This is a genomic window from Sporosarcina sp. ACRSM, from assembly GCF_022346545.1.
GTDB lineage: Bacteria > Bacillota > Bacilli > Bacillales_A > Planococcaceae > Sporosarcina.
The window spans coordinates 1-174,155 of sequence record NZ_JAKRNU010000010.1 but is presented as its reverse complement, the minus strand read 5'-3'; the positions used below and the strand labels follow the sequence as shown (position 1 = coordinate 174,155).

Here is a 174,155-nt window from a genome sequence, read left to right as displayed (position 1 = left end):
AATAGCTCATTTCTTGCTGACTTTGAATCCGAAGATTCGTTTGTGTTTGTGTCCCCAACAGAGTTGGTTCAACAAACTGTATTTGTTAACGTTTTGCTGTTCAGTTTTCAAGGTTCATATCGCCGCATTCGGCAACAACTTTTCCAGTATAACATTTCCATTCCTGGTTGTCAATACTTTTTTAAGAAAAGTAATTATGGAGCGGGTGAAGGGAATCGAACCCTCATCATCAGCTTGGAAGGCTGAGGTTTTACCACTAAACTACACCCGCATTAAATTTCGATGTTTTTTAAAAATAATGGCGCGCCCGACAGGAGTCGAACCCATAACCTTCTGATCCGTAGTCAGACGCTCTATCCAATTGAGCTACGGGCGCATTATAATGAAGTATGTTTTGGTGCGGTAAAGAGGACTTGAACCTCCACGGGGTTAACCCCCACTAGGCCCTCAACCTAGCGCGTCTGCCATTCCGCCACTACCGCGTCATTTAACGACAAGATTCATTTTATATCATCTCTGATCATTTGTCAACACTTTTCTTGATGGAAAGTGGTGAGCCATGCAGGATTCGAACCTGCGACCCTCTGATTAAAAGTCAGATGCTCTACCGACTGAGCTAATGGCTCTTTGTTGTATAGAATGAAACGATTTAGTTGCATTCGTTTTTTGCTCAAACTGCCTTCGGCACTTTTTGCTTTTTAAAGATATGGCTGGGGTAGCTGGATTCGAACCAACGAATGACGGAGTCAAAGTCCGTTGCCTTACCGCTTGGCTATACCCCATTATCATGTTATCCAAACTACATTACTTAGAGTAAATGTAAATGGTGACCCCTACGGGATTCGAACCCGTGTTACCGCCGTGAAAGGGCGGTGTCTTAACCGCTTGACCAAGGGGCCGTTTAAAGTAATTCGTTTTGTCGATTGCTGTCATTCCCTAATCGACTTTTCCTATTATAGATCCTCGTTTGTATTTCGTCAACACTTTTCCTTCATTTATTTTAAAAAACATTTAAAACGTTGTCAGACCGCACTTTAGACGGTCTGACCCATCGGCAATCGATTCAATTTTTCATACTTCAGCGATCGAACCTTTACAGATGCCGCATCTATATTTTTGCACATCCATTCGTCTCTTCCGTTTATATTCGACTCCGCATGACGTACATCGGTAAAAACGAAAGACTCGTGGAGATTGATTTTTTTGTGCGAGTGGCCTGCAAAATCTAGGCGATGCTGTTTGTTGCAGCAGCTTTTTAAAATCCGCATCACGGTGACGATACCCTTTTCCTTCTATATGAAGATGATAATGACACAGTTCGTGTTTTATGACACCGACCAACTCTTCCATGCCGTAGATTTCGACCACTAATGGATTAATTTCGATAGAGTGATCAGCGAGCATATAGCGGCCGCCAGTCGTTCTTAATCTTCCATTGAAGCGTGCTTCGTGGAGAAACGGCTTTCCAAAGTACTCAAGCGAAGTCTTTTCAATTAACCTCTTCAATTCTTCATCCGTCAACTTTAGCACCTCTTCACCTGATTCATCATTTGGTGTTAGGCGGTAACATCGTCAGTGAGATCCTACCTTTTTTTCGATCAACACTTTCAACCCAAACCGTTACAATATCTCCGGACGCAACAACATCAAGAGGGTGTTTAACGTATCCTTTTTTCAATTTGGAAATATGGACAAGTCCATCTTCCGAAACTCCAATATCGACAAATGCCCCAAAGTCCACAACGTTCCGGACGGTTCCTTGCATTTCCATTCCTTCATATAAGTCCTTGATATCCAGTACATCCGCCTTTAATAACGGTTGCGGATAATCATCCCGAGGATCTCGATTTGGTCTTTGTAAAGTTTCCACAATATCTTTGAGTGTCACTTCTCCGACATCCCATTTTCCTGAGAGAGCTTTGATGTCTAGCTTCTCTAAAGCTTCCGATGCTTCTTTACTACCGATAGATGTTTTTGCCACTCCAGCTTCACCGAGTAATTGCTTGGCTAATGCATAACTTTCCGGGTGAATCCCCGTAGAATCGAATGGATCCGCTGCATCCGGTACACGAAGGAATCCGATTGCCTGTTCATAAGTCTTCGCTCCAAGGCGCGGCACTTTTTTCAGTTCCGTCCGCTTCGTAAATAGACCGCTCTCTTCACGACTTTTCACGATATTTTCCGCAACCGTTTTCGAAAGTCCCGCGACATACTGAAGGAGAGAGGAGGATGCTGTATTCACGTTTACACCTACTCGGTTTACGGCAGTTTCAACAACAAACGTAAGGGATTCGGACAATCGTTTTTTGGCGACGTCGTGTTGGTATTGACCGACTCCAACCGAACCGGGATCGATTTTTACGAGCTCCGACAAAGGATCCTGTAGTCGTCTAGCAATGGACACCGCGCTCCGCTGCTCAACTTGGAGATCCGGAAATTCCTCTCGCGCCTGTGCAGATGCCGAATAAACACTCGCCCCTGCTTCGTTAACAATGACATATGAAATGCCGCTCGGCGCTTCTTTCAAACAATCCGCGATAAATAGTTCCGTCTCACGGGAGGCCGTCCCATTTCCAATCGCGATAATGGCAATCGGGTACTTTTTCAACAAGTCTAAAATAAGTCGCTTTGATTTCTCTTTTTCAGGTTTGGGCGGATGCGGGTAAATGACAGATATCTCAAGTAATTTTCCCGTCTCATCCACGACCGCTAGCTTACAGCCTGTTCGGAATGCAGGGTCTACCCCCAGGACAACTCTCCCTTTCAAAGGAGGTTGTAACAAAAGACTTTTCAAGTTTTCCGAGAAAACATGGATTGCTTGTTCCTCTGCCTTTTCAGTTAAGGCAGCTCTTATTTCCCGCTCGATTGACGGGGCTAGCAATCGTTTAAACGCATCCTCTATCGCCTCTTTTATATGCGCGGCGGAAGGAGAATGCGGTTTTTGTATCAACTGACGTTCGAGTCCTCCGATAATGCGTTCTGACGGGAAGGAAACCCCCACACGTAGGATCTCTTCTTTTTCGCCGCGGTTCAAGGCAAGCACCCGGTGCGGGACGATTTTTTTTAAAGGCTCTTCATATTCATAGTAATTTCCATACACACTGCGCTCGTCTTCCGCCCCTTTTCGAATTGCCGAAACGACTGTTCCTTCAGCCCACGTTTTTTTCCGGATATCCTCACGAAGTGCAGCGTCATCAGCAAATCGCTCAGCAATGATATCTCGTGCTCCAGCAAGTGCATCTTCCACCGAGTGAACATTGGCTTCTTCATTCACAAAAGGCTTGGCTAATTCTTCAGGTACACTAGGTGAAAACTTTAATAGTTCGTTCGCAAGCGGCTCAAGACCACTTTCAATTGCAACCATAGCTCTCGTCCGCCTTTTTTGTTTAAACGGTCGATAGAGATCTTCAATCCTTTGAAGTACTGTTGCACTTTCAATCGCTTTTTTCAATTCGTCATCGAGCTTTCCTTGCTCGTCAATCAGGCGAATGACTTCTTCTTTCCGCTGTTCTAGACCCTTTACATAACTATACGCATCTTCAACTGCTTTAATTTGCACCTCATCTAGTGAACCTGTCTCTTCTTTTCGATAGCGAGCAATGAAGGGGACCGTGTTCCCCTGATCTAAGAGCGCAATCACTTTTTCTGTTTGCTGTTTGCTAATTTCCGCTCTGCCCGCAACGGCTTCAACGATATGGTCTGTCAATTGAATCACCCTTTCTCTACTGTTTACATTTTAACATAGGCGCAGAAAATGCCTGCTTGCAACAAAAAAATAGTTAATTATGTCCAAATAAAAAAACCCACTTCATTTTACAGAAGTAGGCTACCGGCGATGAAAGTCGCGTCATCGCCGCGTTCTAGCGTTTCCAGTACTTTTTTATATAACTCATATGGACCGCAACTATTCGTCAATGAAGCTTTAGGACTTCTCAATGTAACTCCGTCGGAATGAAGAAAAAACAGATCACCTTTCCGATAAGGATACTCCTGCGTTTTCAATCTCTGTGGTCTACCGGACAGATAACCCATTACTGGTAAGGGATACACCATCTTCCCTCCGTTTTGAAGGAGATAAAAACGGACATTCCCTACGCAGCTATATTGTATCGTTTTTCGCTTGTAATCCACTTTCACAATTGCAACTGCCGCTCCCCGTTTTTGAACCATATGTTCGTTGCAACGACTGAGTAATTCATCGAGCGTTTCATCATGATACTCCGCCAATACTTTCGGGACAATCTGGGCAGATTGCCGTGCAATCGGTCCGTTGCCCAAACCGTCCGCTATGGCGCAGATGAAATAATCTTCTGCAGTATACATGAAATACGTGTCTCCGGACTCTCTATTCCCTTGTTTCGCTTCCTGATGAACGTATACCTCAATATGCTCATTTATGATTGAATTCACTATGATACACCACCGGCCGCCAAAATCACTTGCTGCAATTTCTTAATCGCTTTACGTTGTAATCTTGAAACATGCATTTGAGAGATTCCTAATCTCTCTCCCGCTTCCTTTTGGCTCAACTGTTCGATATATGTATATTGAATGATCTGCTTTTCCCGTTCTGATAGTACGTTGAGCGCTTCCGCCACAAGCATGCGCTGATCAGTCTTCTCAAAGCCATCATCCGTGTTACCGATAATATCAAACAATGTGACCGTTCCACCTTCTGAGTCAGCTTCCAATGTATGATCCATAGATAGGGCTTGGTAACTTCTCCCCATCTCCATCGATTCAAGGACCAGTTCTTCGTCCACTTCCAAGAATTCGGCGATCTCGCTAACCATTGGGGAACGTTCCAACTCGGTCGTCAATGTTTCAACGGCTGTTTTGATTTTTGGTCCCAGTTCTTTAATACGTCTCGGCACATGGACAGCCCATGTTTTATCACGAAGAAAGCGTTTGATTTCCCCGATGATCGTCGGCACAGCAAACGCTTCAAAACTTCTCCCAAATTCGGGATTATAGCGACGGATCGCTCCAAGCAAGCCGAGCATGCCGACTTGCACAATATCTTCATGATATGGTTTGCCGTTTGAATATTTTCTCGCAATCGACTGGACAAGCCGCTCATAGTGGAGCACTAAATTGGTTTGCGCTTCCTCATCATTCGTTTCCTGATACTGCTTAATCCATTGGAGAACTTGTTCTTTCGTCCCCGATTCACGATGAGATTGTTCTCTCGACATCCTCATCCCCTCGCTCTCCGCCGAGATATTTGGTCATAAAGACCGTTACGCCCTCCTCATGATGAACTTTCACATCATCCATCAGTGTCTCCATTAAATAAAGACCTAAACCACCCTCCCTTAGAAAACGAGCTTCTTCTTTTTCGTTATAAGGGCCGACACTCTTCTTCGTCTCCTCAAAATCAAAGCTTTTTCCATGATCTGCAACCATGATTTCCAAGCGATCTTCGTAAAGTGCACAACCGACTATCACTTCACCTTGTTCGTCCTCTTTATAAGCATGTTGGACCGCATTGGTGATCGCTTCACTTGAAGCGATCTTCAAGTCTTCAATTTCATCATAAGTAAACCCGAGACGGCTTGCGAGTCCTGAAATCGTTAGCCGTGCAACGCCAATGTACTGCGCTTTCGCGGGAACCTTGATTTCAATGTAGTCATACAGTTGCATCATTGTCCCCACCTTCACCTGTTTCTATATCCATGACCTCGTCCAAACCTGTGATCTCAAAAAGCCTTTTCAGTCGCTTATTGACTCCTGTAATTTTCAATTGACCTCCATTTGACTTGATCGTTTTGTAAAAGCCGACGAAAATACCAAGCCCTGTACTATCCATATAATCGACTTCCGAGAGATCCAATTCCGCCGTCAAGCCATGCTCCTGTCCCGCAGATGCGAGACGTTCCTTTAAAACCGGTGCCGTAAATGCATCGATTTCTCCGACAATCTTAAAGCGTCTGATGCTATTTTCTTCCAATAACTGTACTTGTATATTCATATTCTCACACCCCGAATTTTTCTAATTTCAAAAACGTGCTAATAGGATATATACCCGCTACTTGAAATGTAAAACCTATTTTTCCTCTTTTTTAAAGATGACGATTGTAAAGTCATCTCGCAGTTGAAAATCTTGCAGTTGAGAAAGTCGATTGTATACCGCTTCTGCAATCGTTTGGGCGGAGCGGTCCTTTACTTCCAGCATGATGGACTGGATGATTTCCTCATCGATGAAACCTTGTTCTGTACGGATTTCCGTGACGCCATCTGTCATCATCGCAATAAAGTCGCCTTCTTCTAGAATGACAGATTTCTCTTCATATTCAACGTCCTTGTGAACACCAAGCAGCAATCCTTTCGCACTCAACTCGACAAACTTGCCTTCTGAAGCTTTATAATGGAGGGCTGGTTCATGCCCTGCAGAAGCATAGGAAAAACTGGCATCTCTTGCATCATACTTCCCATAGAACATAGAAATGAACATCGAATCGTCGACACTTTTCTCTACAATTCTGTTTAGAATAGCTAGCGCATTGCACGGACTTGTATTTTCATTTCGCAAGCTATCCATCCCGTACTTGATCATAGACATGCATAATGCCGCCGGAATCCCCTTGCCCATCACGTCTGCCACAGCTACGCTCGCTTCGCTGCAATTATCATTCAAAAAATAGATATAGTCTCCACTTATTTTTTTAGCTGGCTCGGTGACAAACCCGATATCCAACTCTTTAAAGTCGGGTTTCTTTGTTTTCAATAGCGTATCTTGCACTTTTGCCGCCACATTCATTTCCATTTGCATCTCTTCCTGTTTACGGATTAAGCTTTGATGTTCTCTTAGCGCAAGACCGTAATGGATCATCATCTCGATTAAGAAATCAAATGAATGTAGTACTTTATCGGGCACTTCTGGAAATACGTCAACCAATGCATTTTTATGAATGCTGATCACTTCTTCGGGAGAGATCTCTTTTTCGATGAACTCCCTGCTGAACTGCTGGCCAAAATAAAGATTTTCCTCATTTTGGCTGGTTATATATCTCTTTAATAAATCTCTATACTCTTTGCCCACAATTCGAGGCATCCTCTCACATCCCCTTAACGGAGCCATTTCGTGGCGGTAATGATCGTTCCAACCCCGGCTTCCGTGTCCACTTTGAATTCGTCCATCAACCTTTTTACACCTGGCATCCCAGCACCCAACCCGCCGGACGTCGAAAACCCGTCTTCCATTACTTTACGAATATCCGGGATTCCTGGGCCACTGTCCGATGCGATGATCGTAATTCCTCTTAAGCCATTTCCGGTATGCCTTTCAATCTCTATCTTTCCTTTGCCCGCATATAAGTATATATTACGGGCCAATTCACTGATCGCTGTTGTAATACGTGCCTGATCGACTGTTCCGAAGCCCGATTTCTTCGCTTCGTTCCTCCCAAGTTGTCGCGCAGCAACAATATCCCATTCCGAGTGAATATCTACAGAAGACCGGTACTCCATATTCAGGCCTCCAATTCTTGTTGAAGTTTGTCCAACCCGTTTTCGAGATCGAGCGCTGTCAAAACATCCTCCAGACGGATTCCAAGTTCAATAAGTGTAATTGCAACTGCTGGCTGTATACCGGTAATGACCACTTTCGCCCCCATCAATCGGGACATGCTAATCACATCCCCTAATACTTTGGCAATAAATGAGTCGATGAAATCGATTGGCGTTAAATCAATTAGAACACCTCGCGCATTCGTTTCATGCATTTTCTTCAAAAGATCCTCTTGGAATTGGAGTGCAGTTTGATCATCCAATTCCCACTGAATGGATACGATTAACGTTTCTTTTAGTTTTAAAATTGGAATTCTTAAACTCATTGCTATTCAACCTCCACTATGGTTCGGTTCGTTAGCCCCAGTGCTTCCTGCATTCCCCGTTGCAACGTACTCGTTGTTGTGAAGTCACTTAAGTTGATACCCAATGTAACAATGGTTTGGGCAATTTCCGGACGGATACCGACAAGCATACATTTTGCTCCGACAAGCCGGACTGCATCCGCTGCTTGGATAATATGATGGGCAACCATCGTATCGACGACCGGCACTCCGGTAATATCGAGCAACACGACTTCAGCGCGTTGTTTAACCACACCTTCCAGTAAATTTTCCATGATCAATTTCGCTCGTTCCGTATCGATCGTACCGACAAGCGGCATAATCGAAATCTTATCAACGACGGGGATCAAAGAAGCGGAAAGTTCCTGCAAAGCAATTTTCTGCAAGTTTACCGTCCGATCCCACTCCATCGCGTATGCTTCTATAATACTTTCACGAAGGGGAAGAATCCAATTATCGAAAGCCGTCATATAGCTTCGTAAATTGCTTTGATCAATAAATCCTTTTTCCTCCAGCAATTCAAAAGCGATCTTCGAGAAGTGATCGATCGCCTTATTGACAAATTTAATGGACCAACCGAAGCGGACGACTTTTTCTGCGAAATCATTGAGTTGTGCTGTATTAATATCATCTGTTTCTGAAATGTTCGAGGTCATAAGAGAAGCAAATTCATTGCTTGTCTTTTCCACGAGTGGTTCGGGCATGAATTGAAAAAACTTCTCTCCCTTTTCTTCTTTCATACGGGCTCCCCATCGCTCTATAATTGTAGGAAGATTATTATTTATACTTTCTGCCATTCGAATATTCATGATTGTTCCGATGAGCCTCCTTAAGTATTAATACTTTTCTTGTTCTCATTGTAACGAAAAAAAGGATATTACACACTATTTTTGTCGAATAATTGAAAAACACCACAATACAGGCTGTGGTGTTTTTCGAATATGTATGCTCAGAATTTGACGAGTCCGAAGCTCACTTCAAGTGCTTCGTCGACTTTTTCCATCAAATATTCGTCTAGATGTGTGATTTTATCTGTAAGCCTCGACTTGTCAATCGTGCGGACTTGTTCGAGCAGGATAACCGAATCCCGCTCGAAGCCATAGCGCGCCGCATCAATTTCAACATGTGTAGGCAATTTCGCTTTTTGTATTTGTGCGGTGATTGCCGCAATGATCACTGTTGGGCTAAACCGATTTCCAATATCATTTTGAATGACAAGAACCGGTCTTGTGCCCCCCTGTTCTGAACCGACAACAGGTGACAGATCTGCAAAAAAGACGTCTCCACGTTTTATTGCCAAATTTTCATCCTCCGCTTACGAGACGTTCCACCGTATGCTGGGCTTCAATATCTACATGCAAGCATTCCATGGCGATTTTCAAATTGATTTGCGACATTTCGATATAACCTTTCATCATTTCTTCTCGAATGTTATTCGACTCATAATCGGTTACGTATCGCTTTGTCGAAATGTATACGAATTCGCCACGTTCCGGCTCCTGATGGACGACCGTGTGTTCATTTTCATTCAGCATCCGTTTCGGAATTTTAACAATGACTTCCTTCATATTCTTATTTGCACGCAACGTCAGCACCTCCGACAAACCCGTTCCCTCATTTCAATACATGTTCATCTTACCATTGAATGTGTGCAATGAGAAGACATAGAAGGGATATTATTGACAGGTTTCTGCAATATTGCAACTGTTTTTGTCGAAAGTGCGGATATTATGTGTGCTGTCGTTCTTTTCCCGTATATATTCTCGGAATTCGCCTCCCGATCGAGACGGCAATTTCATATGGAATTGTGTCAAGGCGCTTCGCCCACTCTTCCAAACGTATTTCTTCTTCTCCTTGACGACCGATTAACACCACCTTTTCTCCGATATTCATTTCACGAGGTAGCCTCACCATGCACTGATCCATGCAAATGGTTCCAACGATCGGCATCCTTTCGCCGCCAATAAGCACTTCCTGGCCGCGCAATCCACGTTTCAAACCATCAGCATAGCCGATCGGGATTGTCCCGATCCATTCGGCAGCTTTCGTTTCATACGTCCCGCCATAACTGATTGCAGTATTCGCTTCCACCTTTTTCACAAATGCAAGCTCACTTTCAATCGACATCGCTTTTTCAAGGCGGAGCGGCAACTGCCCTTCTACAAACTCAGAGGGGGCTATGCCATAAAGCCCGATTCCAAACCGGACCGCGTCCAGTTGATACTCCGGGTATAGGAGGGTTGCCGCACTGTTTGATGCATGAACAAGCCTCGGTTTTTCAGGCAACTTCTGAACAAGTTCCATAAACCGCTTGAACTGTTCTTCTGTTTTATCGGGCCTGTCTTCATCTGCGCAAGAGAAATGGGTGAAAATACCATCCAACACGAACTGATCCGAACATTCGACAAGTGAAATGAGGGCTTGAAGTGCGCCTGCATCCCTTAGTCCAATTCTACCCATTCCACTGTCAATCTTTACATGAATTTTCAACTGTTTTTCAAAGTCCGCACTCTCGTCCAGAACGTGTCGGAACCATTCTACATCCGCTACCATGAGCGTAATCCCTAGTTCGGCAGCTTTCTTCGCAAAAGTGATTGGGGATGGCCCCATGACCAGGATATCTCCACTGATCCCATTCGTTCGAAGCCATACTGCCTCGTCCGGTGTCGCAACGGACACCATCATGGCACCCGCTTCTAAAGCGGCGGCGGCTACTTCGACATCTCCATGTCCATAGCCATCCGCCTTCACGACTGCAATCACTCCACCAGAAACGATTCCATATTTTTTTAAATTCCGGACATTACTCCGGATTGCATCCAAATCAATATTTACTTGCGTTGGACGATAATGAGTACTCTGCTCCATATTCACGCCTCATTTGTTAGAGTATTTCCTCTATTATCATTCCCTTCCTACCTTTCGTCAATCCATTTATTTCATTTCCGCTTCTGTCATTGATGCAGCCACTTCGATCATCTCATCTTGCGACAATGTATCGGAAGCGATGAAAAAGGAGACGCCTGCACTTTCCCAACGTAAGGAGTTTTCCGTTAACGCCCCGATTGCAAAGCCAAGGTCAACCGGGTCGCCTTCAACTGAAACCGGTACTTTGTTTTCAGGTCTCACGGCAGGTTCTTGAATGATGACAAATTCCTTTTCCCCATCTCCTACGCTATATGTCATGAATGAACGTGTTCCGTTTTCCGTCGTCATCTCTTGTTCATCCAGCACTGTGAGACCTTCGATTGATGGATAATGTGTGTTCAACCCTGTCTCAGTATCCCCTTCTGTTTTTGGCTCATTCCCTGTATTCGAACCTTCCATTTCCACATTATACTCTGCCGCTTTCCGTTCTTTTCCGAGCGTGATCTGTTTGAATGAAATCCGGATCTTCTCTTCATTATTTTCATCTAGAACAGAAACATGTTTAGGCAACAAGGATTTTTTGTCGATATGAATCCTTTGGGTCGGAAGCACTTTCTTATGATTATTTTGCGTGGCGGTTTCAAAAATATACTCTTTGTCTTCTTCAATCATTGTCGCGTTTTCGTCTGCCTTGATATCGTCATGCAAAGCACCGATCAAATACCCCTGACTGTTTTGTGCAGGCCAATCACTTTGGAACTTATACGTTTTACCGAGCGATGGCGTAATGACAAAAACCCCTTCATCATTGCGTACGATCATCTGTGAATCTTCACTACCCGCTTGCGAAACATTGACGCGATAAAATTGAGGCTTCGTATGCCAGACTTCAACATCGTACATGCGCGGTTCTGCACCTGTCTTGATCTCCATTGTGGCGGTCAGCTCATACCCTTTCGTATCATTCCATTTTCCACTGAGTTTCTTCATGACATCCTCTTTCGTTGGTGCTCCACAAGCTGCGAGGATTACCATGACTGCAACTAACATAAAAGCAATTATCCGGCTACGCATACAGTTCATCCTTTCTCATTTCAATCAGGTAGGTCATCATATGAGAATGGACGAACAATTATGCAAGGAGGATTACTTGAGCTGCCGCAACCGTCCTCGTATGCGTGATGGAGATATGCCCCATTACTTCTACGCCTTTGAAGTAGAGGAGCGGCTTCCCACTCTCCGCCGGCAAAATGCTGATATCTATAAAATTACAATCCGCACCGATGCCTGTTCCTTTCGCTTTGGCGAAAGCCTCTTTCCCCGCGAAACGTCCCGCAAGGAATTCAATCCTGCGCTGTGGTGAAAGTGCGTCATAAATTTTAAGTTCTTCATCAGTGAGCGTTCTGAAACGGAATTTCGGTGATCTACTATCCAATTTGGCGATACGATTCAATTCCACAATATCGAGTCCAATTCCTGCTATCAATTTGCATCTTCCTTTCCAAATAAACAAAAGCGCAAGCGCCTGTTCAGGGGCGACAGGCATAAGGCGGGTGGATGAAGGTAGGCAGTCTAAGATCGCCGCGTCCTGAAAGAAAGTGCCTTAATTTCTGCAAAGGATGCAGAAATACGGCAAATCGAACCCTCCGCTGTTCGATTGGCAACGACTGCATGACCTACATCCTGTAGGCCCAAGTGGCGTTCTTTGCCACATAGTCGACTTGACTTATGACCCGAGCCCCTAGGCGCTGGAGCCTAGACGGAAACTATCCCTGTTATAACCTATCCACAGTTCCGATTTTATAGTTTCCTTAGCCACGAAAAAAAATGTATAATGGGCTTAACAGATTGAGGTGAAAAAATGTTTAGCCGCACAGAAAACTTTTCGCAATATATCCGTCTTTACCCAGTTGTCACATTTTTCCTAGCGTTGAATATTCTCATCTTTGTATTGACCTACATCCCCTTCATCGGAAATCAAATCTATTTTGCCGGTATGGGCATCAACTACTTGATATCGAATGGGGAATGGTGGCGGTTGTTCACGCCGATGTTTTTACATGCTGGGATCATGCATTTACTGTTCAATATGTTCTCCTTATTCCTCTTCGGGCCAGAGCTTGAGAAAATTGCAGGTAAAGCGCGCTTTCTCACCATTTATTTGCTCGCCGGGATTTTCGGCAACATCGCGACGTTTTTCCTACGCGGACCTGAATATGCGAGCGTCGGCGCAAGTGGAGCCATTTTCGGGATTCTAGGGGCATTCGGTGCGCTTGTTTATTACACAAAACATATCCTGCCCCAGCTCAGACAAATCATCGTCCCGATCATCATTGTCAGCATCATTATGACCTACTTACAACCGAACATTAACACGACTGCACACATCGTCGGAATGATTGTCGGATTTCTGATTGGACTTAGCTATTTCCATCCGAAGCGGATTGTCAGTTGGCGTAAACCAAAAGGTACTAAATGAAAAAGGATAGGACAGAAGGGAGAATCCCCTCTGTCCTTTTAAATGTCCTCAAATGTACTGTCGTTCACATTTTTCCCATACCATGTCAAAATCTTTTCAGCTTCCATTTCATCCATATGGGGAATCTGCGCTTCAAATACCCCCATCCCGGATTTAACACTGGCAGCTATTGTTGCAACTTTTTTTCGTTTTTGGAAATAATTCCGTTTCATCTTCATCGATTGAATTCTTTTTTTCGTCAAGTAAGCGGTTTGCAAACTGAACCCCCTAAAACGCATTGTCAATTGGTTCCCACTCAAATCGAATGCGGCGGAGCGATGTTGCCACAACCCAAAAAGGATGATGAACGGGATGATCAATAAAGAAAACAGACCGTATGGGAAGAAAAAGTAAATCAAAGCCCCGATCGCTGGAGTCATCCAAAGGAAATCGATCCGATAGAAGAAATGTTTGCCTCGTGACGGGAGCTTGTTGGTAGGCTTATCTAAAATCAGCTCTGGAAATATCTCTTTCAACGGAGCGTCGATGCGTTTCTTTTTCACAAGCGGAAAAAGAATAATTTTCGCCCCTTCAGCACCTCCACTCCCTGCACTGTCGATGGCCACAGTTGCATAGCCGAACAATTGCCTGAACGGATTTTCGATAATACGTACACTTTGCACCCGGTTCAGCGGTACGGTCATCCGTTTCTTTTCAAGCAGGCCGCGTGTAATAATAATATCTTGTTCGACTAACGAGACGGCGAAGCCATAATAAGAGAGGAACGTCATCGCAACCGACAGTCCCCATACGAGGACGAATCCGAGAAAGACGAATATCGCAATGAGCAATACCCCGAATCGGATGAAGGATGATACTTCTTCATACATCCACTCAAACGGAATCAGCTCCGCAAATTGTGATAAGAAAACCCCTGCCCCCGAAAGGATGATGCCGATCCCTCCCGAAGTTGTCGCTAATAGGATCAAGTCTTTCGGCGTCATTTTAAAAACCGGTTTTGCCTGTGACTCTTCCTCCATCACACCTTCAACGTCGAAAGCCCCTTCCTCAGACGACACAGCTTTTTTTCTATTTTTCGCTTCAGCCAATTCATATTCGATCCGATTTGCAGCTTCTTTTGTAATGGCAGTCAGTTCCGCCTCCGCTTTCTTGGAAGTGGAACCGCCCGCTGTTTCCACTTTCACTTTCACAAGCTTGAAAGGACGATGTAAAATGCCTTCCGTATAATCAAGGCTTTGGATTCGATCGAATGGTATGTAACGTTTCTTTTTCACGAACAAGCCATATTCAATCCGAAGCTCATCTTCTTCAAACCAGTATTCAAAACGTCTCCACTTAATGATGCCTGAGATGAAAAGTACGATCATCAAAATACCAAAAATCATAAATGTCAAATAATCCAAATACCATTTCCCTGTATCATTGAATCCGTTCGCAAATAGAAGAACGACTAGTGGGATAATCGCTTCCTTCGCTGTTTTCAGCACTTCGATCAATGCGGTGATCCAATGCAATTGATAACGCGTCTTAGACATCATCTTCCGCCACCCTTGCAAGTACCGAAATGCGACTTCTCATATTATCCGCTTCCTCCGATACGAGTGCTGGGATCGTATGTGTCGTTGCAGCGGTTGAAATGGTGATTTCAGAAAGATCATATTTGCGAAGGATCGGACCTTGCGCCGTATCAACATGTTGGACACGCACCATCGGAATCAATGTCCGTGTCACGATAAACAGTCCATGTTGCAATTCGATTTCCGATTCGCGCACTTCATAACGCCAGCGCATCCATCTCACTTTTGGAAATAAATAAATGAAAAAATACGCAAATAAAATGACAACTGCCGAAGCAATCGCATAAATCCACCAAGGCCAATCAAAAATATAAGTCAACACACCAGCGCCTATCGCTAACAACAGAATGACAGCCGTTTGTATACTTCCATATAATCTCCAAACCTTCAGTCCTTTTTCCGATATCCGGTTCAATGGTTCCGCTCTCATCCAAACACCTCTTTCCATTTCCTCTATTCTATACGATTCAGCTAAAGAAATGTTTCAACTTTTTTGGACAAAGAAAAAAGTCGGGCACCATCACCCGACTTTTTTGTAATGCTTATTTTTCTGATCTGCTATAGCGTGAACGACCGCCATCTCTTCTTGAACCGTCACGTCCACCGCTGCGGCGTGATCCGCCGCCTCCGTGGCCACGTCCGCCTCCGTAGGAGCGACCGCCGCTACGGTTTCCTTTGTAGCCGCCACCGCTACGTGAAGAACTTCTGCGTGCCGGCAATGGACGCTCTTCCGTAATCGTGACTGGTGTATCATCTGGCTCATGTGTCAATGAACGGATGGCTGCCGCCACCAAGTCCGTCGCCTCATATTTTTCAAGCAATTCACTTGCAAACTGTTTGTAATCGCTCAATTCGTTTTTGCCCATGATTTCCACAAGCTGTTCAACTGCTAAGCGTTGCTGACCTAGCAATGCTTCATCCGAAGATGGTGGATTCATCGGTGTCATGCGCTTTTTCGTTGTTTCTTCAACAATGCGCAAGTATCCCATCTCACGTGGTGTGACAAATGTAACTGCCATACCGCTTTTTCCAGCACGACCAGTTCGACCGATACGGTGAACATAGCTTTCAGGATCTTGCGGAATATCGAAGTTATACACATGTGTGACACCTGAAATATCGAGTCCACGTGCAGCAACGTCTGTTGCAACAAGAATATCGATTTTATTTTCCTTGAACTGGCGAAGTACGGACATCCGTTTCGCTTGTGTCAAGTCACCATGGATTCCTTCTGCAATGTATCCGCGGATGCTGAGTGCATGGGAAAGTTCGTCGACCCGGCGTTTTGTACGACCGAATACGATTGCTAGTTCAGGCTGGTGCACATTCAAAATGCGTGAAAGGATATCGAATTTCTCGCGCTCATGCGCTTTGATGAAATACTGGTCAATATTTTCAACAGTCATTTCTTTTGACTTAATTTTAACGATTTCTGGATTTTGCATGAACGTTTCCGCGATTTTACGGATTGGTCCAGGCATTGTCGCTGAAAATAGAAGTGTTTGACGCTCTGCTGGAACGCTTGCCATGATTGTGTTGATGTCTTCGATGAAGCCCATGTTCAACATTTCATCTGCTTCGTCCAGAACAAGTGTCTGTACGCCATCCAATTTCAGTGTTCTGCGTTTAATATGGTCAAGAATACGTCCCGGTGTTCCGACAACAATTTGCGGGTTGTTACGCAATGCGCGGATCTGACGTCCGATTTCCTGTCCGCCATAAACGGAAAGGATACGTGCGCGTTTATCATAACCGATACGGTAAATCTCTTCTGAAACTTGGATTGCCAATTCGCGCGTCGGTGCAATGATCAGCGCTTGAACCGCTGGATTTTTTGTGTCGATTTTTTCGATGATCGGAATACCGAACGCCGCCGTTTTCCCTGTACCCGTCTGCGCTTGACCGATAATATCACGGCCTTCCATTCCAAACCTAACCGTACCTTCCTGGATAGGTGTCGCTTCCTCAAACCCCATACGGCTTAAAGAACGCTGTGTTGATTCACTGATATTCAATTCTGAAAAATTAGTCAAACTGTTCAATCTCCTTTGTTTTTTCATTTGACAATTGGTTACATTTGCAAATGAAGGCGCGGCAAATTCGAGCCTGTTGTGTAAATGAGGGAACGTTTCCGATATTTTGCATTCTCTAAAAGTAGAGGTTATGGTTGAAAAGGAAAGCCCGGTCTTTGCCGAGCGGTTCGGTCAACGGATCAAATCAGATGATCAAACCGGTAGATTCAAAAAAAAGTACCCTTCAATAATTGAAGAGTTCCCGTGTAAATGTATCCAATGCTCATCACAGTGTACCATGCCCAGAATAAGTCTGCAATCAATCCGCTTAAGTAGTAATAATCAGTTTTCTTGCATAAACGCTAACACTTCATCGAACCAATTGTCACAATCGTCGCTATAACAAATATGATGCTTCCCAAATGGTGATTTTATGAATACCTTTTTTTCGGAACCGAGCTTTTTGTAAAGATATTCGGCTGCGGAAAATGGCACGATGCCGTCCTTCATTCCTTGGACAATACATACGGGCGCTTGAATCCGTTCATAATAGGGTTCTACGGTTTTGACGATGCGCAAAAATTCAAGCGTGGCGCGGAATGGCGTATGGGTCAATTTATAATCATACAAATGATAAAACGTATTCGGAGGATACTTTTTCTGGATTGATCCGGTCCATAGGATGCCAAGATCCCGCAAAAGAATGCGGGGGCTAATGTACTTAGCAGCTGCACTTAACAGGACGAGCTTATCGACTTTATAGCGTAATGCAAGGTACATCGCAATCAGTCCGCCCATCGAAAAGCCGACCACGATGACGCGGTCGACTTGTTGTGCCAGCTTTCGAATAGCAAGTTCTGCCTCCATCAGCCATGTGTTCGCTGAAGCTTTGCGAAGCTCCAGCTTCACACCATGACCTGGAAGCGTCGGAACGGAAACCAACCAATCCGTTTTACTCCTTACATAATTGACAAGCGGGCGTACTTCGAATGGACCGCCTGTAAATCCGTGGATGAACAGCACACCGGTTTTCATCCTTTATCATCCTCGCCTGTGAATGCATGCAACACATGCTCAAGCGCCATCCCTCTGGAACCTTTTAACAAGACAATTGAATCTTCGCCTGCATATGTGTGCAACTCTTTTACAAGCGGGCTATAGTCGTTCTCCGACCAAACCAGACAGGCAACCGTTCCTCGTTTCTGCAGCTCATCATACAGCCATTTCATGCGGGAGCCATAGAGGAGGATCCCCTTCAAGTCCATCGGCAAAATTCGCTCAGCCAGCTCCACATGGTACCGCTGTTCGTCTTCTCCGAGCTCAAGCATATCGCCGAGGACAAGCCATTTTTCCTTGCGCAATTGTGTATGGTCTATGAAATCGAGCGCCGCACGCATCGAAGTCGGTGCCGCGTTGTAGGCATCATTGATAAATAACGAACCATTTGCTGCCACAACCGGTTGCATGCGCATATCCGTCAACCTCGCGCCGCGAAGAGCTGAACAAATCGACTCTTCCGAAATGGCAACTTCCTTTGCCAACAATAGGGCGACGAGCGCATTTTTCACTTGGTGTGTCCCGTATACCGGGATTGAATAGTCCCCTGTCAGCAAGCCGGTCACTGTGAAACGGCTTCCTTCATCGCCTGTTTCGATCGCTTCCAGCACGAGGTCATTCCCTTTGCCATAACCGAATGCGATTGCCTGCAAACCGGGCTTTTGCTCCACAAGTGCACGGAGCAATGGTTCGTCCCCGTCGTAGTACAATTTTCCGCCTTGCTGCAAGCCGTCGATAATTTCAAACTTCGCTTTGGCGATCCCTTCGCGTGATCCGAGGTCTTGCATATGGGCTTCCCCGATATTCGTGATGACAACGTAATGCGGTTTTGCTAATTCGGATAAAAAGGAGATTTCGCCAAAACCGCTCATGCCCATTTCCAGCACAGCAAACTCCGTCTCTTCTTCAAGCGACAATACTGTTAGCGGCAAGCCGAGTTCATTATTAAAGTTCCCTTCCGTTTTCCGCACGTTGAAAGAAGGACCAAGGACACTAGCTACCAAATCCTTCGTTGATGTCTTCCCGTTAGATCCGGTAATCCCGATAATTTTACATTGCAATTCGTCCCGATAGGCACGCGCCATCGACTGGAGAGCCAACTCGGAATCTTCTACAAAAAGAAGCGGCACATCAGCAGGTGGGTTCGGCTCATCTGCCAGCCAAAGGGATGCGACTGCACCATTGGCAATCGCACGTTCCACATACTGATGTCCGTTCACTTGCTCACCTCGAAACGGGATGAACAAGTCGCCATCCTTCACTGTACGGGAATCGATCGACACGCCCGTCACCGTCACATCTTCCATTCGCTGCCCTTTTGCTTGTAGCCACCCGGCGATTTTCGTTAACTTCCGCTTCACTTCAAACCACTCTCAATCCATTGTATATTGTAAACGTTGTTTTTCCGTATGACGCTCCATCGCCAACTCAATCAATTGATCGATCAACTGAGGATACGTCACACCTGTCTTCTGCCAAAGAAGCGGAAACATGCTCACCGGCGTAAAGCCCGGCATCGTATTCACTTCGTTGATCAATACTTCATTGTCGGCGGTCACAAAAAAGTCTGCACGGACCAGTCCTGAACAATCGAGCACTTTGAATGCGCGGATTGCTGCGTCTTCCATCTTTTCCGTCACTTCATCCGTCACCTCTGCTGGAATAACCAGAGCCGTATTGCCGTCTTTATACTTTGCTTCATAATCATAAAATGCAGCGACAGGTTTAATTTCACCTGAGACCGAACATTTCGGCTCATCATTTCCGAGAACGCCCAATTCAATTTCCCGTGCCGTCACGCCTTGTTCTACAATGATTTTCCTGTCAAACTTCAATGCCAGTTCTACCGCTTCGATTAAGCTTTCCCGATCCGTTGCTTGACTGATCCCTACACTCGATCCAAGATTGGCAGGTTTCACGAACATCGGCCAGCCGAGCTCCTGCTCCATCTTCTCCACAAGTTGCACTTTTTCACGTTCCCATGCAGTCCGGATAAAATGCACATACGGCACTTGTTTCAATCCAGCTTGTGCAAACAATTGCTTCATGACCACTTTATCCATCCCTGCAGACGAAGCGAGTACACCGTTTCCGACATAAGGAACATTCATCACTTCAAATAATCCTTGAACGGTACCGTCCTCCCCGTTCGTGCCGTGTAGTAACGGAAATACGATATCAGGGGTCTCGCCGTTCAAAAAACCATGCATACTATCCGGCTGACTCGTACCGTCTCCAGCTAAGCGTAATTCCTCGATCGTTTTTGCGGGATGTTCAAGCGGCTTGCCTTTCCGCCATTCTCCTTCATACGTGATGTATACCGGAATCACTTCATATTTCCCGAAGTCCACCGCTTGTGTCACTGCGCGTGCAGTCGACAAGGAAACTTCATGCTCCGCGGATTTCCCCCCGTATACCAAAGCAAGTTTTTTTCTCATTTTTTCTCCCTCACGATCCATAAGTTTTCGATACCTCAGTTTAGCACGCACAACTTTTCAAGGGCAACCTCACAGTTCACAATGCGTCCAATAGAAGGATATGCAACTATAACTTCTATGCGTTATACTGATAGTGATTGTATTATATGAAACATAGGTGAATGAAAGTGAAATTGACAAATAGGCCTGCCGACCGATTCGATTGGACGCTAGCCTTTATATTATTGCTCTTTTGCATCGTTAGCTTATTTGCAATCGCCTCTGCACAAACATCCGGCCAATATCCGATCAACTTCGTTCCGCTTCAGATCAGATGGTATATCATCGGAGCCTTCATTATTGCGATGACCATGTACTTTGAACCAGAACACTATAAAAAGATGGCTTGGATTTTGTATGGTTTTGGGATTCTACTCCTTTTCTTTCTGATGATCGCGCCCGGCGGCCAGGGACAAATCGCTGAAATCCGCCTAGGTGCCAAAAGATGGCTTAACTTACCTGTGATCGGTCGAATTCAACCTTCCGAGTTCATTAAGACTTTTTTCATCTTAGGCATGGCACGAATGGTAAGCAAACATAATGAGAGGTTCTTCAACCGATCGATAAAGACGGATTTTATCCTTCTTGGGAAAATAATGCTTGTTCTTTTCGTTCCACTTGCTTTCATCGTCAAACAACCAGATCTCGGAACTGCGCTAGTTTTCATTGCGATTACCGCTGCAATCATCGTGGTAGCCGGCATTTCATGGAAAATACTGCTTCCCCTTTTTACAGGGGCGGCTGCACTCGGTGCAACATTATTATCGATGGCTCTCTATGCACAAGATTTCATGGAAGAGAAACTCGGTTTTTCCCGTTACCAGTTTAAAAGGGTCTACTCGTGGCTTGATCCACATTCCTATCCTTCAGACGAAGGATATAACCTTCTGACGTCTATGACGGCAATCGGTTCAGGAGGGATGGCTGGAAAAGGTTTTCAAAGCCGCGAAGTCTATATACCTGAAAATCACACAGACTTTATCTTCAGTGTGATTGGGGAAGAGTACGGCTTTCTAGGTGCAAGCATCGTCATCACCTTATTTTTCATCCTGATTTATCATTTGACGAAAGTGGCACTGGAACTGAAGGATCCATTCAGCATCTATGTATGTACAGGGATTATTGCCATGCTGACATTCCATGTCTTTGAAAATATCGGCATGACAATCCAATTGCTTCCAATCACAGGGATTCCCCTCCCTTTCGTCAGTTACGGAGGCAGTTCTCTCTTCAGTAATATGCTTGCGATCGGACTGGTGTTCAGCATGAGATTTCATCATCGGACCTATTTGTTCGAGGCCGATGAGGACAACGATCTATGATTCTGCAATCCTTTAATGGATGAGGATAATGCCCCTCAACCTTATTTATTCTGGAACAAAGGTGACTATAAATGAAAATAGATAATAAGCAAAAGGAACGCTTCGATTGGACACTTGCTTTCATGTTGTTGCTATTTTGTCTGATCAGCCTGTTTGCAATTGCATCGGCACAGACGACCGGCCAATACAAAGACATGTTCGGAATGCCCATCAACTTCGTTCCATCCCAAATCCAGTGGTATATCGTGGGCGCAATCATCATTGCCATTACGATGTACTTAGAACCCGACCAATATAAAAAAGCCGCTTGGATCATTTACGGCGGCGGAATTTTCCTACTAGCCATGTTGTATATTCTTCCCGATAGTCTAGCGCTAGTCGCAAAAAGAAATGGTGCCAAAAGCTGGTTCCATATCCCTGGACTCGGTAGCATTCAGCCGGCAGAGTTCATGAAAACATTCTTCATCATCGGTATGGCGCGGATGATTACCAAACATCATGAAAAATTCATCGAAAAAACATTGAAAACGGATTTTTTATTGCTCGGGAAAATGATGGGTGTACTATTCATCCCTTTGTTGTTCATCATGCTACAGCCAGACCTTGGGACAGGACTCGTTTTCATGGCGATCACAGCAGCATTGATCGTCGTGGCAGGGATTACATGGCGCATCATTGTCCCGATTTTTGCAGGAACCGCAACTATCGGAGTCACCTTACTGTGGATGGCGTTATACGCCCAGCAATTCCTGCAGGATAAACTCGGCTTTTCGCCTTATCAAGCGGCAAGGATCTACTCTTGGCTCGATCCGTATACGTATTCGTCCGATGAGGGGCGGCATCTGATCACGTCACTCAATGCGATCGGTTCCGGCCAAACATTCGGTAAAGGATACCAAGGACGTGAAGTGTATGTAGCGGAAAGCCATACTGACTTTATCTTTACGACGATCTCTGAAGACTGGGGCTTCATCGGCGCAAGTATTGTTATTTGTATGTATTTCTTTCTAATTTACCATTTGACGAAAATCACGCTGGAATTGAAAGATCCGTTCAGTACGTATATTTGTGCAGGAATCATCGCAATGATCACGTTCCACGTCTTTGAAAATATCGGGATGACCATACAACTCTTGCCGATCACTGGAATTCCACTGCCTTTCATCAGCTACGGAGGCAGTTCTCTCATGGGGAATATGCTTGCCATCGGACTCGTATTCAGCATGAAATTCCATCATCGGACGTACCTATTCAGCTCAGACGAGGAAGACTAACGAAAAGCGGAAGCGGCTGGTCAGCCTCGACAAGCGCTGGAAGGCTTGAAGATCAAGGCACCCTTTGCCTTGATCAGCAAGACTGAAGCGACTCGAGAGGCTAGCCGCTGGAGTCTGGACAAAGAAAAGCGAAGGGCGCCGCTTAGATGCGACAGGCATAAGGCGAGTCGACGGCGTGGCGCTCTTTGCCACAGAGTCGGCTTGACTTATGACCCGAGCATCTGGCGCCCGGAGTCTAGACAAAGAAAAGCGCAGGGCGCCTGAACAGTGAAAAAGCTCCGCTTGGGAACGGTTCCCCAGCGGAGCTTTTCGTATAATTTTATTGTGACTGTGGATGCGGGTCTTGTGCAGGTGGCGCGAGGGCTTTCAGCATTTCCAGACGGGATTTCGTTAGCGTAGCCGAAACACCCAACTTCGCCAAGTTGGAGATGATCTTTTTCAAATCAACTTCTTGAGCCATCTTTTCCACCTCGACCTTTCTACATGGTATGGACGTATTGGAAAACCATAAAGTTTCTTTTGAAAACACTATAGAGATTCTTCTAATGAATGAAAATTGTTCCATTTCGCTGTTACTCCAATCATACCACTCCCGCCCTCATTTGAATCTTTCATTTCTGTTACAATTTCACCGAATTGTAAAGGTTTCATACGTCAAAATAAAAATCAATTTTGTCCCTTGTAGACAAGGTAAATCTTTACTAAATGAAATTAAACAGAAAATTGACGTACCCCTAACAGGTACAATAAGATAAGAATAGTGAGGGAGGCGTAATCTTGACAAATGACCTTATAATGGATGAACATTCGGAAGAGTCATCTGGGCTCTCATGCAGAAAGAGCCATCATCCGGAAAAAGTGAAAACGAATTTAATCCACCGTCTGAACCGGGTGGAAGGACAAATCAGAGGGATTAAAGGCATGATTGAAAAAGATGTCTATTGCGATGATATTATTACACAATTATCGGCTACCCAGTCTGCGCTTAACAGTGTAGCGAAAGTATTGCTCGACGGCCATTTGAAAGGCTGCGTCAAAGAACGACTCGCTGAAGGCGATGATGAGATACTAGACGAACTGCTTGTCACCATTACAAAACTAATGCGAAAATGAACCTCGAATCAAACAATATCGGAATTGCTTATGAATGCGATTGAATCAATGTTCAACAATAATGTAGACTGTCACTGCGGCATGCCGCAGTGCTTTTTTGTGATTATATACCCTCCTAGGTAAAGGATTACTGGTACCCTTATAGAATTAGAGAGTGAGAAGGTTTCCACTCAGTCGATGTCTTTCGTCGAAATGGGACTAGGAGGTGTATTCGAATGAGCGAAAAGAAAACAGACATTGTGATTACCGGCATGACTTGTGCCGCTTGTTCAGCGCGGATCGAAAAAGGTTTAGCCCGTATGGAAGGCGTACATGAGGCAACTGTCAATCTTGCCCTTGAAACGGGAAAAGTGACGTATGATCCAAGCGTCTTAAGTTCGCAAGATCTATTATCCAAAATTAAAAATCTGGGCTATGACGCGGAATTGAGAGGAGAAATTTCAGAAGAGCATGAAGATCACCGTCAAGTGGAAATACGGCATAAGACCCAGCTATTCTTCATTTCTGCACTCTTATCCTTTCCGCTGCTATGGACGATGGTTTCCCATTTTTCCTTCACGGCTTGGATGTATGTGCCGGACTATATTCTCGATCCGTATACACAATGGGCATTGGCGACACCTGTCCAATTTGCGATTGGTTGGACGTTTTACAGAGGAGCCTATTTCTCACTCCGGAACGGCAGTGCCAATATGGACGTACTCGTTGCCCTTGGGACCTCCGCAGCCTATTTCTATTCCGTCTATCTCGTCTTAAGCGGGTCGGATCACGGCCTTTATTTTGAAACGAGTGCAGTGCTCATCACGCTTATCCTTCTTGGCAAAGTGTTTGAAGCGAGAGCGAAAGGACGCTCTTCCAACGCCATTAAAAAGCTGATGGGGCTGCAACCTTCAATGGCGATTGTTGAAAGAGATGGGTTCACCAACGAAATTCCGATTGCAGACGTCCAAGTCGGGGACATTCTTGTCATCCGTCCAGGGGCCTCGGTTCCGGTCGACGCTGAAGTCATCTCGGGTAGATCCGCCGTTGACGAATCGATGTTGACCGGGGAAAGTTTACCGGTCGATAAAAAGCAAGGCGATGCTGTTTATGCAGCGACGGTCAATGCGAATGGCTCATTGCGGGTGCGTGCCCAAAATATCGGAAAAGATACGGTCCTTTCCAACATCATCCAGGTCGTCGAAGAAGCCCAAGGATCGAAAGCACCAATCCAGCGGCTAGCCGATCGGATTTCCGGAATCTTTGTGCCGATCGTCGTCGGCATCGCTGTCGTGACTTTCCTTGCATGGTACTTGATGATCGAGCCCGGCAACTTTGCAGAAGCTCTCGTGAACACGATTGCCGTTCTAGTCATTGCCTGTCCTTGTGCATTAGGTCTTGCCACACCGACTTCGATCATGGCAGGTTCGGGACGCGCCGCGGAGCAAGGGGTTTTATTCAAAACAGCGGAAGCAATGGAAAACACGAAAGCGATCGATACAGTCGTACTCGATAAAACCGGCACGATCACACAAGGTGCCCCCGCAGTGACCGACTTCAAAATCGCTTTCGGCTTTGTGAGAGACCGGGTCATCGCACTGGCAGCAGCCGCTGAAAATAATTCGGAACACCCCGTTGCCAAAGCGATTATTTCTTATGGGCTTGCAGACAATACTACATTACCCAAAGTCGATCATTTTGAAGCCATTCCCGGGCAGGGAATTTCGTGCACCGTTGACGGAAGCACCGTGCTGATGGGGACACGTCAATTGTTGGTCAATCACGCCATCCCGCTCGATCCAATGCTCGCGGATATAGAAATACTGGAAAACGAAGGCAGGACCGTCATGTATATGGCGATCGATCGTACACATGCGGCAACGATTGCCGTTGCCGATACGTTGAAGGTAACATCAAAACAAGCGATTGCGGAACTGCATGAGCTTAGACTCGACGTCATCATGCTCACCGGCGACCAGGAAAGAACAGCCCGTGCCATTGCATATGATGCCGGAATCGACCATGTCATCGCCGGCGTCTTGCCGCAACGAAAAGCGGAAGTGATCGCTTCCCTGCAAGCCGACGGGAAAAAGGTCGCCATGGTCGGTGACGGCATTAACGATGCCCCAGCATTGGCCGTAGCGGATATCGGAATAGCTATGGGCACAGGCACCGCGGTCGCCATGGAAGCCGCCGATGTCACAATCATGCACGGCGACTTGTTACGTGTAACCGACACCATCAAAATGAGCCGATTGACCGTGCAGAATATTAGACAGAATCTGTTTTGGGCCCTGGCCTACAACTCCATCGGCATCCCGATCGCGGCGGCCGGTTTGCTCGCCCCTTGGGTAGCCGGGGCTGCCATGGCCTTTAGCTCCGTATCGGTCGTGTTGAATGCTTTGCGGTTACAGAGGGTGAAATTGAGAGATTAGATTGGTTGGGGAACACCGCGAAATTTTTGCGGTGTTTTTCTTTTGGCGGCATTTTGGTTACTTTACGAAAAATGTTGCCTTGTTCCATAATTCGATGGTTTTCTTTTAGAAATGCGTTGTTTCCTGCCTTATATCGCTTCCTCCCCTTCTTTTCCGTTGTTCGAATGGACTTTGTAAGGTTAGAATGGAGATATCGATTTGGTAGAAAGCAGGTATTTATATGAAAAAAGTGATTCTTCTTCTGATGTCTGTTCAGTTTTTTGTATATCTCGGTTTTGGTATTATTATCCCCATTCTGCCTGAGGTCGTTGTACAACAAGGTTTTTCTGAAGTGCATGTCGGCGGGTTGCTGACAGTCTATGCACTTGCTTCTTTTTTCACCGCGCCACTTTGGGGATCATTGTCAGATCGCACGGGAAGGAAAAAGCTGATTCTGCTAGGACTTGCCGGATTTAGTTTGAGTTTCTTTTTGTTTGCGTTATTCATTGAGAATCTGCCGCTGCTGTATGTATCACGTGTAGTCGGCGGAGTGTTTTCTGGAGCACTCTATACGGCCGTGACCGGTTTTGTTGCGGATCTAACGGATGAAGAAAATCGAAACAAGTATATGGGCCTTCTCGGTATGTCGATCGGGCTCGGTTTCATCTTCGGACCGGCTATCGGGGGCGTGCTCGGTCACTCTAGTCTTCAATTGCCTTTCATCGGTTCAGGTGTATTGACTTTGTTGTTGATCGTCTATGCGTCGATCATTTTGAAAGAACCAGAACGTCGCGGCATGGCGAACAAACGCGCACTGCTTCCAAAAGGCGGGACCGTGCTGTGGCAATATCGAATTCGTTATCTATTCCTGTTTTCATTCATGGTGACCTTCCTACTTGCAGGTCTTGAGTCGACATTTCAACTGTTCCAAATGTCGAAAATTGAAATCACACCCCTCCAGATCGGTTACCTATTCATGGCAAGCGGTTTTGTCGATGCCGTCATTCAAGGCGGTGTCGTCCGACGTGTGAAAAACGGCTCGGAAACGAAGTGGATCATCGGGGCGCAAATCGTCACGGCTTTGGGACTCCTGCTCATTCCATTCACTTCGAGTCTTTTATGGGCCGGATTTGCGTTAAGCGTCTTCACCGCCGGGAATGCACTCGCTCGAACCGTATTGGTTTCATTGACCACAAAAGAATCCGGTGGGAAATACGGAACAGCGGCAGGGATGACTTATTCCATGGATAATATGGGACGCATTATCGGTCCACTACTGTTCACATGGATTTTCACACAACAAGCAGGCAATATGTATTTCATCTCCTCCATCCTTGCAGTCATTTCCATCGGGCTCATCTTGGCGTTCAGGAAAACAGCCAAATCACTCCGCAGTTTGGAGACTGTTTCAGAATGAAAAATGAACCGCTGGGAGCATCTTGCTTCCAGCGGTTCATTTTACACCGTAGAACGAATCTCCGGCGGTATGTTTAAGCTCAAATTCGATTAGACTTCCACCGTCTGCTTTTCGAGTGGTTCGTTGTAGATCTTTTTATCGAGTTCACCCGTCACGCGCGCTGTCGTCACACCCGCTGTCATCGAACCACTGACGTTCAATGCGGTACGACCCATGTCGATCAGCGGTTCGACGGAAATGAGCAACCCTGCCAACACAACGGGTAGGTTCATGGCTGATAGGACGAGGATCGCTGCAAATGTCGCTCCCCCACCAACACCCGCAACACCGAATGAGCTAATCGCTACAATGGCAATCAATGTAAGCAGGAATGTTGGTTCCAACGGATTTTGCCCGACTGAAGGTGCAATCATCACCGCAAGCATCGCAGGGTAAATGCCTGCACAGCCATTTTGGCCAATCGACAGTCCGAATGATCCAGCAAAGTTGGCCACGCCATCAGGTACACCGAGACGCTTTGTCTGCGTATCAATGTTCAGCGGCAATGTACCGGCACTTGACCGTGAAGTGAAAGCGAAAATCAATGCCTCTCCAGCTTTTTTCACGTAGGTGATTGGGTTTAATCCGGATAGGGTAATAATAAGTAGATGCACACCGAACATGACCAAGATCGCCGCATAAGATGCCAACACAAATTTACCGAGACTGTAAATGGCCGCAAAGTCGGATGTTGCGACTGTTCTTGCGATAATTGCCAAGATTCCATAAGGCGTCAGACGCAAGACAATCTTTACTACTCCCATGATCAGTGAATAAATGGCATCGATCCCTTTTTTTACTGTAGCTGCATTTTTCTCATCCCTTTTCGAAAGGGTCAAATACGCAAAACCTAGAAATGCGGCAAATATGACCACGCCGATTGTAGATGTCGGACGTGCCCCTGTGAAATCGAGAAATGGATTCGCGGGCAATAGGTCGATGAGTTGTTCAGGCAATGCGCGGTCCGCAACACCGACAGAGCGCTCTTCAATCGCGGCACCTCGAGCTGTTTCCGCTTCCCCTTGAACAATTTCAGAGGCGTCCAAACCGAACAATAGTGTAGCTGCTATTCCGATGGTTGCGGCAATCGCCGTCGTACCAACAAGTATTCCTAAGATCATTCCCGCCATTTTCCCGAAGTTTTTACCGATTGTCACTTTTGTAAAGGCAGCCAAAATCGAAATGAAAACGAGTGGCATGACAATCATCTGAAGCAACTTGACATATCCAGTACCAATCAAGTTAAACCAAGGCATCGAATCATTCAACACTGCGGAATCCGCCCCGTAAGCGAAGTGTAAAATGAGTCCATAAGCAATTCCAAGACCAAGTCCCGTAAATACGCGTTTCGAAAATGAAACCTTTTTACGGTGCATTCCATATAATATACCGACAAGCAGAAGCAACCCTGCTATATTCAACAAAAGAAAGAATGTATCCAAATTAGTGTTCCTCCCAGCTTCTTAAGTCAACCTAGTATAGATATTATATCTTAAATACCAATCAGTCAAGTAGGCTTTACCATCAATAAATAGATTATCATTTTTTTCCATACAATAATTAGGTATACTAATAGAGAAGTACGTTTTGTAAGGGAGGATGCTTATGACCCCATTGATCAATCTTATTGTGATCGTCATTCTAATTTCGAATATCGGCTTGGCCATCGCACTTATTTTCCTTGAAAGAAGAGACCCTACTGCTACATGGGCTTGGCTCCTCGTACTCTTTTTCATCCCTATATTTGGTTTCTTCATCTACCTTCTTCTCGGCAGGCAGCTTAGAGAAAAACATCTTTTCCGTTGGGAAGGACGACATAAAATCGGTATCGACCAATTGATCGATTACCAGATTGAAGCGATTGAACAAGGTACATTCGATTTCAGATTGGATGACACGGCCCATTACCAAGATATGATTTACCTTCATCTCAGAAATAACCACGCTGTATTGACCCAAGACAATGATATCCAAATTTTCAATGATGGCACAGCGAAGTTTGATGCGCTGATCAATGACCTTGAACAGGCTAAAGATCATATCCATTTCCAATATTATATTTTGCGACTCGATCAGCTCGGAAAAAGAATCTATGAAGTATTAATCCGGAAGGCGAAACAAGGGGTTAAAGTCCGCGTCCTATTTGATGATATCGGTTCCCGCGGCTTACACAAAAGACATTTGAAGGAGCTCGTCGCGCACGGAGGAGAAGTTGAAGCATTTTTCCCGGCCACCCTCCCTCTGATCAATCCGCGCCTGAACTATCGAAATCACCGGAAAATCGTCGTTATCGATGGGCGGATCGGCTATGTCGGAGGCTTTAACGTAGGAGATGAATACCTCGGTCTGAACAGGAGATTCGGCTATTGGCGCGACACACATCTTCGCATCGAAGGGAGTTCGGTGCACCCGTTACAGACCCGGTTCATCCTTGACTGGAACCAGGCATCTGAGAAAAATGATATTGAATACGCAGAACGTTATTTTCCAATTATTCCCCGAAAAGGTTCAGTCGGTGTACAAATCGTTTCCAGCGGGCCTGATGAGCAATGGGAACAAATTAAAGACGGCTATTTAAAAATGATCTTCATCGCGAAGAAATATATCTATATCCAAACACCGTACTTTATTCCAGATGTGAGCTTTTTAGATGCATTGCGTATCGCTTGCCTGTCCGGTATCGATGTGCGCATCATGATTCCAAATAAACCTGATCACATGTTCGTCTATTGGGCGACCTATTCCAACGTCGGCCTCTTATTGAAGGCTGGTGCCAAAGTTTATATTTACGAGAACGGCTTTTTGCACACAAAACAGATTGTCGTCGATGACGAATTGTCCACAGTCGGCACTGCCAATATCGATGTTCGCAGCTTTAAGCTCAACTTTGAAATTAACGCCTTCATCTATGATCGCGAAACATCCCATGAGCTAGCGGAATTATTTGAACAAGATATGCTCTTATCAACGGAGCTGACGTACGACATGTATTTGGAACGTACCCGGATGATCAAAATAAAAGAATCCATCTCACGATTGCTGTCGCCGATTTTATAATGACAAACAAAAGCATAAGCGCCTTGGTCAAGGGCGACAGGCATAAGACGGATTAGGGAAGGCAGTCTAAGTTCGCCGCGTCCTGCGGCAACGACTGCATGACCCACATCCTATGGGCCCAAGAGGCGCTTTTTTCCTCACAGTCAGGCTGGCGAAGCCTAGACGAGGACAAAAGCGCAGGGCGCCTGCCTAGACGCTCGGAGGCTAGACGATGAAAAAGGGACATACCGCTCACCTGGTATGCCCCTTTTTCGTTTTTGCAGTTTGTATCGTTTTACTTGACGTCCAAGTATTCTTCCAATGTAATGTCACGGTTGTAAATGTCAGTCGCCATCTCGACACCTACATATCTGTAATGCCAAGATTCATGCATATAACCGGTAATATCTTCTTTCCCTTCTGGATAGCGCAATATAAAGCCAAAGCGGTGTGCATTGGCAGCTAGCCATTTCCCGGCTTCCGTTTCTCCGAACGAGGAGGAGGCCCAATGCTTTTCGAAATTCACTTCCCCAATATCAAAAGCGAGTCCTGTTTGATGCTCGGAATAGCCCGGACGTGCACTATACGTATCCGCCGCTTCTTTACCATCACGCTCCACATAGCGATCATAAAGCGTCTTTTGATACTCAAACGATCGGTACGTACTAAAAGCGGTAAGATTAAAACCAGAAAGTTTAGCTTCCGCCGCCATTTTGTCAAACGCTTCGCGTGCCGCTGGATCCTCTCCTGGAGCGAACGTCGACGGCAGCGGGTATTTCTTATTGGCGAGTAGAACTTGATTGATATAGGTCGGTTCTTCAGGCAACTGCTGGTCGATTATATAACCGCCGGCATCGACAGTCATCTCCCGCCGCTCACTGCCAGCATCCCCACCTTGTTCTGTAACATCTCCGGAGGTTTTCTCTATCTGCTCATCCGTCTTCCCATCTTCCACATCCAGTTTGCTCCCTGCCTGCTCGCTCGGCGCATGAGATAGACCAAAGAACGTTTGAACCGACTGAGTACTTTTTTCAACATCCCACCCATTGAATCCAAGAATCGCTACCAAACCGCATCCAACCAAAGCCGTCACCAATAAAGTGATGGTCAATCCTTTCCCCGTTTTCTTCTTTTTCACGTATTTGTTTTTACGTTTCATGAATGATCATTCCTTCTCAAAATCTATCTCTAGTCTACCATTATTTCGGCCCAACAGTATTCGTTTATTGGCCAAATAAAAAACAGGATTCTTATCAAAAAGGACGCTCCACGGATTATTCAGTTCCCGCGAACGTCCACCTGTCACATGATTACATTAATGATGAACAACAGGATACAGGCTACTGCGAAAAAGATCGACATCCATCGCATCCATTTCGACTCACGTTCCATCCCCTGCTCTTTAAAAGATTTTGCACGGCTGCCATTCGTCAGGGCGAACAAAGCCGTCAAGGCAATCACCGCATGATTCAAATCCAATTTGATAATGAAATATAGAGAAGCAGCCGCTGCCGCAACCATTCCGATTCCAACTAACCATTTGCCTTGCACGATTGTAGCCTCCTAAGAAAAAGACCGAAGAATGCTCTCCGGTCTACTTTCACTTACCATCTTTTCCTTTTTTGTCGTCTTCTACAATTTCAGCTTTGTCAGCCGGCGCTGCTTCTGGAGCAGGTTTGTAGTAAAGTTTGCGTCCCAAATATGTTTGGAAGATGAGGAGAATCCCACCGACTGCCCAGTAAAGCGGCAATGCTGCCATCGCTTTAAAGGAAATGAACATAATCATGATCGGTGACATATAGATGAACATTTTCATTTGTTGTTGTTGCTGTTCAGGCATCGTCCAAAGCGAAATACGCGCCTGTACAAAATAGACAGCACCCGCTAGAAGCATCATCAGAATATCGGGTTCCCCTAAGTTAAACCAAAGGAACTGGTGTGATTTTACTTCCGGTGAATAGAGAATTGCAAAGTAAAGACCCATAATGATCGGCATTTGAATGATCAGCGGCAGACAACCCATATTGAGCGGGTTCACCCCATGCTTCGAATAAAGACCCATCATCTCTTGCTGAAGCTTCATCTGCTCTTCTTTACTTCCACTTTCCTTTGCTTCTTTCAACCTTTTTTGAATGTCTTCCATTTCAGGACGAAGCGCATCCATTTTCACTTTCATATCCTGCTGTGCCCGATAATTTTTCAACATGAACGGCATGAGAATCAAGCGAATCAATACAGTAATCAGAATAATCGCCAAACCATAACTTCCGTTGAACAGGTCGCTAAAGAACGTCAGTAACCAATCCATCGGCTTAACAAAAACATTGTAAAATGTACCTTCTTTGTTCTCAACACCGGCGCAACCACTTAGAAAGGCAGCGGTTATCAGTAACATCGTCACTAATCCAATTCTTTTTTTCAATAGATTCACCTTCACTAATTCAAACTAATGAAAAGTATACCTCAAACCGTCATTGGATTACAACGAATGTCTGCTTTTGCACTGAAGCTGGTCAGAGGAAACATCCCCTAACTCTCTTTCACCGGAAAACTGAAATGGAAGTAGCTTACAGAAAGATTGCTTCTAAATTCCCTCGGCGTCTGCCCAGCATACTTCTTGAATAAGCGCGTGAAATAACTTTGGTTGCAAAAGTGATACTGATCGGAAATATCGGATATTTTTCGATTTGTAAAACGCAAAGCATACTGGGATTCTTCAACTTTGCGGATATTGATATATTCAACAAGCGTCACACCTGTATGTTCCCGGAATACACGGGAAAGATGACTCGTACTAATATTGAACTCCTTAGCGATCTCCTCCACCGTGATAGGTGACTCCAAGTGACAGGAAATATATAAAATGACATTATTCACGATTTGGTTCGAAAGGGGCGGCAAGTCCTTATTTTTAAGCGTATACATATAAAACTCAAGCAGTTCATCCACGAATTCAAAGGTATTCTCTTCATTCAATTTCGTTTCGATTAAGACCATACATGCGTTATTGAAAGCAAATGCTTTTGCCGGCATATGGGATGTTCTCTCCAATTGTCTCGCAACCATTGAGGAGAGACTGATTAAGTAATATTTGATCGTTTCAAATGGCCTCATCCCCGCATAGCGTATCTTATATTCAAAAAGAAATTTGATCTCTTTTCGTGCTTGCTCTTTTTCCAAGCAAAGAATATGAGTCAACAACTTTCTTTCCGTTATGTAATACGTCTCGATTCCTTTGTAACGCCCATTTGACTCACCCTCATATTCTTGATTCCTTACCAACATAGATCGTCTTATCCTCATCGTCTTCTGCATGTTCACAAGCTCCACTCATTTCACTTTTTCTTCTAAACGGTTTGTTAGTTTTATGATTTATTAGATACCCATAAAAATAATTTTCTAACATCTTTTTAAAATTAAAGTGAATTCAATGGGGTCAAATTAAAAAAAGGTAGACAAAATAAACTTTGTCTACCCCCGTCTTATTGGTTCGATGATTCCTTTTCCAACTCTGACTGTTCTTTTTTATGGTAAAGTCCATCTGTATTTTCGTTAGCATCTTTATCTTCTACTTCTTGGTTGTAGTAATGAACGCTCGTTTGGGCGCCTTCACTTACCATCTTATTATCCTGTAAATCATATGGGTCCGAATGACCGACTTTCGTGTCGGAATCACGATTCATTTTTTGCGTGTTGATGAACGACTCCACTTTGGTTTTCATATTATTGAATGCGACCTGTGCCTTATCCCGATTTTCTTTTTTGCTAAAATAGGCATACGCTCCAACAGCCATTGTTGCAAGCAAAAAATTGTTATTTCGTTTACGTCCCATGTTTAACATTCCTCCCACTTTGTTTAAATATCGAAATATGGTATGAGTATACCCTGATTTGTTGCATTAGAAACTTTTGCTTATCCATTGCGTGACAGGAAGATGCTTTCCGAACCATCGGAATCCCGCATCATTTCGGTATATTTCCCTTATATGTCATTTTGATTACAGCTGTAGTTTTTAACCTTCACATTTGTTATGATAACAAAAAGAGATGCAGAGGTGACAGTGCAATGATCCGACTCATGACAACCAGGGATTGCGTGCACGTTCAACAAATCGCCCGTAAAACTTGGAGTACAACGTATCAAGATATTATTCCAGATGAAATTCAAAAACAGTTTATCGATCGTTTCTATTCTCACGCGATGATGGAAAAGCGTATGGAAAAGACAAACGTTCTCATCGCTGAAGTTCGTGGTTTACCGATCGGCTTTGCCAACTTCACAAGAAAAGACGAGGATGGCGATTCCGAGCTGACAGCAATGTACATTTTACCTGAATACCAACAAGCCGGTTACGGGGAGCAACTCTTCAAGTCCACTCTCTCCATGTTGCAGGACGCCCAACAACTATTTGTTTATGTGGATGCACGTAATACCATCGGAAGAGCCTTCTATGAAAAACAAGGATTTGAATTACTCGATGTTTTCGAAGAAGATTTCCAAGGACATCCTGTTCTAACCGCGCAATACGTCTACTATATACAAGCTCCAGTACTTGTCTAACTTACTATTCAAAAACGCTTTCCACCTGTTAGGAAAGCGTTTTTTCTTTTTGACTTATAAAGGTCGCATCGTTCCGCCATTTCCATCATCTACGTAAGCATTTTCGTTCGTAAGTGGCGGCTTCTTTGTAAAACAGAGAATGCCTGCAATATAGAGAAGGATGGATGTTAAGTTAATAATCCCAGCCAATACACCCGCAATGATAAACATAATCCCTGCGAGCTTCGGGTTTTTGTTTTTCCAGATGTTCACAATGCCGATAATGGTCAAGATCAAACTAATAATAAGAAGAATGACAATCAACCAAATCAAACCACCAAGGAAATTAAACATGCCATAGATCCACTCAAGATCTTCCGGATTAATCGTCGGATCTGCCAACATCTCCGCTTCAAATTCTTTTTGGATCATCGGATCAGACTTTAAAAAGTTATAAAATACCATCATAACGACGGTGGAGATGATTCCAAGTACCGTAAAAACGGCACTGATGATGGCTAATACTTTTTCCGCCGTGCGGTTTATCATATTTTACGCACCCTTTCTTTTAATCTTATAATGATTATACGCTTCTTCATAGAAATGGTTTCACTTTTTCTACCTTTTCTTTGTGATCAAGCATTCATTTTTCTAAATCGGAACCGCCCATTCCACATCAAACGAAAAAGACAATCCGGCGGCATATTCTTGCTACGGATTGTCTTTTACTTTCAGTCCATTATACTTTCACATCTTCATAATCTTTATAGCGTTCGAATGCCGTGACAACATATGAGCAGACAGGTTCCATCTTTAGCTCATGTTCACGTGCATAGGCTGCCGCGCGGTCCAATAATTTCTTCGCTACTCCTTGCCCGCGTAAATCCGTAGAAACAAATGTATGATCCATCACCATGACGTCTCCAAGAATCGTCCATGTAATTTCCGCGAGCAATTTTCCATCCTGCTCATTTCGAAATGCAAATGCGTCGCCACCTAGTTCCACAAATTCAAATTCCATCTACATGACCCCTTTTCTTGCAATGTAAGATTGATGATCAATGCTCCATGCCTTGAATTTAAGCTAGTATCAGTTTAACACCTAGTGGCAAGCTAGACAATCGTTTCCTTTCGAAAAAGTCTCTCTATTCTTAATTTCTGTCGCTTTATTTGAACCAGGATTGAATGGATTCAAACAGTTTGGCAAAGAATTCTTTGACACTTTCCCAAAAGCCTGGATCAATTTCACCGATTTTCTCTTTAATTGTCGCCGTCATATCGGAGAGTTGCTCGGAAAACTTATTGAAATCGATATCCAAGTTGCGGATGCGATCCATCAAATCAATTAATAACTGTCGATCTGCTTCACTTAACTCGATATTCAATTTGCTCAATTGTTCTGTCACGATTTTCTCGACTTCTTCTTTCGTAGCCGGATTTTTCTCTGCAATTTGTTTTTTGATTTCCGTCAGCAGTTCCGAAACTTTGTCGCTATCCACACCCGCTTCTTTTGAAAACTTGGTCGCCAAGTTCAATTCATCATTGGCAACGTCCGTCCGTTCGGTATCGAGTGTCTCGCCGGTCACTTCATACGCTTTGTAAATGCCGACAAGGGCGGAGTGGCCAGTCACTTTTTTCGGCGCTGCCACTTCGACAATCGCATCTTCAATCCCCGCTGTTAACATGGCGTTGGCATACATTTCCGATGTGACTTGTGTGATATTGTCTTCTGTCACGATGGAGATGACCAAGCCTTTCCCCGCTTCCTGCCGTGTAATCTTAGCCGATGAATACATTCTCGCCTTATCGTTACCATCTTTAATATACTTGACTAGGTCGCTTCCGGAGACCATAATCTCCTCGACTTCCGCCTCTTCTGCAACGTTTAAGCTTTTCTTAACACTCTCTTTTTCGGTCTCCGATAAATCAGCTCCGTAGACGACAATCGGGACACCAAATCTTTCGTCAACTACCCCGTCCTCAGCTTGAGCCGTCAACGGACTTGCTATGCCTATTACAAGCAACAGAACCGTTATCATGCTTAAAAATCGCTTCATGTCAATTCCCCCTTCTTATACGATTAGTACGCTTCGTAGTTTGAAAAGTTCCCTTCGATCACTTCAGCGATGTCCAACCATCATTTTGGACGATTTTGCCTTCTTTCATCAGCTTGCCTAATGCACGTTTGAATGCCGCCTTGCTCAAGTCGAACATTTCCTTGATTTCTTCGGGTGTCGATTTATCTGTAAAAGGCATCCGGCCGCCGACTTCGGTTAAATAGCGGAAAACCGTTTCGGCATCGTCTCCCAAACGCTCCTCTTTCCTCGGCAACAGGGAACCATTCAATGTTCCATCGTCCCGGATACCAACAATCCGAACTTCGACTTCCTGTCCAAGACGCGGCTCTTTCTCCTGTTGTGAGTTATGGATGAAGATCCGGTAATTTTCCGGTACGCTCAGCATGAAAGAGCCTACGGGTAGCAAACGGTAAGCCCTCGCTTTTACATTTTGATTATGCAAGGAAGTCGGGGCTTCGATCAATTGCTCCTGGACCTTTTCTTCCGTTGCCAATCGCCCGAAAATATTGCCGCCTAAATCCGTTCGGAGTGTCATATACAAGGCATCATCCACTTGCGGCCATAAAGACCGGATGCGTGGCATATCCGCCCGGTTGACGAGCACTTCAAAGGAGGAACCGATATCGACATAGACCCCTTCTCGATCGTCCACGCGAATCACACGCGCCCATCCGAACGTTTCACTTGTCATGTTCGGCATCCGCATCGTCGCAGTCAGTTGGCCCCGGCGGTTTGTGTATAAGAAAACTTGCACGTTATCTCCTTCTTGCAACGCCTCATCTGCATCGGAGACGTTCATCATAATCGGGTCCTCATCGCCCTCTAACACCCAGCGTGATCCTTCACGCCCTACTACTTTTAAATTGGCTGTAAAGCCGGATTTCAATTGTGCCATTAGCAATCCACCTCTTCCTCTCGATTCTGTACACGTAGTTTTTCCACAAACTCGGCATCTTGTTTCATCGCCTCGACAAGATCTGTAATCCGGTCCATGGCATTCCAACTAAGGTGATGTTCAATCCCTTCCACATCACCGTATATATTTTGTTCTTCAACACCGATGATTCTAAGAAACTGTTCGAGCAGTTCATGCCGCCTGACCAACTTCTTACCAAACTTATACCCTTTTTCCGTCAACTCTAGCCCTTTGTAGCGCTCGTAGACAAGATACCCTTCCCGATCAAGCCGCTGTGCCATTTTCGTTACAGAAGAAGGCAGGACTGCCAATGCTTCCGCGACATCCGAAACACGTGCAACCCCTTTCGCTTCAATATGCAAATAAATTTGTTCGAGGTAATCTTCCATACCTGGTGTTGCCATTCGTACCACCTCCAGTATGTATTAGCCTGCACAAGGCAGGTGACGCAACCGTCGCGACCAGACATCGCGTTATTAACTGCATTTCTTCGTTCCCACGCTTACTCCTTTCCCTAGCGAATTGTTTAGACACTCTACTTGCAGGGTATTTTCTGAGTACATAACTATAGGGGGGATATACATGGGCCGAATTCTTTGGCTAATCATTGTAGCATTAATTGTCATTTGGTTACTAGGTGTAGTATTGAAAATTGGTGGAGGACTCATTCATTTTCTCCTCGTCGTCGCCGGTATAATCTTTATCATCCAACTGGTGACAGGAAGAAGAACTTTGTAACGAAAGGGATGTCGACATATGTCGGCATCCCTTTTTTGATCCCTGCTCATCCTATTTTCGCATAAATACATGTATTCCGTAAAACATTTCCATCAGGCGATAAGGAATCTTGATGAAGGATCCCTTCAAGTGTAAAGCCTGCACGTTCCGCAACGCTTCTGCTCTTCATATTGCTTTCATCACAACGGATTTCCACCCGATGTGCACCGAGCTGCTCGAACGCAAAGTGTTCAATCCGTTGCACGGCCTCCGTCATATAGCCATACCCTTCAAATTCCGAAGAGAGCCAATAGCCGATTTCAAATTTCGGGATTGACCAATCAATGCGATGGAGGCCGCATGCACCAACGAAAGCACCCGTCTCTTTATGGTAAAGATGAAACCGCAAATCCTCGCGTGTGATAAATTGGGCGACAGCTTTTCTTAAACTTTCCTTCGTCGTTTCCAATTCGGGTTCAGGCTGTGCCCACGGCATCCATTTGCGAAGGATTGTCAAGGATTTACGCGTCGCTTCCCATACTTCCTCCGCGTCCTCAAGCTTTGGTGCCCGGATCAGCAGTCGTTCCGATTCAAGCGAACTAGGGAAGTCCGCAATTCGTCGAACCTTTACTGAACTCCTTGACTTCTCCCCATCTTCCCAGATGACAGGTGTCGTTGTTCCTTCCGTGAAATCCTCCCGTGTAATGCCATAGGTCACCGCATCGTAATAAGCATATTCCTTCGGTGAAAACCATGCATTCCGCAAATGGGCTTCCTTCACGAAACCGGCCCGTTCAAATGTTTTCCGCATGGCAAGATTATCTTGTCGCGTATGGCCTTCCAAACGGATTTTCTTGTCCGGAAGGCTGAATACATATTCCGCTACGAGCCGAAGCGCTTTCGGCCCGTAGCCATTTCCTCTCGACATATCTGCAATCCGAAGATCGAACATCGGGATTTTATCCGCTAGATCATAAATCTTCACAATCCCGACTTTTTCCCGGGCATCATTCTCCACCCAGAACGTTTTCACTTCATCCGACTGGTAACCGCCTTCTTCAATAGCCTTTTCAATCAATTCGCGACCCGGATGGGAATTGCCGTGATAAGGCCATGTGTTTGTTGTCATAAAATGGATGAGCTGTTCTTGCTCCTCCATCGTCCATTCTTGTAAATGCATTAGAATCCGCCTCCATGCAAGCCTACTTCGTTACTTATGAACTCGCAATAAGCGAAGCGAGTTCAGTACGACGAGAAGCGTCGCCCCCATATCCGCGAAAATGGCAATCCACAACGTCAGCCATCCCGGAATGATAAGAAGTAGTGCAACTATTTTTAAGCCTAATGCAAACATAATGTTTTCTTTAATAATTCGCAACGTTTTTCTACTTAATTTAATGGAATAAGGTAGTTTTCCTAAGTCATCGGCCATTAACGCAATATCCGCCGTTTCCAATGCCGCGTCCGTTCCGGCACCACCCATCGCAATCCCAACAGATGCCGCCGCTAAAGCGGGCGCGTCATTGATGCCATCTCCGACCATTGCGACACGTCCATATTGTTCGTTTAATTGTTTGATGTACACTAGCTTATCTTCCGGCATGAGTCCGGCACGCACATCCGTTACACCCAATTTTTCTGCAATGGCTTTTGCTGTCGTCGGATGATCTCCTGTTAACATGACTGTATGCCGGATGCCGATTTCCTTCAATTCTTTCAACACTTCGCCACTTTCCGCACGGATCGGATCCGCAACAGCTAGCAAGGCACTATATTCACCATCTAAGACAACCGCCATGACAGACTTCCCTTCCTGTTGCAAGGCAGCTGCTTGTTGCAGTACCTCCTCCGGTACCGAGGCAAGTTCTTGTATCCAACTCAAACTGCCGATATAGACCGTTTGATGGGCAATCTTTGCGTAAGCCCCTTTTCCGGTGACCGATTGGAATCCGGTTGCTTCCAGCCTTTCCGCCCCTTGCTGATCAGCGTAATTGACAATCGCTTTCGCGAGCGGATGCTGGGACAAAGATTCTACAGCTGCGATGGAGCACAGAAGCGATTGTCGATCCATCCCTTGGCGGACAATAAATTCCGTTACTTCCGGATACCCTTTTGTCAATGTGCCTGTTTTATCAAAAGCGATCGCCGTCAAATGCCCCGTTTCTTCCAGGTGAACGCCGCCTTTAATTAAGACCCCTTGACGCGCAGCATTTCCGATTGCCGTGACGATCGCAACAGGAGTGGATACAACGAGCGCACAAGGGCATCCTACAACGAGTACGGCCAGCCCTTGGTAAATCCATGCATGCCACTCTCCACCAAGCAGTGGCGGTACGATAGCGACAAGGAATGCAACGACGATAATGGCTGGAGTATAGTATTTTGCAAAACGATCGACAAATTTTTGGGAAGGTGCTTTCTCCGCTTGTGCTTCTTCAACAAGATGGATGATTTTCGCAATTGTCGTATCTCCGACCAATTTCGTTACAGTCACTTCAAGCGCGCCTTCTTCGTTAAGGGTACCTGCGAATACATCGTCGCCTGTCTTCTTCAGGACAGGCACCGCTTCACCCGTGATCGCCGCTTGGTTGACGGTGGAAGTGCCTTTCAAAACAGTACCATCCATCGCAATCTTTTGACCGGGTTTGACGATTAAGATATCGCCGACTACAATGTCTTCCGTTTCCAATTCCACCACTTCATTGCCACGTCTTACAAAGGCGGAAGACGGTGCAATATCCATTAACTGGCGAATCGACTGGCGCGCTTTGTTCATCGAATAAGCCTCTAGCGCTTCACTGATGGCGAATAAAAACACAACGACCGCACCTTCACGCCATTCTCCGATAATAGCCGCCCCGATAATGGCAATCGTCATGAGCGTTTTCATATCAAAATCGAAACGGATTAAATTGCGAAGCCCAGTTTTAAACATATTCGCTCCGCCAACCACGATGGAGATCGCAAATAAGCCGATGGCGGCAGGGTGCGTCTCCGCATAGCGGAACGAAAGAATTGTACCCGCAAGTAGGAATAGGAATGACAGGATTGTCACCACGTTTTCCTTACGCGCAAAAAACGGCTGTTTCGGCTCCGTTTGTCTTTGTTGGATCGGAACGACCTTGATACCATCAAAAGCACCCGCTGCCTCTAAATCTTTAATTGTGGCATTACCGCTGAACGATAATTTAGAGGCGCCGAAGTTCACTTGGGCATCTTCAACGGTCGGTAAATTTTTGATATTATTTTCGAATTTCATCGCACAGCTCGCACAGGATAAGTTTTCGAGTCGATATTCTTTTTTGTCAACTACCGCCATCTTTTTCACCCTCTGCCGCATGCTCATGCGCAATTTTCACGAGTTGATGAACGTGATTATCCGCGAGCGAATAGTACACCATTTTTCCTTTTCTTTGTGATTTTGCAAGCGCCTGCTCACGTAAATAACGCAAATGATGCGATGCGGTTGCCACGGAAGAACCGATGACCGCCGCAACATCACAGACACACAGCTCTTTTTCCAACGTCAAGGAATAGGCGATTTTCAATCTTGTTTCATCTGCCAATGCTTTAAAAATCTGAACCGCCGCTCCCAATTCAGGTAGTGAATTCTGCACGCGTGTCACGACTTCTTCATGGACCGTTGTCACTTCACATACTTCTTTTGTCGTCATGATGTCACCTCATTCAAATAATCGTTTGATTGACTTTATTATATGTAAATTTCTGATAACATGCAAGGTTATTCAAACAGGTATTTGATTGTCATACTCTTTTCGCCCATTCTTGATTTCGATAAAAACAAAAAAGCACGGGGACCAGGGGTCGTTCTCATGTTTTCAAACGTCGTTCTTAGGGAATGGGTTGTACTAATACCGATACGGTTCTGGCGGCCATTATAATGCTTGCTTGAACGTCTTTTTATTCCTTATATTAAATAACGGGGTGATTCGATGTATAATAGAATTCTTGTTGCAGTCGACGGTTCAGAAAACTCACGACGGGCCGCTGAACACGCTGCCATGCTGGCTGCTTTAAGTCCCGATACCTCTGTTGAAATTCTCTATGTACTCGACTTTGAGCGTGCCCGTACGGATGCTCTGCATTATACGAGCAGCGACGATCTCCATACCGATCGTAAAAAGAAGCTCGCGCCAATTGAAGGTGCATTTGAACAACGGAAAATCGAATACCAGCTCGTCATCAAGCACGGCGAACCTGGACCGACCATTGTCAGCTTTGCCAATCGGGGCGGCTTCGACCTTGTTGTCATCGGCAGTCGCGGACTGAATTCCTTTCAGGAGATGGTACTCGGCAGCGTTAGTCATAAAGTGGCCAAGCGTGTAACAGCTCCCGTATTAATCGTTAAATAACAGTAGCAGACAAGCTCTTTTCTCTTTTTAAGAGGAAAGGGCTTTTTTGATCTTATATAATTTCTAAGTAAATATGAGAGATAATTTTTTTCGGTACGTTGTATAAGATGTAAAAGCTTTTACAACAAATGAAGGGGAATCATTAGATGAAGTCGAACGAGAGGAATTTTGTGAAACGATTACAGAAACAAAAAGAAGATGCCTTGGAATTTGTCGTCGATGCGTATTTGCCCATCATTAAAGGAATCACACATAAAGTGCTTATTCCGCTTCACGATCCAGGCGTCATCGATGAATGCATCAACGATATTTTTCTATCCATCTGGGACAACTCGAAGAAGTTCAAGGGAGATGCGACCGATTTCCGAAAATGGATTTGTACCATCGCCAAGTTTAAAGCGATCGATTATTACAGGAAAGCAAAGAAAGAGGTTGAGTTTTCGTCAGATTATATGGATATGAATGCGGATTTGTCTGCTGAAGACGAAGTCATTTTATTGGAGGATCAAAGTGAATTGGTGAAGCTCATCAACCAACTGGATCCAGTGGAACGTGACATATTTATCATGAAATATTTTCTCGGTTTTAAAACAGAGGAAATTGCAAAGAAGCTTGGTTTGACGAATGCTTCCATCGACAATCGCGTCTATCGTGGGAAAAAGAAGCTAAATCAAAAGGTGACAAGCCTTGAGTTAGGAGAGAACAGAATATGAAGGACATTTACGAATTATTGAATGATGCTAAAATAGACGACCAAGATATTGAAGAAATGCCTGTTACTGAATTGGAAAAAGCAAAAGTGAAAAACGCCCTTAAACAATCGATCTCGAAGAAGAAAAAACGAAAGGGCTGGAAAACGAATGTTGTAGCTGCTGCCGCTGTAATCGGCCTGACCATTACAACCGTCGGATTAACATTCCCCGCTTATGCAGGCAATATCCCGATTATCGGGGACATTTTCAGATTCCTAGATAACGACAAAACAGGTATGTATGATAACTACAAGGAATTTTCCACTGAAATGAATCTGACACAAGAAAGCAACGGCATTAAAATAACGGTGAATGATGCGGTTTTCGATGGCGAGACAGTTGCGATCACCTATTCCATCGACAGTGACCATGATTTAGGGGAGGAACTGACGATCGACATGGCTGATATTAAAGGTTCCAACGGGAGAGCTGGAACCTCCAAAATCACAAAAATAGACGACAATCACTATGTCGGCTTAGATCGAATTACACCTATTGGCTTAACTTCGGAGACTGTTCATATAAAGTGGAACATAAACAATTTATATCTTATGGACACTGGGAACGAGGTAAAGGGAAAATGGAAATTTGCCTTTTCTCTCCAAGCAACAGATAGTCAAGTCCAATTAACGAACCAAACGATCGAGCAAAATGGCGTCACCGTCAATATCGAGAAAATCGCGGTTACACCGATGTCCTTTATTATTCACTACAACCAAGCAGCGACACAACAAGTCCAAGACAAATGGCATGAAGCTTCCATTAAGCTCCATGTAACGGATGATCTAGGGAATACCTACTCCGGAGAAGGCAACGGAGGATCCGGACCGGACGCTTATACAATAAGTTGGAGCGATACATTCGAAAAACTGGATCCGAACGCAACAAAACTGATCATCACGCCCCATATCACCTTCCGAATCCATGATGCGTCCAATTTCAGCAGCGTTGAAATCACAGAAGATGGGAAGGAAAGAGTACTCCCTATTCCGCCAAAGACCGGCGTCGGAAAAGAAGAATTTGTCATGGAGGATATTGTGATTGAATTGGAAAAATAAATGGCGACTTGCTTTGAGCGTGGGTGACTCCGCTTTGAGCGCGAGCGACTCCACTTTGAGCACGAGCGGCTCCGCTTTGAGCGCGGGCTACTCCGCTTTGGGCGCGAGCGACTCCACTTTGAGCGCGGGCGGCTTCACCTTGAGCGCGGGCGGCTCCGCTTTGAGCGCGAGCGGCTTCGCTTTGAGCGCGAGCGGCTTCGCTTTGAGCGCCAGCTTCTCCGCTTTGAGCGCGGGCGACTCGCTTTGAGCACGATGAGTAATCCCCCATTTTAATCATTTAAAAAAAGGAGCCGGCTGTTACTTGCCGGCTCCTTCCTTTTTCTCTTTTTCATCCTTTTCCTTATGCAATACATCATATAATTCATCCGCAACCGAAATATCCGCCAACTTCACTTTCGATCGATAGGCCGCTCGGATGATCAGATGCCCGGCAACTGGTGCCGTCAAAAAGACGAAGACAATCCCCAAAAGAACACGGACGCTAATAAACTGCTCGTGGAACCAAAAATAAAGAAATGTTCCGGACAATGTGAGTAACACTGCCAACGTTGAACTTTTTGTCGCCGCATGGGATCTCGTATAGACGTCCGGCAAGCGAATGAGTCCAAAGACGCTAATGACACTCGCAATACCGCCTGTCAAAATGAGTAGTGCCCCTATGAATTCACCGATCTCGTTTACGCTCAACGATAACCCCCCTCTCCGTAAATTTGGAGAAGGCAATCGTACCGATAAACGACAAAATCCCTAATATCAGTATGACTTCTAAAAAGGCTTTTGTTTTCAGTAAGATGGAAATGACCGCAATGGAAGCAATTAAATTCACACCGATCATATCCAACGCAATCACCCGATCCGGCATGGAAGGTCCGAGGATAATCCGGATGACTGCAATGGCGATTGTCGTGGCAAACAAGATAACCGAAATCGTAAGCATCGTCTCAATCATCATCGGGTCACCTCCATAATCGCTTTTTCAAAATTCCCCAACTGACTTAACAACGAATCCTTTGACTGCTCCACATCCATCGCATGAATGTAGAGGACATTCCCTTCAGGTGACACTTCCATCACGACCGACCCAGGCGTCAATGTTAACAAAAGGGAGAGCATCGTCACTTCTACATCACTTCTTAAAACCGTCTCATATTTAAAAATGCCTGGTTTTATTTTCAGTTTCGGGCTTAAAATCTGTTTTAACACAATAACACTCGACAGCGTCAGCTCCCAGATAAAGATGAAGAGCAACTTAATGGTCGCATACAATCTCCGTAAGTAAAATTGTGTTCCAAGAAATCGGTGCATGAAAAAGATGATTCCGATCCCTACGAGGAAACCTGCGAAAAACGTCGTAAATCTTAACTCATCCTCATCCATCAACGTCATCCAAAGAAAAGCGATGAATAAATTCAACAATAATTGGGCTGGCACTCGCACTCACCTCTTCTTTCCGCTCGATGTACAGGACTGCATCCGATCAGCGATTGCCATTCATCACAGCCTCTATATAGATATCGGGATTCATGAGCGTATGAGCGGCATCGCTCACATAGACTGCAATCCCTTCTGCCCCTAGCCCAAGCGCAACTGTCAAAAGACCAAACAACACACAAGGGATTAGCATCCCTTTCGGAAGCGGTACATCATCGTCTTCGTTAATAATTGTTTCGCCCCAGAAGCAATTCATAAAAATACGCAGCAAGGAGTATAAGACAAATATACTAGACAGGAATGCAAGCCCCAGCAACACGAACGCCCCTGCTTCAACCGCTCCTTGTCCAACATACACTTTTCCTATGAAGCCACTCAAAGGCGGAATTCCAGTCAATGACAACATCGTGATGAAAAATAACCAACCAAGGATTGGATAGTTTCGGATTAATCCACTCATCCGCTCAATTCTCGCTGTGCCCGTCAAATAGATCATCGTCCCGGCAAGGAGAAATAATAACGCTTTAATGATCATGTCATGTATTAAATAATAGATGGACCCTTGAATGGCCGCCTCAGTTGAAACAGCAAGACCAACCAATATGAACCCAACAGCTATGACGACATTATAGGAAACAACTTGGCGGACATCGTTATAAGCGATGGCTCCGATCCCCCCGCCAATCATCGTTAACGCCGCCATCACACCGATCATCGTGTGTGTAATTTCCGGTTCGTGGTAAAAAATGAGTGTGAATACCCGGAACAACGCATAGATTCCGACCTTTGTCAGCAGAGCGCCGAACAATGCCGCGACTGCTGTCGGCGGTGCGCTATAAGATCCCGGCAGCCAGAAGTAAAGTAACAATCCCGCTTTCAAACTAAAGACGAGCAAGAATATGATCCCGATAACAGTCAGCAAAGGATCTTGGCCCGCTTCAGCAACCCGCATGGATAAATGCGCCATGTTAAGCGTTCCGACCGTACCGTATAAATACGCAATCGCCAACAGGAAAAACCAAGAAGATAATACGTTAATGGATACGTATTTAATGGATTCGACAAGCTGCACTTTCCTGCCCCCAAGTGTAATCAATACATAAGAGGCAAGAAGCATCACTTCAAAACAAACGAATAAGTTAAACAGATCCCCTGTTAAAAACGATCCGTTCACGCCTGCCACTAGAAAAAAGACGACAGGATAAAAGAACATATTTTCATGCGCTTTGCCGATTGAGGAAAATGCATAGAGCAGCAAAATACCTGTGACAACCATAGTCGTCACGACAAGTAACGCAGAAAATGAATCCGCCACAAACAAAATTCCATAAGGCGGCAACCAACCACCGAAGTCAAGCTTTAAAATACCTTCCGTTTGGATACGATTCAATATGTAAACGGCTACCCCTAACGTACCCAATACGGATAGAAGGCTCACAATACGTTGAATTCTTACATAAGGCCGCAAGAAAACAAGGAAAACCCCCGTCAACAACGGGATGACCATTGGCATCACTAGTAAATTATTCATCTTTGACCCCTCTCAATGCATCGAGATCGTCCGACCCGGTCTCCTTAAAAGTCCGATAGGCAAGAACAAGCAAAAAGGCGGTAACAGCAAAACTGATGACAATTGCCGTCAAAATCAGGGCTTGCGGTAAAGCATCCGTATAACTTTCCGCATTCTCCCCCAGTAACGGCACACTGCCTTTTTTCAACCCACCCATTGTCATCAATAACAAATGCACGGCATGGGACAATATAGCAGTTCCCAAAATGACCCGGATCAGATTACGGGACAGCAGCAAATAGACGGCAACGGTCACAAGCACCCCGACGAGTATCGTTATTAACGTTTCCATCCGCTACACATCCTCACTAATACTTAAAATAATCGTTACAACTACCCCCACCACGGTAAGTGCTACCCCTGCTTCAAAAAGAAGGATGGTCGACAATTCGGTACTTCCGAATACAGGCAAATCGAAGTGGCTGGCCGTCTGCGTCAAAAATTCTGCGCCAAACAATACTGACCCGACACCTGTCCCTACCGCAAGAAAGACGCCAAGTGCTGCAATTTTTTTATAATCCCATGGAATCCCTTTTTGAACCGTTTCGATATCATGGACCAAATACAGTAAAACAAAAGCGGAGGAAAGGACAAGCCCGCCAATGAACCCTCCACCAGGATTATGATGTCCCGCTAGAAATAGCTCCACCCCGAACGTCAAAATAATGAACACGACAATCTTGGTCACAGTTCGTAAAATGACATCATTGATCTTCAACGTCTTGTCCCCCCTTTCTTGCCTTCAATTTAATGAGCGTGAATACACCAAGCCCTGCGATGAAAAGTACAACCACTTCAAGCATCGTATCGAACGCCCTGAAATCACCCAATATCGTATTAACTATATTTTTACCCCCTGCAAGTGCATAGGAGTCTTCAAAATACACCGAAATCGATTCAAACAGTTTGTTCCCCTGTACCGTCAAAGCAAGAATCGTAACAATTGCACCGACCGCAATGGCGATCACAGCATTGATAATTTTCGTTGACCTTGAAGCAATTTCCCTTTTCCAATCCGGCAAGAAATAGAAACAGAGCAAAAATAGCGCCGTTGTGACAGTTTCCACAATAATTTGGGTCAGCGCTAAATCAGGAGCACGGAAGACAATAAAGAATAGAGCAACCGCATACCCGAGTACGCTATTTAAAATGATCGCTGTCATGCGGGACTTCACAAATAAGATGGAAATACCTGCCCCGATCATGACGAATACGAGGACATATTCATTGATTGTAATCGGCGCATCATTCGAAAAGTCGAATGCAAAAGAACCGGTTAATACAAGTCCCCCCCCGACAACTAAGATGAAAAAAGTAAAAATATAAACGAGATAATCGCGCAGATGACCCGTCATATAAAAACGCGTCAGCACCGTCGTAAACCGTTCCGTCTGGAGCAATAAACCATTATATAGCCCGTCCAGACTCCAGCGCATCGGCGCAATCGTATAAACACCACGCCAATACCGTAGGGACAGGTACAATAGTACTCCGACGACGATCACCCCAAGAGTCAATTGCAAAGGTGCATAATTAAAGCCATGCCATGCGGAGATATGCGGAACCATTCCTTCCGCTCCAGCAAACGGCGGATAGACAGCCGCCATCGCAGGCTGCAATACATAATGGCCAACCATGTTCGGAAAAAAGAAAATACCGACAACTAGCAATCCAAGAATTGACGGTGCGATGAGCATTCCTATCGGAGCTTCATGCACTGGTCGATCAAGCCGATCAGGTTGGTGTTCTCCCAGAAACGTTTTGAAGACGATAATCATGCTGTAAACAAACGTGAACACACTTGCGATCCAAGCGATGACTGGGAACAGAGCACCCCAAGATCCCATCGAAAACAGGTCCAGCTCACGGATGATCAACATTGACTCGAAAAACATTTCCTTACTCAAAAAACCGTTGAACGGCGGCAAACCCGCCATTGAAAAACTTCCGATCAAAGCGATTGTAAACGTTACAGGCATCAGTGACATTAACCCTCCAAGGCGCCGGATATCCCGTGTTCCGGCCTCGTGGTCAACAATTCCGACCACCATGAAAAGAGCACCTTTAAACGTTGAATGATTAACGAGGTGGAAAAGTGCGGCAAAAGTCGCCTGTGTATAAATGACTGAATCTGCACTGTATCCACCATTTAGTGCCGCAGACCCCAAACCGAAAAGGCTCATAATCAGCCCAAGCTGACTAACGGTAGAATAGGCGAGCAACGCTTTCAGATCCGTCTGTTTCACTGCATTGAACGAACCCCAGAACAATGTGAAGAGCCCTACACAACTAACGGCGTAAAACCAGACAGCCTCCCCACCGAATACAGGCGTGAAACGTGCAACAAGGTAGATCCCTGCCTTGACCATTGTCGCAGAGTGTAAATACGCACTGACCGGTGTAGGGGCCTCCATTGCATCCGGAAGCCAAATATGAAACGGGAACTGCGCAGACTTCGTAAATGCCCCGAGAAGAACGAGCAGCATCGCCAGCAAAAACAGTGTGTCATCCGTATACTGGCCGATGGTTGCGATCACTTCGCGCACACTGAACGAACCCGTCAACGTTTGCAGCATGATAAAGCCCGCGAGCATGGCAACCCCGCCGGACACCGTGATGAGCATCGACTTTTGTGCCCCATATCTGGACTGTTTACGATGGTACCAAAAAGCGATGAGCAAGAAAGAAGAAATACTCGTCAATTCCCAAAACACGTATAGTACCATCATATTATCTGAAAAGACGACACCTAGCATCGCACCCATGAACATGAGTAAATAAACGTAAAAACGCCCTAACGCTTCCCGTTCAGATAAATAGTATATGGAATAGAGGATAACGAGGGTCCCCACCCCTGTAATTAAAAGTCCAAAAATCATACTTAGACCGTCCAAGTATGTCGTGAAATTGATCCCTGCCGAATCGATCCACCTCATCGTGTGGATATACGTTCCACCCTTTGCCACGGAAGGGATAAAACTCGCAAGAATGATGAATAATGTCAAAGGAACAAATAAGACAAACCACCCGATTTTCCGGCTCGGCATCCACTTATAAATGAATGGCACTAAAATGGCGGCTAAAAACGGGATGAAAATGGCGATTGTAATAAACAATTGGAAACCTCCGATACTAAAGGAATACACCATATGGAATGGGGCTGAAAAGGATAGCACAGGCTACCTAACCAGGAAGGTACGCAGTGAAAGTTTCTCATAAAAAGGGAGTTACGAAGCAACTACCCACTGCTTGACTTACATTGGGCGAACCTCACGCATAAACCGACCGGTGTCAAGGTGAAGTTCACCCGAGGTCTAGTCACCGGTATAGAAGGAACGAAATATACCTGAAATATCATGATTCGAACTAAATAGGGCCATGCTAAATACGGTCAAAAGAAGTAGAAAACCACATTTTCTTCATTTATACGATGACCTACTTGACGCGGAGCATAACTGGAAGGATAATAGGTAGCTACAAGTACCAAATACGAGGAAAAAATCCATTATGCCATGGTGTACTGATATCCAGGTTTCGATTTACGCTTGTGGCTTTTAGAATGGAACAAGTTACATGTATACACCAAAAAATTATACACTAAAATAACGTGTGACGCACTTTTTCAACTTTCGTATCTTATTATCTTGCCAAGCGATACATTTTCATATATAATAACTTGGTTTTCAATCGAGACTCGACTTCAGAGGGATATATATCTTCACAAAAATAATGTAAGAGGTGACAACCGGCATGGGCAAAGTAAAAGGTCGTATGGACGAGAGCATTCTCGTTTGTGTCTACTACGGTCCAAATGGTGAACGTCTCATTCGACGCGGACATAAAATGGCTTCAATCATGGATTGTCCACTATATATTTTAACGGTGGATCCGCTTCCGTACGATGAATTTGACGCGGAAAAATCAGAATATGTCGAGCGATGGAAAGAGCTTGCTGAGGAACTGGATGTAGAAACATTCATTATCCGCGATAATGAAAAGCGACCTTCCGCGAAAGTGATCAAGGAAGTGGCACATAATTTTAACATCACCCAAATTATCATCGGACAAACTGCTCAAAGCAGATGGGAAGAAATTACGAAAGGTTCGTTTATGAATGTCCTGTTACGCGAAATCCCATTCGTCGACTTTCATGTCGTTTCGGTCGATCGCTCGATCAAAGACGAGATCGATGGGATGTTTGAAAAAGGTGTCCGTGCTTATTTAGTGGAAGATGGCGACGGTTTCCGCATCAACTTCACACTTTCCAAAGAAGCGCGTTATGAAGGGATTTTCTTCAAAGAAATCGGCACCGATTTCAATAATGGGATTTTCAAGTTTATGAGTAATAATAAAATGTGCCAAGTGCATATTACGGACGATTTAGTAACCGATCCTTCCATATTCCACTGCAAAACGGCTCAATAATATAGAATATAGATAAACGCGGATAGCCCTTTCACGGGATATCCGCGTTTTTGCATTTGCCGAATTGCATCTAAACGACGCCCTTCGCTTTTCTTTATTGTCTAGTCTCCGGGCGTCAGATGCTCGGGTCATAAGCCGACTTGGCTATGAGGCACAGGACGCCTCTTCGCCAAGCAGTCTTATGCCTATCGCATCTAAACGACGCCCTTCGCTTTTCTTTATTCTTCTCCTACGATTTTCACTTCGAGTTCTAAATCGACTCCGAATTGCTTTTTCACTTCCGCCTTGACCATATTGATCGTCTGGATATAGTCAGAGGCCGTTGCATTGTTTTTATTGATGATGAACCCCGCATGTTTCAAGGATACTTCTGCACCGCCATGCCCTTTCCCTTGCAAGCCGCAATCTTGGATCAGCTTTCCAGCAAAGTAACCGGGTGGTCGTTTAAAGACACTACCCGCAGAAGGGTATTCCAGCGGTTGCTTCGATTCACGCTGGAAAGTCAGATCCGCCACTTTTGCGTCAATCGCTTCCTGATCCCCTACCGCAAGCTGAAAATCAGCCGAGAGCACATAATACCCTTCTTTCGCGATGATACTTTGGCGATAGCCGAGTTCCAATTCTTCCTTTGACAGCACAAGCCGCTCGCCCGACTGCGTGAGCACCGTTGCCTGAATGATGATATCCTTAATCTCCCCGCCATAGGCACCGGCATTCATCGCCATCGCTCCGCCGATCGAGCCCGGGATTCCACAGGCAAATTCAATACCAGTTAATGATGCAGCAGCCGCCTGTTTTGAGACATCAATAATGAGTGCTCCCGCTTCCGCATGTACTTTTGTCCCTTCGATCCGGATGGTATCCAATTTAGCCAGATGTAGGACAATCCCTCTAACCCCGCCGTCCCTGACGACCATATTGGACCCATTGCCAAGCAATAGCAAAGGAATCTCACGTTCATGTGCATAACGGACAGTCGCTTCCGTCTCCTCCGTTGTACCGGGAATCACGAGAAGATCCGCGACACCTCCAAGTTTTGTCATTGTATATTTACAGAGTGGCTCATCTACTTTTAACGTTCCAATTGTAATTACTTTTTGAAGCTCGTCAAACCATTGATGTTTCGACATCAACATTCAATCCTTTCAATTTCTAATACCTTTTGGCATCTTACGCCCAAATGAATAAATGAAGAACAAATACGTCTCTTTAACAATCAACATTTATAATTCATCCTTAATAGTATGCGTGGATTCTTTTCTTTTGACAAGGAATTCTTATCGATTGAAATCAGCATTTTATTCGTGTTATTCTGACAATATGAACCTAGCGAATTTAACACCAATCTATTATCTTGACTTCGAGATAATTTTAAAATATAGTTAGACCATAACCTATTTTAGAAAGGATGTTTTGTAAAGATGGCTAAATGGACAGTAGATGCATCACACACGAGTGTTGGGTTTTCAGTGAAGCACATGATGGTATCGAAAGTAAAAGGCAGCTTTGGAGCAGTAGAAGGTTCACTGGACGGCAATCCGGAAGATTTAACAGAAGCAAAAATCGATTTCAAAATCGATGCTGCTTCCATCAATACCAATAATACAGACCGTGATAACCATCTGCGTTCTGGCGATTTCTTCGATACAGAAACGTATCCGAACATCACATTCATTTCAACGGAAATTGTTAAAAAAGACAGTGACGAATATAAAATTACAGGCGATATGACGATTAAAGACGTGACGAAAAAAGTGACATTTGAAGTAGAATACGAAGGTAAAGGAACAAATCCTTGGGGCGTAGAAGTCGCAGCGTTCGAAGTCAAAGGGAAAATCTCCAGAAAAGAATTCGGACTGACATGGAACCAAACACTTGAAGCTGGCGGCGTTCTTGTCGGCGACGACATTAAAATTTCCATCGATCTACAACTGAATCCAGCACAATAAACAAAAGCGGAGGACGCCTGCTTAGACGCGACAGGCATAAGGCGAGTCGACTCTGTGGCGTACTTTGCCACAGAGTCGAATTGACTATCAAGGAACGCAGTCTAAGTTCGCCGCGTCCTGCGGCAATGACTGCGTAACTCACATCCTGTGAGCCTCCGAGCGTCTGGCGTCCGGAGTCTAGACGTAAACAAAAGCGGAGGGCGTCAGGCGTCCTCCGCTTTTCTTATTCTTCAGCTGCCACTTTGCGGAGTGCTTCTGCAAATGTTTCGGCGGGTTGGGCACCAGAGATTGCATACTTCCGATTAATAACGAAAAAAGGGACTCCCCGGACACCGATCTGCCCGGCCTCTGTAATGTCATGGCGGACTTCTTCTGTAAATGCATCACTCTCCAGTACTTCCTTCACTCGATCACGGTCTAGACCGACCTCTTCAGCAAGAGCAAGCAGAACATCATTCGTACCAATTTTTTGCCCCTCAATAAAATAAGCCCTTAAAAGCCGTTCCGATAATTCCGCTCCGATCCCTTCCTGTTCGGCCAACTTCGCTAAACGATGCGCACGGAATGTATTGGCTGGGGTCATCTTATCGAAATCATAATTCAAACCGACCGTCTTCGCTTGAACTTCCACATTGTCCGTCATCTTCTTTGCTTCCTCCATGCTCATGCCATATTTCTTGGCGAGCACTGCTTGCATCGGCTCATCGGATGTATCCGGTGAGTTCGGATCGAGTTCATATGCTTTAAACACGACTTCCGTTTTTTCTTTAAGTCCCGTTTCTACCAGTGCCTCTTCTAACCGCCGCTTCCCGATATAACAAAATGGACATACATAATCCGACCACACTTCAATCTTCATCATCCACACACCTTTCTTCTTTTGATTTTAAAACCAATCAAAGAAGGCAACAATGAATATGCTTACTACGTTTTCAAGAAGACTTGACGGAGGTTATTCGATGTTCAACTCATTATGGCTACAAACCGCATATCCACTTGATCCCTATCCAACACTCGATCAAGATGTCAGTTGCGATATTTGCATTATCGGTGGAGGATTAGCTGGAATTGCAAACGCCTATTACCTAGCCAAAGAAGGCAAAGACGTAATTCTTCTAGAGAAAGATACCATTTTGGCAGGGGCTACCGGTAATTCCACAGGGAAATTGACCGCCCAACATGATTTAGTCTATGCCAAATTATTAAAGCAGTTCGGGCATGATCAGGCCAAATTGTATTATGACGTCAATGAACAAGCCATTGAATTCGCCCGGTCCTTTGCAAAAGAGGGAGAAATCAAGACAGCAGATTCCATTCTCTATTCCCAAACGAAACACGGTACTGAACTGTTGCGCCACGAAATGCGTGCTTATGAAGCACTTGGCATTCCCGGAGAGCTGGGTAAAAACTCAGAATTACCAATTCAGATCGACGCAACCCTTACAATGCCAAACGAATGCCAAATTCATCCCGTCCGTTTCGGACAGCACCTCGCCCAGCTTGCAGTCGAAGCCGGAGCTCGGATCTACGAACATTCAGATGTCGTGCTCATGGATTTGAAAAAACGACTACTTGCCATGAAATCGGAACATGAAATCCAATTCACTGAACTTATTTTATGTACCCATTATCCGATTGAAGCATTGCGCGGTCTCCAAGTAATGAAATTGGCTGTTGACCGTTCTTATATTGTAGCCGCTGAAGGAAATATGCCTTTACAAGGGCAATATATTTCCGTCGATTCGCCAAAAAGGTCCATTCGCACCGCCCAATTTGATGACAAGACGTTCTTCCTCCTATCTGGTGAAAGTCATACAGCCGGGATGGAAAGCAACACCGAAGTGCATTACAAGCGTTTGAATACGGATGTACAAGAGTTGTATCATCTGGATACCTTGACCAACAGATGGTCGGCGCAGGATCCGCAAACACCGGATCTGATCCCTTATGCGGGCATCATTTCCTCCAGTATGCCTTACGTCTATTTGAGCACAGGCAATCGGAAATGGGGATTATCGAATTCTTTGGCAAGTGCTCGGATCATTAGCGATCTGATTGTGGGGCGAGATAACAATGCTTCTCAACTGTATGCACCGGACCGGACCGGATTCGGCTCGTTTTTATTGCAAGCATTGAAAATTTCCGGACTCGTTGTCACCGAATTCACAGGCGGGCATCTGACACGAACGAATGCCCCAATCTGTACACATATGGGCTGTCGGACAAGATGGAATGAGGGCGATGAAACTTGGGATTGCCCATGTCATGGCTCCCGCTTCCGAAAAGACGGATCCGTGCTGGAAGGTCCTGCAACAAAACCCTTGAATTTGAAATAAAAGAGGATATCCATTCATGTAGCGGACTTGTAATCCTCTCCACCTTCATAATGGCATACAAAAAGGCCGCGCCCTCTTTTCAGGGGCACAGCCTTTTTGTAGTCGTCTAGACTCCGGACGCCAGGCGCCCTCCGCTTTTGTAGTATTATTTCAACGCTTCCGTCAAAACCGGAACAATCTGCTTCTTCCGGGATACGACACCTGTCAATTTCGCCGTATTGTTATCGAGCGCTACGTTGAAGGCAGCACTTGCACGTTCCGCCTCTTTCCCTAGAACAAGAACGACCGAGTCATTGTTCAATATATCCGTCACAGCGAACAGGAACAAGTCTAAACCTTTCTCCTCAATAACGCCATTCAACAATGCCTCTAGCTCCGCCTGACGGTTCATGACATCATTTACGTCAATCGCATTCACTTGGGCAATTTCAACTTTTGCATTGCCCATCACGAATTCTTTCGCATCCAAAGCAACTAGATCTTCAAGCGACTTATCGCTTAGGTCGGCACCGGCTTTCAACATCGCCAATCCATACTCTTGCGCATCGACATCCGCAATGGCTGCCAATTCTTCTGCAGCCCGTCGATCCTCTTCCGTAAACGTCGGCGATTTGAACAGCAGTGAGTCCGAAACAATCGCAGACAGCATAAGACCTGCAATATTCTTGGGAATCTCGACGCCGTTTTCCTTGTAAAGTTTATTCAAAATTGTAGCCGTACAACCAACCGGCTCCGCACGATAGTAAAGTGGATCATTCGTTTCAAAGTTGGCGATCCGGTGATGGTCGATCACTTCAATGACTTGTACATCGCTCAAATCATCCACACTTTGCTGTTTTTCATTATGATCGACAAGAATCACTTGTGCCGCTTCTGGGGCCGCCTTTTCAATAAGACGTGGTGCTTCAAAACCGAAATGCTCCAACGCATACGCCGTCTCATTTGAAACAGTACCTAGTCGTACCGCCTCCGCGTCCATCCCCAATTGCTGTTTCAGATACGCATAGCTGATCGCCGATGTAATCGTATCAGTATCGGGGTTCTTATGACCAAACACTAAAACTTTTCCCATGAATAACTGCCTCCCACTTTTTCTTTTCTCTTCATTTTTAGTTTATCATAAAGGCCTGTTCAACAAAATCGAAGCCAGGCCTTTATTGTCCACGACAAAATCGGCAAGTGTATAACTGTCCAATACTTTCAAGTAAGCTTCCAGCGCCTCATGCAGCACACCTTTCAACTTACATACCGGTGTGATGACACATCGGTTCGTTGCACAATTGAAACACTCGACGAGATGGAAATCATCTTCCGTTTTCCGTACCACTTCACCGATATTGATCAGGCTTGGATCGATGTGCAGGCGAATCCCGCCGCCACGACCCCGAATCGTTTCGATCAACCCCATCTTCCCGAGCTCGTGTGTCACTTTCGTCAGATGGTTTTTCGAGATGCCATACGCCTCCGAAATTTCCTGTACAGTCGATAGCTGCTCCGGACCTTTTACGCCAAGAAACAACAACACCCGCAATGAAAAATCCGTATACATTGTCAGACGCATAATTTCACCGCACTTTCCAATACTATTATAGCCTTTGTGGCAATTGCGTGAAAGAAATGTGGCTATTTTTTTAACGTTCCTTAAAGTTATATTTTATATATAGCTTTAAAACGATTTTTAGTTTATTGTTGAATTAACAAAACAGAAAGGTCGTGTTTTACATGCTTTCTCAAGAAACAATCGACATTATCAAATCGACAGTACCTGTATTGGAGCAACACGGAAAAACGATTACAACAGTATTTTACAAAAACATGTTCGAAGCACATCCGGAACTATTAAATGTTTTTAACCATGCGAATCAGTCTCAAGGACGCCAGCAAACAGCTCTTGCGAACGCAGTATACGCTGCTGCTGCCAACATCGACAATCTTGGCGCCATCATCCCGGCAGTTGTCCAAATTGCCCACAAACACAAATCACTCGGCATTACACCCGAACAATATCCGATTGTCGGTTATCACCTATTAGGCGCCATCAAAGAAGTGCTCGGTGATGCGGCAACTCCGGAAATCATCGGCGCATGGGGCGAAGCTTACCAAGTGATCGCAGATGCATTCATCGGTATCGAAAAAGAGATGTATGACAAAGCGGAACAGATGGACGGCGGCTGGAGAACATTTAAAGAATTTACGATTGCCGACAAAGTCGTGGAAAGTGATGTCATCACTTCCTTCTATTTGAAACCGATCGACGGACAACCGTTACCGACTTACAAACCAGGTCAATACATTACGATCCGCGTGACAATTCCGGGCGAAACATATACTTTGAATCGCCAATATAGCTTGTCACAAGCAACAACAGACGATACATTCCGAATCTCCGTCAAACGCGAAGATGAATGCAACCCGAACGGTAAAGTATCCGTGTTCCTACATCGTGGCATGAATGTCGGCGATACACTTGAAGTGAGTGCACCTGCCGGAGACTTCCACTTGGATACAGACAGCGATGCACCCGTTACATTTATTAGCGGCGGTGTCGGAATTACGCCGATGATGAGCATGTACGAATACATCGCGAAAAACACGCCGGAACGCCAAGTTGCCTTTTTACACTCTGCACGCACGCGCAAACACCAAGCGTTCAATGATAAGCTTACAGAATTGAATGCCTCATTGCCTGCTTCCAAGTACGCGGTTCTTTATTCTGAAGAAGGCGATGGCTTCATCAACCGCGACTTCCTTGCAAGCAACGTAATCGAAGGTAGCGATATCTATGTCTGCGGACCGATGGCGTTTATGCAAGCCGTCATCAAAGAATTGTACGCGCTTGGCATCCCTGAAGAAAAAGTTCACTACGAATTCTTCGGACCTGCCGTACAACTTGAACTGGCACATGTGTAATGCAAAAAACGCCGCCATCCAAATTGGATGGCGGCGTTTTTTGTAGTTTTTGTATTCGGGTTCTACTTTTAACGCGCGACCTTTTTCGCCATTCTGAACGGTGCAATAATAAGTGCTACTATGAGGAACAAGCCCATGTAGCCTATAAACGGGTATAAATGAGCAACAAGATTGGTAAATCCAACAAAACTCAAGGCAAATCCGATCACCAATGTGAAGAGCACAAACATTTTAAAGCCTTTGGTTCCAATCGGGACAAATCGTGCACCGAATGCATAAAACATACCGACCGCCGTATTGAAAATCATACCATACAGCACAAATGCCATAAGAATGGCAAGGATAGGCGAAATGTCGTTAATGATGGCCAACATCGGCAATTCAGCGTCCGCAACCGACTCAATTTTGGAGAAGATCGCCAAATGACTGAGCAGGATGAGAATTCCTAATCCTAGACCACCTACTAATCCGCCCCATTTTGCGATTCTTTCATCTTTCTCTGCCCCTCCCATGACAAGCGTCATCGAAGCACCCGTTGCAATATTGAACGATACATAGTTAATACTTGAGATAAACCAATTCGGCAACGTTGTTTTTACATCGCGTGCAATTGGATCGAGTATCGAAAACGTGGTGTCGATTGTCATCAAGCAATAGATTGAGACTAGAACAACCGCGGCAATCAAAAATGGCGTGATGCTGCCAATAACACCAACAACTTTATCCACATTCAACAGTACAGTTAAAAAGACAAGCACAACCATCAAAAGACTACCCATATAAGAAGGCAAACCAAACTGCTGATTCAAGTTGGACCCTGCCCCGGCAATCATAACAACCCCAACGCTAAACAATGTAATAATAATGACGGTATCTACAATAATGCCTAAGTAACGCCCACTAATTTTGTAAATGGCTTCTTTATGCGAAGTAGTCCGCATCCGACTCCCAATCCTCGTTAGCGTCATTCCCAAATAAGCGAACAACGCTGTTGAAACAATCGCCCCGGCAACCCCAAGAAGTCCGAAGCTTGTAAAATATTGAAGGATCTCTTGACCGGATGCAAATCCTGCTCCAACAATGATCCCGATGAAAGCGCTACCCATTTTTAGTATTTTTCCCATAATGTCCCCCTACTCAGTTGCACGACAGAAAAAGACGTCTCTTATTTCCGAAAAATCAGAATCCACTAAGTCCTCCGTGTACTTTCTTTCAAATTTATCATTCTTTCGAGAAGTTGACAACCTACCAAATACCTTTCGAGGGACAAGCCGTTCTATAGCCATTTTTACTATTAGCCTAATAACGTCAAAAAAGGCCCTGCTCCAGGCCTTTTTTATCCGCTATTTTTTTGTATCCTTTTAGCTTTCAAGAAGTTTCAACGATTCCCGATTGAATGCTGGGATGTCATCCGGTGTCCGGCTCGTCACAAGCTGCTTTTGACAGACGACCACTTCTTGATCTGCATATTTCGCTCCGGCATATTCCATATCGACTTTTATCGATTTATAACCCGTGGCATCTCTACCTTCAAGCGTCTTAGCCGTGATGAGCAGCTGTGGTCCGTGACAGATTGCAAATACCGGCTTTTTCGCATCCATGAAAGCTTTGGCAAATTGAACAAAACGATCATCCGCCCGCAACAAATCCGGAGAAAAGCCACCAGGGATGAAGAGAGCATCAAAATCTTCTGGTTTGACATCGTCAATCCCTTTATCAATTTTAACGGTCGCTACCCCTTGCTTCCCTTTCACTTCATTGCCTGCTTCTTTCTCAATTGTCACGACTTCATGGCCAACGTCTTGATAGGCTTTTGCCGGCTCTGTGTATTCCGAGTCCTCAAACATGTCTGTTAGTAACGTTGCAATTCTAGCCATTACAAACACTCCTTTTAGTTTGTCCACTCTTACTATTCCACTGCTATTACCGACTAAACTTATGGACGGTATTTTGAGACAAAAGGATTATCTTTTTCATAAAATCGCCATGGATAATGGACCGCTTCCCCTGTGTTGCCGATACCGACACGTGGCCCCACTTCAATTGCCGCCGGTTTCGGTCCTTCAGCGATGAAGAGCGGTTCATGCGTCCAATGATGGCCGTAATAATCCATTGTAATCCCCAGTGCCTTTGTCAATTTCCCAGGACCATTCGTCCAATCTTTCATTTTCAACTGACTTCCACGATTTTCTTTCATCTGTTCTAGTCCTTCAACTGGTTCCACAGCCCGGATTAGAATCGCATGCGGCGTACCAATCGGACCGCTGACGACATTAATTAACGTATGGGTGTGCATTTGATATGTGTAGACAAGCCCCGCTTCGCCGAACATGACATCCGTCCGCTTCGTCCGCCGATTCCCAAAACTATGCGCAGCGCGATCTTCCGGTCCACGGTACGCCTCCGTCTCCACAATTCGCGCGACGAGCCGCCCTTCCGGTTGTTCGTGGACAATATACTGTCCGAGTAGTTGCGGTGCAAGTTCAAGGACTGGAGCTTCAAAAAATGATGGATTAATCGGTTTATACAAGATCAGACCTCCAATCTCCTCATTAATCTCTCTTCATTTAGAAGAAATCATACCGTCTACTAAATCGAATTCATCCGTCCCTCAAAATACGCCCGATTTCCAACCAATCCGCATCAAGCGACGGTCGATGGGACGGTCGATAAAAGACAGATGCCGGATGAAATGTTGGCACAATCCGATAGGTCTCTTGCGTCCAGTTGAACGTCGTATCCTCAAGTTCATTCAAATATTGAATGGGACGTTCCAATAATTGCCCATGGAGCTCCGTTACTTTCGCCTCTTTTCCTAGCAGCCGTTGCAACCCGACATTACCGAGCGTAACGATGAGTTTTGGCTCAAGATTTGCCAATTCATAATCGAGCACGGGGGCATGCGCTAAAATCTCTTTCTGTATCGGTGGACGGTTGTATTTGCGCTCCGTCGTCGTTCCATCGCGCTCCTTTTTTGTCCCCCATCGATACGGTCTGCTACGGACCGCGCTGGTAATATAAACATCCTCACGCGTCAACCCGATGGTGGCAAGGGACTTCATCAATTCCTTCCCGGCTCGTCCGATGAATGGGATGCCATCGACCAATTCAAACTCACCCGGCGCTTCCCCGATTAGCATCAGTTCCGGCTTTTGTGGCCCTTCCCCGTAGACGAACCCTTCCACTGGAAAACCCTTTATCCGCTCTTTGCCAAGTTCTGCAATCGATTCAGGAATTCGAAACATCGGAGCACCCCTTTCAGTTTTGTTCATTCTAACAAAAGAAACCTTCCTGCTAAAGGAAAGGCTCTTATTCTATAGCTATGTAGTGTCGGTGGTGTTGCTTAGTTATTGTAGAACGCTGGTTATTTTTATGGGGATGTTGCTTACTTGATGCAGAGCGTTAATTTCTTCGGCGAGAGCGTTGGGAACTAAGTTAACCTTCATTCGCCTCCAATTATATACGGCCTCAATGCATGCTCTACACTGTTCGCAAAGTTATTGCCTGCGCCCCAGTCAAAGCGAAAGAAAACGCCTTCCGAACCGCCCGCTGCAACGGCATGCACTTTTGTTTTACCGTCAAAATTATCAATCGTGACCGTCAACGAAGCCCGATTACTCGAACGCATGTAATATTTCTCCAAAATGACAACATAGACTTCATGTTCGCCGATCCGTCTTACGTGCTGATCGACGAGTGTGCCACTTATGCTTCCCTTGACTACATAATTCTCAATCGCATCCATCGCTTCTTTCGGTGAAACATTAACGATAAATTCACGTACTGCCATGTCCTCAACCCCTTTTTATTCTTAACTTCTTTACGGCTGAATAGTCATGGAAGTTTCGTCTTTTTCCGAATACAAGAACAACGGCTGACTCCCTGCCCTGCCTGATTGCATTCGTGAGGTGTTTGATTGCAAGCAAAGATTTTTGAACCAATCAAGGGCTACACTTCAATACTTCCCAAAATAAAAATAAACTCCACCTAAGTGGAGTTCTCATATTACTTCCTTGGGGGAAGTGGATAATAGCTGCTTTGTGGGGGCCGTTCTTTTTTCATGACCATCCAGGCGATTTTCTGCATAATACTATTGCCGTCATGGAATTGATTCGTGTGTTGCGTTGAAGTTTTCAGTTCTACATTCGGTTCGAGCATCGTCAATATACAATCTCCCCTTTTCGATTGAATCCTTCTTTCACATTCTTATCTTAACGTAACAATATAAAGTGGATATGGATGTATTGTAAGGAGTTTGTAAAGAATCCAAATCGGAGAAGCGTGATTACTTACAACTCATAAATGATTGGTGTATCATTATTTTTCAAGTGAGGGCTTAGAATTTGAAAGAGGAGTGATTTTGTTGACAAGCGAAATACTATTAAATGACACTGTCATTCATTTGAATCGTTACGAAGAAGAAAAAGTGAACGGCTACTATAAAATTTCAGTTGAGTTTGACGTCACAAGTGAAGATTACCATGACATCACGACGCTGCTTTACAAGGGAACATTTGACGTGAAGGTTCCTGAACGCAACATCGCGTTTAGAGGCACCATTCAGGAATACTCCACTTCCATTACGAATTTGTATGTAAAGGGGCAAGTCGGTCAGTATAAATTAACCTTAATAGAAACAGAAAAGGACTGAACTGCAATGAGGTTAGGCATATTAGACCAAGCCCCGATCTCTTCACATCAAACTGCCCGTGCCGCATTGTTGGAGTCGATGCAATTAGCACAAGCCGGAGAAGCTTTCGGTTACACAAGGTATTGGATTGCCGAACACCACGATTTACCCGGACTTGCCTGTTCCGCACCCGAAGTGATGTTAAGCTATATTGGTGCGAATACGAAGCGCATTCGGATTGGCTCCGGGGCTGTTTTATTGCCTCATTATCGTCCCTACAAAGTGGCAGAAGTATTCAATATGCTGGCAACGCTATTTCCAAATCGCATCGATATTGGAATCGGACGAGCGCCAGGCGGATCAGCTGAAGCGACGAACGCTTTGTCCGAAAACTTTTTGCAAAAAGTTTGGGCGTTACCTGCGTTAGTGAAAGATTTACTCCATTTTCTAGACGATGATTTTCCAGCAGACCACGAGTATTCGAAAGTATCTGCATCACCCATTCCCGAACAGCCGCCTGTCCCTTGGCTTCTCGGTACGAGTGAAAAAAGTGCGCGGCTTGCAGCAGAAAACGGCATGCCCTATACGTTCGGCCATTTTATGAGCGACAATGATGGAGCCTCGATCATCCAGACTTATCGAGATCATTTTCAACCGAGAAAAGACATCCAAACCCCACAAGTCATCGTAACAGTTTCGGCCATTTGTGGAGAAACAACGGAGCAAGCAGAAGAACTCGCAACAAGTCAACTCGTCTGGTCTTTACAAAAAGAAAAAGGAGAAGGACTTCAAGGCATTCCTTCCATTGAAGAAGCGAAGCAATACAAGCTAACTGACAAAGAACAGGTTACGTTCAACAACATGAGACAGAACATGATCATCGGCAATCCTTATGAAGTGAAACAGCAGTTAGTCGAGTTACAAACGAACTATCAAGCCGATGAAATCATGATCAACACCATCACCCACTCGCCGAAAGATCGAATTCGATCCTATGAGCTTATCGCAAGAGAGTTAATGTAAAAAGGTGCCGGTTCTAAAAAAGCTTAGAACTTGGCACCTTTTATGCTATGAGGCATCGTTATTCTGACAGCCATTTCGACGATCGGCTTCGAAAAAGCACTCGGGATCATGGGACTTGGCAATTCCCGCGTATAATTGACAAGTCCAAAAGAGGCTTCTTCTATTTGAATCCACTCTAATTCATCCACCCCCTGAATATTTCCGACAAAATGATAATCGGCTGTATATGTATCAAAACCATTTTCATTTGAGATGGCTCTCCAAACTTCCGCTTCTTTTGTCGGATCGATGCCAAACTGATGAAAGAATGCCAACACTTTAGCACTTGCTTGTCCAATTTGCTTCACATAAAGCCGACAATCCATACAACCGCAATGGGAACTCTCGGCGATACCCGGTAGTTTTTGATACAATTCGATCGTTTTTTCCCTGTCCACTTTCACGATATGATCACGTAAAGAGATTTCTTCCGTAAAATACCCCTCCATCACCACGTTTCCTCCTTTCGAAATTCATTAATCTATATATGTCATTTGCATCCCATAATTCCCTTTCAGGAGAACATTATCAATTTAAAACTTGATTCCTTTACAACTTAATTTTCACACAAATCCTAGCCACTGTCACCGTAATCCCTCTTGCGGTTTTCCGAAATGCCTTTGCGGTATTCACAGGACTTTAGACATATTCATTTAGAATTCACCGATTCAATCGTGTTAAATATTTGATTATAAACGATTTCGATATTTGATTTACTCTCTTGATCATCTTTCAAATGATATCTCCATGTCCGCTCGTTAAAGCCTTCATCAGCTGCTGTGCTAAGAAAGCCCGTTGCATAACTCGAAGCATCCACATCCGGAAAACTGGCATAGTCCACCCCGTCGTTCGTAAAGGGAACATGGGCTTTCGTAGATTGCATGAAGAATACCGGGATTGTCAAATTACGATAGACAGCGACATATTGCTCTTGATCCGCTTCAGTGAGCGATTCTTTCATAATCAGAATTGCATCTAGATGCTGCCGTTTTTCCATTTCATCCAGAGTTATTTGTTCAAAAACTACATTCTTTTCTTTAATGGAAGGAACTGAACCAATGACCCCTATTGTTAAATCTCTCCCCTGATAGGTCTCTTCCGCTGGATGCGCACTGCAACCAGCTAAGAAGAGACCAATAAATAATAGATAAACTTTTCTCATCTTCGCTAAAACCACCTTTTTTTATAAACGAAGTAGAAAACACCCTCCATGTATGAACGGGTGTTTCCGAAGTGTTCTTATGTATCCCTCACCTGCATAGATAACAATCCATATTCCCTTGCCTTGAGCAAGGCTTCTGTTCTTGAACTTACGCCCAGTTTCGAGAAAATCTTCGTTAAACGGTGCTCAATCGTTCGTTGACTAACTGATAGGTTCAAGGCAATGGCTTTATTCGTTAACCCTTTGGCCACTTCCTCTAAGATTTCTTGTTCTTGACTGGAAAGTGCGATCCCTCCCAAATTCTCTTCTCCTTCCTCCGTTGAAGGTCCATTATTCACCCTCCTAAGCTGTTTGAGCAATTGGAGCGGAATGACAACCTCTTCTCTTAATGCACATCTGATACCGGTGATCAATTGCTCTTGGGTGGCGGTTTTACTCATAAACCCTGAAATGCCCGCCTCAATTAGTAAGTTATAATGCGACACTAAATCAAAGCCCGTATAGATGAGAACCTTTGCATCCGGGTCCACTTGTAAAATCATTTTCGTCAAATCTACGCCATTGATTTTGGGCATATATAAGTCAATTAAATAGATGTCGTAGGCATTTTCTTCAAGATGTACCAACACTTCTTCCGCATCTGAAAGAACAGTTGCCTTCATATCCTCTTCTTGATCGATCATCGCCCGCGTGCCTTCGCCGACAGCCGGATGATCATCCACAATTAATACATGGATCACGCCGAATCCCCTCCCGTTTGTATGCGGATCTGAACTTGCATCCCATCTCCCGGAGCAGAGTGGATGTCAATGGTGCCGCCTATACTTCTGATGCGCTCTTTCATCCCGAATATGCCCATCGTTTTAAAAGAGTCATTCAACTTCAACATATCAATTCCTATGCCATCATCGCAATAGGATAAAGAAAGGGAGTGATCGTTATTGCTTAATGCGATCTGAACTTCGGTTGCTAAAGAATGTTTCATAGCATTGTTCAATAGTTCTTGGACTACACGATAAAGGACCAATTCATATTCCGGATCCAATGTTCGAATCGATGGATCCAATTCGGATTTTAATATGAAGTTACTCCGAAGCTTTGTCTGGTCAACTAAATTTTGTAAGGATTGAATGATCCCTAATTCATTTAAAAACGGTGGTCGGAGTTCATTGCACGTTTCACGTATTAAATGGATGTTGTCAAGCATTCTTTCTTTCAAATCCACTAAATCATGTTTTATCGAGTGATCGTTCACTTTACCTGATATTTTTTCCACTTCTCTTAACAGCTGCAATTGATCCTGAAGGACTGAATCATGTAAGTCAATGGAAAGATTAGCTCTTTCTTTCTCTGCCAAGGAAAACAGCAATCTCGATAGCCAGAAAGGATAATGCTGTTTTTCTGCGTCATTATCTTTCACCTTGTAATTTTCAATTTCCTCGATGAGATCTTCAATCAATTGCAAGTTTTCAAATAGAATACTTGAAATATGCGCCAAGGTTTCCAACCAGATTCTTTCTTGTATATTGAAGTTGGTCTTCTGTTTTTTCATACCTAAAAAGAATATTTTTTTAGTATGATTGTCCCCACCAATCACAAGCAGGAAGCCATTCATCACTTCTATTATCGTACCGATACGATAATGATCCCAATTCACTTTCGCAATTTCTTGCGCCAACGAAGCGGGAAATTCATGCTTTTCTTTCAGTGTCCAAGCTCCCTGGACTCCTTCTCGAAAGACCTCGGCGTAGATCACTTTTTTCACCAATAAGACATCTCTGATTTCCTGTTCCAGCTTCGTCACCAAACTGGATACTTTTGTTTCGTACTTCGTTTTTTGGAAAAATGTATATAATCCCATACCAAAATCGCCTTTTTGGGAAAATAAATGATGGCGCAATTTATAATCCAAATACTCTTTCACATAGATGAATATGAGTGTACAGATGAACAAAACAATGAAAACCATTGCCGTCATGCTGGTCGGTAATTGAATACCCACTGCAAATCGTAACAGTAAAATGATCAAGATCGTGAACAGTAAAGAATTGAACGAGTAATAACGAAGCCTGTCCAAGAAAAACTCAATATCAAACAACTTTTCTGCGACTTGTAAATAGACAATTGCAATAGGTATGATGATTAAGGCAATCATTGTGATCTCTGACGGTAAGAACGCTTTGTGAAAAAGAATGGTAGGCACTGCATAGAAAAAAGAAAATGGACCAAAAGCCAGAAATACAGTGGCCCCTAGAATTTTTAGAATCGCTTTCCCTTCAGAATTTTTATATTTCATATAAAATCGGATCAGATAAAAAAGAAAATAAAATACGAGTGAAGAGAAAAACAACAATTTAAACTCGCTTATATACTTATTGATCACTGGGAAAAATTGATTGGCAGCTATGATAAATAAAAAAAACAAATAGACCATATAGAGTCGAACTAATGAAGTAGTTTTGATAAACACTAAACCGTATTTTGAAAAATATCTATTTAGAAATTGCATAAACAGAATAATGGTACCTGGCAGCGTAATGATCGTTAAAACTCTCCCCACTACATCCCCTCTGCCGGACGTGAAAGCCCCTATATAGCTAAGCCCTAACGAAACTAAAAAATAAATTAAAATGATGGCAGACCGATCATTCTTCATTTTCACATAAAGGAATATGCTTAACGAAATCGTTACAGCAGCGAATAACAACGGAAATAGTAAATAAAACATTTCTTTCGAAGCCATATCCCCATAAGAAATAGGGTAAGTATGGCTTTTTAAATCTTGATCTATAATTGTTACGGATTCAGCCATCTCAACCCTGGCAAACCGTCTAACAGTCGGATGCTTGTCTGTTTGCTCACCATTGACAAGTTCCACGATGTTCCCTTCTTCAATCGGTTGACTCGAAGCCCATCCAGATTCATGTATTTGGGCAACAATCCAATGTTGATCTTCTTGCTTCACCTTCATACCGACAAGTGGAAACTGTAAAATCGTCAGCGTGAAATAGCCCGTTAATCCCAATACCATTAAAAACAGCAGTGCATGTATAATATTCGTTTTAAGATTCGCTTTCATTTTATCACCTTAAAAAAGCCGGAGAAAAATTCCTCCGGCTTTGAATACTTATTCCCATATATAGACCTTTGGAGCGATTTGTTCGTTAAAGAACACTTCCAAGATTGCTTTAACTTCTTCTCCAGTCACACCTACTAAACTGGCTGTCCCTTCTTTCACTTTCTCTACTACTTCGACATTTTCGGTTAAAAATTGGATGATTTCTTGCATGGTTTTCATCTCCTAATCTTTATTGTATGTATGTCACAAGTCGATCCATATACTGTTGATCGATCTGCAGTTTCTTCACTTCGTTCAACGCCCGATTTTGATGCATCTTCTTTATCACTTCGGTATATGTAATGGCTCCTGTTTCTACAAACTTCCGACTGATCAATTCCCGATTCTGTCTGATTTCATCAGCACTTAACTTATTATTATAGTAATCTCGAACCAATTGCAAATCTTCATCAGGATGATTGAGTAAATAAATGATTGGAAGGGTATATTTCTTATTCAATAGATCATTTTTTTCATTCCATGTTGTGATATCTTTTAAATCATTGGAGATCTGTCCAACTAAACCGATCAGTTCAGCGTAAGTCTCAATCTCCTCCGGATAATCATCCGTTGCCAAAACAGTACCAATTAAACAAGCAAGAGCAGTCAAGGATCCGGATTTCTCAATCGTCATCTCGATATAGTCCTTTTCATTTCTACTGCTATTTAAAAGATCCTGATGTTGACCATTTATGGACCGAAGCGCATAGCGGATTAGAATGTCCATCGCTCGATCCTTATTCGGAAAATCGGTAGTCCGGATTGCATCTACACTTAAGAAAAGGAGGGCAGTTGTTGAATTTAACGCCAAATTAGTCTGGGTTGACCACGGCTTGTCGATACAGTCCTCATCTTCAAAATCATCTAACATATCAAAGGATAATATCAAGATTTCAACAGCGGCTGCAACTGCGTAAATATCATCAGTTGCAATTCCATTGAATTGGTTATAGTGCAAAACGAGCAATTCCCCAAAAGGAAATCCTAGTTTTGCGTGATAACCGGCATATCCTAAAAGCTGTTCTTTTAATTGTTGTTGCTTGACCTGTGTGTGTACAGCTTGTTCGATTGATTTTTTGATCAAAATGGACTGTGGCGTATCCAACTACTTTCCCCCTCCCAAAAGCGTAGTTTATTTGACCTACTACAACTGTAGCATATTTCCTCTACAGAAACACCGCAATGTTGATTGCGGTTTTCCGAAATAGGCATTGCGGTATTTCTAATTTCAGGAAATTAAAACAATGTTTTTATACCCATTTTGTTCAATCTAAACAAAAAGTTCTCTTTCAGAAGAAAGCAATGCTATAGTTTAAAGGACCCATTCCTAATACGATTTAGATTCGTGTCAGAAACAGGTCTTTTCTAATACATGATGTCACTCAATAGCACCTCTCTTTTAATTCATAAATATGATAGAGATATGAAGGTATACATTGTGCATATCAAGACTGCCGCTCGTCCTAACGACATTATGTATGATGCTTTTTACTTTGTCAGTACGGAGAGTGGAGAAATTATCATTACAAATGACTAAAAGCGGTTCCGAAAAAATCCGGCACCTTTTTTTATCGCAGTGCCGCAGTGATTATGTTGCTACATTTAGCGAGGAAATTTATATTCAGCCCGCCGAGTTGGTGTTTTTTTTTCAGACAGAGAACCATGGTTATGGAAAACATGGACTGTCACAGTAACACTTCCCATTGGTCGGAATCCGATAATCTCTCTAGCATACTGTTCACTGCATTACTGGCAAGAACAGTTCTTAATATGGATTCTTTTTTCACCATATAATAGGTAGGTACGTAATTAGTCGGAAGATCGATCATCCCTTTAAAATCATCTCCTAAGTAAGGTTCCACAACTGCTATGTCAAACGATTCGTCCACTCGATAGATCTTTTCTATGTTTTTAAAAGCTTTACGAATAAGGGATTTTTCTTTATCTGACTCCCCTTTATTTCGATAAAAGTTTGCCAATTCAAGGCAATTATCAACATACGTGCCATTACTCTCAACAGACTTTTTCAAAAAGGTATGATATTGCTCTTCATCAATTCCGTAACTCCAAGATTTCGCTAAATAGATAAGTGATGTCGAAAGCGAATCCATTTCTACGTTCGTAAGTAAATTGTCCAGTACCATCAATGTGCTTGAGTTAACATATCCTCGATTGAAGTATTGAAGCCATGATAGGAATATCGCTGCCTCTATATTCGTTTTGTCATAAGTAAGGATTTTTTCCGTACATTCTATGCTCTGAATAAAATCGACCTCTGGTTCTTCTAATACCACTACAGCTAATTGGAAATAGAGCTCTGTATTTGTTGTCTCTATGTCTAGTTTTTCAGTTAATATTTTTTCTGCATGTAAAATTTTTTGTAATTTTGTTAGTGTAGTTGACATGAAGATTTCCTTTAATGTCAAGTCGATGTTATTCACGAAAAATCCCCTCATTCATTATTATTTGGAGCCAAACACAATTATATTTGGGAAGCCACACCCTTTTCTCAATTGTTGCATACTTCAAACTCAAGTTCACCGAAATTCGTTTGCGGCTTTCCGAAATGGCCCTTGCGGTACCACAGTCATACCTTCTGCAACATCAAAAAGACCTGCCCTTTAATAAGGCAGGCCTCACATTCATTCCAATTCTAATTGTTTTGTTTCCGTTCCTAAAAACACCACTGCAAGCACGCCGATGATAATCGCTCCGCAGAAAATGCCGAAAATCGTCCCAAAACCGGTTCCTGCAGCTAACAAGGAGCCGACGAGGAGCGGTCCGAAAATCCCGCCGATCCGTCCGACTGCAGCGGCCATCCCGGAACCCGTCGCGCGAACCGCTGTCGGATATTGCTCCGGAGAATAGGCGTACAAAGCACCCCATGCCCCCAAATTGAAAAACGATAGCAATGCTCCGAAAATGAGAAGTGGCGTTAGGGTTTCTGCGTTTCCAAAAAGTAATGCGCTTGCCGCGGTACCTAGCAGATACGTTGCCAATACAAACTTTCGGCCCGCCCTCTCAATTAACCATGCAGCCGTGAAGTAGCCCGGCAATTGAGCAAGTGTCATGATGAGTACATATTTAAAACTATGAATTAAATCAAAACCTTTCATCACCATTACACTTGGCAGCCATAAGAACATGCCGTAATACGAAAACACGACCATAAACCAAACAATCCACAACATCAATGTCCGCCGCGCATATTTTTTCGTCCAAATCAGTTTCAGTTTTGCAAACGCGGACTCTTTTGGTTTGCCTGCCGCCTCGAATTTAGGTGAATCCGGCAATTTTCTTCGTAAATAAATGGCATAAAATGCAGGAAGCGCCGTGATAATCAGTGCGATTCTCCAGCCATAATGTGGGATGACAAAGTAAGCGATTAATGCAGCAATCAACCAGCCAGCAGCCCAGAAACTTTCCAGTAGCACGACGACGCGTCCACGTTCTTTCGCTTCCACACTTTCTGATACTAAAGTAGATGCGACCGGCAACTCTCCTCCAAGTCCCGCCCCTACTAGGAAGCGTAAAATAAGGAATGCAATCAGCGTAGTCGTCAATGCGGATAATCCGCTCGCAAGTGAAAATAAGACGAGTGTCATCATAAACACATTTTTCCGACCAATGCGGTCCGCTAAAAGACCAAAACCAAATGCGCCGACAGCCATCCCGATGGAATTAACACTCCCGATCCAACCCATTTCGGACGGCGTCAAATGCCAATCCACTGCAAGCGCGGCAATGACAAAGGACAAAATGCCCACATCCATTGCATCGAACATCCAGCCTGTCCCAGCAAGCGCTAGTAATTTATTGCGTGAGATTCCTTGCTTGTTATTTTTCACAGCGTTTTCCCCTCGATGTCTATTTGGTTGTCATGACACCTGTAATTATACTATACAGGTGTCATGAGCACAAACAGTATTTTATGCATTTTCACCGAATTGACAGATCGTTATACCCTTAGATTTGTATACAAGATTTTTCTTTTGGGGAAGGGAGGTTTGCTTTGAGCGCGAGCAGATTCACTTTGAGCGCGAGAACTTCGCTTTGAGCCCGTGCACCTTCGCTTTGAGCGCGAGCGACTTCACTTTATCCACGAGGACATCCCATCAAAAAAGCCCCCAAGCATGATTCATACTTGGAAGCTTTCTAGCATTACACGACAAGTACAAGGCTGATTGCCATGACGGCCATTCCTGCCATCATGCCGTAGACGGAGAGGTGTGCTTCATCATACTCCCTTGCTGCGGGCAGCAATTCATCGATGGAGATGAATACCATGATTCCGGCTACCGCTGCAAAAATGATGCCGAACATGATGCCATTCAAAAACGGCATTAAAATGAGAAAAGCAACAATCGCACCAACCGGTTCGGCCAAGCCCGATAGGAAGGATAATTTAAAAGCTTGCTTACGGTTTCCTGTCGCAAAGAAAATTGGAACAGCAACCGCAATCCCTTCTGGTATATTGTGAATCGCTACGGCAATCGCGATGGCCACACCGAGAGTCGGATCTTGTAACGCGGATGTAAATGTGGCGATGCCCTCCGGAAAGTTGTGGATTGCGATGGCCAAGGCCGTGAACATCCCCATTTTCTTCAGCCTCGCATATTCATCATTCGTTGGTCCGGTGTTTACGTCTTCCACACTTTTCACTTCATGTGGATTTCCCATTTCCGGGATGAAATGATCAATCAAGGCGATCAGTAACATCCCGCCAAAAAAGCCGGCAATGGTCACCCAATAGCCATTATTCAATCCAAGTTCCAGCACAAGCTCATCTTTTGCTTTCACAAATATTTCAATCAATGAAACGTAAATCATAACACCTGCTGAAAAGCCAAGTGCAATTGACAAAAATTTTGTATTGGTCCTCTTCGTAAAAAAAGCGAGCAAGCTGCCAATTCCTGTTGCCAGTCCTGCGAACAAGGTTAATCCAAATGCAAATAGGATATTTCCGTCCATGTACACATCTTCTTTCTATAGCTCTAATTATTGCTATTGTATGCTACTTGTTTCCCTAGGACAACAAGTTCGCAATATAATTTTCCGAGAAATGCCTAGACGAGGTAAAGATTCCTTTATAAAGACCGTTTCAACCACCAAAAAAGAACCCATCCACTTTTTCAGTGAATCGGTTCTTTTTCGGTTTATTATAATGCTGTTTCTACTTCTGCCACCATCTCTTGCACGGATTGAAGTCCGCCACCAGATAGGTACCAGTATCCTGGATCTAGGTAAATGATTTTCCCATTTTTATAAGCGTTTGTTTTCATGACCAATTCGTTTTCGATTGCATCTTTTGCACTTGCGTCACCGCCGACTGCTTTATCACGGTCAATGACGAATAAAATATCCGGATTTGTTTCAAGGATATATTCGAAGGATACGCTTTGACCATGTGTAGATACTTCAATTTTTTCATCAGCTGGTTTAAAACCGAATACGTCATGGATAATACCGAAACGTGAGCTTGGACCATATGCACTTACTTTTCCTTCGTTACCAAGAACGACCAATGTTTTTGCATCGCTTGCTGTCACTTTTTCATTAATTGCAGCAATTTTTTCATCGATTTCCGCTAGTTTCGTTTTCATTTCCTCTTCTTTACCAAAGAGTTCAGCTACCATTTCCATGTTCGATTTGAAAGATTCCATATAGTTCGTTGTATCAACACCCACAAAGACTGTTGGAGCAATTTCACTTAGTTCCTCGTACATAGCCGCTTGACGTCCAGAGATGAAGATAACATCCGGTTGCATCGCATGGATTGCTTCGAAGTCTGGCTCTTTCAGGCTACCGATATTCTCGTACTTTTCATCCTGATATTTTGACAAGTATGCAGGGACATTCTTTTGTGCAACACCTGCTACTTCAATACCAAGTTCGTCTAAAGTATCAAGCATACCAAAGTCGAATACAACTATTTTTTCAGGGTTTTTCTCAAGCGTCACTTCGCCCAATTCTTGTGTAATTGTCATTGTTTCCGGCTCAGCTGTTTCAGCTTCTTGTTTTGTGTTATCAGCTGTTGTTTGATCTTCTGCTGCGCCATCGTCTTTGCCGCCACAAGCGACAAGTAGAGCCATTAATGCAAACATCATGAATGCAATTGTAAGTTTCTTCATCCAAACCATCCTTTTATGTTGTATTTATAAATTTTACACCGCACATCCTGCGCATTCCCTTATTAGGAATTGAAATACACACATATACGGCAATTGCTCAATTGTTTGATGGGTATTTCCATATCGTAAATTTCTTTCAACGCGTCGGAATTGATAATGTCATTGGTCGGACCGTCTTTGACGACACGGCCATTTTTCAATGCGACAATCCGATCTGAGTAGACGGACGCAAAGTTAATATCATGCAAAACGATGACAACTGTTTTCCCTAGTTCATCCACTAGCCTTCTCAAAATCTTCATGATTTGAACAGAGTGCTTCATATCCAGATTGTTCAGCGGCTCATCCAGAAGGATGTAATCTGTATCTTGAGCGATGACCATCGCGATGAATGCCCGTTGGCGTTGTCCACCCGATAATTCATCTAAGTATTGATGTTGCATATCCATCAGATCCATATAGTCCATCGCCTGATCCACGATCCGCACATCCTCAGCGGTTAATCTCCCTCTGGAGTGTGGGAATCTTCCAAACGAAACAAGTTCACGGATCGTCAAACGGACATTCATGAAATTCGATTGTTTTAAAATCGAAACCCTTTTGGAAAACTCATTCGATTTCATGTGCCTCACTTGATCGTTATCAACAAGCACTTCGCCAGTATCCGCATCTAACAAACGGCTCACCATTGAAAGAAGCGTCGATTTCCCTGCACCATTCGGCCCGATAAAAGAAGTGATTTGTCCGCGATGAATATTGACATTCACCTTTTCAACAACCGCTTTTTTACCGTAAAACTTCGTTAGCTCACGAACCTGGATCATGTAGATCGACTCTCCTTTAGTAGTAGATAAATGAAGTACACACCGCCGATGAAGTTGATAATGACACTAAGCGTCGTCGAAAACGTGAAGATCCGTTCGACAACCCATTGCCCACCGACAAGGGCAATCACACTCATGATGGAAGCACCGACAATCAAAATAGAATGCTTATACGTTTTGAAATACTGATAGGACAAATTCGCGACGATCAAACCAAAAAATGTAATCGGCCCAACAAGCGCGGTGGATACTGCGATCAGGACTGAAGATAAGACCAACATCGTCTTGACAATTTTATCGTAAGATACACCCAAGTTGATGGCCGTATCTCTACCGAGTGATAAGACGTCAAGCTCGGAAAAGTATCGCCAACCGATCAGTAAGGTAATCGCAATGAACCCAAGCGCCCACCAGACAAGGTCTCCACTGACGTTATTAAAACTCGCAAACATCTTATCCTGCACATTCATAAACTCATTCGGATCAATGAGCACTTGCAGGAATGTCGTAATGCTTCCGAAAAAAGTTCCGATAATAATACCGACAAGCAGTAAAAAGTAAATCGGTCGCTTTCCTCCTCGGAATAGAAACCGGTAGAGGAGAAGGGCAAATACGATCATCGCACTAACAGACAATATGAAATTCACTTGTTTGTTGACGATAGTCACATGATTCGAACCAAGAAAGAAAATAACGGTCGTCTGTAACAGTAAATACAGGGAATCCAGCCCCATAATACTCGGTGTTAAAATCCGGTTATGTGTAATCGTCTGGAAGATGACTGTTGAATAAGCGACAGCGACACCTGTTAAAATCATCGCCATCACTTTAATGCCACGACGCGGCAGCGCATAGTCAAAGCTTCCATTCAATCCTTGGAAAAGATAGAGCCCACAGAAGATAGCAGCAAGCACAGTAAGAATAATGAGTTTCGTCGAATTACGCATAGGCTTTCCTCCTAAATAGCAAGTAGAGGAAAATTCCGCTGCCGATGACGCCAACCATCAGACTAATCGAAATCTCATAAGGATAAATGAGTATTCTTCCCAAAATATCACAAATGAGTAAGAAAATCGCACCAAGTAATGCTGTATGTGGCAATGTCTTCTCCAAATGATCTCCTTTAAAGATGGAGACGATATTCGGAATGATCAATCCAAGGAATGGGATCATTCCAACCGTCAATACAACAGTGGTTGTAATCAGAGCTACTAATATAAGCCCGATATTGACGATCCGTTTATAAGCAAGTCCTAGATTTTTTGAGAAATCCTCACCCATTCCGGCGACCGTGAATCGGTTCGCATAGAGATAAGTGATGATGAGTACCGGGATACTTATGTATAGAAGTTCATAACGTCCTTTCATGATCATCGAAAAATCACCTTGAAGCCATGCCGACATATTTTGGATGACATCCGCTCTGTAAGCGAAGAACGTCGTAATAGATGACAAGATGTTCCCGAACATCAATCCAACAAGTGGAATGAAAATCGCATCCTTGAACTTAATCCGATCAAGTATTTGCATAAACAAAAGCGTCCCCGCAAGTGCAAAAACAAAGGCGACAATCATCTTCTCAATCGTGGAAGCATTCGTAAACAACAACATCGAAACGAGAATTCCAAGTCTCGTCGCATCCAAAGTCCCTGCTGTCGTCGGGGAAACAAACTTGTTTCTGCTCAGCTGCTGCATAATAAGTCCTGCGATACTCATCCCAGCTCCTGCAAGGAGAATAGCAAGAAGTCGCGGCAGTCTACTAATGAGAAAAATTTCTGTTTCTTCCGATTTGAAATCTAGCAGATCCATCGGTGTAATATGGCTCACTCCCACAAATAACGAAAGGAATGAAAGTAAGATAACTGCGACAATCAAATAACGTTTCTTCATTGTGATCCCCGATACCGATTATTTGCGTGCCATTGAGAATCATAGAGTGAAAACGATTATCAATTGACTGCAAATTCAATTATAGCATGTTTGAATTTGCTGTCAATGCTTCAATGAAAATGATTATCAGCAATAACAGGATTGACTGAAAAATCATATCACTGTAGCCCAATACAATTAAGATTATCCATCCTTTTCAGCGAAAACCGTGTCTATCAAGATACAAAAAAGCGCCGGTATCTAACCGGCGCTCATGTCTTATTCTTGTACTGGTTCCATTTCTCCCATCGCTTCGTTAATATCGACTGCGTTATCTATTACGTCTTGTGGGATTTCGATTTTTTCGATTTCATTGATTTTGCTAATATCTGCTTTCACTTTTTGGACAATATTCATCTCTTGGCCTTCAACAACCATATTCATGTCCATGTCCATATTAAATGCATTCGTATAGAATGTCTCTTTGTCGATGAAGATTTCAAATTCCAGTGCGTTCACTTTCATGTTTTCCATGAGTTCCATTTCTTCCTCACCCATCTCAACACCGGCTGGAATATTATCTTTTGCAATTTCTTTCAATAACTCTGTAAATTTATCACCTGAAGCAGAGAGAGTCAGAATGTATGCATCATCCGTCTGTTCAAATTTGAAATCGTTGACAAACTCTTTAAACATTTCCATATCGAGGGTCGGGTCCGCGCCGCCGCCCATTTCACCAATCATATCTTCATACATCTCATTCGGCAATTTTACCCATTGACCCGATTCCGGATCATTCATGTAGAAGCCTTCTCCTGTCATGTACATTTCGATGTCCATCGAACCTTCGTCACCCAAGTCCATTGTCATCTTTTGGTACATCTCGACCGGATCGATGACCATGTCCATATCCATCTTAATCTTGCTATTCATCTCAAATTCTTCACTTGGGACCTTGATCAATTGATCGACGTCCATTTTAGCATGCATGCTCTTTTGCTCTTCCGATACTTCCATCGCTTTTTGGTAAACTTCTTGAGCCGTCATCGTGCTCTCTTTTTCAACTTCTTCTGGCTTTCCTGTTTCCGGATCCTCTTTCGGTGCAGCCGTTTCGTTACAAGCGGCAAGTCCGAAAGCGAGAACGCCAATCGCAATGCCCTTCATCCAATTTTTCATCGTATTCGCTTCCTTTCATTTTCCATTTGTAGCACGTCTAATTATACGGCAAAATATAGAAACGGTTCCGTTTTTTGAGGCTGAATTTTAAATTGAGCACTCCTTCCCAGCATTCCACATCCTACGATATGCTTAGATCCCCTTTCAATGACCACCATTTTATAGATAAAGTTTATAAAGTCGTTTTCTATAACAATATCCGCTATACTATCCTTTATTAAAAGAAGGAGGCTTATATTCAGCATGCTAAAGAAATTCTTTTCTTACTATAAACCGCATAAGCGGCTCTTTATCATCGACTTTTCCAGTGCTATTTTTGTCGCGTTGCTGGATCTTGCATTTCCTGTGGCCGTTCAATGGTTCATCGACGATCTGCTACCGGAAGGGAGTTGGGGTAAAATTGTTTTAGTCAGTATTGCACTGTTAGCAGTCTATTTGCTCAGTACGTTCCTGCAATATGTCGTCAGCTACTTAGGTCACAAACTCGGCATCAATATCGAAACCGATATGCGTCAGCAACTGTTCAATCACGTCCAGCGGCAATCATTCCGTTTTTTCGATAACACCAAAACTGGACATGTGATGAGTCGAATTACCAATGATTTATTCGACATCGGGGAACTTGCCCACCATGGGCCCGAAGATGTATTCATCGCCATTATGACGATCATCGGCGCATTCGCCATCATGTACTCAATCAATCCTGAATTGGCGATTATCGCCATCGTCATGGTCCCTTTCCTCGCCATTCTCGTTACATTTTGCAATATCAAAATGAATGCAGCTTGGCGGAATATGTATGGAAAAATTGCAGATGTCAATGCGCGTGTCGAAGATTCCGTCTCTGGATCCCGCGTTGTGAAATCATTCACGAACGAAGAATTTGAAATCGCTCGTTTCAAAAAAGACAATGGTAACTTCAGAACGGCAAAACTCGTCGCATACAAAGTGATGGCTTGGACCCATTCAAGCATGTTTATGATGACCCGACTTGTCACACTGCTTGTCCTTGTGGTCGGTTCTTGGTTTTCCTTTAACGGCAAATTATCGTACGGGGAACTAGTCAGTTTCGTGTTATTCGTCAACGTGCTCATTAAACCGGTAGACAAGATTAGCGCTTTGCTCGAACTCTATCCGAAAGGTATGGCCGGATTCCGGAGATTCCGGGATTTAATCGAGCAGGAGCCAGATATTCAAGATGCACCCGATGCAATCGCTGTGCCGCATTTGAATGGGGACATCGTTTTTGACAATGTCCATTTCCAGTACGATGACAACAAAGCCGTGTTGCAGGGAATCGATTTATCCATTCATGCAGGTCAAACCGTTGCATTTGTCGGGCCATCAGGCGCTGGAAAAACAACGATTTGTTCGTTAATTCCCCGTTTTTATGATGTCAACGAAGGTTCCATTGCCATCGACGGGCTGGATATTCGGAGAATGACGCAACATTCCTTGCGTTCCCAAATCGGAATCGTTCAACAGGACGTCTTTTTATTCACAGGGACGATTAAAGAAAACATCGCTTACGGAAAATTGGATGCCACAGATGAAGAGGTGTTTGAAGCAGCCCAAAAAGCCCATCTCGAAGACTTCATCGCTTCACTGCCAGACGGGTATGAAACGCAAATCGGGGAACGTGGACTTAAACTTTCAGGCGGTCAGAAACAGCGACTTGCCATCGCTCGTATGTTTTTGAAAAATCCGCCCATCCTCATTTTGGATGAAGCAACTTCCGCCCTTGATACGGAAACAGAGCGCATTATTCAACAATCGCTCAATGAACTCGCCGAAAATCGGACGACGCTCGTCATCGCCCACCGATTGGCTACAATCCGCGATGCAGACCGCGTCATCGTCGTTACAGAAGACGGGATTGCGGAAGATGGAAAATACGAAGAACTGGTCAACCATGGCGGAATTTTTGCCCGGTTGCATAATATTCAATTTCAAGAGGTTTAACTTTCAGCTGAGGGGATATACTAAGAACATCCCACCCCCCTTTCTCTTAGATAGAAACGAAAAAGACCGCATTACATGACAACCCTACTCATGTGATGCGGGCTTTTTTGTTTGCGTTCTTTAATGACTGATGATGAATGCTTCGAACTTCGGACGCTCCGTTACATCCATCTCTACCGTCATCAGCGTTCCATTCTCTTCATAGGAAGTATTTTTCACGCTTGTCTTATCGTTCAAATAAGAGACGAGATCTCCCCGATCAAACGGGATGAGCAGTTTACAGGTAATGTACTGGCCAAAAATTTTCGTTTTAATCAGTTCAATGAGTTCATCCAGCCCTTTTCCCTCTTTTGCAGAGAGCCAAATGCTGTCGTCGTTCACTTCCGGATAACGGATACCGGCGAGATCCGCCTTATTGTACACATTGAGCGTAGCCACGTTCTCAACCCCGACATCCTGCAAAGTATCATTCGTCACTTCCATCATATATCCGTGTTCCGGATTCGACACATCGACAACATGTAATAGCAAATCTGCATCACGCGCCTCTTCCAATGTCGAGCGGAAAGCTTTGACGAGATGATGGGGTAGTTTCGAGACGAACCCGACCGTATCCGTTAAGATAAATTGCTTATTGTCACTTAATTTCACTTTCCGGACCGATGTATCGAGCGTCGCAAACAGCATGTCTTCTTCATAAACATGTTTGGTATGGTCCGCGTCCATCTTCGCCAACACTTGGTTCATCAGCGTCGATTTTCCCGCATTCGTGTAACCGACAATGGAGACGACCGGTACTCCGCTTTTCTTCCTTTGTTTACGCTGTGTTTCGCGTTGCTCCTTCACATGTTCGAGATCACGGCGCAATTTGGCAATCTGATCCTCAATTTTCCGACGGTCGAGTTCGAGTTTCGTTTCACCCGCTCCTTTGTTCTGGAATCCGCCACCTGTCCCGCCGCCTTGTCTGCTAAGGGAAGCGCGCAATCCAACAAGCCTTGGCAACGTATATTGCAGTTGCGCCAACTCAACTTGCATACGGGATTCATTCGTTCTAGCCCTCCTCGCAAATATATCAAGAATGAGCATTGTACGATCAATCACCTTACATTCAAGTTCCTGCTCCATATTACGGATTTGGGAGGGCGAAAGTTCATCATTAAAGATGACAAGATTGGCATCCAATTCTTCATAAAAGTTCCGGATCTCTTCAATTTTTCCTTTGCCGACGTAATGGGATGGATTGCGCCTTTCCAATTTTTGTGTCACTTCTCCAAGCACTTCAACATCAATCGCTTCGGCGAGATTTTTCAATTCTTCCATTGCATATTCGAAATGCTCATCATTTTGTTCATGCACGCCAACGAGAACCGCACGTTCAACTAATACTTCCATCATCTAAAACCCCTTCCGGACCAAGCTATCAGTGTGACCATTTTAACATACACTCAGATTTTCTAAAAAACGATGTGACAGACAAGGCTACACCCATCCAATCAAGCCTTTCACCGCTCAGCTTGTCCAATGACCACATCCACCAATCTGTCTTTCTTCCCCTGATGCTCTACAAATTTCAAAATGACATTCGGCAAAGCGATTTGATGGGCATCCCCAACCTTTTGCGACAGTAAGATAGCCCATTCCGCTGTCTCTTTCAACGGATCTTCGACATGAAAAATGCACTCTCGAATCGCTAAGCTTTCATTCTCGGGCGATAGGGACCCTTCTGCTTTTAAGCGTGCCGTCCGTGTCTCCTCCGCTTCTTCCCATTCGATGAAAAATGGATAAGGCAATTCAGCGGATATCGGCTGCTCAACAAATAGCAACTTCCATTTCAATAATTGCCCATCGACGGTTCTACGTTGTGCAGCCAACACACCCGATGTCCGGAATCCTTTGTTTTCAATTTCCTCGTTAAAACGCTCAATCCCTTCAACCGATAGGCAGATGGTGCCCCAACCTTCCCCTTCTTGAATGTCCGATAACAAAAGGTCGATCAGTGGAAGATGCGCTTCCTCGGCTATCTCCAAATGTTCCACAGCCAACCACTCCACATATGCATTTTTCATATACAGAAGTGCATTATGCGTTCCCCAGTTTTCATGGCGACCGCCGATTATAGCTTGACGCCCTTCTCTACGCTGCCCTTCGACAATTTGGCTCAGATCTTTTTCTGTAAAATAAACGACATGATCCAGTTTCATAACGCTACCCCTTCTTTCTATCATTCATTTCCTTTGTCAGAAAAGCCTGCGGTTCAACCGCAGGCTTGAAATGGTTCATCGATCTCTTTTCAATAATTCCAGTGTATCCGTAAATTCCTGATCAATTTCAGCATTTGGTCTATAAGTGGCGAGACTCACAACAACCGCTACTATGAGACAAATGACGAAGCCTGGAACAATTTCATACAAGGTGTCTGTTAACACCTTCACATTTCCCCAAACCATTACCGTAATCGCTCCAGCCACCATTCCCCAAAGGGCTCCTGCCGCTGTAATCTTGCGCCAATAAAGGGTCAGTAGAATAATCGGGCCAAACGAAGCACCAAAACCTGCCCAGGCAAACGATACGATACTTAAGATGGATTCGTTATTTGGCCAAGCGAGTACCATCGCAATCACGGAAACAAGCAGCACGGCCATCCTGCCTAAAAACACATATTGCTTATCCGTGCCATCCGTTTTAATGACCGCTTTGTATAAGTCTTCCACCAATGCCGAAGATGTGACAATAAGCTGTGAGGAGATCGTACTCATCACGGCAGCCAATACGGCGGCCAACATAATTCCAGCGATAAACGGATGGAATATGATTTGCCCGAGCACAATGAACACCGTTTCCTCATCGGCAAGCGCAGCCCCATTTTGATAGTAATAAGCGATTCCGACAAGCGCAGTCGCAATTGCCCCAAAGAGACTGAGGAACATCCAACCGATTCCGATACGACGGGCCTTCTTTGCTTCTTTGACAGAACCGAGCGCCATAAATCGGACGATAATATGTGGTTGACCAAAATATCCAAGTCCCCATGCGATGGCCGAAACGATTCCAAGGACTGACGCTCCGGATACAAAATTCAATAATTGAGGATTGACAGCCTGAATACTTTGCGTCGTTTCCGCAAAGCCTCCCGTGATAAAGATCCCGACGATTGGAACGAGAAGAAGCGCAAAAAACATGATGAGCCCCTGCACGACATCCGTATAACTGACCGCTAAAAACCCTCCGAACAAAGTGTAGAAAATCACGACACCCGACACAATAAGTAAGCCCACATGATAATCCAATCCAAATGAACTTAAAAAGAATTTCCCGCCTGCAACCATTCCTGAAGAGACATAGAACGTAAAGAAAATAAGAATGATAATACCAGAAGCAACCCGTAAAAGACGCGACTTATCTTTCAGACGACTTTCTAAATAACTTGGAATTGTAATGGAGTCATTCGATACTTGCGTATAGACACGCAAACGCGGTGCAACGAGCACCCAGTTTAAATACGCACCAATCGTCAATCCGATGGCAATCCACGACTCAACGAGACCGCTCACATAGATTGCACCGGGAAGCCCCATCAACAACCAGCCTGACATATCCGCAGCGCCTGCACTCAGGGCCGTCACCATTGGTCCGAGCGAACGACCACCTAGCATATAGTCCGTTAAGTTCGATGTACGTTTGAACGCATACCAGCCAATGAAAACCATCGCCGCCATGTACAGAATAATTGCAATCAATCGATACATTTCATCGGACATCTGAATCCCTCCTTTTATAAATTCTATTCATCATAACATCCTTTATTATACTAAATTGAATTTTTTACACTTTCAAGTTGAAATGATAAGTATGATAGACAGTGAGCGACATCCCTATCTTTATTCCCCTAAATTTCCCGGGAAATAACTTGGATTCGACAAGGCGGTCTTTGAGTAGACATATGAAAAACGGCTTTCCTAAATAATCAACATAGTCATCCAAAATGCTAAATGGGAAATCAGTTTTTTCTGCATACCTACCCCACTCCAAGCTTTCACAGTAGTTCACCCTCGTGGCAGTCTGTTAAGCTACTATTGGGAAAACTATTTCAGGAGGGATTTTATGGTCATCGAATTGTTAACTTCACATGCATCTGTTCGAAATTATAAAGATGCGCCGTTATCAAAAGAAATTGTACACGAACTGATCCAAGCAGGTCAGCATGCAGCCTCTTCCCACTTCGTCCAAGCTTATTCTGTCATTCATGTGACGGACAATGCCAAGCGGGAGAAGCTTGCTGAACTCACCAAAAATCCACGGCAACTCTTGTCAGCAGGTGCCGTTCTCATTTTCTGCATGGATTTTCATCGTCTCGAAAAAAGCGCGGAACTACTTGGGAGGAATATCGACTTTTCCTATGCGGAGAATTTGCTCGTAGGGGTGACGGATGTCGCTTTATTCGCCCAAAACGTCGCCATCGCTGCCGAGTCAAAAGGGTATGGCATCTGTTATATCGGCGGGGCTCGTAATGCACCCCATGAGATTAGCGATCTGCTCGGGTTGCCTCAAGGTGTCGCTCCGATGTTCGCCATGTCGATCGGTGTGCCAGATGAGGCAAACGAAGTGAAACCTAGACTGCCTGTTGAAGCGATTATCCACGAAAACAATTATGATTCAGGAAAGTATGAGACACTCATTCCTGCATACGATGATATCCTGAACGCCTATTATTTAAGTCGCGGCTCCAACCAAAAAGACGCCAACTGGTCTAACTCCATGGCGGATTTCTTGGAGAAACCTAGACGAACTCATATGAAAGAATTTCTGAACAAACAAGGTTTTAAATTCAACTGACAATAAGAAAAGGTTTGGTCTATGTAGGGAGTTGGCTTTTGCCGACTCCTTTTTGTTATTCTATAGGCAGAAGTGACTTGCAACCTAGGAGCGATGAAAATGCAATTTGAAGAATTACTCGACGAACTAACGCGGCGGATGATCAGCGGTTCGTTCATTAGCGGAACGATCAGCCAATCTCGTACAAAAACGGACGAGTTAAAACGGGTAAAAATGAAACCGGTGGAAATAAAAGGACAATTCCATATCCAATTTGAATACCAGTTTGAGCGTATTCTAAAGCATGAAAATGTAACACCTGACGCCTTGCGTGAACAATTACAGCAACTGCTGGAACGTTTCAAACAAGTGCATGCCGAATTTTCAGATGAAAAAATTCATGTGCAACTCTCTAAAAAGTTCAAAGTGATGTGGAAATCGGATCAGACCCAATCCGGTAGAGTCGCTGATTTATCACATAACCGAAAGAAAAATTATTTGCTAGATGAAAATACACCATATCCATTTCTCGTCCGCCTCGGCGTCCAAACAGACGACGGCAAAGTGAAAAAGCAGAAGCATGACAAATTCAGACAAATTAACCGATTCATCGAATTCATCGATGATTCCCTTGCTCATTTACCGAAGGACCGTACCATTCGTATTCTCGATTTCGGTTCCGGAAAATCGTATTTGACGTTTGCATTGTATCATTATTTGCGCATCGAAAAGGGGCTCGACATTCAAGTGACGGGGCTTGATTTGAAGAAAGAAGTGATCGAGGAATGCAGCCGGATCGCGCAAGACCTCGGTTATGGACAGCTCGAGTTTCTAGTCGGCGATATCAACGACTATAATGACGAAACGTCTGTGGACATGGTCGTCACCTTGCATGCCTGCGACGTCGCCACCGATATGGCGCTTGCCCGTGCCGTGAAATGGGGAGCGAAAGTCATCTTAAGCGTTCCTTGCTGTCAGCACGAATTATTTTCGCAAGTCCATTCACCAGCGCTCGATGTCATGTTGCAACACGGACTTATCAAAGAACGATTCGCGGCACTTGCCACCGACTCGATCCGCGCGGAATTATTGTCGCTCGTCGGCTACGAAACACAGCTGTTGGAATTTATCGACATGGAGCATACGCCGAAAAATGTATTGATTAGGGCTTATCATACCGGACGCAAACCCACTGAAGCTGACTCTAAACGCTACCAGGAATTCAGAAAACTATTGAATGCCGATCCGTTTTTGGAGAGGGAATTGGGCGATTTACTACTTAAATAAGATTTCTGCAGTGACAGGTACGTTCGTTTCGGCGCCTGTCACCCTTTTTATTCCAACGCAACATCCAAAAACACATAACCTTCCCGTTCATGCTGCCCTGAAAACACGACAGGGACACGCCCGCTAAAAATCGGACCATCTACAACAACGGTATGGAACTCCCCGGATTCCCCACACGAATCAATGCCGAGTGCATCCAACTCGTCCATCAATTCAATTGTAAATTTTCGACCGATGAAATGAGCCGGCATCATTTTTGTATTCACCACAATAACATAAGCCTCGAATCCTATATTCACGAACTCTTCCAGCATCTTACGCCGCGACTCCATCCACAAGGGGTGCACAGCTTCCATGCCAACTTTTGCACATGTTTTCTGCACCCACTCCAAATGATCGACCAGATCGATATCCCCGAATACCCCATGGTCGATGCCCCCCTCTTTACATTCATTCATCGCGTCCAAAAACTGGGCTTCATATCCTTTCCAATCCGCCCCCCGAATCATGAAAGGAACACCCATCTTCTCGGCTTGCGCTTTTACCACTTCAAAAGGCAGTGCGTGGGATTTCGATCGTTCTTCATTTTCCTCAAACATCGTCCACACTCGTTTCGGGATGCCTCCCGCTTTCACCGCCCGATAATAAGCCATCGCAGAATCTTTCCCACCACTCCACGATGCTACAAATGGGTATCCTATCATCTCATCCTCTCCCTCATTCAAATACGAAAGAATTTGTCTATCTTAGCAGAGATTTTATCATAAAGCGTCATGAGTTTTCTGAAAAAATGGTCCTTTCCCTTTATAAATGTATATCAAAACTTTTCAAGTAGATAGCCCGTCAAATTTAATAAGACGTGATCGCGACGCGTCGTAAACTAGAGAAGGTGAGCTTTGTCATGACAAAAGAGGAGAAATTCGAACTCGTAGAAAATTTCATAGTGGAGAATCAGGAAGCTTACTACCGTCTTGCCTATAGCTATGTCCGAAATAAGGAAAATGCACTCGATATTGTCCAAGACGCCATCTTGAAGGCCCTTCATTCCATCGATCGATTAAAAGAGCTTTCTTATTTGAAAACATGGTTTTACCGGATCGTCGTCAATACGTCGATTGACTACATACGCAAACATCAAAGGGTATCTATCATGGATGGAGACATTCTTGCCCTCCATTTGCCAAAGTCGGAAGACGAAATGACCGATTTCGATCTGCTAGAGGCGATCGATCAACTGCCACCGAAGTATAAAACCATTATTATTCTTCGATTCTTCGAGGAGTTGAAGATTGACGAAATTGCAGAAATTACGGGCGACAATGCCAATACGATCAAAACGAGACTCTATACTGCATTAAAAAAATTGCGTCTTGAAATAGGAGAGGAGTTCAGCATATGAACAGATTGGACAAATTGAAAAAAGACTATGAACAGACGGAGATTCCACCCGAATTGAAGGATGTCGTAAACGCATCCATCCGCCAGGCGAAAGCGTCACGTAAGAAAAGGCCTGTTCTGAAGCAATGGACAATCGGTGCCGCCGCTGCCGCCGCCCTTTTTGTCGGTAGCATCAATCTCAGCCCATCTTTTGCGCAAGCGATGGCAAACGTACCCGGCTTAGGTACAATTGTAGATGTCTTTACAGTACAGCAATTTGCGATCGATGAAGAAAATTACCACGCAGACGTCAAGATACCAGAAATTGATGGATTGGCTGATGAAGGCCTGCAAGCATCCTTGAATGAAAAATACATTGCTGAATCGGAAAAAAGATTTAATGCGTTCCAACAAGAAATGGAAACATTGAAAGCAGAAGGCGGAGGCCACTTCAGTATCGATTCTGGTTATCAAGTACTAACCGACACAGACCAGCTGTTCACGCTTGCCCGTTATAACACGGAGATTCAAGCGTCGGGTTATGAAACAGTCCGATACGATACCATCGACAAAGTGAATGGTGTGCTGCTTTCGCTCCCGGCATTGTTTAAAGACGACAGCTATATTGAAACGCTCAATGCCTATCTGACAGATGAAATGCGCCGCCAAATGGACGAGGATTCGATGAAATCCTATTTCATCGATGAGGAATTCGATTCTTCCTTCCAAACGATTGACCCTGAACAGCAGTTTTACATTACGGCGGACAACAAACTGGTTCTGTCGTTCGACGAATATGAAATCGCCCCTGGCTATATGGGCGTCGTCACGTTTGAAATCCCAACAGACGTCATAAAAGACCAATTGGTTGGAAATATGTATATTAAATGAGTGAACAACAAAAGCGTAGGGCGCCCGTTTAGATGCGACAGGCATAAGGCTAGTCGACGACGTGGCGTTCATTGCCACAGAGGCGAAACGGCATTCAGGGAACACAGTCTAAGTTCGCCGCGTCCTGAAAGTGCCTTAATTTCTGCAAAGAACGCAGAAATACGGCAAATCGAACCCTTCGCTGTTCGATTGGCAACGACTGCGTAACTCACATCCTGTGAGCCTCCGAGCATCTGGCGCCTGAAGCCTAGACGACGAAAAAGCAGACACGATGGTGTCTGCTTCAGATTGTAGACAAAAGGGTTGGAAATCATTTGGATTTCCAACCCTTTTGTTATTAATACAGGTTAATTCTGCGGAAAAGCGCCATTAGGGTTAGCCACTGTGGTTCTTATTACGCCCTGATGGGCGTATTCCATGTCCAGCTGGCCAGCTTCTTAAGATTTATGGCAGCAAAAGTTAGCATCGCCTGCATGGACAATTTTTTAAGACCCTTTAGGGTTGTCCATCGCATACCATGCTTTTCTTTGGCATCGGCAAAGACACGCTCGATCGTCTCTTTACGCTTCCCGTATATTTCTTTAATTTCATAGTTATGGCGCAAGTCCTCAGCTACATCCAAATAGTCTTGCCAGATATGACGTTGAATCATTTTTTGGTGATTCTTACTTTGAGTGCATTGGTCAATCACTGGACATTTAGCACAAATAGAAGGAGTTGAGGCATACTGGCGATAACCTTCTTTTGTAGTTGTTCGGTATTTAAGAACCTGTCCTTCGGGACAGAGATAGCAGTCAAAATGTTCGTCATAGACATACTCGTGTTTTTTAAAGAAGCCTTCTTTTGTCATTGGTCGTTTGTACGGAAGTGCAGGAAGGACATGATTCTCTAAAAGGAAATTCGCAATGGCTGGTGTCTTGTAGGCCGCATCAGCGGCAACGACCACTGGGCGTCCCACCTGGTCGATGACCTTCTGGACTAGTGGTTCAAGCATATGGCTGTCGTGAACATTTCCTGGAGTGACAATGTTTGCAAGCACAAAACCCTTCTCATCCGTGGCTGCGTGAAAAGAATAAGCAAACTGCTTTGTACGTTCATCTTTTACGTAATAACCACTCTCGGGATCTGTTGTCGACTCCTTAATTTCCTTGTACTCTTCCTTTTCAAACTTTTCCGGAGGGAATGGTTTCTTCCCATTCTTTTCCCTGTCGAGGTTAAGCTCCTCCTGGAGCTTCTTCTCATATGCCCTTGTTTCTTTACGAACAACCTTCTTCTCAAACTTTCTCTTGTTTGCGCTAGCTTTTACATGAGTTGAATCAATAAAAACATGATCAGGGCTGAGAAGCCCACGGTTTGCCACCTTGTTTAGAACCTTATAGAAGATCTGCTCGAATAGATCAGTATCCGCGAAACGTCGGACATAGTTTTTCCCGAAAGTGGAGAAATGGGGAACCTCTGTATGAAAACCAAATCCGAGAAACCAACGGTATGCCATATTTGTTTCAATCTCTTTGATGGTCTGACGCATAGATCGTATGCCGAAGGTGTACTGAATGAATGTCATCTTGATCAATACAACAGGATCTATGCTGGGTCTTCCAATGGTTGAGTAAAGATCTTCGACTAATGGATAGATAAAGGAGAAATCAATCGCAGCATCCAATTTACGAACCAGATGGTCTTTTGGAACTAACTGCTCTATAGTCAGCATTTCCAACTGTTCGCGTTCATTGATTTGATTCTTCGTCATCATATCCATCACCTCATTTATTTTATAAAAGACACCGTAGCGGAAATCAACTTTAGTTTTAACACCATTTTAATAGAAAAAAGACTGTAGGCAAACACCAAAATTCATGGTGTTTGTCTACAGTCTGAAGCAGACACGATGGTGTCTGCTTTTTCGTCGTCTAGCTATGCCGGCATCGGTGTATCGGTCGGTGCCGCATAGCCTTCGTTATACGTTTCGTCGATAAACTCCCGTATTTCCTTCAACGACTTGCCTTCCTGCGTCATTTGGACAGATTTCACCGCAATCTCCAAGCATACAAGACAGCGTGTACCATGATCGTCCCAAACAACAGATCCGTCTTCACGGATTTCATCGATGAAGCAGTTTGTGTTACTGCGGTGTCCTGCGCTATCGCCACACCCGCAATAACACGGCATATAGTCAAGAATTCCCGTTGCAGTACCGGCTACTTGATAAACAAGGCGCATATCTTCCGGTTTATCATCGAGGAATGAAGGCAAAATATCCGCCGATGCCGTCACTTCCTGCAAATCGCCATTCGGCAACTGTTTCTGCTCGCCATGGGCCAGATCATGTGCTCCATGATCTGTATCCGCTTTTTGTCCGCACGCAGACAGGACAAGCAATGCCGCAAACATTATGAACATCATTCGTTTTTTCATCTCATGTCCACTCCTTATTAGACAGCTGTCCTCTCATCATAACGGATTCGAATGTCTCTATGGGTTACAGATTTGTGGACGCTGCAAGAAGTCTTTTATTTTCCGATCATTTTGGACGGAACGACATACTCATCGAACTGTTCTTCTGTCAGCAAGCCGGTTTTCAAGGCTGCCTCTTTTAGTGTCGTACCTTCCGCATGAGCCGTTTTCGCGATTTTTGCCGCATTTTCATAGCCGATATACGGGTTCAGTGCCGTCACAAGCATCAGTGAGTTCTGCACTTTGCGATCAATCTCTTCACGGTTCGGTTCGATACCGACTGCACAATTGTCATTGAAGCTAATCATCGCATCAGACAGCAATGAGACTGATTGTAGGAAATTGTAAATGATGACCGGCTTGAAGACGTTCAATTCGAAATTTCCTTGGCTCGCTGCAAAACCGATTGTCGCATCGTTCCCCATCACTTGGGCAACGACCATTGTAAGTGCCTCACTTTGGGTCGGATTCACTTTCCCTGGCATGATGGAGCTACCTGGCTCATTTTCAGGAATCGTTATTTCTCCGATGCCCGAACGTGGCCCACTTGCCAACCAACGCACGTCATTGGCAATTTTCATGAGGTCTGCCGCAAGCGCTTTGATGGCGCCATGTGTGTAAACGACTTCATCATAACTAGTCAACGAATGGAATTTATTTTGCGCGGAAGTAAATTCAATGCCGACTGCCTTTGAAATTTCTTCTGCAACACGATCGCCAAATCCGGCTGGTGCATTTAAGCCTGTCCCGACCGCTGTACCGCCGATAGCCAGTTCTTTCATCGATTGAACACTGTCCACGATCATTTTTTCCGTTTTCTCCAACATGCGGTGCCAGCCGCTAATTTCCTGGCCTAATGTCAACGGTGTCGCATCTTGCAAATGCGTACGTCCGATTTTAATGATATCCATGAATTCTTCGGATTTCTTGGCAAATGTATCTTTCAGCTTCCCAAGTGCAGGTACCAGTTGCTCTTCAACTGCTAGGACACCTGCTACATGCAATGCAGTCGGGAAAGTGTCGTTAGAGCTTTGTGATTTATTGACATCATCATTCGGATGAAGGCGTTCTTCTTCGCCCCATTCTTCAAGGAATTGGTTGCCGCGTCGTGCCAGCACCTCGTTCATATTCATATTGGACTGCGTGCCGCTGCCTGTTTGCCAGACGACAAGCGGGAAATGGTCATCCAGCTTGCCAGCAATCACTTCGTCGGCCGCTGCAGAAATAGCTTTCATTTTTGCTTCAGAAATATTTCCATGCGCATGGCTTGCAATCGCCGCTGATTTTTTCAAATGGGCAAATGCGCGCACGACGCCGATCGGCATTTTTTCTCCACCAATTTTAAAGTTCTGTTTACTGCGCTGTGTTTGTGCGCCCCATAATTTGTCTGCGGGTACTTGAATTTCTCCAAACGTGTCATGTTCAATACGATAGTCCATCCTTCATCCGCCTTTCAATTTGGTAAAGTCTACTCTACTACTTCATCATGCCTCATACTTTTGATTATTTGAAATAAAAAGCACCAGATCTAATAGATTTTTCTGAAAGAAACTTGTTAAAACTCGTAGCCATTCGCAATATTTCTCTTAACGATAAACAAGAAGATACTAAGAGCAGCAATGCTACACGCAAAGATGATGATGGCCATAGGAACTGCCGTTTGATCCCCCATCATGCCGACGACCGGTGAGATGACAGCACCGCCGATATACGATAGCAAACCGAGAAATGCAGACGCACTGCCCGCCGCTTTCGCCTGGCTTTGCATCCCGAGCGAGAAAGAAGTGGTCGACACCATCCCGATACTAGACACAGCGAGAAAAAGAGCGATGAGCAATAGCGGTAAGGGTAGATTAAAGAGTATCGTCAACAACAGCAAAGTACTACCTGTAAGCGATATGAAAATACCTATATTCAGCAATCGCACATCCCCGACTGCACTCGATAATCTCCCTGTCATTTGTGCCGCCACGATAATCCCAAAGCCATTGACTGCGAAAAACAGAGCGAATTGTTGCGGTGTGAAGCCATAAATATTTTGCAACACAAAAGGAGAACCGGATATGTATGCAAACATGCTCGCCATGATAAATGCCTGCGTACCGGCGATTCCCATGAACACGCGATTCTTCAATAAGTTGCCAAACGTTTTCACGACGGCTAATACACTGCCTTCCGATCGATTTTGAATCGGCAACGTTTCCGGTAAAAAGAATGTCACTACAAAAAATAAGATAAGACCGATGACACTCAGTAAGATGAAAATCGTATTCCAAGAAGCATAGTTTAAAATAACGCCTCCTGAAACAGGCGCCAGTATAGGTGCGACACCATTGACTAAAGATAATAACGCCATAAACTTCGTTAAATCAGCCCCGGAATATAAATCACGCGCCGCTGCACGGGCGATCACTATCCCCGCTGCTCCCGTCAATCCTTGAACAAAACGCAAGCCGATGAAAAACCAAATGGATGTGCTAAATGCACATAAGAGGGACGCAACCGCGTAAATGAGGAGCGTATAGATAAGCGGTTTCCTTCTCCCTCTAATGTCGCTTAACGGTCCAAATATAAGCTGGCCACTGGCAAGCCCCAGTAAACAGGCAGTCAAACTCATCTGGGTAAGCGAAGTCGTCGTCTGCAAATCTTCCGCCACAACAGGAAGCGCAGGTAAGTACATATCCATCGATAACGGTCCAAAGGAGATAAGCGAACCGAGTATGAGAACAAACCATACCGTGCTAAGTGACTTCGAATTTGTTGAATCACTTTCTACCATTTTCATTTCATACAACTTCTTTCTATAAGTACTTGGTGATTTTATTGACTATTCTTTCTTTCACTTCGACTTTCATTATAGCATTCTCTGAATGAAACAAAAGCGTAAGGCGCTTGGTACCTAGACAACAAAAAACAACCACCTGGGAAAGAAGGTGGTTGCCTGTTGCCTGTTTAAAGTTCTTGACGCAATGCTTGGATCACATCGATTTTTGTTGCCTTCCGAGCTGGACGCCACCCGGAAATCATTGCCACTCCGATACTAATCGTAGAAGCAATCACGACAAGTTGCCAAGGAATGATTGAAAACGTCACATCCATGCCACCGAGATCCTCTTCGCCAAGAGCCGCTGAAACGATAATAGGTAAAATATAATTTGACACAACACTGACTCCGTATGAAATCACGATAGCAAGCACCGTTCCAATTACCCCAATCCACGCACTTTCCATTAAAAATAGCCGCTGAATCAATTTCGGATCCGCTCCGATCGCTTTCATCACACCGATCTCACGTGTCCGCTCGGTTACAGCCATTGTCATCGTATTGAAAATTCCGATCGATGCAATCAAAATAGCAATTGTTCCTACGAATATCAGCCCCGCTTTTAACGCCAAGAAAAAGACATCGAGTTGCTCCAGCTCGTCCGCAATGGAATACACACTATACCCGTCATCCTTCAATTCCTTCGATAAGGCTTTCACATTTTCCAAGTGATCGGCATGTACGCTAACATTGCCATAAAATAATGATTGCTCGTCCTTATCCTGTTCTACTTCTGCAAAATAGATTTGTTCGATCGCAGGGATTATCAAAGCATCTCCATAAATATTCTGGTCCTGATCCCAATCCTTCGCTGGCTTCTTGCCGACCCCGACAATGGTCAGCTGCAATTCCTTGCCAATCGGATTTCCTTCAAAGTCCTGCAATTGGTAGGATATATGTTTGCCAATCAAGTCGCCGTCGTAGCCTTTGACTTCCGACTCCCCTTCCAACTCTTCTTCACTCATTAAATATTGTCCAAAATGACTGCCGACAATAACTTCCTCTGCCGTTTTAGGTAAACGGCCTTCCGCAAGGGAGAAGTTCGCTTTCCCTTCTTCCACGAAGTCTGTCACAGTCATTCTGCTGGTACTTGTCAGATCCCCGAGTTTCACTTGCTGTTCAGCATTGACGAACTGGCGATAAACAACCGCTTTGACATGGTCTCGTTTCTTCAACTCATCCACTTTTTCCTGATTCATTTCACTGCTATATACCTCAAGCTCGGTCACTTTCCGATTCGATAAAATACTATCACGAATAGTTTCGTGAAGACCGAACCCTACGGATGCCAAGACGATGAGGAAAGCCGTCCCCATTGTCGCAGCCAGCACAGTCATAAAAACACGCATCTTATTTTTCGTGATATGTTGCCTCACAAAATCAATTTGGTCCTTAAATTGCATGGGGTCTCCCCCCTTCCGTCAATTCTCCATCATGCATCCGATAGACTCGGTCTGCTGTGTGCGCCACTTCATCATCATGCGTAATAATGACGAATGTGATTCCTCTTGCTTTGTTAAGCGACTGGATGAGCAACAGTACATCCTGCTCCGTTTCCGAATCCAAACTTCCTGTCGGCTCGTCCGCGAAGATGACAGGCGGATCTGTAATCAACGCTCGCGCAATACTGACGCGCTGTTGCTGTCCGCCGGATAATTCATTCGGGTAATGGTCTTGCACTTCAGTCAGACCGATACTTTGCATGAGTTCCTTCACTTTCTTCCGCCGTTCGCTTTTGCCAATCCCTTTTAACTTCAGTGGAAGTTCAACATTTTCAAACGCCGTCAAACCGGGCATCAGCTGAAAGTTTTGGAAAACGAAACCGAAATGATTCAACCGAAATTTTGCATTTTCCGCTTCACTGAATGAAGATGTCTTGGTCCCCTTCACACGGATTTCCCCACTATCTGGCGTTAAAAAACCCGCCATGATATGTAGCAATGTCGACTTGCCGGATCCACTCTTACCAACGATGGATACAATTTCACCGTCCGCCACATCAAACGTCAAACCTTTCAGAACAGGTACTTCCCTCTCTTTCCCTTTCTTTCCAATCTTGAATGAATGATTTAAATTCCTGACACTGATCAATTAGGAACCCCTCCAACTTTCTTTGCTGATTTCATTGTAGGTGGAGATTCTTAAGGAGGATGAAGGATAAAAATGAAGATTTTCTTAAGGTTTTTAGTTGTTATAGGGGAGAGAGGGTGGGTGCGCGAAGGTTTTTCTGAGCGTACTTGGACATACTAGAGCACGGTGGTTCTTGCTTTGAGCGCGTGGAGGGGTTTTTGAGCGTGACGGTGCCCACTTTGAGCGCGAAGCGACTTTCTTGAGCGCGACGGGGCTCGCTTTGAGCGCGAAGCAACTTTCTTGAGCGCGGCGGGGCTCGCTTTGAGCGCGAAGCAACTTTCTTGAGCGCGGCGGGGCTCGCTTTGAGCGCGAAGCAACTTTCTTGAGCGCGACGGGGCTCGCTTTGAGCGCGAAGCGAATTTCTTGAGCGCGGCGGGGCTCGCTTTGAGCGCGAAGCAACTTTCTTGAGCGCGGCGGGGCTCGCTTTGAGCGCGAAGCGACTTTCTTGAGCGTGAGAGCAATCACTTTGAGCACGCTCAGGCTGTTAGAAGCGCTTGGGGTGATTAAAAAATCCAGCACGCGGCACGCGTGCTGGATTCCTTTTACTATCGTTTATTCCGCTTCGTCGGCTGCCATTTCTTGTGCAACGCGTGGTTGTGCGGGTTGCTTTTCGTTGGCAGCTTTCACTTCGTTTGCCAAGTGGTCGATGCTTGGGCGGATATTATTCTTACCAGAATAGTTTTCGAGCATTTCTTTTACATCAATACCTGATGAGGCTTTCAATGATTCTTGCAACGTCGACATTAAGTTGGTTGCATACGATGTCACTTTATTGGCACCGCCGCCTTCGCCACTACCCGTGTCAACAACTGTAATTTTATCGATATTCGAAAGTGGACTCGCGATTTGTTTCGCATATTCAGGAACCATGCGGACGATCATATCCAACACGGCAGCTTCGCCATAATGTTCGAATGCCTCAGCGATTTTTCGTTTCGCTTCCGCTTCGGCAAGACCTTTCAGGCGGATGATTTCCGCTTCAGTTTCCCCTTGCGCGCGTTCGGAGTCGGCTTTCGCCAAACCATCTAAGCGGATTTTTTCAGCTTCCGCTTTCGCCCTTGCTTCAATGCGGTATTTCTCTGCATCTGCTTCCGCAAGCTGGCGGGATTTGTCGGCCGCGGCGTTTTGCTCGACGGCGTAACGATCCGCGTCCGCTTTTTTCTTCACTTCAGAGTCATATTGTCTTTCACGACGTAAAATTTCTTTCTCTTCAAGTTCAATTTGCTTTTGCCGTTCAATGATCTGGATTTGCATCTCTTGTTCCATAACTTCCTGTTTGGAACGGGCGGATTGCAACTCGTACGCTTGGTCGGCACGCGCTTTTGCGACGTCCTGCTCTAGGCGGAATTCCGCAATTTTCAGCTGGTTTTCTTTTTCAGCTTCTGCAATTTCCGTTGCGCGCTCAATTTCAGCTTTCTGTGCTTCTTTTGATGCCTCTGCGTTTTTAATACGTGTTTCCTTCTCTGCTTCAGCTGTTGCGATGTCCGCATCACGTCTCACTTGGGCGATACGCGGTTTCCCGAGTGAATCAAGATATCCATTTTTGTCACGGACGTCTTTGATTGTAAATGAAACAATGACAAGCCCCATTTTCGCAAGGTCCTGAGAAGCGACACGCTGCACTTCCTGTGAAAACTTATCACGGTTTTTGTAAATCTCTTCAACCGTCATCGAACCGAGGATAGAACGCAAATGCCCTTCTAATACTTCCTTCGCTTCGTTTTCCCGATCTTCTTTCGACTTTCCTAAAAACTGCTCAGCAGCCGTGGCGATTTCAGAAATCGAACCGCCGATTTTAATGATTGCGGTCCCATCTGCCATGACCGGCACACCTTGTTCCGTATACACTTCCGGCGTTGTGACTTCAAGCTTGCTTGATAATAAGCTCAATGGTTCCGATTGTTGGAACACCGGGAAGACGAATGTCCCGCCACCGCGAATGATTTTAATGCGGTTGCCCGATTCATCCGTATGTACATTTTTCGATCCTAAATAACTTCCTGTAACAATCAATGCTTCGTCCGGTCCGACTGTCTTATATTTCGACACATAGACGAGGATGATCGCCAACAACACAAAAGCAACAATTCCAATTGCAATCCAAATACCCATCTTTTTTCCCCCTTTACATTATTTAAAGCGGAATGGTTCATACTCTTTGACGATGAATGTCCCATCCTTCACTTCGATCACCAATACTTCTTTTCCATACTCAATGGCCGTATTCTCGTATCCCGCCGCCCTTTTCGAAATGAGGCCGTTCACTGTTTCGATAACGATTTCACCGAACCCATCAACCGGCACAGGGACAATCACTTTCCCAACTTGCCCTTGCAACGACTCATCTGTATAAGCGAGCGACACTTCCGCCGATCTTAGCGGAAGAAGAACAAAGAAATAAAGTAGTAAATCAAGTACAAACGCGGCGATTAGCGAGAGAAGTAGTATGATTCCGCTGTTCCAAGCCGTGACAAGTTCCAAAATATAACCGCCTGCCGCCAAAAATGTTATGAATGGAAGAATAACCGCCGGATCTAAAAATGGACTAGCCTCTCCTATTCCTTCCGTCATATCGCTGAAGAAAAGATATAATAACGTCGCAAGGCCTGCAATGATCAACACGATTAAATAGATTTGCACAATCGGCATCCCGAACAGTTCCATTTCATCACCTCCACTTTCACCTTTTCACCTCACTTATTTATACGGACGACGCCTGCATTGGTTTCAAATTATTCAAAAGTTTTTTAGGCATCGCGATCTGCTCCAATTGTTCTTCACGTTAACCAAAGGAAGAAAAAGGGTATACAGTAGTCAACGCTTTATATAAGAACGATGCGTCATGAAATCACCGTTTTAGGTAACAATACTGGTGACTAGCTGGCATTGGTTCACGCACGCCATTTTCGCACTAATCATATTATTGTTGAGCCACTATAGGACGTTTGTAAAGTTTGTGTAAATTTTTCACGAACTCCGTCGAAATTTGTTCGTTTATCAAATTGTTTTTGCTATGATATAGGAATGCAAAATATTATCTCCCTTAACGGGTTGGAGGCGCGACAATGTTTAATAAAAAAAAAGCAGATCCTTTTTTCGCAGCACTATTGGCAATTGCTGAAAATGTAAAAGAAGCAGTCCATTATGCAGATAATTTCAAAGTGTCCAATGTAGCTGATCTGAAAGAGGTAAGCATTAAACTCAAAAAATATGAGACAGAGGGTGATGACCTCATCCATGATCTTATTTCGAAGCTAAACAAATCATTCATGACGCCGATTGAACGGGAAGACATTTTACAATTGGCCATTAAAATGGATGACATTCTAGATGGCATTGAAAGTTTCGCTGCGCATCTTGAAATGTTCTCCCTCACTGAAATTGACGAATACGTTCAGAAATTCATGGAAAACATTGTGAAAAGTACAGACGAAATTGTCAAAGCGATGGAGTTACTTTCACGGAAGAAACTCGAAGCGATGCGCGAACATGCTGTGCTCATCAAAGAATACGAACGCATTTGCGATGAAGTGCAGCGTACATCCATCAAACAACTTTTCATCACTGAAAAAGATCCAATTCGTATCATCCAATTCAAAGACATCTATGAGCAACTCGAAGAAATCGCGGATTACTGCCAAGATGTTGCCAACACAATCGAAACCATCATTATGCGTAACGCGTAAGGAGGAGACCAATGGATACAATACTTCTCCTAACGATACTCGTTGTCGTTTTTGCACTTGCTTTCGATTTCATCAATGGTTTCCATGATACAGCAAATGCCATCGCGACTTCCGTATCTACACGTGCGCTAAAACCGCGCACCGCAGTTTTGATGGCGGCTGTTATGAACTTTGTCGGTGCATTGACATTTACAGGCGTCGCCAAAACCATTTCAAAAGATATTGTCGATCCTTTTGTACTTGATAATGGATCGCTCGTTATTTTAGCGGCTTTGACTGCAGCGATCGCATGGAATCTCATTACTTGGTACTACGGGATTCCATCCAGTTCATCGCATGCTTTGATCGGATCGATCGCTGGCGCGGCTATTTCTGCAGCCGGTTTCGGCATTTTGAATTACACCGGCTTTTTGAAAATCTTGCAGGCGCTTATCATTTCTCCTTTTATCGCTCTTGCTGGTGGATTCTTGATGATGTCACTGTTCAAGGTGTTATTTAAAAACAGAAACTTGTTCAAGGCCAATAAACGATTCCGCTATATGCAGATCGGTACCGCCGCACTACAATCCTTCACCCACGGTACGAACGATGCACAAAAGGCAATGGGGATTATTACGATGGCTCTTATCGCTGCGGAAATGCAAGCAGGAGACGACATCCAGCTTTGGGTCCGGATTGCTGCAGCAACTGCGATGGGGCTTGGAACGTCAATCGGTGGTTACAAAATCATCAAGACGGTTGGCGGTAAGATCATGAAGATCCGTCCTGTGAATGGAGCCGCGGCAGACTTATCATCCGCAATCATCATTTTCGGAGCGACACTGATTCACTTACCTGTCAGTACGACGCATGTTATTTCTTCCGCTATCATGGGAGTAGGGTCTGCACAGCGTGTGAAAGGCGTTAAATGGGGCGTCGCTCAGAAGATTGTCATGACATGGGTCATTACATTGCCGATTTCAGCATTAATTGCCGCACTCGTTTACCAAGTTTTAAATTTGTTTTTCTAACTTCATGTATTTAGCTTGCATTGTCATTTAGGCTCTGTTATGATAAAGAAGAATTATTTTTGTTCGGCGCGATGGTCTCGAGTACATCTTGACCGCTTCAAGACTTGAGCAAGGATAGTAACACAATGTGTGCACAAAGCACACGAGGAGGAAACAAACATGGAACAAGGTAAAGTAAAATGGTTTAACGCAGAAAAAGGTTTTGGATTCATCGAACGTGAAGATGGCGACGACGTATTCGTACACTTCTCCGCTATCCAAGGCGAAGGCTTCAAGTCTCTTGAAGAAGGCCAAGACGTAACGTTTGAAATCGAGCAAGGCCAACGCGGTCTTCAAGCTACAAACGTAGTTAAAAACTAATTTGAATTTAACCATTCAAAAGCCATTCCCTTTAGGGAATGGCTTTTTTCTTGCAAAAAATCTCGCAGTTTGCAACCATGGTCAGCATTAAGAAAAGCACTCGAATTTGAGTGCTCTTAATACGGGACTTTAAAGGCGAGATCCCGCCCTTTGAATAGTCTTTTGTCACTGCCTCCGAAAGGACCGAATGTCAAGACGGGCGAATCGATTTGCTCCAATTCTTCTGCTGTCAATAAAAAGACGTGAAATTTTTCACCCGATTCCCCCGGTTCAAGGATTCGAATCTGATCTGGCTCCAGCATGCCTTCCCGTCGATACCGGTTTCCATTTGCATCAGAAAGCGTGGAGTAAATAGCACCTAACTCCAATGTTTCCTCTGAATTATTTTCGATTCGGAATTTGGCCGTCAACGCGTAAACGGCATCGCTTTCCTCGAATCTGTAGAACTTATCCATTTGCGCAGGCGACACATCGACTTCCGTATATTCAACGCCATCGAATTCGACATCGACACCCCCAAGGCTCAATAATTGCCCAATTCCCTTCTTCTCAAAGAGCATCGTTTTTGTGCCTAAGTTCTGATTGACGATCTCGTCTTGGTAAAATACAGGAGACGTGAGAAATTCTTTTTCAGATGCATCACTATAAGGGAATTCGAAAACGGCATCCCCGTACTTCCGCGAATAATCGTCTTTCTTTTCCCTCGCATTTCCTTGAATGACGATTTTAGGATGTGTGTTCTCCATCTTCGCATATTGTTCTTCCGTCAAGACAAATGATTGAAACCCTTGCTTTTTATATCCCGGTGAATAAAGATCCATTTCTTCAGGATGATCGGAACGCAACATTTCATCTTGTGGAACAAAATAATACGTATTGCCCGTCACGCGATCTTGACGATCTTCCAAGATAATGGATGCGTAATTTGAATAGTAGACAGGCGCTTTCCGATTATTTTCAATCCGCATCAGTGCCGTAACGACATAGCCTCCAGTTTCCTCTTTGAAAATGCTCTCACTTAGGCGGTTAACATCGGACACTTTTGAAACCTGGTATTTATCGATCGACACTAAAAAACCGTCCATATCATGGAGCATCACCGGTTTTTCATTCGTATAGAGAATTTCCACTTCCCCTTCCGTCATGACGGCTAAGTTCGGATTGAGGCTGCCATCTCCAGAAGGGCGTTTTTTTGCTGCTTGCTCTGTATCTCCCCCCTCATTCAATTCATCTCTCAATTCTGCTAACGCGCTTTCCGCATCAAGCTCAGGCAATTCTTCCTCCGCTTGCTCTTCTTTCGTACACGCTCCCAGCAATGAAACAGCCATCCCTAAAGCAAAAAACCTCATCCAACCCTTCTTCACTAAACGACCACTCCTTCAGATTGAAAAAGTGCATCGGGGAAATAAAAACCCAGACGCACTTCTTTCCTATTATCTTGGCAATTTAAATACGAGATCGCGTCCTTTGAACAACTTTTTCCCATCGTCTGCAGAGAATGGCCCGAAGATGAGCTCAAATTTCTCATGGCGATCGAACTGGTATTTATCCATCAGGAACACATGCAGCTTTTCGCCCGACTCACCCGGCTCCAGCTTTCTAGACGTATCCGGCTCAAGCGATCCTTGGTGCAAATACCTGAAATCATTGTCATCCACGCTTAAGATCGAGCCGATGCCATCCAACCGGACTGTTTCCTTGGATTGGTTATCGACATTCAACTTCACAGTGAGCGCGACAATGCCATCATCCGCAAAGTTACGGAACGTGCTTTTGTATTGTTCTGTCGGCTCGATTTCTGTGTATTGGACACCTTCAAGGGTCACTTTTACCCCATCAAGCTCCAGCTGTTGGCCGATATCCGTCTTTTCGAAAACCATCGTTTTATTGGCAATGTTTTGATTTGTTAAATCATCACGGTAGAAGGCTGGGCCCGTTGCAACCGCTTCTTCACTTTCCCCACTGTAGAGAAAATCGAAAACGGCTTCTTCCCGGAAGGATTCCCGCATATCTTCCCGTTCTGAAGCACCTCCATCAATAATCAGTTTAGGATTCGTTGTTGCCAGCTTGTCATATTGTTCATTCGTCATGACAAATGATAGAAAGCCTTGCTTCTTAAAACCTGGAGGATACTTATTGACACTCGCTGGATCATCCGATACCAACGCCGTTTCACGCGGGATGAGTTTATATTTATCGCCATAGACAACGTCATAACGATCATCCATGAGCAAGGTCATGAATCCGGCATAATAGACTGGATTGCTGCGTGTATTCTCATAAGTGGTCAAAGCTGTCACTACATAACCTTCAAGATTCCCTTTGAATAAAGACTCGGAATCCCGGTTGACATCGGACACTTTCGTAATTTGGTATTCATCAATGGTGATAATGAAACCATCCATATCATGCTTATAGTTGGGTGCTTTGTTCGTATACAGAACTTCCACATCCCCTTCCGTCATTTCAGCGATGCTCGGATTGAGGAGTTCTGAGTCGTTTACTGTAACCGGTTCATCTGTTTGTTCCCGGTCTTCCAGTGCTGCACGCAACTCTGCCAATGCATCATCGGCTTCTGATGTGGCGCTCGCCACGTCAGATTCATCCAGCTTCACTTCTTCTGCTTTTCCTTCCTCTTCCACTTCTGGTGTTTTCTTATCTTCACTGCATGCCGCTAATAAAAGTGCGCTTGCGCCTAGTGCAAACAATATTTTTCCATACTTCATATTTCCATTCCCCTCCATTTTAAGAAGCTCCATCCCTTAATTAACCATAGTGAGACAGCTATGAAAATAGGAAAAACGGAAAATTGAGGAAAATGGTTAAGAAGAACCTGTTCGTTGAGAGAACAGTCATTTACTTTCACCTATATGCATTCGTTCTTTGTAACTAGTGAATCCATAAAAATAGACGGGGTTTTCACCCCGCCGATTACTCTTCTTCATTGATTCCAATACCCGGTTCTATCTGACGTTCATCGTTATTGAACGTTGCCATCATCGAAAAATAGATAGCCGCTACAACAGCAATGACAAATAAGACAAGTCCGATGACGAGGTGTTGGCCTTTCATCGCGCATCACCTTGCACCTGTTTGAACCGCTCTTCCTTCAGATAGGCGACCGCTTCTTCATAATCGCCGAAGCTGTCTTCCAGATTCAAACCATGATAGATGTTCCATGCATCGAGCTCTTCTTTTAACACAAGCTTTTCTCCGTCGCCATTCACCCATGTCTGTTCGACAGGTTCTCTTTCAGTCTGTTCTTCCGACAAAGCTTGAATGGAATCTGCAACGGCTTGTCGCAACTCCGCTTCTGTCGCTTCGCGGATATTGACCAAACCGCGCTCGTCCACTTCATAACCTGAGATTCCCGCTACATAGACGAAGCCATTGCCGTTTGGATGCAAATGTTGGACGACGATCGTCTTGTCATACAAACTTTCTTCATAATGATAGTTGACCCGTTTCATCGACACGTCTTTCCGGGTCAGTTCCGGGAAAGATTCAATAATTGCCTGCTTCTGTTCAAATGTCAACATAGATGTCCACTCTTTTCCACTCGTTTTTCGTTTAGTATACCATCATTCTTCTTTCACGGATAACCCAAGGACACGGGCGAACCCGAGCGCCTGCTCCTTGGAAACGATACAGCCGGCGAGTTTCGGTAATGTCACTTCAATCCGCTCATACGTGCTATCCGATAAGTCAATACCCTTCAATTCCGTCTCGGAAAAATTGATATTGTCGATCTTGCATTTTTGAAATCGAACGACCTTGAACTTACACTCATAAAAATCGGCATCCGCCAGATGACATTCGGAAAACTCGACTTCTTTCATGCCTGTAAAGCTAAAATTACTATAACGGCCGTCACACTCCTTTAGCAAAGTATGACCGATTTGCGCGTTCGCAAAGTCCGTCCCCGTCAATTTGGAGTGGACAATTTCACAACGATGGAATGTAGCATGTTGAAAGTTCGCGTTGGAAAAATCACATGTATCAAAGACAACGTCCACGAACTCTACAGATGTAAAATCTCCACCTGCAAACATGACATCTTTGAAACGCACATCATCGAAGGTCAAGCGTTCTCCTTCCGCACCTGAGAAAACGCCTCCTTCAAACCGAGCTTTTTCAACATAGCCATCCTGATCCCAAATGGCCTCTATCCGCATCTCCGGATGTTCCATGGACAACTTGGGCTTTTGCCTCTTGTCCACCTTCTTGACATTCACACATAAAACCTCCCTTTAACGCGTCTTCCATTCAATAAATATAACGAGCAATACAATGACTGCGATGGCAATAATGTAAAATGCAATTGGCGTACTGCTGATTCCTCCAAACAACTGCCTCAGCCCCTTCCTTCAACCGTTCCGCTTCATGCCCGACATGACCGTGAAATCGATGGTGATTTCCGACAATCCCAGTTGTAGCGCTTCGCTTACCTTCTCTTCGCTGGCCCCCCAGGTGAGCGGCGTCATGCGGATGAGCGGCGCGAGAAGATGTTCAGCTAACGGAAACGTATACATCACCCGTTCTGTTTGGACCGCATCGAAATGTTCTGCGAAGCGTCCCACAGGATCGGTGTCTTCTTTCTGTACATTCTCTTCATAGAAGATGGCACGCAGCTCTTTCAAATAAGCCGCTTCCGGAACGGCTTTCACGCACAAACCGTCTTTTTTTAGGAGGCGCGTAAATTCCGCATAATTTGCGGGTGATAAAATATTTAAAATAGCATCGAATTTTTCATCTTGAAATGGGCAGTTTGCAAGATCCGCCACACTCCAAACGGCGCCTGGATGTTCTTTTGCAGCCGCGGCAATGCCTTCTTTCGCCAGATCGATACCGATTCCGCTCGCCTTTCCCGCCAATCGGGAAACGATGGCCGCTAAATGCGATCCTTCGCCACAGCCAGCGTCCAATAGAACTGGTGACCCATTGCTCTCTGCCTGGATAATCCGCGTGATCACTTCCAAAATCGGATCAAAAAAACCGCTGTTCATCACCGTTGTTCTCGCTTCAAAAAGCGATTTATCGTACTTAGTGACATGCGCTTGCGGTGCCAAATTGACATAGCCGCTTTTCGATAAGTCAAAGGAGTGATTGGTCGAACAGACGAGCCGTGAATGCTCCACCATTTCCATTTCCGCCGTGCATATCGGGCAACGAAAAAGATCCATCTGTTGCTCCATCGCTTGTATATTCCTCATTTTTTTCGATAAAGTCATACGCTTTTAACTCCGTTCATCCGTTGTTCTACCAGTATACCGTTTTTTCATGCGGACTGGAAATGAGCGAGCGGGTATTTGCAAGAAATCATCCCGTTTCGAAAGGTCTCGCTGTATTCTAGCCATAGAGAGGGGGTACAATAGAAGGAAGGAGGGAAGATCCTATGAAACGATTATTTCTATTTATTCTTTTCATCCTATTACTTTACAGCGCCAAACCATACTGGGAAGGTCCAGCCTCCCGCTATGTCAATCTCTCCTTCCTCGAACCAGTGGATGAAAAGATTGATACGCTATTAACAAGTGAATCCATCCATACTGCAATCCGTTTCGTAACGGATGCGACAGATAAAGCAATCCTCTTCCTCACTTCCCAACTGTCAAATGAGGAAGAAACGGTACCGACCGAGGAAAAACCGAAATTGGCTAAACCGGTACATACCCAACTTTCCATCCACAATATCGAATTAGGCAGCACTGAAGAGCAAGTCGTTGCGGAACTGGGTGAACCGAAAAACCATTCCTTGAACGAATATGGGACGGTTTGGTATACGTATCACGATCATTATCACAATTTCGTCATGTTATCTTTCGATGAAAAAGGGATCGTCAACGCCCTCTATACGAATGATGACCTTATTTCTTCTACAAGCGGCATCCGATACGGATCTTCGAAAGCCGAAGTACGTAAAACATTCGGCGAACCGATCACCGAAATTCAGAAAGGTTTGAACATCTACCTTCTGCAGGAAAATGAAGGATTTGATGTCTTTCAATCCCGGGACGCTTACACCTATGTTTTTTATGATCTCCATCAACAGGACAAGGTGACGGCCGTCCAACTGATTGCCAGGTCATTAGAGGAGAAAAGAAACGGCATCTACGCCGCTGGAGATGCGGCTTTGCGCAGTGGATTCGAACGCCAGCTATTCGATTTGACGAATGCCGCGCGGGTCCGCCACGGATTATCCGCTTTACAATGGGAGGGGAAAGTTGCTGAAACAGCACGCTCTCACAGCATCGACATGGCCGACCATGATTACTTCAGCCATGAAAATCTGCAAGGAAAGTCCCCTTTTGATCGGATGAAAGACGACGGCATCTCCTTTCGCAGTGCCGGTGAAAACTTAGCATACGGCCAATCGAGCAGCATCTTTGCCCATGAGGGTCTGATGAATTCAGAAGGACATCGGGAGAATATTTTACTCGATACTTACAGCCATCTCGGCATAGGCGTCGCGTTTAATGAAAAATCACAACCGTATTACACAGAAAACTTCTTGCTGAAGTGAAGATCAATTACGCCTTGGCGTAATTGCGTCCAGATTTTGAATCGAGCTTGCTCGATTAACTCCTTTCAAAATCTGTGACATCCGCCGGAGGCTTTATCTTCGTTCAGCAGGCGTTTGAACACCCGCTGAACAGGAAACCAAAACCGCATTCATCTCGCCACCTACAGAGGTGGGAGTCTTCTGCTGAATGAAGATAAAAACAATGACCTTACAAACGCAAATCCCCTTCAATGAAGGGGATTTGTCGTTCAATTCTATTTGTCCGAATGGCGTTTAGATCAGTCTACCAACAATGGATAGACACCTTTTTCGTCATGCGTTTCGTTGCCCGTGAGTGGCGGGTTAAAGACGCAAATGAGTCGCATATCCGTCGTGCCGCCACGGAGATAATGCTCGTCATGTTGATCTAAAGCATACATAGTGCCGTCTTTAATGGGATATACTTTCCCATCCGCAACGGTTTCGATTTCCCCGTCACCACCGACACAGTAGACCGCCTCCAAATGATTTTGGTAATGGATATGTGTTTCCGTACCCGCGTAAATGATCGTTTCACTATACGAAAAACCCATTCCATCTTTCTTTAAAAGAAAACGGCGGCTGGACCACGTTTCCGCTTTTGTTTCATTTTCTGTCCCAATAATTTCATCTATCGTTCGAACAATCATTTTTATAACTTCCTCTCTATACCAATTATTTGTTGAGTACTTCTTGAATGGCTTTTTCTAAAATATCGAACCCTTTATTCAATCCTTCTTCATCAATCGTCAAGGAACCTAAAAACTTCACGACTTCGCTATCCGGACCGGACGTTTCAATAATCAGCCCTTTTTCGAATGCTTTTGCACAAATTTCACTGCCGTACGTTTCCTTCCCCTTTCCGCATGCAATCCCTTGCATAAAACCTCGCCCTCGCGTAGTCGCCTGCAGCTCAGGGTAATTTTCCACGATTTTTTCCATGCGCGCTTTAATCATTTTCGATTTCTCTTGAACAGACTTAGCGAACACATCCGTTTCCCAGTAGGATAAAACTTCCGTTGCCGCAAGTATCGCCATATTGTTTCCACGAAACGTTCCGTTATGTTCACCCGGTTCCCAAATATCATAGTCCGGTTTGATCAACGTGATAGCCATCGGTAAACCATAGCCACTGATCGATTTTGACAAACAGACGATATCAGGCGTAATGCCTGCCGGTTCGAAACTAAAGAATGTCCCTGTACGGCCGCAGCCCGCTTGCACATCATCGATGATCAGCAACATGTCATATCGATGACACAACTTTTCAATCGCCTGTAACCATTCGAAACTGGCTGCATTGATGCCACCTTCTCCTTGAACGGTTTCCAAAATAATCGCAGCGGGCAGATCAACGCCACTTCCCGCATCTTCTAGAAATCGTTCCAAGTATTCAATCGAATGATGGTCTTGCATAAACGTATCATACGGCATTGCAACCGTGTTCGTTAGCGGCACACCAGCACCTTGCCGTACTGTCGAATTCCCCGTTATCGATAGCGAACCTAACGTCATACCGTGAAATGCGTTTGTAAAGCTAATAATCGTTTGGCGCCCTGTTACTTTTCGGGCGATCTTCAACGCACTTTCCACCGTATTCGTTCCTGTGGGTCCCGGAAACATCACTTTGTAATTCAAATTTCGCGGCTGTAGGATGACCTCGGTAAATCGTTCAAGAAATTTCGCGCGCACTACAGTTCCCATATCTAAACTATGGGCAATTCCGTCTTCCTGAATATATTCGATAATTTTCTTCTTCACTTTTTCATTATTATGGCCGTAGTTTAAAGCACCCGCTCCTGCGAAGAAATCAATGTATTCCTTCCCCGTTGTATCCCACATTTTGTAGCCTTTCGCTTTTTCAAATACAGTTGGGAAACTGCGGCTATAGCTCCTCACTTGTGACTCATGGTTTTCGAAAATCTCCATTGCCTTTCGTTCCATCGTCAGTACCATTGGTTGACATTCCTCCATTTTTTTAGTTTCACAATCATTTTTCAGTCTGAAGTGGACCAATTGTGAATAAATGTTCTGCTTCATGTCCCTTTCCGGGAAATTGCTCTTCCGTAAAACAGTTCGTCACCTTGCAGTCTGTCTCAAAGTCTCTTGCCAGTTTGCGAAATAATGCTTGCGAGGCCTTATTTGAAGGACTAACCGTCGCCTCCAAATACCGAATATTCCGACATGTATAGCTATGCAAGATCGCTTGAAGCATGCGAGTGGCTAGACCTTTCGCTCGCTGCGAAGCATCCACTGCTACTTGCCAGACAAACAGCGTATCCGGTGCCTTCGGTTGGATAAACCCCGATATAAAACCGACTAACTGCCCATTCGATTCTACAACGACACTCGTATCACCAAAGTATTTCGTCCATAGCAAATAGCTATAAGAAGAATTTAAATCGAGTGTTCCCGCATCTTTAATGAGCCGCCAAATCTGTTTGCCATCTTCCACTACCGGCGTCCGGAATAGGAAGTTGTCGCTTCGTTCCAATAGTGCAACTGGATGCTGCTCTTCCTTTGACAAAAATCGTTCCCTCCAAGTCTTGGCGTTCATCTCCTAGATTGAACGTTTTTCTTGGTAACCGATCTGCTATTCTCTAAGCTGTCTGGAAAAGCCATTTACCCTTCTGCCGAGCTCGAAGCATTTTTTGCAAACCAAAATAAGTGATTTAGTAGATTGAGGTTGGTAAAGACCAAGATCCGTCAGTGAGATTGACGCCATCCTGGCATATTATTCGCGGTATTCCATGTGGATATAGCAAGGAAACTTACGTAGATATCACCCAATGCTGGTGCAATTGGTGATGGCAATATCGGGCTAACTTTCTGCCTTGCAGTATGAAGAGCAAAAAAGAGCGCCTTATCAAAAGGTGTTGGAGTCCTTTTGTTCATTACAAAAACAGCTTTATAGTAAACATGATTCGCTGATATGAAAGACACTTTCGATATCTTGAATTTCACTAACATACTCGTTCATCCACCCGCACAACTTATTAGGTTGGCAATGTGTATTCATTCGTCTTGGCGAAGAAGTAAACGAAATTTTCCGTACCATCCCTGGCACTTAGTTGACAACTATAGAGGAACATCATACTGCTGTCAACCGATTCTAAGTTATTAAACAGAAAAAATAGGCAAATCCAATATTTCGAAAATGCTTGCATTCCCCATCCTTATGAGGTTAAAAACATTTTTTGCAGCCACTATAAATTTTCGAAAAATAAAATTAAAGTTTACGTGTGACTATTGTTTATTCCCGCAATCTACGGTTTCCACTCTCACAAATGAAGCGTCTCGTTGAATGAAGTGATGGTTAGAAAATCCTTAAGTGGGAAAACTAATGATGAATGTGTAGAAGGAGGAATTCCATGAAAGCAGTTACGTACCAAGGTCCCAAAGATATTAAAGTGAAAAAAGTAGATGCCCCGAAGATTGAAGAGAAGGACGATATTATCATTAAAGTGACTTCCACTGCGATATGTGGCTCCGATTTGCACATCTATTTAGGTGCGTTACCAACACATAAGGACTATGTCATCGGTCATGAGCCGATGGGCATTGTCGAGGAAGTCGGACCCGCCGTCACGAAAGTGAAAAAAGGGGATCGCGTCGTCATTCCGTTCAATCTGGCATGTGGACATTGTTTTTATTGTGAGCATGAAATGGAGAGCCAATGCGACAACTCGAATCGGAATCCCCATGTGGATACAGGCGGATTCCTCGGGTTTACGGAACGGTACGGGAATTACCCCGGTGGTCAAGCGGAATATTTGCGTGTCCCATATGGAAACTTCACCCCATTCGTCATTCCCGAATCATGCGAACTTCCCGATGAAGCACTGCTCTTCATGTCTGACGTTTTGCCGACAGCCTATTGGAGCGTGGAACATGCAGGGGTCAAAAAAGGAGATACCGTTGCTGTCCTCGGATGCGGACCGGTCGGGCTCATGGCGCAAAAATTTGCCTGGATGAAAGGTGCAAAACGGGTATTGGCCATTGATCATGTACCTTACAGGTTGAATCATGCCGTTCGCATGAATAAGGTGGAAGCCTTGAATTTCGAGGACTTTGACGATATCGGCGGCCACATTAAAGAATTGACCAGCGGTGGTGTCGATATTGTCATCGATTGCGTTGGAATGGATGGAAAAAAGAATATAGCCGAAAAAGCCGGACAGAAATTGAAGTTGCAAGGCGGAACTTTAAGCGCCATCCATATTGCCCAAGACGCGGTGCGAAAATTTGGAACGGTCCAGTTAACAGGCGTTTACGGTTCACTTTATAATATGTTTCCACTTGGAAATCTGTGGGAGCGTAATATTACGTTAAAAATGGGACAAGCGCCCGTCATCCATTACATGCCTATGCTGTTCGACAAAATCACAAAAGATGAATTCGACCCGACGGAAATCATCTCCCATGTTGTGCCGCTCGAAGAAGCAGCAATCGCCTACCAACGCTTTCATGATCATGAAGATGAATGTATCAAGGTGGTACTAAAACCGTAAGAAGATAAACCGGTCCATGCAGTACGGACCGGTCTTTGCGCTCTATTCACTTCCTTGTAATGGCTGCACAAGCGATGCGGTCACCTGAATTGCCCGCCGGATCGGTTTTGTAGTCATCTTCTTTTTCATGAATGACAAGTGCACTGCCATCCTGATCTAGAATGGAATTTTGAGCAGTCGTTTTCAATGTAAGTTCAGCGGTGGTCACTTTCACAGAAACTTTACCGTCCTCACCCACTTCAATATTCGGTAGATCGCCTAAATGGAACCCTTTGGGATTTTCAAAGCCATGCTCTTTATGCGTCGGGTTGAAGTGAGCACCAGCCGAGGTAAAATCAGGTGGTGTGCAGACACCTGTTTCATGGATATGTAGCCCATGCACGCCAGCCGGAATATTTTCAGCTTGAATACTGATCGTCAAACCATCTCCCGCCTCTACAAAACTGGCCTCACCGATCTCCTCGCCCTTCGTATTCACAATCGGTGCCGCCACCGATTTGACGTTCTCTCCACTTACCGGCAACGCCTTCCCTTTACTCGCGCAGCCTCCCACAACGAGCAACGCTAACAAGCTCATAACCAATATGGTATTATGCTTCAATTTGCATCCTCCTCTTCTGCCAGCAGGATGCCCATTATGCGATAGATTAATTCTGGAAAATTATTCCTATTCGTTGCAAAACAAAACCCGCTATCCATTCCATTTTCGGAATGAACAGCGGGTTGTCATTTACGCTAGTACCAATTTCTCAAGATCCATCGGCGGGATATACGTACCGTCTTTGTAAACGCGCATATTGCCACCGGAAATTTCGTCAATTAGCATGACATCCCCTGTGGCCCCGTCACGGCCGAATTCAAGTTTGATGTCGTACAGCTCAAGACCTTTTGCCGCGAGTTCTTCTTTCACCACATCAGAAATTTGTTTCGTCAACGCTTCAAGCGTATCGTATTCCTCTTTCGTCAAGATGTCGAGTTGCGCAAGCCCGTCCTTCGAAATCGGCGGGTCCTTGCGATCATCATCTTTCAGTGTCACTTCGACGAATGCATCCAACGGTTGTCCCTCTTCGCAATAGGCACCATATCTGCGCAAGAAACTGCCGACTGCACGGTATCTGCAAATGACTTCAAGACCTTTGCCAAACATTGTCGCGGCTTTCACTTCCATTGTCACCTCGTCGATATTCGCATCGACATAATGTGTTGGAATCCCTTTCTCCGCTAGTTTTTCAAAGAAATACTTTGTCATCCGGAGACCTGACTTTCCTGCTCCCTCGATCGTCAAACCAACCGTATTGGCACCTGGATCGAAAACACCGTCTTCTCCAGTTACATCATCTTTAAATTTTAATAGCACATTGCCGCCTTCTAATTTGTATACATCTTTCGTCTTGCCTTGATAAATAAGTTCCATGTCCACGTTTCCTTTCCATAAGAAAATGGATTGCTTTTTTATTATAAGCTAATTTCACATGTGAATCAATTTCATAATTGTCTTTTTTAACCCCAAATACGAACCTTCATGATGCCAAACAAATTAACATTCGTAAATATAGCATTCTATTTTCGTCTATTGGAACAAAAATCAACTTCGTTCGGATTTCACTACTTGCTTCTTCAGAAACTGAAACCACCCATCGCCCATTTTTTTGAAGTTCCCACTCGTCATCCTGCGATTTGCTGTTGTATAATTATTGAAGTAATACTAACCGAGAGCGAAAGAGAGTGGTCCCCTATGGGTCGTAAATGGAATAACATCAAGGAAAAGAAAGCCTCAAAGGATGCCAATACAAGCCGGATTTACGCAAAGTTTGGCCGTGAAATTTATGTGGCTGCAAGACAAGGCGAGCCCGATCCCGAGTTGAATCAAGCCCTTAAAATCGTTGTGGAGCGCGCCAAAACATATAGTGTACCAAAAGCCATCATTGACCGTGCCATCGAAAAAGCAAAAGGCGGAGCGGATGAAAACTTCGACGAACTTCGTTACGAAGGCTTCGGTCCCAACGGTTCAATGGTTATTGTCGATACATTGACCAATAATGTGAATCGTACTGCTTCGGAAGTACGGGCAGCCTTCGGGAAAAACGGCGGCAATATGGGTGTCAGCGGATCCGTTTCGTACATGTTCGACGCCACAGCGGTTTTTGCTCTAGAAGGCAAAACAGCTGATGAAGTGCTGGAATTATTAATGGACGCAGATATCGAAGTGCGGGATATTTTAGAGGAAGAGGAAGCCGTCATCGTCTACGCGGAGCCTGACCAATTCCATGCTGTACAAGAAGCGTTTAAAAGTGTCGGCATCACAGAGTTCTCCGTCGCCGAGCTGACAATGCTTGCACAAAATGATGTGCAACTCGATCCCGATGCACAAGCGCAATTCGAAAAAATGATCGATGCACTCGATGATTTGGAAGATGTGCAACAAGTTTACCATAACGTCGATTTGGACGATTGATTGCTACAATTCAGAAAACATGTTATGCTAAGGACAGATTGATAATTTCATAATCAATTCGACCATTAGGGGAATCCTTTTAAAGGACTGAGAGACGAGTGTTACTCCGATACCCTTATTACCTGAACAGGTTCGTACCTGCGGAGGGAAGTGGCGCGTCGTCTTTTTCAAGTGCATCCTTATGTAAATGACAGACCACTTTCCATACCCGGAAAGTGGTCTTTTTATCTTCATTCAGCAGGTTTTCAACCTTCTGCTGAATGAAGATAAAGCCTCCGGCGGATGTCACAGATTTTGAAAGGAGAGAAGGAAGGCAACCTAAGTTCGCCGCGTCCTGAAAGAAAGTGCCTTAATTTCTGCAAAGGACGCAGAAATACGGCAAATCGAACCCTTCGTTGTTCGATTGGCAACGGTTGCATGACCAACGTCCTTTTGGCCTCAAGCTCGATTCAAAATCTGGACGCAATTACGCCGAGGCGTAATTGATGTGAAAAAGGAGGTATTTAATGAAGTTAATTGCCGTAACAAATGACCGAATACCCAATGAACAACTGATTGGCACACTACTTGAAATCGAACAAGTCATCGATGCCGTCATTTTACGAGAGAAGTCGAAAACCGATGCTGAAGTAATCGATTTGATCCAGACATTAAAAGCATCTGGGTTTGACTCAGCCAAAATCATTGTCCATGGACGGGCGGATATCGCCGCCATGACCGGGATTGAAAAAGTACAGCTACCCGGACATGGAGCACCCCTCCCCTTGGCCAAACAGCAATTCCCTTCGCTGTCCTTCGGGCGATCCACCCACTCCTTCGAGGAAGCGGAAGCCGCCTATACAGCTGGGGCTGATTGGCTGCTCTATGGACATCTATTTGCAACGGACTCAAAAGAAGGTTTGTCTCCACGAGGGACGGAAGAACTTTTTCAAATCGTTGAGTCACTTTCCATCCCTGTTTATGCGATTGGTGGGATCCAACCTAAACACCTCCCGGCATTGAAGCAATCCGGCGTGGCAGGCGTCGCCGTCATGTCTTCCATTTTTGGTAATGACAACCCTCGGAAGGCAGCGGACGGTTATCGGGAGGTGCAAAATGTCGCAAAAGGTTGATGTCATCATAATCGGTGGCGGGATCATCGGGTGCAGTGTCGCTTATTACACGGCGAAAGCTGGGTTATCCGTTCACCTTGTGGAGCGCGGTTCCATCGCCCAAGCAACGACGCGGGCGGCTGCGGGCATGCTCGGCGCCCACTCCGAATACTTGAACGAGACATTCTATTCATTCGCACGCGAAAGCCAGGCACTCTATCAAGCATTCTGTAATCATTCCGAGATTGACTTCGGCTATACAGCAGGCGGGATCTTACAATTGGCTCGAACTGAAGAAGAGCGGCTGGCATTATCGCGCTGGCACGAGGCCACTCATCTATCACCCGAACAAGTTTGTGAACGGATGCCTGACATTGTCCCACCTCCATTTGGCGCCTCCATTTTCGAGGATGACGTACATGTTCATCCGGAAAAGGCAGCCCTCGCCTTTTGGAAAGCTGCGGAAAAACTCGGCGCCACCCTGTCAGAACACGTTCACGTAACAAAAGTGGAAACGGTCGATGCAGGTTATCGAATAGCCGATTGGACTGCAACACATATCGTCATCGCGGGTGGTGCGGCAAGTGCCAAGCTGTTGCCGGGACTGCAAATGACAACTGTCAAAGGACAATGCATGCAGCTCGATGCGATGGGAATCGACTTGCCCTATACGTTATTCCATCAAGGTTGCTATGTTGTGCCGCGTTTGGATGGCACACTCGTCGTCGGAGCGACCATGGAGCCGGATGAATCAGATTTACAGACGAACATTGCAGGAAATTTTGCGTTGAATGCTATTGCGGAACGTTTCATCCCGGGACTTTCCCGCTTCCCTGTCCTGAAACGCTGGGCAGGTTTCCGTCCGAAAACGGTTGATGAGCTACCTTATATCGGGCAGATACCCGGGAAAGAAAATATGTATATCGCTGCAGGTCATTTTCGCAACGGGATTTTATTAGCACCGGCAACAGCTTGTATGATCAGGGATCTAATTGTAGGACATGAAGTGCATACAGAACGGATTGAGACATTCGATCCGAAAAGGGGGATTTTTCATGGAGCGAACAATCGAACTAAACGGCAACCGGTTTGACGTACCCGCAGAAGTCGGAAATGTACAGGAATTGCTTAGTCATCTGGAGCTGGCGGAGCGGATCGTCATTGTGGAAATGAACAGGGATATTCTTGCGAAAGACGCATATGACCAACCCATCAACGACCGAGACCAAATCGAAATCATTCACTTTGTAGGAGGCGGATAACCATGTTAACCATTGGCAATAAAACATTTAACTCCAGGCTGCTGTTAGGAACAGGGAAATACCCATCATTTGAAGTGCAAAAAGAAGCGGTGCGTGTATCAGAATCCGAAATTTTGACATTTGCGGTCAGAAGGATGAATATTTTCGAACCGACGCAACCGAACTTCCTGGAACAGCTCGATCTTTCGAAATACACATTGTTGCCGAATACAGCCGGCGCGAAAACAGCAGAAGAAGCGGTGCGCATTGCGAAATTGGCAAAAGCATCCGGTCTTTGCGATATGGTGAAAGTGGAAATTATCGGTTGTGACCGTTCCCTGCTTCCTGATCCCGTGGAAACATTACGGGCGACGGAAATGCTATTAGATGAAGGCTTTATCGTCCTACCTTATACATCCGATGACGTCGTGCTCGCACGCAAGCTTTGTGAATTGGGCGTCCATGCCATCATGCCGGGCGCTTCCCCGATCGGCTCGGGACGTGGCATTTTGAATCCGCTCAATTTATCGTTCATCATCGAGCAATCGGAAGTGCCAGTCATTATTGACGCAGGAATCGGCTCACCAAAAGATGCAGCTTATGCGATGGAACTCGGCGCGGACGGAGTTTTATTGAACACGGCAGTATCGGAAGCCGGAGATCCTGTGAAAATGTCACAAGCGATGAAACTTGCAATCGAGGCAGGAAGACTGGGCTATGAAGCGGGGCGAATGCCCGAACGGGATTATGCCGTGGCGAGCAGCCCAATGGAAGGACTTGTGCCGAATTGAGCAGCAAATATTCACGGCAGGAACTGTTCGCACCGATTGGCGAAGCTGGACAAAAATGTATTCGCGAGGCGAGCGTTTTCGTTTTGGGCGCAGGAGCGCTCGGTTCCTCTGGTGCTGAAATGCTGGTCCGCGCTGGGGTCGGTCGTGTTACCATCGTCGATCGGGATATTATTGAATGGACAAATTTGCATCGGCAACAATTGTACACAGAGCAGGATGTGCTTGATCAGTTGCCGAAAGCGGTGGCGGCAGAGAAACGGTTGCGAGCTATTAACGGTGACGTCCATGTAACCGGAGTTGTCGCCGATGTGACGCCTCAAAATGTCCTTGATTTGATTGGTGGACATGATGTCGTTTTGGATGCGACGGACAATATTGAAACGAGACTACTCGCCAATGATGCGGCGTTGAAGTTGGGCATCCCTTTCTTCATGGGCGCCTGTGTCGGCAGTTACGGGCTGACATTTCCAATCGGTGTGCAGGATGGTCAGCCATGCCTCCATTGTTTGTTGGAAACATTGCCCTCGCAAACAATGACATGCGATACCGTTGGCGTCATCAGCCCGATCGTTGTGACGACAGCTGCCCGGCAAGTGGCGGATGTGTTGAAATATTTGACCGGGACGCAGTTTGATCCGAAACTTGAATCCACTGATTTGTGGACAGGAGATCGCGCTTCAATCGGTGTCGCTAGCATGAAAAAAGCCGGCTGCCCGAGCTGCTCGGAAAACGCGGTGTATCCATTCCTTTCAACACGTGAATCAATGCGGACAGCGGTACTTTGCGGACGCGAAACCGTCCAGTTGTCCTTTCCGGAGAGTCGAAAGTTTGAGCTTGTCTCTTTCGCAGAATCCATTCAAGGAACCGTCTCAAAATTGATCCACAACCCTCATCTCGTTGCCTGTGAATACAACGGACACCGGATTGTCCTGTTCCGCGACGGTCGGATGCTGGTGCATGGCACGAAAGATGTTGTGGCGGCGAAAAAGATTGCGGCGGGGTTGCTTGGGTGAAATATTGGCGTTTTGGTCTTTGTTATTGGCGTTCGCCGGTCGTTTATTGGCACTAACAAGCGACTTCTTGGCGTTCCCCAACACGTTATTGGCGCTTATCATTGACTAATTGGTGAATCAAGACTTTACTACCATCACAAAAGGAGAATCCAATCATGCTGGATTCTCCCTCTTCAGCTTCAATCATCGCCAATCCGGTTTCCTTCTTCATCATAATACATATAGTCAAACCGATAGCTTTTTTCATTTGTTCCCGGTATTTCCACCCACGCTACATCCATTGTATGCGGAGTGATTTCTGTTTCCAGTACTTCGTCATTCACAATTACTTGGATTTTCGCGACTTCGTTTTCCCCGTTTGCGACGAATAACATCACCGGAGCGTCATCTTCCCCCCTGATTCTATTAACCATAAATTGTGCAAGAGATACTTCACCACTTTTTTCTACATACACCCATCGATAATTCCCCATTGAATTTTTTATAAAATGAGCATATGCAGGCATATTATCGTACAGAAAACTGACAACCCGATTTTCCTCAATATCTTTTATTTCCACTATGTCAATGTTTGCCGTTGGTACTGTATAGCCTTCAATCGACCGAATCACCTTGACAATGGATTCCTCGTCGTTGCCATAAAGCGTCCGTGGGATAGCGAAATAAAGGACCGCTCCCATCACAAGAAGGACAAAGACCAGTAATTTCTTATTCTTCAACAGCTTCACCGCAATCTTTAAGATGTTTTTTATGGAACAATGAAATGAATAATAAGCTCATAAAAAAAGAGTCTATGATTCTGACTACAGCTATTCCGTAACTTGAAACAGAAATATAGTCTATTATATACCAAAAACATACAATTGCTGCTGATAAAAGAAAAAGCGAGGTCCAAAACATCAGTTTACGTTGCGTGGACACTGTTGTATTTTTTTGTCTATACAGGAGCGCCCTGACATACAAATAACCAACTATCAAAGCGATCCCCACTACTGTACTGCCATGTTGTAAAAACTTATACAAAGGTATATCAAACCCATAGATGTTATAAGTGTTGGTAAGTAATGCAGGAAATCTCAGAACCATATATCCATTGATATGTGTAAAAGAATCCCACACTACATGTGTAAGCATGCCAAACAAGGTGGAATAAATAAAAACGACTACCTTCAACCAAGCACTAGTTTCTACCCTATTTGTAGAAGCATCTTGTAGAAAAACCGGTAAGTGGTTGAACAACGTTTGATGGATAAAGAAATGATAAATAAAATAAATGACAGCAACTAAAGGTAGATTAAAATAGACAAATCCTGCAAAGGTATGACCGATTTCCCCCATAGGGCGACCTCTTAAAAAGTATTCAAAATCAGGCGCCATACTTCCTAAAAACATGGCGGAAAAATTGATATATTTACTTTTTCTGGAGAATGGCAATACGGCAGCCGGATGTGCAAAAGTTAAGGGCATTGTTGTGGACTCCTATATGTTTTTCATGACTGATGTTTTATAAAAAAAGAAACCCATTCCTCATGGATTCCTTACTCCGTCACTTCTTTACTCATTTCAAACACGTCAAAAATATCTTGTTGGAACACAAGTGAGATGACTTTTCCTTCTTTTTCATAAAAACGAGCATGATCGGAACGTCTTTCTTCCGACTCTGTCCAGCCCCATTTCTCAATTTCCTCCAAGTAATGGGGTGGGGGTTCGCCTTGCTCTCCGCCAATCCCTTTCAACTTATACTTCGCCGATTTCGCAATTTCCGTCGTACACGCTTCAGGCTTTATTTCACTTGCGTTTTTCGGAACTGGAAAACCATGATTGATGATCGCCATGCGATAGCCCTCTTCTTCACTATATACATTCGCACAACCCGCCAGCACGCTGATCAGTAGTAGAAGCAACAGACCTTTTTTCATCGCAACAACCCCTCACAAAATTTCCCAACTTGTTATGCTTAGCGTACTAAGAAAACCAGTATTTGTCTCCCGACGGATTTGTGACAATCCCAATTGTGAAGCTATCACCCTATATTCCCAATCAATCGGATCGCCATATAGACAGCAACTCCCCAGACGACGAGTGCAGAAATCTTATTCAACAACGCCATCAGCTTCCCGCTCGAATCCAGATTGCCGAAATAGCGTCCAGCCACCGCCAGTCCTAAAAACCATAGCCATGAAACAATGATCGTCGTCAACGTGAACGCCACCCGGACATCCCCCGCATAATTCAAGGAGTTCGATCCGATCACGCCAATCGTGTCAAGAATGGCATGCGGATTCAGCAATGAAACAGATGCCGCGAAAATGATTTGCTTCTTCATCGAAAACCGTTCGCCATCCACTTGCATCGATGCCGCATCACTCCGCCAAAGCGTCCACCCTATGTATACTAAAAATAATAGCCCAACGCCGAAAATGATATTTTCCAGCCAAGCGAACGTCAGCACAAGAAGCGAAACGCCTGACACCGCCGCCACAATCAAAATCGTGTCACAAATCCCCGCTGTCACAACAACCGGAAGCGCTCGTGTCAATGTCGGCTGCAACGCCCCCTGATTAAAAACGAATACATTTTGAACCCCTAACGGCACAATCAGCCCGAACGCAAGAATCATGCCATGTATAATTGCTTCAGTCACAGTCTCTCTCCTTCTCCCCTAATCTATCAAAATGCTTTAACTTCTTTCCTAAAAAACGAAGCCGTACCAGTTGAACACTGGCTCGGCTTCGTTTTTTTATTTCAACTTCTGCAAAATAACAACCTTCAAATAGTTAAACTCCGGATAATCGCGATTCGTTCGGAAATCCTTCGGCAACGAAGACTCTTCAAGAATTTTATATTTCGATCCAGCTTCGTTGAATGCTTGCTCAATGAACGTTTTGAATTTCTTCATGCCGAAACTCGAATTGTTCGTTGAAGCAACAATCACACCGTTTTTCTCCGTAATGGCGATCGCATCTTTCAGCAATGCAGGATAATCCTTCGCCGTGCTAAACGTATACTTCTTAGAACGTGCAAAGCTTGGAGGATCTAGCACAACAAGATCGAATTTCAATTCATGCCGTTTCGCATAACGGAAATAATCGAAGACATCCATCACTTTAATATCTTGCTGTTCGTAATCGATGCCATTCACACTGAACTGCTCGATTGTCTTCGCCAAACTGCGCTTCGCCAGATCAACACTCGTCGTCTTCATCGCCCCGCCAAGTGCTGCCGCAACCGAAAACGCACCTGTATAGGAAAACGTATTTAACACATTTTTCCCTTTGGCATAGTGGTCACGAATCGCCTTGCGCACATCCCGCTGATCCAAGAAAATGCCGGTCATGGCGCCATCATTCAAATTGACCGCGAAGTTCATGCCGTTTTCTTTGACGATGATCGGAAACTCGCCTTGCTCTCCTTTGACGAAGTCATCTTGCTCAATGTATTGCCCTTTCGTGTCAAAACGCTTCTTCTCATACACACCTTTGTAATCAACGATTTTATCCAACACACCATACACATGATGCTTCAGCGAATAAATCCCTTCACTGTACCAACTCACCATATAAAAGCCGTCGAAATAATCGATTGTCAACCCGCCGATGCCGTCGCCTTCCCCGTTGAACACACGGAACGCCGTCGTCTCCGGGTCTGCGAATAAAGCTTCCCGCCGTGCAAGCGCCGCCGCAATTTTGGATTCGAAGAAATCAAAATCAATCTCTTCATCCTCTTTTCGCGTCAACACCCAGCCAATCCCTTTGTTTTGATTGCCATAATAGCCTTTCGCCACGAATTGCCGATTTCGGTCGAGGAGTCGAATGATGCTTCCTTCTTCACGAAGTGCATCCGGATTGATGATTGCTTCTTTCAAAATCAGTGGATAACCTTTTTTAATATCTGCAATATTTTTTGCATTCACTTGTACATCGATTGTTTTTGTCATACTGTCATCCTGTCTTCGTCTTTTTTCTTATTATCGCATGTTTACACCGGAATTGCGAAATTGACAAAGTACTTTTATGATTCCGCCCGCAACATCCGTAAATCAGCAGCCCGTCGCATAATCATCGCAATCGTTGCCAATGTAAAAAATATCGTTGTAAATAGAATGCCTGAACTCGTCGCCAACATCCCATCCTCCACTATGACAAACACGCCGCTCCAAATCGATTGACCAATCACAAACCAGTTAAACAGGACAACCAATCCAAACATTGGAATATACACATTTGGGTTCTTCACTTTTTTACTCGTATAGGCTCCTTTCCAAATCATCGCCGCTGTCAAATAGGTCAATGGGATATACATCAACACCAACATTTCCATCAAAGGTTCCGCCCATATATAATTCATTTTTATGATTCCATTCGCAACAATGAGTGCTATCGTCAAAAAGAATGCTTGAAAACCAAGTCGATGCCTTTTCGCAATTTGGAATTCGTCATAACGATCTTGTTTCATCTTTATTCCTCCCAAAATAATTCATCCAATGTTTTATCGAGCACTTTACATACCGCAATGCATAATTTCAGGGATGGATTATAGTCGCCGTTTTCAATCGCATTCATTGTCTGTCTCGTAATACCGATTGCCTCGGCCACTTCTTTTTGCGACATATCCTTCGCTGCACGCGCAGCCTTGATCCGTAAATTCTTCGCCATCGGAAACCTCCTGTTGAAGAAATTATACGCAAAATCAGCATTTAATGTCAAATATATCTGACACAAAGTAAACTATATCATTACTTTATTCCAACAAAAAAAGCAGTAGAATCTCTCCCACTACTTCTCTTCCTTCAATAAGGTTCGCGAATAAGCCAAACCAACAACTCCGACAATCGTAAATAAGATCGCCCGTACCAAAATCGAAATACTAGCCAGATCAATGATAAAGAGCTTCAACACACATACAACAATCAGCCCTGCACCGATGAATTTAACCGGCTTCCACTGCAACTTGCCACCCGCGCTAATGGATAAGAAAGCAAAAGCAAACAGCAGAAATGTGTGAACAAATAAAATGTACTCTAATTCCCACGCATACACTTTGGCAATAGCGAAAAACCATTTATTCAAGAAAATAAAATAAATGATTTGCATCAGAACCGCTAACCCCGAGATACCAACCTTCAACTTTTCCTGTGTGACATAAAACCGATCCTTCACAATCGCGCCGATCAAAGCAGTGAGCACTGCCACATAAGCAAACTGGACAATTAAATTGAACAAAAACTCGCAGTGGCGATTAGACGCGCCCACGCCCCACAGCACTACCCCGAAAACTGTGACTAGAAACAACAGGACTGCCCCATGCGCTATATACAATCCCCTTTGCCACCTATGCAAAACATACATCGCGCATAGTACCACCAGTAACACAAACCATTGAACATGCAGCTCCGTAGTAAACGACAAAGAAGTACTTGCCAACCACAATCTCGTTAATTTATTGACATAGATCAACACAAACACTTGACCAATGATTAAACTTCTATCGATCACGACCGTTTTTCCGACTAAAAATCTAGGCGTATATCGATAGACCGTGTAAAATAACCAACCAACTGAAGCAAGAAAAACCAGCCAGACAATATGCTCCAGCGACCAAAACGTCTCAAAATACATTCCCGTTAACACGTTAGGAATCGTAAATAGATAAATGACCGAACCCGTCACAACCGTCCGCACGGTCCGATAACGTAAACCGATCCATATACCCATGGTCCCATTTAAAATTAGTAGCAGCAAAATAACCCGTTCATCCTGCAAATCGAAGGCGAGGATGAACACACAAACCGCAAATAGCGCGACAGCAGACAACACGCCCCGCAGCGCACTGTCCTTCTTCCAAAACGAATAGATTGCAAGTGCACTATACAGTAAGGCAAACAAGCCATAAACCGTCACTTCCGGCACATGATCCAGCATCTTCACCCAACCGATTGTCATCACAAAATTCGTATACAACAGCGCTTCCGAAAAAACACTTTTAGAAATACTGCCTCTCAAATAGAAGAAAAGAAGTATACTATGTTGAATTAACACCGTCCCAACCAGTATCCACTCTTCCCCATACACACCATCCAGAACCGCGTAAAAGAACAAGGTGAAGTGAAATAATAAGAACATCACATAGAAAGTAATCTTATGCTTTTGACTAATCGACACATAAAACAGCGATAGAAATAATAGTAGAATATACAAACAAAATTGAACCGCAGTAGCTCCTGTCCCCTCCAATAAAAAGGGCAGTAAAAACCCCGCAATTCCCGAAAAGATTGTCAACGTTTCAGATTGTGTCTTTCTCGACAACAGCAAGCCCGCAATAATGTATGCTACGCCTATAACAAAGGCAGCCATAAAACTCAAATAGCCATACAGATGATGCGCCGCAAACGTCGTCAAAATCCCAAGCCCGATAAAACCGCCCAACAACGTCAACCCAAACCCTTTTTTGCCACTCGTATAATAGCGCATCCCTAAGTAGTAAAGTAGAATCGTCCCTGCATAACCCAATGCTACCCGCACAGCAGTCGTAATAAAACCATGATCCATGCCAACTTTCAGTCCCCACAATACACCCAACAGAAGGATAAACATGAAAACACGCGGCAACCAAGTACTCAACACTTTTTCTAGATCAAACTCTTTCTTCACGGTTGGTTGACTAGGAATCTCCCGTTCAGGCTCTCGCTTCGCAATAACCGGCTTATCAGGAAATTGCTTCGTTTTCGCTACCTGAATCGTGGGTGCAGGCTCTTTCATAGGATTTGACGCCACCCCTTGCCGAGCCAATTGCTGCTTTAACAACGCCACTTCCTTTTCTAAATCGGACACTCTTTCCAGGACTTTCTGCAACTCTTCATCCAACATACTCACCCCTTTACCAGTTGCTTTTCCAAAATCATAGCATACTATCAAAATATACTGACAACCACAACAAAAAAATGAACCATTCTTCCCTGTCTAGAAAAATGGCTCTCTTATCGTATGAATGACTTAAGCTAGCAATCGGACCACTAAACTTTTCCATAACCCCATCCGGACTGGCTGTCGTTCTTGCTTCCCTCGGACTTTCGTTAGGTATGATTGCAATTTCCCTTCAAACACTTGCGTTAAGCAAGGCACGTTTGTAAAATGATGCGGTTGGACGAGATTTGGCTTAATCGTAAACATCGGTACTCCGCCTTCATTCACAATAGTTGCCACAAATTGCGAACAGAAAAATGCATGTTCACGTTGAATTTTAACGTTAAAGGCTACGCCAAATAAACCGATAAAATTATATTTATAACGATCTTTATTTTGCTCGATAAAACGAATTTTCTGGCGCATCTTTTCATATTCCCCATCACTGACAGGACATCTGAACACTGCGCAATTCGCATCCCTAAATATACCTTCCGAAACATTTTCCTGAACAAATCCACCAATAAAAGGATTATGTGGTTGTTTGCGTCCGAAACTGTACATCTCTGTCAATCCCTCATCAAAAGCGATTGACGCATGATTCAAATCTTTTCGGGTGTACATGCCGATCGCTTTTGACAGCAACGTGCCCGTATCCGTTAAGACAATATAAATTGTTTTTCCCATGGCGATCGCCCCCTCACGCTCTCTTACCGTTACACCCATTATGTACTTTCCAACCATTATGCTAAACCGGCTGCGGATGGAAACTGTCTAAGCCCCAGGTCTTAGTTCGTGATACGGGGATTCCAGACAGTTGCTGGTAATCTTCTCACTTAATTATACGTTTGCGTGTAGGGCTAAGTTTCATATTCTCCACTTAATTCGGAACTAATTAAAACGCAGAGCGTATAATCTCGCTTACTCTGCGGATTTGTATTAACTTTATATCAAAAAAGGAGAACAACTTAGCTCTCCCCTGATTATTACTCACTTTTTTAGATGATTTCGTCTCGCATACTCCCCCATAGCCCCACACATAAACTCCGCCAGCCCCTCCCCAAACTGATCAATATTTTTGGTAAACCGCTCATCGGCAACATACATTTCGCCGAGTCCTTTAAATGCCTCTAACGAATATTCACCCATCTTATTCAAAAACTCAAACCACTTTGCAATCCCCGCTTGTGCTTCATCCGAAGCCGGATCAAGGTGTCTCAAGCTCGCCAAGTTAAAATAAATACGGTTCATCTCTTCCCCTAATTCCGGTCCAAACTGCCCCGCCTTTTTATTCGCCTTATCTACTGCCTTATCACCCCAGCGATCTCTCGCCTCTTTTTCATATGGATTATGGCTAAAATCGAACCCTTTAAATTTCTCTTCGTTCGTCATGATGATCTCTCCTTTTTCATGTTGAATGGTCTTCTCAATTGTCTCGATGACCCGATCCAGCCTCTCGCGCTCCTCAATCAGCATTCTGCGTTGCATTTCCAATGCTTCTTGACGGTCAAATGAAGGACTATCCAACAATTCTTTGATTTTCTTCAAAGAGAAGCCGAGTTCACGAAAGAATAATATTTGCTGCAACGTCGCCAGATTATCGTCGGAATAAAGCCGGTACCCTGCTTCTGTCGTATCATCCGGCGTGAGCAATCCGATGTCATCATAATGATGGAGTGTGCGCACACTGACACCGGTTAACTGTGCTACTTCTTTCACTTTCATCGTTCGTGGCCTCCCTTCAAAAACAACTATAGAGCATGACGTAACGTAAGGGTCAACATGAAAAAGAAGATATTTATACTCTTTTCCACTGGTTATTGATTCAACAACTCATATATCATTTTTGCCGAACTTTTTGATAGCGTGTAGATCGTATGCGTATCATTTGTATTCATAATCGTTCCATGTTCTTCACCCATCCATAGAAAGTAGGCCTCGTCTCCAAATTCCACTCTATAATCCGGATCTGCCATATCAACGATACCTGGTACTCTTTCAGCGCTATGGAATGCCTCCGCAAAAGTATTCTCAACTTTAGTATCTGTAAAGGTAATCAATGAATTTTTACGAATTTCCGCAAAGCTTTTCATCTCGTAAATACTTACTTTTTCATCCTCCATACTTGCCCCTGCCGAACATCCACTCATGAAAAGAACGCCCATGATCAGTCCTAAAAACAACTTCCTCATTCAAAACACCTCCGTTAACTAATTAGTCCCCTCCAATCAAATTAAGTTTCATAATTGTTCTTACTTCAACCACAAATAGAAAATCATCGCATACGCCAGTTTTTCATCGTCTGAAATATGTATGCCCAATCGCATATGTTCATGATGCGCTGTGCTTTGAAATGCCGGTTTCATCGCATGTGGAAACACGCCAAAGCGGTATGACGCGGTCATGCTGCCTTCTTCATCTTTCACATCGATGTCGCCCGCCATGTTTTTGGCTTCTAGTTCTCGCCAGACTGAACCGTCTGTGTGATAGAGGACCCCACGATTTTTGAGCGCGGATTTGGATAGGTGTTGGATATAGGTACCGATTCGCGTTCCATCCGGTTTCATTAATGTGAGTTCGGACCGTTTCAAATTATCTTTGATAGTAAACGTTGCGATCGGTTGTCCTTCCATATCGGAAATGGCGTAGTGCACGGGAATGACAAACCCTTTTTCAAACAGGTCAAAAACCGTCAGCCACTTCGACATATTGTCTGCTGATGTCTCTATTTTAAATACAGGTTCGCCATTGGCATCCACATTGTAAACCTTCGGCAAAAATGAGGGGACCCGCTGAAAAATCAATTCGTTTAGACTTTCCAAGTTCAACCTGCTTTCCCCTGGACTACTTGTATCATTGCTCAGTTTTTCATATGCATTTTTGAAATAAAACCCGGCGCCAATGGAAATCACTGCAAATAGGAAAGCGTACCCTAAAATATCGCCATTTGTTGCAAAGTCCTTATAACCGAAGAAGTAAAAAATGATTCCGAAAATCGCGGCACCAATGCCACCAATAAAACTGACTTTCGATGTTTTCTTATAAATTTCTTTCATTTCCCTTTGTCACCGTCCCTTTCCTCTATATTGCCTTATTTGCTTGCATCCTTGAAGTGTTTGATTGCATTCAAACTGTATTTGGTTGCACTCATGTCTGTTTTACTTACACTCATCGGCAAGTTGGTTGCATTCCGGGACTTTAGCACCCCGAAACTACAACTAAGGGATTGTCCTTTCCAATGCCACAAAAAAAGTGAACCCCGAAGAGTCCACTTTTTCCACTTATTCAACGATGACATCCGTCTCGATTTTATCTCTTCTATTGTGCTTCGCTTTCACAAAGAATAATACTGTCAAAATAGCGGTCAATACGATTCCGACAATGAAGGAAACGTTCAAGTCCAAATTGAATCCAATCTTCTGATTCAGGATATAGACGAATACCATATAGCTAATGAATAGCGCAGGTATTAATGAAACAAAATAATTTTTCCCTTTAACATATAAATACATGGTTGCGATCCACAAGGCAATGGCCGCCGTTGCTTGGTTGGCCCAGGAGAAATATCTCCATAGAATATTGAAATCAATTTGCGTCAATAGGGCCGATACTACAAATAATGGAACAGCGATCATCAATCGTTTCGCAATTTTTTTCTGATCGATCTTCAAGTAATCTGCAATAATCGAACGTGCCGCACGGAATGCTGTATCCCCAGAAGTAATCGGAAGGACAATCGCACCTAATACTGCGATCGTACCGCCAATAGCACCCAATAACGTCATGGATACTTCATTGACAACTGCTGAAGGTGTACCTGTCGCAATGAATTCGCTCAATGTTTGTCCATCCAACATACTCATCGCCGCAGCAGCCCAAATCATCGCAATCACCGCTTCGGCAATCATCATGCCGTAAAATACATAACGTCCTTGTGATTCTTTTTCCACCGTTCTGGAGATAATCGGTGATTGTGTGGCATGGAAACCGGATAAGGCTCCACATGTTATCGTAAAGAATAGAATTGGAATAATCGGCACGTTATCCGGATGTAAGTTCACCAATGTTAATTCCGGAATTGTATAATCCGAGAATAATAACGCCACGCCAACGCCGAGTGTTCCGATTAAAAGAACAGCACCGAAGTACGGATAAAGACGTCCGATGATCTTATCGATCGGAAGAATCGTAGATAGGAAATAGTAAATGAAAATAACCATAATCAGTATCCACAAAGCGATTTTCCCATCCACTAATATACTTAATAAAGAGGCTGGTGTCGTCACAAATACCGTCCCGACCAACAGTAGGAGCAACAAGGCAAACAGATTGACAATATGCTTGGAAACCGTACCCAAAAACTTTCCAGCTAGTTCTGGAATATGTGCCCCCTTGTTTCGAATGGAAATCATACCCGTCAAATAGTCATGTACAGCCCCCGCAAAAATAGCACCAAAAACAATCCACAAAAAGGCGACCGGACCAAAGAGAGCTCCCATAATCGGTCCAAAAATAGGACCTGTCCCTGCTATATTCAGTAGTTGAATCAGCGCATTTTTATGTTTGTTCATCGGCAAATAGTCTACACCGTCGGCATTTGCATAAGCCGGTGTTTTTCTGGAATCAGTCGTACCAAAAAGCTTTTCGATAAATTTTCCATACGTAAAATAACCGATTACTAACAGTAAAATCGAAAGAAAAAACGTAACCATCCTAACACCCCTATTTCCCCAAAATTGCATGTATGCGTATACAGTCAGTTTAGGGGAAATGTTCTAAATAAGGGGATTTTCGTCGCAACATGTAAGATTAGAAGGTTAACAAGTCGATAGGCGGAATTAACATGCAGGCATCCCTTCATAATTCCAGCCGTTGCCGCAAATCCTTGACATAATTTCTGCTGACGGAAAGCTTTGTATCAAGACCTTCTAGTTCAAGCTGATAAGCCCCATTAAACCATGGTGTTAATCGGCTAACATACATTAAGTTGACGAGATAACCTTTATGGATCCGAAAAAAAGAAAAAGGTTCCAATCGACTTTCAAGCTCTTTTAATGTGGTCCGCACTTCATATTCTTGTGTATGGGTTATGATTTTGGTCACTTTCTCATCTCGATACATATATAATATTTCTTGTGGAAGGAGGTAATTGATTTCTCCGTCTGCTTCCACTGCCAATTTTCCAAGCATTCCAGACGAATCGACGGGCATAGCCGGAAAAAGGACCTTCTCAATTCTGTCAATAGTTTGCTTAAGCTGTTCCTCATCATAAGGCTTTACTAAGTAATCGACGGCATTGATCCGAAAAGCTTCAGCCGCAAATTGCGGATAGGCAGTGGCAAAAATGATCAGCGGCACTTTTTTTAGCTCGACCAATGATTTAGCTACTTCTAACCCGTTCATTTTAGGCATCTCCACATCCAAGAACACCACATCAGGCTGTAACTGCAATGTTTTTAAAACGGCAGCTTCTCCGTTCTCCGCTTCTCCTACGAGTTGTATGCTCGAAAACTTCCCCAACAAATACGCTAATTCTTCACGGGCGTAGCGCTCATCATCGACGATCAATGTCCTGACTGTTCGCATCGATCTCTCACCTCCATTTTAGGTATTCGGAAAGATAGGGTTGTCCCTTCGTTTCGTTCGCTAGTGATGGACAAAGCGGCTTGGTCTCCAAATGTCATCATTAGGCGACGATTGATGTTGTAAATGCCCATCCCGGTTCCGGTTTCGGAATCGACTTTGTCCGATCCGATCATCGCAATCCGTTCAGGCGAGATTCCTTTTCCGTTGTCCTCGATCCGGATTTCGATTTCCTGATCGACACTTTGGATGGATATTTTAATTATACAGCCATGCTCCATATCTCGAATTCCATGATGAATTGCATTTTCTACAAGCGGTTGTAAAGTAAAGGGAGGAATCTGTTCAGCCAATAATCGATCATCCACATCGTACAGGATGGTCAGCCTATCGATGAATCGTGCTTCTATAATTTCCAAATAGGCTCTCACATGCGATAATTCCTGTTTTAAAGATATTTTTGAAACGGTCGTCCCTGTCACATTTTGCCGTAAAAAATAAGACAGGGAATTAAGCAATTTACGTGCCTGATCGGGATCCGTACGAATCAATGACACAATTATATTCATTGAATTAAATAGAAAGTGCGGATTGATTTGTGCTTGTAATGCTTTGATTTCGGCTTCCTTCGCCAATTGGTACGCATGATCAGTCTCCGCAATTTCAAGTTGGTTACTTAATAATGAACTTAACCCATCTATTAATTCCATAGTGACGTCTGTGATGACTTTTTCGGATGGATAATAGAGCTTTAATGTACCGACCGTTTCGCCACGTTGAACAAGCGGTGCAATGACAGCCGCTCCCAACGGGCAGTCTGCATAATCACAATGGATGGTACCGTCATTTACGACAATAAGCTCTCCACGTTGAATGACTTCTTTCGTTTTCTCTGTTCTGATTGGACTATTGATTTGATGATGATCGCTGGCGATGCCGATATGCGCCAGTATATGTGTTTTATTTGTAATGGCAACCGCACTCGGCTCCAGTTCACGATAGAGGATCGTACAAACTGCTTGAGCCGTATCGTTGCTCATGCCCTTTCGTAAATAGCCCAGCGTCTGATTGGCGATACGCAATGTTTTTTGCGCCTGAAGAGCTGTCACTTTCTCTTGTTCATGCATAACGTTATGGACAATTAGCAGAAAAAGAGCCGTCCCCACACCATTGGCCAAAATCATCGGTATGCCAATCACTTCAACCAATGCAAATGCTTTGTCAAAGGGTTTGGACAGCAGCAGAATGACACTCATTTGCATCGCCTCAGCCAATGCTCCGATGCCGAACACAGTCAGCGGCGTAAGGTCTTTTCGTTTCCGGTAAACAACGCCAGCCAGTATTCCTGCAACAATTGTAGAAAGGCCGCAAGAAACTGCTGTAAACCCGCCCAAGGTCATGCGATGAATACCCGCGATCAATCCGGCGCCAATCCCTAAACGGTACCCTCCTAACAAACCTGCGACAACCACGCCAATCACCCTAGAATTGGCGATGGCTTCTTCCTTTGCCAATTCCATTTCTACACTATTGAAATGGAAGGTATTCGTATTAAATGCAACGCCAAAATACGTGCCAGCAATGCCAAAAAAACCGAAAAACAAGATCGCTATGAATTCCTGTTTTCGGCTCAGCTTAACGTGATGAACCATATCTTTGAAAAAAGGAACGCGCGTCAAAATGAAAGCGACCGCAATAATCAATCCGACTCTTTCCAACATCACGACCAGTAAATCGAGCAATGCAATCCCTCTTCCCGATATATCTATTTCCCCACTCTTTAACATATAACAACAAATCAATACGGTATGGAGTTCATTCTCACGATTGAATATGCTTTTCAAAGCCTCTCCATTTTAACACTATACGTTTTACTACCGGAAGGATTCTAATCGTTTTTTCCAACTGACGCGAGGGCGAACTACTGTCACAATAAAAAAGTGAACCCCGAAGAGTCCACTTTTCTCCCTAGTTAAACACTAACATCGGTTTCGATTTTCTGTTGTTTATTACGCTTTGCCCTGACAAAGAACATCATTGCCAAAATGGCAGTCAGTACGATTCCGACAATGAAGGAAACGTTCAAATCCAAATTGAACCCGATCTTCTGATTCAGAATATAAACGAATACCATATACGTAATAAACAACGCTGGGATTAGCGAGACAAAATAATTTTTCCCTTTGACAAATAAATACATCGTCGCAATCCACAAGGCGATGGCCGCTGTCGCTTGGTTCGCCCAAGAGAAATATCTCCACAAAATATTGAAGTCCATTTGTGTTAATACTGCGGAAATCGCGAACAAAGGAAGCGCGATCATTAAACGTCTTACAATCTTTTTCTGGTCCATCTTCAAGTAATCCGCAATGATCGAACGTGCCGCACGGAATGCCGTGTCGCCTGATGTGATTGGCAGGACAATGGCACCCAATACCGCAATTGTTCCACCGACCGCACCTAATAACGTCATAGATACATGTTCGACGACGGAAGAAGGCGTTCCCGTTGCGATGAATTCACTCAATGTTTGCCCATCCAGCATACTCATCGCTGCCGCAGCCCAGATCATCGCAATGATTGCTTCGGCAATCATCATGCCGTAAAACACATAACGGCCTTCCGATTCTTTTTTAACTGTCCTTGAAATAATCGGGGATTGCGTCGCGTGGAAACCGGACAGTGCCCCGCATGTAATTGTAAAGAATAGAATTGGGAAGATCGGCAAGTTATCCGGATGCATATTCGTAAGGGTCAATTCCGGAATTGTGTAATCGGAGAACAGTAAAGCCCCTCCGACACCTACTGTTCCCACCAACAATAGCGCCCCGAAATACGGATAGAACCTACCGATGATTTTGTCAATCGGAAGTATAGTCGATAAGAAATAATAAATAAAAATAGCAAGAATTAAGATCCAAATGGCCACTTTCCCATTAAATACAATACCTAATAGCGCAGCCGGCGTTGTGACAAAGACTGTTCCTACTAATAATAAAAGCAGTAAAGCAAAGAGATTGACGATATGTTTCGATACATTCCCTAAAAACTTCCCAGCCAATTCCGGAATATGGGCGCCTCTATTCCGGATGGAGATCATCCCTGTTAAATAGTCATGTACCGCCCCAGCAAAAATTGCTCCGAACACAATCCATAAAAACGCGACCGGGCCAAACAAAGCCCCCATAATCGGACCGAAAATCGGACCGGTTCCCGCAATATTCAAAAGCTGGATCAATGCATTTTTTTGCTTGCCCATCGGCACATAGTCTACACCGTCCGCATTCGCATAAGCGGGCGTTTTTCGCGATTCGATCGGACCAAACAGCTTTTCAATGAATTTTCCATACGTGAAATAAGCGGCAACTAACAAAACGATGGCGAGGAAAAACGTAATCATACGAACACCCCTATTCCGCTAGTATTGTTCCCGTACTTCAATCGTCACAAGTGTCCTCTTCCAATTAGAAGTATGAATGACTTTACTGTTTGAAATCATCCTTTCCCAATCCATTCATATACCTTTAGTCTATGACAGATTTTCGAAAGTAGAAGTCGGGGAATCCATCCACATATGAACACGGTGAAGCATTAAAATAAAGTTTGACCATTTGGAATAAGGTCAGATAATTTATTGAAAAGTTTGATACAATTGCATTGACAAGATGGATTATGACAATTCAACAAACGGGCCATATTGTTGAAGTTTAAAAAGTATTTGAGAAAGAAAACAGGAAGCTAGTCGTTTAATAAATTACATTTATTTTTCATGCTAACCTTAGTCTTTTAGAAGATTTTCAATGCTGACACACGTATAAGGGAGAAAATATGAACGCTATTTTGAAACAATTAACTGAAATTGAAGCCGACTTAAAAAAGCCATTTCCTACTAGAGATATTAATAAAATATGTGAAGACTTACGAACAGAATTTTTGAATTTATCCCGTGAGGTGGATTTCTATGAAGATTTTCGTTATTACTGTGTGAACATAGCTGGAACGTTAAGTTATGTTTTAGGAGATAAGACAAATCAAATTCCACAAGGACAAATAGACATGCTATATAAATCTTTTTTTGAATACCATTATCAATATGAATTTTTTGAAGACCGAATAGCAAACTATAACCATTTCTTTCAGGAGTATAAAACCTTTGAGCAAGCAAGAAAATTGTTATTACAACTGTTGTCCAATGACTATTTCCCATTAAATCGACCGCAAAAAACATTTTTCATTTCGGAACTTCTACCAATTGATTCGGAGTCAAATTTATTACCTGAATTACATACAAACGGAAAACGTAGCAATTAGCGAAGAAAATATAACAATAATGAGAGAGACTAACGGAGAAGTTTGTAAAGGATACAAACAATCTTAAAAGTACAGTTGCTTTATAAGTTTGTGAAAAAATGCACTTCAATAAACCGGCGCGATTGTTTAAGATCAACAGTAGAAATGATCAAACTTTATTATAAAAATTGCATAGTATTTCACACAGAATTAACCCGTTTTGATCAATCACTTTTCAAAACGGGTTCTTATCGTTTAACTTAAAATGCGGATTTTTGAGATATTTCTTATCAAACTTTATTCCAAACCAACACAAGGAACTTTTCTGTTGCCCATTCGCATAAAAAAACGTTTGCGAACATACCGTACGCAAACGACTTTTCACTTGATAAATTCTATAAAATCCGATACGCCTGCCTTACTAAATCTTTTATTTTTTTGGACGAGCCATAGATTTCTCGTCATTTTTATCCCAGCAATCTCGACTTGGTGCAAGAAACCTTGTTCCAATTCCCTAGTCACCGTCAGCTTAGGTAAGATACTGATTCCCAGCCCAGCCTCTACGGCACTTTTGATCGCTTGTGTACTTCCGATCTCCATATAGCTTTCGATCTTTTCTAAGATTCCGTACTCCCTTAACGTGTTTTCCACAATCAGGCGTGTCCCTGAAATGGCTTCACGCCAGATCATCCGCTCATTTGCCAGTTCTTGAATTTGGATTTCTTTTCTGTCTTTCCACGGGTGATCGGATGGACAAACAAGCACCAATTCATCTTCGGCAAACTTCTCCACCTTAAAAGCATTGTCCTCCACCAAGCCTTCAACCAAAGCCAGATCAATCACATCATTCGATAACTCCTCCAAAACGCGAGGGGTATTATTAATGGATAACGTCACTCTTATATCCGGCTTCTGCTTCTTAAATCTACCTAATAAGCTTGGCAGAAAATACTCGCCAATGGTCAATGATGCACCGACTGTGAGATGGATATTTGACTCTCCTGTTAGTTGCTGAATGACTTCTTTTGAATGGTTAAAGTCATTGACAATCGCTTTGGCAAAGTGATATAAAATCTTTCCCGTTTCAGTCACTCTCAATTTCCCTTCCGAACGGTCGAACAACAAAGTTCCATAAAAATCTTCCAATTGATGAATCTTTCTTGTGATCGCAGGCTGAGAAACAAAGCTCAACCTTGCTACTTGGCTTATACTTCCCTCATCCACAACTAGACAAAATATCTTGAGATTTTCGATGTTCAAGTGAATGACCTCCGAGACTTTTTACACCTCTTCATTATACATGATGGGAACAAATACGGGATATCATGGTACACTAGTATTTATCAAAGCGATTATGGAGGAAGATTCATTGACTACTACACAAACGATGTCGATCCACCGTGCTTTAACTGAATTAAAGACCTTGAATGAGCGGATACCAAAAACGATCTATGAAGCTGATTTTATTGCAACAGATCGCAAATCGGCACAGAAAATCAAAGGCATGTCCATCGAGGACTATGAAAAAACAATCCAATCCGCTTTTGACAAAGCCTCCGCATTGATTGAACGGCGTATTCAAATTAAAGACGCTATTGTCCAATCGAACGCGATTACAGAAGTCGTCGTAGCTGGTGAAACGATGACGGTCGCTAAAGCGATCGAGCGCAAGGTTTCCATTGAACATGAAGAAAGACTATTGGCTTCCATGATTGAATCGCGTAGAACAGCGATCAATAAACTGACAAAAGAAAATGATTCCCTTCCTAAACGGTTGGAAGAATATTTAACAGCTATTTTAGGGAATAAAGAACATGCCAAAAAAGAGGAAGTAGAGCTGCATACAAAGTCATTTATGGAGCGCAACGAATACGTTTTAATCGACCCGTTGAAAATCGATAAACGCATCGAAGAGCTCGAAGAAAAAATTTCAAGCTTCAAATCGGAAGTCGACGCAGTCCTCTCCGAATCAAATGCAATCACGAAAATCACGGTTTAACGAACAATCCATCAATTGCATGCGTATTCGAAAACGATATCCACAAGACCCTTCTTTCGTTGGCATTTCTTTGGGTGAATAAGTAAAGCCAACACTCAACTTACAATCTAATGGTGTACTAATTGACGATAAAAGCTCAAGGCTTAACGCTCAAAGTTGTAAAACTTACGCCTTAAAGTTCTTTACTGTTTAAAGTTTACCGTTCAGCGTTCAAAACTCTTTCAAATCTTGGGTTACCAGTTACGGGATTCTTGTGTTCGCCCATCGTCATCTGCCAAGCTGAATACTTCGTGCAATTCGTACATAAAGTGAAAATCGGTAAGGGAGATAATCCTTTACCGATTTTTTATCTACGTAGTAAGCTCCGCCTCATTACCGCGGAAAAATCCGTTCTCCACGGTTATGCAATTCAAATGACTCCTCGGCATCATCCCATTTTACATGTACTTGGATGATCTCATCTTCCCCTACTTTTGCTCCTGTTGAACGTCCACGACTTGTAAAGACAATCTCAGTCAGGGGTTCATCGAATTCCATATCGCTTAACCCACTACTTGTGTTTGTTTCATAGGAATATCCAAGTGTTTTTACAGAGGCTAGTTCCTCCAAGGTTCCTTTGTATTTTAACGTAAAGATATGGTTACCTTCATTCGAATAGGTGACAATATCATTCTTTTTTCCCCATTTCTCTGTTCCTTGCACGAAGTATTCTGCTATCCAATGCTCACTTTCTCCTGTAAAAGAATAGTCATAGTCGCTAACTTCTTGATTGGAACAAGCCGTTAGAAATAAAACTGTCAGCAAAGCTGTCAGCATTTTTCTCAACAGAACCCCTCCCTCAGTGTCTTCTTAGTGTATGAGCCTTGATTGGATATAGTTTCTGACTTCATCCACGTGATTGATTTCCCGCTTCGGGAGAATATAGGCACTGACTGAGCTATTGTACAAATAGATGTATCCGTCATCTTCTTTGAAACCGGTTATCCCGGACCAAGTCACTTTTGTTTCCCTCTGTGAAGAAGTATCGGCGATTCCTTCCTCCGTCATTTTCATGCAATGCTCGCCTAATAGTCCTTCATTCTTCCCTTCTTTGATCATTTTCTTCGCATTACGGGTAATGAGATTATAAAAATACTTTGGATAGAAAACGATCCATAGAATGCTCATAATGAAAAATGTGATAAACAACGGTAAAAAGGGCATGTCACTTATCGCCGAGTAAATATAGGCGATGAGAATAAAGAATAAGGGCGATAAAAACCGCTGCCATGTCAAAGCTTGTTTCCCTGTCTTTGAATTTTTGACATGGTATAAATTGAAGTGTATATAATCTTCTTCTGTTAAATTGTAGTTTATTTCCATTTCAATCTCCTATTTTGATAGTGTCTTTGTTGTTGAACTGCTTTCATTTCGAGCGGCGAGATGGTTACTGTCGTTTTTTTTGCACAAAGGAATAAATGAAAATAAGCAATGCAATGACCAGCCCCAAGCCCATGATTATGATGGAAATAAAACCATACGCCATACCAGCCCACTGACCAATGATGAAGATGCTGATGACCAGCAGCGTAATGCCCAATTGAAAGATGAGATACGGAACAAAATAACGTTTGTGTTTCCTGTGAAAAGATCTAAAATAAGCCCATCCGAAAATACACAAAGCGATGCTACCTATCCAAATGAGATACACCAATCCCATTATTTAACCTCCTTGGAAAAGACATTTGTTGCTGAGGAATTGCTAAAGATCAATTACGCCTCGGCGTAATTGCGTCGGGATTTTGAATTGCGAATCGAACAGCGAAGGGTTCGATTTGCCATATTTCTGCGTTTTGGCAGAAATTAAGGCACCTAGATAAGCGCAATTGATTCCTTTCAAAATCCCTGACATCCGCCGGAGGCTTAACTTGATTCAGCAGGGAGTTTAAACCACTCTGATTGAAATACATTCTGGCATTCATCTCGCGACTTATGGAAGTATAGGACTTCTGCTGAAGCAAGTTAAAGACTTCCAACTCCAACGTATCATACTTCTATTTCCTGAGCCAACTAACCTTCTAACATTGCTAAATAAGGAATCTCCCTCTAATGGTTTGATAAATGGACAGCAAATTATGGATTTGTTATAATTATGGTATCAATAGGATATAGTAAAAAGACCGCAACGGTGTTAGCGCATCGTCGCGGTACTTATAATAGCGGGTTCCCGTATGGGGGTCAGCGTCCACAGAGGAAATAATCCACCTGGAGCAGCCAACTCAAGGGTGGATTATTTCTTTTTTGACATGGAATACGCAAGTGCAAGCATCGCAACGATTAATGTTGAGAAGCTAATTGTAATCACCAGCGATTCAAATATAGTCAACATTGCAGCACCCCCTTTCAGTCATGGAATATACCGTGACCGGAACAAGTAACGGGGCGCTGACCACCCTTGAAGACCCTATTCTATTATTCCCCCATTATACCACACATGTGTTCTTATTAATACTCGACTAGGTAAAAACCGGTGCCTGTCACCACAAATCACTAGTACTCAACACTTCAAAATAATAAAAGCACAACCAAAAAAACAAACACGTTCTTTCAAACAGACTTGCTTGTTTGAAAGAACGTGTTTGACTGAGTCAGCTCCCATAAAAATGAAGCCAAGCCTCGTGGATGCCTTTCGCACAGTTCTTCTGTGCATGGTAGAGACGGGGATGGGGTTCAATCGTAGTCAACTCGGGTTGGGCATTTCCGACAATAACGGCCGGATAACCGAGGGTGAGCATGTCGAGGTCATTGCCTGAATCACCAGCGACGAGGACTTGGACGTCTTTGGGAGCGTACCTTTCAATTACATAGTTCAGTGCATTCCCTTTCCCGCTTTTTTCAGGTAACACATCGACGTCCCGATTGGAACTGATGATCATTTTATGAGGGATGCGGGCTTGGGCAAGCGCTTCTTCAAAGTCATGTACAGCGCCATCATTAGGTGAAAAAGTGAATGAAATGCGGCGATTATCTGGTAACGACTGTCTATGCAGTGCCGGGAAAGCTGAAGCCATTTCAACAATCCGTTTCGGCTGCCATCCGGCCTGCATTTGCCGCTTCCATTCTACATCCTCCGCTAGCTGTGCATCTCGGTAAATTGCCGTCCCGACATCTGTGATGAGGATGTCCGGCTGCGGCAAATCTTCTGCCTCAATAAGCGAAAGGGCGGACGCCAGATGTCTACCGGTCACATAGACAAATGCCACGTCATAAGGCAGTTCATCGTAATACAGCAACAGTGCCCGTAGCGCCTCCTGATCGCCCACCAACGTACCGTCTAGATCCGTCGCCAACATATGCGTTTTTCTTTTCATTCAACGTCACCTCATACAATTTATTTATTTTTCTCGAGAGCGCAGGCCATCTGTACTCTCTGTTGGCAAAGGCTGCCGCTGTCATGCCGAGCCGTTTGGCATATGTTTGATTGGTCAGTAATGTTTTCATGGCGGATGCCAGACTTTGCACGTCATTTTTTTCGATATGCAAACCGGTCATCCGGTTTTTCACTACTTCCTTCAGACCCCCTACATTCGATGCGATGACCGGGCATCCACAGGCTTGGGCTTCAGCTGCCACCATCCCGAAGGATTCATATTGGGAGGGAACAACGGTACCTGTCGCCCCGTTGAAAAGGGAAGCTAGCTCATTTGGTGATTGTCCTCCGATGAAATCGATCCGATTTTCCAGCCCCTCGATGGTGGCTCGTAATGCTTGATGTTTCGGTAATTTCTTGACAGTATCGACACTATTCGCATCTCCGCCTGCGATGAGAAGCTTGGCTGAATGGGGAACTTCATCTCGTTCAACAAGTCGGCGGAAAGCATGTAAGAGCGTATAAATCCCTTTTGTCTTTTCAAGTCTGCCGGCAAATGCAAAGTACGGGTTGCCGGCTACTTCTTTTTGCTTTTGCAAAGGTCGGAATGCATCGTCCACTCCGATGGCAACGACCGACATAGGAGCCGGATGGTTGACGAAGCTACGTATGAGATCAACCTCATTTTCCGTTGTCGTGATAATCTGATCCGCCGTGCTTAAAATCAGCTTTTCCGCAGACAATCGAGTCGGCTCTTGCACACCAGTGACCTGTTCTTTCGCTATACCTAGTGAATGGTTGGTATGAATCCATGGCATCGGATACTCCTTCTTCACAATCGAACCTAGTAGACCGGACAACCAATAATGGGTGTGCACAAGATCATAGGAGGCAAGCTGAATGGTATTTTTCATTTCGGCATAGAAATCGGGCAAAAGATTGAACATCTCATTTTTAGGTACATATTCTTTGCGGCCCGCCGCAATCCGGATAACACGGCAGGAATCGCCGAATACTTCTATTCTCGAATCAGCGGGATCTGCCCAATGGGTGACGACATCCACTCGGTTCCCCTCTTTTTCAAGCGCTAGCGCCAGCTGTTTGACATAATTATTTTGCCCGCCTGCTTGTTCGCTGCCTAAAGGTGCTAACGGATCGCCGTGATCTGAGATGAACAAAATTTTCTTCTGCAATTTACAAATCCCCTTTTCGTTTATGTTAATGGTAAATTGAATTTCGTTACTCATTCTGCAGGTTGGAAATCCTTTCATTTCGCATAAAGGTCCAATCAATTACGCCTCGGCGTAACTGCGTCCAGATTTTGAATCGAGCTTGAGGCCTGCAGGAAGCAGGTCATGCAGTCGTTGCGAATCGAACAACGAAGGGTTCGATTTGCCGTATTTCTGCGATCTTTGCAGAAATTAAGGCACTTTCCTTTTAGGACGTCGCGCACTTAGACTGCCTTCTTTAATCCTTTCAAAATCTGTGACATCCGCCGGAGGCTTTATCTTCGTTCAGCGGGCGTTTGGACACCCGCTGAACAGATAACAAAACCGGCATTCATCTCACCACCTATAGAGTTGGGAGTCTTCTGTAGCTGACGCTTCGCTTTCAGTACAAAAACATTTGCTGAATGAAGATAAAAAACAACCCCCAACACACTTCAATGTTGTGCTGGGGGTTGGTTTGTAGCTGTTGAATGTGTCGGTTAAACTACATTATTAGTCGTTGTCATGGCTGCGTTTGCCGCCTTTGCGACCTGCTTCGGAGCGGCTCATTTTACCTTTTCCGTTATTATCGTCATCATCGTTGTCGTTATCATTGTCATTTTGTCGAGCACGCGCTTCTCCGCCCTTTTGACCGATTTCTTCATAGAATTCTCGGTCATGATTCTTGGCAGTCGCCTCTCCGCCTTTTTTACCGATCTTTTCATAGAAGTCGCGGTCATGGTTTTCAGCTGTCGCTTCTCCACCTTTTCTACCGATCTCTTCGTAGAACTCCCGATCGTGGTTTTCAGCTGTCGCTTCTCCGCCTTTTCTACCGATTTCCTCGTAGAATTCTCTACCGTGATTCTTTGCCGTGGCTTCTCCGCCTTTACGACCTGCTTCCTCTACGGTCATTCCATTTTGGTTGTTGTTGCGATCGTTATCGTTTTTAGCCATTGCTGAATCTCTCCTTTAAAAAGTTTTGATCTAACACTCTCTTATATAGCCTAATCCGCACACCTAAAACGTTTATGACAGACTTGTAAGAATTGCAAAACACTTGTCATAATGTTATCGAAATATAATGTTTAAAGTGAAAGGGAGAGGGAATATTGATAAGGTTGCAGAAAAAGAAAAAGACTACAGTTCAACGATTCCGCCTGGTTCGTTGCACTGTAATCTCTATCGATCAAGTGATTTCTTCTATTTCTTTCTTTTTAAAAAAACTAAACTTTGTTTCCGAGAGTAGGATCGCCCCCAGAATGAGAACAGCCCCAATGATCATTTTCGTCGTCAATACTTCACTTAAAATGACAACCGAAAAGGCCATGCCCCAAAACGATTCGGTCGATAGAATGATGGCCGCTTTCGTTTCGGTAATGAATTTCTGTGCCACAGTCTGCAGTAAATAAGCAATGGTCGTTGAAAAAACACCAAGATACAGCAGTGGCAACAATCCTGCCGATTCGAGCGTAAACGATGTTTCCCCTTTGAAACCGACAACAGCCCATCCGATGACCGCCGCTGTGAACATTTGAATGATCGTGAGCAATACAGCATCTTCGTCTTTGACAAATTTAGCCGTGTAAAAGATATGGAACGCAAAGCCGACTGCACAGCAAAGCGTCAGTACATCCCCGATATTGATGACCGAAGATAATTTTAGCGACAGCACAGCAACGCCAATCAATGCGAGAATGGCCCCGCCCAATTCAAACAGATCGATTTTCCGTTTGTACAATAAAAAACCGATAAATGGGACAATGACAACATTGACCGCTGTTAAAAATGCATTTTTAGAAGGGGTCGTATATTGCAATCCCACGGTTTGAAGTGCAAAAGCAACATATAAAAAGAGACCCAATACGGTCCCTTTAAGGAGCGTGCTTTTCTTGATATGCTTTAATTTCCTATGGAACACCAAACAAAGGATAAGCATGCCGATTAAAAACCTACCCGCCAATATTTGATAAGGTGTGTAATGTTCCAAAGACACCGCGCTTGCTACAAATCCGCTCCCCCAAATAACGGCTGTAATCATCAGCCCGATTTCACCCATATATTTCTTCATCGATTCCCACCGCCATTTTTTCTTCAATAGTCCTATTATAGCGGATGAATGAGTTGTGTGAGTATTTCTTTTATTGTTCCTTTTTTACTTAAATGGACACTTTCTCCCGCCCATAGCGATAGAAAATCTCGTTTTCCTTGCTGCGCCGCCGCTTTGCGAATTTCTTTCGTCAAATCATTTTGATAAGGGTACGGCGCAATGATCGCTTCTTTCATCTGAAGGATGAATTGGTTGCGAATGCCGCGCGCTGTTTTACCCGAAAAAGCTTTGGTGAATACGGTGCATCCTTCATCCGCCTCCAAAACGGCTTGCTTATACACAGAATGGGCGCCACTTTCTTCAGCCGCAAGCAAGGCGGTCCCAATCTGAACCGCTTGTGCACCTGCTGCCAGTGCGCGGTCCATTCCTTCTCTATTCGCGATGCCGCCCGCTGCGATAACAGGAATCTGGACGGATGCGACAATAGCTGTAAGCAATTCGTATAGTGGGATGAACGTTAATTCCCCGGAAAACGATCCCCGGTGCCCACCTGCTTCGCTCCCTTGTGCGACAATGGCATCCATGCCCGCTTGTTCTGCCAGCTTCGCTTCTTCCACAGTCGTTGCTGTCCCAATAAGATACACATCATGCTCTTTCAGCAATCGAACCGTCTTTTCATCTGGCAAGCCGAATGTGAACGAACAAATCTTCACACCCTCTTCTACAACTACTCGGATTTGTTCATCAAATTCAGGTTCCGACAGCGGCGCTTTCCAAAATGGCATGCCAAGGTGCTTACCAATCGGTTGCAACGCCTCATAAGCTTCCCGTAAATAAGGCTGGTCCATCTTGACATTCTCCGGCACAAACAAATTGACCGCAAACGGCTTCTCCGTCCGCTCTTTCACTTCGCGAATAAACTGCCGTGTGTCCTCCGCCGTGAGATAACCCGCACCAATCGAACCGAGCATCCCCGCTTCTGCAGCCGCCGTCACAAATTCCGGCGTCGTCACCCCTGCCATTGGGGCTTGAATGATTGGGTATTTGATTGCTAGTAAAGTTGTGATCTGATTATCCATTTCCAATTCCCCCTGTCTGGTTCTCCCCTTCATGCTTTCAATGCATCATCATTATAAAAAACAAAGACAAAAAAATGATAAGAAATGTGTAAAATCCTCCCGCTATCTTCTGACTACGGTAATACCTGCCATCCTTCATCTTTTGCAGCAAGGTTACAAGATTTAAAAACCATAAGATACCGATGACTGGCGTAAGAATCCATAAAAACTCCAACAAGGCTACTCATCCCTTTTTCAAATGTATCTCAACTAACAAAACCTTCTGAAATTACCTCACAGTCAAGTATACCTGATTGCTAGCGGACTCGTCACTATCTCCGATAGTCCATACATCCCTATGCACAACGGGTTGATCAAAACATATATGACATAATTAGATGTTCCAATTATTATATCAGCACTTGAACTGGATTTATCGGCGATTACAAGACATATATCGGCGCCAAACCAGCACATATCAGCGAAACAGGACTATGGCCCCTCCTACTTTCATGCAAAAAAACCATAACCTTGTTGGCCGCGACATATTATTGAATCGATACATACCCCGTCTTCTCCACAATCTCTTGCCCTTGTTCCGACAAAACCCACTCGATGAACGCATCGATATGCGGGTTGTCACTCCCTGCAGTGACAGCATAAAATTCACTCGTAATCGGATAGTCACCGGAACGGATCGTTTCTTTTGTCGGTTCGACACCATTGACGGCCAATAAACGAATTTTATCGTTTTGGACCATTTCAGTGGAGTAAAATCGGAATGTAAAACCAATCGCATTGTTATAGTTTGTATAGGCTGACACTTGGTCGATGATTCCTCCCATAAGGTCAATCACATTGTCAACTGGAGGATCCATGATCGGTACATCCCCCATCAGTTTTTGAAGCGCTGTCTGACTACCGCTATCTTGGGGTCGTTGAAATGCGCGAATGGCTTTATTTTTACCGCCGACTTCTTTCCAATTTGTTAATTCCCCCGAGTAAATGCCTCTGATTTCATCCATCGTCAGATTTTCCACTTTATTTTTTGAGTTGACGAAAAAGACAAACGCTTCTTTACCAATAGGGGTCAATTTCAATTCTTTCCCGGCGCGTTTTGCTGCCGCCACCTGATCTTCGGAAGGTCCTGCTACAAAAATTAAGTCCACCTCGCCATTAATCAAATTTTCATAAGCGACATGCGTCATATTGGACATCACTTCACTGTCATACAAAGGATACGCATTCTCCGGATAGACCGCCTGCGCGAATGCTGCGTACATCGGATACAATGCAGTGGCGCCATCTAAAATCGGCAAATCCGCTTCCAATGCCAAAGTCGCGGGCTCATCCAACTTAACTGCTTTCGTCCCTTCCTCAAATGGCATATACTGATGCAAATCCACTTCTGCATCCCCGACACGATCTAATGATTGCTTGTACCAGTCCGACATCGCAAAGGATAAACCGACGACTGCAATAACCGCTGTCCCCCCGTAAAAAGCTTTCTTGCCGGATACGTGCCTAAACCAGCCAAACACTTTGAAGGTAAGCAGATAAACTAAAAAAACATAGAGCGCGATAATCAACGGAATGATATACATCATCCACGGAATGAATAAAAAAGAGCCAATCAACATCGCAAATGCCAAAATAAACGCTAGAATAATGATTACTGCAATATTCCCGATAACCGACAATATTTTCAAATGAACCCCTCCTATTCAAGTTATAAGTATGTAGATTTCCAGTTAGACCATCAATGTCTCCGATAATCATAGACCTCTTTCCGCACATCAAGTTGAACACCGTTGATCAATACCGTGTGTTGATCTATCCAAATAACATCGGCTGTCTCTTCGCGGTATTGCCAATAAATATTTTTCCGTTTATCTTTCTTTTTATGATAAACCACTTCCCCTTTAACAGCGTATGATACCGTCGCACCACCATTTGCTAAATAAGTGTTCACGGTATACTCACCATTCGGAGAAACCGTTTCGGTTAGCAACTCTCCCTTTGGTAAATGATTGAGACTCACAAAGAAATAGTAATAGAGACAAAAAAGAAAGACAGCACCCCCTGCCAATAACGCCAATCAATTACGCCTCGGCGTAATTGCGTCCAGATTTTGAATCGAGCTTGCTCGATTAACTCCTTTCAAAATCTGTGATATCCGCCGGAGGCTTTATCTTCGTTCAGCTGGCGTTTGAACACCCGCTAACAGGAAACAAAACCGCATTCATCTCGCCACCTAGAGAGATGGGAGACTTCTGCTGAATGAAGATAAAATCTTCAGCCCTTTACTGACCTTCATCGTCACACCCCCATGACATACAAGACGCCAAGCGTCATACAAATGTTTCCAATTCATATACCGATGCTGCCCCCATATCATTCATGTGCTACTAATAGTTGACTAATCAACCAATAGATCTATATAATTGACTAAGCAACTATTTAGAAAAGGAGCTAGTTCCATGCACGATCAAGTTTTTCATGATTATCTTCAGCTTTCAAGGCTGTTAGTCAATAAAATGAATGAACAGCTAACAGAAAATGAGTTTTACCATTCTCAATGGCTCGTCTTAAACTATTTAAAAAACTACGGGGCTTCTACACTCGTTGATATTTCCGACTACCTGCATGTGGAAAAATCAGCCATTACAAGAACGGTTAACCGATTGGAGCAAAATCAGCTCATCATGCAAATCCCCTCCGAAGACAAACGTCAACGAAAAATGCAGCTAACGGAGGAAGGCGAGGAAAAATTTGCATTAGGCCGTAAAACGGTGGAAGCAATTGAATCACAGGCCTTGCATGGCATATCGCAAGAAGAACAAAAACATTTTTTTGAGACGCTTTCTAAAATTAAATACAATCTTAACAATGGAGGATCATCCATTGAAAAACAATAAAATGATAAAAGATATCGTCAAATTCGTATTCGGCTTGTTTGCGATGGGACTCGGTGTGGCCTTGGTCACCAAGTCTCAATTAGGAACTTCCTCCATTACGAGTGTCCCCTATGTCATTAGTATGATATCTCCATTATCCCTCGGGCTATTAGTTCTTCTAACTTGTGCATTCTTTCTACTCATTCAAATTGTCATCTTAAAGAAGGATTTTCAAAAGAAACAATATCTCCAACTCATTGTCGGACCAATATTTGGACTTTTCGTCGATTTAGGGATGTATCTATTCAACTTTGTTAATCCAACGAGCTATATTGTGAAAGTTATTGCTTTGTTGCTAGGTTGTATTGTGCTCGCCTATGGAATCTATTTGCAGATTTCGGCAAAAGTGATTATCAATCCAGCTGAAGGTCTAGTCATTGTCATCGCTCAAAAACTCGGGAAGGAATTTGGCATCGTCAAGATCATCTTCGACTTCACTTTAATTTTCATCGCACTAGCCATTTCACTCTATTCGCTCGGCTCTGTACAAGGTGTCCGTGAAGGAACTATCATTTCTGCATTTCTTGTCGGTTATATCATTCGTATTTTTAATCGCATTGCACAACATGTCCGCAATAAAAAATTGGAGGTTCAGGAAGCGATCACTTCCTGAACCTTTCTGTTCACATCACTTATCGAATCGACACATACCCTGTCTTTTCTACAATTTCCTGCCCTTGATCCGACAAAACCCATTCAATAAACGCATCGATATGCGGGTTGTCACTCCCTGCAGTGATCGCATACAATTCGTTCGTAATTGGATAGTCGCCGGAACGGATCGTTTCTTTTATCGGTTCGACGCCATTAACAGCCAGTAAACGGATGCTATTGTTTTGCGTCATTTCCGTTGAATAGTATCTGAACGTATACCCGATCGCATTATTATAGTTTTTATAATCGGCTACTTGATCGATGATGGTGCCCATCATCGACGCAATGTCCTCGACAGGTGGATCCACGATGGGTACGTCTCCCATGAACTGCTGAAGCGCTGTTTGGCTGCCGCTATCTTCTGGGCGTTGGAAGGCGCGGATTTTCTTTCGCTTCCCACCGACTTCTTTCCAATTCGTGATTTTCCCGGCATAAATGCCTTTGATTTCATCGACTGTCAGGCTTTTGACAGGATTTTTTTCATTGACAAAGAACACGAACGCTTCTTTTCCAATCGGTGTCAGTTTCAGTTCTTTTCCCAAACGTTCCGCCTCCGCCAACTGATTGGCAGACGGGGCTAACGCGAAAATGAGATCGACCCGCCCATTGATCAAATTATCGTAAGCCTCTCCCGTCCGGTTCGACATCACTTCACTCTTATACGGATAATACTCCCCCTCCGGATAAATCGCTTGTGCAAATGCCGAGTATACAGGATAAAGAGCAGTGGCACCGTCTATAATGGGGAGATTGTCATCAATCTTCAAGGTCGCCTTCCCATCGAGCGTCACCGCTTTCGATGTTTCTGTGAAAGGAGCATATTCGAATAGATCTACATAGCCATCTCGGACAACCGGCCTTGTCTTATCATAAATACCGGGAATCATATACACCACAGAAAGCACGACTGCTCCAACGAGTACTCGGTAGATGACCTTTTCATACTTCCTCTGATTGAACCCCCGGATGACCATCAGAACCCCTAGCGACACATACAACACTGCAAGAAGCGGCAATACAAACAACAGCCCTGCAAGCCACAAAAAAATGGCGCCACCCAGCACAAATGGCAATAACAAACCCATAATGACAATGACGTAAACCACATCTCCCGCTTTCGCCAACTTATTTTTCTCTTTCTGCAAGACACTTCCCCCTGTCCACCCAGTTTCGCTGCTACTAGTATACATGAAGGATAGGAATATTCCGGAATCTCTTTCGCTTATGCGATGAACAAAACACATTCAATAGCTCAGTATGATCCATCCACTCGAAACCATTATTTGTGATTCGCTCTTTATTTGATTTACAATATAGGTTGGTGTGAAAATCGCTCGTATTGGAGGATGCAGAATGAGTGGCTATGTCTTATTAAGTATTGCCATACTGGCTGAAGTGTTTGGCAGTTCGATGTTGAAGCTGACAGAAGGCTTTAAGAAAATCGTACCGACCATCGGCGTGGTCGTTGGCTATGTGGTCGCCTTTTATACATTATCCTTGTCGCTTCAGACATTACCCCTTGGCCTTGCGTATGCGATTTGGGCAGGCGTTGGGACAGCGTTGACCGCATTGGTTGGTGTCGTCTTCTATAAAGAAGAAATGAATCTAAAGAAATCGGTGGGCATCTTGCTTATTATTGGCGGCGTTGCGCTACTGAATAGTGGACTTTAGGAGGTACTGATGAAAGGATATCTTTATTTAAGCATCGCGATTTTCACAGAAATCATTGCAACCATGTTCTTAAAACTTTCCGAAGGTTTCACAGTGCTGATCCCTTCCATTATTGTGATCATCGGATACGGCGTTTCTTTCTATTGTCTTGGGAAAACATTAGCTTTCTTGCCACTTAGTTTGGCCTATGCGATTTGGTCCGGCCTGGGTACCGCATTCACCGCAGCGCTTGGCGTTTTATTGTTTGATGATCCGCTTAGCATTGGATTGGTTTTCGGCATTACACTTATTATTGGCGGCGTTGTTTTGCTCAATGCACCTTCCGGTAGTAAAGAAGATAAAGAACCAACATAGATACAGAAGAAGAAAAGTATCTCCTTTTCTCCTTCTGTCCATTTTCACCCAAGTATGTCGCACACCCGCCCGACCTGCCCATCTTCAAGGCGCACTTTGATGCCATGCGGGTGAAAGCTGGAATTCGTCAATAAGTCTTTCACAACCCCTTCCGTCTTCACACCTGTCCGCTGGTCTTTCTTTAAAATGACAGCCACTTTCAGTCCTGGTTTGATATCTGCACGATTTTGTCCATTCATTGGTTAGTCCTCCTCTCTTTTCTGAAATATGCTTTGAACGACATGTGGTAAGCCTGTATGCAGGCGTCCCTCCTTACGATTGACTTCCCGATATGGAAGTGTTTCACGAAATAGCCATCGAGCTCACTCTTGGATTTTCTCGGTTTCCCCTATTTCGCCCGCTACGGACCTTTGCGCAACAATCACGCCCACCACTCCCCCAATAAATGCGAATAAAAAGCCGGTCCAATTGAATAGCAGTCCCGAAAGAAGAATGATGATAAAAGAATTTAGGAATGATGGTCGCCAAAGCAGAAAAATACCAAGCAGTACGATCACTACGCCAACGATGCGCGCGGCATCATAGATTAAGACAATCGGGCTTAAGAACTTTAGAATATCCCTGTAAATCGGATAACGTTGGGCATTCGCCAATGATTCGTCGAACTCCCGAATTTCTGTGACCATCGTCAGTATTGTAATAATTCCACCTATGATCACCAACAATCCTGGTACCCACTTGAATACCTTCTTCATCTAATGAACATCTCCTATCACATCGAGAATATCATTTTCCAAAGATTTATACGCTTCCCCTACTATACATCACTTCACCCGCGACAACAGTCATCACAACGTTTGCATTTACAATCTCTTCCTCATCCACTGTAAATAAGTCCTTATCAAGCACTGTGAAATCAGCGTCAAATCCGACTGCAAGTTTACCACGGATATCCGCTTTACCGATCGTGGCTGCACTTCCAGTTGTGAATAAACCGACTGCTTCAAAGTGGCTCAGTTTTCCATTCGGCAAATAGCCCGCATGAGTTTCGCCCGGTTTACGCCGGGTTACCGCCGCATAGATGCCAAGCAATGGATCTACCTCTTCAATTGGGGCATCAGATCCGCCACCGCAAATGAAACCTCGGTCGAGCAAACTTCTCCATGCATATGCCCAATCAAGACGGTCTTCCCCAAGTCGATCCATCACCCAGGGGAAATCGGACGATACGAATACAGGCTGCACATCTAGAATGACCGGTAGTTTCTCCATCCGTTCAACAAGGTCATCGCGTAGCACATTGACATGAATCAGTCGATCACGCTTTCCTTCCGGAACCGGATATTTCTCTATGGCATCCAGCGCTTTCTCCAATGCTGCATCCCCTATGACATGAACAGCAATCGCTTCCCCATGCTTTCTTGCTAGCGCCACAAGCGCATCAATTTCTTCATCCGCCAAGACGGTGATCCCTGATGTCTCTGGGGTGTCTGCATAAGGTTTGCTCAATAATGCCGTTTTTCCACCCAAGGCACCGTCTATGAAAAACTTCATCTCCCCTAACTCAATCCAAGGATTTTCTGACGTCACCTCGTCTTCCATCATCTGTTCGAAAACAGTCGCCCTCCGTAACAAATGCGCACGAAATTTTTTCTCCGGACCAATCACGTTTTTAAAGGCTTGTAGCGGATTGGTGTAGTCGCCATAATAGCCGAGATCATCCGTCACCGCCCCCGTTAAACCAAGTGCCAATAAGTCATCAACCGATTTCCGTAATGCATGGGTCACTGACTCTTGCGTTGACTGCGGCATGAGCTTCAAGACGAAGTCCATCGCGCCTTCTTTTAAATAGCCATTCGGCACACCATTGTCATCCCGCACTATGACGCCATCTTCTGGGTCCAGGGTCTCTTTCGTAATACCTGCGAGGGCAAGGGCCTTCGAATTGACGAGCGCTGCATGCCAACAAGTCCGTTTCAGAATCATCGGTGAATCCGTCACCTGATCCAGTTCATAGCGCGTGAAAATCTTTTGATCCGGGAAATTGTTTTCATTCCAACCTTCCCCGATGAACCACTCGTCCGCTTTCAACCCTTTATGCGCCCCAAGTAGCATATCCATCATCTGCTCAGCGGAAGTCGCTTTCGACAGATCAAGGCTGAGCAATTTATCTCCATGCCCAATCATATGCATATGACTGTCGATGAACCCTGGGTAAAGAACTGCCCCTTTGAGATCGACTTCCTCATCAGCTTGTCCTTTCAATGCTTCGTATGTTCCGATTGCAATGATCTTGCCGTTTTCTGTGAGTAGCGCTTCGATCTGTTCACCTTCTTGCGCCATCGTATACATCGTACCGTTATGCCAAACTGTTCTCATTCAAACGCCCCCTATCCCTACTCTTATTCTAAACTTTCCGCCAACGTTCTGCTACAATGGAGCTGAGTATAGAGGAGGGATTGAAGTATGAGACTGACCGTTTACTTAGCTGGGGAAATCCATAGTTCATGGCGTGAAGAAGTGAAGTTGAAAGTGGCGGCACTGAATTTGCCGATCGATTTTGTCGGTCCGATGGAAGACCATGATCGTTCCGATAATATCGGGGAAGAAATTTTAGGCGAACAACCGGATGCGATTTTCAAAGACGCCGCAGCATCCAGCTTCAATAATTTACGAACGGAACTATTAATGAAGAAAGCTGATCTGGTCATCGCCCTATTCGGTGAAAAGTATAAGCAATGGAATACGGCAATGGACGCCAGCAGCGCCGTTGCATACGGCAAGCCGCTTATCCTTATACGGAAAGAAGAGCATCACCATGCACTGAAAGAACTATCCCGCAAAGCACACGCCACCGTCGAAACAGTTGACCAAGCCGTAAAAGCATTGCACTATATCTTTGAATGAACCTAAAGACTCTCTCTATGGGAGTCTTTTTTCATTTACGAAATCTTTACACGCCATTCATACTCCCTCAACATTCCCTCGGTATGATTAAACATGCAATAACTACGACAACTATTCATACACGTCACTATAGATTCCAACATCATTTAGGAGGATACTCATGACCTTACAATTAGAACGTAAAGAGGATGTCCAATTTCGTGTGATGAAAAACACGAAATGGAACAAACCCGTCTACGAAACAAACGGCTTGAATCTTTGGTACGGTTCCACACATGCCTTGAAAAATATCGATCTGTCCATTAATGAAAAAGAAGTCACAGCGATTATCGGCCCTTCCGGTTGCGGTAAATCCACTTACTTAAAAACATTGAACCGAATGGTAGAATTAGTGTCCGATGTCTCCATTTCCGGAAATCTCACCTTCAAAGGCAAGAACATTCTAGGCAAGTCGGTGCCCGTCGAATTATTACGTTCCAAAGTAGGTATGGTCTTCCAAAAACCAAATCCTTTTCCAAAATCCATTTATGAAAATGTAGCTTTCGGTCCAAAAATCCACGGCATTCGCAACAAAGCGATGCTCGATATGATTGTTGAAGACAGCTTACGCAAAGCTGCACTGTGGGATGAAGTGAAAGACCGTCTCCACTCAAGTGCATATGGACTTTCCGGCGGCCAGCAACAACGACTTTGTATCGCCCGCTGTCTGGCAGTCGATCCAGAAGTCATTTTAATGGACGAACCGACTTCCGCACTTGACCCGGTATCGACGCATAAAGTGGAAGAACTCATCGACTCGATCAAAAACGATGTGACGATCGCCATCGTAACGCATAATATGCAACAAGCTTCCAGGATTTCCGATCGCACAGCTTTCTTCTTAAACGGGGAAATCATTGAAGTCGATCGCACATCCGTCATCTTTAGCAATCCGACTGATCCTTTAACAGAAGACTACATCAACGGACGCTTTGGTTAATTACACAAAAGCGCAGGACGCCTGCATAGACGCGACAGGCACAAGTCAATCCTGCGAAGTGGCGTTCTTTGCCACACAGCAGGATTGACTTGTGACCCGAGCGTCTGGCGTCCGGAGTCTAGACGGTAATAATCGAAAGACATCTAGAAACGAGTATGTTGAAAGACTCGTTTCTAGATGTCTTTTTTGTTACTTTTAGTCTATTTTACAATACATTTACATTACTATCATACTCACTTTACATTCAACTACTATACTTACATTTGTAAGAGATCATACGTGATCATCTTTCAAATAAAAAGATCCGTTCTAGGGGAGGACAATTCAAATGAAGCTCAACAAGTTTTTGTTGTTCCTAATGTTGGCTGCACTTATGGCAATCGTTGCAGCATGTGGGGCAGATTCAAATGAAGAAACACCGGACAACGCAGATTCATCATCATCATCAGACACTGAAGCGAATGGCGAAGCAGCTGCTTTAGAAGGTAGCGTAGTCATCGATGGTTCTGGTACTGTTTATCCGTTAATGGCAAAAATTGCAGAAGAATATATGTTGAATGAACAAGAAAATGTTTCCGTTGAAGTGAGCCGTGCTGGAACATCTGCAGGTTTCAAAAAATTCCTAGTCGAAAACGGAACAGACTTTAACGATGCGTCCCGTAACATCAAAGACGAAGAACAAGCTGAAGCAGATAAACTCGGTATTGAGGTGAAAGAATTGAAAGTTGCTCTTGATGGACTCACTTTTGTCATTAACAAAGACAATGACTGGGCGACAGAAATGACACCTGAACAACTGATCAGCATCTTCAAAGCTGACGGTGGCGTACAAAAATGGTCAGATATCAATCCGGACTGGCCTGCTGAAGACATCAAACCAATGGGTCCAAACGAAAACCACGGAACCTATGAATTCTTCTATGAAAGCATTCTCGATGAACAGGATCTAGTCAGCACTGTCAACCTGCAACAAGACTACTCAACACTCGTAAACCTTGTTTCTGAAGATAAAAACGGTATTGCGTTCTTCGGCTTCGGTTACTATGTAAACAACCAAGACAAGCTTGCTGCTGTAAATGTAGATTTCGGTAATGGCGCTGTTGAACCGTCACTTGATACGATTGCAGAAGATGGCGATTATGCTGATTTCACACGTCCGGTATTCACTTACCTGAACGTCAACCATGCAAAAGACAAGCCACAAGTTCTTGACTTTGCAATCTATGCAATGAACAACGTCAACACGTTCGCTGGCGAAACAGGGTTTGCACCAATCCCTGATGCAGAAGCAAAAGAGAACGTAGATTTCTTAAATAGCTTGAAATAAAGTAAAACTTCACTCAGTGGGGATTTTCCTCATCCCCACTGAGTGTTAGTTGAACCAATCGGGCATTAACGGGCAATTGATCTCCCACCTCTCCTTATCGCTTTACTTAAGCCTTGAGGTGGGAGTCTTACTGCCCGTTAATGCGGGATAATCACATGGTGAAGGGGATGCTCCCTTCACCTTTCGCCCTGTTTTCCCCTAATTTTTAGTTATATTATCCAATCTATCAATTACGCCTTGGCGTAATTGCGTCCAGATTTTGAATTGCGCTTGCGCAATTAACTCCCTTCAAAATCTGTGACATCCGCCGGAGGCTTAACTTGAATCAGCAAGGAGTTTAGACTCCCTCTGATTGAGTTGCTTTCTGGCATTCCTCCCGCCACTTATGGAAGTGTGGGAAATCTGCTGAAGCAAGTTAAACAAGTTTAGAAGGAGTGCCTTGCACAATGTCCATTAACAGCAATCCGGCGAAAGAGAAAGACATGAATATCCGGGATTTGATCGAGCAAAAAAGGCAATCGAGAAATGTTAAAGATCTTTTCGAAAAGTCGATCCCAGTCATTCTTTTCTTAATTGCTTCTGTTTCCATTTTAACGACGATCGGGATCATTTACACATTGCTATCCGAAACGATCGAATTTTTCAAGCGGGTGCCGATTGTCGATTTCTTCACAGGCACTGTGTTGAAACCCCTTAGCCAAACGCCTGAATTTGGCGTGCTTCCACTGATTATGGGAACCGTGACCTCTTCCCTCATCGCGATGGTCGTTGCGGTACCTATCGGTTTGATGACCGCTATCTATTTGAGTGAATATGCGGCTGACAGTGTAAGAAGAGTGTTTAAACCGCTGTTGGAGATTCTTGCAGGGATCCCGACAATCGTTTACGGTTTTTTCGCTTTCACTTTCGTCACGCCATTGTTGCGGGAATTCATTCCTAGTCTACAAGCTACGAATATTTTAAGTCCCGGCATTGTCATGGGGATCATGATCATTCCGATGATCGCTTCCTTATCGGAAGATGCCATGCGTTCTGTTCCAAATGCGATGCGTGAAGGTGCGCTTGGTTTAGGGGCAACGAAATTGGAAGTGACTAGAAAAGTGGTCATTCCGGCTGCATTATCTGGGATCATCGCTTCATTCGTGCTTGGAATTTCACGGGCCATCGGTGAGACGATGATTGTGACCATTGCGAGTGGTAGTACGAAAAATTTCACATTTGACATTACACAATCCATGCAGACCATGACGGCTTATATTGTAGAAGTTACAGGTGGAGATGCACCAGCCGGGTCGACAATCTACTACAGTCTCTATGCTGTAGCGATGACATTGTTTGTGTTTACACTGATCATGAATGTCATTGCACGATATGTTTCGCGTAAATTTAGGGAGGAATATTAAGATGGTAGAAGTGAAACCGAGTGTTGTTATGAGAAAAATGAATATGCGCTTACGATTGAATTCGCTGTCCAAATTCATTTTCCTACTCGCTACACTTTTAGGACTCGTTGTCCTTGCTGTATTGATTTATCGCGTCGTCTCTGAAGGTATCAGTTGGATCAACATGGATTTCTTGACCGGAAAACTGTCTACACAACCTGAACGCGCCGGCATTATGGGCGCAATTCTCGGCACCTTTTGGTTAATGCTTGTCGTCGCTCCTGTTACGATGTTTTTGGGCGTCGGCACAGCCATCTATTTGGAACTGTACGCAAAAAAAGGGCGGCTACAAGCATTGATTCAAACGAATATCGCCAATCTGGCAGGTGTTCCCTCCATTGTCTATGGAATTTTAGGGATGACTGTTTTTGTCAGAGCTTTAGACTTCGGCAATGTCGTATTGGCTGGTGGCTTAACGATGTCCCTACTCATCCTTCCCATCGTCATCGTTGCAAGCCAAGAAGCCATTCGAGCAGTACCTAACCCGCTAAGCGAAGCATCTTACGGAATGGGTGCGACGAAATGGCAAACGATTAAAAACATCATTTTGCCAGTTGCCCTTCCCGGCATTCTAACAGGCGCGATTTTATCACTCTCGCGCGCAATCGGAGAAACAGCTCCATTAGTCGTGATCGGTATACCAGCGCTCCTCCTGCCTTTCCCTGGAGGCATTCTCGACAAATTCACAGTACTGCCGATGCAAATCTACTACTGGACACTCGATTCTTCATTAGTTGCAGAATATGCAAACTTGGCTGCAGCAACTATTCTTGTATTGCTCATTGCTTTACTCATTCTCAACTCAACAGCCATCTTCATTCGCAACAAGTTCCAAAAAAGCTACTGATCGAAACCGCCAAGCTGAATCGCTTGGCGGTGTTTTTTTAGTTTGCTGGCGGATATTAGATATGTGATTGAGCGCTGCTAGCATGGGTCTGAGCGTTGTCTAAGTGGTTTTGAGCGCTTGAAGCATGCTTTGATCACTCGCTAGTCGCTTTGAGCGCTTGATTCAACCTTTGATCACTTGCTAGCCGCTTTGAGCGCTTGATTCAACCTTTGATCACCTACAAGCCGCTTTGAGCGCTTGACTCACGCTTTGATCACCTACAAGCCGCTTTGAGCGCTTGATTCAACCTTTGATCACTTGCTAGCCGCTTTGAGCACTTGATTCAACCTTTGATCACCTACAAGCCGCTTTGAGCGCTTGAAGCATGCTTTGATCACTCGCTAGCCGCTTTGAGCACTTGATTCAACCTTTGATCACCTACAAGCCACTTTGAGCGCTTGACTCACGCTTTGATCACCTACAAGCCGCTTTGAGCGCTTGATTCAACCTTTGATCACCTACAAGCCGCTTTGAGCGCTTGAAGCATGCTTTGATCACCTGCTAGCCGCTTTGAGCGCTTGATTCAACCTTTGATCACCTACAAGCCACTTTGAGCGCTTGAAGCATGCTTTGATCACCTACAAGCCGCTTTGAGCGCTTGACTCACGCTTTGAGCGCCTGATACATAGTTTGAGCGCCTAAGCTTTAGCCTACAAAAAAACCGAAGATCCCCTATTAAAGGGTTTCTTCGGTCATTTCTTATTCCAATCCCATTTCTTCTTTTACGACAGCGGCGATGCGTTCAACATGGCGTTGGCATTCTTCTTCTGTCGGTGCTTCTACCATGACGCGGACGAGTGGTTCTGTTCCGGATGGTCGAACGAGCACGCGTCCGTTGCCTGCCATTTCTTGTTCCACTTCGGCAATGACTGCTGCAACGCGGCTATTATCGGTTACTGCGTGTTTATCCGATACGCGGACATTGATCAGTTGTTGCGGGTACACGATCATCTCCGCAGCCAATTCGGACAGTTTACGTCCTGTTTGCTTCATGATATTGACGAGTTGGAGACCCGTTAGCAGTCCGTCTCCCGTTGTATTATAGTCTAGGAAGACGATATGGCCGGATTGTTCGCCGCCTAGATTGTAATTGTTTTTCCGCATCTCTTCTACGACATAACGATCGCCGACAGCTGTTTTGACACTACTCATGCCATGTTCGGAAAGTGCTTTGTAAAAGCCTAGATTACTCATGATTGTTGAAACGATCGTGCCTGTTTTCAAACGGCCTTCCGCATGCAGATGGCGGCCGATGATGAACATGATCTGGTCACCATCCACCACGTTCCCGTTTTCATCGACAGCGATGAGACGATCTCCATCACCATCGAATGCTAAACCGATATCAGCGCCTTTTTCGACGACTAGCTTACTTAAACCTTCCGGATGAGTGGAGCCGACACCTTCATTGATATTCAAGCCATTCGGTGATGCCCCCATCGTCGTCAAGTCTGCGTCTAGATCCGCAAATACATGCGTCGCCAATGACGAAGTTGCGCCATGCGCACAATCCAGCGCAACATGGATATTCGTAAAATCTTCATCGACTGTTTGTTTCAAGTATTGAATGTACTTATGGCCGCCTTCAAAATATTCGGTGACCGAACCGACAGCAGCTCCAACCGGACGTGGGAGCGTATCTTCATCGGCATTGAGCAATTGTTCAATTTCATCTTCCTGCTCATCCGTCAATTTGTAACCATCTGCTCCAAAGAATTTGATGCCATTGTCTTCGACAGGATTATGCGAAGCCGATATCATCACGCCCGCATGTGCATTCATGACCCTTGTCAAATAAGCGACACCTGGTGTGCTGATGACACCGAGCGTCATCACTTCAACACCGGTTGATAAAAGGCCAGCAATCAGTGCATTTTCTAACATATGACCGGAAATACGTGTATCCCGACCTACGAGGATTTGTGCTTTCCCTTCCGATTCTTTCGTTAAGACATGCCCACCAATTCTGCCTAGCTTAAAAGCGAGTTCTGGTGTCAATTCCTTATTTGCAACTCCACGGACGCCATCCGTCCCGAAATACTTTGTCATTTCCATTCTCCTTTTCAAACCTGCACATTCAGTCGAATATCAGGCAAGTTCAATATGCATTATCGCCTCATTATCAGTGATTTTCCAACTGACATTTTGGGGTCCTTCTACTGAAATCGGGAGATTTTGTTCTCCTTCTTCCGTTACGCCGGATGCATCGACATAGATCACGAAATCCGATTTTTCCAGCTTATCGAGCATGTTCTGTTCTGCTGTAACCGTCAAATCGGTCATGCCCTCTTCCGGTTTCTGAAATGAACTTTTAAACTTTTCGTCCAGCCCATTCACTCTCACTGGAACATCTAGAAACTTTTTCGTCGCCACTTGCTCTTCTTTTTCTGGTTCTTTTGGTTCCTCAGGGGCGACAACTTCCTCCATGTCCTCTTCGGACTGGGATGCGTTTACCTGCACTTTTATTTTATCGAGGGACATCTTGGTGATGCCTTTCGGTTTCTTCAATGCGACTTCCAAGGTCTTCTCTTGCTCTTTCACTTGCGAAAGATCTACATCGACTTCCAATTCTTTTATCTGATCCAACACTTTCTTCGGACCGAATAAAGTGATCACTCCCTCTTTGGTCGATACAGAATCAATTGTGACATTCGATGTCGGGGCACCACTCTTCTTTAGAACAATGGGTACCTCCTTATTGTATTCAGCAACCTCCACTTTGACGTTCACTTGCTCAGGGACAATGGTCACATTTAGCTTATTCAAGTCGCGATCAAGGACCCTTACGCGTGCCTGTTGTTCAAATGTTTGATCGATCCCTTGTTCACCTGTTGCGGAAGCTTTTACAAAGCTGATTGATTCGACGATACTTTTCGCGCCCGTCACTTCGATTGTGGAAGGCGTAACATCCATTTTGACGATATGAAAATCTTCTGCTAGCAATCGTTCATTGATTTCCGGATCGACGCGGAAGGAGCGTGTAATTTTCTCTTCAATCATGACGTCGATGGTCGCCGGGTCAATCCTTACATGTAATTTCTCCGATATGTTTTCGGTTTGGAGACGGACCGTATGTTGTCCCAACGTCAAGTTCGATAAATCCGCCCGTACAGTGAAGTCTTTCAACAGCTTCGTTGATTGGACAAGATTCGTCGGCCCTTCAATGGTAATATTCACGGTCTCCGGAACGCCGGTGACAACGAGGTTTTCATTATCATAATAGACGTCTACAGGAACATTACTAATGGCATCCACCGTGTCTCCGACGGCCTTTCCGACCAGTTTCTCATCCTCCGCTTTCACGGAGAAAAAAAGGATAAGCGCGAGAAATAGGGCGGTGAACCGAAGAAACCATGGGCTATCCATAAACTTATCCATTCTTTCTCCACCCCCACTTCCAAATCGAAGAATTCAACTGTTCAGGCGAAGAACCGAACCACACCTTGCGCAACCGTACTTCGAATTCTTCCATGCTCAAGTCCCGATGAATATCCCCATTTACAGTAATGCTGACTGCACCCGTTTCTTCCGACACGACAATGGTAATGGCATCCGTCACCTCGCTGAGTCCAATAGCCGCCCGATGCCGCGTTCCGAGCTCCTTCGAGATAAATGCACTCTCAGAAAGAGGTAAATAACAGCCTGCTGCAGCAATTCGGTTTTTCTGGATAATGACAGCTCCATCATGAAGTGGCGTATTTGGAATGAAGATATTGATGAGCAACTCCGATGTAATCGTGGAATCCATTGGCGTCCCCGTTTCAATGTATTCACTCAATCCGGTTTCTTTTTCAAGCGAGATCAGTGCCCCAATACGGCGTTTAGCCATATAACTGACCGATTTTGTAAAGGCTTCAATCAGCCGATCCCTTTGCTCTTCTTCCTGCATCGTCGAGCGGGCAAACAAACGGCCTCTTCCCAATTGCTCTAGCGCACGCCGCAACTCTGGCTGAAAGATGATAATAATGGCTAGGAAACCGAATGTCAGCACTTGGTCCATCATCCAGAGCAGCGTCTTAAAACCGAAAAATCCGGTCAGGACGCGGGCGATAATGAGGACAAATATCCCTTTTAACAGCTGAACCGCTTTTGTCCCTTTAATAATCGTAATCAGCTTATAGAGAACAAACCAGACGAGAAGCACATCCACAATATTTACAAGCGCCTCGACCGGACTGAAATCAACAAAGTCTCCCCATTTGGGCATGTGCCTCGCCTACCTTCATCCATGAATTCTTACGTAATAGTATAACATAAAAGCGACCCGCATCCGCAATTAGCAGATGCGACGGTCGCTCCATTCACTCATCCTCTTTCTTAGGTGAAGAGAAGATGTTCTTTGCCGTGCTTTTCATCTTATACCAGATCCAATCAAAGACCTCATCAATTTCTTCCGTCTTTCCGGTCACGATCGCCGTCGATGCCATATACTTTTCCCCGTGAATGACGGTGACATCGCCATTTACTTCTCCTTCAATCCGAAGTATCCCATTTTTAACGACAATATCCCCTTCAACTGTTTCACCGGCAGGTACAAGCACTGTTTGCCCTTCAACTACCAAATTGGGTTGCTTCGACACTGAAAACTGCTGATCGTTTCCATAGCTCGAAAAAAATGTTGCACTCATTAAAATCAAAAACATTGCCGCAGCCGAAAGAAGTGGATGGCGCCGCAACCAACGTTGTATACCTGCTTGAGATTTTTCTTTTGGAAGACGGGCCATGACGCCTTCGACAAGGCTCGGAGGTGCTGTCACCGGCGCTGCACTTCCGATGAACGTAATAGCCTCCGTCAGCCCATTCATGATTTCCTTACATTGCCCGCAACTGTCTAAATGCTTTTTCAACTCACGCTCTTCTTCTAGGCTAATATCGCCATCCAAATAGGCATGCATATAGTGAATAATTTGTTCCGGACACGTATTCATACTTCTTTCCCTCCTACAAACTACCCATCTGTTTTCGTAATGCTTCCCGACCACGATGGACCCGGGTCTTTACGGTCCCCAGCGGTAATTCCAAAATATCACCGATTTCTTGTAAAGGCAATTCTTCGATATACCTGAGAATAATGACAGAACGATACTTATCCGGGAGCCGGCCGATTTCGTATTGAATTCGTTCCTGCACTTCCATTCGTTCGACTTCCTCTTCCGGCAATTCACCGGCATCAGCAATTTGCGAGTACATATTCAGCCCTTCCGTACCCGGTACTTCCGCATCAAGGTAATAGTCAGGTTTCTTCTTTCGAATCCGATCAATACAGAGATTCGTCGCAATCCGGAATAACCAAGTTGAAAACTTCCGTTTCTGATCGAAAGTGTGAATATTGATATATGCACGGACAAAGGCTTCCTGTGCAATATCCTCCGCCTCCTGTGCATTGCTAAGCATCCTGTAGCAAACTTGGTACAGACGATGCTGAAAGAGGGTAACTATTTCTTCAAATGCATCCTGATTCCCTTTCAGGACTTCATTTATTCGTTTATTGACCAAATCATCCAATGCATTTCACCCTCCGCTCTTATGCGGCTGTCCCTTCTATACGTTTGAAGGCATCGACAGGTTTCATTTTTTTCGTTGATTTTATTTTAGCAGATTTGGAAGATGATTTCCTCCATCTATTTGGAATCTTTTATCAAAAAACGCCAAGCGGACAATGAATTCCCGCTTGGCGTTTCTAAATGTGTATAGAATAGACTCAAATCAATTTTTCCCCGAACAATGAGCCCATTAAACCGACAGCTACATCTGCTGTTTTATTTTTTTCGTCCAAGATCGGGTTGACTTCCACAAATTCGGCCGATGTAATCAGACCGGAGTCTTCCAACATCTCCATTGCCAAGTGGCTTTCCCTATAGCTGATCCCACCTGGTACGGGCGTCCCGACGCCAGGCGTATATAACGGGTCCAATCCATCAAGGTCTAACGATAAGTGCACACCATCCACAGCACGTAATTGTAAATAGGCGATCGCTTCCTCCATGACCGCTGTCATGCCATAGCGATCAATCTCATGCATTGTGAACACTTTAATGCCTTTTTCCCGAATCAATTGCCGCTCCCCCGGATCCACGGAACGCGCTCCGATAATAACGATATTCTCAGGTTTCAATTTGACTGTAGCACTATGTAAATGGACCAGCCGCTCATCTCCCATACCGATACTGACCGCAAGCGGCATGCCATGGATATTGCCAGAAGGTGATGTTTCGGCTGTATTCAGATCCGCATGTGCATCATACCAAATCACACCTAAATTACTGTAATGATCCGCCAAGCCGGCCAGCGTACCGATCGCGATGCTATGATCTCCTCCCAGAACAAGCGGAAAACGGCCTTCCTTGACAACTTCCGACACTTTATGCGCAAGCGCCTTATTCGCTTTGATAACTTCATTCAAATTTTTCAACTTTGAATCGTCATGATCACGGTTTTCTGCCGCATCGATTCGAATATCTCCTTCGTCCAAAACACGATGTCCAATCGTTTCAAGTCTGCCGACAACACCTGCATATCGAATGGCGCTCGGCCCCATATCTACACCCCTACGGTTTTGCCCCAAATCGAGCGGTACACCGATCATTGAAATTTGCATGTCTCCCATAAGCCCCTACCTCCCGTTTCTATGACTCTATTGTATGTCTACGAGAGCGTTTGACTCAACTCAACAAATTTCTGAATATTTATTCGTCGGCCTTTCTTTTTTCCATAAATTTTTCGCAGTTTGTAGCCGAGGTCGGTTTACTGAAATAATAGCCTTGTCCTTCCCGGCATCCCAATTCATTCAAAACCTTCGCTTGCTCTTCATACTCGACCCCTTCCGCAATGACATTCAGTCCAATCGTATTCGCCAACGTCACAATCGCTTTGATGATGGCATGGCTTTCCTCGTTCACATGAATGTCGTTCACAAAAGCCCTGTCAATTTTCACTGTGTCAACCGGTAATTCCTTAATATAGCTAAACGTACTATACCCCGTTCCAAAATCATCAATGGATACGGTCACACCCATCTCCCTCATTTTCCGGACCATTTCCTGCAGTTCGTCCCGATCCGCAAATGCGCTCTCTGTCAATTCAATTTCGATGCGATTTGGTGAAACGTCCGTTTCTTGCAAAATCTCTTTCATTTTGTCTAAGATTGTCGGTTCTTCCAACTGGACGGCAGACATATTAATCGCGACCCGGGGTGTTATATAACCACTTTCTCGCCATTGTTTCGCCTGTCGACACGCCTCCCGCAATACCCATTCGCCGAGCGCCACGATGTTTTTCGTCTCTTCCGCCATCGGGATGAATTTATCCGGAGGAATCATGCCCAAATCAGGATGATTCCATCGAACGAGCGCTTCAACACCGGTTAATTTTCCCGTATTTAAATTGAACTTCGGTTGGTATTCGAGATTAAAATGACCTTGCTGTATACTTTTCTTTAATTCATTTTCCAATAAAATGCGTTCCAACGTTTTCGATGCGGATCCACGGCGATACATCTCATACCCTCCACCGCCATGCGCCTTCGCCTCAGAAAGAGCTGTTTCCGCTTTCATCGATAACTCGGAATAATTTCTTGCATGCTCCGGAAAAAGCGCGATGCCTATACTAAACGATAACGTATGCAACTGTCCCATCACCTTTATCGGTTCCTCAAGGTAATGCTGGATCGCCTCTATCAACTCTTTGACATGTGGTTCGTCGCGAATATTTTTTAACAGAATCGCAAATTCATCGCCCGAAAGCCTGGCAATGACATGCTGGCCTTTCAAAAATTCCTTCAATCTTTTCGCAACCACAGATAAGATGAAGTCACCCGCCTCATAGCCAAGTGTATCGTTTACAAAATGAAGCCTGTCGATATTCAAATAGGTCAGTGCGAGATTTTCACCGTGTACATACGCATTCTCGATTTCACTATGCAATTTTTCACGGAAAGATAAACGGTTCGGCAGCTGTGTCAATTGATCGTTGTATGCAAGGTCGCGAATCATCCGCTCGGATTCCTTCCGTTCCGTAACATCATACCGAATTGAAATATATTGATAAGGTTTTCCTTTCGCATTCAAAAAGGGAACGATCGTCGTATCTACCCAATAACGCGATCCATCCTTGGCCCGATTGCAAATTTCACCTCGCCACGTCTTTCCACGTCCAATCGTTGCCCACATCTCTTTGAAAAACTCGGGCGGATGTTGACCTGAATTTACAATACTATGGGTAGCCCCTATCAGTTCCTCTGCACTGTACTGGGAAATGGTCGTAAACAACTGATTCACATAGAAAATCTTCCCTTTTTGATCTGTGATCGCCACAATTGCAGATTGATCCAATGCAAAAACGACATCTTTCAACATTTTCTCTGGATTATAGACACCCTGATTCCGGGCCAATTCCTCTATCATTCTATGATCTTCCTGCATACGATCATCTCTTTTCCAATAAATTATGTATATCGTATCGACAAAAAATGTTTTTATCTTGAAAGTAAAATAGCGGCTGTTCAAGGCGTTTCAAAGACTGGATACAAGCGAAATTAATCTGCGCCAATCAATACTAGTGTACAACAATAAGCATTGGACAACTATTCCAAATTAAATTTTAAGCAGAAAAAAACCCTTTTCAAGAAAAGGGTTTTGTCGAACTTATAGGTAAATTAACATGGTTTGGTAAAGCAAATGCAGAAAATGGCTGGGGTAGCTGGATTCGAACCAACGAATGACGGAGTCAAAGTCCGTTGCCTTACCGCTTGGCTATACCCCAATAATAAAATACGCTAAATGCTCATGAACATAAATCAATATGAAGTAAAAAAGTTATTGTAAAATGTAGTGATAATGTTAAAGGGATAAAAAGAAATGATTTTTCCAATTCGATCAGAGAAAAAATAAGGGAACTTCATCAAAACAAATCGGTTTTGATTCAGCTATGCGGATATTTCTTCAAAACGGTTGACGTTTCGAATGAAACATGATGGAAAATAAAATAAATGGTGGGGGACGGATTCGAACCGCCGAACCCGGAGGGAGCGGATTTACAGTCCGCCGCGTTTAGCCACTTCGCTACCCCACCAAGATAAAATAAGTATATAATATTTTTCACCGAAAACTTTTTCTCATAATCGGTTTAAAATAAAATGGTGACCCCTACGGGATTCGAACCCGTGTTACCGCCGTGAAAGGGCGGTGTCTTAACCGCTTGACCAAGGGGCCATTATTAAAATTGCGATAAGCGGCGCATTACTGCGTCAACTTCGCTTGCTCAGTCAGTCACGTACCTGAGTACGCTCCTTCCTTCTCTCAATCGTTTCCTTGTCCTGCTTGTTTCTCCCAATTTTAACGGGAGTACAGTCTCTGGAGCTTCCAGCCGGGCTCGAACCGGCGACCTCTTCCTTACCATGGAAGCACTCTACCTAGCTGAGCTATGGAAGCAAATGGCTCCGCAGGTAGGATTCGAACCTACGACCGATCGGTTAACAGCCGATTGCTCTACCACTGAGCTACTGCGGAATAATACTTAACTGACAGTGTTGTCGTTTGATGACAAATATTATTATAACAAGAAAAAAATCTTTTTCAACTCTTTTTTTAAAAAAGTTTTTCGCTCGCAATAACAACTTCCTGACAGCAACTTTTACATAGTAACATGCCCTATGCATATTCGTCAACACTTTTTCATAAAGTACTATAGATTGTGTACAAGGGGGACAATAAATGCGTATCCGATTTGTCATCATTTTCATCATTTGCTGTGTGCTCTTCGTTCTCTTTCCCCCATTGCCCAAGCAAAATCCGCTCACCGCCGTCTTCCGTATTACCGAGGATCCGGCAGTCATCATACGCGGGACAAATGGATCGGCACTAACGGTGAATATTTCATTTGGTGATGTGGAGGTCGAGCAGTGGATCCAAGATTTAGCCAAGCCCTATCCATTATTATTTGTGGATATGGAATGGGCTGAACGCTTTCCCGAAACCGTTGAACTGATCAAAGATAAAAAAATACCAGTTGGACTCCTCGGAAACGAAGGAAAGGATTACGAACAAAATACCCCATTATTCGTCAATCAAATTGAACGTTTTGAACAAACTTTTGGCATGATGCCACTTTGGTTTCGAACAAAGGACGAAGTTTTCCCCCTTGCATTACATACAATGCTTTGGGAAGCCGAAATCAATGCCCTAGGTTCCTCCGTCACATGGCAAGGCGGTAACATTCCACCTGTCCAAGAAGGGGAAATCCTGTCCATCCCTCATCACCGGGAAAATCGAATTGAATTTACGGAGTTAAAAAAACTGTACGACAGCCGTACCTTCATCACTGTGGAAGAGATGTTGTTCCAACCAAAAGTGAAATTGAAGAAAATCCCTGAATAAAAAAACAACAAACCGGGCATCTGTATACAGAGCCCGGTTTGTTGTTTTTATTTTGCCTTTGCAGTGGCCGTTGTCTTTTTCCGCGCTTTTTTTCGCGCATCCAACTTCGCCTTATCTTCATCCGACTGCCGATTGTATTTCGGCAACATTAAAATTTGATAAGCATTGACAGCAAGTAATGGGTAAAGCAAAATCGTCACCCATGAATCAATATTGCCAGAACGCACCATCAATGCAGGTAACCACTCCAGCGTCGTAATGACAATCATAAAAAACAAAGCCGAAATCAGCGTATGTTTTTTAGTCCATTTCGCTTTGAAATAAGCGGTGATTATCCCTACACCGACAAGTGAGACAAGAAGTAATAAATACAATAATGTGCGACCTGTATCCCCCGAAGTCAGGCGGAATCTAAAGAAAATCAAATCAAATAATACAAGTGTAATGATCAGCAGTTGAACCCAATTCCACAAAGTAAGTGTTTTAAACAAGTTAACGCCGAATTGATGGACTGTTAAATACGCAAAGAAGCCCATTTGTGCCACGACACTCATGGTAAATCCAAGGAATATCATCCAAAGAAGCGCACCAATAAATTGCCAAATTTCGCCACCCGATACATATTGAGAAAAGAACTCCCAACGAACAATCAAACCGACGATGGCTGTCGTAAGTCCTCCGATTAGCAGGGCATTAAAAAAGAATTTTATCCAATTTCGTATTGTCACGACGATAATCCTCCATCTTCTATTCCTCTCATTAGTGTAACAACGTTTTTGCAAAAAATCTATTTCATTCCTCGTTCGATGCATATTCTGCGCGATAATGTGAACAATAAATGAAAATGCTTATGGAAAGGAATCGGGTTTCCATGAAAAAAAAATGGTTGCACATATTGCTCCTTGTTTTTATTGTATCCGGTTGCGCACCGCAGCAATCCAATCCGACATATGATGAAACCAAAAAAATGATGACCGACGCATTGCAGACCGAAGAAGGAAAAAAAGCGATTCGACAAATGTTTGCAGATCCCGAATTCAAGGAAATGCTCATTTTGGAACAACCCGAAGTGAAAAAGTCGATTGAAGATACGTTGCTGTCAGACAAAGGCGAGGACTTTTGGAAAAAGACGTTTGAAGACCCGAAATTTACGGAATCCATTGCAAAAAGCATGAAAGAGCAACAACAAGAAATCATGAAACAGTTGATGGAGGATTCTTCCTTCCAAAAAAAATTGGAGGAATTTTTCAGTCAACCTGATATGCAAAAACAGATGGAAACCGTTATGCAATCCGCCAACATGAAAGAGCATCTGGAAAAAGTAGTGGAAGAAACGATCAGCAGCCCTTTACTGCAAACGAAATGGCAAGAGCTTATTTTAAAAGCTGGAAATGTTAAACCTGCTGAGGGCGGCGGTGGTGGCGAAAGCGGTAGTAAGTCAGGCGATGAGGGCGGCGGAGGATCTGGCGGGGGATCTGATGGTGGTGGTGGAGGTGGAAAAAGCGGAGGTGGCTAATCCCACTCCGCTTTTCTTCTGTCTAGACTTCGGGCGCCAGACGCTTTTCTCAGTTTGTTTTTTTAATGATATTTTTAGCAATGTCCGTGTAAATCTGACCGATTGGATGGTCTTCTGCATAGACAGACGGTGCAAAGTCCTCTTCATTCCAGTCCGGTTGCCCGAGTGGAATCTGTCCAAGCAAATCTGTTCTCAATTCTTGAGCGAGCTTCACGCCGCCGCCTTGACCGAATACGAACTCGCGCTCACCAGTCGTTTTCGCTTCGAACCAAGACATGTTTTCAATCACACCGAGCAACGCATGATCTGTTTGCAACGCCATCGCTCCAGCCCGTGCTGCTACGAAAGCCGCTGTCGGATGTGGTGTCGTGACAACAATTTCTTTCGACATCGGAATCATCTGATGAATATCAAGTGCAACGTCTCCTGTTCCCGGCGGTAAGTCAAGAAACAGATAGTCGAGATCCCCCCACTCTACATCGCGGAAAAATTGATCTAGTGCTTTTCCGAGCATTGGACCACGCCACACAACCGGTGCATTGTCCTCCACGAAAAAGCCCATGGAAATCACTTTGACGCCAAAGCGTTCAACTGGGATAATCCGATCGCCGCGAATGACCGGCAATTCCGTAACCCCCATCATATCCGGTACACTGAATCCGTAAATATCCGCGTCAATCAAACCAACTTTCTTCCCAAGTCGAGCAAGCGCAACAGCCAAGTTCACCGAAACCGTCGATTTGCCGACGCCGCCCTTACCGGATGCAATCGAGATGAATTCCACTTTGTTCAACGGTGACAAAATGTCCTGTGCTTCAGCTTCCGTAGCCGTGCCGCGGAATTGTTCCAACACTTCTTTCGGCAATTCTTCGAAACGGATCCCAACAGAATCCGCCCCCGCTGCCTTCAACTGTTCAACCACTTTCATCTGTAACGCCATTTGTTCAGCTGTATTTACTTTAGCGATGGCCAGCTTTACGCTTACGTGATTTTTCTCTTCTTTAATCGAAACTTCGGAAATGCCACTCGTTTCTGCAAGCGTTTTATGTAAAAACGGATCTTTCAACTGACCTAGTATTTCTCGTACTGTTTGTTCATTGATCAATGTAGACACTCCTCGGAGGTATATTCATTCACCCCCAAGTATACCATACTGAACATTCAGCGAATGCCTGAATGCTCTCACTTTTCTTCCGATGTATGAAAATTAGTAATACCTTCCAATATGGCATCCGCTACTTTTCCGTGATAAGCGGGATCCGTCAATAGGGCACGCTCTTCTGGATTCGAGATAAAGCCCGTTTCCACGAGTACAGCCGGCGTTGGCACTTTCTTCAAAAGGTATACACCTTTGATGGCCATCGCTACCCGATCAGTATTTTGCAAATTTCCCCGGAAAGATTCCTGTATGGACTTCGCCAAAAACTCACCATTCGGATCTCCCTCCGCATGATAAAATACTTGCGCCCCCCGCCATTTATCTTGTGGGATCGAGTTGACATGCACGCTAATAAACATATCCGGCTCCTCATCAATGGCGATGGTTTCCCGTAATTTCAAATCGGCCATTTTCCGTTCACGCGTCGTTCTGAATGTTTCCTTCGGCGCGTGTTCGGCCAACGCATCCCCTTCCTTCGTGCGCGTCATAATAACCGTTGCCCCTTTTTTCTCTAGCCGCTTTCTCAGTTCATGCGAAATGCTCAACGTAATATCCCGCTCAACTACCTCCCCTGCCGAAGCCCCTCCGTCTAAGCCCCCATGCCCCGGATCAATGACGATTTTCACGCCCCCTAACTCCTCCGGCATGAAAAAGGCCCGGTCCGATGCATTCACACCGTACATGACGATCCCTAATGAACATATAAAAAGTACGCAGATCACTAACCAACGTTTCACTTGGACACCCCTTTTTCAATCACTATACGCAAAAAAGCAAAAAGATATGTCCTACTTGAAAATAAGATTGTTCGAGGGTTGATTGCTTGGGAGTGAGGGTGAGCACTTGATACGATAGGCATCGTTTTGAGCGCTAGGGAGTCGTTTTGATCGTTTGATACGGGGTTTGAGCGCTTGGAAGTCGTGTTGATCACTTGGCGCGAGGTTTGAGCGCTTGGAAGTCACTTTGATCACTTGATGCGATCTTTGAGCGCTCAGAAGTCACTTTGATCACTTGGGACGATCTTTGAGCGCTCAGAAGTCACTTTGATCACTTGATGCGATCTTTGAGCGCTCGGAAGTCACTTTGATCACTTGATGCGATCTTTGAGCGCTCGG

179 protein-coding genes, 11 tRNA genes and 1 riboswitch are annotated in these 174,155 nt (G+C 44.3%); of the genes, 48 read left to right on the top strand and 142 right to left on the bottom strand.

The genetic code is table 11. The annotated features are described in order from the left end of the window. Positions 1-197: 197 nt before the first annotated feature. From MHZ95_RS16180 to acpS, 21 genes are all read right to left on the bottom strand, one after another. A tRNA-Gly gene (locus MHZ95_RS16180) sits at positions 198-271 on the bottom strand. Between the two features lie 28 nt (positions 272-299). Further along, a tRNA-Arg gene (locus MHZ95_RS16175) sits at positions 300-376 on the bottom strand. Positions 377-395: 19 nt separating this feature from the next. Then, a tRNA-Leu gene (locus tag MHZ95_RS16170) sits at positions 396-482 on the bottom strand. A 68-nt stretch (positions 483-550) separates the two neighbouring features. Next, positions 551-626: transfer RNA gene (locus MHZ95_RS16165), tRNA-Lys, on the bottom strand. 81 nt (positions 627-707) lie between these two features. Beyond that, positions 708-782: transfer RNA gene (locus tag MHZ95_RS16160), tRNA-Gln, on the bottom strand. Between the two features lie 42 nt (positions 783-824). Further along, positions 825-899: transfer RNA gene (locus MHZ95_RS16155), tRNA-Glu, on the bottom strand. 172 nt (positions 900-1,071) lie between these two features. Next, a complete protein-coding gene (locus MHZ95_RS16150; protein ID WP_239391815.1) occupies positions 1,072-1,521 on the bottom strand; it encodes a SprT family protein in 450 nt (149 codons plus the stop codon). Between the two features lie 25 nt (positions 1,522-1,546). After that, a complete protein-coding gene (locus MHZ95_RS16145) occupies positions 1,547-3,706 on the bottom strand; it encodes a Tex family protein (protein WP_255726804.1) in 2,160 nt (719 codons plus the stop codon). A gap of 107 nt (positions 3,707-3,813) precedes the next feature. Beyond that, positions 3,814-4,410: a PP2C family serine/threonine-protein phosphatase gene (locus MHZ95_RS16140; RefSeq protein ID WP_239391814.1), complete on the bottom strand. Its 597-nt coding sequence runs from the start codon at positions 4,408-4,410 to the stop codon at positions 3,814-3,816. After that, positions 4,410-5,195 (bottom strand): RNA polymerase sigma factor SigB, encoded by a 786-nt coding sequence (gene sigB, locus MHZ95_RS16135; RefSeq protein WP_239391813.1) that lies wholly within the window; start codon positions 5,193-5,195, stop codon positions 4,410-4,412. The genes MHZ95_RS16140 and sigB overlap by 1 nt, the downstream gene beginning before the upstream one ends. Next, positions 5,170-5,643: an anti-sigma B factor RsbW gene (gene rsbW / locus MHZ95_RS16130; protein WP_304649451.1), complete on the bottom strand. Its 474-nt coding sequence runs from the start codon at positions 5,641-5,643 to the stop codon at positions 5,170-5,172. Before rsbW ends, sigB begins: the two co-directional genes overlap by 26 nt. Continuing rightward, a complete protein-coding gene (locus MHZ95_RS16125; RefSeq protein ID WP_239391811.1) occupies positions 5,630-5,971 on the bottom strand; it encodes an STAS domain-containing protein in 342 nt (113 codons plus the stop codon). The genes rsbW and MHZ95_RS16125 overlap by 14 nt, the downstream gene beginning before the upstream one ends. A 75-nt stretch (positions 5,972-6,046) precedes the next feature. Next, positions 6,047-7,054, bottom strand: a complete 1,008-nt coding sequence (locus MHZ95_RS16120; RefSeq protein ID WP_239391810.1) for a PP2C family protein-serine/threonine phosphatase — start codon at positions 7,052-7,054, stop codon at positions 6,047-6,049. A 14-nt stretch (positions 7,055-7,068) separates the two neighbouring features. Continuing rightward, a complete protein-coding gene (locus tag MHZ95_RS16115) occupies positions 7,069-7,470 on the bottom strand; it encodes an anti-sigma regulatory factor (RefSeq protein ID WP_239391809.1) in 402 nt (133 codons plus the stop codon). Positions 7,471-7,472: 2 nt separating this feature from the next. After that, positions 7,473-7,835 (bottom strand): STAS domain-containing protein, encoded by a 363-nt coding sequence (locus MHZ95_RS16110; RefSeq protein ID WP_239391808.1) that lies wholly within the window; start codon positions 7,833-7,835, stop codon positions 7,473-7,475. 2 nt (positions 7,836-7,837) lie between these two features. After that, on the bottom strand, positions 7,838-8,662 hold the full coding sequence (locus MHZ95_RS16105) for an STAS domain-containing protein (RefSeq protein WP_239391807.1): 825 nt from the start codon (positions 8,660-8,662) through the stop codon (positions 7,838-7,840). Positions 8,663-8,802: 140 nt separating this feature from the next. After that, a complete protein-coding gene (locus tag MHZ95_RS16100; protein WP_239391806.1) occupies positions 8,803-9,153 on the bottom strand; it encodes a type II toxin-antitoxin system PemK/MazF family toxin in 351 nt (116 codons plus the stop codon). A 4-nt stretch (positions 9,154-9,157) separates the two neighbouring features. Continuing rightward, the gene (locus tag MHZ95_RS16095; protein ID WP_370643088.1) at positions 9,158-9,448 is read right to left on the bottom strand and encodes a transcriptional regulator; all 291 of its coding nucleotides are present in this window, start codon (positions 9,446-9,448) and stop codon (positions 9,158-9,160) included. A 133-nt stretch (positions 9,449-9,581) separates the two neighbouring features. Then, a complete protein-coding gene (gene alr / locus MHZ95_RS16090; RefSeq protein ID WP_239391804.1) occupies positions 9,582-10,721 on the bottom strand; it encodes an alanine racemase in 1,140 nt (379 codons plus the stop codon). Between the two features lie 66 nt (positions 10,722-10,787). Continuing rightward, entirely contained in the window at positions 10,788-11,795 is a 1,008-nt protein-coding gene (locus MHZ95_RS16085) for a LolA family protein (protein ID WP_239391803.1), read from the bottom strand. Positions 11,796-11,853: 58 nt separating this feature from the next. After that, positions 11,854-12,207: a holo-ACP synthase gene (acpS, locus tag MHZ95_RS16080; RefSeq protein ID WP_239391802.1), complete on the bottom strand. Its 354-nt coding sequence runs from the start codon at positions 12,205-12,207 to the stop codon at positions 11,854-11,856. Positions 12,208-12,582: 375 nt separating this feature from the next. On the opposite strand from acpS, the gene MHZ95_RS16075 reads away from it, so the two are divergent. Then, positions 12,583-13,200, top strand: a complete 618-nt coding sequence (locus MHZ95_RS16075; protein ID WP_239391801.1) for a rhomboid family intramembrane serine protease — start codon at positions 12,583-12,585, stop codon at positions 13,198-13,200. Between the two features lie 38 nt (positions 13,201-13,238). Here MHZ95_RS16075 and MHZ95_RS16070 read toward each other — a convergent pair whose 3' ends face one another. The 6 genes from MHZ95_RS16070 to MHZ95_RS16045 all read right to left on the bottom strand — a co-directional run bounded on the left by MHZ95_RS16070 (position 13,239) and on the right by MHZ95_RS16045 (position 20,283). After that, positions 13,239-14,738 carry a PH domain-containing protein gene (locus tag MHZ95_RS16070; protein WP_239391800.1) on the bottom strand — a complete coding sequence of 500 codons (1,500 nt, stop codon included), beginning with the start codon at positions 14,736-14,738 and terminating at the stop codon, positions 13,239-13,241. Then, positions 14,728-15,207, bottom strand: a complete 480-nt coding sequence (locus tag MHZ95_RS16065; RefSeq protein WP_239391799.1) for a PH domain-containing protein — start codon at positions 15,205-15,207, stop codon at positions 14,728-14,730. Before MHZ95_RS16065 ends, MHZ95_RS16070 begins: the two co-directional genes overlap by 11 nt. A gap of 112 nt (positions 15,208-15,319) precedes the next feature. Then, positions 15,320-16,810 carry a degradosome RNA helicase CshA gene (gene cshA / locus MHZ95_RS16060; RefSeq protein WP_304649448.1) on the bottom strand — a complete coding sequence of 497 codons (1,491 nt, stop codon included), beginning with the start codon at positions 16,808-16,810 and terminating at the stop codon, positions 15,320-15,322. Between the two features lie 321 nt (positions 16,811-17,131). Beyond that, on the bottom strand, positions 17,132-17,824 hold the full coding sequence (locus tag MHZ95_RS16055; RefSeq protein WP_239391798.1) for an alpha/beta hydrolase: 693 nt from the start codon (positions 17,822-17,824) through the stop codon (positions 17,132-17,134). Beyond that, positions 17,821-19,206, bottom strand: coding sequence for a UDP-N-acetylmuramoyl-tripeptide--D-alanyl-D-alanine ligase (locus MHZ95_RS16050; protein ID WP_239391797.1), 1,386 nt, complete (start codon positions 19,204-19,206; stop codon positions 17,821-17,823). Before MHZ95_RS16050 ends, MHZ95_RS16055 begins: the two co-directional genes overlap by 4 nt. 12 nt (positions 19,207-19,218) lie before the next feature. Further along, positions 19,219-20,283 (bottom strand): D-alanine--D-alanine ligase, encoded by a 1,065-nt coding sequence (locus tag MHZ95_RS16045; RefSeq protein ID WP_239391796.1) that lies wholly within the window; start codon positions 20,281-20,283, stop codon positions 19,219-19,221. Positions 20,284-20,450: 167 nt separating this feature from the next. On the opposite strand from MHZ95_RS16045, the gene rodA reads away from it, so the two are divergent. Together rodA and MHZ95_RS16035 are read left to right on the top strand one after the other, a co-directional pair. After that, positions 20,451-21,644, top strand: a complete 1,194-nt coding sequence (gene rodA, locus MHZ95_RS16040; RefSeq protein WP_239391795.1) for a rod shape-determining protein RodA — start codon at positions 20,451-20,453, stop codon at positions 21,642-21,644. Between the two features lie 71 nt (positions 21,645-21,715). Continuing rightward, positions 21,716-22,918, top strand: a complete 1,203-nt coding sequence (locus MHZ95_RS16035; protein WP_239391794.1) for an FtsW/RodA/SpoVE family cell cycle protein — start codon at positions 21,716-21,718, stop codon at positions 22,916-22,918. Between the two features lie 319 nt (positions 22,919-23,237). Here MHZ95_RS16035 and MHZ95_RS16030 read toward each other — a convergent pair whose 3' ends face one another. After that, a complete protein-coding gene (locus tag MHZ95_RS16030) occupies positions 23,238-23,378 on the bottom strand; it encodes an Lmo0850 family protein (RefSeq protein ID WP_239391793.1) in 141 nt (46 codons plus the stop codon). A 335-nt stretch (positions 23,379-23,713) separates the two neighbouring features. On the opposite strand from MHZ95_RS16030, the gene MHZ95_RS16025 reads away from it, so the two are divergent. From MHZ95_RS16025 to MHZ95_RS16015, 3 genes are all read left to right on the top strand, one after another. After that, complete coding sequence (locus tag MHZ95_RS16025; protein ID WP_239391825.1) at positions 23,714-24,031, top strand: metal-sensitive transcriptional regulator; 318 nt, start codon at positions 23,714-23,716, stop codon at positions 24,029-24,031. 215 nt (positions 24,032-24,246) lie between these two features. Continuing rightward, positions 24,247-26,445: a heavy metal translocating P-type ATPase gene (locus tag MHZ95_RS16020; RefSeq protein WP_304649444.1), complete on the top strand. Its 2,199-nt coding sequence runs from the start codon at positions 24,247-24,249 to the stop codon at positions 26,443-26,445. 220 nt (positions 26,446-26,665) lie between these two features. Further along, positions 26,666-27,841 carry an MFS transporter gene (locus MHZ95_RS16015; protein ID WP_239391792.1) on the top strand — a complete coding sequence of 392 codons (1,176 nt, stop codon included), beginning with the start codon at positions 26,666-26,668 and terminating at the stop codon, positions 27,839-27,841. Positions 27,842-27,930: 89 nt separating this feature from the next. On the opposite strand, the gene MHZ95_RS16010 is transcribed toward MHZ95_RS16015, so the two are convergent. Beyond that, on the bottom strand, positions 27,931-29,256 hold the full coding sequence (locus MHZ95_RS16010; RefSeq protein ID WP_304649455.1) for an L-cystine transporter: 1,326 nt from the start codon (positions 29,254-29,256) through the stop codon (positions 27,931-27,933). A 229-nt stretch (positions 29,257-29,485) separates the two neighbouring features. On the opposite strand from MHZ95_RS16010, the gene cls reads away from it, so the two are divergent. Then, a complete protein-coding gene (gene cls, locus MHZ95_RS16005; RefSeq protein WP_239391790.1) occupies positions 29,486-30,937 on the top strand; it encodes a cardiolipin synthase in 1,452 nt (483 codons plus the stop codon). A 274-nt stretch (positions 30,938-31,211) separates the two neighbouring features. Here the strand turns inward: cls and MHZ95_RS16000 are convergent, their stop codons facing one another. The 5 genes from MHZ95_RS16000 to MHZ95_RS15980 form a co-directional block, all read right to left on the bottom strand. Beyond that, a complete protein-coding gene (locus MHZ95_RS16000; protein ID WP_239391789.1) occupies positions 31,212-32,075 on the bottom strand; it encodes a M15 family metallopeptidase in 864 nt (287 codons plus the stop codon). Between the two features lie 143 nt (positions 32,076-32,218). Then, a complete protein-coding gene (locus tag MHZ95_RS15995) occupies positions 32,219-32,467 on the bottom strand; it encodes a CLC_0170 family protein (protein ID WP_239391788.1) in 249 nt (82 codons plus the stop codon). A gap of 49 nt (positions 32,468-32,516) precedes the next feature. Continuing rightward, positions 32,517-33,338 carry a membrane protein insertase YidC gene (gene yidC / locus MHZ95_RS15990; protein ID WP_239391787.1) on the bottom strand — a complete coding sequence of 274 codons (822 nt, stop codon included), beginning with the start codon at positions 33,336-33,338 and terminating at the stop codon, positions 32,517-32,519. 107 nt (positions 33,339-33,445) lie between these two features. Next, positions 33,446-34,201 carry a helix-turn-helix transcriptional regulator gene (locus tag MHZ95_RS15985; RefSeq protein WP_239391786.1) on the bottom strand — a complete coding sequence of 252 codons (756 nt, stop codon included), beginning with the start codon at positions 34,199-34,201 and terminating at the stop codon, positions 33,446-33,448. A 197-nt stretch (positions 34,202-34,398) separates the two neighbouring features. Then, on the bottom strand, positions 34,399-34,749 hold the full coding sequence (locus MHZ95_RS15980; RefSeq protein ID WP_239391785.1) for a hypothetical protein: 351 nt from the start codon (positions 34,747-34,749) through the stop codon (positions 34,399-34,401). Positions 34,750-34,982: 233 nt separating this feature from the next. Here MHZ95_RS15980 and MHZ95_RS15975 point away from each other — a divergent pair, with 233 nt between their 5' ends. Then, positions 34,983-35,477, top strand: coding sequence for a GNAT family N-acetyltransferase (locus MHZ95_RS15975; RefSeq protein ID WP_239391784.1), 495 nt, complete (start codon positions 34,983-34,985; stop codon positions 35,475-35,477). A 54-nt stretch (positions 35,478-35,531) separates the two neighbouring features. Here MHZ95_RS15975 and MHZ95_RS15970 read toward each other — a convergent pair whose 3' ends face one another. The 5 genes from MHZ95_RS15970 to mntR form a co-directional block, all read right to left on the bottom strand. Further along, on the bottom strand, positions 35,532-36,005 hold the full coding sequence (locus MHZ95_RS15970) for a DUF4064 domain-containing protein (protein WP_239391783.1): 474 nt from the start codon (positions 36,003-36,005) through the stop codon (positions 35,532-35,534). Positions 36,006-36,195: 190 nt separating this feature from the next. Next, positions 36,196-36,477, bottom strand: a complete 282-nt coding sequence (locus MHZ95_RS15965) for a GNAT family N-acetyltransferase (protein ID WP_239391782.1) — start codon at positions 36,475-36,477, stop codon at positions 36,196-36,198. Between the two features lie 145 nt (positions 36,478-36,622). Continuing rightward, complete coding sequence (locus MHZ95_RS15960) at positions 36,623-37,513, bottom strand: DUF1002 domain-containing protein (protein ID WP_239391781.1); 891 nt, start codon at positions 37,511-37,513, stop codon at positions 36,623-36,625. Positions 37,514-37,571: 58 nt separating this feature from the next. Then, positions 37,572-38,429, bottom strand: coding sequence for a CvfB family protein (locus MHZ95_RS15955; RefSeq protein WP_239391780.1), 858 nt, complete (start codon positions 38,427-38,429; stop codon positions 37,572-37,574). Then, complete coding sequence (gene mntR / locus MHZ95_RS15950; RefSeq protein ID WP_239391779.1) at positions 38,429-38,854, bottom strand: transcriptional regulator MntR; 426 nt, start codon at positions 38,852-38,854, stop codon at positions 38,429-38,431. Before mntR ends, MHZ95_RS15955 begins: the two co-directional genes overlap by 1 nt. Positions 38,855-39,032: 178 nt before the next feature. Between mntR and MHZ95_RS15945 the strand changes: the two genes are divergently transcribed. After that, positions 39,033-39,188 carry a lmo0937 family membrane protein gene (locus tag MHZ95_RS15945; protein WP_239391778.1) on the top strand — a complete coding sequence of 52 codons (156 nt, stop codon included), beginning with the start codon at positions 39,033-39,035 and terminating at the stop codon, positions 39,186-39,188. 46 nt (positions 39,189-39,234) lie between these two features. Here the strand turns inward: MHZ95_RS15945 and MHZ95_RS15940 are convergent, their stop codons facing one another. From MHZ95_RS15940 to MHZ95_RS15930, 3 genes are read right to left on the bottom strand one after another with little or no spacing between them, the layout of a single operon-like run. Next, positions 39,235-40,347 (bottom strand): GNAT family N-acetyltransferase, encoded by a 1,113-nt coding sequence (locus tag MHZ95_RS15940; RefSeq protein WP_239391777.1) that lies wholly within the window; start codon positions 40,345-40,347, stop codon positions 39,235-39,237. 30 nt (positions 40,348-40,377) lie between these two features. Next, positions 40,378-42,486: a heavy metal translocating P-type ATPase gene (locus MHZ95_RS15935; RefSeq protein ID WP_239391776.1), complete on the bottom strand. Its 2,109-nt coding sequence runs from the start codon at positions 42,484-42,486 to the stop codon at positions 40,378-40,380. Beyond that, positions 42,473-42,841, bottom strand: coding sequence for an ArsR/SmtB family transcription factor (locus tag MHZ95_RS15930; protein WP_239391775.1), 369 nt, complete (start codon positions 42,839-42,841; stop codon positions 42,473-42,475). The genes MHZ95_RS15935 and MHZ95_RS15930 overlap by 14 nt, the downstream gene beginning before the upstream one ends. A 279-nt stretch (positions 42,842-43,120) precedes the next feature. On the opposite strand from MHZ95_RS15930, the gene MHZ95_RS15925 reads away from it, so the two are divergent. The 4 genes from MHZ95_RS15925 to MHZ95_RS15910 all read left to right on the top strand — a co-directional run bounded on the left by MHZ95_RS15925 (position 43,121) and on the right by MHZ95_RS15910 (position 45,597). Continuing rightward, positions 43,121-43,540 (top strand): universal stress protein, encoded by a 420-nt coding sequence (locus MHZ95_RS15925; RefSeq protein ID WP_239391774.1) that lies wholly within the window; start codon positions 43,121-43,123, stop codon positions 43,538-43,540. Positions 43,541-43,686: 146 nt separating this feature from the next. After that, complete coding sequence (locus tag MHZ95_RS15920; protein WP_239391773.1) at positions 43,687-44,253, top strand: sigma-70 family RNA polymerase sigma factor; 567 nt, start codon at positions 43,687-43,689, stop codon at positions 44,251-44,253. Beyond that, entirely contained in the window at positions 44,250-45,350 is a 1,101-nt protein-coding gene (locus MHZ95_RS15915; RefSeq protein ID WP_239391772.1) for a DUF4179 domain-containing protein, read from the top strand. Before MHZ95_RS15920 ends, MHZ95_RS15915 begins: the two co-directional genes overlap by 4 nt. After that, complete coding sequence (locus MHZ95_RS15910; protein WP_239391771.1) at positions 45,334-45,597, top strand: hypothetical protein; 264 nt, start codon at positions 45,334-45,336, stop codon at positions 45,595-45,597. The genes MHZ95_RS15915 and MHZ95_RS15910 overlap by 17 nt, the downstream gene beginning before the upstream one ends. A gap of 50 nt (positions 45,598-45,647) precedes the next feature. On the opposite strand, the gene MHZ95_RS15905 is transcribed toward MHZ95_RS15910, so the two are convergent. The 7 genes from MHZ95_RS15905 to MHZ95_RS15875 are packed head-to-tail and all read right to left on the bottom strand — an operon-like array spanning position 45,648 to position 51,500. Next, positions 45,648-46,037: a Na+/H+ antiporter subunit G gene (locus MHZ95_RS15905; RefSeq protein WP_239391770.1), complete on the bottom strand. Its 390-nt coding sequence runs from the start codon at positions 46,035-46,037 to the stop codon at positions 45,648-45,650. Continuing rightward, positions 46,015-46,299 (bottom strand): Na(+)/H(+) antiporter subunit F1, encoded by a 285-nt coding sequence (locus MHZ95_RS15900; protein ID WP_239391824.1) that lies wholly within the window; start codon positions 46,297-46,299, stop codon positions 46,015-46,017. Before MHZ95_RS15900 ends, MHZ95_RS15905 begins: the two co-directional genes overlap by 23 nt. Beyond that, entirely contained in the window at positions 46,299-46,781 is a 483-nt protein-coding gene (locus tag MHZ95_RS15895; RefSeq protein WP_239391769.1) for a Na+/H+ antiporter subunit E, read from the bottom strand. Before MHZ95_RS15895 ends, MHZ95_RS15900 begins: the two co-directional genes overlap by 1 nt. Positions 46,782-46,827: 46 nt before the next feature. Beyond that, entirely contained in the window at positions 46,828-48,312 is a 1,485-nt protein-coding gene (locus tag MHZ95_RS15890; RefSeq protein ID WP_239391768.1) for a Na+/H+ antiporter subunit D, read from the bottom strand. After that, on the bottom strand, positions 48,305-48,643 hold the full coding sequence (locus MHZ95_RS15885) for a Na(+)/H(+) antiporter subunit C (protein ID WP_239391767.1): 339 nt from the start codon (positions 48,641-48,643) through the stop codon (positions 48,305-48,307). Before MHZ95_RS15885 ends, MHZ95_RS15890 begins: the two co-directional genes overlap by 8 nt. 3 nt (positions 48,644-48,646) lie before the next feature. Then, positions 48,647-49,069, bottom strand: coding sequence for a Na(+)/H(+) antiporter subunit B (locus tag MHZ95_RS15880; RefSeq protein ID WP_239391766.1), 423 nt, complete (start codon positions 49,067-49,069; stop codon positions 48,647-48,649). Further along, positions 49,056-51,500 (bottom strand): Na+/H+ antiporter subunit A, encoded by a 2,445-nt coding sequence (locus tag MHZ95_RS15875; RefSeq protein WP_239391823.1) that lies wholly within the window; start codon positions 51,498-51,500, stop codon positions 49,056-49,058. Before MHZ95_RS15875 ends, MHZ95_RS15880 begins: the two co-directional genes overlap by 14 nt. 601 nt (positions 51,501-52,101) lie before the next feature. Here MHZ95_RS15875 and MHZ95_RS15870 point away from each other — a divergent pair. Next, positions 52,102-52,776, top strand: coding sequence for an adenine nucleotide alpha hydrolase family protein (locus tag MHZ95_RS15870; protein ID WP_239391765.1), 675 nt, complete (start codon positions 52,102-52,104; stop codon positions 52,774-52,776). Positions 52,777-52,994: 218 nt separating this feature from the next. Here MHZ95_RS15870 and murB read toward each other — a convergent pair whose 3' ends face one another. Continuing rightward, a complete protein-coding gene (gene murB, locus MHZ95_RS15865; RefSeq protein ID WP_239391764.1) occupies positions 52,995-53,906 on the bottom strand; it encodes a UDP-N-acetylmuramate dehydrogenase in 912 nt (303 codons plus the stop codon). 291 nt (positions 53,907-54,197) lie between these two features. On the opposite strand from murB, the gene MHZ95_RS15860 reads away from it, so the two are divergent. Next, entirely contained in the window at positions 54,198-54,725 is a 528-nt protein-coding gene (locus MHZ95_RS15860) for a YceI family protein (RefSeq protein ID WP_239391763.1), read from the top strand. 223 nt (positions 54,726-54,948) lie between these two features. Here the strand turns inward: MHZ95_RS15860 and MHZ95_RS15855 are convergent, their stop codons facing one another. Continuing rightward, positions 54,949-55,584: a DsbA family oxidoreductase gene (locus MHZ95_RS15855; protein WP_239391762.1), complete on the bottom strand. Its 636-nt coding sequence runs from the start codon at positions 55,582-55,584 to the stop codon at positions 54,949-54,951. A gap of 100 nt (positions 55,585-55,684) precedes the next feature. Here MHZ95_RS15855 and MHZ95_RS15850 point away from each other — a divergent pair, with 100 nt between their 5' ends. Then, positions 55,685-57,061, top strand: coding sequence for an FAD-dependent oxidoreductase (locus MHZ95_RS15850; protein ID WP_239391761.1), 1,377 nt, complete (start codon positions 55,685-55,687; stop codon positions 57,059-57,061). Positions 57,062-57,206: 145 nt separating this feature from the next. Here MHZ95_RS15850 and MHZ95_RS15845 read toward each other — a convergent pair whose 3' ends face one another. Continuing rightward, the gene (locus MHZ95_RS15845; RefSeq protein WP_239391760.1) at positions 57,207-58,133 is read right to left on the bottom strand and encodes a manganese-dependent inorganic pyrophosphatase; all 927 of its coding nucleotides are present in this window, start codon (positions 58,131-58,133) and stop codon (positions 57,207-57,209) included. A 45-nt stretch (positions 58,134-58,178) separates the two neighbouring features. Then, on the bottom strand, positions 58,179-58,622 hold the full coding sequence (locus tag MHZ95_RS15840; RefSeq protein WP_239391759.1) for an Rrf2 family transcriptional regulator: 444 nt from the start codon (positions 58,620-58,622) through the stop codon (positions 58,179-58,181). Positions 58,623-58,783: 161 nt separating this feature from the next. Between MHZ95_RS15840 and hmpA the strand changes: the two genes are divergently transcribed. Beyond that, positions 58,784-59,971, top strand: a complete 1,188-nt coding sequence (gene hmpA / locus MHZ95_RS15835) for an NO-inducible flavohemoprotein (protein WP_239391758.1) — start codon at positions 58,784-58,786, stop codon at positions 59,969-59,971. Between the two features lie 68 nt (positions 59,972-60,039). Here the strand turns inward: hmpA and MHZ95_RS15830 are convergent, their stop codons facing one another. The 6 genes from MHZ95_RS15830 to MHZ95_RS15805 all read right to left on the bottom strand — a co-directional run bounded on the left by MHZ95_RS15830 (position 60,040) and on the right by MHZ95_RS15805 (position 64,135). Next, positions 60,040-61,095: a YkvI family membrane protein gene (locus MHZ95_RS15830; RefSeq protein ID WP_239391757.1), complete on the bottom strand. Its 1,056-nt coding sequence runs from the start codon at positions 61,093-61,095 to the stop codon at positions 60,040-60,042. Positions 61,096-61,332: 237 nt separating this feature from the next. After that, the gene (locus MHZ95_RS15825) at positions 61,333-61,848 is read right to left on the bottom strand and encodes a type 1 glutamine amidotransferase domain-containing protein (RefSeq protein ID WP_239391756.1); all 516 of its coding nucleotides are present in this window, start codon (positions 61,846-61,848) and stop codon (positions 61,333-61,335) included. A gap of 59 nt (positions 61,849-61,907) precedes the next feature. After that, complete coding sequence (locus tag MHZ95_RS15820; RefSeq protein WP_370643085.1) at positions 61,908-62,504, bottom strand: DNA-3-methyladenine glycosylase; 597 nt, start codon at positions 62,502-62,504, stop codon at positions 61,908-61,910. Between the two features lie 67 nt (positions 62,505-62,571). Continuing rightward, the gene (locus MHZ95_RS15815) at positions 62,572-63,216 is read right to left on the bottom strand and encodes a uracil-DNA glycosylase (protein ID WP_239391754.1); all 645 of its coding nucleotides are present in this window, start codon (positions 63,214-63,216) and stop codon (positions 62,572-62,574) included. Between the two features lie 197 nt (positions 63,217-63,413). Then, positions 63,414-63,761 (bottom strand): DUF6054 family protein, encoded by a 348-nt coding sequence (locus MHZ95_RS15810; protein ID WP_239391753.1) that lies wholly within the window; start codon positions 63,759-63,761, stop codon positions 63,414-63,416. A 215-nt stretch (positions 63,762-63,976) separates the two neighbouring features. Beyond that, on the bottom strand, positions 63,977-64,135 hold the full coding sequence (locus MHZ95_RS15805; protein WP_239391752.1) for a hypothetical protein: 159 nt from the start codon (positions 64,133-64,135) through the stop codon (positions 63,977-63,979). Between the two features lie 199 nt (positions 64,136-64,334). On the opposite strand from MHZ95_RS15805, the gene MHZ95_RS15800 reads away from it, so the two are divergent. Both MHZ95_RS15800 and MHZ95_RS15795 read left to right on the top strand, forming a co-directional pair. Beyond that, positions 64,335-64,622, top strand: a complete 288-nt coding sequence (locus MHZ95_RS15800) for a DUF3219 family protein (protein ID WP_239391751.1) — start codon at positions 64,335-64,337, stop codon at positions 64,620-64,622. A 6-nt stretch (positions 64,623-64,628) separates the two neighbouring features. Next, positions 64,629-65,624: an LLM class flavin-dependent oxidoreductase gene (locus tag MHZ95_RS15795; RefSeq protein WP_239391750.1), complete on the top strand. Its 996-nt coding sequence runs from the start codon at positions 64,629-64,631 to the stop codon at positions 65,622-65,624. Between the two features lie 23 nt (positions 65,625-65,647). On the opposite strand, the gene MHZ95_RS15790 is transcribed toward MHZ95_RS15795, so the two are convergent. The 14 genes from MHZ95_RS15790 to MHZ95_RS15725 all read right to left on the bottom strand — a co-directional run bounded on the left by MHZ95_RS15790 (position 65,648) and on the right by MHZ95_RS15725 (position 79,943). Continuing rightward, on the bottom strand, positions 65,648-66,112 hold the full coding sequence (locus MHZ95_RS15790; protein ID WP_239391822.1) for a hypothetical protein: 465 nt from the start codon (positions 66,110-66,112) through the stop codon (positions 65,648-65,650). Positions 66,113-66,312: 200 nt separating this feature from the next. Further along, positions 66,313-66,825 (bottom strand): hypothetical protein, encoded by a 513-nt coding sequence (locus tag MHZ95_RS15785; protein WP_239391749.1) that lies wholly within the window; start codon positions 66,823-66,825, stop codon positions 66,313-66,315. A gap of 77 nt (positions 66,826-66,902) precedes the next feature. Beyond that, on the bottom strand, positions 66,903-67,565 hold the full coding sequence (locus tag MHZ95_RS15780) for a response regulator transcription factor (protein WP_239391748.1): 663 nt from the start codon (positions 67,563-67,565) through the stop codon (positions 66,903-66,905). After that, complete coding sequence (locus MHZ95_RS21015) at positions 67,562-69,904, bottom strand: sensor histidine kinase (protein ID WP_239391747.1); 2,343 nt, start codon at positions 69,902-69,904, stop codon at positions 67,562-67,564. The genes MHZ95_RS15780 and MHZ95_RS21015 overlap by 4 nt, the downstream gene beginning before the upstream one ends. A 48-nt stretch (positions 69,905-69,952) precedes the next feature. Then, a complete protein-coding gene (comX, locus tag MHZ95_RS15770; protein ID WP_239391746.1) occupies positions 69,953-70,114 on the bottom strand; it encodes a competence pheromone ComX in 162 nt (53 codons plus the stop codon). A gap of 19 nt (positions 70,115-70,133) precedes the next feature. After that, positions 70,134-71,048: a polyprenyl synthetase family protein gene (locus MHZ95_RS15765; protein WP_239391745.1), complete on the bottom strand. Its 915-nt coding sequence runs from the start codon at positions 71,046-71,048 to the stop codon at positions 70,134-70,136. A gap of 580 nt (positions 71,049-71,628) precedes the next feature. Next, positions 71,629-72,384, bottom strand: coding sequence for a hypothetical protein (locus tag MHZ95_RS15760; RefSeq protein WP_239391744.1), 756 nt, complete (start codon positions 72,382-72,384; stop codon positions 71,629-71,631). Between the two features lie 201 nt (positions 72,385-72,585). Further along, complete coding sequence (locus MHZ95_RS15755; RefSeq protein ID WP_239391821.1) at positions 72,586-73,728, bottom strand: MFS transporter; 1,143 nt, start codon at positions 73,726-73,728, stop codon at positions 72,586-72,588. Between the two features lie 376 nt (positions 73,729-74,104). Beyond that, positions 74,105-74,914: a zinc transporter ZupT gene (gene zupT, locus MHZ95_RS15750; RefSeq protein ID WP_239391743.1), complete on the bottom strand. Its 810-nt coding sequence runs from the start codon at positions 74,912-74,914 to the stop codon at positions 74,105-74,107. Between the two features lie 188 nt (positions 74,915-75,102). Beyond that, positions 75,103-76,074, bottom strand: a complete 972-nt coding sequence (locus MHZ95_RS15745; RefSeq protein WP_239391742.1) for a siderophore ABC transporter substrate-binding protein — start codon at positions 76,072-76,074, stop codon at positions 75,103-75,105. Between the two features lie 62 nt (positions 76,075-76,136). Next, on the bottom strand, positions 76,137-76,898 hold the full coding sequence (locus MHZ95_RS15740; protein WP_239391741.1) for an iron ABC transporter ATP-binding protein: 762 nt from the start codon (positions 76,896-76,898) through the stop codon (positions 76,137-76,139). Further along, complete coding sequence (locus tag MHZ95_RS15735) at positions 76,895-77,845, bottom strand: iron chelate uptake ABC transporter family permease subunit (RefSeq protein WP_239391740.1); 951 nt, start codon at positions 77,843-77,845, stop codon at positions 76,895-76,897. The genes MHZ95_RS15740 and MHZ95_RS15735 overlap by 4 nt, the downstream gene beginning before the upstream one ends. Then, positions 77,838-78,788 (bottom strand): ABC transporter permease, encoded by a 951-nt coding sequence (locus MHZ95_RS15730; protein ID WP_239391739.1) that lies wholly within the window; start codon positions 78,786-78,788, stop codon positions 77,838-77,840. The genes MHZ95_RS15735 and MHZ95_RS15730 overlap by 8 nt, the downstream gene beginning before the upstream one ends. A 258-nt stretch (positions 78,789-79,046) precedes the next feature. Then, positions 79,047-79,943, bottom strand: a complete 897-nt coding sequence (locus MHZ95_RS15725; protein ID WP_239391738.1) for a DUF6612 family protein — start codon at positions 79,941-79,943, stop codon at positions 79,047-79,049. A 243-nt stretch (positions 79,944-80,186) separates the two neighbouring features. On the opposite strand from MHZ95_RS15725, the gene MHZ95_RS15720 reads away from it, so the two are divergent. Next, entirely contained in the window at positions 80,187-81,905 is a 1,719-nt protein-coding gene (locus MHZ95_RS15720) for an ABC transporter ATP-binding protein (RefSeq protein ID WP_239391737.1), read from the top strand. A gap of 120 nt (positions 81,906-82,025) precedes the next feature. Here the strand turns inward: MHZ95_RS15720 and hflX are convergent, their stop codons facing one another. From hflX to putP, 3 genes are all read right to left on the bottom strand, one after another. Then, complete coding sequence (hflX, locus tag MHZ95_RS15715; RefSeq protein WP_239391736.1) at positions 82,026-83,297, bottom strand: GTPase HflX; 1,272 nt, start codon at positions 83,295-83,297, stop codon at positions 82,026-82,028. A 110-nt stretch (positions 83,298-83,407) separates the two neighbouring features. After that, the gene (locus MHZ95_RS15710) at positions 83,408-84,106 is read right to left on the bottom strand and encodes a VOC family protein (protein WP_239391735.1); all 699 of its coding nucleotides are present in this window, start codon (positions 84,104-84,106) and stop codon (positions 83,408-83,410) included. Positions 84,107-84,181: 75 nt separating this feature from the next. Next, positions 84,182-85,663 carry a sodium/proline symporter PutP gene (putP, locus tag MHZ95_RS15705; RefSeq protein WP_239391734.1) on the bottom strand — a complete coding sequence of 494 codons (1,482 nt, stop codon included), beginning with the start codon at positions 85,661-85,663 and terminating at the stop codon, positions 84,182-84,184. 343 nt (positions 85,664-86,006) lie between these two features. Between putP and nfsA the strand changes: the two genes are divergently transcribed. Then, positions 86,007-86,738, top strand: a complete 732-nt coding sequence (nfsA, locus tag MHZ95_RS15700; RefSeq protein WP_239391733.1) for an oxygen-insensitive NADPH nitroreductase — start codon at positions 86,007-86,009, stop codon at positions 86,736-86,738. Positions 86,739-86,837: 99 nt separating this feature from the next. Further along, on the top strand, positions 86,838-88,004 hold the full coding sequence (locus MHZ95_RS15695) for a class I SAM-dependent methyltransferase (RefSeq protein WP_239391732.1): 1,167 nt from the start codon (positions 86,838-86,840) through the stop codon (positions 88,002-88,004). A 47-nt stretch (positions 88,005-88,051) separates the two neighbouring features. On the opposite strand, the gene MHZ95_RS15690 is transcribed toward MHZ95_RS15695, so the two are convergent. Continuing rightward, positions 88,052-88,708, bottom strand: a complete 657-nt coding sequence (locus tag MHZ95_RS15690; RefSeq protein WP_239391731.1) for a Dph6-related ATP pyrophosphatase — start codon at positions 88,706-88,708, stop codon at positions 88,052-88,054. A gap of 197 nt (positions 88,709-88,905) precedes the next feature. Between MHZ95_RS15690 and MHZ95_RS15685 the strand changes: the two genes are divergently transcribed. Together MHZ95_RS15685 and rsiV are read left to right on the top strand one after the other, a co-directional pair. Continuing rightward, positions 88,906-89,403, top strand: coding sequence for an RNA polymerase sigma factor SigV (locus MHZ95_RS15685; RefSeq protein WP_239391730.1), 498 nt, complete (start codon positions 88,906-88,908; stop codon positions 89,401-89,403). Then, on the top strand, positions 89,400-90,272 hold the full coding sequence (gene rsiV / locus MHZ95_RS15680; RefSeq protein WP_239391729.1) for an anti-sigma-V factor RsiV: 873 nt from the start codon (positions 89,400-89,402) through the stop codon (positions 90,270-90,272). Before MHZ95_RS15685 ends, rsiV begins: the two co-directional genes overlap by 4 nt. Before the next feature lie 394 nt (positions 90,273-90,666). Here the strand turns inward: rsiV and MHZ95_RS15675 are convergent, their stop codons facing one another. The 8 genes from MHZ95_RS15675 to MHZ95_RS15640 form a co-directional block, all read right to left on the bottom strand. Continuing rightward, entirely contained in the window at positions 90,667-92,025 is a 1,359-nt protein-coding gene (locus MHZ95_RS15675) for an IS1182 family transposase (RefSeq protein WP_239391728.1), read from the bottom strand. Positions 92,026-92,186: 161 nt separating this feature from the next. After that, positions 92,187-92,687 (bottom strand): PCYCGC domain-containing protein, encoded by a 501-nt coding sequence (locus MHZ95_RS15670; RefSeq protein ID WP_239391727.1) that lies wholly within the window; start codon positions 92,685-92,687, stop codon positions 92,187-92,189. 95 nt (positions 92,688-92,782) lie between these two features. Continuing rightward, positions 92,783-94,165, bottom strand: coding sequence for a class II fumarate hydratase (gene fumC, locus MHZ95_RS15665; protein ID WP_239391726.1), 1,383 nt, complete (start codon positions 94,163-94,165; stop codon positions 92,783-92,785). Positions 94,166-94,281: 116 nt separating this feature from the next. Continuing rightward, positions 94,282-95,511: a multidrug effflux MFS transporter gene (locus tag MHZ95_RS15660; RefSeq protein WP_370643069.1), complete on the bottom strand. Its 1,230-nt coding sequence runs from the start codon at positions 95,509-95,511 to the stop codon at positions 94,282-94,284. Between the two features lie 167 nt (positions 95,512-95,678). Next, the gene (locus tag MHZ95_RS15655; protein WP_239391725.1) at positions 95,679-96,953 is read right to left on the bottom strand and encodes an ABC transporter permease; all 1,275 of its coding nucleotides are present in this window, start codon (positions 96,951-96,953) and stop codon (positions 95,679-95,681) included. Then, positions 96,943-97,641, bottom strand: coding sequence for an ABC transporter ATP-binding protein (locus MHZ95_RS15650; RefSeq protein ID WP_239391724.1), 699 nt, complete (start codon positions 97,639-97,641; stop codon positions 96,943-96,945). The genes MHZ95_RS15655 and MHZ95_RS15650 overlap by 11 nt, the downstream gene beginning before the upstream one ends. 591 nt (positions 97,642-98,232) lie before the next feature. Beyond that, positions 98,233-99,792 carry a flotillin lipid rafts scaffold protein FloT gene (locus tag MHZ95_RS15645; RefSeq protein WP_239391723.1) on the bottom strand — a complete coding sequence of 520 codons (1,560 nt, stop codon included), beginning with the start codon at positions 99,790-99,792 and terminating at the stop codon, positions 98,233-98,235. Positions 99,793-99,810: 18 nt separating this feature from the next. Next, positions 99,811-100,344 (bottom strand): NfeD family membrane protein, encoded by a 534-nt coding sequence (locus tag MHZ95_RS15640; RefSeq protein WP_239391722.1) that lies wholly within the window; start codon positions 100,342-100,344, stop codon positions 99,811-99,813. A 401-nt stretch (positions 100,345-100,745) separates the two neighbouring features. Between MHZ95_RS15640 and MHZ95_RS15635 the strand changes: the two genes are divergently transcribed. The 3 genes from MHZ95_RS15635 to MHZ95_RS15625 all read left to right on the top strand — a co-directional run bounded on the left by MHZ95_RS15635 (position 100,746) and on the right by MHZ95_RS15625 (position 102,736). Then, positions 100,746-101,366, top strand: coding sequence for a DUF47 domain-containing protein (locus MHZ95_RS15635; protein ID WP_239391721.1), 621 nt, complete (start codon positions 100,746-100,748; stop codon positions 101,364-101,366). An 11-nt stretch (positions 101,367-101,377) separates the two neighbouring features. After that, on the top strand, positions 101,378-102,376 hold the full coding sequence (locus MHZ95_RS15630) for an inorganic phosphate transporter (protein WP_239391720.1): 999 nt from the start codon (positions 101,378-101,380) through the stop codon (positions 102,374-102,376). A 159-nt stretch (positions 102,377-102,535) separates the two neighbouring features. Then, positions 102,536-102,736 carry a cold-shock protein gene (locus MHZ95_RS15625; protein WP_239391719.1) on the top strand — a complete coding sequence of 67 codons (201 nt, stop codon included), beginning with the start codon at positions 102,536-102,538 and terminating at the stop codon, positions 102,734-102,736. A 116-nt stretch (positions 102,737-102,852) separates the two neighbouring features. On the opposite strand, the gene MHZ95_RS15620 is transcribed toward MHZ95_RS15625, so the two are convergent. The 6 genes from MHZ95_RS15620 to MHZ95_RS15595 form a co-directional block, all read right to left on the bottom strand. Continuing rightward, the gene (locus MHZ95_RS15620) at positions 102,853-104,100 is read right to left on the bottom strand and encodes a DUF5068 domain-containing protein (RefSeq protein ID WP_239391718.1); all 1,248 of its coding nucleotides are present in this window, start codon (positions 104,098-104,100) and stop codon (positions 102,853-102,855) included. 69 nt (positions 104,101-104,169) lie between these two features. Next, positions 104,170-105,462 carry a DUF5068 domain-containing protein gene (locus MHZ95_RS15615; RefSeq protein ID WP_239391717.1) on the bottom strand — a complete coding sequence of 431 codons (1,293 nt, stop codon included), beginning with the start codon at positions 105,460-105,462 and terminating at the stop codon, positions 104,170-104,172. A 205-nt stretch (positions 105,463-105,667) separates the two neighbouring features. Further along, entirely contained in the window at positions 105,668-105,808 is a 141-nt protein-coding gene (locus MHZ95_RS15610; RefSeq protein WP_239391716.1) for a hypothetical protein, read from the bottom strand. Further along, positions 105,805-106,275, bottom strand: a complete 471-nt coding sequence (locus MHZ95_RS15605) for a hypothetical protein (protein ID WP_239391715.1) — start codon at positions 106,273-106,275, stop codon at positions 105,805-105,807. Before MHZ95_RS15605 ends, MHZ95_RS15610 begins: the two co-directional genes overlap by 4 nt. 42 nt (positions 106,276-106,317) lie before the next feature. After that, positions 106,318-106,971 carry a pentapeptide repeat-containing protein gene (locus MHZ95_RS15600; RefSeq protein WP_239391714.1) on the bottom strand — a complete coding sequence of 218 codons (654 nt, stop codon included), beginning with the start codon at positions 106,969-106,971 and terminating at the stop codon, positions 106,318-106,320. A 132-nt stretch (positions 106,972-107,103) separates the two neighbouring features. Continuing rightward, positions 107,104-107,967 (bottom strand): putative RNA methyltransferase, encoded by an 864-nt coding sequence (locus MHZ95_RS15595; RefSeq protein WP_239391713.1) that lies wholly within the window; start codon positions 107,965-107,967, stop codon positions 107,104-107,106. 164 nt (positions 107,968-108,131) lie between these two features. On the opposite strand from MHZ95_RS15595, the gene MHZ95_RS15590 reads away from it, so the two are divergent. After that, on the top strand, positions 108,132-109,259 hold the full coding sequence (locus MHZ95_RS15590; protein WP_239391712.1) for a CAP domain-containing protein: 1,128 nt from the start codon (positions 108,132-108,134) through the stop codon (positions 109,257-109,259). Positions 109,260-109,537: 278 nt separating this feature from the next. Here MHZ95_RS15590 and MHZ95_RS15585 read toward each other — a convergent pair whose 3' ends face one another. From MHZ95_RS15585 to ectA, 3 genes are read right to left on the bottom strand one after another with little or no spacing between them, the layout of a single operon-like run. Beyond that, positions 109,538-109,927, bottom strand: a complete 390-nt coding sequence (locus MHZ95_RS15585) for an ectoine synthase (RefSeq protein ID WP_239391711.1) — start codon at positions 109,925-109,927, stop codon at positions 109,538-109,540. A gap of 25 nt (positions 109,928-109,952) precedes the next feature. Further along, on the bottom strand, positions 109,953-111,233 hold the full coding sequence (ectB, locus tag MHZ95_RS15580) for a diaminobutyrate--2-oxoglutarate transaminase (protein ID WP_239391710.1): 1,281 nt from the start codon (positions 111,231-111,233) through the stop codon (positions 109,953-109,955). Positions 111,234-111,267: 34 nt separating this feature from the next. After that, positions 111,268-111,804, bottom strand: coding sequence for a diaminobutyrate acetyltransferase (gene ectA / locus MHZ95_RS15575; RefSeq protein WP_239391709.1), 537 nt, complete (start codon positions 111,802-111,804; stop codon positions 111,268-111,270). Positions 111,805-112,648: 844 nt separating this feature from the next. Here ectA and MHZ95_RS15570 point away from each other — a divergent pair. After that, positions 112,649-113,788 carry a zinc-dependent alcohol dehydrogenase gene (locus MHZ95_RS15570; RefSeq protein WP_239391708.1) on the top strand — a complete coding sequence of 380 codons (1,140 nt, stop codon included), beginning with the start codon at positions 112,649-112,651 and terminating at the stop codon, positions 113,786-113,788. A 46-nt stretch (positions 113,789-113,834) separates the two neighbouring features. On the opposite strand, the gene MHZ95_RS15565 is transcribed toward MHZ95_RS15570, so the two are convergent. Both MHZ95_RS15565 and MHZ95_RS15560 read right to left on the bottom strand, forming a co-directional pair. Beyond that, a complete protein-coding gene (locus MHZ95_RS15565) occupies positions 113,835-114,389 on the bottom strand; it encodes a superoxide dismutase family protein (RefSeq protein WP_239391707.1) in 555 nt (184 codons plus the stop codon). A gap of 129 nt (positions 114,390-114,518) precedes the next feature. Then, positions 114,519-115,202 (bottom strand): phosphoribosylaminoimidazolesuccinocarboxamide synthase, encoded by a 684-nt coding sequence (locus MHZ95_RS15560; protein ID WP_239391706.1) that lies wholly within the window; start codon positions 115,200-115,202, stop codon positions 114,519-114,521. A 321-nt stretch (positions 115,203-115,523) separates the two neighbouring features. Between MHZ95_RS15560 and MHZ95_RS15555 the strand changes: the two genes are divergently transcribed. From MHZ95_RS15555 to MHZ95_RS15530, 6 genes are all read left to right on the top strand, one after another. Beyond that, positions 115,524-116,243, top strand: a complete 720-nt coding sequence (locus MHZ95_RS15555) for a YebC/PmpR family DNA-binding transcriptional regulator (RefSeq protein ID WP_239391705.1) — start codon at positions 115,524-115,526, stop codon at positions 116,241-116,243. A gap of 57 nt (positions 116,244-116,300) precedes the next feature. Next, positions 116,301-116,409: riboswitch (TPP riboswitch) on the top strand. 340 nt (positions 116,410-116,749) lie between these two features. Further along, entirely contained in the window at positions 116,750-117,355 is a 606-nt protein-coding gene (locus MHZ95_RS15550; protein WP_239391704.1) for a thiamine phosphate synthase, read from the top strand. Further along, positions 117,339-118,427 carry a glycine oxidase ThiO gene (thiO, locus tag MHZ95_RS15545; RefSeq protein ID WP_239391703.1) on the top strand — a complete coding sequence of 363 codons (1,089 nt, stop codon included), beginning with the start codon at positions 117,339-117,341 and terminating at the stop codon, positions 118,425-118,427. Before MHZ95_RS15550 ends, thiO begins: the two co-directional genes overlap by 17 nt. Beyond that, on the top strand, positions 118,390-118,596 hold the full coding sequence (gene thiS, locus MHZ95_RS15540) for a sulfur carrier protein ThiS (protein WP_239391702.1): 207 nt from the start codon (positions 118,390-118,392) through the stop codon (positions 118,594-118,596). The genes thiO and thiS overlap by 38 nt, the downstream gene beginning before the upstream one ends. Next, positions 118,593-119,366 carry a thiazole synthase gene (locus MHZ95_RS15535; RefSeq protein ID WP_239391819.1) on the top strand — a complete coding sequence of 258 codons (774 nt, stop codon included), beginning with the start codon at positions 118,593-118,595 and terminating at the stop codon, positions 119,364-119,366. Before thiS ends, MHZ95_RS15535 begins: the two co-directional genes overlap by 4 nt. Further along, positions 119,363-120,379 carry a ThiF family adenylyltransferase gene (locus tag MHZ95_RS15530; protein WP_239391701.1) on the top strand — a complete coding sequence of 339 codons (1,017 nt, stop codon included), beginning with the start codon at positions 119,363-119,365 and terminating at the stop codon, positions 120,377-120,379. The genes MHZ95_RS15535 and MHZ95_RS15530 overlap by 4 nt, the downstream gene beginning before the upstream one ends. Positions 120,380-120,558: 179 nt before the next feature. Here the strand turns inward: MHZ95_RS15530 and MHZ95_RS15525 are convergent, their stop codons facing one another. From MHZ95_RS15525 to MHZ95_RS15450, 16 genes are all read right to left on the bottom strand, one after another. Further along, the gene (locus MHZ95_RS15525) at positions 120,559-121,098 is read right to left on the bottom strand and encodes a hypothetical protein (RefSeq protein ID WP_239391700.1); all 540 of its coding nucleotides are present in this window, start codon (positions 121,096-121,098) and stop codon (positions 120,559-120,561) included. Next, the gene (locus MHZ95_RS15520; RefSeq protein WP_239391699.1) at positions 121,088-121,846 is read right to left on the bottom strand and encodes a DUF4184 family protein; all 759 of its coding nucleotides are present in this window, start codon (positions 121,844-121,846) and stop codon (positions 121,088-121,090) included. Before MHZ95_RS15520 ends, MHZ95_RS15525 begins: the two co-directional genes overlap by 11 nt. 71 nt (positions 121,847-121,917) lie before the next feature. After that, positions 121,918-122,298 (bottom strand): hypothetical protein, encoded by a 381-nt coding sequence (locus MHZ95_RS15515; RefSeq protein WP_239391698.1) that lies wholly within the window; start codon positions 122,296-122,298, stop codon positions 121,918-121,920. 104 nt (positions 122,299-122,402) lie between these two features. Continuing rightward, on the bottom strand, positions 122,403-123,023 hold the full coding sequence (locus tag MHZ95_RS15510; RefSeq protein WP_239391697.1) for a LysE/ArgO family amino acid transporter: 621 nt from the start codon (positions 123,021-123,023) through the stop codon (positions 122,403-122,405). Positions 123,024-123,119: 96 nt separating this feature from the next. Next, a complete protein-coding gene (locus MHZ95_RS15505) occupies positions 123,120-124,316 on the bottom strand; it encodes a class I SAM-dependent rRNA methyltransferase (RefSeq protein WP_239391696.1) in 1,197 nt (398 codons plus the stop codon). Between the two features lie 74 nt (positions 124,317-124,390). Continuing rightward, positions 124,391-124,834 (bottom strand): hypothetical protein, encoded by a 444-nt coding sequence (locus MHZ95_RS15500; RefSeq protein ID WP_239391695.1) that lies wholly within the window; start codon positions 124,832-124,834, stop codon positions 124,391-124,393. A gap of 2 nt (positions 124,835-124,836) precedes the next feature. After that, positions 124,837-125,034 (bottom strand): helix-turn-helix transcriptional regulator, encoded by a 198-nt coding sequence (locus MHZ95_RS15495; RefSeq protein ID WP_239391694.1) that lies wholly within the window; start codon positions 125,032-125,034, stop codon positions 124,837-124,839. 120 nt (positions 125,035-125,154) lie between these two features. Then, complete coding sequence (locus tag MHZ95_RS15490) at positions 125,155-127,242, bottom strand: DUF2339 domain-containing protein (RefSeq protein WP_239391693.1); 2,088 nt, start codon at positions 127,240-127,242, stop codon at positions 125,155-125,157. A gap of 129 nt (positions 127,243-127,371) precedes the next feature. Continuing rightward, positions 127,372-127,968 carry a hypothetical protein gene (locus MHZ95_RS15485; RefSeq protein WP_239391692.1) on the bottom strand — a complete coding sequence of 199 codons (597 nt, stop codon included), beginning with the start codon at positions 127,966-127,968 and terminating at the stop codon, positions 127,372-127,374. A 303-nt stretch (positions 127,969-128,271) separates the two neighbouring features. Further along, positions 128,272-129,006, bottom strand: a complete 735-nt coding sequence (locus tag MHZ95_RS15480) for a MerR family transcriptional regulator (protein ID WP_239391691.1) — start codon at positions 129,004-129,006, stop codon at positions 128,272-128,274. A gap of 92 nt (positions 129,007-129,098) precedes the next feature. Next, a complete protein-coding gene (locus MHZ95_RS15475) occupies positions 129,099-129,473 on the bottom strand; it encodes a YhfM domain-containing protein (RefSeq protein WP_239391690.1) in 375 nt (124 codons plus the stop codon). 60 nt (positions 129,474-129,533) lie between these two features. Next, positions 129,534-130,337: a hypothetical protein gene (locus MHZ95_RS15470; protein WP_239391689.1), complete on the bottom strand. Its 804-nt coding sequence runs from the start codon at positions 130,335-130,337 to the stop codon at positions 129,534-129,536. A gap of 225 nt (positions 130,338-130,562) precedes the next feature. After that, positions 130,563-131,993, bottom strand: coding sequence for a carbon starvation CstA family protein (locus tag MHZ95_RS15465; RefSeq protein ID WP_239391688.1), 1,431 nt, complete (start codon positions 131,991-131,993; stop codon positions 130,563-130,565). A 145-nt stretch (positions 131,994-132,138) separates the two neighbouring features. Beyond that, positions 132,139-132,867: a LytR/AlgR family response regulator transcription factor gene (locus tag MHZ95_RS15460; protein ID WP_239391687.1), complete on the bottom strand. Its 729-nt coding sequence runs from the start codon at positions 132,865-132,867 to the stop codon at positions 132,139-132,141. Continuing rightward, positions 132,846-134,606, bottom strand: a complete 1,761-nt coding sequence (locus MHZ95_RS15455; protein WP_239391686.1) for a sensor histidine kinase — start codon at positions 134,604-134,606, stop codon at positions 132,846-132,848. Before MHZ95_RS15455 ends, MHZ95_RS15460 begins: the two co-directional genes overlap by 22 nt. A gap of 230 nt (positions 134,607-134,836) precedes the next feature. Next, positions 134,837-136,264 carry a carbon starvation CstA family protein gene (locus tag MHZ95_RS15450; protein WP_239391685.1) on the bottom strand — a complete coding sequence of 476 codons (1,428 nt, stop codon included), beginning with the start codon at positions 136,262-136,264 and terminating at the stop codon, positions 134,837-134,839. Positions 136,265-136,692: 428 nt separating this feature from the next. Between MHZ95_RS15450 and MHZ95_RS15445 the strand changes: the two genes are divergently transcribed. Then, positions 136,693-137,175: a YxiJ-like family protein gene (locus MHZ95_RS15445; protein WP_239391684.1), complete on the top strand. Its 483-nt coding sequence runs from the start codon at positions 136,693-136,695 to the stop codon at positions 137,173-137,175. Positions 137,176-137,535: 360 nt separating this feature from the next. On the opposite strand, the gene MHZ95_RS15440 is transcribed toward MHZ95_RS15445, so the two are convergent. Beyond that, the gene (locus MHZ95_RS15440; protein WP_239391683.1) at positions 137,536-138,414 is read right to left on the bottom strand and encodes a LysR substrate-binding domain-containing protein; all 879 of its coding nucleotides are present in this window, start codon (positions 138,412-138,414) and stop codon (positions 137,536-137,538) included. Between the two features lie 109 nt (positions 138,415-138,523). Here MHZ95_RS15440 and MHZ95_RS15435 point away from each other — a divergent pair, with 109 nt between their 5' ends. Continuing rightward, entirely contained in the window at positions 138,524-139,153 is a 630-nt protein-coding gene (locus MHZ95_RS15435; RefSeq protein ID WP_239391682.1) for a hypothetical protein, read from the top strand. 372 nt (positions 139,154-139,525) lie between these two features. Here MHZ95_RS15435 and MHZ95_RS15430 read toward each other — a convergent pair whose 3' ends face one another. From MHZ95_RS15430 to MHZ95_RS15385, 10 genes are all read right to left on the bottom strand, one after another. Beyond that, the gene (locus tag MHZ95_RS15430) at positions 139,526-139,969 is read right to left on the bottom strand and encodes a hypothetical protein (protein ID WP_239391818.1); all 444 of its coding nucleotides are present in this window, start codon (positions 139,967-139,969) and stop codon (positions 139,526-139,528) included. 33 nt (positions 139,970-140,002) lie between these two features. Continuing rightward, positions 140,003-140,515 (bottom strand): YcxB family protein, encoded by a 513-nt coding sequence (locus MHZ95_RS15425; protein WP_239391681.1) that lies wholly within the window; start codon positions 140,513-140,515, stop codon positions 140,003-140,005. A gap of 64 nt (positions 140,516-140,579) precedes the next feature. Next, positions 140,580-140,852, bottom strand: coding sequence for a YesK family protein (locus MHZ95_RS15420; protein WP_239391680.1), 273 nt, complete (start codon positions 140,850-140,852; stop codon positions 140,580-140,582). Positions 140,853-141,780: 928 nt separating this feature from the next. Further along, a complete protein-coding gene (locus MHZ95_RS15415; protein ID WP_239391679.1) occupies positions 141,781-142,503 on the bottom strand; it encodes an HAD-IIB family hydrolase in 723 nt (240 codons plus the stop codon). Next, complete coding sequence (locus MHZ95_RS15410) at positions 142,409-143,695, bottom strand: glycosyltransferase (protein WP_239391678.1); 1,287 nt, start codon at positions 143,693-143,695, stop codon at positions 142,409-142,411. Before MHZ95_RS15410 ends, MHZ95_RS15415 begins: the two co-directional genes overlap by 95 nt. A 528-nt stretch (positions 143,696-144,223) precedes the next feature. Next, entirely contained in the window at positions 144,224-144,664 is a 441-nt protein-coding gene (locus MHZ95_RS15405) for a KGG domain-containing protein (protein ID WP_239391677.1), read from the bottom strand. A gap of 232 nt (positions 144,665-144,896) precedes the next feature. Further along, entirely contained in the window at positions 144,897-145,778 is an 882-nt protein-coding gene (locus MHZ95_RS15400) for a DMT family transporter (RefSeq protein WP_239391676.1), read from the bottom strand. Between the two features lie 35 nt (positions 145,779-145,813). Beyond that, complete coding sequence (locus MHZ95_RS15395) at positions 145,814-146,836, bottom strand: NAD(P)H-dependent flavin oxidoreductase (RefSeq protein ID WP_239391675.1); 1,023 nt, start codon at positions 146,834-146,836, stop codon at positions 145,814-145,816. Positions 146,837-147,363: 527 nt separating this feature from the next. Further along, positions 147,364-148,524, bottom strand: coding sequence for a PstS family phosphate ABC transporter substrate-binding protein (locus MHZ95_RS15390; protein ID WP_255726802.1), 1,161 nt, complete (start codon positions 148,522-148,524; stop codon positions 147,364-147,366). Between the two features lie 50 nt (positions 148,525-148,574). Beyond that, positions 148,575-148,913 carry a DUF5412 domain-containing protein gene (locus MHZ95_RS15385; RefSeq protein ID WP_239391674.1) on the bottom strand — a complete coding sequence of 113 codons (339 nt, stop codon included), beginning with the start codon at positions 148,911-148,913 and terminating at the stop codon, positions 148,575-148,577. 382 nt (positions 148,914-149,295) lie between these two features. On the opposite strand from MHZ95_RS15385, the gene MHZ95_RS15380 reads away from it, so the two are divergent. Beyond that, a complete protein-coding gene (locus MHZ95_RS15380) occupies positions 149,296-149,733 on the top strand; it encodes a MarR family winged helix-turn-helix transcriptional regulator (RefSeq protein ID WP_239391673.1) in 438 nt (145 codons plus the stop codon). Further along, complete coding sequence (locus MHZ95_RS15375) at positions 149,720-150,385, top strand: YczE/YyaS/YitT family protein (protein WP_239391672.1); 666 nt, start codon at positions 149,720-149,722, stop codon at positions 150,383-150,385. The genes MHZ95_RS15380 and MHZ95_RS15375 overlap by 14 nt, the downstream gene beginning before the upstream one ends. A gap of 19 nt (positions 150,386-150,404) precedes the next feature. Here the strand turns inward: MHZ95_RS15375 and MHZ95_RS15370 are convergent, their stop codons facing one another. Continuing rightward, on the bottom strand, positions 150,405-151,571 hold the full coding sequence (locus MHZ95_RS15370; protein WP_239391671.1) for a PstS family phosphate ABC transporter substrate-binding protein: 1,167 nt from the start codon (positions 151,569-151,571) through the stop codon (positions 150,405-150,407). A gap of 208 nt (positions 151,572-151,779) precedes the next feature. Here MHZ95_RS15370 and MHZ95_RS15365 point away from each other — a divergent pair, with 208 nt between their 5' ends. Next, positions 151,780-152,097, top strand: coding sequence for a DMT family transporter (locus MHZ95_RS15365; protein ID WP_239391670.1), 318 nt, complete (start codon positions 151,780-151,782; stop codon positions 152,095-152,097). Between the two features lie 9 nt (positions 152,098-152,106). Further along, the gene (locus MHZ95_RS15360) at positions 152,107-152,451 is read left to right on the top strand and encodes a DMT family transporter (RefSeq protein ID WP_239391669.1); all 345 of its coding nucleotides are present in this window, start codon (positions 152,107-152,109) and stop codon (positions 152,449-152,451) included. Positions 152,452-152,495: 44 nt separating this feature from the next. Here MHZ95_RS15360 and MHZ95_RS15355 read toward each other — a convergent pair whose 3' ends face one another. The 3 genes from MHZ95_RS15355 to MHZ95_RS15345 form a co-directional block, all read right to left on the bottom strand. Further along, positions 152,496-152,690: a YwbE family protein gene (locus MHZ95_RS15355; protein ID WP_239391668.1), complete on the bottom strand. Its 195-nt coding sequence runs from the start codon at positions 152,688-152,690 to the stop codon at positions 152,496-152,498. 123 nt (positions 152,691-152,813) lie between these two features. Continuing rightward, complete coding sequence (locus tag MHZ95_RS15350) at positions 152,814-153,206, bottom strand: hypothetical protein (RefSeq protein ID WP_239391667.1); 393 nt, start codon at positions 153,204-153,206, stop codon at positions 152,814-152,816. 46 nt (positions 153,207-153,252) lie between these two features. Continuing rightward, the gene (locus MHZ95_RS15345) at positions 153,253-154,830 is read right to left on the bottom strand and encodes an amidohydrolase (RefSeq protein WP_239391666.1); all 1,578 of its coding nucleotides are present in this window, start codon (positions 154,828-154,830) and stop codon (positions 153,253-153,255) included. An 87-nt stretch (positions 154,831-154,917) separates the two neighbouring features. On the opposite strand from MHZ95_RS15345, the gene MHZ95_RS15340 reads away from it, so the two are divergent. The 5 genes from MHZ95_RS15340 to pstA all read left to right on the top strand — a co-directional run bounded on the left by MHZ95_RS15340 (position 154,918) and on the right by pstA (position 159,953). Then, positions 154,918-155,358 (top strand): YtoQ family protein, encoded by a 441-nt coding sequence (locus tag MHZ95_RS15340; RefSeq protein WP_239391665.1) that lies wholly within the window; start codon positions 154,918-154,920, stop codon positions 155,356-155,358. Between the two features lie 205 nt (positions 155,359-155,563). After that, positions 155,564-156,337 carry a phosphate ABC transporter ATP-binding protein PstB gene (pstB, locus tag MHZ95_RS15335; RefSeq protein WP_239391816.1) on the top strand — a complete coding sequence of 258 codons (774 nt, stop codon included), beginning with the start codon at positions 155,564-155,566 and terminating at the stop codon, positions 156,335-156,337. Between the two features lie 328 nt (positions 156,338-156,665). After that, positions 156,666-157,664 carry a PstS family phosphate ABC transporter substrate-binding protein gene (locus MHZ95_RS15330; protein ID WP_239391664.1) on the top strand — a complete coding sequence of 333 codons (999 nt, stop codon included), beginning with the start codon at positions 156,666-156,668 and terminating at the stop codon, positions 157,662-157,664. Between the two features lie 482 nt (positions 157,665-158,146). Beyond that, positions 158,147-159,067, top strand: a complete 921-nt coding sequence (gene pstC, locus MHZ95_RS15325; protein WP_370643083.1) for a phosphate ABC transporter permease subunit PstC — start codon at positions 158,147-158,149, stop codon at positions 159,065-159,067. Between the two features lies 1 nt (position 159,068). Continuing rightward, positions 159,069-159,953 carry a phosphate ABC transporter permease PstA gene (gene pstA / locus MHZ95_RS15320; protein ID WP_239391662.1) on the top strand — a complete coding sequence of 295 codons (885 nt, stop codon included), beginning with the start codon at positions 159,069-159,071 and terminating at the stop codon, positions 159,951-159,953. 738 nt (positions 159,954-160,691) lie between these two features. Here pstA and glmM read toward each other — a convergent pair. The 12 genes from glmM to MHZ95_RS15260 form a co-directional block, all read right to left on the bottom strand. Beyond that, entirely contained in the window at positions 160,692-162,041 is a 1,350-nt protein-coding gene (gene glmM, locus MHZ95_RS15315; protein ID WP_239391661.1) for a phosphoglucosamine mutase, read from the bottom strand. A gap of 39 nt (positions 162,042-162,080) precedes the next feature. Continuing rightward, positions 162,081-163,370, bottom strand: a complete 1,290-nt coding sequence (locus tag MHZ95_RS15310) for a CdaR family protein (protein WP_239391660.1) — start codon at positions 163,368-163,370, stop codon at positions 162,081-162,083. Continuing rightward, entirely contained in the window at positions 163,363-164,199 is an 837-nt protein-coding gene (gene cdaA / locus MHZ95_RS15305; RefSeq protein ID WP_239391659.1) for a diadenylate cyclase CdaA, read from the bottom strand. Before cdaA ends, MHZ95_RS15310 begins: the two co-directional genes overlap by 8 nt. A 94-nt stretch (positions 164,200-164,293) precedes the next feature. Further along, entirely contained in the window at positions 164,294-164,920 is a 627-nt protein-coding gene (locus MHZ95_RS15300) for an anti-sigma factor family protein (RefSeq protein WP_239391658.1), read from the bottom strand. 13 nt (positions 164,921-164,933) lie between these two features. Next, entirely contained in the window at positions 164,934-165,497 is a 564-nt protein-coding gene (gene sigW / locus MHZ95_RS15295; protein ID WP_239391657.1) for an RNA polymerase sigma factor SigW, read from the bottom strand. A 196-nt stretch (positions 165,498-165,693) separates the two neighbouring features. Further along, positions 165,694-166,599, bottom strand: coding sequence for an arginase (rocF, locus tag MHZ95_RS15290; protein ID WP_239391656.1), 906 nt, complete (start codon positions 166,597-166,599; stop codon positions 165,694-165,696). Between the two features lie 79 nt (positions 166,600-166,678). After that, positions 166,679-168,394 carry a putative bifunctional diguanylate cyclase/phosphodiesterase gene (locus tag MHZ95_RS15285; RefSeq protein WP_239391655.1) on the bottom strand — a complete coding sequence of 572 codons (1,716 nt, stop codon included), beginning with the start codon at positions 168,392-168,394 and terminating at the stop codon, positions 166,679-166,681. 283 nt (positions 168,395-168,677) lie between these two features. Next, positions 168,678-168,752 (bottom strand) — tRNA-Gln (locus MHZ95_RS15280). Between the two features lie 227 nt (positions 168,753-168,979). Next, positions 168,980-169,061: transfer RNA gene (locus MHZ95_RS15275), tRNA-Tyr, on the bottom strand. Positions 169,062-169,126: 65 nt separating this feature from the next. After that, positions 169,127-169,201 (bottom strand) — tRNA-Glu (locus tag MHZ95_RS15270). Positions 169,202-169,343: 142 nt separating this feature from the next. Then, positions 169,344-169,420 (bottom strand) — tRNA-Thr (locus MHZ95_RS15265). 3 nt (positions 169,421-169,423) lie between these two features. Continuing rightward, positions 169,424-169,498, bottom strand: a tRNA-Asn gene (locus tag MHZ95_RS15260). Positions 169,499-169,702: 204 nt separating this feature from the next. Between MHZ95_RS15260 and MHZ95_RS15255 the strand changes: the two genes are divergently transcribed. Further along, complete coding sequence (locus MHZ95_RS15255) at positions 169,703-170,365, top strand: polysaccharide deacetylase family protein (protein WP_239391654.1); 663 nt, start codon at positions 169,703-169,705, stop codon at positions 170,363-170,365. 47 nt (positions 170,366-170,412) lie between these two features. On the opposite strand, the gene MHZ95_RS15250 is transcribed toward MHZ95_RS15255, so the two are convergent. Beyond that, positions 170,413-171,093 (bottom strand): KinB-signaling pathway activation protein, encoded by a 681-nt coding sequence (locus tag MHZ95_RS15250; RefSeq protein ID WP_239391653.1) that lies wholly within the window; start codon positions 171,091-171,093, stop codon positions 170,413-170,415. A 143-nt stretch (positions 171,094-171,236) separates the two neighbouring features. Here MHZ95_RS15250 and gerD point away from each other — a divergent pair, with 143 nt between their 5' ends. Continuing rightward, positions 171,237-171,881 carry a spore germination lipoprotein GerD gene (gene gerD, locus MHZ95_RS15245; RefSeq protein WP_239391652.1) on the top strand — a complete coding sequence of 215 codons (645 nt, stop codon included), beginning with the start codon at positions 171,237-171,239 and terminating at the stop codon, positions 171,879-171,881. Between the two features lie 49 nt (positions 171,882-171,930). Here gerD and MHZ95_RS15240 read toward each other — a convergent pair whose 3' ends face one another. After that, a complete protein-coding gene (locus tag MHZ95_RS15240) occupies positions 171,931-172,986 on the bottom strand; it encodes an Mrp/NBP35 family ATP-binding protein (protein WP_239391651.1) in 1,056 nt (351 codons plus the stop codon). 77 nt (positions 172,987-173,063) lie between these two features. Beyond that, entirely contained in the window at positions 173,064-173,777 is a 714-nt protein-coding gene (locus tag MHZ95_RS15235; RefSeq protein WP_239391650.1) for an N-acetylmuramoyl-L-alanine amidase, read from the bottom strand. Positions 173,778-174,155: the final 378 nt, after the last annotated feature.

Excerpts from the sequence above, each read along its gene's own strand:
- pstA (WP_239391662.1), top strand. The coding sequence starts at position 159,069 with ATGGTAGAAGTGAAACCGAGTGTTGTTATGAGAAAAATGAATATGCGC.
- MHZ95_RS16110 (WP_239391808.1), bottom strand. The coding sequence starts at position 7,835 with ATGAGTTTAAGAATTCCAATTTTAAAACTAAAAGAAACGTTAATCGTA.
- MHZ95_RS15890 (WP_239391768.1), bottom strand. The coding sequence starts at position 48,312 with ATGAATAATTTACTAGTGATGCCAATGGTCATCCCGTTGTTGACGGGG.
- MHZ95_RS16065 (WP_239391799.1), bottom strand. The coding sequence starts at position 15,207 with ATGAGAGCGGAACCATTGAACCGGATATCGGAAAAAGGACTGAAGGTT.
- MHZ95_RS15920 (WP_239391773.1), top strand. The coding sequence starts at position 43,687 with ATGAAGTCGAACGAGAGGAATTTTGTGAAACGATTACAGAAACAAAAA.
- MHZ95_RS15670 (WP_239391727.1), bottom strand. The coding sequence starts at position 92,687 with ATGAAAAAACGAATGATGTTCATAATGTTTGCGGCATTGCTTGTCCTG.
- MHZ95_RS15885 (WP_239391767.1), bottom strand. The coding sequence starts at position 48,643 with ATGGAAACGTTAATAACGATACTCGTCGGGGTGCTTGTGACCGTTGCC.
- MHZ95_RS15810 (WP_239391753.1), bottom strand. The coding sequence starts at position 63,761 with ATGGCAGTACGTGAATTTATCGTTAATGTTTCACCGAAAGAAGCGATG.
- zupT (WP_239391743.1), bottom strand. The coding sequence starts at position 74,914 with ATGGACGGAAATATCCTATTTGCATTTGGATTAACCTTGTTCGCAGGA.
- MHZ95_RS15585 (WP_239391711.1), bottom strand. The coding sequence starts at position 109,927 with ATGATTGTTCGAACGATAGATGAAATTATTGGGACAGAAAATGAAACA.
- MHZ95_RS15855 (WP_239391762.1), bottom strand. The coding sequence starts at position 55,584 with ATGAAGATTGAAGTGTGGTCGGATTATGTATGTCCATTTTGTTATATC.
- MHZ95_RS15640 (WP_239391722.1), bottom strand. The coding sequence starts at position 100,344 with ATGGAACTGTTCGGGATGCCGATTGTGCAAATCTATTTAATCGTGTTG.
- MHZ95_RS15935 (WP_239391776.1), bottom strand. The coding sequence starts at position 42,486 with ATGGCGGTAGTTGACAAAAAAGAATATCGACTCGAAAACTTATCCTGT.
- MHZ95_RS15450 (WP_239391685.1), bottom strand. The coding sequence starts at position 136,264 with ATGATTACGTTTTTCCTCGCCATCGTTTTGTTAGTTGCCGCTTATTTC.
- MHZ95_RS15985 (WP_239391786.1), bottom strand. The coding sequence starts at position 34,201 with ATGTTGGTAAGGAATCAAGAATATGAGGGTGAGTCAAATGGGCGTTAC.
- MHZ95_RS16055 (WP_239391798.1), bottom strand. The coding sequence starts at position 17,824 with ATGAAAACCGGTGTGCTGTTCATCCACGGATTTACAGGCGGTCCATTC.
- MHZ95_RS16020 (WP_304649444.1), top strand. The coding sequence starts at position 24,247 with ATGAGCGAAAAGAAAACAGACATTGTGATTACCGGCATGACTTGTGCC.
- MHZ95_RS15870 (WP_239391765.1), top strand. The coding sequence starts at position 52,102 with ATGGGCAAAGTAAAAGGTCGTATGGACGAGAGCATTCTCGTTTGTGTC.
- rocF (WP_239391656.1), bottom strand. The coding sequence starts at position 166,599 with ATGGGAGACATGCAAATTTCAATGATCGGTGTACCGCTCGATTTGGGG.
- MHZ95_RS15925 (WP_239391774.1), top strand. The coding sequence starts at position 43,121 with ATGTATAATAGAATTCTTGTTGCAGTCGACGGTTCAGAAAACTCACGA.
- MHZ95_RS15355 (WP_239391668.1), bottom strand. The coding sequence starts at position 152,690 with ATGAATGGACAAAATCGTGCAGATATCAAACCAGGACTGAAAGTGGCT.
- hmpA (WP_239391758.1), top strand. The coding sequence starts at position 58,784 with ATGCTTTCTCAAGAAACAATCGACATTATCAAATCGACAGTACCTGTA.
- MHZ95_RS16105 (WP_239391807.1), bottom strand. The coding sequence starts at position 8,662 with ATGAATATTCGAATGGCAGAAAGTATAAATAATAATCTTCCTACAATT.
- MHZ95_RS15850 (WP_239391761.1), top strand. The coding sequence starts at position 55,685 with ATGTTCAACTCATTATGGCTACAAACCGCATATCCACTTGATCCCTAT.
- MHZ95_RS15425 (WP_239391681.1), bottom strand. The coding sequence starts at position 140,515 with ATGGAAATAAACTACAATTTAACAGAAGAAGATTATATACACTTCAAT.
- MHZ95_RS15595 (WP_239391713.1), bottom strand. The coding sequence starts at position 107,967 with ATGACTTTATCGAAAAAAATGAGGAATATACAAGCGATGGAGCAACAG.
- MHZ95_RS15420 (WP_239391680.1), bottom strand. The coding sequence starts at position 140,852 with ATGGGATTGGTGTATCTCATTTGGATAGGTAGCATCGCTTTGTGTATT.
- MHZ95_RS15500 (WP_239391695.1), bottom strand. The coding sequence starts at position 124,834 with ATGAAACAAGATCGTTATGACGAATTCCAAATTGCGAAAAGGCATCGA.
- MHZ95_RS15550 (WP_239391704.1), top strand. The coding sequence starts at position 116,750 with ATGAAGTTAATTGCCGTAACAAATGACCGAATACCCAATGAACAACTG.
- MHZ95_RS15310 (WP_239391660.1), bottom strand. The coding sequence starts at position 163,370 with ATGGATAAGTTTATGGATAGCCCATGGTTTCTTCGGTTCACCGCCCTA.
- MHZ95_RS15380 (WP_239391673.1), top strand. The coding sequence starts at position 149,296 with ATGCACGATCAAGTTTTTCATGATTATCTTCAGCTTTCAAGGCTGTTA.
- comX (WP_239391746.1), bottom strand. The coding sequence starts at position 70,114 with ATGCAAGAAATCATCCAATTTTTAACCGAAAATGTCGAAGTAGTAGAG.
- rsbW (WP_304649451.1), bottom strand. The coding sequence starts at position 5,643 with ATGCAACTGTATGACTACATTGAAATCAAGGTTCCCGCGAAAGCGCAG.
- gerD (WP_239391652.1), top strand. The coding sequence starts at position 171,237 with ATGAAAAAAAAATGGTTGCACATATTGCTCCTTGTTTTTATTGTATCC.
- MHZ95_RS15350 (WP_239391667.1), bottom strand. The coding sequence starts at position 153,206 with ATGAAGAAGGTATTCAAGTGGGTACCAGGATTGTTGGTGATCATAGGT.
- MHZ95_RS15745 (WP_239391742.1), bottom strand. The coding sequence starts at position 76,074 with ATGAAGAAACTTACAATTGCATTCATGATGTTTGCATTAATGGCTCTA.
- MHZ95_RS15300 (WP_239391658.1), bottom strand. The coding sequence starts at position 164,920 with ATGAATACGTGTCCGGAACAAATTATTCACTATATGCATGCCTATTTG.
- MHZ95_RS15555 (WP_239391705.1), top strand. The coding sequence starts at position 115,524 with ATGGGTCGTAAATGGAATAACATCAAGGAAAAGAAAGCCTCAAAGGAT.
- MHZ95_RS15520 (WP_239391699.1), bottom strand. The coding sequence starts at position 121,846 with ATGCCCTTAACTTTTGCACATCCGGCTGCCGTATTGCCATTCTCCAGA.
- MHZ95_RS15840 (WP_239391759.1), bottom strand. The coding sequence starts at position 58,622 with ATGCGTCTGACAATGTATACGGATTTTTCATTGCGGGTGTTGTTGTTT.
- MHZ95_RS15720 (WP_239391737.1), top strand. The coding sequence starts at position 80,187 with ATGCTAAAGAAATTCTTTTCTTACTATAAACCGCATAAGCGGCTCTTT.
- MHZ95_RS15735 (WP_239391740.1), bottom strand. The coding sequence starts at position 77,845 with ATGCGTAATTCGACGAAACTCATTATTCTTACTGTGCTTGCTGCTATC.
- sigB (WP_239391813.1), bottom strand. The coding sequence starts at position 5,195 with ATGTCGAGAGAACAATCTCATCGTGAATCGGGGACGAAAGAACAAGTT.
- MHZ95_RS16120 (WP_239391810.1), bottom strand. The coding sequence starts at position 7,054 with ATGCCTCGAATTGTGGGCAAAGAGTATAGAGATTTATTAAAGAGATAT.
- alr (WP_239391804.1), bottom strand. The coding sequence starts at position 10,721 with ATGGAGCAGAGTACTCATTATCGTCCAACGCAAGTAAATATTGATTTG.
- MHZ95_RS15255 (WP_239391654.1), top strand. The coding sequence starts at position 169,703 with ATGCGTATCCGATTTGTCATCATTTTCATCATTTGCTGTGTGCTCTTC.
- ectB (WP_239391710.1), bottom strand. The coding sequence starts at position 111,233 with ATGGTACTGACGATGGAACGAAAGGCAATGGAGATTTTCGAAAACCAT.
- pstC (WP_370643083.1), top strand. The coding sequence starts at position 158,147 with ATGAATATCCGGGATTTGATCGAGCAAAAAAGGCAATCGAGAAATGTT.
- MHZ95_RS15285 (WP_239391655.1), bottom strand. The coding sequence starts at position 168,394 with ATGATAGAGGAATTGGCCCGGAATCAGGGTGTCTATAATCCAGAGAAA.
- MHZ95_RS15790 (WP_239391822.1), bottom strand. The coding sequence starts at position 66,112 with ATGGAGGGGTATTTTACGGAAGAAATCTCTTTACGTGATCATATCGTG.
- MHZ95_RS15970 (WP_239391783.1), bottom strand. The coding sequence starts at position 36,005 with ATGATAAACCGCACGGCGGAAAAAGTATTAGCCATCATCAGTGCCGTT.
- MHZ95_RS15755 (WP_239391821.1), bottom strand. The coding sequence starts at position 73,728 with ATGTTCGATGCAATGGATGTGGGCATTTTGTCCTTTGTCATTGCCGCG.
- MHZ95_RS15400 (WP_239391676.1), bottom strand. The coding sequence starts at position 145,778 with ATGAAGAAATATATGGGTGAAATCGGGCTGATGATTACAGCCGTTATT.
- thiS (WP_239391702.1), top strand. The coding sequence starts at position 118,390 with ATGGAGCGAACAATCGAACTAAACGGCAACCGGTTTGACGTACCCGCA.
- glmM (WP_239391661.1), bottom strand. The coding sequence starts at position 162,041 with ATGACAAAGTATTTCGGGACGGATGGCGTCCGTGGAGTTGCAAATAAG.
- hflX (WP_239391736.1), bottom strand. The coding sequence starts at position 83,297 with ATGGAAGTATTAGTTGAACGTGCGGTTCTCGTTGGCGTGCATGAACAA.
- nfsA (WP_239391733.1), top strand. The coding sequence starts at position 86,007 with ATGGTCATCGAATTGTTAACTTCACATGCATCTGTTCGAAATTATAAA.
- MHZ95_RS16015 (WP_239391792.1), top strand. The coding sequence starts at position 26,666 with ATGAAAAAAGTGATTCTTCTTCTGATGTCTGTTCAGTTTTTTGTATAT.
- MHZ95_RS15980 (WP_239391785.1), bottom strand. The coding sequence starts at position 34,749 with ATGGGACGTAAACGAAATAACAATTTTTTGCTTGCAACAATGGCTGTT.
- MHZ95_RS15570 (WP_239391708.1), top strand. The coding sequence starts at position 112,649 with ATGAAAGCAGTTACGTACCAAGGTCCCAAAGATATTAAAGTGAAAAAA.
- MHZ95_RS15930 (WP_239391775.1), bottom strand. The coding sequence starts at position 42,841 with ATGACGACAAAAGAAGTATGTGAAGTGACAACGGTCCATGAAGAAGTC.
- pstB (WP_239391816.1), top strand. The coding sequence starts at position 155,564 with ATGAAAAACACGAAATGGAACAAACCCGTCTACGAAACAAACGGCTTG.
- MHZ95_RS15560 (WP_239391706.1), bottom strand. The coding sequence starts at position 115,202 with ATGGAACTTATTTATCAAGGCAAGACGAAAGATGTATACAAATTAGAA.
- MHZ95_RS15480 (WP_239391691.1), bottom strand. The coding sequence starts at position 129,006 with ATGAAAGTGAAAGAAGTAGCACAGTTAACCGGTGTCAGTGTGCGCACA.
- MHZ95_RS15415 (WP_239391679.1), bottom strand. The coding sequence starts at position 142,503 with ATGAAAAGAAAAACGCATATGTTGGCGACGGATCTAGACGGTACGTTG.
- MHZ95_RS15795 (WP_239391750.1), top strand. The coding sequence starts at position 64,629 with ATGAGGTTAGGCATATTAGACCAAGCCCCGATCTCTTCACATCAAACT.
- MHZ95_RS15690 (WP_239391731.1), bottom strand. The coding sequence starts at position 88,708 with ATGATAGGATACCCATTTGTAGCATCGTGGAGTGGTGGGAAAGATTCT.
- MHZ95_RS15405 (WP_239391677.1), bottom strand. The coding sequence starts at position 144,664 with ATGGCTAAAAACGATAACGATCGCAACAACAACCAAAATGGAATGACC.
- MHZ95_RS15495 (WP_239391694.1), bottom strand. The coding sequence starts at position 125,034 with ATGGCGAAGAATTTACGGATCAAGGCTGCGCGTGCAGCGAAGGATATG.
- MHZ95_RS15330 (WP_239391664.1), top strand. The coding sequence starts at position 156,666 with ATGAAGCTCAACAAGTTTTTGTTGTTCCTAATGTTGGCTGCACTTATG.
- MHZ95_RS16115 (WP_239391809.1), bottom strand. The coding sequence starts at position 7,470 with ATGGAGTACCGGTCTTCTGTAGATATTCACTCGGAATGGGATATTGTT.
- MHZ95_RS16085 (WP_239391803.1), bottom strand. The coding sequence starts at position 11,795 with ATGCGTAGCCGGATAATTGCTTTTATGTTAGTTGCAGTCATGGTAATC.
- cls (WP_239391790.1), top strand. The coding sequence starts at position 29,486 with ATGACCCCATTGATCAATCTTATTGTGATCGTCATTCTAATTTCGAAT.
- MHZ95_RS15505 (WP_239391696.1), bottom strand. The coding sequence starts at position 124,316 with ATGACAAAAACAATCGATGTACAAGTGAATGCAAAAAATATTGCAGAT.
- mntR (WP_239391779.1), bottom strand. The coding sequence starts at position 38,854 with ATGGCAACACCAGGTATGGAAGATTACCTCGAACAAATTTATTTGCAT.
- MHZ95_RS15740 (WP_239391741.1), bottom strand. The coding sequence starts at position 76,898 with ATGATCCAGGTTCGTGAGCTAACGAAGTTTTACGGTAAAAAAGCGGTT.
- MHZ95_RS15915 (WP_239391772.1), top strand. The coding sequence starts at position 44,250 with ATGAAGGACATTTACGAATTATTGAATGATGCTAAAATAGACGACCAA.
- MHZ95_RS15625 (WP_239391719.1), top strand. The coding sequence starts at position 102,536 with ATGGAACAAGGTAAAGTAAAATGGTTTAACGCAGAAAAAGGTTTTGGA.
- MHZ95_RS16035 (WP_239391794.1), top strand. The coding sequence starts at position 21,716 with ATGAAAATAGATAATAAGCAAAAGGAACGCTTCGATTGGACACTTGCT.
- MHZ95_RS15365 (WP_239391670.1), top strand. The coding sequence starts at position 151,780 with ATGAGTGGCTATGTCTTATTAAGTATTGCCATACTGGCTGAAGTGTTT.
- MHZ95_RS15730 (WP_239391739.1), bottom strand. The coding sequence starts at position 78,788 with ATGAAGAAACGTTATTTGATTGTCGCAGTTATCTTACTTTCATTCCTT.
- MHZ95_RS15845 (WP_239391760.1), bottom strand. The coding sequence starts at position 58,133 with ATGGGAAAAGTTTTAGTGTTTGGTCATAAGAACCCCGATACTGATACG.
- MHZ95_RS15515 (WP_239391698.1), bottom strand. The coding sequence starts at position 122,298 with ATGAAAAAAGGTCTGTTGCTTCTACTACTGATCAGCGTGCTGGCGGGT.
- MHZ95_RS15475 (WP_239391690.1), bottom strand. The coding sequence starts at position 129,473 with ATGAGGAAGTTGTTTTTAGGACTGATCATGGGCGTTCTTTTCATGAGT.
- thiO (WP_239391703.1), top strand. The coding sequence starts at position 117,339 with ATGTCGCAAAAGGTTGATGTCATCATAATCGGTGGCGGGATCATCGGG.
- MHZ95_RS15655 (WP_239391725.1), bottom strand. The coding sequence starts at position 96,953 with ATGCAATTTAAGGACCAAATTGATTTTGTGAGGCAACATATCACGAAA.
- putP (WP_239391734.1), bottom strand. The coding sequence starts at position 85,663 with ATGTCCGATGAAATGTATCGATTGATTGCAATTATTCTGTACATGGCG.
- MHZ95_RS15345 (WP_239391666.1), bottom strand. The coding sequence starts at position 154,830 with ATGAGAACAGTTTGGCATAACGGTACGATGTATACGATGGCGCAAGAA.
- MHZ95_RS15975 (WP_239391784.1), top strand. The coding sequence starts at position 34,983 with ATGATCCGACTCATGACAACCAGGGATTGCGTGCACGTTCAACAAATC.
- MHZ95_RS15630 (WP_239391720.1), top strand. The coding sequence starts at position 101,378 with ATGGATACAATACTTCTCCTAACGATACTCGTTGTCGTTTTTGCACTT.
- MHZ95_RS15945 (WP_239391778.1), top strand. The coding sequence starts at position 39,033 with ATGGGCCGAATTCTTTGGCTAATCATTGTAGCATTAATTGTCATTTGG.
- MHZ95_RS16010 (WP_304649455.1), bottom strand. The coding sequence starts at position 29,256 with ATGCACCGTAAAAAGGTTTCATTTTCGAAACGCGTATTTACGGGACTT.
- MHZ95_RS15955 (WP_239391780.1), bottom strand. The coding sequence starts at position 38,429 with ATGGCACAATTGAAATCCGGCTTTACAGCCAATTTAAAAGTAGTAGGG.
- MHZ95_RS15485 (WP_239391692.1), bottom strand. The coding sequence starts at position 127,968 with ATGGGAAAAACAATTTATATTGTCTTAACGGATACGGGCACGTTGCTG.
- MHZ95_RS15660 (WP_370643069.1), bottom strand. The coding sequence starts at position 95,511 with ATGAAAATGGTAGAAAGTGATTCAACAAATTCGAAGTCACTTAGCACG.
- MHZ95_RS16025 (WP_239391825.1), top strand. The coding sequence starts at position 23,714 with ATGGATGAACATTCGGAAGAGTCATCTGGGCTCTCATGCAGAAAGAGC.
- MHZ95_RS16125 (WP_239391811.1), bottom strand. The coding sequence starts at position 5,971 with ATGAATATACAAGTACAGTTATTGGAAGAAAATAGCATCAGACGCTTT.
- MHZ95_RS15340 (WP_239391665.1), top strand. The coding sequence starts at position 154,918 with ATGAGACTGACCGTTTACTTAGCTGGGGAAATCCATAGTTCATGGCGT.
- MHZ95_RS15695 (WP_239391732.1), top strand. The coding sequence starts at position 86,838 with ATGCAATTTGAAGAATTACTCGACGAACTAACGCGGCGGATGATCAGC.
- cdaA (WP_239391659.1), bottom strand. The coding sequence starts at position 164,199 with ATGCCCAAATGGGGAGACTTTGTTGATTTCAGTCCGGTCGAGGCGCTT.
- fumC (WP_239391726.1), bottom strand. The coding sequence starts at position 94,165 with ATGGACTATCGTATTGAACATGACACGTTTGGAGAAATTCAAGTACCC.
- MHZ95_RS15610 (WP_239391716.1), bottom strand. The coding sequence starts at position 105,808 with ATGAAAGGCCAACACCTCGTCATCGGACTTGTCTTATTTGTCATTGCT.
- MHZ95_RS15875 (WP_239391823.1), bottom strand. The coding sequence starts at position 51,500 with ATGGTGTATTCCTTTAGTATCGGAGGTTTCCAATTGTTTATTACAATC.
- MHZ95_RS15960 (WP_239391781.1), bottom strand. The coding sequence starts at position 37,513 with ATGAAGCGATTTTTAAGCATGATAACGGTTCTGTTGCTTGTAATAGGC.
- MHZ95_RS15460 (WP_239391687.1), bottom strand. The coding sequence starts at position 132,867 with ATGCGAACAGTCAGGACATTGATCGTCGATGATGAGCGCTACGCCCGT.
- MHZ95_RS15710 (WP_239391735.1), bottom strand. The coding sequence starts at position 84,106 with ATGAAACTGGATCATGTCGTTTATTTTACAGAAAAAGATCTGAGCCAA.
- MHZ95_RS16045 (WP_239391796.1), bottom strand. The coding sequence starts at position 20,283 with ATGAGAAAAAAACTTGCTTTGGTATACGGGGGGAAATCCGCGGAGCAT.
- MHZ95_RS15860 (WP_239391763.1), top strand. The coding sequence starts at position 54,198 with ATGGCTAAATGGACAGTAGATGCATCACACACGAGTGTTGGGTTTTCA.
- MHZ95_RS15470 (WP_239391689.1), bottom strand. The coding sequence starts at position 130,337 with ATGAAAGAAATTTATAAGAAAACATCGAAAGTCAGTTTTATTGGTGGC.
- MHZ95_RS15590 (WP_239391712.1), top strand. The coding sequence starts at position 108,132 with ATGAAACGATTATTTCTATTTATTCTTTTCATCCTATTACTTTACAGC.
- MHZ95_RS21015 (WP_239391747.1), bottom strand. The coding sequence starts at position 69,904 with ATGAAAGCGAATCTTAAAACGAATATTATACATGCACTGCTGTTTTTA.
- MHZ95_RS15940 (WP_239391777.1), bottom strand. The coding sequence starts at position 40,347 with ATGCATTTACAAGAATGGACGATGGAGGAGCAAGAACAGCTCATCCAT.
- MHZ95_RS15830 (WP_239391757.1), bottom strand. The coding sequence starts at position 61,095 with ATGGGAAAAATACTAAAAATGGGTAGCGCTTTCATCGGGATCATTGTT.
- MHZ95_RS15815 (WP_239391754.1), bottom strand. The coding sequence starts at position 63,216 with ATGTTTCGAATTCCTGAATCGATTGCAGAACTTGGCAAAGAGCGGATA.
- MHZ95_RS15965 (WP_239391782.1), bottom strand. The coding sequence starts at position 36,477 with ATGGAATTTGAATTTGTGGAACTAGGTGGCGACGCATTTGCATTTCGA.
- MHZ95_RS16075 (WP_239391801.1), top strand. The coding sequence starts at position 12,583 with ATGTTTAGCCGCACAGAAAACTTTTCGCAATATATCCGTCTTTACCCA.
- MHZ95_RS15615 (WP_239391717.1), bottom strand. The coding sequence starts at position 105,462 with ATGAAGTATGGAAAAATATTGTTTGCACTAGGCGCAAGCGCACTTTTA.
- MHZ95_RS16030 (WP_239391793.1), bottom strand. The coding sequence starts at position 23,378 with ATGGCTCAAGAAGTTGATTTGAAAAAGATCATCTCCAACTTGGCGAAG.
- MHZ95_RS15395 (WP_239391675.1), bottom strand. The coding sequence starts at position 146,836 with ATGGATAATCAGATCACAACTTTACTAGCAATCAAATACCCAATCATT.
- MHZ95_RS16000 (WP_239391789.1), bottom strand. The coding sequence starts at position 32,075 with ATGAAACGTAAAAACAAATACGTGAAAAAGAAGAAAACGGGGAAAGGA.
- MHZ95_RS15825 (WP_239391756.1), bottom strand. The coding sequence starts at position 61,848 with ATGGCTAGAATTGCAACGTTACTAACAGACATGTTTGAGGACTCGGAA.
- MHZ95_RS15675 (WP_239391728.1), bottom strand. The coding sequence starts at position 92,025 with ATGATGACGAAGAATCAAATCAATGAACGCGAACAGTTGGAAATGCTG.
- rsiV (WP_239391729.1), top strand. The coding sequence starts at position 89,400 with ATGAACAGATTGGACAAATTGAAAAAAGACTATGAACAGACGGAGATT.
- murB (WP_239391764.1), bottom strand. The coding sequence starts at position 53,906 with ATGTCGAAACATCAATGGTTTGACGAGCTTCAAAAAGTAATTACAATT.
- MHZ95_RS15360 (WP_239391669.1), top strand. The coding sequence starts at position 152,107 with ATGAAAGGATATCTTTATTTAAGCATCGCGATTTTCACAGAAATCATT.
- MHZ95_RS15465 (WP_239391688.1), bottom strand. The coding sequence starts at position 131,993 with ATGGTTACGTTTTTTCTTTCGATTTTACTGTTAGTAATCGGTTATTTT.
- MHZ95_RS15725 (WP_239391738.1), bottom strand. The coding sequence starts at position 79,943 with ATGAAAAATTGGATGAAGGGCATTGCGATTGGCGTTCTCGCTTTCGGA.
- MHZ95_RS15900 (WP_239391824.1), bottom strand. The coding sequence starts at position 46,299 with ATGATTGAGACGATGCTTACGATTTCGGTTATCTTGTTTGCCACGACA.
- MHZ95_RS15430 (WP_239391818.1), bottom strand. The coding sequence starts at position 139,969 with ATGCTGACAGCTTTGCTGACAGTTTTATTTCTAACGGCTTGTTCCAAT.
- MHZ95_RS15645 (WP_239391723.1), bottom strand. The coding sequence starts at position 99,792 with ATGGGTATTTGGATTGCAATTGGAATTGTTGCTTTTGTGTTGTTGGCG.
- MHZ95_RS15445 (WP_239391684.1), top strand. The coding sequence starts at position 136,693 with ATGAACGCTATTTTGAAACAATTAACTGAAATTGAAGCCGACTTAAAA.
- MHZ95_RS16070 (WP_239391800.1), bottom strand. The coding sequence starts at position 14,738 with ATGATGTCTAAGACGCGTTATCAATTGCATTGGATCACCGCATTGATC.
- MHZ95_RS15685 (WP_239391730.1), top strand. The coding sequence starts at position 88,906 with ATGACAAAAGAGGAGAAATTCGAACTCGTAGAAAATTTCATAGTGGAG.
- MHZ95_RS15635 (WP_239391721.1), top strand. The coding sequence starts at position 100,746 with ATGTTTAATAAAAAAAAAGCAGATCCTTTTTTCGCAGCACTATTGGCA.
- MHZ95_RS15605 (WP_239391715.1), bottom strand. The coding sequence starts at position 106,275 with ATGTTGACATTTGAACAGAAGCAGGCAATTATTGAATCTTTCCCGGAA.
- MHZ95_RS15785 (WP_239391749.1), bottom strand. The coding sequence starts at position 66,825 with ATGAGAAAAGTTTATCTATTATTTATTGGTCTCTTCTTAGCTGGTTGC.